General features: G+C 58.6%; 202 protein-coding genes, 1 tRNA gene, 1 other RNA gene, 2 pseudogenes and 1 riboswitch (2 of these 207 cut by a window edge). Of the genes and pseudogenes, 120 read left to right on the top strand and 86 right to left on the bottom strand.

Going from position 1 to position 230,686, the window contains the following annotated elements; translation table 11 throughout:
* From pgm to cysQ, 3 genes are all read left to right on the top strand, one after another.
* Positions 1-397: the 3' end of a phosphoglucomutase (alpha-D-glucose-1,6-bisphosphate-dependent) gene (pgm, locus tag FHJ80_RS10085; RefSeq protein WP_139527037.1), read on the top strand. The gene continues 1,196 nt to the left of window position 1, outside the view; 397 of the gene's 1,593 nt are visible here — the last part of the coding sequence; the start codon falls outside the window, past its left edge; its stop codon occupies positions 395-397.
* 376 nt (positions 398-773) lie between these two features.
* The gene (locus FHJ80_RS10090; protein WP_139527249.1) at positions 774-1,628 is read left to right on the top strand and encodes a UTP--glucose-1-phosphate uridylyltransferase; all 855 of its coding nucleotides are present in this window, start codon (positions 774-776) and stop codon (positions 1,626-1,628) included.
* Positions 1,629-1,694: 66 nt separating this feature from the next.
* Entirely contained in the window at positions 1,695-2,459 is a 765-nt protein-coding gene (cysQ, locus tag FHJ80_RS10095; protein ID WP_139527038.1) for a 3'(2'),5'-bisphosphate nucleotidase CysQ, read from the top strand.
* A 52-nt stretch (positions 2,460-2,511) separates the two neighbouring features.
* Here the strand turns inward: cysQ and FHJ80_RS10100 are convergent, their stop codons facing one another.
* The gene (locus FHJ80_RS10100) at positions 2,512-3,021 is read right to left on the bottom strand and encodes a transposase (protein ID WP_139527039.1); all 510 of its coding nucleotides are present in this window, start codon (positions 3,019-3,021) and stop codon (positions 2,512-2,514) included.
* A gap of 171 nt (positions 3,022-3,192) precedes the next feature.
* Here FHJ80_RS10100 and FHJ80_RS10105 point away from each other — a divergent pair, with 171 nt between their 5' ends.
* Both FHJ80_RS10105 and FHJ80_RS10110 read left to right on the top strand, forming a co-directional pair.
* Complete coding sequence (locus tag FHJ80_RS10105; RefSeq protein ID WP_139527040.1) at positions 3,193-3,951, top strand: glycosyltransferase family 25 protein; 759 nt, start codon at positions 3,193-3,195, stop codon at positions 3,949-3,951.
* Positions 3,948-5,192: a hypothetical protein gene (locus FHJ80_RS10110; protein WP_139527041.1), complete on the top strand. Its 1,245-nt coding sequence runs from the start codon at positions 3,948-3,950 to the stop codon at positions 5,190-5,192. The genes FHJ80_RS10105 and FHJ80_RS10110 overlap by 4 nt, the downstream gene beginning before the upstream one ends.
* 49 nt (positions 5,193-5,241) lie before the next feature.
* Here FHJ80_RS10110 and rfaH read toward each other — a convergent pair whose 3' ends face one another.
* The 7 genes from rfaH to FHJ80_RS10145 form a co-directional block, all read right to left on the bottom strand.
* Positions 5,242-5,757, bottom strand: a complete 516-nt coding sequence (gene rfaH, locus FHJ80_RS10115; protein WP_074210406.1) for a transcription/translation regulatory transformer protein RfaH — start codon at positions 5,755-5,757, stop codon at positions 5,242-5,244.
* Between the two features lie 220 nt (positions 5,758-5,977).
* Complete coding sequence (locus FHJ80_RS10120) at positions 5,978-7,309, bottom strand: aminotransferase class I/II-fold pyridoxal phosphate-dependent enzyme (protein ID WP_139527042.1); 1,332 nt, start codon at positions 7,307-7,309, stop codon at positions 5,978-5,980.
* Positions 7,306-14,640, bottom strand: coding sequence for a type I polyketide synthase (locus FHJ80_RS10125; protein WP_139527043.1), 7,335 nt, complete (start codon positions 14,638-14,640; stop codon positions 7,306-7,308). The genes FHJ80_RS10120 and FHJ80_RS10125 overlap by 4 nt, the downstream gene beginning before the upstream one ends.
* Entirely contained in the window at positions 14,637-16,256 is a 1,620-nt protein-coding gene (locus tag FHJ80_RS10130; RefSeq protein ID WP_139527044.1) for an LTA synthase family protein, read from the bottom strand. Before FHJ80_RS10130 ends, FHJ80_RS10125 begins: the two co-directional genes overlap by 4 nt.
* A 1-nt stretch (position 16,257) precedes the next feature.
* Positions 16,258-17,067, bottom strand: a complete 810-nt coding sequence (locus tag FHJ80_RS10135; RefSeq protein ID WP_139527045.1) for an SDR family oxidoreductase — start codon at positions 17,065-17,067, stop codon at positions 16,258-16,260.
* Positions 17,064-18,299, bottom strand: a complete 1,236-nt coding sequence (locus tag FHJ80_RS10140; protein WP_139527046.1) for a capsule biosynthesis protein — start codon at positions 18,297-18,299, stop codon at positions 17,064-17,066. The genes FHJ80_RS10135 and FHJ80_RS10140 overlap by 4 nt, the downstream gene beginning before the upstream one ends.
* A gap of 1 nt (position 18,300) precedes the next feature.
* Positions 18,301-20,319: a capsular polysaccharide biosynthesis protein gene (locus FHJ80_RS10145; protein WP_139527047.1), complete on the bottom strand. Its 2,019-nt coding sequence runs from the start codon at positions 20,317-20,319 to the stop codon at positions 18,301-18,303.
* Between the two features lie 266 nt (positions 20,320-20,585).
* Here FHJ80_RS10145 and FHJ80_RS17545 point away from each other — a divergent pair, with 266 nt between their 5' ends.
* Positions 20,586-21,065, top strand: a complete 480-nt coding sequence (locus FHJ80_RS17545; RefSeq protein WP_369692948.1) for a hypothetical protein — start codon at positions 20,586-20,588, stop codon at positions 21,063-21,065.
* Positions 20,974-22,602, top strand: a complete 1,629-nt coding sequence (locus tag FHJ80_RS10150; protein ID WP_369692949.1) for a diguanylate cyclase — start codon at positions 20,974-20,976, stop codon at positions 22,600-22,602. The genes FHJ80_RS17545 and FHJ80_RS10150 overlap by 92 nt, the downstream gene beginning before the upstream one ends.
* On the opposite strand, the gene FHJ80_RS10155 is transcribed toward FHJ80_RS10150, so the two are convergent.
* Positions 22,599-25,676, bottom strand: coding sequence for an EAL domain-containing protein (locus FHJ80_RS10155; protein WP_139527048.1), 3,078 nt, complete (start codon positions 25,674-25,676; stop codon positions 22,599-22,601). The genes FHJ80_RS10150 and FHJ80_RS10155 overlap by 4 nt on opposite strands.
* A 130-nt stretch (positions 25,677-25,806) precedes the next feature.
* On the opposite strand from FHJ80_RS10155, the gene FHJ80_RS10160 reads away from it, so the two are divergent.
* Together FHJ80_RS10160 and FHJ80_RS10165 are read left to right on the top strand one after the other, a co-directional pair.
* Entirely contained in the window at positions 25,807-26,754 is a 948-nt protein-coding gene (locus FHJ80_RS10160) for an AEC family transporter (protein ID WP_139527049.1), read from the top strand.
* 65 nt (positions 26,755-26,819) lie between these two features.
* Positions 26,820-26,896 (top strand) — tRNA-Arg (locus tag FHJ80_RS10165).
* Between the two features lie 31 nt (positions 26,897-26,927).
* Here FHJ80_RS10165 and FHJ80_RS10170 read toward each other — a convergent pair.
* From FHJ80_RS10170 to FHJ80_RS10180, 3 genes are all read right to left on the bottom strand, one after another.
* Entirely contained in the window at positions 26,928-27,482 is a 555-nt protein-coding gene (locus FHJ80_RS10170; protein WP_255303920.1) for a CAP domain-containing protein, read from the bottom strand.
* Positions 27,475-27,963: a pyridoxamine 5'-phosphate oxidase family protein gene (locus tag FHJ80_RS10175; RefSeq protein WP_139527050.1), complete on the bottom strand. Its 489-nt coding sequence runs from the start codon at positions 27,961-27,963 to the stop codon at positions 27,475-27,477. Before FHJ80_RS10175 ends, FHJ80_RS10170 begins: the two co-directional genes overlap by 8 nt.
* Positions 27,964-28,101: 138 nt before the next feature.
* Positions 28,102-31,350: a PAS domain-containing protein gene (locus tag FHJ80_RS10180; protein WP_139527051.1), complete on the bottom strand. Its 3,249-nt coding sequence runs from the start codon at positions 31,348-31,350 to the stop codon at positions 28,102-28,104.
* 221 nt (positions 31,351-31,571) lie between these two features.
* On the opposite strand from FHJ80_RS10180, the gene FHJ80_RS10185 reads away from it, so the two are divergent.
* Both FHJ80_RS10185 and FHJ80_RS10190 read left to right on the top strand, forming a co-directional pair.
* Positions 31,572-31,793 (top strand): DUF333 domain-containing protein, encoded by a 222-nt coding sequence (locus FHJ80_RS10185; protein WP_062361259.1) that lies wholly within the window; start codon positions 31,572-31,574, stop codon positions 31,791-31,793.
* Positions 31,794-31,960: 167 nt separating this feature from the next.
* The gene (locus FHJ80_RS10190; protein ID WP_139527052.1) at positions 31,961-33,646 is read left to right on the top strand and encodes a diguanylate cyclase; all 1,686 of its coding nucleotides are present in this window, start codon (positions 31,961-31,963) and stop codon (positions 33,644-33,646) included.
* 7 nt (positions 33,647-33,653) lie between these two features.
* Here FHJ80_RS10190 and FHJ80_RS10195 read toward each other — a convergent pair whose 3' ends face one another.
* From FHJ80_RS10195 to FHJ80_RS10210, 4 genes are all read right to left on the bottom strand, one after another.
* Positions 33,654-34,667 (bottom strand): potassium channel family protein, encoded by a 1,014-nt coding sequence (locus tag FHJ80_RS10195; protein ID WP_139527053.1) that lies wholly within the window; start codon positions 34,665-34,667, stop codon positions 33,654-33,656.
* Between the two features lie 9 nt (positions 34,668-34,676).
* Positions 34,677-35,627 (bottom strand): cation transporter, encoded by a 951-nt coding sequence (locus FHJ80_RS10200; protein ID WP_139527054.1) that lies wholly within the window; start codon positions 35,625-35,627, stop codon positions 34,677-34,679.
* The gene (locus FHJ80_RS10205) at positions 35,624-36,250 is read right to left on the bottom strand and encodes a transporter substrate-binding domain-containing protein (RefSeq protein ID WP_139527055.1); all 627 of its coding nucleotides are present in this window, start codon (positions 36,248-36,250) and stop codon (positions 35,624-35,626) included. Before FHJ80_RS10205 ends, FHJ80_RS10200 begins: the two co-directional genes overlap by 4 nt.
* A gap of 257 nt (positions 36,251-36,507) precedes the next feature.
* Positions 36,508-36,837 carry a four-helix bundle copper-binding protein gene (locus FHJ80_RS10210; protein WP_139527056.1) on the bottom strand — a complete coding sequence of 110 codons (330 nt, stop codon included), beginning with the start codon at positions 36,835-36,837 and terminating at the stop codon, positions 36,508-36,510.
* A 290-nt stretch (positions 36,838-37,127) separates the two neighbouring features.
* Here FHJ80_RS10210 and FHJ80_RS10215 point away from each other — a divergent pair, with 290 nt between their 5' ends.
* The 8 genes from FHJ80_RS10215 (at position 37,128) to FHJ80_RS10250 (ending at position 46,819) form a co-directional block, all read left to right on the top strand.
* Positions 37,128-38,798, top strand: coding sequence for a PAS domain-containing methyl-accepting chemotaxis protein (locus FHJ80_RS10215; RefSeq protein ID WP_139527057.1), 1,671 nt, complete (start codon positions 37,128-37,130; stop codon positions 38,796-38,798).
* Between the two features lie 156 nt (positions 38,799-38,954).
* The gene (locus FHJ80_RS10220; RefSeq protein ID WP_218013980.1) at positions 38,955-39,686 is read left to right on the top strand and encodes a GntR family transcriptional regulator; all 732 of its coding nucleotides are present in this window, start codon (positions 38,955-38,957) and stop codon (positions 39,684-39,686) included.
* Positions 39,687-39,756: 70 nt separating this feature from the next.
* Positions 39,757-40,749 (top strand): C4-dicarboxylate TRAP transporter substrate-binding protein, encoded by a 993-nt coding sequence (locus FHJ80_RS10225; protein WP_255303921.1) that lies wholly within the window; start codon positions 39,757-39,759, stop codon positions 40,747-40,749.
* A gap of 103 nt (positions 40,750-40,852) precedes the next feature.
* Positions 40,853-41,347 carry a TRAP transporter small permease gene (locus FHJ80_RS10230; RefSeq protein WP_139527058.1) on the top strand — a complete coding sequence of 165 codons (495 nt, stop codon included), beginning with the start codon at positions 40,853-40,855 and terminating at the stop codon, positions 41,345-41,347.
* A complete protein-coding gene (locus FHJ80_RS10235; protein WP_139527059.1) occupies positions 41,344-42,633 on the top strand; it encodes a TRAP transporter large permease in 1,290 nt (429 codons plus the stop codon). The genes FHJ80_RS10230 and FHJ80_RS10235 overlap by 4 nt, the downstream gene beginning before the upstream one ends.
* Before the next feature lie 37 nt (positions 42,634-42,670).
* Entirely contained in the window at positions 42,671-44,092 is a 1,422-nt protein-coding gene (gene uxaC / locus FHJ80_RS10240; protein ID WP_139527060.1) for a glucuronate isomerase, read from the top strand.
* Positions 44,093-44,122: 30 nt separating this feature from the next.
* Positions 44,123-45,334: a D-mannonate dehydratase ManD gene (manD, locus tag FHJ80_RS10245; RefSeq protein WP_139527061.1), complete on the top strand. Its 1,212-nt coding sequence runs from the start codon at positions 44,123-44,125 to the stop codon at positions 45,332-45,334.
* Positions 45,335-45,343: 9 nt separating this feature from the next.
* Complete coding sequence (locus FHJ80_RS10250) at positions 45,344-46,819, top strand: mannitol dehydrogenase family protein (RefSeq protein WP_139527062.1); 1,476 nt, start codon at positions 45,344-45,346, stop codon at positions 46,817-46,819.
* A 78-nt stretch (positions 46,820-46,897) separates the two neighbouring features.
* Here FHJ80_RS10250 and FHJ80_RS10255 read toward each other — a convergent pair whose 3' ends face one another.
* The 4 genes from FHJ80_RS10255 to FHJ80_RS10270 all read right to left on the bottom strand — a co-directional run bounded on the left by FHJ80_RS10255 (position 46,898) and on the right by FHJ80_RS10270 (position 51,367).
* Positions 46,898-48,397, bottom strand: a complete 1,500-nt coding sequence (locus FHJ80_RS10255; RefSeq protein ID WP_139527063.1) for a sodium:solute symporter family protein — start codon at positions 48,395-48,397, stop codon at positions 46,898-46,900.
* A 156-nt stretch (positions 48,398-48,553) separates the two neighbouring features.
* Positions 48,554-48,946: a RidA family protein gene (locus FHJ80_RS10260; protein WP_139527064.1), complete on the bottom strand. Its 393-nt coding sequence runs from the start codon at positions 48,944-48,946 to the stop codon at positions 48,554-48,556.
* Entirely contained in the window at positions 48,943-50,421 is a 1,479-nt protein-coding gene (locus FHJ80_RS10265; protein ID WP_139527065.1) for an amidohydrolase family protein, read from the bottom strand. The genes FHJ80_RS10260 and FHJ80_RS10265 overlap by 4 nt, the downstream gene beginning before the upstream one ends.
* A 1-nt stretch (position 50,422) precedes the next feature.
* Positions 50,423-51,367 carry a MurR/RpiR family transcriptional regulator gene (locus tag FHJ80_RS10270; RefSeq protein WP_255303922.1) on the bottom strand — a complete coding sequence of 315 codons (945 nt, stop codon included), beginning with the start codon at positions 51,365-51,367 and terminating at the stop codon, positions 50,423-50,425.
* 54 nt (positions 51,368-51,421) lie between these two features.
* Here FHJ80_RS10270 and FHJ80_RS10275 point away from each other — a divergent pair, with 54 nt between their 5' ends.
* Complete coding sequence (locus FHJ80_RS10275) at positions 51,422-52,630, top strand: amino acid deaminase (protein ID WP_139527066.1); 1,209 nt, start codon at positions 51,422-51,424, stop codon at positions 52,628-52,630.
* A gap of 26 nt (positions 52,631-52,656) precedes the next feature.
* On the opposite strand, the gene FHJ80_RS10280 is transcribed toward FHJ80_RS10275, so the two are convergent.
* From FHJ80_RS10280 to FHJ80_RS10295, 4 genes are read right to left on the bottom strand one after another with little or no spacing between them, the layout of a single operon-like run.
* Entirely contained in the window at positions 52,657-53,346 is a 690-nt protein-coding gene (locus FHJ80_RS10280) for an HAD family phosphatase (RefSeq protein WP_139527067.1), read from the bottom strand.
* Entirely contained in the window at positions 53,343-54,317 is a 975-nt protein-coding gene (locus FHJ80_RS10285) for a D-glycerate dehydrogenase (protein WP_139527068.1), read from the bottom strand. Before FHJ80_RS10285 ends, FHJ80_RS10280 begins: the two co-directional genes overlap by 4 nt.
* Before the next feature lie 33 nt (positions 54,318-54,350).
* Positions 54,351-55,328, bottom strand: coding sequence for a sugar kinase (locus FHJ80_RS10290; protein ID WP_139527069.1), 978 nt, complete (start codon positions 55,326-55,328; stop codon positions 54,351-54,353).
* Positions 55,329-55,368: 40 nt separating this feature from the next.
* Positions 55,369-56,403, bottom strand: coding sequence for a LacI family DNA-binding transcriptional regulator (locus FHJ80_RS10295; RefSeq protein ID WP_139527070.1), 1,035 nt, complete (start codon positions 56,401-56,403; stop codon positions 55,369-55,371).
* 207 nt (positions 56,404-56,610) lie between these two features.
* Between FHJ80_RS10295 and FHJ80_RS10300 the strand changes: the two genes are divergently transcribed.
* Together FHJ80_RS10300 and FHJ80_RS10305 are read left to right on the top strand one after the other, a co-directional pair.
* On the top strand, positions 56,611-57,429 hold the full coding sequence (locus FHJ80_RS10300; protein WP_139527071.1) for a methyltransferase domain-containing protein: 819 nt from the start codon (positions 56,611-56,613) through the stop codon (positions 57,427-57,429).
* Positions 57,426-58,415 carry a methyltransferase gene (locus FHJ80_RS10305; RefSeq protein ID WP_139527072.1) on the top strand — a complete coding sequence of 330 codons (990 nt, stop codon included), beginning with the start codon at positions 57,426-57,428 and terminating at the stop codon, positions 58,413-58,415. The genes FHJ80_RS10300 and FHJ80_RS10305 overlap by 4 nt, the downstream gene beginning before the upstream one ends.
* An 18-nt stretch (positions 58,416-58,433) precedes the next feature.
* Here FHJ80_RS10305 and greB read toward each other — a convergent pair whose 3' ends face one another.
* Complete coding sequence (gene greB, locus FHJ80_RS10310; protein ID WP_139527073.1) at positions 58,434-58,976, bottom strand: transcription elongation factor GreB; 543 nt, start codon at positions 58,974-58,976, stop codon at positions 58,434-58,436.
* A gap of 197 nt (positions 58,977-59,173) precedes the next feature.
* Here greB and FHJ80_RS10315 point away from each other — a divergent pair, with 197 nt between their 5' ends.
* The 8 genes from FHJ80_RS10315 to FHJ80_RS10350 all read left to right on the top strand — a co-directional run bounded on the left by FHJ80_RS10315 (position 59,174) and on the right by FHJ80_RS10350 (position 67,002).
* Positions 59,174-59,818 (top strand): TRAP transporter TatT component family protein, encoded by a 645-nt coding sequence (locus tag FHJ80_RS10315; RefSeq protein ID WP_139527074.1) that lies wholly within the window; start codon positions 59,174-59,176, stop codon positions 59,816-59,818.
* A 106-nt stretch (positions 59,819-59,924) separates the two neighbouring features.
* Positions 59,925-60,575 (top strand): NUDIX domain-containing protein, encoded by a 651-nt coding sequence (locus FHJ80_RS10320; protein WP_139527075.1) that lies wholly within the window; start codon positions 59,925-59,927, stop codon positions 60,573-60,575.
* Positions 60,576-60,584: 9 nt separating this feature from the next.
* A complete protein-coding gene (locus FHJ80_RS10325; RefSeq protein ID WP_139527076.1) occupies positions 60,585-61,031 on the top strand; it encodes a DUF1249 domain-containing protein in 447 nt (148 codons plus the stop codon).
* A gap of 39 nt (positions 61,032-61,070) precedes the next feature.
* Entirely contained in the window at positions 61,071-61,805 is a 735-nt protein-coding gene (locus FHJ80_RS10330; protein ID WP_139527077.1) for a phosphodiesterase, read from the top strand.
* 189 nt (positions 61,806-61,994) lie between these two features.
* Positions 61,995-62,954: a sulfate adenylyltransferase subunit CysD gene (cysD, locus tag FHJ80_RS10335; protein ID WP_139527078.1), complete on the top strand. Its 960-nt coding sequence runs from the start codon at positions 61,995-61,997 to the stop codon at positions 62,952-62,954.
* Complete coding sequence (cysN, locus tag FHJ80_RS10340) at positions 62,954-64,399, top strand: sulfate adenylyltransferase subunit CysN (protein WP_139527079.1); 1,446 nt, start codon at positions 62,954-62,956, stop codon at positions 64,397-64,399. The genes cysD and cysN overlap by 1 nt, the downstream gene beginning before the upstream one ends.
* Before the next feature lie 88 nt (positions 64,400-64,487).
* Positions 64,488-65,378: a homocysteine S-methyltransferase family protein gene (locus FHJ80_RS10345; RefSeq protein WP_139527080.1), complete on the top strand. Its 891-nt coding sequence runs from the start codon at positions 64,488-64,490 to the stop codon at positions 65,376-65,378.
* Positions 65,379-65,415: 37 nt separating this feature from the next.
* Positions 65,416-67,002 (top strand): ABC transporter substrate-binding protein, encoded by a 1,587-nt coding sequence (locus FHJ80_RS10350; RefSeq protein ID WP_139527081.1) that lies wholly within the window; start codon positions 65,416-65,418, stop codon positions 67,000-67,002.
* 58 nt (positions 67,003-67,060) lie between these two features.
* Here the strand turns inward: FHJ80_RS10350 and FHJ80_RS10355 are convergent, their stop codons facing one another.
* The 3 genes from FHJ80_RS10355 to FHJ80_RS10365 are packed head-to-tail and all read right to left on the bottom strand — an operon-like array spanning position 67,061 to position 69,354.
* Complete coding sequence (locus FHJ80_RS10355) at positions 67,061-67,876, bottom strand: substrate-binding domain-containing protein (protein ID WP_139527082.1); 816 nt, start codon at positions 67,874-67,876, stop codon at positions 67,061-67,063.
* A gap of 39 nt (positions 67,877-67,915) precedes the next feature.
* The gene (locus FHJ80_RS10360; protein ID WP_139527083.1) at positions 67,916-68,653 is read right to left on the bottom strand and encodes an ATP-binding cassette domain-containing protein; all 738 of its coding nucleotides are present in this window, start codon (positions 68,651-68,653) and stop codon (positions 67,916-67,918) included.
* Positions 68,650-69,354, bottom strand: coding sequence for an ABC transporter permease (locus tag FHJ80_RS10365; protein ID WP_139527084.1), 705 nt, complete (start codon positions 69,352-69,354; stop codon positions 68,650-68,652). The genes FHJ80_RS10360 and FHJ80_RS10365 overlap by 4 nt, the downstream gene beginning before the upstream one ends.
* Positions 69,355-69,522: 168 nt before the next feature.
* On the opposite strand from FHJ80_RS10365, the gene FHJ80_RS10370 reads away from it, so the two are divergent.
* The 4 genes from FHJ80_RS10370 to FHJ80_RS10385 all read left to right on the top strand — a co-directional run bounded on the left by FHJ80_RS10370 (position 69,523) and on the right by FHJ80_RS10385 (position 73,038).
* Entirely contained in the window at positions 69,523-70,404 is an 882-nt protein-coding gene (locus tag FHJ80_RS10370) for a helix-turn-helix transcriptional regulator (RefSeq protein WP_139527085.1), read from the top strand.
* A 108-nt stretch (positions 70,405-70,512) separates the two neighbouring features.
* Positions 70,513-71,076, top strand: coding sequence for a type 1 glutamine amidotransferase domain-containing protein (locus FHJ80_RS10375; protein ID WP_139527086.1), 564 nt, complete (start codon positions 70,513-70,515; stop codon positions 71,074-71,076).
* Positions 71,076-72,194, top strand: a complete 1,119-nt coding sequence (locus FHJ80_RS10380; RefSeq protein WP_139527087.1) for an App1 family protein — start codon at positions 71,076-71,078, stop codon at positions 72,192-72,194. The genes FHJ80_RS10375 and FHJ80_RS10380 overlap by 1 nt, the downstream gene beginning before the upstream one ends.
* 169 nt (positions 72,195-72,363) lie before the next feature.
* On the top strand, positions 72,364-73,038 hold the full coding sequence (locus FHJ80_RS10385) for a zinc metallopeptidase (RefSeq protein ID WP_139527088.1): 675 nt from the start codon (positions 72,364-72,366) through the stop codon (positions 73,036-73,038).
* Positions 73,039-73,054: 16 nt separating this feature from the next.
* On the opposite strand, the gene cmoB is transcribed toward FHJ80_RS10385, so the two are convergent.
* Together cmoB and cmoA are read right to left on the bottom strand one after the other, a co-directional pair.
* Positions 73,055-74,065 carry a tRNA 5-methoxyuridine(34)/uridine 5-oxyacetic acid(34) synthase CmoB gene (gene cmoB / locus FHJ80_RS10390; RefSeq protein ID WP_139527089.1) on the bottom strand — a complete coding sequence of 337 codons (1,011 nt, stop codon included), beginning with the start codon at positions 74,063-74,065 and terminating at the stop codon, positions 73,055-73,057.
* 1 nt (position 74,066) lies between these two features.
* On the bottom strand, positions 74,067-74,810 hold the full coding sequence (cmoA, locus tag FHJ80_RS10395; protein ID WP_139527090.1) for a carboxy-S-adenosyl-L-methionine synthase CmoA: 744 nt from the start codon (positions 74,808-74,810) through the stop codon (positions 74,067-74,069).
* 114 nt (positions 74,811-74,924) lie between these two features.
* Between cmoA and pgi the strand changes: the two genes are divergently transcribed.
* The 4 genes from pgi to serB all read left to right on the top strand — a co-directional run bounded on the left by pgi (position 74,925) and on the right by serB (position 81,887).
* Complete coding sequence (pgi, locus tag FHJ80_RS10400; protein ID WP_139527091.1) at positions 74,925-76,628, top strand: glucose-6-phosphate isomerase; 1,704 nt, start codon at positions 74,925-74,927, stop codon at positions 76,626-76,628.
* Positions 76,629-76,810: 182 nt separating this feature from the next.
* On the top strand, positions 76,811-78,706 hold the full coding sequence (gene parE, locus FHJ80_RS10405; RefSeq protein WP_139527092.1) for a DNA topoisomerase IV subunit B: 1,896 nt from the start codon (positions 76,811-76,813) through the stop codon (positions 78,704-78,706).
* Positions 78,707-78,713: 7 nt separating this feature from the next.
* A complete protein-coding gene (gene parC, locus FHJ80_RS10410; RefSeq protein WP_139527093.1) occupies positions 78,714-80,966 on the top strand; it encodes a DNA topoisomerase IV subunit A in 2,253 nt (750 codons plus the stop codon).
* 3 nt (positions 80,967-80,969) lie between these two features.
* Complete coding sequence (serB, locus tag FHJ80_RS10415; protein WP_139527094.1) at positions 80,970-81,887, top strand: phosphoserine phosphatase SerB; 918 nt, start codon at positions 80,970-80,972, stop codon at positions 81,885-81,887.
* Between the two features lie 70 nt (positions 81,888-81,957).
* On the opposite strand, the gene FHJ80_RS10420 is transcribed toward serB, so the two are convergent.
* The 7 genes from FHJ80_RS10420 to FHJ80_RS10450 form a co-directional block, all read right to left on the bottom strand.
* Positions 81,958-82,809: a DUF6694 family lipoprotein gene (locus FHJ80_RS10420; protein WP_369692950.1), complete on the bottom strand. Its 852-nt coding sequence runs from the start codon at positions 82,807-82,809 to the stop codon at positions 81,958-81,960.
* Positions 82,810-82,987: 178 nt separating this feature from the next.
* Positions 82,988-83,374 carry a Na+/H+ antiporter subunit G gene (locus FHJ80_RS10425; protein WP_139527096.1) on the bottom strand — a complete coding sequence of 129 codons (387 nt, stop codon included), beginning with the start codon at positions 83,372-83,374 and terminating at the stop codon, positions 82,988-82,990.
* Positions 83,375-83,396: 22 nt separating this feature from the next.
* Positions 83,397-83,666, bottom strand: a complete 270-nt coding sequence (locus FHJ80_RS10430; protein ID WP_044629074.1) for a K+/H+ antiporter subunit F — start codon at positions 83,664-83,666, stop codon at positions 83,397-83,399.
* Positions 83,660-84,157 (bottom strand): Na+/H+ antiporter subunit E, encoded by a 498-nt coding sequence (locus FHJ80_RS10435; RefSeq protein ID WP_139527097.1) that lies wholly within the window; start codon positions 84,155-84,157, stop codon positions 83,660-83,662. Before FHJ80_RS10435 ends, FHJ80_RS10430 begins: the two co-directional genes overlap by 7 nt.
* Positions 84,154-85,665: a monovalent cation/H+ antiporter subunit D gene (locus tag FHJ80_RS10440; protein ID WP_139527098.1), complete on the bottom strand. Its 1,512-nt coding sequence runs from the start codon at positions 85,663-85,665 to the stop codon at positions 84,154-84,156. The genes FHJ80_RS10435 and FHJ80_RS10440 overlap by 4 nt, the downstream gene beginning before the upstream one ends.
* The gene (locus tag FHJ80_RS10445; RefSeq protein ID WP_139527099.1) at positions 85,662-85,994 is read right to left on the bottom strand and encodes a Na+/H+ antiporter subunit C; all 333 of its coding nucleotides are present in this window, start codon (positions 85,992-85,994) and stop codon (positions 85,662-85,664) included. Before FHJ80_RS10445 ends, FHJ80_RS10440 begins: the two co-directional genes overlap by 4 nt.
* Positions 85,994-88,825: a monovalent cation/H+ antiporter subunit A gene (locus tag FHJ80_RS10450; protein WP_139527100.1), complete on the bottom strand. Its 2,832-nt coding sequence runs from the start codon at positions 88,823-88,825 to the stop codon at positions 85,994-85,996. Before FHJ80_RS10450 ends, FHJ80_RS10445 begins: the two co-directional genes overlap by 1 nt.
* 159 nt (positions 88,826-88,984) lie before the next feature.
* On the opposite strand from FHJ80_RS10450, the gene FHJ80_RS10455 reads away from it, so the two are divergent.
* Together FHJ80_RS10455 and leuA are read left to right on the top strand one after the other, a co-directional pair.
* A complete protein-coding gene (locus FHJ80_RS10455; protein ID WP_139527101.1) occupies positions 88,985-89,857 on the top strand; it encodes an ion transporter in 873 nt (290 codons plus the stop codon).
* A gap of 16 nt (positions 89,858-89,873) precedes the next feature.
* Positions 89,874-91,580 (top strand): 2-isopropylmalate synthase, encoded by a 1,707-nt coding sequence (gene leuA, locus FHJ80_RS10460; RefSeq protein WP_139527102.1) that lies wholly within the window; start codon positions 89,874-89,876, stop codon positions 91,578-91,580.
* Positions 91,581-91,692: 112 nt separating this feature from the next.
* Here leuA and FHJ80_RS10465 read toward each other — a convergent pair whose 3' ends face one another.
* From FHJ80_RS10465 to epmB, 17 genes are all read right to left on the bottom strand, one after another.
* A complete protein-coding gene (locus tag FHJ80_RS10465; protein ID WP_139527255.1) occupies positions 91,693-93,702 on the bottom strand; it encodes a pyrroloquinoline quinone-dependent dehydrogenase in 2,010 nt (669 codons plus the stop codon).
* A gap of 46 nt (positions 93,703-93,748) precedes the next feature.
* Positions 93,749-94,105, bottom strand: coding sequence for a hypothetical protein (locus FHJ80_RS10470; protein ID WP_139527103.1), 357 nt, complete (start codon positions 94,103-94,105; stop codon positions 93,749-93,751).
* 296 nt (positions 94,106-94,401) lie between these two features.
* Positions 94,402-96,216, bottom strand: coding sequence for an allophanate hydrolase (atzF, locus tag FHJ80_RS10475; protein ID WP_139527104.1), 1,815 nt, complete (start codon positions 96,214-96,216; stop codon positions 94,402-94,404).
* Between the two features lie 53 nt (positions 96,217-96,269).
* Positions 96,270-96,977 carry a GntR family transcriptional regulator gene (locus tag FHJ80_RS10480; RefSeq protein ID WP_139527105.1) on the bottom strand — a complete coding sequence of 236 codons (708 nt, stop codon included), beginning with the start codon at positions 96,975-96,977 and terminating at the stop codon, positions 96,270-96,272.
* Entirely contained in the window at positions 96,974-98,641 is a 1,668-nt protein-coding gene (locus FHJ80_RS10485) for an ABC transporter ATP-binding protein (protein ID WP_139527106.1), read from the bottom strand. Before FHJ80_RS10485 ends, FHJ80_RS10480 begins: the two co-directional genes overlap by 4 nt.
* Positions 98,642-98,651: 10 nt before the next feature.
* Entirely contained in the window at positions 98,652-99,539 is an 888-nt protein-coding gene (locus tag FHJ80_RS10490; RefSeq protein ID WP_255303924.1) for an ABC transporter permease, read from the bottom strand.
* Between the two features lie 4 nt (positions 99,540-99,543).
* A complete protein-coding gene (locus FHJ80_RS10495) occupies positions 99,544-100,572 on the bottom strand; it encodes an ABC transporter permease (protein WP_139527107.1) in 1,029 nt (342 codons plus the stop codon).
* Positions 100,573-100,581: 9 nt separating this feature from the next.
* Positions 100,582-102,195 (bottom strand): ABC transporter substrate-binding protein, encoded by a 1,614-nt coding sequence (locus FHJ80_RS10500; RefSeq protein WP_139527108.1) that lies wholly within the window; start codon positions 102,193-102,195, stop codon positions 100,582-100,584.
* A gap of 209 nt (positions 102,196-102,404) precedes the next feature.
* Positions 102,405-103,073 carry a hypothetical protein gene (locus FHJ80_RS10505; RefSeq protein WP_218013982.1) on the bottom strand — a complete coding sequence of 223 codons (669 nt, stop codon included), beginning with the start codon at positions 103,071-103,073 and terminating at the stop codon, positions 102,405-102,407.
* The gene (locus tag FHJ80_RS10510) at positions 103,070-104,149 is read right to left on the bottom strand and encodes an isopenicillin N synthase family oxygenase (protein WP_139527109.1); all 1,080 of its coding nucleotides are present in this window, start codon (positions 104,147-104,149) and stop codon (positions 103,070-103,072) included. The genes FHJ80_RS10505 and FHJ80_RS10510 overlap by 4 nt, the downstream gene beginning before the upstream one ends.
* Positions 104,146-107,772, bottom strand: a complete 3,627-nt coding sequence (gene uca, locus FHJ80_RS10515) for an urea carboxylase (protein ID WP_139527110.1) — start codon at positions 107,770-107,772, stop codon at positions 104,146-104,148. The genes FHJ80_RS10510 and uca overlap by 4 nt, the downstream gene beginning before the upstream one ends.
* A 75-nt stretch (positions 107,773-107,847) precedes the next feature.
* Entirely contained in the window at positions 107,848-108,486 is a 639-nt protein-coding gene (locus FHJ80_RS10520; protein ID WP_139527111.1) for an urea amidolyase associated protein UAAP2, read from the bottom strand.
* Positions 108,487-108,497: 11 nt separating this feature from the next.
* Complete coding sequence (locus tag FHJ80_RS10525) at positions 108,498-109,220, bottom strand: urea amidolyase associated protein UAAP1 (protein WP_139527112.1); 723 nt, start codon at positions 109,218-109,220, stop codon at positions 108,498-108,500.
* Positions 109,221-109,232: 12 nt separating this feature from the next.
* Entirely contained in the window at positions 109,233-110,039 is an 807-nt protein-coding gene (locus FHJ80_RS10530; RefSeq protein ID WP_139527113.1) for an ABC transporter ATP-binding protein, read from the bottom strand.
* On the bottom strand, positions 110,036-110,863 hold the full coding sequence (locus FHJ80_RS10535) for an ABC transporter permease (RefSeq protein WP_139527114.1): 828 nt from the start codon (positions 110,861-110,863) through the stop codon (positions 110,036-110,038). The genes FHJ80_RS10530 and FHJ80_RS10535 overlap by 4 nt, the downstream gene beginning before the upstream one ends.
* A gap of 62 nt (positions 110,864-110,925) precedes the next feature.
* Positions 110,926-112,002 carry a putative urea ABC transporter substrate-binding protein gene (locus FHJ80_RS10540; protein ID WP_139527115.1) on the bottom strand — a complete coding sequence of 359 codons (1,077 nt, stop codon included), beginning with the start codon at positions 112,000-112,002 and terminating at the stop codon, positions 110,926-110,928.
* 57 nt (positions 112,003-112,059) lie between these two features.
* Positions 112,060-112,182: riboswitch (guanidine-I (ykkC/yxkD leader) on the bottom strand.
* A 211-nt stretch (positions 112,183-112,393) separates the two neighbouring features.
* Entirely contained in the window at positions 112,394-113,428 is a 1,035-nt protein-coding gene (gene epmB, locus FHJ80_RS10545) for an EF-P beta-lysylation protein EpmB (RefSeq protein WP_139527116.1), read from the bottom strand.
* 116 nt (positions 113,429-113,544) lie between these two features.
* Here epmB and efp point away from each other — a divergent pair, with 116 nt between their 5' ends.
* Positions 113,545-114,111, top strand: a complete 567-nt coding sequence (efp, locus tag FHJ80_RS10550) for an elongation factor P (protein WP_139527117.1) — start codon at positions 113,545-113,547, stop codon at positions 114,109-114,111.
* Between the two features lie 99 nt (positions 114,112-114,210).
* On the top strand, positions 114,211-115,191 hold the full coding sequence (gene epmA, locus FHJ80_RS10555) for an EF-P lysine aminoacylase EpmA (RefSeq protein WP_139527118.1): 981 nt from the start codon (positions 114,211-114,213) through the stop codon (positions 115,189-115,191).
* A gap of 23 nt (positions 115,192-115,214) precedes the next feature.
* Here the strand turns inward: epmA and asd are convergent, their stop codons facing one another.
* The 3 genes from asd to rsgA form a co-directional block, all read right to left on the bottom strand.
* A complete protein-coding gene (gene asd / locus FHJ80_RS10560; protein WP_139527119.1) occupies positions 115,215-116,057 on the bottom strand; it encodes an archaetidylserine decarboxylase in 843 nt (280 codons plus the stop codon).
* A 10-nt stretch (positions 116,058-116,067) separates the two neighbouring features.
* Entirely contained in the window at positions 116,068-116,910 is an 843-nt protein-coding gene (locus FHJ80_RS10565) for a sulfurtransferase (RefSeq protein WP_139527120.1), read from the bottom strand.
* A 74-nt stretch (positions 116,911-116,984) separates the two neighbouring features.
* Entirely contained in the window at positions 116,985-118,007 is a 1,023-nt protein-coding gene (gene rsgA / locus FHJ80_RS10570) for a small ribosomal subunit biogenesis GTPase RsgA (protein WP_139527121.1), read from the bottom strand.
* Between the two features lie 146 nt (positions 118,008-118,153).
* On the opposite strand from rsgA, the gene orn reads away from it, so the two are divergent.
* Positions 118,154-118,738 (top strand): oligoribonuclease, encoded by a 585-nt coding sequence (orn, locus tag FHJ80_RS10575; RefSeq protein WP_139527122.1) that lies wholly within the window; start codon positions 118,154-118,156, stop codon positions 118,736-118,738.
* A 3-nt stretch (positions 118,739-118,741) separates the two neighbouring features.
* Here the strand turns inward: orn and queG are convergent, their stop codons facing one another.
* The gene (gene queG, locus FHJ80_RS10580; RefSeq protein ID WP_139527123.1) at positions 118,742-119,866 is read right to left on the bottom strand and encodes a tRNA epoxyqueuosine(34) reductase QueG; all 1,125 of its coding nucleotides are present in this window, start codon (positions 119,864-119,866) and stop codon (positions 118,742-118,744) included.
* Positions 119,867-119,995: 129 nt separating this feature from the next.
* Here queG and FHJ80_RS10585 point away from each other — a divergent pair, with 129 nt between their 5' ends.
* The 11 genes from FHJ80_RS10585 to FHJ80_RS10635 all read left to right on the top strand — a co-directional run bounded on the left by FHJ80_RS10585 (position 119,996) and on the right by FHJ80_RS10635 (position 133,118).
* Positions 119,996-121,489, top strand: coding sequence for an NAD(P)H-hydrate dehydratase (locus tag FHJ80_RS10585; RefSeq protein WP_139527124.1), 1,494 nt, complete (start codon positions 119,996-119,998; stop codon positions 121,487-121,489).
* A gap of 11 nt (positions 121,490-121,500) precedes the next feature.
* Entirely contained in the window at positions 121,501-121,998 is a 498-nt protein-coding gene (gene tsaE, locus FHJ80_RS10590; RefSeq protein ID WP_139527125.1) for a tRNA (adenosine(37)-N6)-threonylcarbamoyltransferase complex ATPase subunit type 1 TsaE, read from the top strand.
* Positions 121,989-123,470: an N-acetylmuramoyl-L-alanine amidase gene (locus tag FHJ80_RS10595; protein ID WP_139527126.1), complete on the top strand. Its 1,482-nt coding sequence runs from the start codon at positions 121,989-121,991 to the stop codon at positions 123,468-123,470. The genes tsaE and FHJ80_RS10595 overlap by 10 nt, the downstream gene beginning before the upstream one ends.
* 47 nt (positions 123,471-123,517) lie before the next feature.
* Positions 123,518-125,434 (top strand): DNA mismatch repair endonuclease MutL, encoded by a 1,917-nt coding sequence (mutL, locus tag FHJ80_RS10600; RefSeq protein WP_255303927.1) that lies wholly within the window; start codon positions 123,518-123,520, stop codon positions 125,432-125,434.
* Positions 125,435-125,467: 33 nt separating this feature from the next.
* Positions 125,468-126,406 carry a tRNA (adenosine(37)-N6)-dimethylallyltransferase MiaA gene (miaA, locus tag FHJ80_RS10605; RefSeq protein ID WP_139527127.1) on the top strand — a complete coding sequence of 313 codons (939 nt, stop codon included), beginning with the start codon at positions 125,468-125,470 and terminating at the stop codon, positions 126,404-126,406.
* A 151-nt stretch (positions 126,407-126,557) separates the two neighbouring features.
* Positions 126,558-126,806: an RNA chaperone Hfq gene (hfq, locus tag FHJ80_RS10610; protein WP_139527128.1), complete on the top strand. Its 249-nt coding sequence runs from the start codon at positions 126,558-126,560 to the stop codon at positions 126,804-126,806.
* Between the two features lie 36 nt (positions 126,807-126,842).
* On the top strand, positions 126,843-128,153 hold the full coding sequence (gene hflX, locus FHJ80_RS10615) for a ribosome rescue GTPase HflX (protein ID WP_139527129.1): 1,311 nt from the start codon (positions 126,843-126,845) through the stop codon (positions 128,151-128,153).
* A gap of 138 nt (positions 128,154-128,291) precedes the next feature.
* The gene (gene hflK / locus FHJ80_RS10620) at positions 128,292-129,557 is read left to right on the top strand and encodes an FtsH protease activity modulator HflK (protein ID WP_139527130.1); all 1,266 of its coding nucleotides are present in this window, start codon (positions 128,292-128,294) and stop codon (positions 129,555-129,557) included.
* Positions 129,558-130,442, top strand: a complete 885-nt coding sequence (gene hflC, locus FHJ80_RS10625; protein ID WP_139527131.1) for a protease modulator HflC — start codon at positions 129,558-129,560, stop codon at positions 130,440-130,442. It begins immediately after the preceding gene.
* Positions 130,443-130,629: 187 nt separating this feature from the next.
* Positions 130,630-131,823, top strand: a complete 1,194-nt coding sequence (locus tag FHJ80_RS10630) for an ATP phosphoribosyltransferase regulatory subunit (protein WP_139527132.1) — start codon at positions 130,630-130,632, stop codon at positions 131,821-131,823.
* Entirely contained in the window at positions 131,823-133,118 is a 1,296-nt protein-coding gene (locus FHJ80_RS10635; RefSeq protein WP_139527133.1) for an adenylosuccinate synthase, read from the top strand. The genes FHJ80_RS10630 and FHJ80_RS10635 overlap by 1 nt, the downstream gene beginning before the upstream one ends.
* Before the next feature lie 54 nt (positions 133,119-133,172).
* Here the strand turns inward: FHJ80_RS10635 and cobO are convergent, their stop codons facing one another.
* Positions 133,173-133,772: a cob(I)yrinic acid a,c-diamide adenosyltransferase gene (gene cobO, locus FHJ80_RS10640; RefSeq protein ID WP_139527134.1), complete on the bottom strand. Its 600-nt coding sequence runs from the start codon at positions 133,770-133,772 to the stop codon at positions 133,173-133,175.
* A gap of 209 nt (positions 133,773-133,981) precedes the next feature.
* Here cobO and FHJ80_RS10645 point away from each other — a divergent pair, with 209 nt between their 5' ends.
* The 4 genes from FHJ80_RS10645 (at position 133,982) to FHJ80_RS10660 (ending at position 139,008) form a co-directional block, all read left to right on the top strand.
* Positions 133,982-134,467 (top strand): YajQ family cyclic di-GMP-binding protein, encoded by a 486-nt coding sequence (locus FHJ80_RS10645; protein ID WP_139527135.1) that lies wholly within the window; start codon positions 133,982-133,984, stop codon positions 134,465-134,467.
* Between the two features lie 79 nt (positions 134,468-134,546).
* Positions 134,547-137,177 (top strand): aminopeptidase N, encoded by a 2,631-nt coding sequence (pepN, locus tag FHJ80_RS10650; RefSeq protein WP_139527136.1) that lies wholly within the window; start codon positions 134,547-134,549, stop codon positions 137,175-137,177.
* 40 nt (positions 137,178-137,217) lie between these two features.
* The gene (gene yegS / locus FHJ80_RS10655; RefSeq protein WP_139527137.1) at positions 137,218-138,177 is read left to right on the top strand and encodes a lipid kinase YegS; all 960 of its coding nucleotides are present in this window, start codon (positions 137,218-137,220) and stop codon (positions 138,175-138,177) included.
* Positions 138,178-138,207: 30 nt separating this feature from the next.
* Positions 138,208-139,008: a hypothetical protein gene (locus FHJ80_RS10660; RefSeq protein ID WP_139527138.1), complete on the top strand. Its 801-nt coding sequence runs from the start codon at positions 138,208-138,210 to the stop codon at positions 139,006-139,008.
* Between the two features lie 62 nt (positions 139,009-139,070).
* Here the strand turns inward: FHJ80_RS10660 and FHJ80_RS10665 are convergent, their stop codons facing one another.
* Positions 139,071-139,274, bottom strand: coding sequence for a cold-shock protein (locus FHJ80_RS10665; protein ID WP_044630763.1), 204 nt, complete (start codon positions 139,272-139,274; stop codon positions 139,071-139,073).
* A gap of 133 nt (positions 139,275-139,407) precedes the next feature.
* Here FHJ80_RS10665 and FHJ80_RS10670 point away from each other — a divergent pair, with 133 nt between their 5' ends.
* Positions 139,408-140,064: a LysE family translocator gene (locus FHJ80_RS10670; RefSeq protein WP_139527139.1), complete on the top strand. Its 657-nt coding sequence runs from the start codon at positions 139,408-139,410 to the stop codon at positions 140,062-140,064.
* A gap of 39 nt (positions 140,065-140,103) precedes the next feature.
* Here FHJ80_RS10670 and FHJ80_RS10675 read toward each other — a convergent pair whose 3' ends face one another.
* A complete protein-coding gene (locus tag FHJ80_RS10675; RefSeq protein ID WP_139527140.1) occupies positions 140,104-142,053 on the bottom strand; it encodes a transglycosylase SLT domain-containing protein in 1,950 nt (649 codons plus the stop codon).
* A 117-nt stretch (positions 142,054-142,170) separates the two neighbouring features.
* Here FHJ80_RS10675 and FHJ80_RS10680 point away from each other — a divergent pair, with 117 nt between their 5' ends.
* The 4 genes from FHJ80_RS10680 to sixA all read left to right on the top strand — a co-directional run bounded on the left by FHJ80_RS10680 (position 142,171) and on the right by sixA (position 146,239).
* Complete coding sequence (locus FHJ80_RS10680) at positions 142,171-142,518, top strand: YkvA family protein (protein ID WP_139527141.1); 348 nt, start codon at positions 142,171-142,173, stop codon at positions 142,516-142,518.
* A 98-nt stretch (positions 142,519-142,616) separates the two neighbouring features.
* Positions 142,617-144,521 carry a molecular chaperone HtpG gene (gene htpG / locus FHJ80_RS10685; RefSeq protein WP_139527142.1) on the top strand — a complete coding sequence of 635 codons (1,905 nt, stop codon included), beginning with the start codon at positions 142,617-142,619 and terminating at the stop codon, positions 144,519-144,521.
* Positions 144,522-144,648: 127 nt separating this feature from the next.
* A complete protein-coding gene (locus FHJ80_RS10690; protein WP_139527143.1) occupies positions 144,649-145,740 on the top strand; it encodes an NAD(P)H-dependent glycerol-3-phosphate dehydrogenase in 1,092 nt (363 codons plus the stop codon).
* Complete coding sequence (sixA, locus tag FHJ80_RS10695; RefSeq protein WP_139527144.1) at positions 145,733-146,239, top strand: phosphohistidine phosphatase SixA; 507 nt, start codon at positions 145,733-145,735, stop codon at positions 146,237-146,239. The genes FHJ80_RS10690 and sixA overlap by 8 nt, the downstream gene beginning before the upstream one ends.
* Positions 146,240-146,313: 74 nt before the next feature.
* Here the strand turns inward: sixA and gatB are convergent, their stop codons facing one another.
* The 3 genes from gatB to gatC are packed head-to-tail and all read right to left on the bottom strand — an operon-like array spanning position 146,314 to position 149,575.
* Complete coding sequence (gene gatB, locus FHJ80_RS10700; RefSeq protein ID WP_139527145.1) at positions 146,314-147,768, bottom strand: Asp-tRNA(Asn)/Glu-tRNA(Gln) amidotransferase subunit GatB; 1,455 nt, start codon at positions 147,766-147,768, stop codon at positions 146,314-146,316.
* The gene (gatA, locus tag FHJ80_RS10705) at positions 147,768-149,228 is read right to left on the bottom strand and encodes an Asp-tRNA(Asn)/Glu-tRNA(Gln) amidotransferase subunit GatA (protein WP_139527146.1); all 1,461 of its coding nucleotides are present in this window, start codon (positions 149,226-149,228) and stop codon (positions 147,768-147,770) included. Before gatA ends, gatB begins: the two co-directional genes overlap by 1 nt.
* Positions 149,229-149,287: 59 nt before the next feature.
* The gene (gene gatC / locus FHJ80_RS10710) at positions 149,288-149,575 is read right to left on the bottom strand and encodes an Asp-tRNA(Asn)/Glu-tRNA(Gln) amidotransferase subunit GatC (protein ID WP_139527147.1); all 288 of its coding nucleotides are present in this window, start codon (positions 149,573-149,575) and stop codon (positions 149,288-149,290) included.
* Between the two features lie 229 nt (positions 149,576-149,804).
* On the opposite strand from gatC, the gene FHJ80_RS10715 reads away from it, so the two are divergent.
* The 7 genes from FHJ80_RS10715 to tldD are packed head-to-tail and all read left to right on the top strand — an operon-like array spanning position 149,805 to position 159,718.
* A complete protein-coding gene (locus FHJ80_RS10715; RefSeq protein WP_018915723.1) occupies positions 149,805-150,842 on the top strand; it encodes a rod shape-determining protein in 1,038 nt (345 codons plus the stop codon).
* Between the two features lie 23 nt (positions 150,843-150,865).
* A complete protein-coding gene (mreC, locus tag FHJ80_RS10720) occupies positions 150,866-151,807 on the top strand; it encodes a rod shape-determining protein MreC (RefSeq protein WP_139527148.1) in 942 nt (313 codons plus the stop codon).
* Positions 151,807-152,295: a rod shape-determining protein MreD gene (gene mreD, locus FHJ80_RS10725; RefSeq protein ID WP_139527149.1), complete on the top strand. Its 489-nt coding sequence runs from the start codon at positions 151,807-151,809 to the stop codon at positions 152,293-152,295. The genes mreC and mreD overlap by 1 nt, the downstream gene beginning before the upstream one ends.
* Positions 152,288-152,890, top strand: a complete 603-nt coding sequence (locus FHJ80_RS10730) for a nucleoside triphosphate pyrophosphatase (protein ID WP_139527150.1) — start codon at positions 152,288-152,290, stop codon at positions 152,888-152,890. The genes mreD and FHJ80_RS10730 overlap by 8 nt, the downstream gene beginning before the upstream one ends.
* Positions 152,891-152,949: 59 nt before the next feature.
* Positions 152,950-154,413, top strand: a complete 1,464-nt coding sequence (gene rng, locus FHJ80_RS10735) for a ribonuclease G (RefSeq protein WP_139527151.1) — start codon at positions 152,950-152,952, stop codon at positions 154,411-154,413.
* A gap of 2 nt (positions 154,414-154,415) precedes the next feature.
* Entirely contained in the window at positions 154,416-158,267 is a 3,852-nt protein-coding gene (locus FHJ80_RS10740) for a YhdP family protein (protein WP_139527152.1), read from the top strand.
* Positions 158,264-159,718 (top strand): metalloprotease TldD, encoded by a 1,455-nt coding sequence (gene tldD / locus FHJ80_RS10745; RefSeq protein ID WP_139527153.1) that lies wholly within the window; start codon positions 158,264-158,266, stop codon positions 159,716-159,718. The genes FHJ80_RS10740 and tldD overlap by 4 nt, the downstream gene beginning before the upstream one ends.
* 5 nt (positions 159,719-159,723) lie before the next feature.
* On the opposite strand, the gene yjgA is transcribed toward tldD, so the two are convergent.
* Complete coding sequence (yjgA, locus tag FHJ80_RS10750) at positions 159,724-160,245, bottom strand: ribosome biogenesis factor YjgA (protein WP_139527154.1); 522 nt, start codon at positions 160,243-160,245, stop codon at positions 159,724-159,726.
* Between the two features lie 95 nt (positions 160,246-160,340).
* Between yjgA and pmbA the strand changes: the two genes are divergently transcribed.
* Positions 160,341-161,681, top strand: coding sequence for a metalloprotease PmbA (gene pmbA, locus FHJ80_RS10755; protein WP_139527155.1), 1,341 nt, complete (start codon positions 160,341-160,343; stop codon positions 161,679-161,681).
* Positions 161,682-161,697: 16 nt separating this feature from the next.
* On the opposite strand, the gene FHJ80_RS10760 is transcribed toward pmbA, so the two are convergent.
* The 10 genes from FHJ80_RS10760 to FHJ80_RS10805 form a co-directional block, all read right to left on the bottom strand.
* On the bottom strand, positions 161,698-161,967 hold the full coding sequence (locus tag FHJ80_RS10760; protein ID WP_139527156.1) for an HPr family phosphocarrier protein: 270 nt from the start codon (positions 161,965-161,967) through the stop codon (positions 161,698-161,700).
* 38 nt (positions 161,968-162,005) lie between these two features.
* On the bottom strand, positions 162,006-162,923 hold the full coding sequence (gene rapZ, locus FHJ80_RS10765) for an RNase adapter RapZ (RefSeq protein ID WP_139527157.1): 918 nt from the start codon (positions 162,921-162,923) through the stop codon (positions 162,006-162,008).
* Positions 162,924-162,981: 58 nt separating this feature from the next.
* Entirely contained in the window at positions 162,982-163,449 is a 468-nt protein-coding gene (gene ptsN, locus FHJ80_RS10770; protein ID WP_139527158.1) for a PTS IIA-like nitrogen regulatory protein PtsN, read from the bottom strand.
* 4 nt (positions 163,450-163,453) lie between these two features.
* Entirely contained in the window at positions 163,454-163,762 is a 309-nt protein-coding gene (gene raiA / locus FHJ80_RS10775; RefSeq protein ID WP_027335376.1) for a ribosome hibernation-promoting factor, HPF/YfiA family, read from the bottom strand.
* 97 nt (positions 163,763-163,859) lie between these two features.
* Entirely contained in the window at positions 163,860-165,275 is a 1,416-nt protein-coding gene (locus FHJ80_RS10780) for an RNA polymerase factor sigma-54 (RefSeq protein WP_139527159.1), read from the bottom strand.
* Positions 165,276-165,380: 105 nt separating this feature from the next.
* The gene (gene lptB, locus FHJ80_RS10785) at positions 165,381-166,139 is read right to left on the bottom strand and encodes an LPS export ABC transporter ATP-binding protein (RefSeq protein ID WP_139527160.1); all 759 of its coding nucleotides are present in this window, start codon (positions 166,137-166,139) and stop codon (positions 165,381-165,383) included.
* Between the two features lie 11 nt (positions 166,140-166,150).
* Complete coding sequence (gene lptA / locus FHJ80_RS10790) at positions 166,151-166,645, bottom strand: lipopolysaccharide transport periplasmic protein LptA (RefSeq protein ID WP_139527161.1); 495 nt, start codon at positions 166,643-166,645, stop codon at positions 166,151-166,153.
* Between the two features lie 8 nt (positions 166,646-166,653).
* Positions 166,654-167,226, bottom strand: a complete 573-nt coding sequence (gene lptC, locus FHJ80_RS10795; RefSeq protein ID WP_139527162.1) for an LPS export ABC transporter periplasmic protein LptC — start codon at positions 167,224-167,226, stop codon at positions 166,654-166,656.
* A complete protein-coding gene (locus FHJ80_RS10800; RefSeq protein ID WP_139527163.1) occupies positions 167,226-167,768 on the bottom strand; it encodes an HAD family hydrolase in 543 nt (180 codons plus the stop codon). Before FHJ80_RS10800 ends, lptC begins: the two co-directional genes overlap by 1 nt.
* 42 nt (positions 167,769-167,810) lie before the next feature.
* Positions 167,811-168,797 carry a KpsF/GutQ family sugar-phosphate isomerase gene (locus FHJ80_RS10805; protein ID WP_139527164.1) on the bottom strand — a complete coding sequence of 329 codons (987 nt, stop codon included), beginning with the start codon at positions 168,795-168,797 and terminating at the stop codon, positions 167,811-167,813.
* A gap of 270 nt (positions 168,798-169,067) precedes the next feature.
* On the opposite strand from FHJ80_RS10805, the gene FHJ80_RS10810 reads away from it, so the two are divergent.
* From FHJ80_RS10810 to hisD, 9 genes are all read left to right on the top strand, one after another.
* Entirely contained in the window at positions 169,068-169,889 is an 822-nt protein-coding gene (locus FHJ80_RS10810; protein WP_139527165.1) for an ATP-binding cassette domain-containing protein, read from the top strand.
* The gene (gene mlaE / locus FHJ80_RS10815) at positions 169,890-170,690 is read left to right on the top strand and encodes a lipid asymmetry maintenance ABC transporter permease subunit MlaE (protein ID WP_139527166.1); all 801 of its coding nucleotides are present in this window, start codon (positions 169,890-169,892) and stop codon (positions 170,688-170,690) included.
* Positions 170,691-170,705: 15 nt separating this feature from the next.
* The gene (gene mlaD, locus FHJ80_RS10820; protein ID WP_139527167.1) at positions 170,706-171,173 is read left to right on the top strand and encodes an outer membrane lipid asymmetry maintenance protein MlaD; all 468 of its coding nucleotides are present in this window, start codon (positions 170,706-170,708) and stop codon (positions 171,171-171,173) included.
* A gap of 43 nt (positions 171,174-171,216) precedes the next feature.
* Entirely contained in the window at positions 171,217-171,876 is a 660-nt protein-coding gene (locus tag FHJ80_RS10825) for a phospholipid-binding protein MlaC (RefSeq protein WP_139527168.1), read from the top strand.
* Entirely contained in the window at positions 171,873-172,211 is a 339-nt protein-coding gene (locus FHJ80_RS10830) for a lipid asymmetry maintenance protein MlaB (protein WP_139527169.1), read from the top strand. Before FHJ80_RS10825 ends, FHJ80_RS10830 begins: the two co-directional genes overlap by 4 nt.
* Before the next feature lie 130 nt (positions 172,212-172,341).
* Positions 172,342-172,593: a BolA family protein gene (locus tag FHJ80_RS10835; protein ID WP_139527170.1), complete on the top strand. Its 252-nt coding sequence runs from the start codon at positions 172,342-172,344 to the stop codon at positions 172,591-172,593.
* 10 nt (positions 172,594-172,603) lie between these two features.
* A complete protein-coding gene (murA, locus tag FHJ80_RS10840; protein ID WP_139527171.1) occupies positions 172,604-173,866 on the top strand; it encodes a UDP-N-acetylglucosamine 1-carboxyvinyltransferase in 1,263 nt (420 codons plus the stop codon).
* A gap of 28 nt (positions 173,867-173,894) precedes the next feature.
* Positions 173,895-174,548 (top strand): ATP phosphoribosyltransferase, encoded by a 654-nt coding sequence (hisG, locus tag FHJ80_RS10845; RefSeq protein ID WP_139527172.1) that lies wholly within the window; start codon positions 173,895-173,897, stop codon positions 174,546-174,548.
* A 13-nt stretch (positions 174,549-174,561) separates the two neighbouring features.
* Positions 174,562-175,881, top strand: coding sequence for a histidinol dehydrogenase (gene hisD / locus FHJ80_RS10850; protein ID WP_139527173.1), 1,320 nt, complete (start codon positions 174,562-174,564; stop codon positions 175,879-175,881).
* 24 nt (positions 175,882-175,905) lie between these two features.
* Here the strand turns inward: hisD and FHJ80_RS10855 are convergent, their stop codons facing one another.
* Positions 175,906-177,171: a Do family serine endopeptidase gene (locus FHJ80_RS10855; protein ID WP_139527174.1), complete on the bottom strand. Its 1,266-nt coding sequence runs from the start codon at positions 177,169-177,171 to the stop codon at positions 175,906-175,908.
* A gap of 139 nt (positions 177,172-177,310) precedes the next feature.
* Between FHJ80_RS10855 and FHJ80_RS10860 the strand changes: the two genes are divergently transcribed.
* Positions 177,311-178,072, top strand: a complete 762-nt coding sequence (locus FHJ80_RS10860) for a Nif3-like dinuclear metal center hexameric protein (RefSeq protein ID WP_139527175.1) — start codon at positions 177,311-177,313, stop codon at positions 178,070-178,072.
* Between the two features lie 97 nt (positions 178,073-178,169).
* On the opposite strand, the gene FHJ80_RS10865 is transcribed toward FHJ80_RS10860, so the two are convergent.
* Positions 178,170-178,607, bottom strand: coding sequence for a ZapG family protein (locus FHJ80_RS10865; RefSeq protein ID WP_139527176.1), 438 nt, complete (start codon positions 178,605-178,607; stop codon positions 178,170-178,172).
* A 216-nt stretch (positions 178,608-178,823) separates the two neighbouring features.
* Here FHJ80_RS10865 and zapE point away from each other — a divergent pair, with 216 nt between their 5' ends.
* From zapE to FHJ80_RS10905, 8 genes are all read left to right on the top strand, one after another.
* Positions 178,824-180,005, top strand: coding sequence for a cell division protein ZapE (gene zapE / locus FHJ80_RS10870; protein ID WP_139527177.1), 1,182 nt, complete (start codon positions 178,824-178,826; stop codon positions 180,003-180,005).
* Between the two features lie 172 nt (positions 180,006-180,177).
* Positions 180,178-180,606: a 50S ribosomal protein L13 gene (rplM, locus tag FHJ80_RS10875; protein ID WP_139527178.1), complete on the top strand. Its 429-nt coding sequence runs from the start codon at positions 180,178-180,180 to the stop codon at positions 180,604-180,606.
* A gap of 13 nt (positions 180,607-180,619) precedes the next feature.
* Positions 180,620-181,009 carry a 30S ribosomal protein S9 gene (rpsI, locus tag FHJ80_RS10880; RefSeq protein ID WP_139527179.1) on the top strand — a complete coding sequence of 130 codons (390 nt, stop codon included), beginning with the start codon at positions 180,620-180,622 and terminating at the stop codon, positions 181,007-181,009.
* Positions 181,010-181,217: 208 nt separating this feature from the next.
* The gene (gene petA / locus FHJ80_RS10885) at positions 181,218-181,817 is read left to right on the top strand and encodes a ubiquinol-cytochrome c reductase iron-sulfur subunit (protein ID WP_044629967.1); all 600 of its coding nucleotides are present in this window, start codon (positions 181,218-181,220) and stop codon (positions 181,815-181,817) included.
* On the top strand, positions 181,817-183,076 hold the full coding sequence (locus FHJ80_RS10890) for a cytochrome bc complex cytochrome b subunit (protein WP_139527180.1): 1,260 nt from the start codon (positions 181,817-181,819) through the stop codon (positions 183,074-183,076). The genes petA and FHJ80_RS10890 overlap by 1 nt, the downstream gene beginning before the upstream one ends.
* Positions 183,076-183,843, top strand: coding sequence for a cytochrome c1 (locus FHJ80_RS10895; protein ID WP_139527181.1), 768 nt, complete (start codon positions 183,076-183,078; stop codon positions 183,841-183,843). The genes FHJ80_RS10890 and FHJ80_RS10895 overlap by 1 nt, the downstream gene beginning before the upstream one ends.
* A 150-nt stretch (positions 183,844-183,993) precedes the next feature.
* Entirely contained in the window at positions 183,994-184,620 is a 627-nt protein-coding gene (gene sspA, locus FHJ80_RS10900; RefSeq protein ID WP_139527182.1) for a stringent starvation protein SspA, read from the top strand.
* Positions 184,621-184,674: 54 nt separating this feature from the next.
* Positions 184,675-185,175 (top strand): ClpXP protease specificity-enhancing factor, encoded by a 501-nt coding sequence (locus FHJ80_RS10905; protein ID WP_139527183.1) that lies wholly within the window; start codon positions 184,675-184,677, stop codon positions 185,173-185,175.
* 65 nt (positions 185,176-185,240) lie between these two features.
* Here the strand turns inward: FHJ80_RS10905 and FHJ80_RS10910 are convergent, their stop codons facing one another.
* Genes FHJ80_RS10910 through FHJ80_RS10925 form a run of 4 tightly spaced genes read right to left on the bottom strand, consistent with a single transcriptional unit; the run spans position 185,241 to position 188,343 of the window.
* Positions 185,241-185,813 (bottom strand): BON domain-containing protein, encoded by a 573-nt coding sequence (locus tag FHJ80_RS10910; protein WP_139527184.1) that lies wholly within the window; start codon positions 185,811-185,813, stop codon positions 185,241-185,243.
* A gap of 44 nt (positions 185,814-185,857) precedes the next feature.
* Positions 185,858-186,451 carry a phosphoheptose isomerase gene (locus tag FHJ80_RS10915; protein WP_139527185.1) on the bottom strand — a complete coding sequence of 198 codons (594 nt, stop codon included), beginning with the start codon at positions 186,449-186,451 and terminating at the stop codon, positions 185,858-185,860.
* Between the two features lie 22 nt (positions 186,452-186,473).
* Positions 186,474-186,845, bottom strand: a complete 372-nt coding sequence (locus FHJ80_RS10920) for a YraN family protein (RefSeq protein ID WP_139527186.1) — start codon at positions 186,843-186,845, stop codon at positions 186,474-186,476.
* The gene (locus FHJ80_RS10925; protein ID WP_139527187.1) at positions 186,835-188,343 is read right to left on the bottom strand and encodes a penicillin-binding protein activator; all 1,509 of its coding nucleotides are present in this window, start codon (positions 188,341-188,343) and stop codon (positions 186,835-186,837) included. The genes FHJ80_RS10920 and FHJ80_RS10925 overlap by 11 nt, the downstream gene beginning before the upstream one ends.
* 113 nt (positions 188,344-188,456) lie before the next feature.
* On the opposite strand from FHJ80_RS10925, the gene rsmI reads away from it, so the two are divergent.
* The 18 genes and pseudogenes from rsmI (at position 188,457) to lpxC (ending at position 207,508) form a co-directional block, all read left to right on the top strand.
* The gene (gene rsmI / locus FHJ80_RS10930; RefSeq protein ID WP_139527188.1) at positions 188,457-189,314 is read left to right on the top strand and encodes a 16S rRNA (cytidine(1402)-2'-O)-methyltransferase; all 858 of its coding nucleotides are present in this window, start codon (positions 188,457-188,459) and stop codon (positions 189,312-189,314) included.
* 32 nt (positions 189,315-189,346) lie between these two features.
* An RNA gene (rnpB, locus tag FHJ80_RS10935) (RNase P RNA component class A) lies at positions 189,347-189,718 on the top strand.
* 52 nt (positions 189,719-189,770) lie between these two features.
* A complete protein-coding gene (gene rsmH, locus FHJ80_RS10940; protein WP_168444454.1) occupies positions 189,771-190,724 on the top strand; it encodes a 16S rRNA (cytosine(1402)-N(4))-methyltransferase RsmH in 954 nt (317 codons plus the stop codon).
* A 2-nt stretch (positions 190,725-190,726) separates the two neighbouring features.
* A complete protein-coding gene (ftsL, locus tag FHJ80_RS10945) occupies positions 190,727-191,062 on the top strand; it encodes a cell division protein FtsL (protein WP_139527190.1) in 336 nt (111 codons plus the stop codon).
* Positions 191,059-192,765 (top strand): penicillin-binding protein 2, encoded by a 1,707-nt coding sequence (locus tag FHJ80_RS10950; protein WP_139527191.1) that lies wholly within the window; start codon positions 191,059-191,061, stop codon positions 192,763-192,765. Before ftsL ends, FHJ80_RS10950 begins: the two co-directional genes overlap by 4 nt.
* 16 nt (positions 192,766-192,781) lie before the next feature.
* Positions 192,782-194,272, top strand: a complete 1,491-nt coding sequence (locus FHJ80_RS10955) for a UDP-N-acetylmuramoyl-L-alanyl-D-glutamate--2,6-diaminopimelate ligase (protein WP_139527192.1) — start codon at positions 192,782-192,784, stop codon at positions 194,270-194,272.
* Complete coding sequence (gene murF / locus FHJ80_RS10960; protein WP_139527193.1) at positions 194,269-195,627, top strand: UDP-N-acetylmuramoyl-tripeptide--D-alanyl-D-alanine ligase; 1,359 nt, start codon at positions 194,269-194,271, stop codon at positions 195,625-195,627. Before FHJ80_RS10955 ends, murF begins: the two co-directional genes overlap by 4 nt.
* 9 nt (positions 195,628-195,636) lie before the next feature.
* A complete protein-coding gene (gene mraY / locus FHJ80_RS10965; protein WP_139527194.1) occupies positions 195,637-196,719 on the top strand; it encodes a phospho-N-acetylmuramoyl-pentapeptide-transferase in 1,083 nt (360 codons plus the stop codon).
* Positions 196,720-196,776: 57 nt separating this feature from the next.
* On the top strand, positions 196,777-198,156 hold the full coding sequence (murD, locus tag FHJ80_RS10970) for a UDP-N-acetylmuramoyl-L-alanine--D-glutamate ligase (RefSeq protein WP_139527195.1): 1,380 nt from the start codon (positions 196,777-196,779) through the stop codon (positions 198,154-198,156).
* Complete coding sequence (gene ftsW / locus FHJ80_RS10975; protein WP_139527196.1) at positions 198,153-199,349, top strand: putative lipid II flippase FtsW; 1,197 nt, start codon at positions 198,153-198,155, stop codon at positions 199,347-199,349. The genes murD and ftsW overlap by 4 nt, the downstream gene beginning before the upstream one ends.
* Positions 199,350-199,370: 21 nt before the next feature.
* Complete coding sequence (gene murG / locus FHJ80_RS10980; protein ID WP_139527197.1) at positions 199,371-200,465, top strand: undecaprenyldiphospho-muramoylpentapeptide beta-N-acetylglucosaminyltransferase; 1,095 nt, start codon at positions 199,371-199,373, stop codon at positions 200,463-200,465.
* Positions 200,466-200,482: 17 nt separating this feature from the next.
* Positions 200,483-201,931, top strand: coding sequence for a UDP-N-acetylmuramate--L-alanine ligase (murC, locus tag FHJ80_RS10985; RefSeq protein WP_139527259.1), 1,449 nt, complete (start codon positions 200,483-200,485; stop codon positions 201,929-201,931).
* Positions 201,928-202,866 carry a D-alanine--D-alanine ligase gene (locus FHJ80_RS10990; RefSeq protein ID WP_139527198.1) on the top strand — a complete coding sequence of 313 codons (939 nt, stop codon included), beginning with the start codon at positions 201,928-201,930 and terminating at the stop codon, positions 202,864-202,866. The genes murC and FHJ80_RS10990 overlap by 4 nt, the downstream gene beginning before the upstream one ends.
* A 22-nt stretch (positions 202,867-202,888) precedes the next feature.
* The gene (locus FHJ80_RS10995) at positions 202,889-203,617 is read left to right on the top strand and encodes a cell division protein FtsQ/DivIB (protein WP_139527199.1); all 729 of its coding nucleotides are present in this window, start codon (positions 202,889-202,891) and stop codon (positions 203,615-203,617) included.
* 314 nt (positions 203,618-203,931) lie between these two features.
* The gene (gene ftsA / locus FHJ80_RS11000) at positions 203,932-205,221 is read left to right on the top strand and encodes a cell division protein FtsA (protein ID WP_139527200.1); all 1,290 of its coding nucleotides are present in this window, start codon (positions 203,932-203,934) and stop codon (positions 205,219-205,221) included.
* 34 nt (positions 205,222-205,255) lie between these two features.
* Positions 205,256-206,227 (top strand): annotated as a pseudogene (ftsZ, locus tag FHJ80_RS11005) (cell division protein FtsZ); the annotation flags it as partial.
* 164 nt (positions 206,228-206,391) lie between these two features.
* Positions 206,392-206,490, top strand: a pseudogene (locus FHJ80_RS17550) (hypothetical protein); the annotation flags it as partial.
* Positions 206,491-206,596: 106 nt separating this feature from the next.
* Positions 206,597-207,508 (top strand): UDP-3-O-acyl-N-acetylglucosamine deacetylase, encoded by a 912-nt coding sequence (gene lpxC / locus FHJ80_RS11010; RefSeq protein ID WP_139527202.1) that lies wholly within the window; start codon positions 206,597-206,599, stop codon positions 207,506-207,508.
* 112 nt (positions 207,509-207,620) lie between these two features.
* Here lpxC and FHJ80_RS11015 read toward each other — a convergent pair whose 3' ends face one another.
* Positions 207,621-208,091: a DUF721 domain-containing protein gene (locus FHJ80_RS11015; protein WP_139527203.1), complete on the bottom strand. Its 471-nt coding sequence runs from the start codon at positions 208,089-208,091 to the stop codon at positions 207,621-207,623.
* Between the two features lie 547 nt (positions 208,092-208,638).
* On the opposite strand from FHJ80_RS11015, the gene secA reads away from it, so the two are divergent.
* The 3 genes from secA to FHJ80_RS11035 all read left to right on the top strand — a co-directional run bounded on the left by secA (position 208,639) and on the right by FHJ80_RS11035 (position 213,661).
* A complete protein-coding gene (secA, locus tag FHJ80_RS11025) occupies positions 208,639-211,362 on the top strand; it encodes a preprotein translocase subunit SecA (RefSeq protein WP_139527205.1) in 2,724 nt (907 codons plus the stop codon).
* Between the two features lie 37 nt (positions 211,363-211,399).
* Complete coding sequence (gene argJ / locus FHJ80_RS11030) at positions 211,400-212,629, top strand: bifunctional glutamate N-acetyltransferase/amino-acid acetyltransferase ArgJ (RefSeq protein ID WP_139527206.1); 1,230 nt, start codon at positions 211,400-211,402, stop codon at positions 212,627-212,629.
* Positions 212,630-212,704: 75 nt separating this feature from the next.
* Positions 212,705-213,661 (top strand): Nudix family hydrolase, encoded by a 957-nt coding sequence (locus FHJ80_RS11035; protein WP_239284014.1) that lies wholly within the window; start codon positions 212,705-212,707, stop codon positions 213,659-213,661.
* A gap of 113 nt (positions 213,662-213,774) precedes the next feature.
* On the opposite strand, the gene FHJ80_RS11040 is transcribed toward FHJ80_RS11035, so the two are convergent.
* Positions 213,775-214,677 carry a carbon-nitrogen hydrolase gene (locus FHJ80_RS11040; protein WP_139527207.1) on the bottom strand — a complete coding sequence of 301 codons (903 nt, stop codon included), beginning with the start codon at positions 214,675-214,677 and terminating at the stop codon, positions 213,775-213,777.
* 10 nt (positions 214,678-214,687) lie between these two features.
* Positions 214,688-215,758 (bottom strand): agmatine/peptidylarginine deiminase, encoded by a 1,071-nt coding sequence (locus tag FHJ80_RS11045; protein WP_139527208.1) that lies wholly within the window; start codon positions 215,756-215,758, stop codon positions 214,688-214,690.
* Positions 215,759-215,957: 199 nt separating this feature from the next.
* On the opposite strand from FHJ80_RS11045, the gene FHJ80_RS11050 reads away from it, so the two are divergent.
* Together FHJ80_RS11050 and FHJ80_RS11055 are read left to right on the top strand one after the other, a co-directional pair.
* Positions 215,958-217,199, top strand: coding sequence for a lipoprotein-releasing ABC transporter permease subunit (locus FHJ80_RS11050; RefSeq protein WP_139527209.1), 1,242 nt, complete (start codon positions 215,958-215,960; stop codon positions 217,197-217,199).
* Between the two features lie 10 nt (positions 217,200-217,209).
* Positions 217,210-217,911 carry an ABC transporter ATP-binding protein gene (locus tag FHJ80_RS11055; protein WP_139527210.1) on the top strand — a complete coding sequence of 234 codons (702 nt, stop codon included), beginning with the start codon at positions 217,210-217,212 and terminating at the stop codon, positions 217,909-217,911.
* 1 nt (position 217,912) lies between these two features.
* On the opposite strand, the gene FHJ80_RS11060 is transcribed toward FHJ80_RS11055, so the two are convergent.
* Positions 217,913-218,464, bottom strand: a complete 552-nt coding sequence (locus tag FHJ80_RS11060; protein WP_139527211.1) for a DUF2062 domain-containing protein — start codon at positions 218,462-218,464, stop codon at positions 217,913-217,915.
* Positions 218,465-218,561: 97 nt separating this feature from the next.
* Between FHJ80_RS11060 and FHJ80_RS11065 the strand changes: the two genes are divergently transcribed.
* The 7 genes from FHJ80_RS11065 to murB are packed head-to-tail and all read left to right on the top strand — an operon-like array spanning position 218,562 to position 226,092.
* Positions 218,562-220,826 carry a DNA internalization-related competence protein ComEC/Rec2 gene (locus tag FHJ80_RS11065; RefSeq protein WP_139527212.1) on the top strand — a complete coding sequence of 755 codons (2,265 nt, stop codon included), beginning with the start codon at positions 218,562-218,564 and terminating at the stop codon, positions 220,824-220,826.
* A 56-nt stretch (positions 220,827-220,882) separates the two neighbouring features.
* A complete protein-coding gene (msbA, locus tag FHJ80_RS11070) occupies positions 220,883-222,619 on the top strand; it encodes a lipid A export permease/ATP-binding protein MsbA (RefSeq protein WP_139527213.1) in 1,737 nt (578 codons plus the stop codon).
* Entirely contained in the window at positions 222,616-223,632 is a 1,017-nt protein-coding gene (gene lpxK / locus FHJ80_RS11075; protein WP_139527214.1) for a tetraacyldisaccharide 4'-kinase, read from the top strand. The genes msbA and lpxK overlap by 4 nt, the downstream gene beginning before the upstream one ends.
* Positions 223,625-223,834, top strand: coding sequence for a Trm112 family protein (locus FHJ80_RS11080; RefSeq protein WP_139527215.1), 210 nt, complete (start codon positions 223,625-223,627; stop codon positions 223,832-223,834). The genes lpxK and FHJ80_RS11080 overlap by 8 nt, the downstream gene beginning before the upstream one ends.
* Positions 223,834-224,619: a 3-deoxy-manno-octulosonate cytidylyltransferase gene (gene kdsB, locus FHJ80_RS11085; RefSeq protein WP_139527216.1), complete on the top strand. Its 786-nt coding sequence runs from the start codon at positions 223,834-223,836 to the stop codon at positions 224,617-224,619. The genes FHJ80_RS11080 and kdsB overlap by 1 nt, the downstream gene beginning before the upstream one ends.
* Positions 224,616-225,083, top strand: a complete 468-nt coding sequence (locus FHJ80_RS11090; protein ID WP_139527217.1) for a low molecular weight protein-tyrosine-phosphatase — start codon at positions 224,616-224,618, stop codon at positions 225,081-225,083. The genes kdsB and FHJ80_RS11090 overlap by 4 nt, the downstream gene beginning before the upstream one ends.
* Complete coding sequence (gene murB / locus FHJ80_RS11095; protein WP_255303930.1) at positions 225,073-226,092, top strand: UDP-N-acetylmuramate dehydrogenase; 1,020 nt, start codon at positions 225,073-225,075, stop codon at positions 226,090-226,092. The genes FHJ80_RS11090 and murB overlap by 11 nt, the downstream gene beginning before the upstream one ends.
* A gap of 59 nt (positions 226,093-226,151) precedes the next feature.
* Here the strand turns inward: murB and rne are convergent, their stop codons facing one another.
* Complete coding sequence (rne, locus tag FHJ80_RS11100) at positions 226,152-229,469, bottom strand: ribonuclease E (protein WP_139527218.1); 3,318 nt, start codon at positions 229,467-229,469, stop codon at positions 226,152-226,154.
* A gap of 690 nt (positions 229,470-230,159) precedes the next feature.
* Between rne and FHJ80_RS11105 the strand changes: the two genes are divergently transcribed.
* Positions 230,160-230,686, top strand: partial view of an RluA family pseudouridine synthase gene (locus FHJ80_RS11105; protein ID WP_139527219.1) — the 5' portion only. The gene runs 415 nt beyond the window's last position; only the first 527 of its 942 coding nucleotides appear in the window; the start codon lies at positions 230,160-230,162; its stop codon lies beyond the right edge, outside the window.

Below are 230,686 nucleotides of genomic sequence, written 5' to 3' on the forward strand. Positions count from 1 at the left end.
GTGTTTGCTGGCTGCTGAAATCATGGCCGTGACCGGTAAAACGCCCAGTGAATATTACCAAACCCTCACCGAACGCTTTGGCGAGCCGTTCTATAAACGGGTCGATACCGCCTGCAGCGCAGAAGAGAAAGCCGCGTTTAAAAACCTCACCGCCGATAGCATCACCGACACCACCTTGGCAGGCGACCCCATCACCGCCGTTTTGGTCAAAGCCCCGGGTAACCAAGCCGCCATCGGTGGTTTGAAAGTCACCACCGAAAACGGTTGGTTCGCCGCCCGCCCCAGCGGCACGGAATCGCTCTACAAAGTGTACGCGGAAAGCTTCAAAGGGCCGCAGCATCTCGACGAGCTGATTGAAAGTGCCACCTCGCTGTTATCTGGCGTGTTGAAAGGGTAAGTCATTCAAGTAGCGTGTGGTAAACGGAGCGCACCCGCGAACACTCCCTCAGGAATGCCGGATTTTGGTACTGAGGTGTGATCCTTCACGGTGGCCTTATCCAGGCGGCTATCGCCGCCTTCGCGGGTGCCTCATTCGCTCGTTGCTCTCGCTCAGTCGTTACGCCGCGCTACGGGGCGGTGCAGATACTCGTAGCGCGTGGTAAGCGATAGCGCACCCGCGAAGCACTCCGCTAGGAGTGCCGAAGGTGGTACTAGGCTCGCTCCGGTAGAGGCGTTCCTGCTATATTGTTCGGCATGTCTATTGCATATCGTTTGGCGTGGTTCGGTATTTATGACTTCTCGTGGAAGGCACGCTCAATAAAAGGACGTTAATGATGACTCAAGTACGCAAAGCGATCATTCCGGTGGCTGGATTCGGTACCCGCCTGCTGCCGATCAGCAAGGCGATTCCTAAAGAGATGGTGCCGGTGGTGGACCGCCCCCTTATCCAGCACGTAGTGGAAGAAGCGCTGGCGGCGGGTATCAACGAAATCATTTTGGTCACCCGTGCCGGAAAATCGGCCATTGAAGACCACTTCGACGCGCATTTTGAACTCGAGCATTCGCTAGCTAGCAAGGGTAAAGATGCGCTGTTGGAAACCCTTTCGGCCATTTCCCCTAAAAAGCTGAAAGTCACCAGCGTTCGTCAGCCCAATGCGAAAGGGCTGGGGCACGCGATTTTTTGTGCAGCCCATCTTCTGGATAAAGACGAGCCCTTCGCGGTGATTCTGCCGGATGTGTTGGTCAAACCCCAGGTAGGCAGCAACGTGTGCGATTTGGGTAGTATGGTTGAGCGTTGGAATGCGAACGATGCGTCGCAAATCATGGTAGAAGCGGTGCCGCAAGAAGACGTTTACCGTTATGGCATTGTGGATTGCGATGAGCCAGCAGCGGGGGAGAGCGCCACCATGCGCGGCGTGGTGGAAAAGCCCAAGCCGGAAGACGCGCCGTCGCGCCTGTCTGTTATTGGCCGCTACGTGCTGCCGTACCGCATCATGGAGCTGCTACGCGACCAGCCGCCGGGCGCGGGCAACGAAATTCAACTAACCGATGCCATCGACCGCTTGATGCAGGAAGGGCAAACCGTGCAGGCGTTCCGCATGCATGGCCGCACCTTCGATTGCGGACACATCGAAGGCTGGTTGCAAGCCAACACCACGCTCGCCCGGGAAGCGGGCTACGACGTTTGACGAGCTGTTGAATGATGAGTGTTTGAAAACCGTCCTATGGGCGGTTTTTTACTATCTGGGGGGAGTATGCGGGAATTACTCGAACAGGTGTTGGCCATTGCCAAGGACGCTGATCGCGCCATTATGGCCGTGTATGCTCGTGAGTTTGATGTCACGATTAAAGAAGATAACAGCCCGCTCACAGAGGCGGATCGAGCGGCGCATCAAGTGATACGGCGCGGCTTGGAGGCGCTGTCGACGACGCTGCCGATCTTGTCGGAAGAGGATATAGAGGGCTTTTCAGGCGTGGGGAATGAGGGCCGCTATTGGCTAGTCGACCCGCTGGATGGCACCAAAGAGTTCATCAAGCGAAATGATGAGTTTACGGTGAATATTGCGCTGATTGAACACGGTGCGCCTATTTTGGGGGTCGTCACGGCGCCTGCGCTGGGGGTGGCTTATATCGCCGCAGACGGTATGGGGGCTTTTAGAATCGACGCTGATGGACAGCGCCATGTGATTCAAGTGGCCGGCAAACCTTCACCAGGAAGCGCATGGCGGGTACTGGGCAGCCGCTCCCATGCAAGCCCCGCTTTGTCCGCTTGGTTGGAGACGCTGGGCGCTTATGAAATTCAGCCCATGGGAAGCTCGCTGAAAAGTTGCCTGATTGCGGAAGGTAAAGCCGATGTGTACCCACGGTTAGGCCCCACTAGTCTCTGGGATACCGCTGCCGCCCATGCCGTCGTGCGTTATGCAGGTGGTCGAATAGAGACCCTGGAAGGGCAGCCGCTTAGCTACGCCAATCCTGCCGAGACCTTGAACCCCTCCTTTGTTGTATGGGGATATTCGTAGCGCGGCGTAAGCGGAGCGCACCCGCGACGCACGCCGGTAGGGGGCAGGCATTCTACTCCCAGTCCATATCGGCGACGTCCGGGATGTCTTGCGTGCCCCAGTCTGGCTCGTACCATCCCTTCTTGACGCATCGGTGGAAGCTGGACCACTGCCATTCGCGAGGGGCGTTGGCCCAGCCGTGCTTCACTGGGTTGTAATGGATGTAATCCATGTGGCGCTGCCAATCGTTCTCATCGCGGATGACGTGCTCCCAAAATCCACGCTGCCAAGCATGTTGACTACCGAGGGGAAGCAAGAATTCTTGAGAGGCATATTTTTTGACGTCTCTCCATCGGGAAGAGTAATCCGCATCGCCTTCGGGGAGGGTCCAGAGACAGTGCAGGTGGTCGGGTAGAAGAACGAACGCATCCATGAGAAAGGGACGTTCGTCGCGCACTCGACGAAAAGCTCGACCGAGGGCGTCTATGTTCAAGCGATCCGATAACAGCGGTTGGCGGCCATACGTCACCACGGTGAAAAAGTAGGTGCCGCCGGGTAGGTGAGCGCGTCGGTAGGTGGCCATGGCTGCTTCCTTGCAGTGATGAATACCCATAGCCTACCGTCGTCGAGAAGACGATGCATCTTTACAGCCATAATGCCAATGCTGAGTAGCCAGGCTGACGTAGGTTAGGGGACAATATGAACTACTTTTTCCCCCACCTTAACGAGCCCTATTGATTCAAGGAGCAGACGTGTGAGCATTGAGCCGTTTGGCGTTTTTGTACTGACCATGAGAGATGAGACAAGGATGGCCTCTATTGAGCGTCAACTGTCTCGGCTTGATATCTCGTTTGAGTACATCGATGCCACGGTCCTGGAAAGGATCGAGCATGCCGATCTGCCCATCGAACGTGAGGCTATTCAAGCGCGGTATGGCCGGATGCTTACTCAAGGCGAAGTGAGCTGTTTTTTAAGCCATCGAAGAATCTGGCAGCAGGTGGTGGAGGCTGGAAAGCCAGGTGTCATTTTTGAAGACGATGCGCTCATTGAAGATGAGCTTTGTCGATTCTTAGACCGCCTGAACGGTGTCTCCGCTCGGTTCGATGTGGTGTTGCTAGGTCACTCTAAAAAAGATCACCGCCGGAAAACGCTGTACCACTTTCTTGAGCCGTTAAAGCGTTGGACGCCCATGGGGCCCTTTAAACTTGGCAGAGGCTTTAAAACATGGCCCTCCGGAGCGGTAGGGTATGTCGTGACTCCAGCGGGCGCGGCTAAATTGTTAGCGGCTACGACAGCGATCCAGTGTGTGCTGGATGACTGGCCTTATTTTGAAACGAAGGGCGTTAAGGTCCAAGAAGTAAGACCGTTATTGGTGTGGGAGGATTTCATCAAACTGGATAGCTCACTAGAAGGTGAGCGCCAAACACCGGCGAGGCGAAAACTCTTTTCGATTGCGCGAGTGATAAGAGGATGTGTTCGTCAGCTTCAATCTAGAAAGGACGATGGTTCATGACCCTTCGTCGTTCATTGGAAAGGCTGTTGCCTTTTATTACGGCTGCCGTTCCTGGTGGCTTTCGTATTTTTGTGTTGGGGATTGCGGGATTCTTTCTTGCCCCAGACAGCATGGTGTTTTTTTCTACTCAGTACACCCTGGCGGCCTTTTTCGTCATGGTGTCAGGGGTTGGTTTTGCGACGATCTTAATGAAGCGTATGGCCGAGGATGAGCGCTTGGCGATACTGCTGCGCTATGGGGCATCGTGTGTGGTGGTCGGTGGGGGTGTGTCAGCAGTCGCGCTGCTTGTCGCCTCGTTGGCCGTTCCCGTTCCACATGGGTGGGAAGTGTTCTGTCTGATTTTGATGACTTCTCTGTATCAGGTTTTTCGCAATTATCTTGTTTTTAAACGGCAGTTTTGGACGCTGTTTTTTTATGATGGCGTGATTGGGCTTCTTTTTCTTCTCATGATGCTGGCGTTATACGTCATGGTGGGGCGGCTCGATGCAGGGCAGTTGTTGAACGTGTTGTCCCTCTCATACGCCTTCGCTTTCGTAACATTCGTAGGTGTATTGATTGCCAGCGAGAGCGACCCTCATTTTTATCGTCATGTCGCTTGTCTGTCGCCTAGTGACTTGGTGTCGAGTTTGGTCGTGGGTTTTTCCAACGCGGCCAGTAGCGGCGTTGGTTTTATTTTGCCCTCTCTATTTATCGCGCTCGGTGGTAGTGACGTGGCTATCGTGGCCTCGCTCTGCGCGGCGGTCTTTAGCGCAATGTCGGCCTTGCCCAGAGGGTTGATCAATAATAGTGCCGCTGCGCTTTCCAAGATGGTCATGGTGCGGGATTATGCGCGTTCGGTGGTGGTGCCGCTTCGTAAAAAAATCTATACCTTGGTGGCTGTTTTGGTGCCTGCGTTATCGCTGACGATCATCGCGTATTTTTATTTTTCGGGCGCGGTAAATGATGTGGGGCTGGTGCTGTTTTTCGTGGCGGCGTTTGCGTTTAACGTGGCCAGCGGGCAACTTGGTGTGATTGAGTCGGTGTTGATTAATTTTTGCGGCTACGAGCGGTTGTCATTGATATTCAATATGGTGGTGTTTTTACTCGTATTGCTCGTGTTTAGCATCGTGCGTTTAATGCCCCAAGCACAGGAGTGGGTCTTCATTATTTATGCCGTGCCTTTCGTGTTGGGTGTGATCAACATTTTACGGCTTTTTTGGTATCGAAAGATGGTGCAGCGCTATTTTGCGACCGCCCGCTAGCCTTGCATAGACGTTATCCCGGAACTCAGTATTCGTTTCGCGTCGCTTGTCACCGCTTTTCCAAGCTTTCAACCGGTAGTTCTACGTGTTGTGGGCGTTGGAGAACGTTGAGCAATACGATGGCGCGTTCTTCGCCTTTGCAGCGGGTGAAGATGGCTTCTAGATCTTTGAAGGGGCCGTCGGTGATGGTGACTTTTTCGCCAGCGGTGAAGTAACTGTGGCTGCCTTCTTGGCGATGGGGTTGGGCACGCAGGGTGTCGACGAGGGCGTCGGGTACGGCGATGGGCGTGTTGCCAAAGGTGAGCAGGCGCAGGACGCCACGCGTAGAGCGGATGGGCCGCCAGTTGCTGACGACCTGGTCTAAACGGATGAACAGGTAGTAGGGAAATAGCGGCTCGGTGACGGTAGTGAGCTTGCCTTGCCGTTTGCGTTTGACATCGAGGACCGGGTGGAACACCTCATAGCCTTGATTGACGAGGTGTTCGGCGGCGCGGAAGGATTCGCTGCCTTTGCATTGAATGACGTACCAGTGGGCAGTGCTGGTCTCGATGGTTTCTTCTGCCATGTTGCTACCTTCCTATTGCCCAGGTGGTTCTTCAGGTTAACGTGCCACCTTTCAGGCGGCTATCGCCGCCCCCGCGGGTGCCTCTATCGCTCGTTGCTCTCGCTCTTTCGTTACGCCGCGCTACGGTGCTGGCTCACCATTCACCATTCACCATTCACCATTCACCACTCACCACTCACCACTCACCACTCACCACTCACCACTCACCACTCACCACCACTCACATCCCTTCTGCTAACAGCTTCTCCAGTACCTCTAGCGTCTCGTCGATGTGCGCTTGGGTGTGTTCGCAGGAGAGGAAGAAGCGCAGGCGGGCGCTTTTTTCCGGCACGGCGGGGTACAGGATGGGCTGTACGTTGATGTCTCGCGCGAGCAGTGCGTTGGAGAGGTGCGCTGCCAGTGGCGAGCTGCCAACGATGACGGGAACCACGGCGGAGCCGATGCTGTGGCCGGTATCCATGCCTCGGGCTTGGGCTTGCTCGAGGAAGTAGCGAGAGATGGCCTGCAGTTTGGCGACGCGCTCGGGTTCTTGGGGCATCAGCTCCAACACTTTGAGCGAAGGTGCGGCCACTTGGGCGGGCATACCGACGCTGTACAAAAAGCCCGGTGCGAAGTAGCGCAGCGTCTCGACTAACGCGATGCTACCCGCAATGTAGCCACCGCAGCCGGAGAGCGTTTTGCTCATGGTGCCCATCCAGATATCGACATCGGTGGGGTCGATGGCAAAGTGTTCACGCAGGCCCAAGCCGGTTTTGCCCATCACGCCGAAGGAGTGGGCTTCATCCACCATGAGCCAGGCTTGATGGCGCTGTTTGAGGGCAATAAAGCGCGGCAGGTCGGGTATGTCGCCGTCCATGCTGTAAAGCCCTTCGATCACGACCAGGACGCGCTCGAACTGATGGCGGTGTTGGACAAGCAATGCCTCCAAAGCGTCCGGGTCGTTGTGGCTAAACGACATGCGTTTGGCGCCCGAGAGCTGCGCGCCCACCAACGAGCTATTGTGGATGTACTCGTCGTGTAGGATGAGGTCTTTTGGGCCGAGCAGATAGCCCAACGTGGAAACGTTGGTCGCGTGGCCGCTGACGAACGCGACGGCGTCTTCAACGGCGTAAGCGCTGGCAATGGCGCGTTCGAGCTCGCCGTGGATAGGGCGTTCCCCAGAAACGACGCGGCTCGCCGAGACGGACGTCCCGTAATGAGCGGCTGCCTCACTAGCGGCTTGCACCACACGGGGGTCGCCGGAGTAACCCAAGTAGTTGTAGCTGGCAAAGTTGATGCAGGTGCGGCCATCCATCACGCTCGTGGCCCCCGCCAGGCCCTCATGTACCTTGAAGAAGGGCACCTCCAGGCCGAGCTGCTCAGCGCCTTGGCGCATCATCATGAGCTGCTGATAGCCTGGGTGCGCATCGAAGCGCGTAAAGCGCTCGGGCACGGAACGGGCTGCCCTCGCGCCTTGGGCGCTGGGGGCAGAGGGAGCGGCGGCTCTGGCGGTGGGGCGCTGGCGCGCTTTTTCCAGAAGCTGGCGTTTTAACTCAGAACGCTTGGCGGTCATGGTGTCTCGGTCGCAGGGGAGGATGCGGGCTCGCTGTTGATGCCATCCGCACCGTGGCGGGCGGCCAGAGAGGCTAACGCATCTTGTGCCGACTCTTCAACATCCTCATCGTGCTGGTGCAGTTTCTGAATCAGCACGCCCGCGAGCTTGTCGAGCGTCGACGCTTCGCTGAGCACCATCACCGGTACTTGGACGCCTAAACGGTTCTCGATGGCCGTCATTAGCTCGACCCCCATGAGCGAATCGAAGCCCATGTCGTAGACCGAGCGATTCACGTCGATTTTTTCTTCATCGATGAGCAGAATGCTGGCCAGTTCGGCGCGCAGCAACTCGGTGATCGTGCTGTGCAGCTCTTCGGGCGAGAGATCTGCCAGCAGCGCGCTGATGTCGTCGTCGCTATCCAGGCTACCGTCATCGTCGCTGGCGCGGGCAATCTCATCGAAGCGCGGCACGCTGGAGGTGGGCAGGAAGCGCGCCAGCGCACCCCACTCGAGCTCTAATACACCCAGGCTTGGCCCAGGCGTCAGCAGCATTTGTTCGAGCACCTTGAGGGCGTCGTCTGAGCGTAGTGCCGAGCCGCCCAGGCGCTCTTGCAGTGCGTCGCGGGTGCGGGTGTTGCGCGCCAAGAAGCCAACGTCGTCGATGGCGCCCCAACGCACGCAGGTGGCCGGTAGACCTTGGGCGCGACGGCGGGCCGCGAACGCTTCGAGCCAGTGGTTGGCGGCCACATAGTTGGCTTGGCCAGGGTTGCCGAACAGGGTAGTGGCCGATGAGTAGAGCACGAAGAAGTCGAGGGTGTCGTTGGCCGTCAGCGCCTCTAAGTGCTTGGCACCGTCGATCTTCGGTGACAGCACGTTTTGAATCCGCTCGGCATCCAGGTTGCGAATCAGGCCGTCATCGATGACCGTGGCGGCATGCACGATACCGCGCAGCGGACTGAGCTCGCGTTTGGCGCGCTCGAACACCTGTGCCAGGGCATCGCGGTCGGTAATGTCGCACGCCGCCGCCAGCACGTTCACACCTTGCGCTTCGAAGTCAGCCACGGCTGCTTGCGCTTCTTCACTGGCCGGGCCGCTGCGGCTGAGTAGAATCAGCTCGCGTGCGCCCTTATCGACCAGCCATTGTGCGGTTTTTAGGCCAAAGCCACCCAGGCCGCCGGTCACCAGGTAGCTGGCATCGCTGGGTAGCTGCATGTTGGCGGTGCCTAGCTGCTCCTGGCGCGGCGGGGCAATGGGCTGCTCGTAGGTGACGACGACCTTGCCGATCTGGCGCGCCTGCTGCATGTAGCGGAAGGCATCGATGACTTGGCTGTGGCTGAAGGCGGTAAACGGCAGCGGGCTCAGCGTGCCGTCGTTGAACAGTGCCATCATTTCGCCGAACAGGCGCTGAGTGAGGGCCGGCTGCACTTTCATCAGCTGGTCGGAGTCGATGCCGAAGTAGCTCAGGTTGTTGCGGAACGGCCGTAGACCGATATGGGTATTTTCGTAGAAGTCGCGCTTGCCAAGCTCCAGGAAGCGCCCGAACGGGCGTAAAGCGCGCAGGTTCTGGTTGATGGCCTCACCGGCCAGGGAGTTGAGGACGACATCGACGCCCTCACCCTGGGTATCTTCGAGGATCTCTTCTGCGAAGGTGAGCGAGCGGGAGTCGTACAGGCGCTCTTCGCCCATTAGGCGGAGGAAATCACGCTTCTCTTCCGAGCCCACCGTGGCGTAAATCTCGGCCCCCATCCACTGGGCGATTTGTAGCGCGGCAATGCCCACACCGCCAGCAGCGCCGTGAATCAGCACTTTTTCGCCGGGTTCTAAACGTGCCAAGTGTTTTAGCGCGTAGTACACGGTAAAGAAGGTCGTCGGGATGGTGGCGGCAGCGGCGTAGCTGACGCCTTCCGGCAGGGGCGCCACGGCGTGCTGGCTGGCCATCAGGCGGTCGCTGAAGCTGGCGGGACCAAACCCCACGACGCCTTGGCCGGGCGTTAGGTGGTGAACGTTGCTGCCCACGGCCACCACTTCACCGGAAAACTCGAGGCCGAGGGTGGGGCCAGCAAAGCCGTTTTCGATGGCTTCATCCGACAGCAAGCCCAGGGTATACATGACATCGCGGAAGTTGAGGCCGGTCGCTTTGACGCGTACCTCGACGTCGTCAGCGCCAAGCTCGGGCAACTGGCGAGGCCGCCACTGTAGCTGGCGCAATTGGCCGGGCAGGGCGAAGCCGAGCGTCATGGCTTGGCGAGGTGCGGGGTTGCTGGCGGTATGCGGGTGCGGCGCGGGCAGGGTACGCAGGCGCGTGGCAAAGCGGGTGCCTTCTTGCGTCATCACCAGCTCGTTTTCGCTATCCGGTTCCGCGATAGAGGCCGCGAAGGTGGCGAGCGCAGACGCACTGGGGGCATCTGGCAAGTCAACGAGGGTAACGCTGTGGCCCACGGCCTCGTTGGCCAGCGAGCGGCCAAAGCCCCATAGCGCGGCGTCGTCGGCACGCTGGTAGCCTTGAGTGGTCAGCCATAAGGTCACATGGCAGCCTTGCGCGTCCAGGCCGCTCGCTTCCAGCGCCAACGACCACTGCTGTGCGGCGAAACAGCGCTGCGTTTGTGCCTCGGTGGACGTGCTGCCTAGCTCACGCAGATCGAGCACGTTCAGTGCCGTCGGTGTGTCGGTGAGATCGGCCAGCGCTTCATTGAGTAGCGTTTGCGGCGCTGCGTCGCTGATCCGAAGCCATACGCGGTGGCCCGTGTGGTGGCTTAGATGCTCCGCCAGCTCTGCAGCAAGCGCTTCTCGTGATGCATCGGCTACCACCAGGGTCTGCGCGCTGGCTACCTGCGCGTCGGTGTCACCAAGCTCTGGGTGTTGCGCATGCAGCAAGTAAGCGCCCGCTTCCTCTAGTTCGATAGGCGCGGAAACGCTCAGCCCCTGGTGGCTCAGCCACTCGATCAGCGTGCTCTGTTCGAGCGCCGCTTGGTCGATGCCCGGCGTTGCCAGCAGGTCATCCAGCCAACGGCTCGGATGAAGGCCAATCACCATGATCTGCGCGCCGGGGGCCAATTGCGCGGGCAGGGCGTCGATCAGTTGGCGTGTGCGCTCGGGTTGGGTGACATCTGCGCTGACGAACGCAAGCTGTGCCTTTTGCGCGGCTGTCAGCGCCGGTAGCGCCTCGTCTAATGGCTGAATGTCCATCAGCGGGTAGCGCTCTTGCAGCTGTTCCGCCTGGTGGCGCGCCGTGTCGCTCGTGGTGAGCGCGCGGTAGCGATAACGGTCGTTCGTACCTGGGGCGCCGTGGGCAAGCTGTTCCAGCAAGCGCTGGCCCAGCGCGGGCGCGCAGGGGCCTGCTTCCAGTAGATTGAGGCGTTGGCCATCTGGCAGGGTGGCCAGAGAGGCCTCCATCAGCGCACCTAGCTCATGGGCCAGAACTTGCCAACCGCTTTCACCCACCAGGACACGATTGATGCCGGCCAAATGCTCGGCAGTGATGCCCAGGCTTTCCAGCGTATCACGGCCATTGAGTAGCGGTTCACGGTGCAGGCCCAAGCGGCCGACGAGGTGAATGGGCGCGAAGTAGTCGGGATACTCCTGCACCAAGAGCTGCCAAATGGTCTCTGGCGCTGGGGATGCGTCGTCATCGCCGCCATCGCCGCCATTAGCCTGCTGGACGAAGGCCTCGCTAAGGCTATCGAGCAGGGGGGCAACTTCTTGCGCATAGCGCTGGCCAGTGCTGGCGGTGTAAGCATCGCTCAAGCCCATCAGGCGCGTCAGCGCGTCTGCGGGAAGCGGTAGCGCGGCGGCTTTCAGCGGAGCGGGCGTGAGCTCCACGTCTAAATAGCTAAAGTGTTGGTGGTGCGCACGGTTGAGGCGAATGGCTTTGAAGCGTGTTTGGCTCAGCACCGCCACGGCGCGCCCTTGGGCATCGTAAAGCTCGAAGTCCGCCGTGAAAGAGTGCGGAGCGCGTTTGCCCATGACCGCACGCGCCAACACGGGCGCGCCTGCCTCGGCATTGACTTGGATACGACCGACGCGCACCGGTACGAAGGCGAGTTGGGCGGCGAATTCACTGTGCTGTGCCAGCAGCGGAATGAACATTTGGAAAGCGCTATCCAGAATGCCCGGATGCACGTGTAGCGTGTTTAACTGAGCCGTCACCGCCTCTGAGAGGGCGATTTCCCCAATGATGCTATCGCCCTCGATCCAGCCACGTTGAATCGCCTGAAACGCTGGGCCATAGTGCAGGCCAATGCGTTCGGCCATGTGCAGATGCTCGTCCAGAGTGTAGTCAGCATCACGTTTGGGTAGCGCTGGCGCCCTGCGGTTGAGCAGGAAACCGCGGCTTTCGCGCATCCGGCGTGCCACGGCATTGAGCTGCCACTCGCTTCCCGTGGCGGGCTCTCGGGAGTGGATGGCCAGACGTCCATCATCGGGGTCGAGGGTGAGACGCATGGTACGGCCATTGGGCCCGTCCAGCAGCAGCGGTGCGCGAATCTCCAGCTCTTCGATATCGAGAACCGGCGTCTCTTTCTGTTGTAGCGCAGCGGCCAGCGCCAGCTCGACGAAGCCCGCGCCGGGGAAGACGGCCCCTTCACCCACCACATGGTCGGCCAGCCAAGGCTGTCGCTTGGTGTCTAATTGGCTCTCCCAAGTGTGCTCTTGCTGGGCCAGCGGGTAGCCAAGCAACGGGTGCTGGTAATAGCGCGCCAGCAGGCCTTGTCCATCGTGGGTGCCCTGGACCCAGAGCTGGGTGCGCTGCCATGCGTAACGTGGCAGCAGCACGCGTTGACCTTCCACGGGGAAGAAGTGCTGGCTGTCGAGGCTCAAGCCACTGAGCAGCAGTTGGCTGGTGGTGCGGTTCAAGCCCTCTAACCCTGGCTTGTGGCGCTCGATGGTGCCGAAGACCAAGCCGCTGCGCTCTTGCTGGCGCAGCGATTCGTTGAGATAGCGGCGTAAGATCGGGTGCGCTCCGACTTCGACGAAGACGTTGTAACCCTGCTCGATGAGGGCGGTCGCTGCGCTATCGAAGAGCACCGGCTCGCGGATGTTGAGCCACCAGTAGTGGGCATCCAGTTGTGTGCCTTCACTGATCGCCCCGGTCACGGTAGAGACGTAGGGGATCTGGGTGGCTTGGGGCTCGATGTCCGCCAGCGCGTCGACCACACCCGACTGGATGCTATCCATGGCAGGGCTGTGGAAGGCGTAATCCAGCGGCAGACGCTTGGCAAAAGTGCCGTCGGCACTCAGCGCAGCTTCCAGCTCGCCGAGCTGGTCGCGATCGCCCGCCAGGGTAATGCCTTTGGGACTATTGATGCCCGCCAGACTGATCTTGTCGAATTCGGGCTTGGCGAGCCAAGGAGTGATCTCATCGGCACTCATCGCCACCGCCGTCATTTCCCCTAGGCCGCGAGTTTTGCCCTGATAGTCACTGCGGTAATAAATCACTTTGACCGCGTCTTCCAGGCTCAGTGCGCCAGATGCCCACGCGGCCGCTACCTCGCCTACGCTGTGCCCAAACACGGCGGCTGGCGTGATGCCTTGCGCTTTTAGCCACTCGGTCAGCGCTACCTGCAGGGCAAACAGTGCGGGCTGGGCGATTTCGGTGCGTACGAAGCGGCTCTCTTCGCCTTCTGACCGGTTGCGGCCTGCTAATTCGTCACGCAGAGAGAAGCGACCGTAGCGCTGGAACAGAGCGTCGACACGGTCGATGGCGGCCGTGAAGTCGGCGTCGGTATCCAGCAGGTCATGGCCCATGGTTTCCCACTGGCAGCCGTTACCGTCGTAGACGAACACCGGGCCTCGGGCATTGGCGAGGCGCTCTAGCGTCATGACGGGGCTGGCCTCTCCTTCGGCAAACTGGCGCAGTGCCGTGGCGGCTTCGTCAGCGCTGCTGGCAAAGCAGAGCGCGCCGTGGCTGTGCTGCTCACGGTGGTGATAAAGCGTATGGGCTATATCGTAAAAATCCTGCCCGGATACCTGCAGGTGCTTGGCCAGCGCCAGCGCGTTGTCGGTCAGGGCCGCTTCACTGCGGGCGCTAAGGCGAATGGGCAGCGGGGTAGCGGGTGTTTGGCGAGGCGTTTCCGCTTTTTCCGGTGCGCTCTCCAAAATGACGTGGGCGTTGGCGCCACCAAAGCCAAACGAGTTGATGCCAATCACCAAACGGCCTGTGGGTTTCAGCGGTTGGGCTTTGGTGACCACGCTCAAGTTCCATTCGTCGAACTTGATGCGCGGATTCAGCTTGCGAATGCCAATGGTCGCGGGCACCTCGCGGTGCTGCAGGCTATAAAGCGCTTTGGCAAGCCCCGCCACGCCTGAGGCGGTTTCCAAGTGGCCGACATTACTTTTTACCGAACCAATCGGCAGCGGCGTTTGCCGATGCTTGCCAATGGCCTCGCCAATGGCGCGGGTTTCGATGGGGTCGCCAACGGCGGTGCCGGTGCCGTGGGCTTCTAAATAGTCGATCTCATCGGGGGAGATGCCCGCTTGCTCGTAGGCGCGACGCATCAAGTCGGTTTGAGCGCTGGGGTTGGGTACCGTCAGGCCGGATTTATGACCGTCGGTATTCACGGCTGACCCAGCGACCACGGCCAGTATGTTGTCACCGTCGGCGACGGCTAAGTCGTAATCTTTGAGCAGGAAAAGTCCTGCGCCTTCGGAGCGTACGTAGCCATTACCCGCTTCGTCGAACACCTGACAGCGTCCGGTGGGCGACAGCATGCTGGCTTTGGAAAAGATGATGAAGCCATAGGGGTGCAAGTGCAGGCTGATACCGCCCGCCAGCGCCATCGTGGTTTCACCGCTACGGATGGATTGGCAAGCTTGGTGAAACGCCACCATCGAGGACGAGCACGCGGTATCCAGCGACATGCTGGGGCCGTGCAGGTCGAATACGTAAGAGAGACGGTTGGAGGCGATACTCGAGGTGTTACCCGTGGCGGTAGAGGCATCGATGGCGGCCATGTCATCCGCCAAGCGGTACGAGTAGTCCAGGCTGGCGACACCCACGAAGACACCACACTGGCTGCCACGCAGCGTGCTGGGCACGATGCCGGCACTTTCCATGGTTTCCCAGGCGAGCTCTAGCAGCATGCGCTGCTGCGGGTCCATGTTGGCGGCTTCGCGGGGAGAAATGCCGAAAAACGCTGCGTCGAACCCGCTAATATCGCCCAGGCTGCCCGCTGCGAAAGTGACGCTGGTGCCGGGGTGGCGTTTGTCTGGGTGCCAGAAGGCGTCGTGGCTCCAGCGATCTGGGGCCACTTGGGTGACGAGGTCTTTTTCGGCTTGCAGGTCTTGCCAGAACGTTTCAGGGGTGGTGCCGGGGAAACGATGGGCGGCGCCGATGATGGCCACACGTTTAGTCATTCTTGCTCCTGAGGTTCTGGTTCTGCCTTGATCACATCGTTACTTATATCGTGTCCAAACACTTGTTTAAATAGCCGAAGGCCAAGTTCGTTGGCGGCTATGTCCTGCGGCGGCTGCTTGGCAGGCGTTTGGTCGGGTGGCGTTGGTTGCGTCGACCATATCATGTATGGGGTGCTGCCCGTAGGGGGCATGAAGTACCCGTAGGCATCTGGCAGTATAGGCACATGGTCGCCATACCAGCCCAGTATGCCAGGCCTCATGCGCTCGTTTAGCGCGGTTTTAACGTTCGCCAACATTTGATCAGCTTCACCTAAGTGGTGCAAATAGACGGCGAGTTCACGCAGGTGGTCTGCAAGCGGCCAAGTCGCGTTGGGTAGGGTCGCCGCCAAGCGTGCCTGCGTAGGCGCCTCCAAATGCAGCGGGCCGTGGTTTTCCATGGTGATCACGAAAATAAACAGCGGCCTATTATCGTCATCTTTCAGCAGGCGTCCAACCTTTCGTGCCACGGCCTGGTCACCGATGTATTGCCCGTGTTTGTCGCTACTGTCAAACGCGCTGATATCGATGAATGTATCGAAACCCAACTGCGGCATGACGTTATCGCGCATGTAGAAGGTAGCGGGGTAGGGGTGCACGCAAATAGTGCGGTATCCCTGGGCGCGAAAAGCGCTCGCCACGCTGGGTAGCGGGTGACGGCTTAGCGTGCGGTAGGGGTTGAACTGGCGGGCACCCCAGGTGCTGGGTGCCAACCCCGTGAGCACGGCGCATTCGGTGCGTACGGTATTGGCCCCCCAGGCCGGCACGCTCAACTCGCCCTTTTCGACGGCCTCGGAAAAGGTGGCATCGAAATGTTGCAGTAGCGTCGGCGCAACCTCTGGACACCATGGGCGCGGATCGAAAAAGGATTCGCTCTGAACCAGGACGACATTGGGTCGCTCGGCGCTATCTTGCGAAGCGACGGCACTGGGCTGGCTGGCAGCCGCGTAGGGGGATGCCAAAGGGTCAGGCGGTGACGAGCGCATCAAGGCTACCCCATAGGCCCAAAGGCTGGCGTGTAGCCCTACGCGATGTAGATCCTCGACCGGTTGCAGGGACATGGCGCCGAGTGAGCGTAAACCAACGGCTACCAGCACCGCCCCGAGCCCGGCCAGCAGTCCGGTGCTTTGTAAAAAGAGCACGGTGCTCCACTGGCTAACCAGCGACGGCTCCACATAGAGAAAGCTGCCAATGGCGATGGCCCCCGCGCTGCTGGCCGCGATGGCGAGGCCAATGCCAAAAAACGGGACATAAAGCCGTGGGTGCAGGATGGCGTCCCAGAAGTACTCGAAGTCGTGGCAGATGAACGGTTCGTTGAGCGTTTTGGACTTGGTATTGCTCGACTGGACCACCACGAGCTGGAGTGACAGCACGAAGACCACGGCAAACCAGGGACGCTGGAGCAGCAGCGTGAAAAGCCCAAATAGCAGTAGCCAACTGCCGAGATGGATCACATTGGCTGCCATCGGGCGCTGCCAGAGAGGAGCAGGCCGTGGAGACAGCAGCGCTTCGAACGCTAGGCTGAACACTAGCCCGATGAAGAGCGGCAGGCTAAGCGATAGGAGCAGGTGGCCAAGCATCTTACCGGCCTCCTACATGATCGAAACCCAGTCGTTTGATGAGCCACTGCGACACGCCTGCTGGCAAGACAGCCAGCCACCAAGTGCCGAAGTTGAGCGGAAACGGGAAGCTGACTCGCGCACGGTTGGCGCGAATGCCACGAATGATCACTTTGGCGGCTCGTTCGGGTGGCCACTCAAAGGGCTTGGGGCCAGGCATGGCATTGCACATGGGGGAGGTGACGTAGCCGGGCATGACGACCGTTACCCCGATGCCGCAGGGGGCGAGCAAGCCGCGCAAGGCTTCGCCATACGCTTTGATGCCCGCTTTGCTGGCACTGTACGTGGGCGTGCTGGGTAGTCCATGCCAACCCGCCAGTGAGCTAATGAATACCAGTTGGCCACTACCCCGTGCGCGCATGGCGGGTACCAAGTGCTGCGCCATGGCAATGGGGGTGGTGAGGTTGATGTCCAGCAAGGCTTGAACATCGGCCCAGGGCTCGAGCTCCCCCAACTGCTCAGGATGTGTGTTCTTGCCTGCGTTGGCGATCACGATATCCGGCAACTGCTCGGCACTGAGCGTAGTGAGCCACTGCGCTAGTGCCTCATCATCGGTGAGGTCGATGGAGGAGAGCGACACGTCAGCCCCTTTTTCGCGACAGGCGTTAGCCACGTGCTCTAAGGCGCTGACGTTGCGTCCATGCAGAATCAGATGCGTTTGGGGAGACGCATACGCCTTGGCGAGCGCTCCGCCGATGGCCCCTGTGGCGCCGGTGATCAGCACGCAGCGTGTGTGTGGTGTCTTCGTCGAGTACGTTGCATCAACACTCACAGCAGCTTCTCCAGAGGGGATGGGCAGGCTTCTAATATCTGCGCAGCATTATTGACTGCGAGATCGATGCTGGGCTGGCAGTAAAAACCGCCGTTTACCTGGGCGGTATGCATCACGGTATTGCGAAAATAGCCAAACAATTCGTCACTGGGCGGTGGTGGCTGGTGCCAAAACTCCTCCAGCGAGCCTTCGTAGGTAAGCCCTGCCAGATTATAAATGGGGTCGCTGAGCGCAAAGGTGGGGCAGTGTGATTCCAGTGAGACGATGCCCACGGTACTGTTCACCGTGACGGTGCCCACTGCATGCTTGATCAGCGCATTCAGATCGCCGGACTCGAGGTACACGATGCGCCCATCCAAGCCGTAAAAGTCTGAGAGACGTTGAATGATGGAGGGGTAATCCACGAGTCCCATATCGAGCGGATGGTTCTTGATGCACAGCAAGGCATCGCTTGGTGCATGCTCGGCAAACGAGCCCATCACGTGATCCATGACCTCTTCCATGTTGGCGTAGGGAGAGTGGTCACGAATTTGCGCATCGGTATTTAGCTGCAACGGCAGCATGAAGTAGGGCTTGCCGCTTCCGATCAATCGTTTAATCCGTGCTGCGTCGCGTTTTTTCCACTGTTTGAGCAGCGTGAAGCGCTTTAGGTAGCCCGCGTACTCCACCGGTGCGGTAATGGGCGCGTGGTTGCGATAGCGCGGTGCGACCAGGGGGTTCGCCAGCCCGGCGACATGGTACGCCACATCGTGCATGGCGCGGATTTTAAACGATGAGCGAAAGCGTACCGGAGAGGGAAGCTCAGGTAACGCTTTGCCCGTTTCATAAAACCAGGTGGGATCGCGAGGCAGCAGCGAGTGGCCGTTGACTCCCTCACGTTCCAGCGTGATCCAGAAGGGGCGGAAGTAGCCCTCTTCAAACACGTGGGTGCGAATGCCTGCGGCCGGGGCTTGGTCGACCGCTGGGCGGTGCACGGGACGCCGGTCGCCGAACAGGACCTGGTCGGTAATGCCGTAGCGTTGCCATAGTGAGGTGACGAAGGCGGGCAGCTCGCTCAGAGGGCCGCGAAACAAGTGGCTATGACTGTGCGTGCGCTGCCAATAGAGGAGATCGCCCGCGTTGAAGTTAACTTTCACCACGCGGTGGCCGTCGTCGGTGAGGCGGCGGGCTAAGCGTTGGTAAAAGGGCGAGCAAACGCCTTGTAAGAATAAGAATGCGCGCTTCTGCTTCAACTCAATGGCTTCCAATCAACAAGTTACGATAGCAGCGATAAAGGCGCTGCTTCCATGTAAGTAGCGGTGTTTGTGCACTAGATTGTTGTAGCTTTGCCCGCTCCAATAGGCTGACGACGGTCTCGGCATTGCAAAGCTGACCAGAGGTGGGGTCGACGTAATTGGGGTACAGCAATAGCGTGCCAGCAACGAGGGCATCCAGGGTGAGCGTCCGGTTGCGCCTTGGGCAGCGCAGGGCGTCTTGCGTTAGCCCCCAACCCGCATAAAAAGGCAGGCCATAGGTCGTCACTTGACGATGACGCAACAGAGCTTCAAAACCGGTCAGCGAGCTCATTGTATGCACGGCATCCACGCGCTCTAGCAAAGCGGTGATGTCGACGTGGCTGGCGTCCAAATCATACAGACGTTTGGCATCAGTATCGAGTTTGCCCACTCGAGCCCCGCTGATCACATCAGGGTGTGCTTTGTAGATGATGAAAGCGTTCGGCTGAGATTGGCGCACGGCTTTTAGCAGCGCGCTATTGGTGCGGATCTCCGGTGAGCCGGTGGCGATGGACGCATCGCTCTCGACTTGTCCCGGTACCAAAATGACCGTTCGATGATCGGGTAAGGCAACGTCAGCCGCCCCAGGGACGTTATATTTCGATAGCTTCAGGGTGACGAGGCGCTGGCGCAATTCGGCGGCCCTGGCCAGTAAGTCATCGCTAAATTCATGCTCGTTGAGCAGCGTTTCCAGGTCGCTTGGCTGACTGGGGTCGTAATAAATACCGTGTCGATCTATCACCAGTGACAGGGGTTGAGTGAGGTCGACACCCAGGCCTACCGAGCGGATAAAACCGTCTTCCATGCGCCAAAGATGAGGCAACAGTTCGCTGTGCTGCGTTTTGAAGGTGCCGTCGATACGGCTCGACCATACCAGCAGCCGTTGAGACTCGACGGCTTGCTTGGGGAGGCTCTTTTGGTAACGAACGCGGGCAGCAGGACCCAGAAAATCGCTGATGAAACGTCGCTTCCAAGAGGAGAAGCCGCAAGCGAGCCATGCGCCTCTCAACCGCTCTTGCTGACGCTTTTGGTCAGCGATGAGGTATATCGTCTCTTCCAGCGTGGATGGCTGGCCCGTGTAGGGGTTGGCGTAACGGCAATAGCGAAGATAGGCCGCCGCGAACACTTCTGGCAGTGTACGAGAACGCGTGCGCCGGAGGCAGGGGAGTTGGTCTTGGGTCAGGCCCCAGCCAGCATAGAAAGGAGTGCCAAAGCAGTGGACACGTTTGCCCGCCATGAGCGCTTCGAAGCCAAGCTGGCTAGTCACCACATAGACATCGTCGACTTGGTCGAACAGGGCCCAGGGGTTGATATCTTCGCTGATCACCTGGCAGCGCGGGTGCTGAAGAGCGCTGGTAAGGTGTCCTTGCTTTTTACCCGCAATCACATCGGGATGAATTTTGACCAGCACTTTGGCCTGGGGGTGATAGGCCAGTGCGTGCTCCAGCATGGCTGAAAAACTGGCGGCGCTCGCGCCACCATACTCGATGGATGCATCCCCCGCCGTTTGGTCGACCACTAACACGCTGGCGCCACTATCGCTCAGAGGCTTGTCCGGCGCATGGTTATATTTCGATAAGCGATAACGCTTTAGTAAGGCGATGCAGTGTTCGGCCCTGGATACTTCTTCCGACGAAAAGTCGGCGGTCGCTAGCCACTGCTCTAGGTCGCTGGGTCGTGAGGCGTCGTAATAAATGCCGCTGTAATCCACTACGAGACTATGCGGTTGGTAACCGGCACTACTAAGCCCTAAAGAGCGTAAAAAACCATCTTCCAGGGCGACGTAGGGAAGACGACGCTTGTCGGCGTAGCGCCTCGCTCGGCGGCTGGTAGGTTTCAACCCCCATCCAATGACGGCGTCTGGCTGGGCACTGAGGGGACGAAGCGGGAGGACGTCGTCGAATTCTCTTAAAAATGCGGCGAGTGGTGTGATGCTGCCAATGCCTTTAGAGGTGTAACCCGCCGTACGTTTTGCCATGGAGTGTGCCGAAATGTTTTGTCGGGTGGTTTGCGAGATAGGCGGCGAACATACGTGAAATAAGCGTGGTTATCAATTCGCACGCGCTTGGCTTAGAGTTAAGGCGCTTTCGTTACGCAAAGAAACGGTTTAGAAAAAAATAGCTAAGTTGATTTGTCTCAACGCGCACATTTCAGTTGTTTTTGATAAGTTATTTCTTTCGAGCCATGATAGCGTCTGAACTCGCGAGCCTCACTCAAGGAAAGTTAACGAAATAGGGATTTCTGGTGCGCCTAGCCCCCCTGATCCATCGACTGATTACGTTTCGTTCGCTAAAAAGCCGGCTGCTGCTGGGGCTTTCCTGTGCGCTGGCCATTTTGGCGGGGGCCGTGCTGGGCATGGCGTGGCAGGTCGGCAAAATCATGGTGCACGAGACCAATATCGCCCACCTGCGCTATGAAGCCGATTTGCTGGCCGATGAGATTACCCAACAGATCAACCAGCGCATCAACGCGCTACAGCGGTTGAACGGGGCCATTGGGTTGTCAGACGATCCCACTTGGTTGAATTACGAGCTGCAAAAGAACGACTCCCTGCTGGCTTGGTTCGAAGGTTTGGTGGTCAGCGATGAGAACGGCGTGATCTTGAGCGACTGGCCCAGCGTGGTGGGGGCGAGTGGGCCTCGAGACCAAAGACCTCGAGTATTTCAAAATGGTGCGCGGTATTCGCCGCCCCTACGTGAGCGAGCCCTTCGTGGGCCGGGCTAGCGGTATGCCGCTGGTGCTCATCAGCATTCCTCGTTTGGATGAAAACGGGCGTTTTGCGGGCTTTGTCGGGGGCATCGTCAGCCTCAAGAGCAGCGGACTCTTCAATCGTTTGAGCACCATTCGTTTGGGTGACAGTGGCTATGCGGCCGTTTCGACCGCTTCTGGCAAAATTCTTTACCATCCTGATCACGAGTTGGTGAATGCCGAGATCAGCAACGTCCAATTGAACCCGATGTTAGAGCTTGCGCTGGCGGGTTGGAGAGGGGAAGGGGTTGCCGAACTGTCGAGTGGTCGCGTAGCGCTGCAAGCGTATGCCCAAGTGTGGCCAGCCGATTGGATAGTGGGCCTGTTTTTGCCCACCACTCAAGCGCAGTTACCGCTCTCGGGGTTCATTTACAAGCTGCTGGGCATTTGGTTCGTCCTGGCGCTACTCATGATGCCGCTCTTATGGTGGCTGCTGGCGCGCATTCTCAAGCCACTGGACCATCTTGAATCGCAAATTGGTGAAGTGGGAAAGGGCGAGCGCGCGAGTCTCGATCTCGCCACCAGCATGCAGGAGTTGCAGCAAGTCGCGATGACTTTCAACCGCGTAGAGCATGAGCGCCAGCAGTTGGTCGGCCATTTGCAAGAGCGCCAGGCGTTTTTGGATTCCGTATTGAGCGCTACACCCCAGGGCATGTTCGTTGCCAATTTTGGCGGCAAGATCACTTATATGAACCCGGCACTGCTGGAGATGCTGGATATCCCTCCCGATACGCCCATGGAGGCGTGGATGGAGCAGGTGCACCCTGACGACCGAGAAGGGGCGAGGGACATGTGGGTTCACAGCTTGAAAACCGGTAGCGATTTCGTGCGCCAACTACGATTCGTGCGCAGCGACCATGAAACGCTGTGGCTGGACATTCATGCACGGGTGGTCATGTTGTCTCAAGGGGGGCACTCGCTGGGCTTGGTCGGGGTCGTGAAGGACATTACCGAGCGTCGCCAGCAAGAGGCGTTGCAGCGCTGGGAGGCAGAGCACGACCCGTTGACGGGGCTACTCAATCGACGTGGATTCGAGCGCCGGTTGGAAGAGGCATTCGCCGACTTCCAGAAGACCAGCACGCCCTCTGCGCTGCTTCTCTTCGATCTGGACCATTTCAAGCCTATCAACGACGAGGGCGGCCACGCGCTGGGAGACGAGATGCTCCGCCGTATCGCTCAAATCGTGGCCTGGGAAGTACGTCGCAGTGACCATGTGGCGCGCCAAGGGGGAGATGAGTTTGCCGTGCTGTTACCCAGCTGTACGCTGGGACAGGCCGAGCGTATCGCAGAGTCGTTGCGTCAGTCGGTGAGCGAGGTGACCGTGACCCATGAGGGCAAAGAGTACAGCGTGACGCTCAGCATCGGCGTGACGACCTTCGATGAAAGCGACGAAACGGTCGATGTGGCGATTTCCCGGGCAGATGCGGCCAGTTATGAAGCCAAAGGGGAGGGGCGAGACGCCGTGGTCGTCAAATTGCCCGAACAGTTCGACCCTATAGAGCTGTTCGATTAAGACGCGTCTGGGAAACCTTCCCGCTGCCAAGTGATCAGCCACTGGGGGAGCGCTTCGGCGGGCATGGGGCGCGCAATACCGTAGCCCTGGGCCAAGTAGCAGCCCAGCGACAGCAGCGCTTGAGCGTGTGCCAGGGTCTCGACGCCCTCTGCTAGCACGGGGCGCGCGAACTTCTTGGCCAAGAATACGATACTCTCTACGATCGCACGATCATCTTCGCTCGCCAGCATATCGCGAACGAAGTCTCTATCGACTTTGATCAACTGCACCGGCAGGCGGCGAAAGTACGCCAGCGACGAGTAGCCGGTGCCGAAATCGTCCAGCGCCACGTCGATCCCCAGCCGTTGACAGTTTTCGAGCACATGCAGCGCCGCTTGCATGTCATCCAGCGTGGCGGACTCCAAAATTTCGATGGCCAGCAGCTTGGTGGGCACATCGGCATAGCGGGCTAATAACTTTTCCAGCTGAGGCAAAAATCCTTGGTGCAGCAGGTGCTGCGGGCTGACATTGACGCTGACCTGCAGCGAAATACCGACGCTTTGCCACTGCTGAAGCTGTTTCAGAGCGGCTTCGATGACCCACTCTCCCAGTAGAAACTCCAGTTCGCTGCCTTCGATGAGGGGTAAAAACTCACCTGGAGCGCAAATCCCCCGCGTAGGATGCTGCCAGCGGATCAGCGCTTCGGCACCTACCACCTCTTTCGATTGCAAATCGACTTGAGGTTGATAGAAAAGCTGGAACTCGCCGTGACTCAATCCATGCTGAATGGCGGTGCGCTCTTGCTGACGTAGCCGGGAAAGGTACTCTTCATCGGTGCTGTAGCGAACGCACTGGGAGACGCCTTGGGTTTTGGCTTTATACAGCGCTTGGTAAGCGTGTCGAAAGAGCGTGTCAGGGTCTACTTCGTCCTCTGGGAAACACGTCATCCCAATGCACGTCGTTAGCTTCAAGCTATGCCCATGTACCTTCATGGGTTGCTGGATGGCGCTTTGCAGCGCTGCGCTGTTGAAGTGCTGGGTGGGGGCGACCACCACGAACTCATCGCCGCTAAGCCGTGCGGCAATGCCTTGCCCGCGCAACGGTTTGATCGACGCCTGCAGGCGTTTCGCTATGCGCGTTAGAATACGATTACCCACGGGGTAGCCGAACATGTCGTTAAGGCGTTTGAAATCATCGATGTTGAGTACGTAGACCGTCAACGGTTCGCGCTGCTGGATGAGCGCCTCTAATTGCGTGCGGGCTAAGCGCTGATTGGGTAGTCCCGTCAATTCATCGATGTTCGCAGCTTTATACAGCGCTTCTTCGTGACGCTTCGTGTCGGTAATATCCGACTGAATGGCAATGAACCCTCCACCTGACTGCTCGCTATCGGGAAGTGGGTTACAGCTAATGTGCACCCAATAAGGCGTGCCGTCTTTACGGTAGTTGAGCAGCTCTTCTTCGAACCGCTGCCTGTCTCGCAGCGCATGCGCAATACGCCGCACGGTGGCTTTATCGGTGGCGCTTCCCTGGACTAGCTTGCCAGGTTTTTTACCCACGGCTTCTTCGAAGGTATAGCCGCTTAGCCGTGTAAAGCCGTCGTTGATCCACTCGATATTGCCCTTGGCATCGGTGATGACGACACCGTTACTGGTATTTTTGGCCACCATCGACAGGCGGGCAATGGCCTGCTGGTCTTGGCGCTGCTGACGGTGATTGCGAAGGTTATTGATGAACTGCCCTATGCTACCTAGTAGCGGTGCCAAAAATTCAACCAGGGCGTCGTCATAGCCGTTCGGGCGGTTAGCGAGACCAATCATCCCGATACAGTGGCCGTTAGAGTGAATCGGCACGCCCAAAAAGGCATTCAGCGGCGGATGCCCTGGCGGTAACCCGCCTCGTCGGGTATCGAGGGCGGGCGTATTGGAGATCACCACCTGTTGATGGCGCATTACATGACCAAAAAGGGTGTCGAGATTGCTGAACACCATTCCATCGGGAGCATTCTGATCATAAAACAGCTTGGAGGCTCGATCCCACGTGATGTCAGTGATTGCGTGGGCGACGAGGTAGGGGACCTGGCTCTCGTTATATAGCACCTCGCCAATGAAGCCATATTCGCTGCTGGTCAATGCCAATAGATCTTCGAGCAGCGGGTCGAGCGCTTTGGCATTGCCTTGGCCATCGATGAAGCTCGCCTGAGCACGCATGATGGCTTGCTCCAACGCCTGCTGGCGCAGTAATTGGGTTTCGATCTGTTTACGCGGAGTGACATCCAGCATCGTACCGATGAGCTGCACCACGTGGCCGTTGACCACTAGCGGGTTGCCGGTGATTCTGACCCAGCGCGGCTCGCCACTGACCGTGATCAATTGAAACGTGTCGTTAAACGCAAGGCCTTGCTCGATAGCCGAATCGATGGCGTCCATCAGGCGCTGGCGGTCCTCGGGGGTATAAGCCTCCATGCGCTGCTCGAAGGTGCGAGCATCACGCTTGTCAACGTCGTAGAGCTCGTTGACGACATCGTTCCAGTGCGTAGCGCGACTGGGCACGTCCATTTCCCAGAGACCAATCGCTGCGTTGCCAATGGCATCGTAGGCACGTTGAGATACATAGTGCTCGAACTGCAGGACCGCGCTACTGGCCAGTTGCTGAAGTAGCGCGCTTTGTACGCTGGAGAGCCGACGGGGCTGGGTATCCATGACGCAGAGCGTGCCGATGACGCTGCCATTGTCTGCGATCAGAGGCGCTCCGGCATAGAACACGATGTGCGGAGGCGAACTCACCAGGGGGAATTGCTTTAGCGAGGCGTCCTGACGGGCATCTTGTACTTCGAACAGCGCTCGTTTTTCGATGGCAATGCCGCAGAATGAGTGTTCTCGCAGCATCCGCTGCGTGGATTGGCCCACGCTACTTTTGACCCACACATGGGTGTCATCGACGAGCGTCATTAGCGCAATGGGCGTATCGCAGTAGGCAGCAGCCAGTTGAGTGATACGGTCGAAGTGGTCGTCAGCCGACAAGTCCCCTAGCGTATAACGCTTGAGCGTGAGAAGGCGCTGCTCTTCGTTTTCATGGTTGAGGGGCAAAACCATAAGTGACCTATCAGTGACGGTGCGCGTTTGTGCTTACTTTCCCTTATGGTGACGAGACTGTCTAGCGAGTCGACAAATCTCAGTCAACGGTAGAGTATAAGAGGATGCTGATTCGACTGAGAGCGACTTCGTGGACTTACTTGAACTCTTTACACGCACCTTAGACGTTACCCTGCCTGTTTTTGCCATGGTGTTCATCGGGATTGCCTTGAAGCGCCTGGGCTGGATCGATAGCGCCTTCATTTCGACCGCCTCGTCTCTCGTGTTCAAAGCCACACTGCCCACGCTGATCTTTCTCAGCCTAGTCAAAGCTGACTTGAGCGTTGCTCTAGATGTGCCGTTACTGCTCTTTTTTGCCCTCGCCACGTTGGGCCAGTTTTTGCTGAGTTGGGGTTGGGCGCACCTGCGCGTGCCAAGAGCCGACCGCGGCATTTATGTTCAAGGAGCGTTTCGCGGAAATTGTGGGGTCGTAGGCTTGGCCTTGGCGGCGGGCATGTACGGCAATTATGGGTTATCCGCCGGTAGTTTGCTGCTGGGGGTGGTGATCGTGATGTATAACGCGCTCTCCGTCATTGCCTTGGCGGCCTATCAGCCCGGCCAAGCGACCGATTGGCGGAGTTTGCTGGGTCATATCATCAAAAATCCGCTGATTCTTTCGGTGTTCGCTGCGCTCCCTTTTACCGCTTTCTCGGTGTCGCTGCCCAGTTGGGTGATGACCTCGGGTAATTACTTTGCCTCGCTCACGCTACCGCTCGCGTTGATATGCATCGGCGCAACGCTATCGGTATCCAGCATGCGAGAGGGAAGCCAAGTGGCGCTCAGCGCCAGCAGTATGAAAATGGTGATTTTACCCGTGCTTTCCACATTGGCTGCGTGGCTGATGGGGTTTTCAGGGAATCAGCTCGGCCTACTGTTTCTTTTCTTTGCCAGCCCCACTGCTGCCGCCAGCTTCGTGATGGTCAAAGCGATCAATGGGAACGTGGCTTTGGCCGCCAATATCATCGCCATGACCACGCTGATGGCCAGCGTGACCGTGACACTGGGTATCTTCGCTCTTCGCCTGCTCGGTTGGATATGACTTCTGCCGATGCAAAACCGCGGTTGGCCGGGGCGGATCAAACCGCTATACTATGCGCCCCGTCAGTCCCTGTAGCTCAGTAGGATAGAGCAGCCGCCTCCTAAGCGGCAGGTCGCAGGTTCGACTCCTGCCAGGGACGCCAAACGCCCCCATGTCTTCTTCATTTCTAACGACTAGCGCGGCGCGCCTAGCGTTTGCACCCAGTAGTGCGTAAATCGCGAGTCACTATCTTCTGCGTGCGCCATGCCTATATCGGTAAAGGCATCGTTCATGAGGTTGCGGCAGTGGCCTGGGCTTTCGATCCAGCTTTCGATGGCTGCGTCGGCGGTGGTATGCCCAGCGGCGATGTTTTCGCCAACCCTTCGCCACCTATAGCCGTGCTGAGTAGCGCGATCACTCATGCTGCTGCCGCCTTGCCCGGTATGGCTGAAGTTGTCGTTCGTGGCCATGTCGTCGGCGTGAGCTTGCGCGGCGGTGGTGAGCGAGCAGCTCCAAGTAAGGGGGCTAGCGGCATCGAAAGAACGTTCGCCGCATTGGCGGGCTTGGCCTCGAGCTTGGTTGACGCGGTCCAACATCGTTTGCTGCCGTTCGGTGGGAGCGCACGCTTCAGACGCGGGGGATGTCTCATTGGCGGATGAGGCGGGGGCATGCGTTATCCAGACCGTTACCATCCACGCGATCGAACAAAGCGCCCGGGTAGCCGGGCGCTTCATGAACGGCTTATCCACCGAACTTCTCGTTTTCGCCCAAGTTGGGCGTCGCGTCTTTTTTGAGATTGGCTTTGGCGATTTCGTACAGCTGGAACGTTTTGCTCTCTTTGGCTTTCCAGTGCTCACCCATTTCTACTTTCACTTCCAGTAGGGCGACATCAGGGTCGTCTTTGCCTTCAGGGAACCAGGCCGCGACGAAGGGGTTCCAGTACTTGTCGATCAGCTCACGGTCGTCGATGACGTTGGCCTTACCGGACAAGGAGACGTAGACACCGTCGTCTTGGTCCGAAAAGCTAAGACAGACATCGTGATCGCTTTTGGTTTCCAGTACTTTTTCAGCACTACGGCGAGTATAGAACCAAAGCGTGCCGTCGTAGTCGTCTTGCACGAGGTGCATGGGGCGGGCGCGTGGCATGTCATGGTCTAACGTCACCAGCATGCCGACTTTGATATCCTTGATCATTTTCCAGATTTTTTGCTTGTGCTCTGGGCTAGACATGGCGTCACTCTCCTTATGAATGGCTAGCAGTGGGCGATTGCCAAGCGCCTCTTTCTGGGGCAATGCTTATGCAAAAGCTAATAGGATTCGTGCGGTGTTGTACAAATCCTTTCATTAGCCTAGCTGCCATTGAGGAGATCAGCAAATCCGCTCTCCGGGGAGTTCGATAGTGAATTCGCCACCGCCGCCGTTGGCATCTCGGTAGTACACCTCGCCCCCCAGCTGCTGGGCAATTTCTCGGGTAATGGCGAGCCCCAAGCCGGTACCGGGGAGCTTGCGCGTGTCACTAGCGTCCGCTTGGGAAAAACGCTTGAAGAGGTGGGGTTGAAAGTCGGGGTCGACACCTGGTCCGTGATCGCGGACGCTAATGTTGACGGTTGACTGTTGGTGCGCAACGGAGATTTCGACCGGACGATCTTTCGGCGTGAATTTGACGGCATTCGACATCAAGTTGGTTAGCGCTTGAATCAGCCGTGGACCATCGACGTTGACGCGCACCTCTGGCCACTGTGGCGTGGCTTCAATACGGACCCCGTGCTGCTCGCCGTACCCGGCCATGGAGTCGATCGCCTCTACCACCAGCGGGGTCAATGGCTGCGCGGCCAGGTTCATGGGCATTTTGCCTGCCACCAATTTCTCCATATCCAGCAGGTCGTTGATGAGCGTGGCAAGCCGCTGCACGTTACGTTGGGCGGTTTCCAACAGCGCATTGGCGGGGGCGGGCAGTTCGCCCACGACGCCGCCTGCCAGAAGCCCTAACGAGCCATTGATGGAGGTGAGCGGGGTGCGCAGTTCGTGGCTCACGGTAGCGATGAACTGATTTTTCATCTTATCCAGCCGTCGTCGCTCGGTAATGTCCTCTATCAGTGACCAGATGACGGGGCGCCCGTCGGGGTCATGGCTCAGCATGCCCTGCAAACGAACCGGGTAGCGGCTGCCATCCTTGCGGATGTACTCTTTTTCGAAAGGCCCGTAGCGGCCCTCGTTTTTGAGGCTCACGAGTACTTGCTCTTCCATGGCTTGGTACTCTCGGGGCGTAAGGTCCCAGTAGCTGAGCTTGACGAACTCGTCGCGGGTATAGCCGGAGGGCAGCGTCAAGGCGTCGTTGAGATCGATGAACTGCCCGGTCTCGTAATCGTTGAGCGCAATGCCAATGGGAGCAAACTCAAAAAGGCCTCTAAGACGACTCTCGTTGCGCTCCAGGGCTTTTCGTGCCAACTCTTGTTCATGGATGTCGTGCAGGTAGCCATGCCATAGCACGCTGCCATCGGCGAGCCGCTCTGGCCGTGCCTGACCGGCTGTCCAGCGGTACACGCCCTGATCGTTTCGTACGCGATACGTGGCATGCCAGTCCCCGAGCGCGTTGGCGGAATGCTGTATGGCGGACGCCACGGATGCCAGGTCGTCTGGGTGGATGCGCTCGAAGGCGGGAGTGGCGTCTTGGGCCGCCTGTTTGGGCGTCATGCCGTAAAGGGTTTGAATTTGCGGTGAGCTGAACGGGAACGTGGGCCGTCCGTCGGGAAACTGTCGGTACTGATAAATGACGCCAGGCAGTTGCGCCATGAGCTTGGTAATCCGCTCGTTGCTCAAACTGTTGGTCAAGGTATCGGCCAGCCAGCGGGCGAGTAGCCTTAGAAACAAGGTTTCGCTTTCATCAAACTCGCTGCCCCGGGGTGAGGCTGAGGAGAAGTTGAGCGTACCGAACACTTGGCCCTCCACTTCGATGACGATGGCGGCATAGGCGCCAAGAGGAAAGGCTTGATAACAGGGGTGAGCATGAAATTCACTGTTGGCGACATTGGCGATAAACAGCTCTTTTTTCTGTCCGGTGAAGAGTAGTTGGCACCAAGTGCTGCCTAAATCGAAGCGCTCACCGGCCGCCAGTGGCATGCCGGGGGAGCACTCTACCCATCGAGCGGTGTATACCTCGCCCTCGATCTGGCTGAGGATCGCTAGGTCCAAACCGAGATAGTGACGCGTCGTATGCAGTGCATACTGAATTTTGGCATCGAGGGTGTCGAGCGTATTGAACGCGATATCGTTGAGCAACAGCAGCGCATCGTGGTGTTTGCGAAGCTGCACGCGGGCTTCGTGTTCACGGGTAATGTCGACGATGAACCCTTCCATGATCAAGGGGTGTTGGGCATCGCCTGTCACCCAGTTGCCGCGCTCTTCGACCCAGCGCCAACGGCCATCGCGGTGGCGCATCCGGTACTCGATATGCCAACCTTCGCTGGCGGCGCGGGCGGTTTCGATCGCGTCGCCCACGGCGGCGGCATCGTCGGGATGGATAATGTCGGCATAGCTGAGGCACGCGTTGTTGATGAGTTCTTTCGCGGTATGGCCGCTGACCTGGTCGATTTGCCCGCTGATGTAGAGCATGGTCCAGTTCTCATCCGGTAAGCAGCGATAGGTCACCCCGGGCATGTTGCTCAACAGTGACGCAAACTCATCCCGGCTGGCTTGCAGGGCCTGCTGCGCCTCGATCTCGTGGGTGATGTCGGTATGGGTACCATACATCAACAGCGGCTGACCCTCTGAGGTCCAGTCGAACACCTGCCCGCGGTCGTGCACCCACACCCAGTGGCCCTGCTTGTGACGCATTCTTGCTTTGCAGCTATAGCTTTCCGTTTCCCCTCGAAAATGCGCATCGAGTAGGGCGGCGGAGTGAGCCAAGTCGTCGGGGTGTGCAAGGTCCAGCCACGTATTGATGGTGATGGGGCTGAGCTCTTCCAGCGTATAGCCAACGATCTGTGCCCACCGCTCGTTGAAAACGGTCTCTCCCGTTTGTACGTTCCACTGCCAGGTGCCGACGCCGGTGCCCTCGATGACCAATCGGGCACGGCGCTCGCTTTTTTGCAGTGCCAGTGACAGCGCAGAGTGAGAGGCGTGGTGACCGATATCGTCCTGGATCAGTGCCTCTATCGTAGCGGCGATGTCGTGAAGCAGCGCAATCTGTTCTTTCGTGAAGGCTCTTGGAACCGTGTCGAACAGGCAGAGACAGCCTGCCGAGCGATCTGTAGACGTAGCCAACGGTATCCCGGCAAAGAAGCGGACGAAGGGGGCGGCCTGAACCATGGGGTGATCGGAGAAGCGGTTATCCGCCTGGGCGTCCTCGACGATCAAACAATCGCTTGGAAAGAGCGCATGGCGACGAAATGTGTGTGCTAACGCGGCTGCGCTGGTTTCCGACAGGCCCTGGCTCGTCGCGAGCTCCAAGTGGTCATGTTGACGTAGATAGACTTGCACGATGGGCACGCCGAACACCTGTTGCGCTAGGCGCGCCACACGCTCGAAACGAGGGGGCTTGCCATCGTTCAAACCGTGGTCAACATTCGCTTCTAACGAAGGTGCAGCGCGGCTTATTGAGCCCTGGGGTGTTTTCATGGCGTGACCATCGAGTGACCTACTGAAAGTGTGCAAGGGTGACGACGGACTAGCCGCTGCGCTTAAATTTATATTGGTCCGTCAAGCTGCCTTCACAGCATAATGGCTTATGGTGGTGGGGTGTAGAGAGAGACGTGGCTTGAGCGTCGTTGAGATGTGAAAAATTGTGGAGCGCCGTTTGGCGGGCCTGATGCGGCGAAGTAGAGTGAGGAGTACCACGAATGAAACATAGCGTCTTAATAATGATGGTGGCGTTAGTAGGCTGTGCGGGAGGAGAAGGCGCTGATATGCAGACGGCGGCTGCGGCGTATTGCGTCAGCCTGGGCGGCGAGCGCCTCACCCGCGAAAGCGCTTTGGGAACGGGACGTTACTGTCGACTGCCGGATGGCCGGGTCGAAAACGAGTGGCACTTATATCGAACAGAGCGATTGGATAATGATTAACGCCACCAACGAATAGGCGTTTGAAACGCATCAAACGTGCTATCAACGCAATTTTGAGCGTATAAGGTTAGCGTTAATAAAAAATAGGGTGAGCTGGTGGGTCACGCCAGCTAGGGGATCGGATGGGTACGTTCAACGTCTTGTTGCGCTTTTTTTGCGTAGGAATAATGGCTGGCTTGCTGTTGCTGTCCGGTTCTTCGGCCTACGCTAGCGCGCCTGCACCGCTGACCGATTGGGAGTATCGCTGGGGAGATGCTTCTTTAGAGGATGACGCGCCTTGGAGCCCCATCGATTTTCCTTCTAACCCCCCGGAGCGCAACGGCCAGAAGTCCGTGTGGTTTAAAACGGTCTTGCCAGAGGGAGAGTGGCGTGACCCGGTGTTGCACATTACCAGCATTAACTTGGTGGGGCAGATCTACCTCGATGGCACGCTGATTTATCAGCATGGCGATATGGAAGCGCCTCGTTTCATCGGTTGGCCGTGGCATTTGGTTCCGCTGCCGGAGAATTCGGCGGGCAAGACGCTGGCGCTGCGTATCCACTCCGATTACACCAGCATCGGGCTGTGGGGCGATGTAGAAATCACCGATCGTATCGATGCGCTGAAGGGGATGCTCCACGCTTCGGTACAGGACCTTGCGGTGAGTGCCTTCAGCCTGCTACTGGCGACGTTGGCAGCGATTTTTGCCATGATTGGGCCTGAGCGTCGGGGCTTTTTTGCCATCGCGCTGTTTGCGTTTTCGTCAGGGTTGATGCTGTTGGCAGAGACCCCCGTTCGGCAGCTGTTGGCAGACGCGCCGCTTACCTGGGACATTTTACGAGCCGCCAGCTACTTTACGCTGCCCATTGCCATAGGCTTGTTGCTGAGCCACTGGTTGGATGGTGTACCAAAGCGCTGGATGAGGCGTTTATGGCAGCTCCATTTGGCGTACCTCGTGGCTTCGATTGGTCTGGTCGCACTTGGCGTGGTGAACTTGGCACTGACGTTCCCCATATTCGACGTGCTGCTGTTGCTCACGCTCCCCCTCATGCTTCTGCTGGCGCTGCTGCGATTGCGTCGTTTGAATTTGGAGCAGCGGCTGTTCGTCACTAGTTTCCTGCTGTTTGCGCCACTTCTGTTGCTGGACATGTTGGTGGCGCACGAGCTGATCCCTCGGCGCGATGTGCCACTGAGCTATGGGGCGTTGGGCTTCTCTTTGGCTATCGTGGGGATTTCGCTGTGGCACTACCGTCATACGCAGCGTCAGCTTGCTGCGGCCAACCAGACGCTAGAAGCACAGGTGACGGCGCGGACGGCAGAGCTAGATACCTTGGTCGAGCAGCTCAAGGGGCTCTCGCTTCAGGATGCCCTGACCGGCCTCAATAATCGTCGCCATTTCGACACCTTGCTACATCAGGAAATGGCGCTCGCGCAGCGTAAGGGAAGCCTGCTTTCGCTGCTGATGATCGATATCGATCATTTCAAGAAAGTGAACGATAACTTTGGCCACGACGCTGGCGATGCCGTTTTGATCGAGGTCGCGGCGCTGTTAAAGAAGCATTTTCGCGGTACGGACGTGGTGTGTCGGTTGGGGGGCGAGGAGTTCGTCGCGCTCCTACCGGGCACCGGAACGGCCGAGGCGCAAACGCGTGCCGAGAAACTGCTGAAGGCACAGCGTAACCAAGCGTTGAGTCACCTTCATCAGCCGCTTGGGCGCATTACGCTCTCTTGCGGAATCGCCACGTATCCGGCTCACACCATGGACCCTAAAAGGCTACTGCGCTTAGCCGACACAGCGTTGTACAAAGCCAAGAATAACGGCCGCGACCGTTGTGAAGTATGGGAAGGGGCCGTGTCGTCCAGCGAGCAGTAGCTAGCGGCTATGATGACTCGTTTTGCCAGACGTTTGGCCATGCCCAGCCATCTTTATGCACGTAGGCAGCCAGTAACCGCTGTTGGCGGGTGGCAAGCTGTTGATGTATCTCTTGGTGAGCGGCGGTGATGCCAGGCAATCGTTGGTACTCTGCTAGCGAAGGTAGCTCTGGGAGGGTAGGGGTAGGGTCGATGAACGCGCTGTCTAACGTCGCGAGAAAGTTTTCAAGCGTGACGATGCCCGTTTTAAGCTGTTGCCGCGTCGCGTGGTCGATATCGGGGCAAGCAATTTGTGCAATGACCAGCGCTTGATAGAGTTTCGCGAGAGCAACCGGTAGCGATTTTTGACGGTTAGGGTCGTGATAATAGTGCAAAATGGGATACGCCAGATGCTGCTGCCCCAACCGGCTAATGGCCTGTTGGAGTGGTTGTAGCTGCTGTACCAAGCTTGTGTACTTCCCATTATCATGGGTCGCGCGGAGAATTTGTAAGGGGCTATTGCCCAGCGCATGGATGGACAGCGCGACATGGCGTTTTTCGGTGACATTGGCCATGATGCTCAGCATATACGTAATGGTGAGCGTAAAGAGAAAGAAGCCGTTGGCAGCTGCCAGCGGTGGTGCAAGCCGCCAAGTGTCGCTGCCCGGAACGAAGTCGCCGTAGCCCAGAGTGGTCAATGTATAGCCCGCATAGTACAGGCGCTCGACATCGTTGGCAGGGGCTTTGGTCGTGGCGTTCACCACGGCGTCTTCGGTGCTGCAAAACAGTAGCCACCATCCGACTAGGGCAAGCAGCAGCCAAACGGTCATCAAACCTACGGTCAGCCAAGGGCCTGCTGCAGACAGTACGCGGTGGCAGCGATGACGTTGATGCAATGCCAGTAACAGGGTCCATACCGTGCTAATGGAGCGGTTGGTCAAAGGGCCAGAGTGAGAGGCAGACAGCGTCGTCTTGATGGCATCATAATTGGCAAGGGTTATTAGAAGAATGCCAACGATACCGAGCCAGTGATGTCCTATCATGCTCGCTTCCTAGTTCGAAGAATCGGATGGGGTGACACTCACCACCACTTCATAAATACGCCAATCATAATGATTCAGCATGGCCTCTGCCGAGGCAACGCGCTCGGCCAGTCGATGCGTATCGCGCGGGACAATGAATGCTTCACCGCTGAACACGTGTCCCTCTTCTCGTAGTCGAACGGCAGCGTCCAAGACCCACTCGTATCGTTTGAGTGCCGTTTCCAGCGACTCGGCTAACGGCTCGGGTTGGGTGTTCGACGTAAATCGCGGGCGGCGATCCAATAAATCACCCACGGCCTCTTTCAGGTTCACCACGCCGTCCTTGGTCACATCGATGGCGATAAGCGCTGCCGCTAGCGCATCTGCCCACCAGATACCGGCACCAATCCCCAAAATGCCGATGATCGCTGCCAGGCCGGTCATCCAGTCCGCTTTGCTCATCTTACCATCGACATAGACGGTTTTTTCATGCACCTGTATGGCGGCTTTGGTCTGCAAGCGGCCAATCACCATGGGAGGAATCACGCTGTAGATGAGGGCACCGATCATTAACCAGCCCATCCAAAACGTATGCCCAAAGAGCGAGATAGCGCCTACTGAGGGGTGCTCCTGACTGATCAGTTTCATGATCGAATCCAGTAACAGCAAGCTCCCCATCAGGCTCAGTGCCGTGGCCGCGCATAAAAACGCAATCACCGTGGCGCGTTGGTAGCCGTAGGGAAAGGTATCGTTAGGGGGGCGGTTACGAAAATGCATGGCGATCAAGAATGCCACGGGAGGAATGAGCGATAGGATGTCCTCTATCCAGGCCGCTTTCATGGCTTGGCTGCTGCCTAGCACCAGCCCAAGCACCAGAATGATTGAGACCCGAAACCCCAAGTTCCACCACTCCAGTCTCACCAAATAATCGAGCTGGCGCTGTTTGTCAGCAGGCATACGGTAGGGCTTGCGTATTTTCATTCAGCGGCCTCGACGCGTTTTAGCTGCTCATAGAGAGAGGATTGGGCATTGAGATGGCGTTGAAGCGCCAACATGAGGGCGTTTTCCCCTTTGGGTAGCGCCATCACATGGTGTTCGCTGGTGAGTCGATGAGCCGTTGGTCGAAAGCCATGGGCCTCTAACCACCATTGAGGGCCAGCTACCCAGCCCGGCGCGTCATGCACGCGCTCGGTGATCACGGGAGTCGCACCCAGCGCACGGATCGACTGCGTGACGCTATTGAGACGCGCCACGGCGATGTCTTGGCCCTCGAGGGCAGCGTCGCCCGCTGCGTGAGCGCTAGGGTGATGAGGCGCGATACCAATGACATGATGTGAGGTGAAGTACGGGCGTGTCGTGGCGGCTAGCTGAGTAAGACGCGTATTGTGAGTAAAGCCGCCGGCCACGATATCGAGCTGGTGGTTGAGCGCTTTCAGTAGCTCGTTTTCACTGCCCCAGTGCCACTCGATGGACGCATCGAGGCTATTGGCAAACTGGGATAGAAGGCCGATGTCCACCCCTTTGGGGCCCGCAGCGGTAGCGATGACCCAAGGTGGGTTTTCCGTGATACCGATGAAGAGTGTGCCGCCCTCGATATCGCTCATTTTGCGTTCTACATTTTGGGGATAGCGACAGCCAACAAGCGTTAAAAAAAACGCTATACATAGGCATAGTGCGTAACTTTTATGTGACGATTTTTTTCTCACGTTGATGTAAATCTTAGTATTAAAGGGGCGGCTAATAAGCGGCTACTTTTATGTTTCGTTCACTACTGCATGATATAACGAACACAGTAGAAACAGCCGTGCTGTTATCAGCACGGCTGAGCCATTGAAAGACAATGTCGTTAAAGGCGCGGACATTAAGCGGCAATGCTCGCACAGGCGTTGGCACACTGTTGGCAAGCTTGGGCACACGCTTGGCAGTGATCAGCGTCGTGTTTGGCACACTCGTCGGCACACTTTTGGCAAATGTCGGCGCAAAGTTGGCAGATGTCATTGGCGTATTCGCTGTTTTGGGCCATGTAGGACGCCGCCAAGCGACAGATCTGAGCGCACTGAATATCCATGCGTATGCACTCGGCCATTTTGTGTACTTCATCCTCTTGAAGGCACTGGGTAGCGCACTGGTCACAATACGCGGCGCAGATATGACAAGCCTCGATTTTTTCCTTGAACGCTCCAAAATGCATCGTCAGCTCCTGTAGCCACTCTAGTCAACGAATGGGAGGTATTCCCTTATGGGTCGAGAGTTAAAGCTAGCCGACGATGAGACAACGTACCTGCAATGCCTCTAATTTTTAATATTGTTTAATTTTTCAATAAGGTTTTTTTAAGCATTGTATAGCTTATGTTGAGCCTAAGGGGGAATGTCAAATAATGTGACATGCTAGGTAACTACCGTTACTTTTTTTAGCGCCTGAGCCATAGTACGCCTACTGGGCTTGCAGGTGTAAAAAGTATTCTCCCAAAGGGGGTGGCAATGCGTAATAACGGCTATGTATCACAAACGAATTATCCGATTGAACCCGATGACTTCTTAATCTCCCGCACGGATATCAACGGCTATATTACGTATGCCAACCCGCGCTTTATCGAGGTGAGCGGCTTCGCCATCGAAGAGTTGATGAATGAACCGCACAACGTCGTTCGGCATCCGGATATGCCGCCCGAGGTGTACCGGGATATGTGGGCAACCCTGAGAGAAGGGCTCTCTTGGCAAGGATACGTCAAAAATCGCCGTAAAAACGGCGACCACTATTGGGTGCACGCCAATGTCGTGCCCGTCGTCGATAAAGGCGAGCTGCAAGGCTACGCGTCGCTTCGCTCTTATGCGGGGGAAGAGAAGGCGCGCTATTTCGATCACCTGTATCGTCAAATGCGTGAAAACAACTGCCCCTACTATTTAAAGCGCGGCAAACTCAAGCGCAAAGGGTTGCGCGGCAAGTTGCCATCGTTTCAGTGGGAGGGAGTGAAGGCGCGCGTCGTTCTGTCGTCTTTGGCGAGCGTAGCGCTACTGGGGGGAGGCTTGTGGATCACGCAACGCTTTTCTCTCGAGAGCTGGTCTTTGGTTGTGCTTGCCCTAGTGCTGGCAAGTGCGATCTGGTCGGTGAACGCGTTGCTGCTAGGTTCCTTGAGTCGTTCGGTCGCATCGCTGAAAGACATTGCGCTGCAGCTGGCAGCGGGCAACTTGAACACGGTGATTCCTTCCACTCGCCGCCAATCGCTTCGTCAAACGCTGGAGGCACTTCAGCTCATGCGCCGCTCGCTGCTCTCTACCGCCAGTGATATTCAGCGCAATATGGACACCATTGGCCCGGTGGTGAGCCAAATTCTAAGCAATAACGCCAACATGGCGGATCGCCTGGAACAGCAAGCCTCCGCGGTACAAGAGACGGCTGCCAGCATGGAGGAGATTTCCAGCACCGTGCGTCAAAGCGCCTCGAATGCGCAGCTTGCGAGCAAGGCGGCCGATACCAACCTCGCCGAAGTGGGCACCGCGTCGCGCCTGACAGACGAGTTGGCTCAGGCCATGGACGCGTTGACCAAGCAGTCCGAACGGATGAAACACATGGTGCAAGCCATCGATGCCATCGCGTTTCAAACCAATATTTTGGCTCTCAATGCGTCGGTGGAAGCGGCGCGTGCTGGCGAACACGGACGTGGCTTTGCGGTAGTGGCCCAAGAGGTGCGAAAGCTCTCCAATCAGACCGCTGAAGCGGCCAAAGAAGTGCAACGCATGATCGTGGACACCAATCAAAGCGTGCTGGAAAGCGCGTCTCATACGCGAGAAACGCAAGCGGCGACCCAGCGTATCCGACATGCCAGTCAGCGGGTCAACGACCTGATGGCAGAGATTAGCCGAGCGGCCAGCGAGCAGAGCGACGGCGTTGCCCAAGTAGGACTAGCCATTGCCGAGATCGACAGCACGACCCAAGCCAGCGCCTCGGATATGGAGAGCTACCGGCGGGTGGCAGATACCCTCAGTGGGGAAGCCGCCGCTCTGACCAACAGCGTCAACGCCTTCAGAACCTCACAAGGCGCGCAGCCTTTGCCAGCGCTACGCCGCTCGCAGCCGCTTGGGCTCCATCAGTCCGCCGCCAAAGTGCTGCCCTCCAAGCAGTCGTCAGCGGGTGAGTGGGAGCAGTTCTGAGGTCTGAAAGAGAGTGACATACAGCTGAATAAGTAGTTTTTTATGTGAGAAGTTGCTTAGTCGACTAAAGGCTAATTCATTTAGCCTTTTTTTATTTCATCCATACTACCATACTAGTTGTATCAGTTGGCGTGCATAAGCACTTTCTGGAGTAACATGAAGACAGATTTGCAAGGGATGTGGCAGAGGGAAGGTAGTGATGTTTCGGTGCGCCAACGTCTCTATAACGTATTGCGGCAAGCGATTATTCGCATGGTGCTGGCACCGGGGCAGGCGCTTTCTGAAAAGGAGATTGCGGATTTATTCGCTGTCAGTCGCCAGCCCGTGAGAGAGGCGTTTATCCGCCTCTCAGAGGCAGGGTTGGTTGAAGTGCGCCCTCAACGAGGCACGTATGTGGTGGGCATTTCCCGACAGGCGGTTCTGGAAGCACGCTTTATCCGCGAGTCATTGGAGGTCGCCATTACGCTGGAAGCCGCCAAGGGGGCACTTACTGAAAGTGTGCTAATGGAGCTTAACGAACTGATTGAGCGCCAGCGCAGCTGTATTGAGCGCCAGGACCATGACCGCTTCTTTTTTCTTGATGAGATGTTTCATCGCACATTGGCCTTTTCCACAGGACAAATCATGGCATGGAACGTCATCGAAGATGTGAAGGCGCAATTGGACCGGGTACGTTATTTGAGTATTCCTGACTCTACACCGATCCCTAAGTTAGCCGATCAGCATCAGGCAATCGTCGATGCAATAGCGGCTTCAGATAGTGACGCCGCCGAGAAGGCGATGAGTGTTCATCAGCGTGAAATCCTGAATTCGTTGCCTGAACTTGAGCATCGTTTCCCCGATTTATTTGCAGGAGTGGGATTGGCTGCTCCAGCACGTTCCACATAAACACAGCCATATAAACCAGATGAATGATTGCCCTGCATGACGTAGTTCCAGCCGTAATGCTGGTGAAAAAATGACCAATAATAATTATCTTGAGGAGTTGAAGATGAAACTCGCACGGTTACTCCCAGCGATTGCGCTGGTTGTCGCAAGTCAAACTGCACACGCTGCTTACCAGCTCAATGTCTCTATCGCATTGAGCCCCCAAGATCCTATCGCACAGGCTTTGCAGAGCGCTCAGCAAAGTATTGAAGAGCGTTCTGATGGTGAGCTGACGATCCAGATTTTCCCGAATAGCCAGTTGGGCTCCGATGAAGATGTCGTAGAGCAAATCCGCAGTGGTGCCAATATCGCTATTCTCATTGATGCTGGCCGTTTATCGGAATATCAACCAGAGCTTGGCATCTTAAGTGCTCCTTACTTGGTTGAAGACTCGCGTGATTACGCTCAAATAACCGCGTCGCCGCTGTATCAGGAGTGGGTGGAAGGGTTGGCAGGCGTGAGTGGCCTTCGTCTACTTAATTACAACTGGTTCCAGGGGTCGCGGCAGATGCTGACTCAGAATGAAGTCAAGGCACCTGACGACTTGAATGGCGTACGTGTACGAACAATCAACTCCCCAGTATGGGTAAAAACAATTGAAGCCATGGGGGCAACCGCCACTCCCTTGCCCTGGTCGGAAGTTTACTCTGCGCTTCAATTAGGCTCCATTGATGGCGCAGAAGCACAATTAACTGCTGCCGAAGGCCAAAACCTCCATGAAGTGATTACGAATGTGGCATTAACGAATCATATTCATTTAATGACGGGGATCGCCACTTCTGATCAGTGGTATCAAACTTTGCCTGAAGAGCTACGCACTATTCTCGATGAAGAACTCTTAAAGGCGGGTGACGCGGCGAGTCAAGCCACCATAGAAGCACAGGCCGCTGTGCGGGAGAGGATGGAAGCTGAAGGCGTCACATTTACCGATGTAGATATCGAACTATTCCGGGAGCGCGTTGGCAGCGTCTATGAAGAGTTAGGCTACGACCAATATCGCAAGCAACTGCTCTCTGGAGAGTGAGTCTCCGCTCCTGCCCGTATTGGTTCTCTGGGCAGGAGCTTTCCCCTTTTCTCTTTGCTATTAACCCCACCATCCATATGCCCTATGGGGCGAGGAATGCTGTATGTGGCATTGGTACGATAAAGGTGAGGAGTGGTTAGCCATCTTGCTGCTCGGAGGTACCTCTCTCACGATGTTTATTAGCTCAACCGCTAGAGCCGTCGGAAGTCCCTTCGCCGGTGGTGCTGAATTGGCGCAATTCCTGTTTATCTGGACTGCCGTGTTAGGTGCCGACATCACGCTACGTCACGGTGGTCAGGTGCGCATTGACGCGCTGGTTATTCGGTTACCCGCTAAGTTGCAATTCATGATTACCAGTTTGTGTATTGCGATGATGCTGCTCTTTTTAGTTCTTCTTGCTTGGTATGGCTTTGGTTTAGCCACCTCAAACTGGCAGCGCCCAATGGGAGTGGCGGGGCTAAGTTATGGTTATATCACTTTGGCGCTTCCGATTGGTGCTTTGCTTATGATGGTTTCATTGGTACGTCGCATATCCGCTAATGGTGTTATGGGTAGCTTGATGGCTGACGATGACGACATGGTGGAGGAGTCGCTATGACAGCCGCGCTATTACTGGTTTTTGGCCTGTTTCTTATGGCCATTGGCATGCCTGTCGCATTTGCTATTGGAATTGCGGGTTTTTCTTACTTTTTGCTACCTGAAACATTCTTGCCAACGAGTATCGCTGTGCAGCGAGTCGTCTCTTCGACACAGTCTTTTCCGCTCTTGGCCGTTCCGTTGTTTATTTTTATCGGCCACTTAATGAATGCCAGTGGCATTACCCCTCGCTTAGTTCATCTCTCTACCCTGTTGGCGGGGTGGATGAGCGGCGGTTTGGCGCAGGCAAGCATTGTGCTGAGCACGTTGATGGGTGGGGTGTCAGGCTCCGCAGTGGCCGATGCCGCTATGCAGTCCCGTGTGTTGGGGAAAAGCATGATCAAGGGTGGCTACTCTTCTGGATTTACAGGGGCGGTGCTGTCTATCGGTGGCTTAATTACGGCGACGATTCCACCCAGCATCGGTTTGATTCTGTATGGCTACCTTGGGGAAGTCTCGATAGGGCGACTCTTCATCGCCGGGTTGGTCCCCGGTTTTTTATTGATGGTTGCGTTAATGGTGACTACTTACATTATGGCCAAACGACGCGGCTATCAGCCCGTTAGAGAGCACTTGCCTACTGGCTCAGAAGTCTTGAAGGCACTGCGTAGTAGTATCTGGGCCATACTCTTCCCCGTGTGGCTGTTGGTAGGTATCCGTTATGGATTGTTTACACCTTCCGAAGCAGGTGCGTTTGCCGTTGCTTATGCGCTGTTAGTAGGGTGTGTTATCCATCAGGTGATGGGGGTGAACGAAATCCTGAATGCCATGCGTGCCAGCGTGCGAGATATTGGCATGATTATGCTCATTATTATGTTCTCGGGCATTATCGGTTATGTCGTTTCTTTTGAAAGAGTCCCGCAAACAATCGCTGAATTAACCCTTGGCGTGTTCTCCAGCCATATCACCTTACTGCTTACCGTGTCGTTGCTGCTGGTCTTTTTAGGCATGCTGCTTGAGGCTACTGTTGTGGTGATGTTGCTGACCCCCATTTTAGTACCGGTTATTAAAGCGGCTGGTATTGATCCTGTTCATTTCGGGCTGCTTATGATGACACTGGTCACTTTCGGCGGCATGACACCCCCGGTCGGTATTTCGATGTATACCGTATGCGGCATTTTACGCTGCTCGTTTTATGAGTATAGCCGTGAACTACTGCCTTTCGCTTTTGCGGTCTTCGTAGTGGTTCTGGGTATTCTTTTCTTCCCGGATATTGTTCTGTTTTTGCCCAACTTGTTACTTGGGTAGAAGTTCCTATGAATGTCTCAATGACCCAGGAGTAACGATGAAGTTTAACGACCAAATTGAGTTCATAGGTGCAGATTTTTTATTGGAAAATGAAGCTGCCCGACGGCTCTATCATGAACATGCTGCTGTCATGCCGATTTGCGACTATCACTCGCACTTGGACCCACTTGAAATAGTTAACGACGTTCAATTTGATAACTTGACCCAACTTTGGCTCAAGGGCGATCACTATAAATGGCGAGCCATGCGGTGCGCGGGTGTCGCAGAGCAGCTTATTACCGGGAACGTCAGTGATCGGGAGCGCTTTCAAGCATGGGCAGAAACCGTGCCGGATTGCTTGGGCAATCCTCTCTATCATTGGACCCACCTTGAATTGCGCGAGCCACTGGGGATCAACGATGTGCTTCTTTCGGCAGAAACGGCGGAGGAAGTGTGGCAGACCTCGCAGCAGCGGTTGGCAACGCCTCAGCTCAGTGCTCAAGGGATCTTAAAGCGCTTCAACGTACGTACCATTTGTACCACGGATGACCCCACCGACAGCTTGGCCGACCACCAACGGCATGCAACCAGTGGCGCTGGCCCAACCATGCTGCCTACTTTCCGTGCCGACTTGGTACTCAAGGTTGAGCAACCGGGTTTTATCGATTATCTGGCAAAGCTCGAAGCGGCCAGCGGCCTGACCATTCAGCGCTTCGATGATTTATTGGCAGCTCTTTACCAACGATTGGAACATTTCGAGGGGGCAGGGTGCTGCCTTTCCGATCACAGCTTAGAAAAGCCAGTGTTTGTCGTACCACCTGCCGCCCATGCGCTTGATCGTATTCTGGAGCGAAGAAAGGGCGGGGAGGCGCTGAGCAGTGATGACGCCCACGGTTTTACCACGGCTGTTCTGTTATGGCTGGGCAAGGAGTATGCCCGACGGGGCTGGGTCATGCAGCTCCACATTGGTGCCTTGCGTGACTTAAGCCAGCGGGGGCGACGTGAGATAGGAGCGAACAGCGGCTTCGATGCCATTGGTGATACTACCTATGCCGAACCCTTGGCGGCGCTGTTGGACGCGCTCGATCAGGAACATCAGCTTCCACGTACCGTACTTTATAACCTCAACCCACGGGACAACGAGATGTTGGCGGGTCTTGCCGGTTCTTTTCAGGGGGATGGCATTCCCGGCAAGGTTCAATTTGGCGCTGCCTGGTGGTTTAACGACCAGCGTGATGGCATGGAGCGGCAGTTAACGACCCAGATGCAGTTTGGTTTGTTGCGTCACTTCGTTGGCATGCTGACAGACTCACGCAGTCTTTTGTCCTTTTCCAGGCATGACTATTTCCGGCGTATTTTTTGCCAGATGCTGGGGGCTCAGATGATGCGTGGTGAGCTACCTAGCGACGTGGATCGAGTCGGGGAAATGGTGCGCGCCGTTTGTTATGACAATGTGCAGCGCTACCTCTTTGAGCGTTGATTACCTTTTACTCTTCGTAATGGAATAATGATGATTATAAGTGACGCTTATTTAATTGTTACGTCACCAGGACGTAACTTTGTAACACTCAAAATTATTACTGAATCCGGTGTTTACGGTATTGGTGACGCGACGCTGAATGGGCGTGAGCTGGCAGTGGTGGCTTACCTGGAAGAGCATGTTCTACCGGCGCTGATTGGCCGTGATGCAAGCCGAATTGAAGATATATGGCACTTTCTTTATCGCGGTGCTTACTGGCGGCGTGGGCCTGTCACTATGTCGGCCATCGCGGCGGTGGACTTGGCTCTTTGGGATATCAAGGCCAAGGTGGCAGGGTTGCCGCTCTATCAGTTACTGGGTGGGAAAAGCCGTGAGCGAGTGATGACCTATGCTCACTGTACTGGCAAGGATATTGATGCTTGTCTCAGTGAGGTAGAGAAACATGTGAAGCTGGGCTATCGCGCGGTCAGAGTGCAAGCAGGTGTCCCGGGTATTCCTACCACGTATGGCGTGACCAAGAAGGACGGAGAGCGCTATGAGCCCGCCGATGCAGAATTGCCCAGTGAGAATGTCTGGAGTACCGAAAAGTATTTGAACCACGTGCCCAAGCTATTCGAGGCCGTGCGGGAGCAGTTCGGTGCCGACATCCATGTCCTGCACGACGTTCACCACCGTTTGACGCCCATTGAAGCCGCGCGTCTAGCGAAGGAAGTAGAACCCTACCATCTGTTTTGGCTGGAAGATTGTGTGCCAGCAGAGAATCAAGAAAGCTTTCGGCTCATTCGCCAGCACTCAACCACGCCGTTAGCAGTGGGGGAGGTGTTCAATTCAATTCATGACTATCGCGAGTTGTTGGAAGCACAGCTGATTGACTATATTCGTACGCCGCTGAGTCATGGCGGTGGCATTACCCACATGCGCAGAATCGCTGATCTTGCGTCGCTTTACCATGTCCGTACGGGCTTTCATGGGGCCACGGATCTATCACCGGTATGCCTGGGTGCCGCTATTCATTTCGATACGTGGGTGCCTAATTTCGGTATTCAGGAACATATGCCCCACGAGGCAGTGGTAGATACCGTTTTCTCGCATGATTACCAGTTTGTCGATGGGCACTTCATTGTCGGTGAAACACCGGGGCACGGGGTGGATATTGATGAAACGCTGGCCAAACAATACCCCTATAAACGTGCCAGCCTTCCGGTGAATCGCCTGGAAGATGGTACGTTGTGGCACTGGTAGGAGCTAACGATGCCAAACGTTGAGTCTATATCTGCAGCTCCGCCATCGAGCCAGCTGGCCATTGCTCATCTCGGACTTGGTGCATTTCATCGTGCTCATCAGGCGGTGTACCTAGAGCGTTACCGTCAGCGCAGCGGTGATGTTGGGTGGGGCGTGTGTAGCGCTAATTTGCGTTCCAGTATTGGGCTGGTCGATGATCTTGCTGAGGCAGGATATCGTTATCATGTCGCGGAGTACGCCAACAGCCAACACCTTACGCTGCGTGAAATCGGGGTGATCGAAGAGACCCTCTTTTCTGGCCGTGATCACGCTGGCGACTGGGGCCGGGATAGGGAAGCGTTACTGGCACGATTGGCCTCTGCAGACACTCGTATCGTTACTTTGACGGTCACCGAAAAGGGCTACTTTCTCAACCCGGCGAGCGGTGAGTTAAGAAGTGATGATTCTATGATCATCGAAGATATCGCCTCTCCGCAACAGCCCCGAACCGCGCCTGGATTGTTGGTGGAAGCGTTAGCGCGGCGGCGTGAGGCGGTGATTCCTCCCTTTACAGTGCTCTCTTGCGACAACATGCCCGACAACGGAACGCGTACACGGCAGGCGGTAGTGCAATTGGCCGAGTACCGCGATCCGACGCTGGCCCGCTGGATTGCCGATGAGGTTGCCTTTCCCTGCAGTATGGTAGATCGCATTGTGCCAGCCATGACGGATACAGACTTTGAGCGTTTGGCGGCGCTGGGAATAGCCGATGCCAATGCCGTGGTGTGTGAAGCCTTCTCCCAGTGGGTGGTTGAAGACCACTTTCCCCAGGGGCGGCCAAGCTGGGAAGCAGAAGGGGTGGAAATGGTGGCCGATGTGGCCCCTTTTGAAACCATGAAGCTGCGCATGTTGAACGGCAGTCATTCACTGCTTGCCTATCTTGGTGCACTGGCAGGCATTGAGACGGTTGTTGACGGTATTCATCAAGCTGAACTGCGCACACTGTTGCGTCGCTACATGCTTGAGGAAGCCGCACCGACACTCGATATGCCCGAGGGTATCGACTTAGTGGCTTATGCCGACTCGCTATTGGCGCGCTTCGCCAATGACAGTTTGCGTCACCGCCTGCAGCAAATTGCCATGGATGGAAGCCAGAAGCTTCCGCAGCGATGGTTGTCGGGTACGCTGGAGCGTGCTGGTACTGGCCAACCCTCACCTTGTGTGGCACTCGGCATGGCGGCCTGGATCCGTTATACCGCAGGTGAAGATCTCCAGGGTAATCGCTATACGGTCGATGACCCGTTGGCCAAACGCTTTGCGCAATTGCATCAGAGGCATGATTCCAGCAGCCGCTCAGACGCAGAGGCGCTGGTAGCCGCCTTCTTAGCCATGGACGATGTCGTGCCCAGCGAACTGGCTAAAAACGATGAGTTCGCGCTGGCGGTGACGGCGGCCTATCAAGCTCTGATCCAGAAGAGCTTTAGCGAGGCTTTAGCGGCGCTATAAGTTCTTTAGTACCAATCAAAGCCCCACGGTTGAGGTGTCAGTTCACAATCGTGGGGCTTTTTTTCAGCTTTTTGGCGGTTAGCGAGTCGTTGAGGTCGCTTCAGCGCCGGTGAGCGTTGGCTCTGGCACTTGCTCCATGCGCTGGCGTTCTTGGTCAAGAATTGCCAGTGCCTGATCAGGGGAGACCTGCGAGGCCGGTGTCAGTAGGCTCACAACGACCCCGGCCACCAGCGCAGCGAGAACGGCAGGGATGCTGGGATTGCCCCAGAAAGCTGTCCAATCGCTGTTGGCGATAATGATCAAGGAAGTGGCGGAGGCACATAGCAGTGTGGCAATGGCACCCTGCCAGTTGTAGCGTGGCCAGAAGCGCCCCAGCATGGCGCTCATAAACAGTCCTGACAGAATCGTCGAGATCATGCGGGTGATGTAGGTAATTACGTTGTCCGAGGCAAGCGCGAACAGCAGTGCTAAACCAATGGTGGCTACCAGGGCGATCCGTGAGAAGCGCACCACATTGCGGGCTGACGGGGTGCGGCCCGTGGCGAGTACATAGAGGTCTCGGATCAGCGTGGACACACCGGCGATGGCGTCGGAGCTTGCGCTCGACATGGTCGCAGAGAGGCCTGCTACCAACAGCAGTAGCCCCAATCCTAATGGCATGATTTCCGTCGCCAGGAAGGGAAAGGCGTAGTTGCTATTCTCAAGCCCTGGATTGAGAGCGTGGGTGGCCATACCGATAATGGCAGGAATGATTGAGAACCCGAGATAAAGAACACCCGTGATCAAGAACGAACGACGTACCGAACCGACGGATTCGCCGGAATAGATCCGCTGCCGAAACGAAGGCGTGGCCAGCACGCCAATCGCAATGACAGCGGCTAGAGACAATGCCGGCAGTGCACCAATCTGACCAATGCCTAGAAAACTGATGGCACCTGCGTCCATACCTGCAGTAAGCCCTGAGAAACCGCCCACTTCCACCAGTGCCAGCGCGGCCATCAAAATAAAGCCTGCAAAGAGCACGATGGCTTGAATGGTGTCGGTCCAGATGACCGCAAAGTAGCCGCCCACCACGCAGTAAATGCCAAAGCCCAGTGCCACCAGAATACGTGCCGTGGTCAGGTCGATACCCGCCATCCAGGAGAGGTACAGGCCACCGCCAAGAATATGGGCACCGAGCCAGCCAATGCAGGCGATATAGATGAGAAGCGCAACAATGTTACGCACTAACCGATTCGCGCCAACGTAATAGGCCAGCTCTTCACTCATCGTCATGAAGCGAAGTTTACGCACAGGGGCAAAGCAGACGGCGAGTAGAAGCACCCCAATGGCACCACCGATACCGTAGAGCGCCCCCGCCCAGCCATTTGCATAACCAAAGCCAACGGCCCCCATGCTGGAACCGGTACCCACCATTGTGGCGACCGTGGTGCCCACGGTGAGAAATAGGGGAACACTTCGCCCGCCAAGCAAAAAGTCGTCACCGCTGCCACGTTTATGTCGTGACACCCACCATCCAAAGACGATCATGGCGATAATATAGAGCACAAAGGCGGCAAGGAATATTTGACTGTTCATGGTAACCTCTTATCGTTGTTTATCCGGCCGTTGCCGCGGCCGATAGGTAGGCAATGGAAGCGATTGCCGCGGGACTTTTATCGTGATCAAGCGGCAATCTGGCGCCGCACCCTTGCCGGGGTGCGGCGCTTTTTTGAGGTGCTGCTGTTGCGGTGCCTAGACGCGATCAGCTCGGTAACACTTCACATCGACTTCTACTTTGCAATCCACGACTAAGTCTTGAACGCTGCAAATACGAGCCGGTGGGTTGTCGCCGAATATTTCTTTGAAGACCTTGTTGAAAGACGTGAAATAGCGGGCATCGGTCAACACCGTAGTGACATGCACAACGTCTTCGACGCCATATCCTGCCTCTTGCATGATGGCCAAGCAGTTATCGAAGGCGAGGCGGGTCTGCTCAACAATGCCGCCCTCCACGACTTCACCATCGGTCATAGGGGTTTGTCCTGATACGTATAGCCAACCACCGGCCTCGACAGCGCGGGCAAACGGCAGTTTTTGACCGCCAGTACCTACACCGCCTTCAGTTCCATAACGTGTGATGCTCATGATATTGACTCCTGATTGGATGGTATTACTTGGGAAATACGCTCAGTGCGGCGCAGCATTCGCCCTGAACGCTGATCGGTGATAGACCCCTGGTAATAGGCGAGCTGGCCGTTTACCACGACCAACTCGATGCCTTTTGCAGCCGCAATCGGGGTTTCGTAGTTCGCTGTATCTTCCAGGACTGCAAGGTCGAAGAGGGTAAGGTCGGCATAGGCACCGACCTGGACGATACCTCGATCCGTCAGTCCAAAATTGGCGGCTGAAAGGCTGGTCATCTTGCGTACCGCTTCTGCCAGCGGTATCAAATTTAAATCGCGGCTGTAATGGGCAAGCACCCGAGGGAAGGCTCCCCAGAGCCTAGGGTGGGGGTGCGGGTCGTTCGGTAGGCCATCCGATCCCACCATGGAAAGCGGATGCGCCAACACCTGCTGCATATCCGCTTCGCTCATGTTGTGGTAAACCGCCCCTGCTGGCTGTAACCGTCTGGCTGCTTCCAGCAGCGATACTTCCCACTCAGCGGCGATCTCTTTTAAAGGACGCCGTGCCTGCTCCGGGTGCGGTTTCGACCAAGTAATGGTGATCTCTATCTCATCCGTCACTTGCCCGAGGTCCAGGGTTGAAGAGCCAGCCGTATAAGGGTAACAATCACAGTGAGCATGCTGGTGCTGGGCGGCCATTTCCAACTTGCTCAGTGCCTTTCCTGCTCCTCCCCAGTTACCTGCGCCTGCACATTTCAAATGCGAGATCACGAGTGGTACCTGGCCTGCGCGAGCAGTGGCAAATGCTTCGTCCATCGCGTCCAGCAAGCCTGCAAATTCATCGCGAAGATGGGTGGTATAGACGCCACCCGAATACCCAACGGCAGCCACCAAAGGGGCCATCTCCGAAGTTGGCGCGTGTATCGCGTTACGATAGGCAAGCCCGGAGCTCAGGCCTAAAGCACCTTCATCAAGTGCCTGACGAAGCAGCACTTCCATGGCAGCGATTTCATCGTTACTGGCAGGGCGGTCAAAGCTATCCATGACTTGGCTGCGCAGGCTGGTATGCCCAACTAGGGCAGCAACATTGATACTGGGCCGTGCGATATCGACGGCCGAGGCGTAGTCAGCGAAGCTTGGATAGCGGAAGTCTTCGGCGCTACCCAGTAAGTTCATCGGATCGGGGACGTCAGCAGTGAGAGTGACCGGGCTGACGCTTATTCCGCAATTACCGACGACCACGGTGGTGACGCCTTGGGTCAGCTTTGGCAGCATTTCTGGAGTGCGAATGACGTTGGTATCGTCATGGGTGTGGACATCGATAAAACCGGGTGCCAGATAGCGCTCGTCAGCCTCAATGGTGGTCGTAGCGGTGGCATAAGGCATCTTGCCAATAGCGCAGATACGCTCACCTTGGATAGCGACATCGGCCAGGAAAGGTGGGGCACCGGAGCCATCAAGCACGTTGGCGTTACGGATCAGCAGATCGTAAACCATATTAATCTCCTAAGGGCTGGCGGTTATCACCACCACGATGGTCGTCCAGGCTGAGCTTGAGCCGACGCAGCTTAGTCCGCGAACGTTCGCGATGGCGCATGGCAAGCTCCAGGGCTAGCACATCAATGACGGCGAGCATGGCGTAGCGTGATGCAGAGGGATGGTAGATGAAGTCAGTTTCGCGGGAGGTGATGGGCAGCACGATGTCGGAAGTGTTGGCGAGTGGTGAGTTCAATGCTGTGATGGCAATCACTTTGGCACCGTACTGCTTGGCAATCTGCGCCGACTCCACCATCTCTGGGGTGTAGCCGGTGACTGAGAGCACAACGACGACATCATCTGGATCAAGGGTAGAAGCCACCATGCGGGGCAACAGCGCTTGAGGATAGGCGCTGATCGCATAGCCCAGGCGGACAAGGCGAAACTGTAGCTCTTGAGAGAGTGTGCTTGAACCACCTCCAGAGCCGAAAACTAGTATCTGGCGTGCGTTATCCAGCTGTTCAACTGCCCCCGCTACATCAGCCTGAGCCAGCAGGTCACGGTTGAGTGCAAGGGTCTGTGTGGCGATGTCGTAAACCACGCTGGAACTGTCTTCAGGTGTTGCTTCCTGGATGAAACGCCTTCCGGCTGCCAGCGCCCGGGTCAGGCGCGTTTTCAAATCACGCACATTGGCGCAACCGATGGCACGTGCAAAACGCGTCACGCTGGCATCGCTGACTCCGGCACGTTGGGCAATCTCGCCGATACTCGCCTCGGTAACAAAGTCGATGTCGGCGAAGATCAATTCGGCGACTTTTTTTTCTGCATCGCGAAGAGCTGCAAAGTCAGTGGTAATACGGGACAAAATATCTATTTCTTGGCTCACCGTGGACTCCTGAAGGTTGCCTTGCCTAAAAAGTATGTTAGTTTCTATCTTGAAGTCAATAAGTGTGAAAGTATCTAACATTTCGGCCCGTGAGCCGGATGTTTCATTACGCGCAGTGAATGAGGAAATGGGGTCATGCAGCAAGAAGCGTTAACGATAGATAAGGGTGGGGTGGAGATCAGTTCCAATCTGTTGGCTGGTGTTAGCCTGCCTGCAGCGGTGGTGCATGAGACTCCCCTTACACATAACCTGGCGTGGATGCAGCGATTTGCTGAATCCCATGGAGCTCAGTTGGCCCCCCACGGTAAAACCACCATGACCCCAGCGCTTTTCCACCGCCAGCTTCAGGCCGGAGCGTGGGGAATCACTCTGGCAACTGCTGCCCAGTGTCGTGCCGCGTTCAGCAATGGCATTACTCGACTGCTGATGGCTAACCAGTTGGTTGGTCAGGCCAACATGGCCATCATTGCCAGCCTAATCGAGCAAGGGGCGACTTTTTACTGTGTGGTCGATAGCCAAGAGAACGTGCGCCAGTTAGGTCGTTTTTTTGCCGAGCGTGGTTTGACGTTGCCAGTGCTGATTGAAGTAGGCGTGGCTGGCGGGCGGTGTGGGTGCCGTACTCAGGAGCAGATTCTTTCGCTTGCCGAGACGATTACTAATGAGCCAGCGCTGGTGTTGGCTGGGCTGGAGGGCTATGAAGGTGTCGTGCACGGGGATAATCCTGAGGAGGGCATCCGCGCTTACGCTAACTATCTTGTGGAAGTGGCGGTAGCGCTTGAAGCTGCTCAACGCTTTGCAGCACCTGCCCCGATTGTCACTGCTTCAGGATCCGCTTGGTATGACATCATTGCCGAAGCCTTTGACGGTGCGCCGCTACATGAGCATTTTACGCCTGTATTGCGGCCGGGGTGCTATGTGGTGCATGACCATGGATTGTATCGCGAGGCGCAGTCCGCCGTATTTAGTCGTCGGCCCGATTTGCAGCAGGGGCTCGAGCCCGCCCTTGAAGTCTTTGCCCAGGTGCAGTCGCTTCCCGAGCCTGGTCTTGCCATTATTGCGCTAGGCAAGCGCGATATTGGCCATGATCAGATGCCGATTGCCCTGCGTCGATATCGGGAGGCTGGTACCCCCGCGCAACTGCTATCGGTCACTGGCTGGGAGGTGACGAAAATCATGGATCAGCACACATTCGTACGTCTGCCTAACGATGCTCAGGACGTTGAGGTGGGAGACATCGTGGCGTTTGGTGCCTCCCACCCCTGTCTGACGTTCGATAAATGGCGGCAACTATTATTAGTTGATGATGCTTTGAATGTGAAAGAACGCTTGGCGACCTGCTTTTAAACGCGATTCGGGTCGCCATGTATGCGCTAGGTGTTGATAGTTGTCATTAGCTCCCCAATGACCGCTGGCAGCTCGTTGGCGTGGTGGATACCCACCGCGCCCTCGGGCGTGCTCTCCTCGTTGGGAAAGTGGTTGAGGTGGATAACCTGCATACCTGCCGCCAAGCCTGCTTCTACGCCCACCGCCGCATCATCAATCACAATGCAGTGCTGTGGAACAAACCCCATGGCAGCTGCTGCTTTACGGTACAACTCTGGGTCTGGCTTCCAGACATTGAGGGTGTAAGCGCTGAATAACTGGCCTTGAAAGTGGTTTTCCAGCTGTGTGCTTTCTAGCGCGCAGCGGATTTTTCGCTCAGGGCCGTTAGACACCACTGCTTTGGGGTAGCTCTTTAACTGCGCGAGCGCATCCGGTATGCCTGGGATGGCCATCAATTCGGCGCGCATGCGTGCTTCCATACGAGTCCGCATTCCTGCCTCAAGCTGGTTAAGCGCTTCCTCTGTTAACTTGTGGAAGCGATGCTCCAAAATGTGAACGATGGTATGGAAGCGCACGCCACGAAACTCCTCCATATACTGCTGTGACGAGAAGGAAAGGCCAAACTCAGGAAAGATCTCACCCATTACGTCAGCAAGAAGTATTTCGCTATCCACTAGGGTGCCGTCGCAGTCGAATAGAAGGCAGAAGTGCGAGGGTGTGCTGTGGCCTGAACTCATTGATTTACCTCTTCGTTCACAAGGCTGATCGGCGGCTCACCCTGCAGTGCTAAACGGATATTATCGACCGCACGCTGGGCCATGGCGTCACGGGTTTCATGGGTGGCAGAGCCGATGTGAGGGAGGGCGACCACATTAGCCATGTGAGGCAGTGGCGATGAAGTGGAGAGTGGCTCCTGCTCAAAGACATCCAGGCCTGCGGCTTTGATCACCCCGTTTTCTAGGGCATTGATCAAGGCGCTTTCATCGACCACCTTGCCACGCGAAATATTGATAAAAATAGCGGTACGCTTCATCAGCGCGAACTGTTGGGCACCGATCAGTCGTTCAGTGTCGGCGGTCAATGGAACGGTCACGCAGACAAAATCAGCTTCGGCCAGTAATGCGTCCAGTTCACGGCGTTCAGCACTTAGCTCTCGTTCGACGTCGGGCTTGGGTGAAGCGTTGGAGTAGAGGACCTTCATATCAAAACCCAGAGCAGCGCGTCTAGCAACGGCTTGCCCTATGCGGCCAAAACCCACCATGCCCAGCGTTTTGCCGTGCACGTCGCTGCCATAGAGCGAAGGGCCAATACTGGCCTCCCACTGACCGGCTTTGACCCACTCTGCTAACTCAACGACCCGCCTTGCGGTGGCCATGATCAGGGTAAAGCCAGTATCAGCGGTGGTTTCGGTGAGTACATCGGGTGTATTGCACAGCATGATGCCGCGACGGGTCAGTTCATCGACAGGAATGTTGTCGTAACCCACCGATATAGTCGAGATGACTTCAAGCTTGGGCGCTGCATCCAGTAATTCGGGGGTAATCGCAAGGCCAGAACCGATAATGCCATGGACTTCTGCTAGGTGATGGCGATTTGTCGGAGTGTCCAGCGGCATCGCTTTAGATAGCTGGGTGACTTCAAATAGATGCTCAAGGGTGGCTAACTGAACGGCACTGAGTTGGCCATGCACGATCAGGCGTTTTTTCATTGTTATCTCCTTGGATAGTGTAAGTCGTTGGTATTAAAATTTTTGTTCTGCTTCTAACGCTTGAAGTCGTGAGCGGTGGGGTAGGCCTTCCATATCACCAATGACTTGAATGGCTTGCGCTCCAATGAGATTGCCACGTTGGGCGGCTTGGCGGGCCGAGCAACCGTCGAGCAGCGCGCTGATGACACCCACCGCGAAGCCATCGCCTGCGCCTACGGTGTCGACCACTTCCGCGACATGGCAGCCTTCAACGGTAAAGCTTTCCTCGTAGCCGGCTAGGGTGCCGCGGTAGTAGCTGCCTTCTGGCCCCAGCTTGATGATGACCGCTGAAGCGCCTTGATCCAGATAGTAACCTGCTATGTCGTAGGGCGTTTTCTGACCAGTAAGGAGTTGGCCTTCCGATAACCCGGGAAGCACCCAGTCAGCTAGTGAGACAAGTTCATTAAGCGTGTCGCGCATCTTCGTTTCACTGGGCCATAGGGAAGGGCGAAGGTTCGGATCAAAGGAGATCGTGGCCCCCCGAAGGTGCGCCTGCTCCATGATATGACGGGTTAGCTGGCAGGCGCTGTCTGAAAGGGCGGGTGTGATGCCGGTGGCATGGACATGCTGGAGTGCATCAAAATCTACGCCGTCGACATCGTTAGAAGAAAGATGGCTGGCGGCGCTGCCGCGTCTGAAATAGGTAACTTTGGGGTCGGCTCCTCCGCTGGCGCGCTCTTTGAATAGCAGGCCGGTAGGGTGCTGGGAGTCGGTATGGATATGTCGGCCATCGATACCTTCGGCTTCAAGTGCTTGGCGAATAAACTGACCAAAACCGTCATTGCCTACCCGGCTTAACCAACTGACATGGAAGCCCAACCGAGCAAGGCCAATCGCGACGTTATTATCCGCACCCGCCAAACGGCGCTGAAAATGCTCAATATCCGCCAGGGTTCCTGTGGTGTCTGCCACAAACATTGCCATGGCTTCGCCAAAAGTAAGTACGCTGGGTGAAGAAACAGAGTGTGTCATTAGTAGCCTCAAAACTTGTTTGATAGTGGCGGTGTCGTTATTAGGGGGACAAGTGAGCAGAGGGGCCTATCAACTGAGTGCTGCCCCGTGGAATAAGTACTGGCGGGTGATGGTGCTGCACTTCCTTCGCGGCCTTGGAAGGGAGGGTTTGATTGAGTAGGTAAGTGACTGCCGCGCTGCCGATTGCATCGGTTGGCTGGGCGAGAGTAGTGATGCCTGGGGGTACCAGTTCGCACCAGTCGAGCTCATCTATACCTATCAACCCTACCTCTCCCATGGCGATCTCTAAATGTTGAAAGCAGCGCGTCATGGCAAGCGTGGCATTGCCATTGGCACACAGCACGGCACAGGAGACCCCCCGGTTTTTTTGGATTAAGTCGCGCAGTGCCGGGGTCGTCTCTTGCTCGTCAAGGCTGGTTAATATGGCGCTATCCAGCCCTAACGAGGCACTTTGCTGTTGGTAGCGTTGCAGGCGCTCTTGACGGGCGCTGGCTTGCTCTGGGGCCTCACTAACGTAAAGCACGCAGCGATAGCCCTGATGGGATAGGTGGTTAAGTGCCATATCAATGGCAAGCGCATTATCAAGGCCAATCACCGGGGCGTTGATTTTGCCTACTTCACGGTCGATCAATACCAGCGGTAAGCCACTGTGCATAATGGTCTGCAGTAGTTGTTGAGGTTGTCCCGCTGCGTTTACAACCAGCCCCTCTACCTGGTAGGCCGCCAGAGAAGCCAAATGGCGTTGCTCTAGGGCGGGGTCGTTATCCGTATTGCAGACAATCAGTGCATAGCCGTGTTTACGTGCCGCCACTTCGACACCGTGGACGATGGCCACGGAAAAGGGGTTACGTATATCGGCTACCAGCATGCCTAAAAGCCTGGAGCCGCCGCCTTTTAGCCCACGTGCGATTAAATTGGGCTGATAGTGGAGAGCATCAGCGGCCTGCTTGATGCGCGTTTGAAGGGCAGGCGAGAGTTTGTGGCGTTCCGGCCCAAAATAGCGGGAAACACTCGTTTTTGAGGTGTTCGCTACATTAGCGACTTCGATTAGCGTAGCGCGAGAAGTAGGCGGCATAGATGATTTGATGGCTCTTTTTACAATGGTAACGTTCCCATTTTGATTTTTACACTAATCACTCCTGGCAAGAAAGGCAATAGACCGAGTGAAGGATCCGCCAGCTCGCTGCCTGATGGGTATGGCTTGGCGAGCGTTAACGATACAAGCAGGGTAAACTACGCGGCTTTGATATTGCGCTCGTTGTGATCATTCAGGCCTACATGCATGCACCCGACCTACGAATTAACCGACGCTGGCGACCGCTACTTTGATGGCTTGGCAGATAAGTTCTCTCGCTCGCTCTACCAAGCACCCCGGGGCGAGCTGCGCCTCGCGATGTTGGACTATCTGCTGCCGCGAATGCTGCGCTTGACGGCCCAGCCCGTGCTGGATGTTGGCGGTGGGTTGGGGCAGCTCTCCGGCTGGTTTGCCGCACGTGGTCACACGGTCACCATGGCGGAGCCTTCCCACGATATGCTGTCCCACGCCAAGGCGTGGCACGCTGAGCAAGAGGCCGCTGTGGCGTGGCCACCGGGGCAGCTTCGCTATGTGGAGGCTCCTCTACAGGCGCTGCCCAGCCAAGCACTTGGTCCTTGGCCGCTGATCGCCTGTCACGCGGTGCTGGAGTGGTTAGGCAATCCCGAGCAAGCGCTGAACACCCTCGCAACGCTGCTTGCTCCCGGTGGTCAACTGAGTCTGATGGTGTTCAACCGCGACGCGCTGCGCTTTTCCAACGTGGTGAAGGGCAACTATCAAAAAGCCTTGAGCGATCAGTTGGAAGGTAAAGGCAAGCGCCAGCGCTTAACGCCGATTACCCCCGTTACCCATGACGAGATTGGCCAGTGGGTGAGTCAGAACGGCTTACGTATCGAGAGCGTCGCGGGTATCCGTATTTTTCAGGATTACGTTCGTCAGGCGCCTGAGAAGGCAAGCGATCAAGCAGCGTTGCTGGCGCTTGAAAAGCAGTATTGCCAGCAAGACCCCCATTGGCGTTTAGGCCGCTATTTGCTTTATACCGTTACCAAACCCGAGGCTGATGTATGAGTGCTCAACTGCCTACTTGCCAGCTGCTGGAACGTTACTACGGGCAGGCCGCTCGGCTATGGCCTGTCGCGCCTCCAGACGATACGTGGCTGTTAAACCACTCCGCCGCGATGGTGAGTGACAATGTTGCCCTGCGGGAGCAGTGGCAGACCAGTGCGCGTCAAGCCATGAGTCCTTTCGCGCCGTTCGACTGCCTACCCGACGGTCAGGTGGTGCTGTTTTGGCCCAAAGCCCATCAGCTAGGCAAATGGTGGCTGGCGTGGCTCTGCCACGTGCTGCCTGACGATACGCCGGTCGATATCGTGGGCGAGCATCAAGGGGGCATCAAACGCGTGCCTAAGATACTGGATGAGCTGGGCATGGCGTGCGACAAGCTCGATAACGCCCGCCGCTGCACGCTCTTTGCCACCCGCACGGTGAACATGGCAGCGCCTGAGAGCGCCTGGCAAACCTTTGACGCCCTGGATATGCGTTTGGTCAGCCACCCAGGCGTGTTTGGTCACGGCAAAGTCGACGAGGGAACGCAGCTTCTGCTGCAGGCCCTGGAGACAGCGCTGCCGAAAAAACCGCTAAAAGTGCTTGATATGGGCTGTGGCGACGGCATCATCAGCGCGTGGCTCGCCAAACGCGGGCATGCGGTCACGGCTGTCGACGTCAGCGCCTTCGCCGCCGAAGCCTGCCGACGAACGCTGCGTGAGAACGCGCTGGAGGGCAGGGTGCTGGAGAGCGACGTTTACTCGGCGTTGGACGGCGAGCGATTCGATGTCATCGTGAGTAACCCGCCGTTTCATCAGGAGCGAGACATCAGCTATGGCCCCAGCTCGCGCTTGATCGATCAAGCGGTAGAGTACCTCCAGGCAAAAGGGCAGTTGTGGCTGGTGGCCAATGCGTTTCTGCCCTATCCGGAGCGATTACAGCGCGCGCTGGGCGAGTTCGAGACGCTGTCGGACAACCGGCGTTTCCGGGTGTATCGCGCCGTCAACTAGTCGTCTTTGGCGTCGAGCTCATGGGCCGCTTGGCGTATCGTAGTGAATGGCCGTCACGGTATAGAACGTTTCGCCGTTGGGAGTCAGCACCGTGACGTCGTCATCGACCTCTTTGCCCAACAGTGCCTTTGCCATGGGCGCGTCGATGCTGATCCAGCGCTTTTGCGTATCGAGCTCGTCGTGGCCGACGATGCGAATCTGAAGTGTTTCTCCCTCGTCGTCCTCCAGACTCACGTAGGCCCCAAAAAAGACCTTGTCGGTTTTGGCGGGCAGTCGGTCCACTACCTGCAACTCGTCGAGCCGCTTGGTGAGATAGCGGATGCGCGCAATGACCCGGTTGAGTTCCTTCTTGTTATAGGTGTAATCCGCATTTTCGCTGCGGTCACCCAGCGCGGCGGCTTCGCCCACTTTGGCGGATAGCGCCGGGCGCTTTACCCGTGAAAGGTGATCGAGAATGCCGCGCAGTCGGGCGGCCCCTTCGGCGGTGATCAAATTGCTTTTGGGCGCTTGGCGTGGGTCTTTTGCCGGATCCCGCCAGCGGGTCATGTTGCGACCTTTCATACGTCCATCGTCTCCTTGTACGCCCAAACGGGCGCTTCTGCGGGTAGCCATAAGCTTACGTCGAGGGGGTGTTTTATAACAACGTCGTGAATGTCTGGCGAATCATTCAAACGTTCGTTACATTGTCTAGGTAAGCTATCGTTGGGCTTTAAGGCCCCGATGAAAAAGCCGCTACAACAACAAACCTGGAGGTTTCCATGCGCGCTATTCCCTTTTCCCGCTTGTTGATCGCCGCCGCCCTGGGCAGCACGCTGGCGCTGGCCCCCTTGAGTGCATCGGCGTTCGAGGGGGAGGTCTTTTCACTCAAGAACCGTTGGGAGCACACGGTGACGCAAATGCCCGCGAATCAGCGGGAAGACACGCTGAAAGCGCTCGCCAGCGAAGCCGAGCAGCTCGCCAACCAGTATCCCAATGAGGCCGAGGTGCTGATTTGGCAGGGTATTGTGCTGGCCTCCTACGCGCGTGAACGCGGTGGATTGGGCGCGCTGGGGACGGCCGGTGACGCCCGCGACGTGTTGGAGCGCGCCATCGAGATCGACCCCACGGGAGGCAACGGCTCGGCCTATGTCACGCTGGGTGCTTTATATGACCGAGCCCCAGGCCGCCCGCTGGGATTTGGTAACAGCGATACTGCCGAGCGCATGTTCCAGCGCGCGCTGGAGCTGCGCCCGGACGGCATCGATGTCAACTACTACTACGCGGCGTTTTTAAAAGAAGAGGGCAACACCCCAGCGGCGCGCGAGCATGCCCAGCGCGCGGTGAACGGCACGGCCCGAGAGAATCGCCAGGTGTCCGATGAGGCGCTGCGCCGTGAGGCCGAGGCGTTGCTTGGTCAGCTATGAAATGATGTACCTTTTCCCCTGAACCCTACGCGCGGTTAATCACCGCATTGGCATTCCCGGTGAGCAGCATTGATAATAGGACGATTGTGAACACCGGGAGTGCCGTATGGGCCCTACGCTTGGTCGTGAGGATGTCGAGCTCATCCAACGCGATACCCTCTATCAAGGTTTCTTTCGCCTGGAAACGCTGGAGCTGCGCCATCGCTTGTTCGAGGGTGGCTGGAGCAAAGCCATGCGCCGCGAAGTGCATCACCGCCACGATGCGGTCGGTGTGCTTTTGTACGATCCACACCGTGACGCGCTGGTGCTAGTCGAGCAGTTTCGCGCCGGGGCGATCGATGACCCCGCCTCTCCGTGGAAATTAGAATTCGTCGCGGGTCTCGTGGATAAAGAGGAATCCCTGGAGGACGTTGCTCGACGCGAAGCGGTGGAAGAGGCCGGCTGCCAAGTAGGGCAACTGACCAAATTGCACACCTACTACCCTAGCCCCGGCGCCTGCAACGAGCGTGTGACGCTGTTTTGCGGCCTAGTGGATACCCAAGGGCTAGGCGGTGTGTATGGCGTGGACGATGAGCACGAAGACATCCGCGTGCATATCGTCACGTTTACTCGTGCTTGGGAACTCCTAGAGCAGGGAAGACTCGACAACGCCATGTCGTTGATTGGGCTGCATTGGCTGGCGGGGCAGCGGGCATCGCTGCGTGCCGCCTCGCAACGCGCCGCCCTCTCGACGACGGACGCCAAGCGAACCCAGTAAGGAGTCATCATGGCAAGAGCCGCCTACGTTACCGATTTAAAAACCCTGCAGGGCGAATGCAGCGCGAACTATTTGCGCCTGTTGCGTCTGGTGGGGGATATGGAGAGCGGTCAGCGCCGTGATATCGCCCTGCGTGGCGACCACCAGCACTTTGGCGATCTGCATCTCACCATTCTTCAGCAAGCGCCCTATACCACGCTGGTGGAAGTGACCCAGAGCGGGCCACTGGATAGCGTCATCGAAGGGCCGCGCATGCGGGTACATCTCTATCATGATGTGCGTATGGCGGAGGTCATCGATTTTCAGCGCGAACGCCACTTCAGCGGCCGCTACCGCTATCCCAACGCCCGTATGCACCAGCCGGACGAGAAGCTTCAGCTCAATTGCTTCCTAGGCGAATGGTTGGCCCACGGCCTTGCCCATGGGCATGCTGTGGACATACCCGAACTACGTTAATTCACGTCGTATACGATTCAGGTCAAGGGAGCCAGGTGAATGCGGCTTATCCAAATCACCGATTCACACTTACATGCAGATAAACGGGCGCGCTCCCGCGCGGGTATTCCGTGGCAGCAGTTCCAGCGCGTACTGGAAGCCGTTGCTGCCGAGCGACCCGACGTCGTCGTGTTCACAGGGGATGTCAGCCAAGACGAAACTGCCGCGTCCTATGCCCACGCCCGAGAAGCGCTGAGTGCGCTGCCCTGTCCGTGGTTTTGGATACCGGGTAACCATGATCAGCTAGAGCTGATGAGTGCCGAGCAGCCGCTGCTCGACGAAGTGGATTTGGATCAGTGGCGCTTGCTGTTGCTCGATACCCAGGTCGTCGGCAAGCCCCACGGCGAGTTAGGGAGCGATACCCTGAGCGCGCTGGCAGGGCGGCTCGAGCAAGACGATCGCCCGACAATGATTGCCATGCACCACCCGCCGGTGGATGTGGGGGCTGCCTGGATGGATGCCATCGGCCTGCAAGACCGCGAGGCGTTTTGGCAGCTGTTGAGTGCTTACCCGCAGGTCAAGATGATTCTGTTTGGCCATGCCCATCAAGCCTATGCGCAGTTTCATCCAGTGGCAGGCAGTGATATCGGGGTCTACGGCTGCCCGGCCATGTCAGACCAGTTTCTGCCGGGCGCAGAGGCGTTTGCCATCGATGAAGCGTCGCGCCCTGGCTATCGTATCGTCGATATTCACGGCCATGAGTGGCAGACCTGGGTGGAGCGCGTCGCCGTCTAGCGTCTGTTAGGCATTATGGTTCTAAAAAGATAGTTATTAATTCTTTTGGGTTATTATTGACCTGGCGTTACCCTACCCACAAATGCCCGCTTTGCGTTTCGTGCGCATTGGGCAGTCGTACCTGTTTGCAAAGGCTTCCTTGAAAAGCCGTCTAATAAACGCAAGCACCGTTTTGTGAGGGAGTAGGTAATGAACCAGTTTTCTGCGCCGTCGGCGGCGTCGCAACAGGTGCCAAGCGCACCAGATGCTGCCCGACTGACCCACTTGAAGCAGCTCGAAGCCGAGTCGATCCATATCATTCGAGAAGTGGCGGCGGAGTTCAGCAATCCGGTGATGATGTACTCCATCGGTAAAGACTCCTCGGTGATGCTGCACCTGGCGCGCAAAGCCTTCTATCCCGGCACGCCGCCGTTCCCGCTAATGCACATCGACACCACCTGGAAATTCCGCGAAATGATCGCGTTCCGCAACCGTATGGCGGAAGAAGCGGGCATGGAGCTGATCGTGCACACCAACGAGGAGGGGCGGGCGGCCAATATCAACCCCTTCGATCACGGTAGTGCCAAGTACACCGACATCATGAAAACCCAGGCGCTCAAGCAGGCCTTGACCCAACATGGTTTCGATGCCGCGTTTGGCGGTGCGCGCCGCGACGAGGAAGCATCGCGGGCTAAAGAGCGCGTTTACTCCTTCCGGGACAAGTACCATCGCTGGGACCCGAAGAGCCAGCGCCCCGAACTGTGGAACGTCTACAACGCCAAGGTCAATAAAGGCGAGTCGATTCGTGTCTTTCCGCTCTCCAACTGGACCGAGCTGGATATCTGGCAGTACATCTACCTCGAGTCGATTCCGATCGTGCCGCTGTATTACGCCGCCAAACGCCCGGTGGTCGAGCGCGACGGCATGCAGATCATGGTGGACGATGACCGTCTGCCGTTAGCGCCTAGCGAAGTGCCCGAAGAGAAGTGGGTGCGTTTCCGAACCCTGGGCTGCTACCCGCTCACCGGCGCGGTGGAGTCCAAGGCCGCCACGCTGCCGGAAATCATCCAGGAGATGCTGTTGACCAAAACCAGCGAGCGCAGCGGCCGTGCCATCGACCACGACCAGGCCGGTTCCATGGAGAAGAAAAAGCGTGAGGGGTACTTCTAATGGCACACCAATCGACGTTAATTGCCGATAACATCGAGCAATATCTGCACGAGCACGAAAACAAAGACCTGCTGCGCTTCATTACCTGCGGCAGCGTCGATGACGGTAAATCTACCCTCATCGGCCGGATGCTCCATGACTCCAAGATGATCTTCGAGGATCAATTGGCAGCCATCACCCAGGCCTCTAAAACCAGCGGCACCACCGGCGATACGGTGGATCTGGCACTGCTTGTGGATGGCTTGCAGTCCGAGCGCGAGCAGGGCATCACCATCGATGTGGCCTATCGTTTCTTCTCGACGGACAAGCGCAAGTTCATCATTGCCGACACGCCAGGACATGAGCAGTACACCCGCAACATGGCCACGGGCGCCTCGACGGCCAGTTTGGCGATCATTTTGATCGACGCACGTTACGGTGTGCAGACCCAGACACGTCGCCACAGCTTCATTGCCGACCTGCTGGGTATTCAGCACTTGGTCATTGCGGTCAATAAGATGGACTTAGTGGGCTTCTCGGAAGCGCGCTTCAACGAGATCGTCGACGAGTACCGCGAATTCGCCACCAACCTGCAGGCGCCGGACATCCGCTTCGTGCCAATGTCGGCGCTCAATGGCGACAACGTCGTCAACCGCAGCGAGCAAACGCCCTGGTACTTCGAGGATGGCCAGCGCTACGAGGGCAAAACGCTGATCGAACTGCTGGAAAACGTCGAGATCACCCGCGACCAGAACCTCACCGACTTGCGTCTGCCTGTTCAGTACGTCAATCGCCCGAACCTGGACTTTCGGGGTTACTGCGGCACGCTCTCGGCAGGAGTGTTGCGCCCAGGCCAGGCGGTCAAGGCGCTGCCGTCCGGTAAAACGTCCCGTGTGGCGCGCGTGGTGACCTTCGACGGCGACTTGGATGCGGCCTATCCCGGCCAGGCGGTGACCGTCACCCTGGAAGACGAGATCGACATTTCCCGCGGCGATTGGATCGTCAGCGCCGATGCCGAGATTCCGCTGTCGAACGTCTTCAGCGCCGATATCGTGTGGATGCACGAAGATGCCCTCACGCCCGGCAAGCTCTACGACATCAAGCTGGCCACCCGGGATTTGGCGGGACAGGTCAGCGCCATCGAGTACCAGATAGACGTCAACACGCTGGAGAAGCATGCCACCGATGCGTTGAGCCTCAACGCCATTGCCCGCTGTGAGGTGGAGTTGACCGCCGCTATCCCCGTCGACGACTATCGCACCAGCCCAGGCACCGGCAGCTTCATCGTGATCGACCGGCTGACCAACGTGACCGTGGGCGCGGGTATGATTCGCGGCGTGGTGAACGCTCGCGAGCAGGCGGTGACCACCGACTGGGCTGCCTTCGAGCGCGATCTGAACGCCCTGGTGCGTAAACATTTCCCGCATTGGGAAGCCAAAGATATTGGGGCGCTGCTGGGACGCTAACACTGCCCCCATTGAACCCTTGTTGACGCCGCTCTGCGGCGTCAACTTTTAGGTAAAGCTGAATCGAGACACCAAGGAGCCAGAGTCGATGTTAACCCTATTGGACGGTGGTTTAGGGCGTGAGTTAAAGCGGCTGGGAGCGCCGTTTCGCCAGCCGGAGTGGTCGGCGCTGGCGCTCATGGAAGCCCCCGAGTGTGTGACCCAAGCGCATCGCGCTTTCATCCAAGCGGGCGCCGAGGTGATTACCACCAATGCCTATGCCGTCGTGCCGTTTCATATTGGCGAGGCGTGTTTTGCCGAGCGCGGCCTGGCACTGGCGACGCTGGCGGGAACGTTGGCGCGTGATAGCGTGGCGGGGGAGGCGGTGACCGTCGCCGGATCGCTGCCGCCGCTGTTCGGCTCCTACCAGCCAGCGCTCTTCGATGCCCAGCGCGCGCCCGAGCTGTTGGCGACGCTGATCGAGGGGCAGGCTCCTTACGTGGACGTGTGGCTGGCAGAGACGCTGAGCGCCACGCAGGAGGCTCGAGCGGTGGCCACCGCGCTGGGGAACGATCCTCGTCCGCGTTGGTTCTCATTCACCTTGCAAGACGCCGACGAAAACGGCGAACTGCCCTGCGCGTTGCGCTCCGGCGAGGGGGTGGAGGCAGCAGTGAATGCGGTGATCGAGGCGGGTGGCGAGGCGCTGCTGTTCAACTGTAGCCAAGCCGAGGTAATGGAAGAGGCGCTACGCCAGGCGCAGGCGGCCATGGACGCCAAAGGGGCCACGCTGCGTTTGGGGGTGTACGCCAATAGCTTCGTGCCGCAGAGCAACCGCATCGCCGCCAACGCCGGTGTGAGCGATATGCGCGATGACCTGGGGCCAGACGCCTACGCCGACTTCGCCAAGCGCTGGCAGGCGGCGGGGGCCAGCATGATCGGCGGCTGCTGTGGCATTGGCCCCGAGCATATTGCCAAGTTGGCCGAGGCGGTGCGTGACTGACCGCTGGTCGTAATTGATTGCATAGGACGACTCCCCCATGAAGAAAGGAACGAACGTGCCCGCCGAGGGGCACTTGGCAGGCGTGACCCGGCGCCAGTTTCTGCAGCGCTCCGCCGCGCTGTCGGTGTCTGCCAGCGCTTTGGGCGGGCTACTGCTGCCGCGCTGGGCGAGCGCGCAAACGGAGGCCACTCCGCAACGCGGCGGGCATCTCATTTTGGCGATCGACAATGCCTCCACCAGCGACCGCCTGGACCCGGCCTACTACTTCGAGCAGTACATGTACCACGTGGGGCGCCAGCTGTTTAACACCCTGACTGAACTTCACGATGACGGGTCGCTGGCGCCCGGTTTGGCCGAGTCTTGGGAAACGAACGATGCGACGCACTGGGTGTTTACCCTGCGGCAAGGGGTGACGTTCCACAACGGCAAGACCCTCACTGCCGAGGACGTGGTGTACTCGCTGAACCATCACCGAGCCGAGGACTCGCCCTCGGCGGTGAAGGGCTACATGGAGCAGATCACCGAGCTGGCCGCCCGTGGCAGCCACGACGTGGTCATGACGCTCTCTGCCCCCAATATGGACCTGCCGTATTTGCTGGGAGAGGTAAACTTTGCCATCACGCCGGCAGGTGCCAATTTCGATGAGGGTATCGGCACCGGGCCGTTCGTGCTGGAAAGCTTCGAGCCGGGTGTGCGTACCCTGGTCAAGCGCAACGACAACTACTGGAAGTCGGATCGTGCCTTCGTCGATAGCGTCGAAACCCGCGCCTTCAACGATGCCACCGCCCGGGTGGCGGCGCTGATGAGTGGGTCGGTGCACTTCGTCAACCGCGTGACGCCGAGCATCGTCAGCCGTTTGGAGGGCGCGTCATCGCTCACCATCAACCGTAATTCGGGCAGCTTCCAAGTGACGTTTCCTGGCTTGGCTGATCGTGCGCCCTTCGATAACAAAGACGTTCGTTTGGCCATGAAATACGCCCTCGACCGAGAGCAGCTGTTGAATCTGCTGGTGCAAGGCTATGGCCAAGTAGGTAACGATACGCCGCTGTTCCCCAGCAATCGTTATTTCACCACCGACCTGCCCAGCCACGCCTTCGATCCTGACAAAGCGCTTCACCATTGGCGTCAATCGGGTATGGACAGGCCCATTCGGCTGAGCACTGCGGATGGCGCTACCTTCGAAGGGGCGGTGTCGGCAGCGGAGCTGTATCAGCAGTCGGCCCAGCGCGCAGGCATCCCGCTGGAGGTCAATCGCGTACCCGCCGATGGCTATTGGTCGGAAGTGTGGCGTCAGCACGAATTCTGCGCGTCCGGTTGGTCGAGCCGCCCTACGGCGGATGCCTATCTCTCCATGGTCAATTTATCCAACGCGCCGTGGAACGAAGCGCGCTGGGCCAATGAGCAGCTCGATCAATTGATCATCGCGGCGCGCGGCGAACAGGACGAGGCCACGCGGCGTCAGATGTACCATGACATTCAGGTGCTCTATCAGCAGGAGGGTAGCACCGTGGCACCGCTGTATATGGATTCGATTTCGGCCAATCGCGCCAACGTGCGGGGGTATGTCGACGTGCCGGGAGAGGTAGCGACTCGCTCGGTCGAAAAGATGTGGATCGCCAGTTGAACCGAGGGTGATTCCTGCGCCAGCCCGTTCAATGCGGGCTGGCGCTTTGTCGATAGGCTTACTCAGCGTTGGGGAAAAACAGCTGTTGGCCGTCTACTTTAAAGTCGGCAATCGCCTGCTGGCCTTCCTCAGAGACCAGCCACTGGTGCCACTGGGCAGCTAAATCGTGCTTCAAGTGCGGATGACGCTCCTCCGAGAGCAGTAGACTGCCATACTGATTGAACAGCGCCTCGTCGCCTTCGAACAGCAGCGTGAGGTTTTGCGGATTATCGAACGCGACCCAGGTGGCACGGTCGGTAAAGGTGTAAGCGTCCATACCCGCAGCGGTATTCAATGTCGGGCCCATACCGCTGCCCAGCTCCCGGTACCACTCGCCTTGGGGCGTCACGCCCGCATCTTCCCACAAACGCAGCTCGGCGCGGTTCGTACCGCTATCATCGCCGCGTGAGGCAAACGGTGATTCGCTCTCGGCGATACGTGCAAAGGCGTCGGCGACGCTCTCGCTGTCACTGATGCCCGCCGGGTCGTCACTGGGTCCTACGATCACGAAGTCGTTGTACATCACGTCCAAACGCTCCGTAGCGTAACCCTCCGCCACGAACTGCTCCTCGCCTGCCGTATCATGTACCAGAAGGCTGTCGGCATCACCACGGCGGCCGATTTCGAACGCCTGTCCGGTGCCGACGGCCACCACGCGCACATCGATGCCGGTGGCCTCGGTGAAGGTGGGAATGATGGCGTCGAACAGTCCTGAGTTTTCGGTCGAGGTCGTAGAGGCGAGCGTAATGAAATCGTCATCCGCGAGTAGCGAAGCGCTCCAGGCCAAGGCGGTCGTGCATACGCTGGCGGTGATTAGCGTGGTGGTTTTGTTCACGGTCTGCTCCTTTGGGTCTTGTTCAACGCTGGGTGGGGCTTACCAAACCAGCTCGCCCCGGATGAACGCCCTGGCCTGGGAAGAGGTCGGGGCGTCGAAAAAACGCTCGGCGGGGGTGTGTTCCAATACCTGTCCGCCATACATGAACAGCACGTCATCGGCGAGCCGCTTCGCCTGGTGCAAGTCGTGGGTCGTCATCACGATGCGCGTGCCGCTCTGGTGAAATTCGTTGACCGCGTCCTCGACGGCTTTGATGGCGGCAGGGTCGAGGGCCGAGGTCGGTTCATCCAAAAACAGCACGGCGGGGTTCAGCAGCCAAGCGCGGGCCAGGGTTAGACGCTGCTGTTCGCCGCCCGACAGCACCCGGGCAGGGCGCTTGGCCAGTGCGGCAAGGCCAAATTTTTCCAACGCTTGTAGGGCGAGCGCTTGGCGTTTTGGGCGTGGCACGTCTTTGACGGCCAGCGCATAGCGCAAGTTATCGATCACCGAGCGGCGTAGCAGAACCGGCCGCTGGAACACCATGGCCTGCACCGGCGGCTTGCCCTCCCAACGGACTTGGCCGCTACTTGGGCTGAGCAGCCCGTGGGCCAAGCGCATGAATAGGCTTTTACCCGCTCCGTTGGGCCCCATGATGAGCGTGCGCTGACAGCCAGACAGCGTGAGCGTGGTCGGCACCAACAATGCGTGGCCGCGGTGGGTAAAGCTCGCCTGCTGAAAGTGTAGGGCTGGCACATCGGCCAGTGGGGTGAGAGAGGAGGAAGTGAGCGGTGCGTTCATCCTAATCGCCTCTTGGCCGCTTCACTGACCGCATGGGCCAGCGCATTGATCAACGTGACCAGCGCCAGCAGGATGATGCCCAGGCCGAGTGCCAACGGCAGATCGCCCTTGCTGGTTTCCAGCACGATGCTGGTGGTCATCACGCGCGTCACCCCATCGATATTGCCACCGACGATCATCACCGCACCCACTTCGGCACTGGCACGGCCGAAGCCAGCCAAAACGACCGTCAGCAGGCCAAAGCGTGCATCCCACAGCAGGGTTGGCATCATGCGTAGCGGCGTTAGCCCGAGTGAGCGAAGCTGTTCGTCATACTCGTGGTGCAAGGCTTCCACTTGTTGGCGTGTCAGCGCAGCGATAATGGGAAAGACCAGGATGACTTGGGCAACCACCATGGCGCTGGGTGTGAACAGCAGGCCAAGCGATCCCAGCGGCCCCGCTCTGGAGAGCATCAAATAGACGCATAGACCCGCCACGACCGGCGGTAACCCCATCAGCGCGTTGAGCACCACGATCATGCCGTTGCGACCAGGGAAGCGCCACAACGCCAGCGCGGCACCCACCGGCAGCGCCAAAGCGCTGGCGATCAGCACGGCGCTCAGCGACACCTGCAGCGAAAGCGCCACGATGTCGATCAAGTTCGAGTCCATGCTCAGAATCAGCGTGAGCGCCGTGTAGAAAGGATTATCACTAGCTGCCATAAGGACCTGATTCAATAGCACCGGGTTGCGCACACGCCAGTGCGATTGCCGCGGAATAAAGAGAAAAATTCAGCATGTTCGTCAAGCTGCATAGTGTACGTTTACTTGATGTAATGCATTGGTTGCTGAAATATATGCAGTCATACGCAGTTGGATGCAGGATGAACCATGCCGAACGACTATTTGACCACCGCTGAAGTGGCAGACTATTTGCGTTTGAAAGAGCGCAAGGTGTACGACCTCGTCCGACAAGGTCATATTCCCTGCAGCCGTGCTACGGGAAAGCTGCTGTTTCCTCGGCAGCACATCGATATGTGGGTGCTTAGCCACTTGGAGGGCGACCAAGCGCAGCGGCAGCCGCCGCCGCCCGTGTTGGTGGGCAGCCAGGACCCGCTGTTGGAGTGGGCCGTGCGCGAAAGTGGCAGCGATCTGGCCTCGTTGTGTCAGGGCAGTGGCGACGGCGTGCGCCGCTTGCTGGAGGGCAAGGCGATGCTGGCGGGAATTCATTTGCTGGACGCAGCTACCGGGCGCTATAACGAACCGGCCGCGTTGGGCCTTGGGGGCGTGCGCGATTTGATCGTATTGCACTGGGCCACACGACGCCAGGGCCTGCTGTTAGCTCCGGGTAATCCGCTGGGCATTCAATCGGTGGACGACATTGCCAAGCGCAAAGCCGTGCTGGCCCATCGCCAGCCGGGTGCCGGGGCCGCGCAACTCTTGAGCTGCTTGCTAGAGCAGGCGGGCATCCCGCCGGAAGCCTTGAGATGGGCGGCGCACCCTGCGCTCAGCGAAGACGACTTGGCGCTGACCATCGCTCAGGGCGATGCCGATGTCGGCCTTGGTATGCAGGCCGCGGCACAGCGCCAGCAGTTGGCGTTCATCCCGCTCGTAGAGGAGTCGTTCGATGTAGTGATGCATCGACGCAGCTATTTCGAGCCTGCCGTACAGGCGCTCTTTGCGTTTGCCCGTACGGCCCGTTTTGCCCAGCGGGCCAGTACGCTGAGCGGTTACGATGTGCGCCTGCTGGGTCGCGTGTTGTACAACGCTTAAGCGCCTAGCGGCTGGACGATTTCGGTATCTGCGCTTGACGATTGTATAAGATGCGCCACACTGGGAGAAGCGTTGTAAACGCACACTCATCACGAAAAGGAGAGCATGATGAATCAAGCACTGAACGGTAAACGCGTGGCCATTCTCGCCACCGACGGTTTCGAAGAGTCCGAGCTGAGCGTGCCTCGCGCAGCGCTTCAAAAAGAAGGTGTCGAGGTGCATGTCGTGTCCCCGGAAGGCAAGGGCATTCGCGCCTGGGCCGAAACCGATTGGGGCGATACTTACGATGCCGATAAGGCGCTAGCCGATGCCCACGAGTCGGACTATCACGCGCTGGTCCTCCCAGGCGGCCTGTTCAACCCTGACGAGCTGCGTTTGAATGAAGACGCGCTGAGCTTCGTCAAAGCGTTCTTTCAAGCGGGCAAGCCCGTTGCTGCCATTTGTCACGCGCCTTGGATTCTCATTAATGCAGGCGTTGTTGACGGGCGCAAGATGACCTCCGTGCCCAGCGTCGCCCAAGACCTGCGCAATGCGGGTGTCAACTGGGTCGACGAGCCGGTAGTGGTCGATAGCGGTCTCGTGACCAGCCGTACTCCTAAAGATCTGGACGCCTTCAACGCCAAACTGCTGGAGGAGCTGCAGGAAGGGCGGCATTCAGGTCAGCACGCTTAATGGCGTGGTACCACCAGTGGGCAAGCTTCGCCAAAAGGCTTGCCCACGTCATTGCAAAACCGATGAAGCGGGACAGCGGCCGCAGTGGGGTGATGGTACATCCCTATCGTGGCTATGGCTCCCAGCAGGAAGTTTTCGTTATGGGCCGAGTGTTCCGCCAAGCGGCACTCGGTCGCGCCATTCCTAGGCGCGGCGTGCTGCGCGATACCGCCGATGTGGCGCGTCGTGTCTTTCGTCGTGGCCTCGCCAATGCCCAGGTCGATCTACGAATTGGCGACAACCAGCTCTGCTTGACCACCGACCGCGACGGCTACTTTGATGCTCACTTGCCTATCAAGACGCCCTTGCCGGTCGACGTTTCCTGGCACCGCGCCGATATTTTGGTGCGCGCCAAGGGACACCCACCCGTTCGTACCAGTGTCGAGGTCTATGTTCCGCCTCCTGAAGCGGATCTGCTAGTGATTAGCGATATCGATGATACGGTGATGTTCACGGGTGTCGCGGAAAAGCTCAAAATGCTCTATCGGTTGTTCGTGCGTAAGCCGCACCGCCGAACGGCATTTCCCGGTGTGGCGTCGCTCTACCAAGCGCTTTACCGTGGCCGAACCGAAAAGGGTGAACGCCCGATCCTATACGTCTCCCGGGGTCCTTGGGCTATTTATGAGATGCTGGAAGCCTTTTTCCAAATGAACCGGATTCCGATTGGGCCAATACTGTTTTTGCGCGAGTGGGGCATCTCCTGGCGCAAACCATGGCCCCGCCGAGCGGAAGCGCACAAACGAGAACTCATCGATCGTATGCTGGCGTTATACGACGACATGCCCTGCATCTTGATTGGTGACAGCGGTCAACATGACCCCGAAGTCTATACGGAGGTCGTCAAAGCCTACCCGGATCGGATCAAATCGATATACATACGTCGTGTCGATAACAATCCACAGCGGGAGGCCGCCATTCAGCGCTTGCGCGATGAGTTAGCCCATACCGAGTGTGAGCTCGTTCTGGCGGCAGATAGCATTTTGATTGCCGAACACGCCCACGCCCAAGGCGATATTTCGGCGCGTGGCTTGCAGGCCGTTCAGCGTGATGTGGAAGCGCATCGCAACGAGCCTGCCTAAGCTGTGTTTCCCCGCCATTCGTGATAAAAACTAATCTCGAAGAGCGATTCTCGAAAACTATTATCGAAAACCCTATTCGAATAACGAAACGCTACTCGAACGGTCCTCTCATTACCCATCGATAGGGTGATGCTGACGTATTCCTAACTGGCAGGTCTGCGGTGTTGCGATGCTGATTCTTCTTGTCGTATTGGCACTGGCCATTTTCGTCTTGCCCAATCTGTGGGCGAAGTGGGTGTTGAAGCGCCATACCCGTGGGCGTGACGACTACCCGGGCACCGGCGCGGAGTTGGCCGAGCATCTGCTGCGCCGCTTGGGCGTCGAGGGCGTGCGAGTCGAGCGTACCGAGCAGGGGGACCATTACGACCCCGAATCGCGCTGCGTGCGCTTGACCCCCGACCATTACGATGGCCGCTCGCTCACGGCGGTGACCGTTGCTGCCCATGAAGTGGGTCATGCCATTCAGCACCATGAAGGCTACGCGCCGCTGCTGGCTCGCAGCCGCTTGGTCACGTTGGCGCAAAAAGCCGAAAAGCTGGGCGCCATTTTGATGATGGCCGCGCCTTTTCTCTTCCTACTCACGCGGTTACCCGGTGGGCTGGCCATGGTCATTGCCATGGCGGTGATCAGCTTCGGCACGGCGGCGCTGGTGCATCTCGTCACGCTGCCGGTGGAGTTCGATGCCAGCTTCAATCGTGCGCTGCCTCTGCTCAAAGAGTACGTCCCTCCCGCCGATATGGCCGGTGCCCGCCACGTTCTCACCGCCTGCGCCTTTACCTACGTGGCCGCGTCACTGGCCAGCGTGATGAACCTAGGCCGCTGGCTGGTGATTCTCCGGCGTTAGGCGACGCTGAGATTGCCTACGTCGGCTTGTTTGCCAGAATCACCGCCCGGCGCGGCGCCGGATAGCCCTCGATAGTGCGGCTGCGATCATGGGGGTCGAGAAAGTCCGCCAGCGACTGGTAGGTCATCCACTCGGTGGAGCGCTGCTCGTCGAGTGTCGTCACTGCTTCGTCAACGACCCGCACATTGGTATAGCCGCAGCGCGAAAGCCAGTGGCACAGCGCTTTGGAGGAGGGCAGAAAGTAGACGTTAGGCATGGCGGCGTAACGCTCGCCGGGGACGAACACGGTCTGCTCGTCGCCTTCCACCACCAGGGTTTCCAGTACCAGCTCGCCGCCGGGGGCCAAAGCGTCTTTTAGCTGCTGCAGGTGTTCGAGCGGCGAGGGACGGTGGTAAAGCACGCCCATGGAGAACACCGTATCGAAGAAACCCAGGTTCTCCGGTACGTCTTCGATACCCACCGGCAGAAACTGCGTGCGGCCGTCGTCGGCGTTGCCAACGAAATGGCGCACTGCCTGGAACTGCCAGTAAAAGCGCGGCGATGGGTCGATCACTAACACGAAAGCGGCACCTGCACCCGCCATCCGCCAAGCGTGATAGCCGCTGCCGCCGCCGACATCCAACACTTTGCGATACTTAAGCGGTGCCAGATGCGGGGAAACCCTTTGCCATTTCCAATCCGAGCGCCACTCGGTGTCGATCTCGATACCCCCCAGGCTAAACGGGCCTTTGCGCCATGGGGCCAGCTTGCGCAGTAGGTTGAAGCACTGGCGCTGCTGGCTGTCGGTGAGCTCGAGTTCGACTGTCAGCGTATCGCTGTTCAAATCCACACGGCGCTCGTCCGGCAGCGGCGGCAGTTTGGCCACGGCTTTTTCCCAGGCAGAGAGGTCGCCGTGGCGCTGGCGGTCCAGTCCGCTGGCGAGCTGCTCGGGGAGTTTGGCCAGCCAAGGCGTCAGCGAGGCATCCTGGGCCGCTTGGTCCAGAAACGCTTGATACAGCACGCGATGATCGTCGGGGAGTAGCGCCACCTTAACCCTCCTTGAAGGCGATCAGCGAGGTGAAGTTCAGGTACTGGAACCAGGTCATGGAGCGGGGGAAACCCGCCAGCGACAAGCGCTCGTGCAGCGCATCGAGCGTATCGGGAATCAGCACGTTCTCGAGCGCGGTGCGCTTTTGGCTGATCTCCATATCGCTATAGCCGTTGGCACGCTTGAAGTCGTGGTAGCGCTCGACCCGCCAGGCATTGTCGCGCTCGTCGGCATCGACGGTCTTTTCCGACAAAATCAGCACGCCGCCGGGCTCCAGTGCATCATAAAGGCGCTTGAGCAGCGCATCCCGGTCGGCCGGGGGCAAGAATTGCAGCGTAAAGTTGAGAATGATCATCCCCGACGGCGCATACTCGTAGGTACGAATATCGGCTTCTTCGACCTGCAACGCATGGTCGGGGCACTCCTCGAGAAAGGTCTGCTTGGCGCGGGCGGCCATGGCCGGGGAAAGGTCGATACCGGTATAGAGGAACGCATCAGCGGGCAGGGCGCCTGCTAGGGCAAGGCCGGAGGCGCCCAGCGAGCAGCCCAGATCGTACACGTGGGCACCGTGGCGCAGATGGCGTTTGGCAATCAGGCTCAGCATACCCAGGATTTGGCCATAGCCGGGCACCGAGCGGCGGATCATATCAGGGAAGCATGCGACGACCTGCTCATCAAAGGAGAACCTAGCCACCTTGTCTAGGGGTGTTGAAAAGATAGCGTCGCGGTAAGATGCATCACTCATGGGCAAGCCAGGATGGTTAATGAGGTTGCGTAGTTTACGCGCCCTTGTTATCGCAGAACAGGCCTGATCCATTCAGATTCCTGCCTCACGGAACGACGCCACAGGAGAGGGCACATGGCTTTCGCAACAGCAACTCCCGATACGCTTCCCGCTTGGCAAACGTTACAGCAGCATGCGCAAGCGCTTAAACACGTTCACTTGAAAAACCTGTTTGGGGACGACCCTGGACGCTGGCAGCACTTTACGCGTCAGGTAGCGGGGCTGACCCTCGATCTTTCCAAGCAGCGTTGGGACGACGATACGCTGGAGCATCTGCTGGCGCTGGCGCGCGAAGCGGGTGTTCCAGGCGCTATCGAGGCGCTGTTGAGCGGCAAACGGGTGAACGTCAGTGAGAACCGCCCGGCGCTGCATACTGCCTTGCGCTTACCTGCGGATGCGAGCCTGGACGTGGAAGGCGAGGATATCGTCGAGGCCGTGCATGACAGCTTGGCGCAGATGGAGCGTCTGGTGCAGCGCCTGCACGCTGGCCAGTGGCGTGGGGCCACCGGCAAGCCGATTCGTCACGTGGTGAACTTAGGTGTGGGCGGCTCGGATTTGGGTCCGCTCATGGTGACCCATGCGCTATCGGACTATCGGCCCCGGGATATTCATCCGGTCGAGGTGCATTTTGCCTCGACCATGGACGGCTCTCAGTTGGCGGATTACCTCAGCCGTTTCAACCCGGAGACCACGCTGTTCGTGCTGTCGTCCAAGTCGTTCACCACCATCGATACGCTCTCCAATGCGAACACGGCCCGCGACTGGTTGATCGGGCGACTCACCCAGCACGCCGACCTGCCGGACGCGAGCCCTCATGCCAAACCGATCAGCGAGGCGCTGATCGTGCGCCAGCACTTTATCGGTGTATCGGCCAGCCCTGAAAAGATGAGTGAGTGGGGGATTGCCTCTGACCATCAGCTGATGTTTTGGGAGTGGGTCGGCGGGCGCTACTCGCTGTGGGGTACCATTGGGCTGCCGATCGCGCTGGTGGTAGGCATGGCGCATTTTCGAGAACTGTTGGCGGGTGCCCACGCTATGGATAGCCACTTCCGCGATGCGCCGCTGGCCGACAACCTGCCGGTGCTATTGGGCTTGGCGGGCATCTGGAACGTCAACTTTCTGGATATTCGCGCCCACTCGATTCTGCCCTACGACGGACGGTTGGAGTACTTTGCCGCTTACCTAGAGCAGCTCGAGATGGAGTCCAACGGTAAGTCGGTCACCCGACAGGGCCAAGCAGTCAACTACTCCACCTGCCCGGTACTCTGGGGGCAGCTCGGCCCGAACGCCCAGCACGCCTTTTATCAGTTGCTGCACCAGGGCACCCAACCGGTGGTCTGCGATTTCATTGCTCCCCTGAAGCGTTACGACGAGGTCGAGGAGCCGGATACCCGCCGCCACTTGAAGGCTCAGCATCGCCTGGCGTTGGCCAACTGCTTTGCACAATCCCGCGTGCTGATGCTGGGGGACGACGCCCTCGACGAAGAGGGCCCACGGCCCGAGCACAAGCGATACCGGGGCAATCAGCCCTCGACCACGGTGCTGCTGGATCAGTTGACGCCCGCCACGTTGGGCGCGCTGATTGCACTTTACGAGCACAAGGTCTTCGTTCAGGCCGTCATTTGGGACATCAACCCCTTCGATCAGTGGGGCGTCGAGCTGGGTAAGCAGATTGCCACCGATACCCAGGCCATCATCGATGGCCAGGGCGATATCGCTCGTATGGATGCGTCTAGCCGCGGTCTCATCGAGGCATTGTGGGCAGCAGAGCAGGTGTAGGCCGTTCGATCTATATGGCTGGATATACAGCTTTTTGCTTTTCCGCTATCCTGTGTGCGTTTAGGCGCGGTCTATCGTGTTGAGCCTCTGTGATAAGTGTTCGAGGTGGCGTCTTTGCACGCCACTCAGCCAGACCGCTTCTGCGCTTTTGTTCAGTCCGTTTTTTCAGGAACCGACGTTACATGACCCAGTTTGATGCCTCCCAGTACGGCGCGAGTTCGATCGAGGTCCTTTCAGGGCTCGAGCCGGTGCGCAAGCGTCCCGGTATGTATACCGATACCTCGCGTCCCAATCACCTCGCGCAAGAAGTCATCGACAACAGTGTCGACGAGGCGCTGGCCGGGCATGCGTCGAGCATTAGCGTGGTGCTGCAGAGTGACGGCGCCATCGAGGTGCAGGATAACGGTCGGGGCATGCCCATCGACCTGCACCCGGAGCACGGCGTATCGGGGGTCGAGCTCATTCTCACCAAGCTGCACGCGGGCGGTAAGTTCTCTTCGTCGAGCTACCGCTTTTCGGGCGGCCTTCACGGCGTGGGCGTCTCGGTGGTCAATGCGCTGTCGCGACGCTTGGAAGTCGAAGTCACCCGCGACGGCGCCCGCCACGCCATTGCCTTCGAGCACGGCGAAAAGGTCGAAGAGCTGCACGAAGTCGGTAAGGCCGCCAAACGTGCCACCGGCACCCTGGTGCGCTTCTGGCCGGACGAAAGCTACTTCGACAGCCCGAAGCTCGCGCTCTCCAAACTCAAACACCTGCTGCGTGCCAAAGCGGTGCTTTGCCCAGGGCTGGCGGTCACCCTCATAGAGCCGGACGGCACCAAAACCGAGTGGGCCTACGCCGATGGCCTGCGCGACTACTTGGCCGAAGCCACCGATGGTTACGAGGTGCTGCCCAAGGAGCCGTTCGTCGGCCACTTCAGCGACGACGAGCACGGCGTGGACTGGGCCATCCAGTGGCTGCCGGAGGGCGGCGAGGCGCTGCTCGAAAGTTACGTCAACCTGATTCCCACGCCCCAGGGCGGTACCCACGTCAACGGCTTTCGGTCCGGCCTGCTGGACGCCCTCCGGGAGTTCTGCGAATACCGCAGCCTGCTGCCCCGCGGCATCAAGCTGACCGCCGAGGATTTGTGGGAGCGCGCCTCCTTCGTGCTTTCGGTGAAAATGCTCGACCCGCAGTTTGCGGGACAGACCAAGGAGCGCCTCTCGTCGCGCACCATTGCGGGGTTCGTGTCCGGGGTCGTCAAAGACGCCTTTTCGCTGTGGCTGAACCATCACGTCGAGCAGGCCGAACAGCTAGCCGAGCTAGTGATCAGCGCCGCCCAGCAGCGTCAAAAGAAGTCGAAGAAGGTTGCGCGGAAGAAGGTCACGTCAGGCCCAGCGCTGCCCGGCAAGTTGGCGGACTGCTCCGGTCAGGACCCGGCGCAGAGCGAGCTGTTTTTAGTCGAGGGGGACTCGGCCGGTGGCAGCGCCAAGCAGGCGCGTAACCGCGATACTCAGGCCATCCTGCCGCTGCGTGGCAAGATCCTCAACACCTGGGAAGTCGACTCCCACGATATTTACGGCTCCCAGGAAGTGCACGATATTGCCGTGGCGATTGGCGCCGACCCCGGCAGCGCCGACCTCGAAAAGCTGCGCTATCACAAGATCTGCATCCTGGCGGATGCCGACTCCGACGGGCTGCACATCGCCACGCTGCTCTGCGCGCTGTTCGTCAAACACTTCCCCGCTCTGGTCGATGCCGGGCATGTCTTCGTGGCCATGCCGCCGCTCTACCGGATCGACCTGGGTAAAGAGGTGCATTACGCCCTGGATGAGAGCGAGAAAGCCGCCATTTTGAAGCAGCTGGCGAAAAAACGCGGCACCCCCAACGTCCAGCGCTTCAAAGGGCTGGGGGAGATGAGCCCGCTGCAGCTACGCGAAACCACCATGGCCGTGGAAACCCGCCGTCTCGTACAGCTCACGCTGGACGAGGGCGACGGCACCCTGGAAATGATGGACATGCTGCTCGCCAAAAAGCGCGCCAGCGACCGCAAGAAGTGGTTGGAAGATTACGGTAACTTGGCAGACATTGAGGTATGACCCCCCGATGACCATGGATATTCAGGTAGCGGAGGGCGACGTCGAGCGTCTGTCCCTGCGCGATTACACCGAAAAAGCGTACCTCGACTACTCGATGTACGTCATTCTAGACCGCGCGTTGCCCAACATTGGCGATGGCATGAAGCCCGTACAGCGGCGCATCATTTACGCTATGCGCGAGCTGGCGCTGCACGCCAATGCCAAGTACAAGAAGTCGGCGCGTACCGTGGGTGACGTGCTGGGTAAGTTCCACCCCCACGGGGATAGCGCCTGCTACGAAGCCATGGTGCTGATGGCGCAGTCGTTCAGCTACCGCTACCCGCTGGTGGATGGCCAAGGCAACTGGGGGAGCCCTGATGACCCCAAATCGTTTGCGGCCATGCGCTACACCGAGGCCAAGCTTTCCAAATTTGCCGAGGTGTTGCTGAGTGAATTGGGCCAGGGCACCGTGGAGTGGGCGCCCAACTTCGATGGCACCATGCAGGAGCCGGTGGTATTGCCCGCGAGGCTGCCCCACGTGCTGCTCAACGGGGGCACCGGGATTGCCGTGGGCATGGCCACCGATATTCCGCCCCATAACGTCTCCGAGGTGATGGAGGCCACTTGCCATCTGCTGCGTCACCCCGAGGCCACCACGGCGGACTTGATGGCGTTCGTCCCTGCCCCGGATTTCCCGACGGATGCAGAGATCATCACGCCGAAAGCGGATCTGCGTAAGCTCTACGAGACCGGCCGTGGCTCGGTCAAGCTGCGCGCCCGCTACGTGCGCGAAGAGGCCAATATCGTCATTACCGCCGTGCCTTATCAGGTTAGCGGTGCCAAGGTGTTGGAGCAGATCGCCGCGCAAATGCAGGCGAAGAAGCTGCCCATGGTCGCCGATCTGCGCGACGAGTCGACCCACGAAGAGCCAACCCGCCTGGTGATCGAGCCGCGCTCGAGCCGTGTGGATGTCGAATCGCTGATGGCGCACCTGTTTGCCACCACGGATCTCGAAAAGAACGTGCGGGTCAACATGAACGTGATTGGCCTGGATGGCCGCCCTCGGGTGATGCCGCTGACCGACATGCTGGGGGAGTGGCTGCGTTTCCGCCGTGCCACCGTGCGCCGCCGCTTGGAGCACCGCCTTGGCAAGGTGGAAGATCGGCTACATATTCTGGAAGGCCTGCTCACGGCGTATCTGAACATCGACGAGGTGATTCGTATCATCCGTGAAGAGGATGAGCCCAAACCTGCGCTGATGAGTGCCTTTGGCCTGACCGAGCGTCAGGCAGAAGCGATTCTCGAGCTGCGTCTTCGCCATCTCGCCAAGCTGGAAGAGATGAAGATTCGCGGTGAGCAGGACGAGCTGGAGAAAGAGCGTAAGACCCTGCAAGGGCTGTTGGCGAGCGACGCCAAGCTCACCACGCTGATCGAAAAAGAGATTCGCGCTGCGGGTAAAGAACATGGCGACGACCGCCGCTCGCCGCTGGTCGAGCGCAGCGAAGCCAAGGCGCTGTCAGAAGTGGAGCTGCTGGGCGCCGACCCGATTACCGTCGTGCTGTCGGATAAGGGGTGGATTCGTGCGGCCAAAGGCCACGATATCGACCCGGAAGGGCTCTCTTATAAAGCGGGCGATGGCTTTCGTCTCGCTGCGCGTGGCAAGACCAACCAGCCATTGGTGCTGTTGGACGATACGGGCCGCGCGTATACCTTGGCGGCACATAACTTACCCAGTGCCCGAGGGCAGGGCGAGCCGGTGACGGGCCGCGTGAATGTCGCCGCCGGGGCACAAATGGCGGGGTTGATGCTTGCGCAGCCTACCACGCGCTTTCTGCTGTCCAGCGACGGCGGTTACGGGTTCGTGGCTCAGCTCGAAGCGCTCACGGGCAAAAACAAGGCGGGTAAAGCCGTGCTCAGCGTGCCCAAGGGGTGTAGCGTCATGCCTCCCATCGAGGTGCCGGAGGGCGAGGGACTTTGGGTCGCCTCGGTCTCCAATGAGGGGCGCTTGCTGCTGTTTCCTCTGGATCAGTTGCCGGAAATGGCCAAGGGCAAGGGCAACAAAATGCTCGATATCCCCGGCCCCCGCGCGTCGCGCCGGGAAGAGTTCGTGCGCGACATCGCCATCGTGACGGAAGGAAGTGAGCTCATCATTCATGCTGGCAAACGTAAATTGACGCTCAAAGCGGACGATCTCGCGTATTATCGCGGTGAGCGCGGCCGGCGGGGCAGTAAGCTGCCGCGTGGTTTCCAAAAAGTCGATCGTTTAGAAGCAGGGGAGTAACGGATGGCACGCGGGAATGTGGTGGTCACGCTGATAGCGCCGCGCCTGACGGCAACGGTGGAGCTGGCAGTGGCGTCGCTCATGGAGCAGTTTGGCCTACAGGAGGAGCGTCGCCAGAGGTTGGCTGACACGGCACGTGGCAGCGTCATGGATTGTTTGGAGCTTCACGTCAGCGGCGCGCCCGAATCTCTCACGGCGCTGCGCCAGGCGGCGCTGGCGCTAGGAGATACCCATGGTGTGGATCTCGTCGTACAGCCACTCCGCTCCGGCGAGGCGCCGCGTTTGGCCTGCTTCGACATGGACTCGACGCTGATCGAGGCGGAAGTGATCGACGAGCTGGCCCGGCGCCATGGCGTCGGTGAAGAAGTAGCCGAAGTGACCGAGCGAGCCATGCGCGGCGAGCTGGATTTCAAAGCCAGTTTCCGCGAGCGCATGAGCAAGCTGGAAGGTCTCGAAGAGTCGGTACTGGCGAACATTGCCGCAGAGCTGCCGCTCATGGAGGGCGTCGAGCGCCTACTGGTCAATTTGAAACGCTTGGGCTTCCGAACCGTGATTCTTTCCGGGGGCTTTACCTATTTCGCTCGCTATTTGCAGGAGCGGCTGGGTTTCGACGAAATTCATGCCAACGAGTTGGTCATCGAGCAAGGCAAAGTGACCGGCGCGGTGCAAGAGCCCATCGTCGATGCGGAGCGTAAAGCGGCGCTGCTGACGCAGATCGCCAAGCGGGAAGGGGTGCCGTTGGCGCAGACCGTTGCCGTGGGCGATGGCGCAAACGATTTAAAAATGCTCGCGACGGCAGGCATGGGGGTGGCCTTTCGCGCCAAACCGCTAGTGCGGGCAGAAGCGCGACAAGCCATTTCCGTGGCGGGGCTGGATGGCGTGCTGTATCTGCTGGGCTATAGCGACGCTGAGCTTCTCTAAGTCGGCGACAGATCGGTGAAAACGGCGGTGCTGATCTGCTCAGCGCCGCCGTTTTATGAGTGGCTATCTGTTAATCATCGCTAGCGCCGCTATCTGCGGTTTGAGGGCGTATTCCTTCATACTCCTCGCGCAGCGATGTGAGTCGTTCCGTTTCGCTGTCGGTGAGCGGTGGCGCGTTCCATAGCGGCTCGCCGTTGGCATCGTTGACGCCCAAGAGGGTCAGCGATAGTTCGGCATTGCGGGGAATTTGATCGTTGCCCCAGGGCCCGAAACGGTTGGGCGCTAGGCTCCAGGTGGCGCTTTCGCCGGGCGCTAGCCCCCCTGAAATCACGTAGTAGAAGGTTTGATCCACCCAGGCGATATCCCGCTCGGGGCTTTCCAGTAACCCACGCAGCATGAGCTCTGAGATAGCGTGATCCGTGCCATTCGTTACGGCCAATTCGATCACTGGCTCTAGCGCGCCAAAGGGGCTAGTGGCAAGGTAGTAGCGAGCGTTATCGATGTGGATTTGTGCCAAGCGCTCCTGGTCACGCTGAGCGTTAGCCTGTTTGGCTTCGAGACGATTGAGCGTGCGCAACGCTTGCTCGCGTTCACGCGCGCGTCGTTCGCGTAGCATGCTGTCGGCGCGCTCGATGATTTCATCTCCTGTCAGCCCATGCATGTACGCATTGGCCGATTCGGCAATTTCAGCCGCGTTCATGCGCTGGGGATTGAAGGGATCGATACCGCTAAACGATGACATGGCAATGATTTTGACCGCGGTATCGAACTCGTCGCGCTTATAAGTGGGCAGCGACTCGCGCACTTTTTCGATCGATACCACCGCGGCAGGCATGGAGCTCGTATCCACCTTGGGGTCGGCGCAGCCCGCAAGCATCAGGGCAGACAAAGAAAGTGCAGATAGCCTGAGTAGGCACCACATAGTTACGTTACCTCATAAAATCGATCGGCAAGAGCTTACCGGAAAGTGGCATTCGCCACTACTTTCTGTCGAGCACTTCTCAGGCTGATCGCCAAGTCTTTTGCTGCTTGGTCAGCGGTTTAGCAGCCGACAAAAAAAGCGCTGGCGAGATGCCAGCGCTCGCAGAGAGAGGCGATGTCTAGCCGTGCCCTTTGTCCGGGTGGGGTACCGGCTTTTCACCGACTTCTTCTGAACGTAACTCAATCGGCTTGCCCTGGGTCTTTTGAGTATGCTTCAACTGCATATGAAGGCCGGTTTTGGCCAGCAGATGGGCGCTGACCGGTGCGGTGATGAAGAGGAAGAGCGTGATCAGCAGCTCCTGGATATCCGGTTTACCATCGACGCTCCAGAAGTAGCCCATGGAGGCAATCAGCATGCAGCCGATGCCGAGCGTGGTGGCTTTGGTAGGGCCATGTAAGCGCATGTAGAAATCGCGCAGGTGTGCCATACCTAACGAGCCGATGAATACGAATACACCGCCCGCTAACAGCAGCAAAGAAATGATCGCTTCAACGAAAAATGGCATCACTGCACCCCATCGATCAGGTTCATTCGATAATATCTCCGCGCAGAATGTATTTGCACACGGCCACGGTGCTAATAAAGCCGAGCATGGCGATCAGCAGGGCCGACTCGAAATAGGTCTTACTGTTGAGCCATAACCCGAGTAGCACGATCAAGGCGATGGAGTTGACGTACATGGTGTCCAGCGCCAGCACCCGATCAGGGAGGTCGGGGCCCACCGTCAGTCGGTAAAGGTTCATTAGTAGAGCCATCACCACCAGCGCTAAGGTGATATAGAGCGCAATACTCAGCATTCGTAAATCTCCTTGAGCGGCCGTTCGTAGCGTTCGCGAATTTGCTCGATGAGCGCCTCTTCATCGTCCACATTCAACGCATGGATCAGCAGGGATTTGCCATCCATACGCAGGTTGGCCGATACGGTTCCCGGCGTCAGGCTGATCGTGCTGGCGAGCAGCGTGATGGTAAAACGCTCCTCCAGCATCAGGGGGTACTCGATGAAGTGGGGTTTGAGTTTGCGCCACGGGTTCGCGATCAGGTACGCCACCTCGAAATTGGCGGTCACGATATCGCCTAATACTCGCAATCCAAAGCGCAGTAGCAGCATGGGTTTGTTGATACGTGGCCGGGCATCCCAAAAGCGATGGGTCAACAAAGGAATCACGATGGCCAGCGCGCCCCCCAATACCAGCTGACCAAAAGCGTAGCTGCGTACCAGGAGCAGCCATACCAGAAGCAGCAGTAACGATAGCACCGGTGTGGGTAGCCATTTGCGTGGGATAATCATGGTGTTTCTCCTGCGTCGGGCAGCAGCGTTTCGATCAATCGCTGAGGGTTGGCAAGCTGCTCACCCGTGGCTTGGGTGTAGCTGCTTACCGGCCCGGCAAAGGCCACCAGCAGCGGCGCAGCGCTGAGTAGCCACAGCATGCCCATCCACTGATAGCGGGATAGCGGACTGCCGCTAGGGCTGCCCCGGTGGCTGCGCCAAAACAGCGTTGAGCCCGCCCGGGAGAGGGCGATGAGCGAGGCGAGACTGGCCAGCAGCAGCAGCGGCCATAGCCACACGCGCTGAGTGCCCTCGGCCGCTACCAGGACCATCGCTTTCCCCAAAGCACCCGACAGCGGTGGCATTCCCACCACGGCAATCGCACCGATGAAAAAGGCGATCGCCAGCGCATTGCCTTGTACCAGTGGACGCCCTTTGACGATCCGCGTGCCGGCCTTGCCGCGCTGTAAGCCAATCATTTCCGCCAGTAGGAACAGGCCACCGGTCACCAGGGTCGTGTGGATGAGGTAGTAGAGCAGGGCAGACGTGGCCTCGGCGGAGCGCATGCCTACACCCGCCAGCAGCGTGCCAACCGAAATCAACACCAAGTAAGCCACCAACAGGCGTAGGTCACGGGCGGCCATCACGCCTACGCCAGCCGCTGCCAAGGTGGCAAGGGCTAGCCACCATACCCACGGCTGTTCCAGCGCGACGAGCCCGCCTGCCTGCTCGCCAAACATCAGCGAATAGACCCGAAGAATGGCGTAGATACCCACCTTGGTCATGATGGCAAACAGGGCTGCCACCGGGGCAGGTGCCGCTGCGTAGGCGCGGGGGAGCCAGAAATAGAGCGGCAAAATGGCCGCTTTCAGGCCAAATACCACCAGCAGCATTAACGCACCGGCCGTTACAAGCCCTTCACGCTCGGCGGGCAGGCTGGCGATTTTATAGCCCATATCCGCCATATTGAGCGTGCCGGTGGCCCCGTACAGAATGCCAACCGCAATCAAGAACAGCGACGAGCCTGCCAGGTTGAGCACCACATAGTGAACGCTGGCCTGAATGCGCGCTTTGCCGCCGCCGTGTAGCAGCAGTGCGTAGGAAGCCAACAGCAGCACTTCGAAGAAAACGAATAAGTTGAACAGATCGCCGGTCAAGAACGCGCCGTTGATACCCAGCAACTGCCACTGGAACAAGCCGTGGAAATTACTGCCTTTCTCGTCGTCGCCACCGCAGGCAAACACCACAGCGCCCACGGCTAACAGAGACGTCAGGAGCACCATCAGCGCGGAGAGGCGGTCGAGCACCAGTACGACGCCAAACGGGGGTTGCCAGTCGCCCAACGCGTAGTAGGTGATATCGCCGCTGGCGGCTTGGTGCAGCAGGGCAATCGAAGCTAGCAGCAATAGAAACGTGGCAACGACACTGACGGCGCGCTTGTAATGCACGAGCCCCTGGCGTTGGTAAAGCAACAAAATACCTGCGACCAGCGGCAGTACCACGGGCAATACAATCAGATGCTGAATCATTCGCGGTCTTCCTTTTTACCATCCACATGGTCGTTACCGACTTCGCTACGCGCCCGCATGGCGAGAATGACGACGAACGCCGTCATGGCAAAGCCGATGACGATGGCGGTGAGGACCAGTGCTTGAGGAAGCGGGTCGGCGAACTGAGAGCCCTCATTGACTAACGCGGCGCCATCCGTGGTCAGCCCGCCCATGGAGAACAAGAACAGATTGACTGCATAAGAGAGCAGCGTAAGGCCCACCACGACCGGGAACGTCCTTCCACGCAGCGTCAGATACAGCCCGCAGGCGGTCAAAACGCCCGTGGTAATGGCGTAGAGCATTTCCATTAGTGGGACTCCTTTTCGTTCGGCGTGTCGTGGTGGTCGGACATCTTCGGATCGGTCACCGGTCGGTGCGGTGTCGTCACCTTGCCCAAATTGGCCAAAATCATCAGTGTGGCGCCCACCACCGCAAGATACACACCCAAGTCGAACAGCAGCGCCGTGGCAAGCTCGAACGTGCCAATCAGCGGTAGACTGAAATAGCCAAACGACGAGGTTAGGAAGGGGTAACCCAGCAGCCAACTACCCAGCCCGGTGAGGGTGGCAATGGCCACACCGACCACGGCGACGGGCTGGAAGGGAAAGTTCAGGCGCTCCTGTGCCCACTCGACGCCCCGCGCCATGTACAGCAGGATCAACGCAACCGCGGTGATCAAACCGGCAATGAAGCCGCCGCCGGGCTGGTTATGGCCGCGTAAGAAGATGAAGGCCGAGACCAGCAGTGCCAACGGCAGCAGTGCCATGGAGATCGAGGTCAAAATGGCCGGGTAGCGATCCGGTGACCAGACGCGCCCTTCGCCATCGCTGTGTGGCATGAACAGGCGCAGGCGGTTGAGCAGCTTGAAAATGGCCAGGCCGGCAATCGCCAATACGGTAATTTCGCCCAGCGTATCGAAGCCCCTGAAGTCGACCAGGATGACGTTGACCACGTTGTAGCCGCCGCCGCCAGGCTTGCTGTTCTCCACGAAGAAGTTGGAAATCGAAAGCGTCTCGCGAGTCATCACCGCGTAGTTCAAACTGGCCACCACGAGGCCCAGCGCACCGGCTAGCAGGATGTCGCGTACGTTGCGCATCGGACTCGATTCGGTTGGTGTTTTTTGCGGCAGAAAGAAGAGTGCCAGCATTAGCAAAATCATCGTCACGACCTCGACCGACAGCTGGGTCAACGCGAGATCCGGTGCGGAGAAGCGGGCAAAGGTCAGGGCGACGAACAGGCCCACTACCGACAGCATCAATAGTGATATCAAACGGTAGCGGTGGGTGGCCGCAGTAGCGACACCTCCAAACATCAGCATGCCTGCGCCGAGCAGTACGACGCCATCGATGGGCTGATTGCCTTGGCTCCCCGTCAGTTCTTGGATGCTGGCAAGACCGATCACCCCCATGAGTAGAGCGGCCCCCAGTAACCAGCCCATGTAGCGCTGTAGCGAATTGCCTTCCAGCTTGGTCATGACCTGTTCGGCGCGATAGCCGGTGGTAAGGATCAAACGCTCGAAAACGCGACGGGCATCGACGCTGTCGAAGGGCTGCATGAAACGACGCAGATCGGCATGGCGCCAGTACATGGCAATGCCCGCTGCAAAGGCGAGCAAGCTCATCATCAATGGCAAATTCACGCCGTGCCAGATGGCGAGATAGAACGATAACGGCTCACCCAACACGGCGTGGGTGGCTAGCTCCAAAATACCGGTCGCAAAAAAAGCAGGGAATAGGCCCACCAAGACACATAGCGCGACCAAAAGCTCCACGGGCAAACGCATGAGGTGAGGCGGCTCGTGAGGGGCTTTGGGCGTCTTCTCGCGGGCGGGCTTGTAGAAGACCGCATGGACCAGTCGCATTGAGTATGCCACCGAGAGAATGCCGCCCAGCGCCGCCAACGCGGGCAGTACCCAGCTCAAGCCGCCCAGCACGGGAGTGGCGAGTGTCTCGGTAAAAAACATCTCTTTCGATAAAAAGCCGTTGAACAGCGGTACCCCCGCCATGGCGGCGGCGGCCAAGGTGGTGAGCAGGGCGGTGACCGGCATCGCTTTTTTTAGCCCGCCAAGCTGCTTCAGCTCCCGGGTGCCGGTTTCATGGTCGATGATACCCGCGCTCATGAACAGCGCTGCTTTGAAGGTGGCGTGGTTCAGGATATGGAACAGCGCCGCCAGCACGGCCATGGGGCTGCCAATCCCCAGCAGTACGGTGATCAAGCCCAAGTGGCTGACGGTCGAAAACGCCAAAATGCCTTTCAAGTCGGTTTTGAACAGCGCAAACCACGCGCCATAGAGCAGCGTGATGGTACCCACCAGTGGCACGATCACGCTCCACAGCGCGCTATCGGCAATGGCCGGATGCAAACGCGCCATAAGAAAAATGCCCGCTTTCACCATGGTGGCCGAGTGCAGGTAAGCCGATACCGGCGTAGGAGCCGCCATGGCGTGGGGAAGCCAGAACTGAAAAGGAAACTGTGCGGACTTGGTGAACGCCCCCAATAATACTAGGACCAGCATCAGCGGGTAGCGCGCATCCTCGACGATGGCAGCGCCGCTAGTCAGTACGTCATCCATGCGGTAGCTGCCTGCCATATCACCCAGCAGTAGCAGGCCCGCCAGCAGAGCCAGTCCGCCTGCACCGGTCACGGTCAGTGCCATGCGTGCCCCTTTACGAGCATCGCTTCGGTAGGACCAAAAACCAATCAGCAGAAACGACGATAGGCTGGTCAGCTCCCAGAACAGCCAAAGTAGGATCAAATTGTCGGACATGGAAATGCCGACCATCGATGCCATGAACAGCATCAAGAAGGCGTAAAAACGTCCAAAAGGCTCATCGCTTGCCAAATAAAAGTGGGCATACAATAGAATTAACAGTCCTATGCCCAGTATGAGCAGGTTGAAAAGCAGCGACAGGCCATCAAGGCGAAACGCCAGCTCCAGGCCAAGGGCGGGCATCCAGTCGGCTGCAAAACGCAGCGCTTCGCCCTCCAGCAGGGCCGGAATTTGCAGCAGCGTGAGTAGTAGCGCCGTTGCTGGCAGTATGCCCGTGGCAAGCGAGCACCAAGTGCGGCCGCGTTGGGCAGTCAGTGCCAGCACCAGTACGCCCAGTAACGGCAGTAAGGCGATCCACAGCAGTGTCATGAGGTCATCCAGCGCAAAAAATCAAAAAGTCACCCAAGCAACGAGCGTTGCCCAGGAGGCGAAGATACATCAAGTGAAACAACAGGATATCACTTGTATGGAAGGTGCGTGATTTTAGTATAAAGTGTCGACGTTAATCGTTAAGAGACTCCTTGCTCCATGAGTGAACCCTTTAATACCTGGCAAGCCCGCTTTGAAAAGCTGCGTAGCAACAAGTTTTTTGAAGGGTTGGTCATTTCCATTATCGTGATCTCTGCGCTGGTGATTGGCGCGAAAACCTACGAAGAAACGTCCCGAATAGAGCAGTGGTTGCTCTATCTGGATGTCGCCGTCACGGTGTTCTTCCTGGTCGAGATTCTGATCAGAATGGCAGCCGAGCGCAACTTAGTCAGCTTTTTTAAGAAGGGCTGGAACGTTTTTGATTTTTTGATCGTCACCGCCAGCCTGATTCCCATGGACGATTCGGAGATGGTGCTGCTGGCGAGACTGCTACGGATCTTCCGTGTACTGCGCTTGGTATCGATGATTCCCGAGCTACAGATGCTGCTCGCGGCGCTGGTCAAGTCGATTCCCCGCATGGGCTACGTCGTACTGCTCATGTTCATCATCTTTTATATCTATGCGGCGCTGGGAAGCTTTCTTTTTCACGACGTGGATGAGTTTTTATGGGGCAACATCTCCATTGCCATGTTGACGCTGTTTCGCATTGCGACGTTCGAGGACTGGACGGACGTGATGTACGCCACTCAGGAAGTGTACGTTTGGAGCTGGATTTACTACTTGACGTTCATTTTTCTTACGGCGTTTATTTTTCTTAATATGATGATAGGTATCGTGCTGGACGTGATGCAAAAAGAGAGCGCGCAACTCGATACCGACTATGAGGAAGGCGATCCGGCACAGCTGCAGGCGCTGCGTGATGACGTCCACTCGCTGAAAATGCAGCTCGATCGTATGGAAGCCGCCATGGCAGAGCGTCATGCAGCTACGACGCCTCCACATCGCCCTTCAGACTCTGCGACAACCGATTAACGACAGGAGCGCCACTATGATGCTGTCCGACCCCTCTAAAAAGTATCGCCCCTTCGTGGCCGTGGACTTGCCTGACCGCCAGTGGCCAAGCCAGCGTATCGACACTCCGCCCATCTGGTGCAGCGTGGATCTGCGCGATGGCAACCAGTCGCTGATCGATCCGATGGATCAAGAGCGTAAACAGCGCCTGTTCGACATGCTCTTGAAAATCGGTTTCAAAGAGATCGAAGTGGGTTTCCCTTCCGCGTCGCAAACCGACTTCGACTTCGTACGTTCGCTGATCGAGCAAGACAAAATTCCTGAGGACGTGACCATTCAGGTGCTGACCCAAGCGCGTCCACACCTGATCGAGCGCACCTTCGAGGCGTTGAAGGGCGTCAAGAACGCCATCGTTCACGTCTACAATGCCACCGACCCGATGTTTCGTCGGGTGGTGTTCAACGTGGATAAAACCGAGTGCGTGCAGATTGCCGTCGATGCGACAGCACAGATTCGTGACTTGATGGCGGCCAACCCGGAGACGAACTGGACTTTTCAGTACTCCCCCGAGCTATTCACCACCACCGAGATGGACTTCGCCGTCGAGATCGTCGAGGCGGTGATGGATACCTTTGGCCCTAGCGTCGACAATAAAATGATCGTCAACCTGCCGGCCACGGTGGAAGTCGCCACGCCGAACAACTACGCCGACCAGATCGAGTGGTTCTGCCGCCATGTGAAAAAGCGCGATACCCTGATCGTCAGCGTTCACCCGCACAACGACCGTGGTACTGGCGTGGCGGCCGCCGAGCTAACGCTGATGGCGGGAGCGGATCGCGTCGAGGGCACGCTGTTTGGCAACGGCGAGCGTACGGGTAACGTGGATATCGTCACGCTGGCGATGAACATGTATACCCAAGGCGTTCACCCGCAGCTCGACTTCTCCAACATCACTCCCATCATGCGTGAGGCCGAGTATTGTAACCAGTTGCCCGTTCACCCACGTCATCCCTATGTGGGCGATCTGGTCTTCACCGCATTCTCGGGCTCTCACCAGGATGCCATCAAAAAGGGCATGGCCGACCGTCGCGTTCACCCTGAAGCGCCGTGGGATGTCCCCTACTTGCCCATCGACCCCCTAGACGTTGGCCGTAGCTACGAAGCGGTCATTCGCGTGAATAGCCAGTCGGGCAAGGGCGGTATCTCCTACTTATTAGAGCAGGAGTACGGGATCGAACTGCCGCGCAGACTCTCTATCGAGTTCAGCCAAGTGGTCCAGGAAGTCGCCGACCGCACGGGTAAAGAGATCACCTCGCAGATGATCTACCAAGCCTTCGCCGACGAATACTTGGAACAGCGTTCACCCCTGGCACTGGTCAACCATCGCCTCTCGTCCGAGCCAGATAGCCCTAAAGTGGCGCTGGAAGCGACGGTCGAGAATGGTGGTCAGCGGCAAACTCTGACCGGCGAAGGCAACGGCCCGCTGGCCGCGTTCATCAAAGCGCTGGTGGCAAGCGGGCAAGAGGTGGAAATCATCGACTACCACGAGCACTCCCGTGGCCAGGGAGCCGATGCCGAGGCCATCGCCTACGTCGAGGTGCGTATCGATGGCAAAGCGGTGTTCGGCGTAGGCACCGATGAGAGCATCACCAGCGCCTCCATGAAGGGAGTGCTGAGCGCCATTAATCGCCACTACTCCACTCAGCCCGCAGCGGCAAACGTGACGGCAGCGACATTGGGATAAGTGCTCAGACGATTCCTCCAAAAAGGATATCAACGCACTGACAGTGGGCGTTAATCAAAACGGAGCTGCCCCCTATAGGCCGCTCCGTTAATGGATGCCTCAACCGCCGACGCTATTCTGGCAGGGCGTAAACGGCGATCTGATCACCTACCTGATTTTTCAGAATGGTATTGCCACCAGAGACGAAGGCGACGTATTGCCGGCCCTCGTACTCATAGACCGCGGGGTTGGAGACGGAAGGGGCTTCGGTTTGGTCCGACCATAGCTCCTCACCGGTTTCCAGCGAGTAGGCACGTACCTTGGCATCCATCGAGGCGCCGATGAAAATGACGTTACCTGCGGTGACGGCTGGACCGCCAATGGTAGGCGAGCCCCAACGTTCGGGCATGAAGAAGCCATACTGTTGAGAAACGCCCATTGGTCGGCGCCATTTGATGTCTCCCGTGGTCATATCGATGGCAACGAGTTCGCCGAAGGGCGGCTCCCAGCAAGGCATGCCCCAGCGATTGAGCGCGACTTCCAAACGCATACCGTAGGGCGCTCCTTCCTGAGGGGCGAAGCCGCTTTCGTTGCCTGATCCGCTATCTGCTTTTTCATAGGCCTCGCGCTCATATAGCTTGATGTACTGCACGATGTGCGAGGTATTGACAATAGCGGTCTGGCTGTCAGGCTCGAAGGCCACTCCACCCCACTGCACGCCGCCGGCGCTAATGGGATAGCCCAGCGTGCCTTCACCTTGAGTCGTCGGTGGGGTGTACATGCCTTCGTAGCGGAGTTCATCCCAGAGCGCCGAGCATTCGCCAAAGCTGACTGCGTCGGCAAGCGCCCAAACGTTGGGTTTCTCGGATTGATCCAACAGCGGTACCGGTTTGGTCGGGAATGGCTGGGTGGGCGCGTAAACCTCACCTTCGACGCTACCGTCGCCGCTCGGCACTGGCCGCTCTTCGATAGGCCACACGTCCTCGCCGGTTTCGCGATTCACCACGAAGAGAAAGCCCATTTTGGTCGCCTGAAGCAGTGCCGGGATCTCTTCGCCATCGACGGTAATGTCCATCAACGTCGGGGCCGCAACGGTATCGTAATCCCAGATATCGTGGTGAACCCATTGGCGTGACCACACCACCTCGCCTGTCTCGATATCCACGGCGGTGGTGGATGTTCCTAAGGGCACTTCCTCGGTGCGATTGCCGCCCCAGTAGTTGGGGGATGGCGAAGACACGGGTAAATATACCAACCCTAGCTCTTCATCAGCGGACATATGTGTCCACACGTTAGCCGTTCCGCTCTGCTCTCGCACCTCATCAGAGAGCGCCTGGAATGTCCATTCGCGCTCGCCGGTGCGCGCATTGATGGAGAAGACCGTGCCAGGGGGCGCCTGCTCGTAGGCCCAATCATTGCCTGCCCAGCCAAGAATCAAGTGGTCGCCCACAACGGTGGGAGGCTGCAGTAATGACAAGGGCCATTTATCGTGGGTGTCGTTCCATTGATTGACGTCGAGCACGCCGTTCTCGGCAAAGTCTGCGCACTGTTCGCCGGTATCGGCGTCGACTGCAAACAGCTGGGCATCCATGGTGCCCATGTAGATTATTTTTTGGCAGGGCTCGCCTGCTACTGAATCATTCGCCTCCCAATAGGCGACACCGCGATTCTTCAAGGCGGGCTGGGTGAGAGCTTCCAAGGAGGATTGTGTATCGAAACTCCATTTCTCTTCACCACTTGCAGGGTCAAGTGCCAGGATCCGGTAAAACGGCGTGCCGATGTACAGCGTATCATTGGCAAACACCGGCGTGGCTGACCAAACCGTCGCGGGCAGATCGCCTGAGCCATCGGCCACATCGCCCGTATGCAACTCCCAGACTTTTTCCAAATCGGCGACGTTATCTGCAGTGATCTGATCGAGCGGGCTGTACTTCTGGGCGTTGAGCTGGCCGTGGAAGCTGTCCCAGGTAGGCTCTCCAGGTACCAATGGGATGGGCGCGGCGCTAGAAGCTGTTTCCAATGAAGCATTGTCTTGCGCTGTTGATGGTTCGTTCTCGACTGAGACCTCCTGAGCCATGAGCGGCAACGGGGTTAGGCCGAGGGTCAAAGCGGTCATCGCGCTTAAACCAGGCTTAAAGGACATCAGTGGAGCGCTGGAGAAGGATAAACGGGTCGTCATGAGCAACTCCTTAAGAATGGGCAAGGTGCGCTGGGCGCATCAGGTCGAGTATCAGGCCTATCAGGCCTACTACCATGGCTACGCCTATCCACCATTGATGAAGTAGCACAGCGGCGAATCCCGTGCCGCCGAGACCCAGCAGAATGAGTATCCGGAGGAAAATGGCAGAGCCGGGACCTTGAGTAGACGCCAGTAGCAAGGCCAATATGGCAAGCGCGAGACAGGCCAAGATGGCTACCAATGCACCGAGTGTTCCAGTGACGCCGGTCAGTGGAGTGAAATAGGCATACAGCGCGATGGCAAGCCCCGTAAGCGACGCGATTAGCAGGACGATCGCGCCCGATCGTGAGGGAAAGGATGACGACATGACGAGTTGGCCTCCTGCCGTGGGTGGTTCCTGATCTGAAATCTAACGCCGCATCAAGCAGAGTTAGACTTATAAACCTAGCAGAAAACGACATCCTTACGATCTGGAAACATGCAAAAGCTCCAAAGACGCCTATCCCGTTTTCGTAAGCAGAGATGGGGCAAAGCTAAATGACCTATCTCAAATAAAGGGCTCAATGACTTGGTTCGCATAAAGTAGGAGGCACCGCAAACATGCTGGTATCCGTGTGTTTGGTTTAAAAGGCTCATCCACGAGATGAGCCTTATAGGTGGGAGCTATGAATGACTCGCTAGCCATCCGCGCCAACCGCCAAATGCGGTGATGTCCTCTGCCTTACCCCCTTCATTGAGCGCACCGGCGGTGCAGATGAAGCCACATTTCCAGCTTCCGTCGGCAAGTTCCACTTGACCCAAACCGAGGGGGGCAGGAATACCGGCCAACAAGCTGCCAATGGTGGCGATGGGTAAGCGCCATACTTCCACTTCGATGGCTTGGCCATGCTCGTCGCGCAGCATGGCCGGGCGTTTGGGCGGCCCACCCGCTAGTGCGAAGAGCTTGTAGCGGGGCGCGCTATGGGTCGTGCTGATCAGTTGGCCGCCCCGTTCGGTCAACTGGTGATTGAGCGGCAGGCCTTGCAGGTGCGCGCCGCATACCACCAGCTCTAGCGTGCCGTCTTGAGCAGTGGTGGCATGGGCAGTCAACGCCGAGCGGGCGACACCCGTGGCGCCTAACGGCAGCATCGAGCGTGCTTCGAGGGCTCGGCCCAGAGAGAGCAGTGACAAGTCATCGAACACGGGCCCAAACAGCGTGACGCCTACCGGCAGATTGTCGTCCGTAAATCCGATGGGCACTGCCAGCGCGCTGTAATCGAGCAGGTTCATGAAGTTGGTCCAGGTACCCAGGCGCGAGTTTACGCCAATCGGGTCGGCGGCCACGTCTGCTTTGGTAGGGTGGGTCACCGTGGTGGGCGAGAGCATCACATCCACTTGGCCAATGAGGGTATCGGCCTGGCGTTTGAATTCGGCGAGCTTGTAGCGTGCATCGAAGGCATCCACCGCCAGCGGCGTGGCGCCGCCTTGCGTGATACCGAAGGTGACGGGGTGCACCGCTTGCGGCTCACGCTGCATCAACTCGCGGATGACATGGTAACGTTCGGCCACCCAGGGCCCTTCGTAGAGCAAGCGTGCGGCGGCCAGTAGCGGCGAACAGTCCAGCTCGACTTTTTCCCCGCCAAGAGCCTCCAGCTCGGCAATCGCCTGTTGCATCCCCTGGGTATAGGCCGCATCGGTGTGCCATTGAGACGCCAGCGGCACCCCAAACCGGAAGGTCGCAGGCGCCTGTCCATAGCGTTGACCGTACACGGCAAAGTCATGCTTTCGCGACCAGGCGCACTGATCGTCATAGACCGCCGTCACACCGAGCACCTTGGCGGCATCGTCGGCGGTGAGGGTAAAGAGGCTAATGGTGTCCAGCGTGGCGCAGGCGGGCACGACGCCGCGGGTGCTGAGCAGGCCAAGGCTAGGTTTGACGCCGTATAAATTGTTGAAGCAGGCGGGCACGCGGCCGGAACCGGCGGTATCGGTGCCTAGCGCGAAGCTCACCATGCCTGCGGCTGTGACGACCGCGGAGCCGCTACTGGAGCCCCCCGGCACCCGCTCTGGGTCGAAAGCGTTGGCCGGCGTGCCGTACACGTCCAGCGCGCGTTCACCCACCAGCCCAGTGGCAAACTGATCGAGATTGGTTTTCCCCATAGGAATCGCGCCCGCATCGATCAGCCGTTGCACCACGAAGGCGCTCTCTTGGGGCGTGTAAGCGTAGGCCGGGCTGCCCGCAGTGGTCGGCACCCCCGCCAGATCGATGTTGTCTTTGATGGCAAAGGGAATACCGTAGAGCGGCAGCGTTTCCGGCGACTCTCCCTCCAGACGCTGCAGATAAGGAGCCAACTGCGCGCGATCCAAACGCGTTATCCAAGCCGGCTCGGCGCCGTGGCGTTCAGCTTGAGCCAGCAGCTCGTCGATGAGCTGAGTGGGGGTCAGGTCGCCTTGTTGGTAAGCAGTGTGCAGTGATTCGATGGTCAGTGCGTAGCGCATCGTGCCTTCCTTATAGAGTGTCTGTTTGGCCTAGTGCTTAATTTGCCTGGTGTCTAAATTGTCGAGCGTCTATTGGCGTCGGTTCTGTGCTCGTCGACATAGTGCTGCGTACTAATGCTGACCTGCATGACATGGGAGCGGGTGGCGCGAGCGGCGGCGTCGCCATCGCCCTCCATGATGGCGGCCACGATCGCATCGTGCTCCTGCCAGGAGAGGCTGGGGCGTTGCGGCATACGAAACTGGGCTTTGCGGAAAGGTTGTAACCGGCTCCGCGTCGCCAGCGCCAAATCGCGCAGGTACGGGCTATGGCTGCCTTTGTAGAGATGAGTATGGAACTCATGGTTGAAGGCTTCGTAGTCGCTGGTGGTGCCGTCGCGCACCACGCGCAGGGCCTCTTTGTGCAGGCGCTGAAGGGCTTGGCGCTCTTCGAGGGTCATCCGAAGGGCGCAGAGACGGGCGCAGGCAGCCTCTAATTCGGACATCGCTTCGTACATCGCCATCAACGAGTCATCGGTGATGTTGGCGACCGTGACGCCACGGTTGGGTCGTTTTTCGACCAGTCCCATGGCCGCAAGGTGACCAAACATCTCGCGCACCGGGGTTCGGGAGACGGCGAAGCGCTCGGCGATGACCCGGGCATCCAGCTTGGTGCCTGGCGCAATCTCACCGCGAATGATCTCATCGGCGAGGATGCTGAGCATGTCATCCACGGTTGTGCCCTCACGTAACTTGGCGGGGCTTACGGGCTCATGGTTGTTCATACTGGGGCTACCTGGGCATGGTCGGCGGATGATCGAGCCGGTGGATGAGGAATGGCCGCAAGTAGCGCACGTGTATAGTCGTGGCTAGGCTCGCTCAACAGCTTCTCCGTCGGCCCCTGTTCGACGATACTACCCGCCTGCATGACCATCACGCGGTCACACAGCAAGCGAACGACATTGAGGTCGTGACTGATGAATAGGTAGCTCATATTGAGCTGCTCACGCAGGCTCGCCAATAGGTTCAGCACCACCGCCTGAACGGAGACGTCCAGCGCGGCGGTGGGCTCATCGAGAATCAGCAGTTTGGGCTCAAGGGCGATCGCACGCGCGATGCCCACCCGCGATTTTTGTCCCCCGGAAAGCTGGTGGGGAAAGCGATCCAGCAGGTGGCTGGGTAACCCCACCCGTTCGGCCAGCAGTGAGACTCGGGCATTGAGCGCCTGGCCGTTTACATGCCCAAGCCTACGCAGTGGGTCTTCGATGGAGCGGCGCGCACTCCAGCGGGGATTGAGGCTATCCGTGGGGTCTTGGAACACCATTTGCAGTTTGCTGCGCAGCGGATGATGGGCAAACTGCTTGGCGCCGATTGCGGCAATGTCGCTGCCGGCGAAGCGAAGCGTTCCGCTGGTGGGATCCAGTAGGCGCATGATCATGGCCGACGTGGTCGATTTACCGCAGCCGCTTTCCCCCACCAAGCCGAGGCTTTCGCCCTCGTGTAGGGTAAAACTGAGGTTGTCCACCGCTCGCACCGGGTGGTCGGCCTTACCAAAGGCTTTCACCAGCGCGTCGACTTCGAGCAGTGGTGGACCGATGGACTGGCGCTCGATGCTGGCACGCCGTTCGTCCCCTTCAGGTAGCAGGTCGGCTACCTGTGAGTCGAGCCTGGGGGTGGCGCGCATCAAGCGCTGGGTGTAGGGGTGTCTCGGGTTGGCAAACAGCTCCGCTACCGTCGCCGCCTCGACGATTTCCCCCTTCTCCATGACCACGATTTTGTCGCAGTAGCTGGCGGCCAACCCTAGATCATGGGTGATCAGCAGGGTGGCCATCTGCCGCTCGGCCGCGAGTTCGACGATCAAATCCATCACCGCTTTTTGGGTCGTCACATCGAGCCCGGTCGTGGGCTCGTCCGCGATGAGCAGTTGCGGGCGACAGGCCAGTGCAATGGCAATCACAATGCGTTGGCACATGCCTCCTGAGAGTTCAAAAGGGAAGGCGTGGTAGCGCTCCTCCGGGTCGCGTATGCGAACGGCTTCGAGCATCTTGATCGCTTTGCCACGCGCGTTGCTCCTGGTCGCGAGGCCGTGCTCGATCATGACGTCCTCGATCTGTCGGCCAACCGGGCGGATGGGGTTGAGCGCTGCACGGGGGTTCTGAAAGATCATCGACATTTCGCGACCGCGCAGCTCGCTCATGGTGCGTTCATCTGCGCCACCAACGTCGACCCCGCCAAACACGATGCTGCCATCGGCAATCTGTCCGGCACGATCCAGAATGCGTAGTAGGGCGTAGGACGTCACCGATTTCCCTGAGCCCGACTCGCCGACGATGCCCAGCGTCTCGCCTTTGTTGATCGTGATATCGACTTTTTTGACCGCCGTGACGGTGCCGTGGCGGGTAGCGAACTCAACCGTTAAGTCACGAATGTCGAGCAGTGGAATAGCCATAGTATGCCCCTCAGGTACGCCGCAGCGGGTCGACTAGATCGCGCAGTCCGTCGCCCAGCAAGTTGAATGTGAAGACGGCAAGCATCAGGGCCAGCCCTGGGAACACCGCAAGCCACCACTGGCCCGAGACGATGTAGTTGGCGCCTTCGGCCACCATGATGCCCCACTCGGGAGTGGGCGGGCTGACGCCTAAGCCGATGAACGAAAGCCCCGCCGCGTTGAGGATTGCCCAGCCCATGTTGAGTGAAATTTGCACCATCATGGGGGGGAGCGAGTTGGGAAAGATCTGAAACGCTAAAATGCGCCAGTCGCGATTGCCGGATAGCCGGGCGGCTTGTACATAGCCCGCTTGGCGGCGCATCGCGACTTCGGTACGCGCCATACGGGCATAAAAAGGCAGATTGATGATGGCCGTGGCGTAGACGATGTTTTCAATGGTATTGCCCGCCGCAGCGACGATGCCCATCGCCAGGACGAACAGCGGAAAGGCCATGATGGTGTCCATCAATCGACCGGAAATGCGATCAACCCAGCCGCCATAAAACCCGGCGATAGCACCGAGTGTCGAGCCCACGACAAAGGCGATCGCCACCGCGGTGACTGCGATCATCAAATCGAGACGGGTAGCCACCACCACCCGCGAAAACACATCACGGCCCAGGTGGTCGGTGCCGAACCAGTGCTGCCAGGAGGGCGCTTGGAGGGTGCTGCTGGCGTCGGTGGCCAGCGGGTTGTAGGGCACCAGCCAGGGGCCGAGTAGCGCAGCGATGACGATCAGTAGGAACAGCCCAAACGCGACCGCCGTGACGGGGTTGTCGGTCATCACATAGAGCAGGTGTCGTGCAAAGCGGCGTAGTGAACCCTCGTGAGCGCTACTCGTGGAGGTCATTGTATTCATGGCGCTACGTCTCCGTATTGAGACGCGGATCCACCAGGGTGTAGATCACGTCGATCAGTAAGTTAAGGGTGACGAAGAGCAGTGCCATGGTGAGTACGAACCCCTGCACCGAGGCGTAGTCCGAGACCACCAAGGCTTCGATGGCGTAGGAGCCAATGCCCGGCCACGAGAAGACCTGCTCCACCAGTACGTTGGCCCCTAGTGCAAAGGAGAACACCATGCCTAGCGTGGTAATCACCGGCAGAATGGCGTTACGCAAGGCGTAGGTGAAAAGGACTTTGCGGCGCGGTAGGCCAGCGGCACGGGCGGTACGAATGAACTCGCTCTGCAGGGTTTGTAGCATCGCCGCCCGGGTCATGCGTGCGATCGGCGCAAGGGTGAAGAGCCCTAGCGTAATGGCGGGGAGCAGTAGCTGGGAGAGCGCCGCCCAGGCGGTTTCCATGTCGCAAGCAATGAGCGCGTCGATGACGTAGAAGCCGGTCACTTTAGGGGGCGAAAGGTATAAAAAGTCCAGCCGCCCCATGGGCGAAGGTGCCCAGCCAAGCAAATAGTAAAAGATATAAATCAGCGCCAGGCCGGTGAAGAAGGTGGGCAGTGACACCCCGGCGGTGACCACGGCACGGCACATATGATCCACCCAGGTATTGGGGCGGGTAGCGGCTAGAATGCCCAGCGGCAGGGCGATGGCCATCGAAAAAAGCAGCGCAAAACCGGTGAGCTCCAGCGAGGCAGGCAGCCGAGTGGTGAGCTCATGCAGCACCGGCTGGCCAGTGGAGATGGCAATCCCCAAGTCGCCGCTGAACAGATCCTGGACATAGCTGACGAACTGGAGGGGTAAGGGGCGATCCAGCCCCATGCTGACGCGCACTTGCTGGATGGACTCTGCGTTGGCCGCGGGCCCGGCAAAGTAGGCGGCGGGATCCCCGGGCAGCGCCCGGGTTAGTAGAAACGAAACGATGACGATACCGATCAACACTGGTACAGCTTGAACGATGCGCCCGGCAACCAGGCGTTTGCGTGACAGGGTGGCCATGCTAGCTCCTTAGTTGATACGCAGCGGGCGGTTGTCGAGCTGGCGGTGATACCAATATTCGTAGCCCGAGATAGTGGGTTGCATGGCCACGTTGAGCGTCGGCTGGTAGAGGGGAATACGCGGCACGTCAGTGAACGCGATCTCGATCATGCGGCGGACTTTGGGCGCATAGGCGGGATCATCCATGGGCATGAAGAGCGTTTCGTCGACCAGTTGGGCAAGTTCGTCGTTGTGGTAATTGGACGAGTTGAACAGGTTGCCTTCGATATAGGCCCAGAAAAAGTAGTAGCAGGGGGTGTTCAGCCAGCCACCAAAGTTTTCGAGATGTAAGGGGAGCTGTTTATCGACCAGGGCGCGAGTGCGCCAGTTGGCACCGGGGATGCGATCCAGCGTCACGGTAATGCCAATTTCTCCAAGCGCTTCTTGAATCAGCAGCGCGGTGGGCTCGGCCCAGTCGGCCTGGCCCAAGTCAAAGGAGAGTGGCACGTCGAAGCCGTCGGCGAAATCCGATTCAGCCATCAATGCTCTGGCGCGCTCCAGGTCGTTGCGATAGGGAAACGGCTGCGGCCAGGCAGTATCGGTGGGTTGCTCACTGTCGCCACCCCACATCGGCACGCCACGCCCATAAGCGGCGTTTTGCATGATGGCCTCATAGGGGATGGCCCAGGCAATGGCTTGACGCACGCGCACGTCCTGGAAGGGCTCGAAATTCAAGTTGGGGCACAGTACATGCAGGCAGTTTTCAATCGGTGTGCTAACGACTTTCACACGGGATTGAGCATCCAGCTCCATGGCATCCCGGGGCGGAACGTCTTGGGATAAATGAACGTCGCCGCGTTCGAGTAGGGCGCGACGAGTCGAGGTTGAGGGCACTTCCCGCAAAATGACCCGTGCTGCGCCTGGCTGCTCGCCGCTGGCCCAATCATCGTAGCGACGATAGACAAGCTGCTGACCTGGCTCCCAGCGCTCGACTTGGAAGGCGCCCGAGCCTGCTGGCGTGCGGTGAAGGTACTCGGTCGCCCAGGGGTCATCGTCGGTGGCATGCTCGAGCGCCAACTCGGAATTGATCACGATGGCGATCGGCGTCGTGAGGTTGGGCAGGGTCAGCTTGGAGGCGTGGGGTAAATGAATACGGAAGGTGCGCTCGTCGACGGCTTCGAACTGGTCAGGCGTAGTCATCGAGCCTGCGGCCATCTGGGTGGTCGGGAAACCGCCGAGGGTGACCGAGCGGTCGAATGACCATTTGACGTCTTGCGCGGTGACGGGGCGGCCATCCCAGAAAGTGGCGTCACGTAAATAGAGGGTGATGGTGCGACCATCGTCAGAGACCTCCCAGCGCTCTGCCAGCTCGCCTTTTAGGTTGTCGTAGTCATAGCTCAAGGAGCCATCTTCCAGGGTTTTAGTCCCAAACGTCATGAGCCGGTCGTAGCAATTGACCGCAACCTGATAGCTAGGGCGATTGGTACCGCTACGGTGGATATCCAGGCTGTTGATCGTGCTGCCCATGACCACCACGAGCGTTTCATTGCCGCTGGCCATGGCGGGCAGAACTTTGAGAAAGGGGAGCGCGGCAGCGCCCAGGGTTAGGGCGGAGGTGCTTTTTAGAAAGTCGCGACGGTTCATGGGAGATCCTCGATCAAGAACGCTGTGAGTTTCCAATGTGTATGCACTTAGGGTGCCAGCACGCCAGTGACACCTCTATTTTTCATTTAAAACAGAGGCTTGTCGCGATATTTAGCAAGTTGGGGCGCGTGTTTCCCAAGAGAATTGCCATATAAAAGCGCAAAGTGCATACACTTCGCGCTGTTTTGGAACGCCGCTCTCTATTCGGTCTATTCGATACAGCTCCCCCGACGCCAGGGCTGTGTGGAGAGCTCGATGTGCCACCCGTTTGGGCCGCGTTGGCAGTAGTCGATGCACAGGCTGGCTCGCCAGCGCAGATCGTCGAGGCTGGCGTGGCGGGGTAGCGCGAAGGGGTCGGATTGATCGGCGATGGGTGGGCGGGGGGTGATGGCCATGGCGTGATCGCCGAGCGCCAGCCAGCGCAGCCGGCCCTGCTCATCGACGCGCACCGTCTCCGCCGCGCTGGGTGTCGTGAGCCGCTGCCAATGCTCGACGTAGTGTCCTGCCGGGTGCCGCTCTTCCAGCGTGTCCGCCTGCCAGCGCAGCAGGCCCACGTCTTTCTCTAGGCTGGGGCAGAGATCCTGCAGGCGATGCCAAGTGCATACACCGCCATCTATTTGGGTCAGCCCTGCAAAGGCCGTCAGGCTGGCCAACCACTCGAGCTGCGCTCGGTTGCACGCTGCGAGGCTTTGAACGTGGCTGAAGTCAGGTGATTCGAGGGGGATGCGCAAGTCGGCATGCCACTGCTGGCCCTGTAGCCACACCACCCGGGTGGTGGTATCGGTTGCCCGGTACGGCGGTGTGTAGGGCTCGGCATAGAGCGTGCGCTGCCACGCCCCTTGGTACGCTGGATGCACGCTGGGAAGTGGCATCGTCATGACGTCGCTCCCGTGCTGCCCGGCGCTTTCTGCTTGCCGTGCTGGCCCAGGCTACCAACTTCTCTGGCGTCCTCTGGGAGCGTAATCTCGCCCGCTGCCAAGCGCTCGCGTAGGTAGCGAAAGGTTTGGATGGTTTGGGCATAGAGGTGGTCGCCTGCTATCAGAGCGCCGTAGTGCGCCTGTCCGTGACGCGCGACGAGCTCGGGGAGCGGGGCGACCCTGGTGGGGTAATCGCAGGCGAAAAAGAGCGGAAACGAGTAGCGCTCCTCCTTCACTTTGCGAACCCGGTGAGAGGTGGCGACGAATTCGCCGTTGCTCCAGATCTCCAGCATATCGCCAATATTGACGACCAAGGCGCCCTCTTTGAACGGCACGTCGACCCACTCGCCGTTGCCATTCATCACCTCGAGCCCGGGGGCGGTGGGCAGCAACAGGGTAAAGCATTCGTAGTCCGTGTGGGCGCCGATACCTTGGGCGTCCTCGGCATCGGGGTTGTAGGGGTAGTGGATCAGGCGTAGCTGGCTGGGCGGCTTGTTTACGTACTGGAGCAGCTGCTCGGGCGCAAGCCCCAATGCCATGGCAAAGCCGCCCATCAGTGCGCGCCCGACGTGGTAGGCCGCGTCATAGTAAGTGGCTACGGGTTCCTTGAAGCCCTCTAGGTCGGGCCAGGGGTTGGGACCGAGCAGCGGCGTTCCGGCTAGCACTGCAGGGTCATCGCTGGGTAGCTCGAACGCGAGGTCGAAGGCCTCTTTCATATCGGGCTTGGCCGGGTCTGGCGACTCTTCGCCGGGCGGCACATAGCCGCGATGGTGGTGATAGAGGCCGATGTAGCGCTCCATTTTGGTCGCTTCGGGCTGGGCAAAGAAGCGTTTGGCCTGATGAATCAGCCCGTCGCGCAGCGAGTCATCGATGCCGTGGCCCATCATTTGGAAGAAACCCACGTCACGGGCGGCGCGCCCCAGTTCTGCGGCCACCTCACGCTTTGCCTGATCGTCCCCATGTAGCAGGGGGTGAATGTCGATGACCGGAATCGCCTGAAAGCCCGCCAAGCGCTGGTTGCCAGTGGGTGTGCTCATGCGTTGGCCTCCTCTTCCTGGATAAGTACCACCAGCGGCTGGCCGGGGCCGAGGGCCGAGCCTTCGGCGAGCGGCAGCCGGACGACCCGTCCGGCGCAGTGGGCGGTGACCTCGACCTCCATCTTCATCGACTCCACCAGCGCCACGGGTTGACCTGCGCTGACCTGCTCGCCCTCCTTGACCAGCAGTTTCCATAGGCTGCCGGTGACTGGGCTTTCGATCCCCAACTCGTCTTCGTCGAGCGCGTCGACGTCGGCGCTTGCCGGGGCTTGGTCTTCGAAGGTGAACTGGCCATTGGCACGCCAAGCGGCCATTTCCGCTTGAAAGGCCTGCTCACGCCGGGTGCGAAACGCCTCGATGGCCTCGGCGTTAGCGTCGATCTCGGCTTGGTAGTCGGCCAGTGTGAAACGGGTCGTCTCGATGGAGAGATCGAAGCGCCCGTGGGGGAAGTCGCGGCGGATGCGCTGCAGCTCGTCGTGGCTCACTGCATAAAAGCGCAGCTGATCGAAAAAGCGCAGCAGCCACGGGTTGTCGAAGTGCCGAGTCGTGCGGTAGCGGTTCCACATCTGCAGCGTGCGGCCCACGAACTGGTAGCCGCCGGGACCCTCCATGCCATAGACGCAGAGATACGCGCCGCCAATCCCCACCGAGTTTTCTGCCGTCCAGGTACGCGCCGGGTTGTATTTGGTGGTGACCAGGCGCTGGCGCGGATCGAGGGGGGTGGCGACCGGCGCCCCCAAGTAGACATCGCCCAGCCCCATCACCAGGTAGCGGGCGTTGAAGACGATGTCGCGCACTTGCCGTTCGCTTTCGAGGGCGTTGATGCGGCGAATGAAATCCAGGTTGCTGGGGCACCAGGGGGCGTCGGGACGCACGCTGCGCTGATACTTGTCGATGGCTTCCTGGCAGGCGGGGTCGTCCCAGGAGAGGGGCAGATGCACGACCCGAGACGCCACTTCCAGCGACTCGACGTCCACCAGCGCCTGTTCGGCTTCGCGCAGGTGGTCAAGCAGCGCGTCAAGGGTCAGCTCCCGCGGTTCGAAATGCACCTGTAGCGAGCGGATGCCGGGGGTGAGCTCTCGCAGGCCCGCAATGGAGTGTTCTTGCAGCCACAGCATCCAGGCGTGGACGCGAAAGCGTAGGGCGATGTCCAACTCCATGGAGCCGAATTCGATCAGTAGGAAGTCGTCCCCAGCCCGGCGGTAAACGATGCGCTCACCCGCCTCTTCGGCAGGAACGTCGCGCAGCACCGGGGTGCTCTGCTCCCAGTCGAGCGTCACGTCGGGTGCCGGTGTCAGCGACGCCAATTGGGCGAGCTGGCGCTCCTCCAGCGCCCGAGCGGTGGCCAAGGTGACCGGCACGAAGCGCACTTTGTCACCGGCGGTGAGCTGGCCAAGCTTCCAGCGTTCGGCGCGCACCACGGTGGCGGGGCAGACGAACCCGCCCAATGACGGGCCGTCCGGGCCCAGAATGACCGGCATGTCGCCGGTAAAGTCGATGGTGCCGAAGGCGTAGGCGTTATCGTGGATGTTCGAGGGGTGTAGCCCCGCCTCGCCGCCGTCGGCCCGGGCCCACTCCGGCCGTGGGCCGATCAGGCGCACGCCGGTGCGGCTGGAGTTGTAGTGCACCGACCACTCGTGGTCGAAAAAGCGGTCGATATCGCCGTCGGTAAAGAAATCCGGCGCGCCGTGGGGGCCATACAGCACGGCAATCTCGGTGACGTCGGCCGCCGCGCTACCGATGGCGGGCACCAGCGCGCTATCGAGGGTGCACTGGGCAGCCGGGTTCAGCGCAGGCAGGGTGAGCATGTCGCCGCTGCGTAGGGCGCGGCCGCCATGGCCGCCGAATTGGCCGAGCGTAAAGGTACTGCGAGAGCCCAGGTAGCGCGGGCACTCGATACCGTGACGCACCAGCAGATAGGCGCGGGCGCCTGCGGTGGCCTTGCCCAGCGTCAGCGTGGCACCGGCGGGCACATCGATGACGGCCCAGCGGTCGATGGCGCGACTCTCCAGCGAGGCGGAGAGTTCAGCCCCGGCGAGCACGATCTGGGTGGCCCGATGAAAGCGCAGCGTGGGGCCTTGGAGAGTGATCTCCAGGCCCGCGGCCTCTGGTGGGTTGTCGAGCAGGCGGTTGCCCAGCCGAAACGACCAGTCGTCGAACGGGCCGGAAGGCGGCACGCCCACGTCCCAGTGGCCCTGGCGGCCGGGGAAGTCTTGAATCGTGGTCAGCGTGCCTGGTGCGAGCACTTCGATGGCGGGCGGTGCCCAATCCAGTGTCGTGAGCCAGTGGGTGTCGATATCCGCCTGCTGAAAGCGCTCGGCGCGCAGCACGTGAGCCAGCCAGCGGCAGTTGGTGGTAATGCCGTAGACGCTGGCGCTGTCCAGGGCATCTGCCAGCTCGGCGGTGGCCTGCCCGCGGCTGGCGGCATGCACCATCACCTTGGCCAGCATGGGGTCGAACAGCGGTGAGACCTCCAGGCCCGCCTCGATGGCGTGGTCGATGCGCAGGCCGCTGGCCTCGGGAAAGCGAACGTCCGTCAGCAGACCGGAGCTGGGGCGAAAGTCGTGGGCGGGGTCTTCGGCGTAGAGGCGCGCCTGCACGGCGTGGCCGTGGGGGGCGAGGCCTTGGGCCAGGCCTTCCAGGTCGGGCAGCGCACCGGCGCCGAGTCGGATCATCCACTCGACGATGTCCACGCCGTAGACCAGCTCGGTAACGCCGTGCTCCACTTGAAGGCGGGTATTGACCTCCAGGAAGTAGAAGGCTTCGCGCTCGGCATCGTAGATGAACTCGACGGTGCCCGCGCTGCGGTAGTTGACCGCTTTGCCTAGCTGCACCGCCGTGGCGTGCAGCGCTTGGCGAACGGCGTCGGGGAGATTCGGCGCCGGGCACTCCTCCAGCACTTTTTGGTGGCGGCGCTGGGTGGAACAGTCGCGCTCACCGAGGGCGATGACGCTGCCCTGGCCGTCGCCAAATAGCTGCACTTCCAGGTGGCGGGCGCGGGCGATATAGGCTTCCAGAAAGACGCCGCCATCGCCGAAATTGCGCTCGCCCAGGCCTTTCACCGATTCGAAGGCGCGCTCGAGTTCTGCCGGGGTGCGGCACACCTGCATGCCGATGCCGCCGCCGCCCGCCGTGGATTTGAGCATCACCGGATAGCCGATCCGCTCGGCGGCCTGCCTGGCGTCGTCGAGGCTGTCGAGCAGCGCCGAGCCGGGTACCAGCGGTACGCCCGCCCGTTCGGCGAGCGCGCGGGCTTCATGCTTGAGGCCGAACTGGCGTATCTGTTCGGCGGTGGGGCCGAGAAACGTCAGCCCAGCGGCATCGCAGGCGGTGATGAAGCGGGTATTCTCCGAGAGAAATCCGTAGCCGGGGTGGATCGCCTGGGCGCCACTCTGCTGTGCGATCGCGATCAGCTTGTCGATATCGAGATAGGTGTTGCTGGCGCCGCCCTCGCCAAGGGCATACGCCTCATCGGCTTGATGCACGTAGGGGGCATCGCGGTCGGCATCGGCATACACCACGACACTGCCCACGCCTAGCGCATTGAGCGTGCGTAAAATGCGCGCGGCAATGGCGCCGCGGTTGGCAATCAGAACTTTGCTAAACGTTTTCTGGGTGGACATGGCTCTGCCTGCAAACAAAGGCGGGTCGTCCCGCAGGTTGCTTTGCCTTCTAGGGTCGTCCCTAGGGCGAACGGGTCATTCCCAAACCAACAGCTCGATGGGCGTGGGATCGTAGCCGTTACAGGGGTTGTTGAGCTGGGGGCAGTTGGAGACCAGCACGATCACGTCCATCTCGGCGACCATCTCCACGTATTTGCCCGGCGCGGAGATGCCATCCTCGAAGGTCAGCCCGCCGTCGGCGGTGACCGGCACGTTCATGAAGAAGTTGATGTTGTGGGTGATGTCGCGCTTGGTCAGGTCGTACTCTGGATGGTTGGCAATGGCCTGCATCCAGTTGTCACGGCAGGAGTGCATATGGCGCTTCTCCAGGTCGTAACGCACGGTGTTGCTTTCGCTGGCGCAGGCACCGCCCAAGGTGTCGTGGCGGCCGCAGGTATCGGCGGTGAGCGTCAACATCGTGCGGCCTTCGCTGGAGATCAGCTTGGAGCCCGCCGTCAGGTAGACGGCTCCCTGCTCGCGAACGGTATCCATGGCGCTGTAGCGCTCGGCGGTATCCGCGGCGCTGAAGAACAGGGTGTCGGCGGCCTGGTTGCCCTCTAAATCGAGAATACGCAGGGTTTGGCCACGCTCGACGACGCCGATGTAGTGGTCGCCCGCGTTCACCGTGGTTCGGCTGATGGCATTTTCAGGGCGTAGGGTGCTTTCGATGATCATGCGGTTCTCCCTTATAGGCCGAGGTGGTAAAGGCGGTTGTTGGCAAAACCGCGGGCGTTTTCGGGCCGCGAGCGGTAGCAGGGGTCGTCTTCGTTGGGCGCCTCGGCGATGCCCAGGGCGATATCGACGCCTCGCCGTGGATAGTCGGCGGCGGGATCCAGCGGGTGGGGGCAGGTGTGCAGCAGCACCAGGGTATCCATCTCGAAGCGCAGCGTGACGCGGTTGCCTGGCTGGCAGTGGTCGCTGACGTAGCGCAGCTTGCCTGCGTCATCGCACTCGACCCGGGAGAACAGGTTGAGGTTGGCCGCCATGTCGCGTCGCCCTAAGCCATACTTGGCCAGTTCGACCAGAAAGGCGTCGAAGCCGGTGCGCGTCCAGTCGTTGTGCGCCTGCTGATAGCTCACCGGTTGCCAGCCTTTGGCCAGCAGATGGTGGGGCATCAGGTTGCCGCCCACGCTGTCGTGCCAGCCAAGGTCATCGTGGGTGATCGAGGCGAAGATGCGCCCCATGTCTGAGTAGAGGCAGTGACCCTGGGCGAGCTTGAAGGTGTGCTGGGCCTTCAAGGTGTCCGGCAGGTTCAAGCGTTCCAGCAGGTTTTCGGGGTTGTAGCACAAAAGCCCTACGTTGCTATCGGCCTGTTTGGCGGTCAGCGTCAGCGTCGTGCCACGGCGCAGGCGCAGCGACCAGTGGTGCCCGCCGGGCAGGTGGGTGGTGTAGTGTGCATCGTGGGTCATCAAAACGTCTCCTTACAGCAGCGTTTCCTGGGTATGTGTCGCGCCGCCCCGTTCGGCAAGCTGCTGGCTGAACGCTTGGGCACTCAGCGCGTCGTCGGTGTGCTGGCCCAGGGGCAGGTCGTAGGTAATGGTGGCGCCATAGGCGTTGGGGGCTTGCGGGTCGTGGCGGGTTTTATCGAACACCCAGAGCCGCGTGCCCAGCGCGAAGGCCTCTTTTAGGTCGTGGGTAATCATGAAGATGGTGAGCTGCTGCTCCTGCCAAAGGCGCGTGATCAAGGCGTGCATGTCCTGACGAATCCCTGGGTCGAGGGCGCCAAAGGGTTCGTCCAGCAGCAGGATGCGCGGGCGCATCATCAGCGCTTGGGCGATGGCGAGGCGTTGCTGCATGCCACCGGAAAGCTCATGGGGGTACTTGTGCAGCGCATGGCCCAGGCCCACTTCGTCGATGCGCGCGTTGGCGTTCTCGATGGCGCGACGCCGGGTAGCGCCAAAGGTCTTGCCGAGCAGTTTGGCGCTGTGCAGCTCATCGGCCATCATCACGTTGCCCAGCACCGTCAGGTGGGGGAAGACCGAATACTTTTGAAAGACCACGCCGCGGTCGGGGCCGGGCTCGTTGGGAATGGGCTGGCCATCCAGCAGCAGGGTGCCTTTGGAAATGGCTTCGGTGCCCAGCAACATTTTCAAAAACGTCGTTTTACCGCAGCCTGAGGCGCCCACCAGCGTGACGAACTCCCCTTGCTCGACGCTGAAGTTCAGATTCTCCAGCACGATGTGGTGGCCGTAGTGCTTTTCCAAGCGTTTGGCGGACAGCAGGCTCATGACTTGTCTCCTTCGCCAGCGTGGTACCAGGGAAAGGCGAGGCGCGACGTCCAGGCGAGCAGTTGGTCGAGCAGAAACGCCAGCAGCGTGATCCACGCCACGTAGGGCAGAATGACGTCCATCGACAGGTAGCGGCGCACCAGGAAGATGCGATAGCCAAGCCCCTCTTGGGCGGCAATCGCCTCGGCGGCGATCAAAAACAGCCAGGCGCTGCCCAGCGCCAGGCGCGTGGCATTGAGCAGGCGTGGGGTAAGCTGGGGCAGCAGCACCCGGAGCAGCACCTGCCAGGAGCTGGCCCCCAGGGTTTGCGCTTTGATCAACTGCTCGTCGGGCAGCCGCAAGGCGTGGCCCTGGAGGTCGCGAATCAGAAACGGCGTGACCCCGATGACGATCAGCGCGATCTTGGCGGCCTCGCCGGTGCCAAAGGCGATGAACAGGATGGGCAGTATCGCCATGGGCGGAATGAGCGACGCCACGGTGACCAGCGGTGAGAGCTTGGCGCGGAGGAGGGGAAGGCCGCCGTTCAAAATGCCCACGACCAGACCGATGAAGGCGCTGATCGCCACGCCGATGAGAATGCGCTCTAGGCTGGCGAAGGTATCGGTCCAGAGCACGATTTGCCCCGTCCGCACGTTCTCGGCGGTGGCCAAATGGTAAAACGAGCTTGCCATGGTAGCCGGTGTCGGCAGCAGCCGGTCGTTGGGGTTCTCGGCCAGCCGGGCATTGGAGAGGCTCAGGTAGAGCATGGCCAACACGACGAAGGGCAGCAGACCGAGCAGCCATCGGCTCCCCCGCGAAGGGGCTAGATTAATGAGTCGCTTCATGGCGAGTGTCCATCGAGAGGAGAAGCAGAGGGAGCGGCCCATGGCCACTCCCATGGCGCGAGTTACTGGGCGTCGAGGTACGCTTGGGTAAAGCTAGGGTCGAAACGCAGCTGCACGTTGCTCTCGTCGCCGAACACGCCGCTGGGCGTTTCGATACCGACGACGTCGGCATTAGGCGCCATGTCGCCCAGCAGTCCGTGCTGGAAGCTGAACTCGGCGACCCGCCCCATGGTGTCGAGCAACTCGGGGCTCTCCATCAAGGCGATGGCTTCTGCTGGGTCGGTATAGAGATAGGTGGCGTCCAACTGACGCTTGTAGCCCTCCAGGTCGGTGCCCGCAGCATCGGCCATGATCGTCAGCGCCTGCTCGTCGTCGGCGGCGACCAGATCCATGACTTCATACCAAGCGCCGACCAAGGCGTGGCCGAGCGCAGGGTTGTCCGCCAGGGTTTGGGTATTGACCACCATCATGTCGAGAATTTCGCCGGGGATCTCCGCGGAGGTATACACCACGTTGCTGTCGGGCATGTCCGTGATGGCGCCTAGCTGGGGGTTCCAGGCGACCACTGCTTCGGTGGTGTCGCTGGAGAAGAGACCGACGATGTCTGCATCGGAGGTGTTGACGGTTTCGATGTCACGTTCGGTCAAGCCAACGCTCTCGAGGGCGCGTGCCAGGAAGTAGTGGGAGACACTAAACTGAACGAGATTAACGCGACGGCCTGCAATGTCGGCAAGATCATCGCTGCCTTTGAGCACGATGCCGTCGTTACCGTTGGAGTAGTCGTTGATGATCAGTGCGGTAGAGTCGACGCCGCTGGCGGCAGGAATCGTCAGGGCATCCATGTTGGTCATGGCGCAGCCGTCGACGTTGCCGGAGGTGAACTGGTTGATGGACTCGACGTAGTCGTTGACCTGCACCACGTCGATGCTGATGCCGTACTCGTCGGCCCACTTATCGACGATGCCTTCGACATCGGCGTAGGCCCAGGGCATCCAGCCCGCGTAAATCGACCAGCAGACGCTGAAATCGTCGCGTTCTTGGGCCTGGGCAGGGGTGATCGCTAGGGTCGACGCTAGCAGTGCGGCAGAGAGGGGAGCGAGCGAGAAACGTTTGGTGGAGATACGGATGGCACGGGTCATGTCAGCCTCCAGCGGCTAAGAGAAAACTCGGGGGCATCGGCGCATCACTGCACCTTATCCTCCCGGGCTTTTGTCCCGCCGTGTAACCTAACGTCAAGGCATTAGGTCGATTGCTCTCGGACCAGCCACGTCCATCAGGGGCCTATCATTGATGGCGTCGGAACCCTAGCGATCTATTGGAAACTCGATTGTTGGGCAGCGCTAGCCGCCGATACCCCGCTTGTTACGCTTAGAAACTGAGCAAGATCGCTGCCGATCATCGTTAACTCTTTATATTTCATGGTGTTAAAGCGCTTTCGTTGCCAAAAGAGGCGGCGCGCCTCGTTTGTTTCATGCCTCTTGACGGTGCAAAAAGGCAGTGAATGCACTCATATGCATCGCTTAGTTAGCCTCATAGCGGTGTTTTACTCCCTTTTCCGGGGATCTCCCGCACCAGGCGCGGCATCAAAAAACCGGGCAAATGATCGCGCAGCGCAGCCACCAAGTCGCGGGCTTCGTCGTCGGGCACATCGAAATGGGCAGCGCCCTGTACAGGATCGAGTACATGCAGGTAGTAGGGCAGAATGGCTGCCTCGAACAGCCGCTCCGACAGCGCTGCCAAGGTGGCGACGTCATCGTTGATGCCGCGCAGCAGCACGCTCTGGTTGAGGAGCGTTGCGCCCGCTCGTTTGAGTCGCGCGCAGGCATCGACGACCGCCTGATCGATCTCGTTGGCGTGGTTGATATGCAATACCACGACCGTTTGCAGGCGTGTCGACGTGAGCCAGCCGAGTAAAGCGTCATCTACTCGGTCAGGAATCACCACCGGTAGACGGGTATGAATGCGCAGTCGCTTGAGGTGAGCAATGCTTTCTAACTGCTCGACCAGCCAGGCCAGTTGGCGGTCATTGGCCGCCAACGGGTCACCACCCGACAAAATTGCCTCGTGTAGGGTCGTGTCGCTACGTAGGTAGTCGAGTGCTTCCTGCCACTGCGCTCTTGAGGGGGAGTTATCGCTGTAGGGAAAATGGCGGCGAAAGCAGTAACGACAGTTGATCGCACAGTTAGGGCTGGCGATCAGCAGCACCCGGCCCGCATACTTATGGATCAACCCTTTCGCTGGCCGATGGTCGGCCTCTTCCAGAGGATCGACGACGTAGCCGTGAGGCGTCTGTGCCTCTTCGCTTAGCGGCATCACTTGGCGCAACAAGGGGTCGTTGATGTCGGCATGGGCGATTCGTGTGAGGTACGCTTCCGGCACGCACACGTCGAAAAGGTCATGCCCTATTCGAGCGCCCGCTAGCCAGTCACGGCTCAAACCCAGCCGTTCACACAGTATTTGTGGGTCGCGAATGGCGTGAGTAAGCTGCTGCTGCCAAGTGGAAGGCACCCGTGCGTCACGATGGCTTTGCGCTTCAGACGCGGCAATAATGATGTTCTCCTGCAAAAAAGCCCTCCTTCGGGTTATCATGCGCGCACTTATTGAGCGACGCCATAGGCAACGTATGGCATCGCGCATCACCTGTCGAAGCCAATAACTGAAATGGATGATTGAGAAACATTATGGCGAACTATTCTACCAACGAATTCAAGGCCGGTCTGAAAGTAATGCTCGACGGCGACCCTTGCTCGATCGTCGAGAACGAGCTGGTCAAGCCGGGTAAAGGCCAAGCGTTCAACCGCGTCAAGCTGCGCAACTTGATGACGGGTCGTGTCGGTGAGCGTACGTTCAAGTCTGGCGACTCGCTGGAAGGTGCCGACGTCATGGACCTGGAAATGGAGTACCTCTACACCGACGGTGATATGTGGCACTTCATGAAGACCGACGGCTCTTTCGAGCAGTATGCCGTCGAGAAAAAAGCGCTCGGCGACACCGAGAAATGGCTCAAAGAGCAGGTGCCGTATACGCTGACCCTTTGGAACGACAAGGCGATCTCGGTCACGCCGCCCAACTTTATCGAGCTGGAAGTGGTCGAAACCGATCCCGGCTTGAAGGGCGATACGGCCCAGGGCGGCTCGAAGCCAGCCACACTATCGTCAGGTGCCGTGGTTCGCGTTCCGCTGTTCATTAACCAGGGGGAAGTCCTGAAAATCGACACCCGTTCTGGTGAGTACGTATCGCGCGCTTGATCGCGCGATAACCAAAGCGGCAGACGTAGTCGCTCGAGCATTTCATTGATAAAGCCACGCGATACTATTGCGTGGCTTTATGCTGTTAGGGAGAAGGGAATGACACTGAACTGGCAGCCAACGGCAACGGTGGACACCTTGCGCGAGCGCGCTCGCTTGATCGCTACGGTGCGCGCCTTTTTTGCCGCGCGGGACATATGGGAAGTGGAGACGCCAGTGCTCGGCCAGGGGGGGAGTACCGATGTGCATTTGGTGTCGCTAGCGACGCTTGCCCGCACGGATAAAGGTCAGCGCAAACTATGGCTGCAAACCTCGCCCGAGTTTCATATGAAGCGGCTGCTGGCAGCCGACAGCGGCCCCATCTTTCAACTGGCCAAAAGCTTTCGTGATGGTGAAGTGGGGGCACGACACAATATCGAATTCACCATGCTGGAGTGGTATCGCCCTGGATTCACACTCGCACAGCTGATCGAGGAAACGACGGCGTTGGTGGCGCACGCACTGCCGCATTCACCGGGCCCGGTGGTGCACTACCGTTATCGTGAACTTTTCCATCGTCACTTGGAAGTCGACCCGTTCACCACGTCGCTGGAAACGCTGCGAACGCTAGCGGCGCAGCGGGGCAATATGTCGGCCCAAGCGCTAGCCGAAGAGGGGCGCGATACGTGTCTGGATCTATTGATGGGCATGGTCATCGAGCCCACGCTTGGGCAGCAGGAACTGAGCGTGGTCGTCGACTACCCGGCGAGCCAAGCGGCGCTGGCGCGACGCCACCAGGATGCCGACGGTGAGTGGGTGGCGTCGCGCTTCGAGCTATACATGAACGGCATCGAGCTGGCCAACGGCTACGATGAGCTGACCGATGCTGAAGAGCAGCGCCAGCGTTTCGATGCGGATAATGCCGAGCGCCGCCGGTTAGGGCTGACGGAAGTGGAGGTCGATGCTCATTTGCTGGCAGCGCTAGAGCAGGGGCTGCCCGCCTCTTCCGGCGTAGCGCTAGGGCTGGATCGTTTGATTCAGCTGGCGCTGGGCAAAGCACGTCTGGAAGAGGTCTTGGCGTTTTCGACGGCCAACTGCTGACCAATAGCGTTGGCCGTCTTGCATTAAGGCGTGGCTGTCGCTAGGGACTGGCCCATCTGGATTTTCGTCCCTAGCGCATGGTTGCCGAACATAATGGGGTTGGCAAAGCACATGACCACGGTGGAACCCAGCTTGAAGCGGCCCATCTCTGCGCCTTTTTCCAGCACGATGGGCTGCCCGAAGCGCATACGCTGCGGGTGGCCCGACAGCGGCGTGACCTGACCAGACCAAACCGTCTCGATGGCCGCCACGATCATGGCGCCCACCAGCACCATGGCCATCGGGCCGTGTTCGGTATCGAAGATACAGACTAAGCGTTCATTACGGGCGAACAAGCCGGGCACATGGTTAGCGGTAGCTTGATTGACCGAGAAGAGACGCCCAGGCACGTAGATCATTTCCCGGAGCGTGCCGGTTACCGGCATGTGCACGCGGTGATAATCGCTTGGCGAGAGATAGACCGTCGCAAAGCTGCCGTTCAAAAACTCATCGGCCAACCTTTTGTCGCCGCCCAGCAACGTTTGAGCGGAAAACATGTGCCCCTTGGCCTGCACTAGCATGCCCGCCGTGGTGAGACGGCCAAACTGAGAGAGCGTGCCGTCAGCAGGGCTCAGCACACCGTCACCCAGTGGGCGCGCATCGGCTCTTAGCGCCCGGGTGAAGAAGTCGTTGAACGTGGAGTAGGCGGTCGGGTCTGGCTCGAGTGCCTGGCTCATATCCACGTTGAAGCGCTTGATGAACGCATTGATCAGAGTGTTTTTTACCCAAGGGTGATCGCACTGGCCAAACTTACCCGTTAGGCGTGATAGGGCGTGCTGAGGCAGCGGGTACTGCAGCAGTGAAAAGGCTTTTTGGGAAAGAGTCACAGTAATGTCTTCATTTCTCGATAGGTGTGTCGTCGCGATTGCCCCACTCGCCCCAAGATCCCGCATAGCCGCGCATGTTGAAGCCAAGCGCCTTGCCGACTAGCCAAGTAAAGCTGCTGCGGTGATGGCTTTGGCAGTGAGTGGCAATTTCCATGTCGGGAGTGAGTCCAAGCGCATTGAGTTCGGTCATCAGCTCGGCGTAGTCGCGGATTCTCAGCGCGCGGCTGCGATCCATGGCGTCCAGCCAATCCATGTTCACTGCACCAGGAATGTGTCCTAAGTGTTTGTTATTACCGCGTTCGCCGTCGTACTCCGCCTTGGAGCGGGCGTCCCAGATGGCAAACCGCTTGTCGCCGAGCTTCTCTTTGATCTCGTCGCAGTTGATGGCGACGTTGGGGTTGAGAATCTCGGCGTGGTAGTCGCTGGGTGTCGGGGCGGTCAGCTCGGTGCTCTCTTCCAGCCCTGCGTCACGCCAGGCGTGAATACCGCCGTTCAGGTAGGAGTAGCGGGTGTGGCCAATCAGCTCCAGTGTCCAGAGCAGCCGTGCCGCCCAGCCGCCGCCTTCGTCATCGTAGGCCACCACATGGGTGTCGCGGGTCAATCCCAGCGCGCTAAACAGCCTAGAGAGAAATGCGACCGATGGCACGTCATTGGGGACTGGACCTTCCCCGCGCATCAGGTAGCGGAAATCGAGATAGACGGCGCCAGGAACGTGGCCTTGGCGGTAGCTGTCGCCGTTGACGGGCACGTCGATGATGAGCAGTTGGGGCGCCTGCAGGTGCGCGTGTAGCTGCTCCGGCTCGACGATGAGCGGGAGTAGGTTGTGCTCTGATGAGTGGCTGGCAGTGCTCATGTCCGGTTCCCTGTCCTGGATGGTAAAACGAACACGACAGGGTGTCGCGATGCCACCCCATCATGGAGAATTCGTTACTTCGGGTTCAAGCTATCGAGTATGCGTCGGTAGCTGGCAAAGCGCTCTGGATGAATCTTGCCTGCCTCGACGGCCTCTAGTAAAGCACAGCCTGGCTCATTGCGGTGGCGGCAGTCGCGAAAACGGCACAGGCCCAAATAGGGATGAAACTCGATGAAGCCCTCGGTTACGTCCTGCTCGTCCAGATGGATCAGACCAAATTCCCGAATCCCTGGTGAGTCGATCAGCTCGCCATTGCTGACCTCGTCGCGGCGCATGGCGTAGAGCCTTGCCGTGGTGGTCGTGTGGGTCCCTTTGCGTGAATCTTCCGACAGCGCGCCAATGCGTAGGGTTTCATCGGGCAAGAGCAGGTCGATCAATGAAGACTTGCCCACCCCGCTTTGGCCGACGAAGACCGATGTGCGCCCCTCTAACTGCTGGCGCAGCGCATCCAAACCGTGGGGATTGGCCGTTGTCGTGCGTATGACGGGATAGCCCAGCGCACGATAACGCTCCAAGAGCTTACCTAGTTCGCCGCCATCGTCGGGCAGCAGATCCGTTTTGTTGAGTACCAGTACCGGCGCGATTCCCGTCGCTTCGGCAGCGACCAGATAACGGTCGATCAGGTTGGGGTGGGGCGCGGGCTCCACGGCAAACACGATCAGCAGCTGGTCGATGTTGGCCGCGACCGGCTTGAGCTGACCGCGGGGGTCGGGACGCTTTAAGATGCTGTCGCGCTCTTCGCGGGCAACGACCACCCCCGAGCCGTCCTGGCCTGCCCGCCAGATGACTCGGTCACCGGTCACCAAACCCTCGAGGTTGGCGCGCAGGTGGCAGCGTATGGGCGTCCCGTCGGCGTCACGAACTTCCAGCGTGCGGCCAAAATGGGCCATGACGCGGCCCGGCTGTTCGGGGCCATATTCGCCCGCGGAGAGCTTTTCGGCGTCCTTGGCATCACGTTTTTCGGCACGCTGGGCGCGTTCGGCTTGGATTTTCTCGACGCGCCACTGCTGCTGACGGCTTAATTTACGTTTGCTCATGACCACCCGATGATCGTTACAATAGACGGCATTGTACCCATCTAGGCGGCCCACTGTCCTGTATGGGGTGCGGGTTGGCGCAAGATAAGCGACACTTTTGTTCACTGCGCCGAAACAAGGGCGACTCTGACCAAGGAATGAATGTAATGAGCGAGCAAAACGGCGCACCGCGTAGTGACCTGTTGGTGTGGATCGATTTGGAAATGACCGGTCTGGAACCGGATAAAGAGCGTATTATCGAGGTGGCGACACTGATCACCGATGCTCGTTTGAATGTCGTGGCAGAAGGGCCGGTGATCGCCGTCAAGCAGCCCGATCGCTTGCTGGCCAATATGGACGATTGGAACCAGAAAACTCACGGTGAGTCTGGATTGGTGGCGCGCGTGAAAGCGAGCACCGTCGAGACGCAAGAAGCAGAGCGTCAGACACTCGATTTCTTACGCCAGTACGTCGTTGCAGGCTCTTCGCCGATGTGCGGCAACAGTATTCACCAGGACCGCCGCTTTTTGGAGCGGGAAATGCCCGAACTTTGGGCGTTTTTCCACTACCGCAACCTGGATGTCTCGACCGTCAAAGAGCTGGCCAAGCGCTGGAACCCTGGTGCGCTGGCGGGCTTCAAGAAGCAAAACGCCCACTTGGCCATGGACGACATCAAGGAGTCGATCGCGGAACTGGCCCACTATCGTCGCACGTTTTTACGCGTGGAAGATGGCAGAGACGAAGAGGAGTAGCGTTCAGGCGCGCGTGGCGATACGCGCATCTCGCTTGCGGCGCTGCTCCGCGAGTGCCCAGGCAACATGTTCACGCACTAGGTCGCTTGGGTAGGCCCGTCTGGCCCATAGCGCGGCCTCGACGGCATCGCTCCACGGGGCGTTGCCCAGGCCAACGGCGAGATTGCGCAGCCAGCGCTCGTAACCGATGCGGCGAATGGGGCTACCGGCGGTCTTGTAGAGAAACTCCTCTTCGCCCCAACTGAACAGCGCAATGAGCGAGGCGCGATCGAGATCGTGGCGTGGCGTGAAGTCTGCTTCTTGGGTGATTTTCGTGAAGCGTGTGAACGGGCAAACGAGCTGGCAATCGTCGCAGCCATACACGCGATTGCCCATGGCGCGCCGATACTCTTCGGGTATGGCGCCGGGTAGCTCGATGGTGAGATATGAGATGCACTTGCGCGAATCGACGACCTTATCGTCCACGATGGCCCCGGTGGGGCAGGCAGTGCGGCAGGCGCTACAGCTACCGCAGTGCTCCTGCTCGAAGGGCGCATCGACGGGCAGGGGGAGGTCGGTATACAGCTCGCCAAGAAAAAACAGCGAGCCTGCTTTGGGGTTCAGTAGCATAGCGTTTTTGCCGAACCACCCCAAGCCCGCCTTCTGGGCAAGCGCGCGCTCCATCACCGGCGCCGAGTCCACGAAGGCGCGGAAGCCGAATTTCCCTACCTCCCGCTCGATTTGCTTGGCTAGCTGCGCCAAACGTTTTCGCATCAATTTGTGATAATCACGCCCCAATGCATAGCGAGATACGTAGGCGCGGTGCGGCTGCCCCAATACTTTGGCACTCTCTACTTCGGCGGGCAAATAGTCCATGCGCACGCTGATCACTCGCTGTGTGCCGGGTTCCAGCTCCTCGGGGCGCGTGCGCTTGGTGCCGTGCTTGGCCATGAAAGCCATCTCGCCGTGATAGCCACTCTCCAGCCAGCGGTTCAAGTGCGCCTCGTGGGCCGCTAGGTCCGTGTCGGCGATGCCGACCTGTTGAAAGCCCAACTCGCGTCCCCACTGCTTGATCTGCTCGGCCAGCCGATGCAGGTGGTCATGGGTCAGAGCGTCGCTGGAGGGTGGAAATGTGATGGAACTTGGCATGGTCAGTCAACGGTGATGCGTTAAGCGCGCTATGCTAACGCATTAGCCGCTGGCACGACATGCCGCGTATGACGAGGCGGGTAAGGTATGCGCATGAGCGTTGATTTAGGGCCTTTACAAGGAGTCATTGTGTCTACGTTGAACACCTCTTCACTTCGTCCTCTCTACACCGCATCACAGGTCCGTGAGTTGGATAGGCGTACCATTGCCGGGGGGATCGACAGCTTTGCCTTGATGCAGCGAGCGGCCTCCAGCGCTTGGCACAGTTTTCGCTCGCGCTGGCCCCAGGCGCGCAGCGTGACCGTGCTGTGTGGCGGCGGTCACAACGGCGGTGACGGTCACGTGCTGGCAGCGCTGGCCATGCAGTCGGGCCTCAAAGTACAGCGTCTTTCTCTGAAGCCGCTAGATACGCTTTCTGGTGACGTGGCGCGCGCCGCCGAGCTGGCCACGGCTGCAGGCGTCAGCTTCGAAGAGTGGCAGCCAAGCACGACGCTGTCTGGCGAGGTCATCGTCGATGCGCTGCTGGGTACGGGATTGACCGGTGAGGTCGAAGGCAGCGTCAAGCAGGCCATTACGGCCATTAACACCGCGTCTCAGCCCGTGCTGGCGCTGGATATCCCTTCGGGAGTGTCGGCCGATACCGGCGCGATGCTGGGTACGGCGGTCGAGGCCACCTGCACGGTAACGTTCATTGGCGACAAAATCGGCCTACATACTGGCGAGGCGCCTGCCTACGCCGGTGACATCGATTTTCGCCCCCTGGGCGTCAAAGCGCAGGCGTTTTTCGATATTCCGCCGACCGCTTGGCGGTTGGATGAGGCAATGCTCAGCGAGGCATTGCCACCTCGTTCGCGCACCAGCCATAAGGGGAGCCTAGGGCACGTACTGGTGATGGGCGGCGCGCCGGGGTTTGGTGGTGCGGCGCTGCTAGCCTCTCAGGCGGCAGCGCGCTTAGGAGCAGGTAAGGTGACGCTCGCTACCGCACACGAACACCTGACTGCCAGCCTCGTGCGCTGCCCAGAAGTCATGGCGCGTGCAGTGCGTAGCGGGGCCGACGTGGCCGAGTTGCCCGCCAATGCGGATGTCGTGGTGGTTGGGCCAGGGATGGGGCAAGAGGCCTGGGGCCAGGCAGTGCTGCAAAGTGCGCTACAGGCATCGACACCGCTCGTCATCGATGCCGATGCGCTCAACCTGCTGGCCAGCCGCTGGCCAACGCTTCGTCGGGACGACTGGGTATTGACGCCTCACCCTGGCGAAGCGGCCAGACTGCTGGGCTGCAGTGTGGCCGATGTCCAGGCGGATCGTCCGGCGGCCGCCCGGGCGTTGCAGCGCACCCGTGGGGGCGTCGTGATTCTGAAAGGGGCTGGCAGCCTGGTGGCGGGTCCCAGCGGACTGGTCGTCTGCCCTTACGGGAATCCCGGCATGGCGAGCGGCGGTATGGGCGATGTGCTGAGCGGCATGTTGGGCGCCTTGATGGCTCAACTGGGCGGCTTGGAGCAGAGCGCTTGGCTGGGTACGATGCTGCATGCTCTGGCAGGCGACGAGGCGGCCAAAGCCGCCGGAGAGCGTGGCCTGTTAGCCAGTGATCTGGCATCCTATGCACGAGTGCTCATTAACCCGTGAAGGCGGCCAACATGCAGGTGCAATTGAACGATGAAGTGGCCCACGTTGCCTTTGGTGAGGCGCTGGGTCGAGCGCTAAGCGGTCGCGGGCGCGTTTATTTGGAAGGCGATTTAGGGGCAGGTAAAACCACCCTGACGCGCGGCATTTTGAGAGCATACGGCTATCATGGAGCCGTTAAGAGCCCAACCTATACTTTGGTGGAGCCCTACGAGCTTTGCGATCAACGCATTTACCACCTGGATTTGTATCGTTTGGCAGACCCAGAAGAGCTTGAATTCATGGGCGGACGAGACGTTCTCGCCGATGATGCTCTCTGTCTGATCGAATGGCCCAGCAGAGGCGAGGGTTGGTTACCCGCACCCGATGTGCGCATTCAGCTCTGCGTAGCGGCGCAGGGTCGAACGGCGCGTTTGACGGCCGAAACCGCCTTTGGCCAGCGTGTCTTAGCGCCGTTGGAGGCAAGGATCATCGATAATTCGCGGGAGAGTGGTGGGATTCAATGGATATGAAACGACCCCTCGTTCGGCTATTCATCCGCTGCGCAGTAGGATGTGCGTTCTTATTGACCGCCAGTGCGACCACCGCGCAGGCGGCCAACGTCGAGAGTATGCGGCTTTGGGCGGCACCCGATCACGCGCGTTTGGTGTTCGATCTCACGGGGGCCACGCAAGCCAACGTATTTTCGTTGGATAATCCGTCACGTCTGGTGATCGATCTAGACGACAGTCAGCTCAATACCGATGCCTCCACGCTGCCATTGGAAGGCAGCGCCATTTCAGCCGTTCGCACGGGGGTGCGAGACGAGGGCGGCTTGAGGGTGGTGCTCGAGCTTAACCGTGCTATCGAGCCTCGTCATTTTACGCTTCCGCCTAACGACCAGTATGGGCATCGTCTGGTGGTCGATCTGGAGTATCCCGGCGAGAGTGCAGTGGAAAATCCCATCGATCCCATCGAAGCGATGATTCGTGACCAGGAGATGATGGCACAGCGCTCGGCCCAGGCGCGGCTACCCGGCGTAGAGGCCGACGTGCCATCTCCAGCGCCAGATCAGCCGCCGGTAGAAGTGCAGCCCGCTCAGCCGCACCCACAGCGGGACATTATCATTGCCATCGACGCCGGGCACGGTGGCGAGGACCCGGGTGCCATTGGCCCGGCGGGCACCCGTGAAAAAGATGTCGTGCTGGAAATTGCCCGTCGGCTCGCCTCCGACGTCAATCGCACGCAGGGGTTCAAAGCCGTGCTGATTCGCGATGGCGACTACTACCTCGGTTTACGCCAGCGCACACAACTGGCCCGTGAGCAGAAAGCCGATTTCTTCGTCTCGATTCACGCCGATGCCTTCACTAGCCCCCGCCCTCAGGGTAGCTCTGTGTATGCGCTGTCACAGCGTGGGGCGACATCAGAAACGGCACAGTGGCTAGCCGATAGTGAAAATCGCTCGGATCTGATCGGCGGTGTCGATGGCAGTTTGTCGCTGCGTGACAAAGACCAAGTGCTGCGCGGGGTACTGCTGGACCTTACCATGACCGCGACGCTCAACGACTCGCTGTCGATTGGTGGGCAGGTACTCGAACAGCTTGGGCGAGTCAACCGGCTGCATAAATCCCGGGTCGAGCAGGCGGGCTTCATGGTGCTGAAATCACCGGATATTCCGTCGCTGCTGATTGAGGTGGGCTTTATATCGAATCCCGACGAAGAGCGTCGCCTGCGCGACCCAGTGCACCAACAGGGGCTTTCGACGGCCATTTTCAGCGGCCTGCGCGACCATTTTCAGCGTAATCCACCGCCAGCCAGCCTGCTGGCGTGGCAGCGGGATCATCAGCGCAGCCCCACGGGCGACGAATATCGCATCCAATCAGGCGACACGCTCTCCTCGATTGCCGTTCGCCACGGTGTCCCGGTGAACCAGCTGAAACAGGCCAACGATTTGAATGGCGACATCATTCGTGTGGGGCAGGTGCTACGTATCCCCAGTTCGTGACACGCATGCTTAATAAACCACTTAGATGCTGAATATTGAGGTGTTGGTTGACTGAATTGAACTCGTTCTCTGGTCGTATCCATGTGCTCGACCCTCGCCTGGCCAACCAAATTGCCGCAGGTGAGGTGGTCGAACGCCCTTCGTCAGTCACAAAAGAGCTGATCGAGAATGCCATCGATGCGGGCAGTCAGCGGATCGAAGTAGAGATCGAACAGGGCGGCGCAAGGCTGATCAAAGTGCGCGATGACGGCATCGGTATCGGCGAGGCGGACCTGCCGCTGGCATTAGCGCGCCATGCCACGAGTAAGATCAGTAGCCTCGAGGATCTGGAAGGGGTTAGTTCACTGGGCTTTCGTGGAGAAGCGCTGGCGTCGATCAGTTCTGTGTCGCGCTTGGAGCTGGTCTCCAACGCGGAGGAAGATCCCCGCCTGGGGTGGCGGGTCGTAGCCGAAGGGCGCGGTATGGAGGCCCGGGTGACACCTGCACCGCACCCCCGGGGCACCAGTGTCTCGGTGCGCGACCTGTTTTTCAACACGCCCGCGCGGCGCAAGTTCTTACGCACTGAAAAGACCGAATTTGCCCATGTGGAGGAGGCCTTTCGTCGTCAGGCGCTATCGCGTTATGACATTGCATGGGTGTTGAAGCACAATCAGAAAGTGGTGCATCAGCTTCCCCAGGGAGATTCACCCGCCTCTCGTGAGCGGCGTATTGCATCGCTGTTGGGCAAGAATTTTATCGAACACGCCCGCTACATCGAACGCGAAGCGGGTGGCCTGCGGCTCAGTGGCTGGGTGGGATTGCCAACTCACTCGCGCTCACAGGCCGATCAGCAGTACTTCTTCGTCAATGGCCGCGTGGTCCGCGATCGCCTCGTTGCGCATGCGGTTCGTCAGGCGTATCGCGACGTGCTCTACAACGGTCGCCACCCGGTGTTCGTGCTTTATCTTGAGCTCGATCCCGACGTGGTGGATGTCAACGTCCACCCAACCAAGCATGAAGTACGTTTTCGTGATGGGCGTATGGTGCATGATTTCCTGTATTCCAGTTTGCACCACTGCTTGGCGGCCTCCAAACCCACCGATGAGGAGCAAAATGAGGTGGCTGCTCCGACGGGCCAGGTCGAAACCGTCTCTAGCGTGGGCGCTGCGCCAGAGACTCCCCGCTGGCAGCAGCAGGGTATGCCGCTGTCGGAAGCGTCCGAGCGACACCCCGGCGCTGAGAGGGTGCGCCGCTTCATGCAGGGGTATCAGGCGCTGCATCCCGATCACGAAGAGACGCTGTTAACGCCACAACCTAGCCCGCCCCACCCGCACACAACCGCATCGGAAGTACGTGAGGCGCCGCCTCCTGTCATGCCGGAGCATGATGCCACGACAGCGCCGCCGCTTGGCTTTGCGCTGGGCCAGCTGCATGGCGTGTACATCTTGGCACAGAACGCACAGGGACTCGTTCTGGTGGATATGCATGCAGCCCACGAGCGGATCGTCTACGAGCGCATGAAAAACCAGCTGGCAGCGGCAAAGGGGATCGATACCCAGCCGCTGCTGGTGCCCGTGTCGCTGGCGGCCAGCCGCAGCGAAGTGGCCATCGCAGAGAGCGAGCGTGACGCCATTGCTCAGCTAGGCGTCGAGCTGGATGTGGCTGGTCCAGAAACGCTGCTAGTACGCCAGCTGCCCGCGCTGCTGGCCCAGGCCGACCCCGAGGAGCTGGTGCGTGAAATGCTCGAAGAGCTGTCACGCTATGGTCGCACGCATCAGGTCGAGGCGCGTATTCATGAACTGCTCTCTACCATGGCGTGCCACGGCAGCGTGCGGGCTAACCGGCGTTTGACGCTCGATGAAATGAACGCGTTGCTACGTGACATGGAGCGCACTGAGCGCAGCGATCAATGTAATCATGGCCGTCCCACTTGGACGCAAATGAGCATGAAAGCGCTCGACCGTCTATTTTTGCGCGGCCAGTGACGATGAAAACGACTAACGGAGTGCGTCGAGCATATGGCTGATACACGCCCCTGGGCGATATTTCTAATGGGGCCGACGGCTGCTGGCAAAACCGACGCTGCGATAGCGCTCCATGAGCAGCTAGGCCATGAACTGATCAGCGTCGATTCTGCCATGGTCTACCAAGGCATGGATGTGGGTAGCGCCAAGCCCAGCGCGGCAGAACTGGCGCGGGCGCCCCACCGTTTGATCGATATTCGTGATCCTGCAGCCCCCTATTCAGCGGCAGATTTTCGTGAAGACGCCCTGCGTGAAATGCGTCAAATCAGCGCAGCCGGTCGAGTGCCGCTATTAGTGGGTGGCACGATGCTTTACTACAAGCGCTTGGTCGAAGGCGTGGATAATTTGCCAGGAGCAGACGTTGCCATTCGCGAACGCCTGGAGGCACAGCGTCAGCATGAGGGATTGGCTGGCCTGCATCGCACGCTGGCCGAAGTCGACCCATCCTCAGCGGCACGTATACACCCCAATGATCCTCAACGGCTGATGCGCGCGTTGGAAGTGTACTATGCGAGCGGTCGGCCGATGAGCGAGCTATGGGCAGAGCAGCAGCCGGAAACCTTTCCATGGCGGGTGCTGTCGATAGCCCTAGCACCCAACGAACGACAGGTGCTTCATCAGCGTATTGCCAGGCGTTTCGAAATGATGTTGGCAGAGGGCTTGATAGACGAGGTCGCTGCCCTCAAAAAGCGTAGTGATCTTCATATTAACTTGCCATCCATGAAGAGCGTTGGCTACCGTCAGGTATGGGAGTATCTAGACGGTGCTTATGATCGCGATGAACTCGTGGCACGAGGTATCATTGCCACTCGTCAGCTTGCCAAGCGTCAATTGACGTGGCTGAGAAGCTGGCCGTCCTTGACATGGATCGATTCGCAGCAGCCAGATGCGCTGGATAAGCTTCTGAAATTCGTGCGTGAAAGCGGTGCTTAGCGTAAGATAGTGATTTCGTAAGCAAGTGTTTTCGAGTGGCCGGCTAACGCGTTTGACACATTAGGCCTTTCGGGCAACAAGATTGCGGCGTAGCACCAGTAGGGCACGCCATTTGATAACCAACCCCAACGACAGTTTTAGGGAGAGCAACATGTCCAAAGGGCAGTCCCTTCAAGACCCGTACCTGAACATTTTGCGCAAGGAGCGCATTCCGGTCTCTATTTTCCTGGTAAACGGCATTAAATTGCAGGGCCAGATTGAATCGTTTGACCAGTTTGTCATCTTGTTGCGCAATACCGTCAGTCAGATGGTTTATAAACACGCTATTTCCACGGTGGTGCCCTCGCGCAACGTGCGTTTGCCGGCACAGGATCCGTCAGCACCCGACGCTGACATCTAACACCGCTGGATAGCAAAAGAGTCCATGAGGTATTGATTGTTTTTTGAACGCCCAGACGCCGGTGAAACGGCAGTACTTGTTCACGTAGATTTCTACGATGAGCAGGCACGTGAAGACCCGGGTGAGTTCTTGGAGCTCGTGCGCTCTGCTGGCGCAGAGCCCGCGACATTGCTCACAGCGAGTCGACAGCGGCCTGATTCCCGCACCTTCATAGGGTCAGGTAAGTTGGACGAGCTGCGGGCAATGCTCGCAGCTCATGACGCTGAACTGGTTATCTTCAACCACAGTTTAAGTCCTTCCCAGCAGCGCAACCTGGAGCAAGAGCTCAAGTGCCGCGTGTTGGACCGTACCGGTCTGATACTCGATATTTTTGCGCAGCGGGCACGAACACATGAAGGTAAGTTGCAAGTAGAGCTTGCTCAACTCGAGTACATGTCCACGCGCTTGATTCGCGGCTGGACGCACCTCGAGCGTCAAAAAGGCGGTATCGGCCTGCGCGGTCCCGGCGAAACACAGCTAGAGACCGACCGTCGTTTGCTACGCGGCCGTATCAAATCGATTCATAAGCGCTTGGATAAAGTGCGCAGCCAGCGTGAGCAGAACCGGCGTGCTCGAGCCCGTGCAGAAATTCATAGCGTGTCGCTAGTGGGCTATACCAACGCGGGTAAGTCGACGCTATTCAATGCGCTGACCAGCGCTGAGGTCTACGCAGCGGATCAGCTCTTTGCGACCCTAGACCCGACCCTCCGTCGTTTGGAAATCGAAGACGTAGGGCCTGTCGTCATGGCCGATACCGTCGGTTTTATCCGCCACTTGCCGCATAAGTTGGTGGAAGCTTTTCAGGCGACGCTGCAAGAAGCGGCGGAAGCGACGCTGTTGGTGCATGTCATCGATGCGGCCGACCCCGACCGCGATCTCAACGTTGAGCAGGTCGATAGCGTACTGAAAGAGATTGGGGCGGATAGCGTTCCGGTACTCAAAGTGATGAACAAGATCGACAAACTCGATAGTGCGCCACGTATCGAGCGAGATGGTCACGGCGTACCTGAGGTGGTCTGGCTATCGGCTCAGCAAGGTCAAGGGCTTGAGCTGTTACATGAAGCGTTGACCGAGCGGCTCGCCAACGACGTGATTGGTTTTTCGCTCACCCTGTCGCCAGAGCAAGGTAAGCTGCGCGCAGGCCTGCATGAACTCAATGCCGTGCGCGAAGAGAGTTTTGACGAGCAGGGGCGCTCCGTATTGGATGTGCGCTTGCCGAGGCGCGACTTCAACCAGTTGATGGCTCAGCTGGGAGAGCGTGCCAATACCTATTTACCAGAAGCATTACGCGAATCTGACGAATGGTAGCCCATCGAGTACCTACCCCCATAGTCATCGACTGTAAAGGTATGGTACAAGATTGATATAGCAATAATATCAAAAGCACCCGGCCTTGCATTCAGTATCAAGGCAAAGTGCAGGTGAACACCTTAGTGGAGACGAAGTATGGCCTGGAATGAGCCCGGTGGTGGCAACCAGCACGACCCCTGGAGCGGTGGTGGCCGACGCGGTAATGGCGGCGATCGCGGTGGGAACAATGGTGGTGGAAACAACGGCGGCAATAATGGTGGCAACAACCAGGGGCCGCCTGACTTGGATGAAGCGCTGAAAAAGTTCCAAGACAAGCTCAACGGCATGCTAGGCGGCAGCGGCAAGAAGAGCGGCGGTGGTGGCGGCAAGAGTGGTGGCGGTAAGCCTCGTAACTCGTTTGCTCTGCCAGGCCTTCTGCTCATCGTGGCGCTTGCCATCTGGGGAGCCTCGGGCTTCTATCTGGTGGACCAGTCGGAGCGGGGCGTCGTGCTGCGTTTTGGTGAGTACCAGGGCATCGTCGAGCCGGGCCTCCAGTGGAACCCGCCGCTCATCGATGACGTGCGCATGGTCAACGTGACGCGCGTACGCTCTGTCTCTCAAACTCAGTCCATGCTGACGCGTGATGAAAACATCGTCGAAGTGGAAATTTCTGCTCAGTACCAGGTCGCGAATCCGCGCGATTTCGTGCTGAACGTTCGTGATCCGGCGCTCTCCATCGAGAACGCACTGGACTCTGCGCTGCGGCACGTGGTCGGTGGCACGGACATGATCGATATCCTGACCTCTGGTCGTGAGATACTCGGTAGCTCCGTCGCGAGCCGTCTGCAAACGTATCTGGATGCCTATGGCGCCGGTATTCGCCTGCAAACCATCAACATCGAATCCACGTCGGCACCTGCGCCCGTCATCGATGCTTTTGATGACGTTATCCGTGCCCGTGAAGATCGTCAGAGAACGATCAACGAAGGTATGGCGTACGCCAATGCGATCATTCCGGCCGCACAGGGTCAGGCTCAGCGTATCGTCGAGCAGGGCCAAGGGTACCGTGAGTCGGTGGTGGCAGAAGCACAGGGTCAAGCTAACCGTTTCAATGCGCTGCTGACCGAGTATCGCAACGCGCCGGAAGTGATGCGCGAACGTATGTACCTGGATGCCATCGAAGAAGTCTTTGGTGGGACGCCGAAAGTTCTGCTAGACGTGAGCGACAATGCGCCGCTGATGTATTTGCCGCTCGATCAAATGCGCGGCGGTAGCAGTAACGACAGTCGTTCGGCGAGCAATGATAGCGGTGCTAACAGCAGCGATACGGTCGATCCGCGCGTGTTAGAGTCGCTGCGAGGCAGCCAAAGTAGCTCCTCATCGTCGTCCAGCAATAACCCCATTCGCAGGGAGGGCCGCTAAATGATTAATAATCGATCCCTGCTTATCGTAGGTGGTTTGGCCGCCGTCGCGTGGCTAGCGAGCAACAGTCTTTATGTCGTGGATGAAACCGAACGCGCTGTGAAGCTACGCTTTGGTGAAGTCATCGAAGAGAATATTCAGCCGGGTCTGCATGTGAAAATTCCGATTGCGCAGACCATCCGCAAGTTCGACGTGCGGCTGCTGACGCTGGATACCGATACTAGCCGCTATCTGACTCTTGAGCAGAAAGCGGTCATCGTCGACTCTTATGTCAAGTGGCAAGTCGTCAACCCGACCCGCTACTACGAGGCTACCGCAGGCGATGAACTGATGGCGATCCGCCTCATTCAGCCGCGAGTGGATGAGAGTCTGCGTAATGAATTCGGTCGTTTGAATCTTCAGGAAATCATTGCCGAGCGCCGTGATGACCTGATGACAGGACCTACCGAAGAGCTCGATCAGCTCATGCGTGAAGAACTCGGCGTGGCGATTCGCGATATTCGTATCAAGCGCATCGACCTGCCTGAAGATGTCTCGGCAGCCGTCTTCGAGCGCATGCGCTCAGAGCGTGAGCGTGAGGCTCGCGAGTGGCGCGCACAGGGTCAGGAAGAGGCCGAGCGGATTCGCGCTAATGCCGACCGTCGCCGTCAGGTGCTGCTTGCTCAAGCCAACGAGCGTGCCGAGACGCTGCGCGGTGAGGGAGATGCCGAAGCAGCCGCTATCTTCTCGCAGGCTTATAGCCAGGACCAAGAGTTCTTCGCTTTCTGGCGCAGCCTGAACGCTTATCGTGAAAGCTTCTCTGGCGATGGTAATCTGCTGGTGCTAGAACCGGATAGCGACTTCTTCCGCTATCTACGCAGCGCCGTTCCCGACAGCGCCGAGTGATGCGCCCATCCCGCCAAGCACTGCGCTTGGCGGGGTTCATATAGCGCATAAACGTGATAGACTTTACCTACCGGGCGTCGCCCGGTTTTTTTGTGGCCCTCGTTTCGTGAACGTTCCACACAGCGCCTCGTGAGGCAGCGAGTGGTGTCGTTAGAAAGGGCCTTCATCGTCTCGCAGGATTGTTCACATGACCATCGCTGACCGCTGGCTACTGCCCGACGGCATGGATGAGGTGCTGCCGCCTCAGGCAAGCCGCATGGAAGAGCTGCGCCGTGCGCTGCTCGATCTTTACCATTGCTGGGGCTACGACCAGGTCATGCCGCCGCCGGTGGAGTTTTTGGACTCCTTGCTGACCGGTACCGGTACGGACCTCGATCTTCAAACGTTCAAGCTGACCGACCAACTGACGGGCCGCATGATGGGCGCCTCGGCAGACGTCACACCGCAGGTGGCGCGGATGGACGCCCACTCCCTAAAACGCCAGGGGCCAGTTCGGCTGTGTTACTGCACCAATGTGCTGCGTGCCAAAGCCGACCAGCATCAAGGGGGACGCAGCCCCGTGCAGGTCGGAGTCGAGCTGTTTGGCCATGCTGGCCTCGAAGCTGACAGTGAGATCATTCATCTGGCGCTTGCCAGTCTTCATGCGGCAGGCGCTGACGAGATACATTTGGCATTAGGGCACATCGGGATCTACCGTAGCCTGGTGGAAGCCGCTGCCCTTAACGATGAGCAAGAGCGTGCGCTGTTCGAAGCGTTGGCGCTTAAATCGCCGGGGCAACTGGCCGAGCAGGTCAGTGCCAGCGTTAGCGACCCTGTGTTGGCAGATATGCTAGTGGCGCTAGGCGAGCTGCACGGGGATGCCAGCGTTCTGAGCGAGGCGCGCGAGCGTTTTGCTGGCGCACCTGCCCCTGTGACGGCGGCGCTAGATCAGCTCGAGGCGCTTTACAAAGGCGTTTTGGCGCGCTTTGACGTATCGCTCTATTTTGATCTAGCGGAGCTGCGCGGTTATCAGTATCACACGGGTATGATGTTTGCGGCGTACGTGCCCGGCTATGGTCATGCGCTGGCCAAAGGTGGGCGCTATGATGATACTGGGCGTGCGTTTGGCCGAGCCCGACCTGCTACCGGCTTCTCCATGGACCTGAAGCAGTTGGCATCGCTGGCATTGGCGTCACCCAGCCAGGGGGCCATTTGGGCGCCAGCCCAAGAAGAAGAGTCGCTCAACGCTGCCATCGTCGCGCTGCGTGAGCAGGGTGAACGCGTAATTCAAGCGCTGCCTGGGCAGCGTACTGGGCCGGCGGAGCACAGCTGTGACCGCCGTCTTGAGTTTATCGATGGTCGTTGGCAGACAACGGCCCTGACACAAGAGACGAGTGCATAATGGGTAAGAATGTCGTAGTCCTGGGTACCCAATGGGGCGATGAAGGCAAAGGCAAGATCGTTGACCTGCTCACCGAATCCGCTGCTGCTGTGGTGCGCTTCCAAGGGGGGCATAATGCCGGTCACACGCTGGTCATCGACGGTGAGAAAACCGTCCTACACCTGATCCCCTCGGGTGTGCTACGTCCAGGTAAAACCTGTGTGATCGGTAACGGGGTCGTATTGTCACCGGAAGCGCTGATCAAAGAGATCCGCGAACTGGAAGCGAAGGGCGTTCCCGTTCGTGAGCGTTTGCGTCTTTCCCCGGCGTGTCCGCTGATCTTGCCTTACCACGTGCGTCTCGACCAGGCACGTGAGAAGGCCCGTGGCGTGGCTAAGATCGGCACCACCGGTCGCGGCATTGGCCCGGCATACGAAGACAAGGTGGCGCGCCGTGGTCTACGGTTGGGTGACATGCTCCACCGTGAGCGTTTTGCCTCCAAACTCGGTGAGGTGCTCGACTACCATAACTTCGTGCTAGTGAATTATCACGGCGAACCGGCGGTGGATTTCCAGGAAGTGCTCGATAGCGCCATGCAGATGGCCGAAGAGCTGCGCCCCATGGTCAGCGATACCGTCAGCATGGTGCACGACCTGCGCAAGGCCGGTGAGAACATTCTATTCGAAGGCGCCCAAGGCTCGCTGTTGGATATCGACCACGGTACTTACCCGTTCGTCACCAGCTCCAACACCACGGCTGGCGGCACGGCAACCGGCTCTGGCGTCGGCCCGCTCTATTTGGACTACGTGCTGGGTATCACCAAAGCTTACACCACGCGTGTTGGCTCGGGTCCGTTCCCCACCGAGCTGTTCGACGATCATGGCCGTCACTTAGCCGAGCGTGGGCACGAGTTTGGCGCGACCACCGGGCGTCCACGTCGCTGCGGCTGGTTCGATGCGGTGGCGCTGCGTCATGCGGTGCAAATCAACTCGGTTTCCGGTATCTGCCTGACCAAACTGGACGTGCTGGACGGTTTGGAAAACATCCGTGTGTGTGTTGGCTACCGCAGCAAGGATGGTGACGTGCTGGATAACCCGGTGGATTCAGAGGGCTACGAAGCGGTAGAGCCGGTCTATCACGATCTGCCAGGCTGGAAAGAGTCCACGCTGGGCGCTAAGAAGGTGGAAGACTTACCGGCTAATGCCCGTGCATACATCAGCTTCCTCGAAGAGCAGGTAGGCACCAGCATCGATATCATTTCTACCGGTCCCGATCGTATTGAAACCATCGTGCTGCGCAACCCGTTCGAAGGCTAGGTCGCACACCCTCAGGTGATACCCAAAGGGCGGCTTGGCCGCCCTTTATCGTGCTTAGAAATCGATGCCTCGCCGGGCCTGAAGGCCGTTGTTGAAAGCGTGTCGCACCTCCTGCATGTCGGTCACGGTGTCCGCCATGGCCACTAGCTCACGGTGGGCATTTCGCCCGGTAATGATCACGGTTTGTTCCTGCGGACGGTCCAGTAGCGCCTGTTTGACGGTGGCGATATCGAGATATCCAAACTTCAGCATGTAGGTGAGTTCGTCCAACACCACGAGATACGTCTCGGGGTCTGCCAGCATTTTCTGCGCTTCTTGCCAGACCTCCAGACAGGCGGTGGTGTCCGCTTCGCGATTTTGCGTATCCCAGGTAAAGCCGGTTGCCATGATAGCGACGCTCAAATGAGGATCGTCTTCCAGCCGATTGCGCTCGCCACACTCCCATAACCCCTTGATGAACTGCACCACGCCTACTTTGTAGCCATAACCCAGCGCGCGCGTGACGGTGCCCCAGGCGGCGGTGGTTTTGCCTTTTCCGTTACCCGTGTTGATGAGCAGCAGTCCGCGCTGCTCGGTGGCATTGGCAACTTTTTCGTCCACTCGCGCTTTGAGTTTTTCCATCGATGCTTTATGGCGGGTATCGCGATCACTCATGGTCTCTCCTCGTTGAAAGAGTACAAGGCTATGTCAGCAGGTTACGACAGAGGCGCACAATTTAACATCGCCCTGAGAGGTGTTTGTATAGCTTTTAAGCTTGATGTGACCGGCTTGCAGAGTTTTTGTCCAGCTTTTTCTAAGAGAATTGGCCGGTTGGGGGCTTGCTGCTCTAGAATGGTGGGTCATGTCTTGTTAGGAATAGTGTCATGCCCTCATTTGATATCGTGTCAGAATTCGATCAGCACGAAGCCGCCAATGCGGTGGACCAGGCCAATCGTGAAGTCCAGTCACGCTTCGACTTTAAAGGCGTCGATGCCAGCTTCACGTTGGAAGGCGATAAGGTGCTGCTCGAGGCCGAAGTAGATTTCCAGCTCAAGCAAATGCTGGACGTGTTGCGTAACCGACTGATTGCCCGCGGTATCGACGCACGTTGCATGGATGTCAAAGATGCCGTGCTGTCCGGTGTCAAGGCGCGTCAAGAGGTGGTACTCAAGCAGGGGCTCGATCAAGCTGAAGCCAAGGATGTGGTCAAGCGCATCAAAGGCAGTAAGTTAAAAGTGCAGGCTCAAATTCAGGGTGAAAAAGTGCGCGTAACGGGCAAAAAGCGAGATGACCTGCAGAGTGTCATGGCGCTACTGCGTGGCGAAGAGGGGCCTGACTTGCCATTACAGTTCGACAACTTTCGCGATTGACGATCACAAAAAAATATTCATTGAGTAGCGCCGTATAGGCGCTACTCGACTACTGAAAAGCTTACAGGAGTTTCGCGCTATGTCTGATCCGCAGCCGGTTTATTTAAGCGACTACCAGCCACCCGCCTACCACGTAATTCATACCGAGCTGACGTTTGATCTTGACCCCACCGAGACCCGTGTGAAAGCACGTCTGACCATGCAGCGCCACCCAAGCGCTGACGCGGCTGCGCCGCTGGTGCTCGATGGTGAGCATCTATCGCTGCGCGCGCTTGCCATCGATGGTCAAGCGTTGAGCGATGCCGATTACCAGCTCACTGATGAAACGCTGACGATTACCCGTGTACCTGCTGCCTTTACGTTAGAAAGCGACGTGGCGATCTCGCCCAGTAGTAATACGGCTTTGGAAGGGCTTTATCAATCAAATGGCATGTACTGCACGCAGTGTGAAGCAGAGGGCTTTCGACGTATTACCTATTATCCGGATCGCCCCGATGTCATGGCCACGTTCAAGGTCACGGTCATCGGTGATGCGCAAAAGGAGCCGGTGCTCCTCGCCAACGGCAATCCGGTCGAGCAGGGAACGCGAGAGGACGGCCGTCACTTCGTGACCTGGGAAGATCCGCATCCCAAGCCCTGCTACCTCTTTGCGCTGGTGGCTGGGGATTTGCAAAAAGTCGAAGATCACTTTACGACCATGAGCGGCCGCGACGTGACGCTGCAGCTGTGGGTAGAGAAGGAGAATCTCGATAAAACCGACCATGCCATGGCCTCACTCAAGCGCGCCATGCGCTGGGATGAAGAGACTTACGGGCGCGAGTACGATCTGGATCTGTTCATGATCGTGGCGGTCAACGACTTCAATATGGGGGCCATGGAGAACAAAGGCCTCAACATCTTCAACTCCGCGGCGGTGCTCACGCACCCCAAGACCGCCACCGATGCGGCGTTTCAAAATGTCGAAGGGATCGTTGCCCACGAGTATTTCCACAACTGGTCGGGGAATCGCGTGACGTGCCGCGATTGGTTCCAGCTCTCGCTAAAGGAAGGTTTTACGGTATTCCGCGATCAGTGTTTTTCTGCGGATACCAATTCAGCCCCCGTCAAGCGCATTCAAGACGTCTCGTTTTTCCGCACCGCGCAATTTGCCGAAGACGCAGGTCCCACGGCGCATCCGATTCGTCCGGATCACTATATCGAGATCACCAACTTCTACACGCTGACTATCTATGAAAAAGGGGCAGAAGTGGTGCGCATGCTGCGCAACCTGCTGGGCTGGGAGGCCTTCCGCCGTGGCTCGGATCTCTATTTCGAGCGCTTTGACGGGCAGGCCGTGACGATCGAAGACTTCGTGGGCTGCATGGCCGAGGTATCGGACATCGATTTAAGCCAGTTCATGCGCTGGTACTCCCAGGCGGGCACGCCGGAAATCGATGCCCACGGTGAGTACGACTACGCCAACGCCGAGTACCATTTGACGCTTCGCCAGCGCACGCCAGCCACGCCCGGACAGCCGGACAAGCAGCCGCTGCACATTCCGGTACGCATGGGCCTGGTGGGCACCAAATCCGGTCAGGATTTAACGCTCACGCTCGACGGCAACAAGATTGGGAAAGACGCGGTCATTCACCTGACCGACGATGAGCAGACCTTCATCTTCACGGAAGTGGCCGAGGCACCCGTGCCGTCGCTACTGCGCGATTTTTCCGCACCGGTCAAGCTGCACTTCCCTTATTCCCGCGAAGATTTGGCCTTTCTATTGACCCACGATAGCGATGGTTTCAACCGCTGGGATGCCGGTCAGCGATTGGCGCTACTGGCGCTGGACGACCTGATTGCTGCCCATCGAAACGGCGTCGAAAAAGTGATGGACAACCGAGTGATCGAGGCATTCCGCTTGCTCTTGACCTCTTCCATGGACGATAAAGCGGTGCTGGCCGAGATGCTGACACTGCCCTCGGAAGCCTATATCGCCGAACAGCAGCCAATCGTCGACGTGGATGCCATTCACGCTGCCCGCGAGTTCGTGCGCCAATCCCTGGCGCTGGCACTGCGTGATGAGTTCTTGGCCGTCTATAAGGCGAACGTCAGTGACGCCCCATACGCGCCTACGCCTGAACAAATGGCTCAGCGCAGCCTCAAAAACGTAGCGCTCGCTTATTTGATGTCCATTGAGGACGACGAGATCGTCGCGCTGTGTGAAGCGCAGTTTGCGACGGATCACAACATGACCGACGTTCGCCACGCGCTGACCCTGCTCGTGCACAGTGATCATGACGACGTGTCGGCACCGGCTTTGAAAGCCTTTGGGGAAGCCTGGGCTCACGATCCACTCGTGATGGATCAGTGGTTTACGATTCAGGTAACGCGCCCTCAGCCCGATGTACTGGAGCGCGTGGAGTACTTAATGCAGCACCCTGCGTTCTCGATGAAGAACCCCAACAAAGTGCGTGCGTTGATTGGCGCTTTTGCGCAAAACCGTATCAATTTCCACCGCCTGGATGGCAAAGGGTATGCCCTGTTGGCGGATGCGGTGATCGAGCTCAACCGCCTCAACCCTGAAATTGCCGCGCGGCTGATTACCCCATTGACGCGCTGGCAGCGGTTCGATGAGACACGACAGCAGTTGATGCGAGCAGAACTCGAAAGAATCAAACGCGAGCCGCTGTCGTCCAACGTGTTCGAGGTGGTCGAGAAAGCGCTGGCATAACGTGCATCCAGTGAATTAACCATGGAGAGGGAAGACACCGGTGACAGACCCACAACAGCGTTATTTATTGATTATCAACGGTAAGTCGGCCGGGAATCCGGCGCTGCGCGACGCCGTCGAAGCGCAGCGCAAGGCAGGGACGTCCATCATTGTTCGCGCGACGTGGGAAGGTGGCGATGCCGCTGATTTTGCAGCCCAAGCGCTCGATTTGGGCGCGACATGCGTCATCGCATGCGGTGGTGATGGCACCGTCAACGAAGTCGTCAATGGACTCATGCGGCTGCCCCATGACCATCGTCCGAGCTTGGGCGTGGTGCCGATGGGCAGCGCGAATGATTTTGCCACTTCGGTGGGGTTACCTTTGGAGCTGGATCGCGCACTGGCGGATGCCGTTCGCTTGCCGTCTGCGCCCATCGATGTGATTCGTATGACGGCGGAAGCCAGTGGCGAACCGTCGGTATGCTATTACATCAATATGACCACCGGTGGTTTCGGCGCAGAAATTACCTCCTCTACCCCCAAAACGTTAAAACGCATGTTAGGGGGAGGAGCCTACTCACTGATGGGTGCGCTCAAGGCGTGGCGTCATCGCAGTTATCGCGGCACGTTGCACTGGGGCGATCATGAGCAGGCCGCGTCACTGCTGCTGCTGGCACTGGGCAATGGGCGTCAATCGGGTGGGGGGCAGGTGCTGGCCCCTCGTGCCAAGCTCGATGATGGGCGATTGGACGTTCTGCTAGTCAAAGATTTTCATTCGGTGACGGAGCTTCCTGCGCTGCTCGGCGAGCTACAGCAGTTCCCCGCAGAAGGGCGTTATGTGCGCTACTTCACTGCCAGCCAGTTGACCGTTACCACTCGGTCCGATGATGAACCTTGGCCGCTGACCCTGGATGGTGAGGCAAAACGCTATCAACGATTTACCGCTGAAGTCGTCCCGCTAGCGTTGAAGGTACGCTTACCAGAAGGCTGTTCGCTGTTGTCTGCCAACGACCGCCACTAATGAATTCGAACCATTAAGGAGCATGACTCGATGAGCTACCGTGTATGGATGCCGCTACTGGCCAGTTTGGCCCTACTGCTGAGTGCCTGCGGCGACAGTCAAGAAGAGGCAAACGTCGTACCGGAAGAGAGCGCGGCCGAGCAGCCCAGTGAGACGCCAGCCGCTGCACCTGACACCGGTAGTGACGATGTTCCTTCGCCCTCCCAGGTGGAAGACGACATTGAACGTCAGGCGTCCGAGGCGTCCGAGCCTTCCAATGCTCAGGAAGACCCGTCTTCCACCGCCAGTGAGTCAACCTCGGAGCCCCTGCAGGCGGACGAAGAGACGCTGGCCGCCGACCCCGACGAAGCCCTTGACGAAGCTAGCGCAATGCCGGGTGAAACCACGCGTTCTGATGTCGATGACGTGATTGCCGAGACCGAGCGTCGTTTCGAAGAGGCACAGCGTCAGTTGGAGCAACAGTTTCAAGAAATCGAGCAGCAGTCGCCCGAACTGGCGCCCATGGAGAACGACCCCATCGAGCCAAGCTGGGAGCGCGAAAGCAGCTTACCCGAAGGCACTTCCGTGGAAGGAGGGTTAGAAGCGCAAGATGTGGATGCGCTCATCGAAGATACCGAACGTCAATTCGAAGAGGCCCAGCAGCGCCTAGAAGAGCAGTTTCAAGCCTTGGAGAGTGAGCGCCCCACCAATGGTGCACCCCTGGCGTCTGACGAACTCCAAGACCGCGACGTTGGTGACGACCACCCTGTTGAAGAGCGCTCTACCAATGACGATAGCGAAGCGCAAGAGGCCGAAAGCTCCTCGGACGACACGTTGGATACATCGTCTTAAGAAGGAAACCCCAACCTATAAAAAAGGCCCGCATTCGCGGGCCTTTATCCATTCGGTGCGGTTCAAGCAACGCGAATGTTGGAAGCCTGAAGGCCTTTTTTACCCTGAGTCACCTCGAAGCTGACTTTCTGACCATCTTGCAGGGTCTTAAAACCTTCAGCTTGAATTTCAGAGAAGTGGGCAAAGAGATCGTCACCGCCGTCATCGGGAGAGATGAAGCCGTAACCTTTGGTGTCGTTGAACCACTTGACAGTGCCAGTTGCCATCGTTCATATCCTTAACGTGCTTAATGATTGAGCAGGCGACGCTCTGCCAACCTGCCAAATTCACTTTAGAAGCAAATAATCAGCACGTCCAGTCACGTGATTAAGATTCTTTATCACTCAGCGAGCCAAGTACATGATGGAACTCAACCTCATCGATGCGCAGTTCATTCCCTTTTTAGTGGCCATCACGCTGCTGTCGATAAGCCCAGGAGTCGACACGCTTCTGGTGATTCGCAACACCGCGCGAGGCGGTATCCGAGACGGCATAGCCACGAGCGTAGCCATTTGCTGTGGTTTGTTCGTTCATGCCACCGTTTCGGCGTTGGGTATCTCGTTCATTTTGCTGCAGTCGTCCTGGGCGTTCAACATGCTGAAGTTGGCAGGGGCGGCGTATTTGATTTGGCTGGGGGTCACGAGCCTGCTGGCAGCCCGCCGAGGAACGCCGCTGCCGGTGAAGGGCGTCCTGAAGGAGGGGGCGCCCGTTCCGCTGTGGCAGCCAGTCAAAGAAGGGCTGCTATCCAACGTGCTCAACCCCAAAACCGTGGTGTTCTACATGGCGTTTTTACCCCAGTTCATCGCGCCCACTGACCCCGCACTCGTCAAATCCCTCTGGTTGGCGGGCGTGCACTTCGTGATTGCCAATATTTGGCAGATTAGCGTCGTATTGATGGTTGGTGGGGCGAGCAAATGGCTGGCCAGCGCACGCTTTGCGCAAACCTTGAATGCTGCCACTGGCGCGGTGTTGGTCGTTTTCGGCGTGCGGCTGGCGCTGGAGCAACGCCCGGTGTAACCGGGCGTTGTGGGTGGATCGCGATACGCGTCGCTGGGACTAGAGCTGTACGAGGGCGCGGTCGTAGCGCACGGCCTGCTCGCTTTCGTTGAGTAGCGAGACCCCATCGCTGCTACCGCCGTTGGCTAAGCTCTCAAAAATCACCCGGTAGCTCAGCACTGCCTGTACGTAATCGCGTGTCTCGCGAAATGGAATACTCTCCACGAAGAGATCGAACGACTCCATGCTCTGAGTGCCTAACCACTGATCGACGCGTCCAGGTCCTGCATTGTAGGCAGCTGTGGCCGCAAGACGATTGCCTCGGTAGCGCGCGAGCTTGTCGCGCAAGTAGGTACTTCCAAGGCGAATGTTCAGCTCAGGATCCAGCACGCCGTAGGGACCGGGGTCGTTCAGCCCCAGTTGACGGCTCACTTGGGCGGCCGTGCCGGGCATCAGCTGCATCAAGCCCCTAGCGCCTGCGGGTGAGAGCGCCACCGGGTTGTACGCACTTTCTCGGCGGGTAATTGCCATTAATAGGTAAGGGTCTACCCCTGTTTGAGCGCCCCATTGAAGGAAGCTCTCGCGGTAGGCGGGAGGAAAGCGCCACTCCAGCGCGTCCCACATTTTGCCTGCAATGGTGGTTTGTACTAGCCGTGCGTGCCACTGCTGCTGGGCGGCATAGTCGGCCAGCGCGCGGGCTTGCTGGGGCGTGCCGTGCTCGATGGCGTAAAGCCACTCGCTGTTGGCTAAACCGTCTTCACCGATACGCAGCAGCGCCTCGGTGCGCTGCACGACCGGTAGTCGTGCCGTCTGCTCGCGGGTAGCCTCGTCGAAGTGATGGCGCTCGTTGTTGAGTCGGTAAGGCTGGTCGATTCTATCGGCGGCGGCGAAGCCGTAGAAGCTGCGGTCAGTGGCTGCTTGCTGATAACGTGCCATGGCCGCCTCGGGGTTGCCAAGCTGCTCGTTGGCGCGCCCCAGCCAATACTGCCAGCGACTGCTCGCTTGCTGGCTCGCGGGCATTTCGGCAATCCAGTGTACGACGTCGGTCCACTGGCGGTCGGCCAGCGCGCGACGCACGCGCAGCTCCAGTACGCGCTCGCTGGCTAGCGAGGGCAGCACGCTATCGACCCAGCCGAGCGTGCCGGGCACCTCCCGAACGAGGGTGTAAAACGCTAGCTCTTCCTCGATGACTTGGCGCTCTTGCGCCGTCAAGTTCAAGCGAGGCGAGAGCTGCTGCCAAGCGGCGAAAGCGGTAGGCGTGTCGTCTCGGGTCAGGCGCTGCATGGCGGCTTGGTAGAAAGCCGCCGTGGCCCTGCACTCCGGGCCTAGGCAGGTGGGGGCGCTGGTGATGGCCCTGGCGTTGTTGCTGACCGCGTCCACCGTGTCGAGGGCCGTTTGCCACTCGCTGCTCAGCAGTCCGCCTAGGTAGTTACTCAGGCGCGATTCGCCCGCTTGCCAAGCTAGCATCTTGCGTTCCCAGATGGCGGTCGCATCGATAGTGCCATCGGCCCGTAGGCGGTTGAAAAGAGGGTCACAGGCATCGGGCTGTGAGCTGCCTACTCGCCAAAGCGCCAAGCCTGCGCGGCGCGACTCTTCTGGGGCACGGTCGATGAGCGCCATGTAGTAGTAACACTGACGTGCCGTTCCAGCAGGCTCGCCATCGGCAACGGTGAGTAGATCGCCGTAACGTCCTGCATGACCATATTTGGCAATGGCTTGGCCGCGCATCCATTCCGATAGCGGAGAGTCGGCATGCTGTTCGATGAACTGCAGCACTTGACTGGCGGCCACGTTGGGCAACTGGTTGCGTAAGCGGTGATAGGTGACATAACCGCTGAGTATGTGTCCTTCGATGGCGCGCTCATCGATGTGTTGCCACTGCTGCTGGCGTGCGGCGTTGAGCGCATCACGCATAGCGTCATCAGTGGCTGCCCAACTCCCCGTCGGTAGGCCGATGATGGCTGCTGCGCACAGAGTGCGAAGGGTAGAACGTAATGGCGTAGCCGGCATGGCACTCCCTCTTGCTCGCTGGTAGGGTCAAAGGCGCAATAGTGAACTATACGGACAAGTGAACTATACGCACAGATAAGGTTCTGACAATCGTGACACTAAGAGGATTCGATAACGATGGCACGATTATCCGTTTGGGGATTGTTTCGTCGATTGAAAACACGCGTATGGGCCGTTAAACGTATCGCCCGTGCGCTCAAGCTATTTTTACCCATGACCCGCGATGTGCTGAAAGGAGATTTCAGGCCGATTCCCTGGTCTGCGTTTGGCACCATGGCGCTGGCGTTGGCCTACCTGGTCATGCCATTCGATCTGATCCCCGACTTTTTGGTGCTGCTAGGTGTGGTCGATGACGTATTGATCGTGGGCTGGTTACTAAACCGCGTCGATACGCAGTTGGCCGACTATCGCGCTTGGAAATCGGCTACTGAGGCAGCCACCGCTTCTTCACACACACCTTCTTGAAATCCCTTCGCTTATCCCCATATTGAGTTCACTACCTTTTCCGCCTCTGCCTATGGGCAGAGGCGTCAAGCAACACGTGATCAATGAGGGCTAAGCGCATGACCACTGCGACCCATGAAGAAACTCTTGGCTTTCAGACGGAAGTCAAACAGCTCCTGAATCTAATGATCCACTCCCTGTACTCGAATCGGGAGATTTTTCTACGCGAGCTGATTTCTAACGCCGCCGATGCCTGTGACAAGTTGCGCTATGCCGCACTCGATAACGACGCTCTATACGAAGGCGATAGCGAGCTGCGTATCGAGATCGAGCACGACCGCGACGCCAACACCATCACGCTGCGCGATAATGGTATCGGCATGAACCGCGAAGATGTGATTGCCAACTTGGGCACCATCGCGCGTTCCGGTACGGCAGAGTTTTTGAAGCAGCTCTCCGGCGAGCAGCAAAAAGATGCCAAGCTGATCGGTCAGTTCGGGGTTGGTTTCTATTCGGGCTTCATCGTGGCCGACGAAGTGGCCGTACGTACTCGTAAAGCGGGCACCGCCGCATCGGAAGGCGTCGAGTGGCGCTCCAAAGGCGAAGGCGAGTTTACCGTTGCCGACATCGAGCGTGACGCTCACGGCACGGAAATCACTCTGCATTTAAAAGACGATGCAAAAGAGTTCGCCGACGACTACCGCCTGCAAAGCTTGGTGCGCAAGTACTCTGATCACATCGAAGTGCCGGTGCGTATGCCCAAGGTCGAAACCGCCAAGGATGACGACGGTAACGAGATCGAAGGTAGCGAAGTGACGACGTGGGAAACCGTCAACGAAGCTACCGCGCTGTGGGCGCGCCCGAAGAGCGAGGTCAGCGACGACGAGTATAAGGCGTTCTACAAGCACGTTGCCCACGACTTCAGTGACCCGCTTACCTGGAGTCACAACAAAGTCGAGGGTAAGCTCGAGTACACCAGCTTGCTCTACGTGCCGGGCCGCGCACCGTTCGACATGTTCGACCGTGACGGCTCGCGCGGTGTGAAGCTTTACGTGCAACGTGTCTTCATCATGGATGATGCCGAGCAGTTCCTGCCCCTCTACCTGCGTTTCATCAAGGGTGTGCTGGATACGCGCGATCTCTCATTGAACGTCTCCCGTGAGTTGCTGCAGCAAGATCCCAAGGTCGACAAGATCAAAGGGGCGCTCACCAAGCGTGCGCTGGACATGCTCAAGAAACTGTCCAAAGATAGCGAGCAGTATCAAACGTTCTGGAATACCTTTGGCAGTGTGCTGAAAGAGGGCCCAGGTGAAGACTTCGCTAACCGCGAAAAAGTCGCTGGCCTCCTGCGTTTCGCCTCTACCCATACCGATACCGCCACGCAAGAACACTCTCTGGCGGATTACGTCGAACGTATGAAAGAGGGCCAGAAGAAGATCTACTACGTGGTGGCGGATAGCTTCAATGCAGCGAAAAACAGCCCGCACCTGGAGATTTTCCGCAAGAAAGGCATCGAAGTGCTGCTGCTCTCTGATCGGATCGACGAGTGGCTGATGAGCCATCTGACAGAATTTGACGGCAAGTCCTTTGCCGATGTGGCAAAAGGTGAGCTGGATCTTGGGGACGTCGAGGACGAAGCCGAGAAAAAAGCCCAGGAAGAGACGGCCAAGGCGAAGGAAGATCTCGTAAAGCGCGTCAAAGAAGCGCTGAGCGATGGCGTTCAAGAGGTCAAAATCACCCATCGTCTGACCGATTCGCCCGCTTGCGTGGTGTTGCCCGAGCACGAAATGGGCTATCAGATGCGCCGTATCATGGAAGCGGCCGGGCAAAAACTCCCGGATGTGAAACCCATCCTCGAGCTCAACCCCAACCATGCCCTAGTGGCCCGTTTGGAAAATGCAGAGGGTGATCTATTTGGCCAGTTAGCCCACATCCTTCTGGATCAGGCGATCATTGCCGAGGGCGGTCATCTGGACGACCCGGCTGCCTACGTGAAGCGTCTCAATAGTGTGTTGACGGCTTAATGTCCTAAGCTCGCTAGTCGCGGCCCGCTTGGTCAACCAAGCGGGCCGCTTGTTTTGTTAAGGTAGTGCTTATCAAAATGGGGGGTGTTAAGGCCCACCGTTACGTAAAAGAACTCAGGACATGGCTATGGCAGAGCAGCAAAGTAACGTCGCGGTGCTGGGGGGCGGGAGTTTTGGTACCGCGCTGGCCAGTATCGCTGCCGACAATGGCGCTAACGTGCGTCAATGGTTGCGCGACGAGGCGCTGGTCGAGCAGATCAACCGAGAGCACCGCAACGGCCGCTATCTTCCCGACTATGCGATCAACCCTGCCGTCACCGCATCGACCGACTTGAAAACGGTGCTGACGGGTGCCGAACTGGTGCTGATTGCCATCCCGTCAAAAGCGTTTCGCAGCGTGGTGCAAGCGGCCAAGCCTTGGCTCTCGCCCGAACAAATCCTGGTCAGCACCACCAAAGGGGTTGAGCAAGATGGCTTTTTACTGATGAGCCAAGTGCTGGAGCAAGAGACCGGCTTCCCCCATATTGGCGTCATTGCAGGGCCTAATTTGGCCTCCGAGATTGCTGACAAGCAGTTGACCGCCACGGTGATCGCCAGTGCGGATGCGCTAACGCGCACTCGAGTACAGCAAGTGCTGGGCTGTCGCTATTTCCGCGTTTACGCCAGTAATGATCGTCACGGCGTGGAGCTGGGGGGCGCATTAAAGAATATTTACGCCATTGCAGCGGGCATGGCCGCGGCGCTGGGGATGGGGGAGAACACCCGCAGCATGCTGATGACCCGAGCGCTGGCCGAGATGAGCCGTTTCGCCGTTGCCCAGGGGGCCAACCCCATGACGTTTCTTGGTTTGGCAGGCGTGGGCGACCTGATCGTCACTTGCTCGTCTAACTTGTCGCGCAATTACCGCGTGGGCAATGCACTGGGTACGGGGCTGTCGTTAGAGGAAGCGGTGGCTGCGCTTGGCCAAGTGGCGGAAGGCGTCAATACCGTCAAGCTGGTCTGCGCAAAAGCGCGCGAGATGGGGGTTTATATGCCGTTGGCCGAAGGGTTGAATCGTGTGCTCTTCGAAGGCGTGCCTGCCGAGGACATGGCGGGAACGCTCATGATGGGCGAGCAGAGTAGCGACGTGGAGTTCATTCTGCCCCGCGAAGCGGTCCAGCAGGCGCATCGCGAGCAGGCTCATCAGGATCAGCAAGGCAGCGGAGGTTCCCATGAATAGCCACCGACAGCAAGGTAGTTGCAGCGTATTGATCATGCGTCATGGCGAAGCCGCGCCAGGTTTTCCAGACCACGCCCGGCCGCTGACGCCCAGGGGGGAGCACGAGGCCGAGACCATGGCTCGCTGGCTGGCGACGCGTATCGATCAAGGCGAGCTGTCTAGGCCAACGCTCTACGCCAGCCCTTACGTCCGTGCTCAGCAAACCGCCCAGCGAATCAGCGATGCCCTGGGCGCACCCCTCAATACGCTGTCCTTCATTACCCCGGAAGATCCGCCCGGCGATGTCAGCGACTGGCTGCTCAGGCATCCCGTTGACTCGCCGATCATGCTGGTTAGCCACATGCCGCTGGTGGGCGACTTGGCTGGGCTGTTGGTCGAAGGCGCGCCAAGCCAGGGCGTTGGCTTTCCCACGGCGGCCATTGCCGAGCTAGAGGCTGACGTCTGGGCGGCAGGCTGCGCGCAGCTCAAGCGTTTTACTCAGCCGAGTCAACTGGCTTAACGAGACGCTCGAGACCAAAAAAGCGGCTGCCGAGGCAGCCGCTTTTGGTTGATGGCCGTGCCGACTAGCCGTGGCTAGAGCAGCGCATCCAGCTTCTCTTTCAACAAGCCGTTGACCTGCTGGGGGTTGGCGGTGCCGCGTGAGGCTTTCATCACCTGGCCCACGAAGTAGCCAATCATCTTGCCGCGTTTCTCCGGCTCGGAGTCACGGTACTGCGCCACCTGTGCCGGGCTTTCGGCAATGACTTGGTCGATCATTGCTTCGATGGCGCCGGTGTCGGTGACCTGTTTTAGGCCTTTGGCCTCGATGACGGCATCTGCGCTCTCGCCCTGGCCGTTCCAAAGCGCTTGGAAGACCTGCTTCGCTGCCTTACCGTTGATGGTGTCGTCCAGTACGCGGCTGATCAACTCACCCAGCTGTTGGGCGGATACCGGACTGTGTTGAATGCTCAGGTTCTCCCGATTCAATGCACCAGAGAGCTCGCCCTGTACCCAATTGGCTGCCTGCTTGGCGTCGCCACAGACGCGATGCACTTCTTCGAAGAACTCCGCCATGTCACGGCTGGCCGACAGCACGTTGGCGTCGTACGCCGAGAGGCCTAGTTCGCTCTGGAAACGGGCGCGCTTGTCGGCGGGCAGTTCCGGCAGTTGGCTGCGCAGGTGGTCCAGATAGGCCTGGTCCAACACCACCGGTAGCAGGTCGGGGCAGGGGAAGTAGCGGTAGTCGTTGGCTTCTTCCTTGGTCCGCATGCTGCGGGTCTCGTCACGCTCTGGATCGAACAGGCGAGTCTCTTGGACGACTTTACCGCCATCTTCGATAAGCTCGATCTGCCGCTCGACTTCGAACGCAATGGCGCGCTCGACGAAGCGGAAGGAGTTGACGTTCTTGATCTCCGCCCGGGTGCCAAACGCGTCTTGGCCTTTTGGACGTACCGACACGTTGACGTCGCAGCGCATCGAGCCCTCGGCCATGTTGCCATCGGAAATACCCAGGTAGGTCACGATGGAGTGAATCGCTTTTAGATAGGCGGCGGCTTCTTTGGCGCTGCGCATGTCCGGCTCGGAGACGATCTCTAAAAGCGGCGTGCCCGCCCGGTTCAGGTCGATCCCGGTCATGCCGTGGAAGTCTTCGTGCAGCGATTTGCCGGCGTCCTCTTCCAGGTGGGCGTGGTGAATACGAATCCGTTTGGTGGTGTCGTCATCCAGCGTGATCTCGACTTCACCCGCGCCCACGATGGGGTGGTACATCTGACTGGTTTGGTAGCCCTTCGGCAAATCTGGATAGAAGTAATTCTTACGGTCGAACACCGAGACTTCAGGGATCTCGGCGTGGACGGCGAGGCCAAACTGCACGGCCATGGCGACGGCCTGCTCATTGAGCACCGGCAGCACGCCCGGCAGGCCCAAGTCGACGGCGCAGGCCTGGGTGTTCGGCTCGGCGCCAAACGCAGTGGAGGCGCCGGAAAAGATCTTAGAGCGCGTTGCGAGCTGAACGTGGACCTCGAGCCCGATCACGGTTTCCCATTGCATTAGGCGTTCTCCTCGGCAAAAGCAGGCAGTTGAAGGTGCCAGTCGGTCGCTTGCTGGAACTGGTGAGCAACGTTGAGCAGCTGCGCTTCGGCAAAGTGGGTGCCCAGAATCTGCAGGCCTACCGGGCGGCCACCAGCAAAGCCAGCGGGAACGCTAATACCTGGGATGCCTGCCAGGTTGACGGCGATGGTGTAGATGTCTTGCAAATACATGGAAACCGGGTCTTTCTTGGCACCCAGGTCGAAGGCAGGCGTCGGTGAGGCGGGGCCCATGAGCACGTCGACATCCTCGAAAGCATCGAGAAAATCTTGACGAATCAAGCGACGAACCTGCTGCGCTTTGGTGTAGTAGGCGTCGAAGAAGCCTTCCGATAGCGTGTGGGTGCCAATGAGAATGCGGCGTTTCACCTCTTCACCGAACCCTTCCGCCCGTGAGCGGGTGTAGAGGTCGACGAGATCCGCAGGCGCATCGCAGCGATGACCAAAACGCACGCCGTCGAAGCGCGATAGGTTCGACGAGGCCTCGGCAGGGGCGATGACGTAGTAAGCCGGAATCGCGTAGTGGGTGTGCGGCAAGCTGACGTCGCGCACCGAAGCGCCCAGCGATTCATACACTTTCACCGCGTCACGAACGGCCTTCTCGACCTCGGGGTCCAGGCCGTCACCAAAATACTCCGTCGGTAGGCCGATTTTGAGGCCAGAGAGCGGGGCGTTGAGCGTCTCGGTGTAGTCCGGCACGCCACGGGCGACGCTGGTGGAGTCGCGTACATCGTGACCGGCAATCACGTTCATCAGGTGCGCACAATCTTCGGCAGTGCGTGCCATGGGGCCTGCCTGGTCGAGACTGGAGGCGTAGGCGATCATGCCGTAACGAGAGACACGTCCGTAAGTGGGCTTCAGACCGGTAATGCCACAAAATGCTGCTGGCTGGCGTATGGAGCCGCCGGTGTCGGTGCCCATAGCCGCGGGTACGAGCCCGGCAGCCACGGCAGCAGCGCTACCGCCCGAGCTTCCACCGGGCACGGCTGAGAGATCCCAAGGATTTTTGACGGCACCGTAGTGGCTGTTTTCGTTGGAAGAGCCCATGGCGAACTCATCCATATTGGTTTTACCCAGGCTAATGGTGCCTGCAGCGCTCAGTTTTTCGACCACGGTGGCATCGTAAGGCGCGATAAAGTTATCGAGCATTTTGGAGCCGCAGCTAGTTTTCACGCCTTGGGTACAAAAAATATCTTTTAGCGCTAGAGGAATTCCGGTGAGCTTGCCTGCTTTACCGCTGGCTCGTGCTTTATCAGCGGCGTCGGCTTTTATGAGCGCCTGCTCGGCGGTCACGGTAATGAAGCTATTCAGCTGGTCGTCGGTTTTCTCGATGCGCTGTAAAAAATGAGACGTCAGCTCTCGGCAGGAGAGTTCACCACTGTCTAAGGCGGCGGCGAGCTGCGTTACGGTTTTGTCATGCATGACCCGGAAGCTCCGTTCAGAGGCGGATGGAAGGAGTGGAAACGAACGATGAGCGCGGCTTATTCGACCACGCGCGGGACCAGATAAAGGCCGTTTTCCACTGCCGGGGCGCAGTGTTGGAACGTATCGCGCTGATTCGTTTCGGTGACCTCGTCGGCGCGAAGGCGCTGGGTCGCATCGAGCGGATGGGACAGCGGCGCGACGCCTTCGGTGTTCAGGCTCTGGAGCTGGTCGACCATGTCCAGAATGCGGCTAAGATCGTCGACGAAGCCGCTGGCTTGGTCGTCGCTAACGGCGAGTCGGGCCAAGTGTGCGGCCCGGCGCACATGAGATTCTTCAAGCGCCATGATCGAGGTTTCCTCGCAATGGTGATGGAACATATTTCGCTTTGAGCGGTATACGTACGGTCATCTTAAATTCGTCTGACGGAGCAGACGTGGAAAATAGCCGCAAAAGGTACCACATATTGGCCTTGGCGGGCAGTGTTCGGGACGACTCGTGCTTGCTGCCAAGGGGTTGCGGTGATACCGTTTGCATCCGCACAGGGTTCCCGGTCTGCACTAGGTAACAACATCCATGTTCAAACGTTTGAGGGGGCTGTTTTCCAGCGATCTGTCGATCGACTTGGGTACGGCCAACACACTGATTTATGTACGCGGTCGTGGCATCGTGCTCGATGAACCGTCCGTAGTCGCCATCCGCCAGTCTGGCAACATGCGCAGCGTCGCCTCGGTGGGTGCCGATGCCAAGCGCATGCTTGGTCGCACGCCTGGCAATATTACGGCCATTCGTCCGATGAAAGACGGTGTCATCGCCGACTTCACCGTTACCGAGCAGATGCTTCAGCACTTCATCCGCAAAGTGCATCAAAGTACGTTCCTCACCCCCAGTCCGCGCGTTCTAGTCTGCGTGCCCTGCATGTCGACGCAGGTGGAGCGACGCGCCATTCGTGAATCGGCAGAAGGCGCCGGCGCGCGTGAAGTGTTCCTGATCGAAGAGCCCATGGCGGCAGCGATCGGTGCTGGCTTGCCGGTGGAAGAAGCGCAGGGCTCGATGGTCGTGGATATCGGTGGGGGCACCACGGAAATTGCGATCATATCGCTCAACGGGGTCGTATATTCAGAATCGATCCGCGTAGGCGGTGACCGTTTTGATGAGGCGATCACCGCGTACGTGCGCCGTCACTATGGCAGCCTGATTGGTGAAGCGACGGCCGAGCGTATCAAAGAAGAGATTGGCTGTGCTTATCCAGGTGGCGAGCTGCGCGAGATCGATGTGCGTGGCCGTAACCTTGCCGAGGGTATTCCACGCAGCTTTACCTTGAACTCCCACGAAATTCTCGAAGCACTGCAAGAGACGCTGGGCTCTATCGTAGCCGCCGTCAAGAGCGCGCTGGAGCAGTCTCCACCCGAGCTGGCCTCGGATATCGCCGAGCGCGGCTTGGTGCTGACCGGCGGTGGCGCGCTGCTGCGTGACCTGGATAAGTTGATCGCCGAAGAGACCGGCTTGCCGGTGATCGTGGCGGAAGATCCGCTGACCTGCGTTGCACGTGGTGGCGGCAAGGCATTGGAGATGATCGATCAGCACACGTTTGAGTTGCTGTCGAGCGACTGATCGCAGCGGTTTATCGCGGGGGATTGCCTATCAAACCGCTGTTTTCACACGGGCTGCTACCCGGTTACCGGCTATTCTTCTGTGTTGTGGCGGCAAGCGCATTGATGTTTGTCGACCACCGTTTCACTCGCATGGAAGATCTGCGCGCCCAAATGACCACGATCGTTGCACCCATTCAGTGGGCGGTTAGTGTGCCCAGCGATCTGCTGAACTGGGGGGCGCTGGCGCTCTCCGACCAGCAGGCGCTGGTGGATGAAAATCGACGCTTGCGCGAGCAAATATTGACACTTTCCCACCGTGGTCAACGCTTGGCGAATTTGACTGCTGAGAACGCGGAGCTGCGCCAACTGCTGGGCGCCGCCGAGCGGCGGGACATTCCCTATATGACGGCGGAACTGCTGTCGTTGGACAACGACCCTTTTAGCCATCAGATGGTGGTCGACCGTGGGCATCGTAACGGTGCCTACGTGGGGCAGCCGGTGATCGATGCATCAGGACTCGTCGGCCAGGTGACGGCCGTCTCGGCATACTCGAGTCGGGTCTTGTTGCTGGCCGATGCCAGCCACGCGCTGCCGGTCCAGGTCAATCGCAACGGTCTGCGCTTCATCGTTCAGGGCACTGGCCGCTACGGCAGTGTGAACGTGCTTCACGTACCGGATACGGCCGATATCCGTGAAGGTGATCTGCTGACCACGTCCGGATTGGCGGGGCGCTTTCCGCCGGGCTACCCCGTGGCGAGGGTAACTGAGGTTTATCACGATCCTGGCCAGCCGTTTGCTCGTGTGGTCGCTGAACCATCTGCCCAGCTCCAGCGTTCGCGACATTTTTTGCTGCTTTTTCCACCTCCCCGCGAAGAGTTGGATCCGTCTATTTGGGATGAGTCCATGGAGATTTCAGCCGACGCGCTCCATGCTGCTCAGCGGCTTGGGCAACCAGCCCCCCCGTCCGAAGAGGAGGCGCGCTAATGGCACGTGCGCCGATGGTACCGCTCGTGGTGGTCTGGCTCAGTCTCGTATTGGCGCTGTGCCTGCAGGTCATGCCACTTGCTGATGGTTGGCAAGTGTTTCGCCCCGAATGGGTGGGGCTCATGCTCATCTACTGGTGCATGCGTGCCCCTGATAGGGTTGGTGTCTTTCATGGCTTCGTATTTGGCCTATTGATGGATCTCATCGAGGGGACGGCACTAGGGCAGCACGCGCTCATCCTGTCGTTACTGGCGTTTTTAGCGGCGCTGGTCTATCCCCGTTTTCGCGCTTACTCGTTGGTACAGCAATCGGTGCTGGTGCTGGTGCTGCTGGGGTTGGTTCAGCTCATCGAGCAGTGGCTGCGCACGTTGACCGGCGACTTCTCGATCCACCTCTCTTTCTTGATTCCTTCGCTGGTGAGCGCGCTGCTGTGGCCTTGGCTGGCGACGATGTTCCACGCCATCGAACGGCGCATGGCCAATGCGTGACGTTGCCACGACTCCCGTGCTCTGCTTGGCCTCTGCTTCACCGCGACGCCAGGCGCTGCTCGCGTCGATCGGCGTGCCCGTCACCGTCATGCCCAGTAACGTCGATGAAACGCCCATCGAGGGAGAATCCCCCGCCGCTTATGTAGAGCGGCTGGCCATTGCCAAGGCAGAGGCAGCGACGGGGGAAACCACGCTGCCCGTGCTAGGGTCGGACACGGCGGTGGTCGTCGACGATACGATTCTGGGCAAGCCGCGCGACCAGCAGCACGCGGCTGATATGTTATCGCTGTTAGCAGGGCGGTCGCACCGAGTACTCACGGCAGTAGCGGTCAGCGGGTCGCGGGGTATACTCTCCTGCTGTGTGACCACCGAGGTCATCATGCGCGCGTTAACGGCAGACGAGATCGAATGCTATTGGCATACCGGTGAACCTGTCGATAAAGCGGGCGGGTATGCCATCCAGGGGCTAGCCGCTATTTTTATCGAACGAATTCAGGGCAGTCATTCCGCCGTGGTAGGACTGCCTCTTTTTGAAACCACGCGCTTGCTTCGCCAGCAAGGGGTTCCCATTTGGGCGGGCCGTTATCTTACGTAACCACCGACTCATCGCCCGCTGCGCTGGCAAGGAATTGGACACCCAATAAGGAATTTTGCATGAGCGGTGAAGTCCTCATCAATTTAACGCCCATGGAGACCCGCGTTGCGCTGGTAGAAAACGGCGTATTGCAAGAGGCGCTCATCGAGCGCTCTCGCAGGCGCGGTATCGTAGGCAATATCTACAAAGGCAAAGTCGTTCGCGTACTGCCTGGCATGCAGGCTGCTTTTGTCGATATTGGCTTGGAGCGTGCGGCGTTCATCCATGCACACGAAGTCATGCCGCCCGGCACTCCTAGCGAGGAGCAGCAAACCATTGGGCAACTGCTCCACGAAGGCCAAGCCCTGGTCGTTCAGGTCACCAAAGATCCCATCGGCACCAAAGGGGCACGTCTAACCACGCACTTATCGATCCCCTCGCGGTACTTGGTTTACATGCCTGACTCGCCACACCACGGCGTGTCGCAGCGCATCGAGGACGAGCGTGAGCGTGAACGCTTGAAGATGCTGCTAGACAAGAGCATCGAGGAGCAAACCCTCGAGGTGACAGGCGGCTTCATCGTGCGGACTGCCGCAGAGGGCGTGGGCGATGAAGAACTGGCCAGCGATATGTACTTCCTGTTGCGCATTTGGCGAAAAGTCAGCGAGCGCAAAATCACTGCTGCACCGCCCAGCGTCATTTATGACGACCTGCCGCTGTTCATGCGCACGCTCCGAGACGTGATGCGCGATGACATCGAGAAGGTGCGCATCGATTCCCGGGAAAACTTCGTCAAGCTCGTGGAGTTCGCAGAAGAGTTCATGCCCGATGCGGTCGACCGTATAGAGTACTATCCCGGTGAGCGTCCGATCTTCGATCTCTATAGTGTCGAAGACGAGATTCAGAAAGCGCTGGGGCGCAAGGTGCAACTCAAATCGGGCGGGTATTTGGTCATCGACCCGACCGAGGCCATGACGACCATCGATGTGAATACCGGTGGCTACGTGGGGCATCGCAATCTCGAAGAGACGATTTTCAAGACCAATTTGGAAGCCGCCACTGCCATTGCGCGCCAGCTTCGTTTACGCAATCTTGGCGGTATCATCATCATCGACTTCATCGATATGGTGGATGTCGAGCACCAGCGTCAAGTGTTGCGCGTGTTAGAGAAAGCGTTAGAGCGTGATCACGCCAAAACCAAATGCACCGGTGTTACCGAGCTTGGACTGGTGCAGTTAACGCGTAAGCGTACTCGGGAAAGCTTAGAGCAGACTCTCTGCGAAGCATGTCCGACCTGTGGCGGCCGCGGGACCCTCAAAACTCCAGAAACCATCTGTTACGAAATCTTCCGGGAGATCCTCCGCGAAGAGCGTGCCTATAGCGCAGAGACCTATATGGTGCTGGCGTCGCAGCCGGTGGTGGATCGCCTGCTGGATGAAGAGTCTGCCGCTGTCGCCGATCTGGAGACCTTCATCAATAAAACGATCCGTTTCCAGGTCGAGCAGCACTACTCTCAAGAGCAGTACGACATCGTACTGATGTAATGATGTCATCACGCTCTCTCGTTCGTGGCTGTTGGATCAGCGTCGCTGCCGTGCTGGCGACGCTGGCTGTGGTGATGCTGGCGTTTCGTCTATTGGCCAGCCAGGCGGATGCCTTGACCCCACGTATCGAAGCAATGCTCGAAGCGCGCATCGGGGTGCCGGTACACGTCGACCGGCTAGCACTCTCGTTAGAACGTAATGTTCTGCACCTAGCGCTCGATGAACTTAAGGCGCAAACCCCTGAGGGACAGGCCTTGGTGGAGGTCGACCGCCTGTCGCTACGTCTCGATGTCTGGGAGAGCTTGCGTCGGTTGGCACCCATCTTCAGCGATGCGCGTATGTTTGGGCTGCGCTTTCATCTTTACCAACAGCAGGATAGCGGATGGGGGTGGCCCTCTCCGGCCGAACTCCCCCTGGGCGTGACGCCCCAGCCCGACGTCGACCTCGACGCCTTAGATGCTTGGGCGGGCCTGTTACTGCGCCAGCGCGTCTGGGTGGATGATAGTCGTGTCACCCTGCATGGCGAGGAGCAAACCGTGATGCTACACGCGCCCACGCTCTTGTTGAGCGGTGATCGGCGACGGACGCGTCTAGAGGGCGCACTGACCATCGTCGATACGCCTGATGCGGCGAATGCCGAGCTTCCGGCTATGACCCTTCGTGCCGAAATGCAGCCAGGAAAGCAGGGGTTTAGCGACTTTTCGGCGGCTCTTCAGCTGGACATGCAGCTTGACCACTTGGTGGTACTGGCCGCCCTGTTTCGTCCGGATCGGATGCCCTTTTTGGAGCAGGTGGGTGGCCAGGTACAGCTTTGGGGTCGTTGGCAAGAGGGTGCCTTGGCCGATGCGCGGCTGGCACTGGATGTTCCTGAGCTCACCCTGCGTCAGGATGTCGAATACGCCGTGCTTCGCAATATTCAGGCCAGCGGACAGTGGCTGCGTGATGGCGATGGGGGGGAGGCATGGCTCAGCGGCAGTGCCGAGACCGTCGAGTGGGCACAACCCGAGGGGGGCAGCGCTGGCCCGGCACTACCACGTCACTGGTATCTATCGCATCAACCCGGACAGTGGGAATTGCGCACCAGCGCATTCGAGCTCGCCTCTTTGGCGGCGTGGCGTGAGTATGCACTATTGCCTGAGTCGGTGACGCGGGTTCTGCAAACACTTTCACCCCGCGGGCAGGTGCAGGGCTTACGTCTAGGCCAGCGTGACGGCCGTTGGGGGGTCGATGCAGCCCTGACCAACGTTGCCGTTTTGCCATGGCAGCAGGCACCGGGCGGCGGGCCGCTGGATGCCTGGGTTCAGGCGCGCGATTTGCGTGGGCGTGTGACCTTTAATAGCGCGGGCGATAGCGCGCTTTACTTCCCTGAACTGTTTGATGCGCCGATGCAGCTTCGCCATGCAGAAGGGGTCGTCGAGTGGGTTTACGACGGCCCCAATACCATGATCAGCGGTCGCGATCTGAACGTCGATTGGGAGGGAGCTCGTGTCAGCGGTGGCTTTGGCCTGATCACTGGGCAGCAAAACGGCCAGTTCGGTCTCGACATCGCCTTTGCCGACGTGGATGCGCGCGCTCGTCCGCTCTCGCAGTGGCTGCCGATGAAAGCGTTCGACCCAGCGCTGCGCGATTGGTTGGCCAGCGATATAGGGGGCATGGTGCCTCAGGGCTCTTTGAAGCTCAGCCAGCCGCTGGGGCCGCGCGCGTCATCGGATCAGCTATCGGCAACGCTGGCACTGGCGATCGAGCAGGGCTATCTACCGATAGCGCCTGATTGGCCCCTACTAGAGGATCTTGAGGGGCGCTTGCTCTGGCAAGGAGGCGTATTGCAAGCCGAAGTGGCACATGCGCAGAGTCAGGGTGTGGAAGTCGCCAATGGTGTGGTACGTATGGAAGAGAAGCAGCCACTGACGCTGTCGGCAGACGTACATAGTCATGGCGCTGCGTTGCTGAGTTTCCTTCGCGCCATGCCCGACATGGATACGCTACCCCTCGACGCGCTGTCGGCGCAGGGACATCTTGACGGTGACGTCGCGCTGGAGCTGCCACTCGAATCCCCAGAGACGCTTCAGCTCGAGATCAATGTCCGCCCGGTGCTATCGGCTGTCGGCTATGCGCCGCTGCCTATTACGCTGCGTGAACTGGGGGGGGAACTTCACTGGCAACAAGTGGGGCAGGCGCATGCCCTGACCGGCGACTTGAGTAGTCAGTGGCAGGGAGGGAATCTGCGGGCGACATTCTTGGCCGATGAGCGCATCGCCCTTGAAGGGAGCGTAGCGACCTCAGCGCTCTGGTCGCTGGCGAGCGTGCCTGCCGAACAAGCTCGTCAAATCATCGACGGTAGCACGCCGTGGCAAGGGGAGGTCACGCTGACGCCTAGCCCCGTGGTGACGTTGCAAAGTCGCCTTCTCGGCGTGACGAGCGAGCTGCCCGAGCCATTTGCCAAGCGCAGCGAAGAGGCCTGGCCGTTACAGTTACGCGCTGAGTTGGCCTCTGGGCGTACTTCCGTTGAGTTGGCCGATAAGCTCGTGGCCAAGGTACACTCTTTAGAGGGTGGCGCACAGGCAGGGCAAGTAGCGCTAGGCAGCGCGGTATCGCGCTCCGGCTGGTCCCGACAGCCGGGCTGGCGCTTGGATGCAGGTCTTGACACACTGGACCCGTTGGCGTGGCAAGCAGCCCTTGCTCCGCTGATGTCAGGAAATCTGGAAAACGCTTCCAGCCGTGGTGACCGTTCGCCTTTCGACGTGCGGCTGCGCACTGAGTGTCTGATGTATCGTGAGACCTGTCTGGGCGCGATGACGGCCTCAGGAACGATCGAACCTCGGCGTGCAGCCTTAACCCTCAATGGTGATGTGCTGAACGGCCGGGTCGACTACCAACCTGCCAGCGAGCGTCCGCTGGACATCGCCATCACCACGCTGACGCTGGATCCATTGTTCGATCTCCCCGCCAACACCCATGATGCCAACGTCGCTGCTCCCGACTCCTGGATCGAGGCGGTCGATACCCAGTACGCAGATCCCGTGCCAATCCCAGACGGCTTGGCGGCGCTGCCTAATGGCCGGTTGCGACTGGCGGAAGTGAGTGTGGGTAATCGCCGCTACGGACCGCTTACCGCGTTTTGGCAAGCCGATGAGCGTCGTTTTACGCTTGCGCCGGTGGGGCTGACACTCGGTCAGCTCTCTGCGCGAGGCGAACTGGTGTGGGAGGGCAATGCGGTGAACAGTCGAACCCGCGCCGATATTTCTATTCAGGGAGGCGATGTCGGTACGGCGCTAGAGCGGCTAGGGCAGCCGGTGGCCATGCGAAGCCGTACGACGGATGTATCCGCCAACCTCACGTGGCCCGGCGCACCCTGGCAGGTGGATTTGAGCCGAGCCGGTGGAGAGATGAGCGCGGATCTTCGTGATGGGCGTTTCGTGACGCTCGAATCGACGCCAGCCCGCCTGGTTGGACTGCTCAATTTCGATAACATTCTGCGCCGCTTGCGCTTCGATTTTTCCGATTTGACGGGTCAAGGCACCGCCTTCGATCGTGTGCACGGTACCGCTGACGTGGCCCAGGGGCAGCTGCTGCTGCGCGGCCCCCTACAAATTGATGCCCCTGCGACCACGCTGACGCTGACAGGAAGTGTTAACCTCTTACAGCGTGAACTCGATCAGCGTCTCGGCGTCACACTGCCTGTGAGCCAAAGTTTACCCATCGCCGCCATTGCGGTCGGCGCGCCCATCGTTGGCGGCGCGCTATTCATTGCCGACCAGCTATTCGGCGATGCGTTGGATCAAGCAACCACTCTCTATTATCGCGTGCGAGGTCCTTGGACCTCGCCGCAAGTGACTTTAGAAGGCCCCCAATGACCCCACAAACAAGCGATATCGAGTCTGCCGTTTCCATTTTGCTTACCCCTGGTGGTCTCGATCTTGACGCCCTGGATACTGGCCTTGGTTATGCCCTGGGAGCGGGCATCGATTATGCCGATCTCTATTTTCAGCGAACTTGGCAAGAAGGGTGGGTGCTGGAGGATGGCGAGGTCAAAGAGGCCAGCTATAACATTGATGGTGGCGTGGGCGTGCGCTCGCTGGCGGGTGAGAAAACGGGGTTTGCGTACTCCAATCAAATCACCGCCGATGCGTTGATGGACACCGGGCGAACGGCGGCTGGTATCGTTCGCAGCGGAAAACAGTTACCCGGTCAGAAAGTAACGCCGGTCAGCGCCGCCGCGCGTTATTCAGGAATCGATCCGCTTGCCGGGTTATCAGCGGAAGAAAAGGTCGCGATGTTGAAAGAGGCCGATCGCATAGCGCGAGCCGCAGATCCCAGTATCAGCCAAGTGAGCGCGTCGCTCTCTGGCACCTACGAAGTCGTGTTGGTGCGCGCCAGCGACGGCACCCTTGCCGCCGATATTCGCCCCCTCGTGCGTTTCAACGTCAGTGTGATTGCGGCCAAAAACGGCCGCCGGGAGCGCGGTGGCGCGGGCGGCGGTGGTCGTTACTCGATGTCGCGTCTGCGTGATGAAGGCGTGGCCGAGCGCTACGCAAAAGAAGCGGTGCGTCAAGCGCTGGTCAACCTGGAGGCCGTCGACGCACCGGCCGGGCAGATGCCGGTGGTGTTAGGGGCGGGTTGGCCTGGTATTCTTCTGCACGAAGCCGTTGGGCACGGATTGGAAGGCGATTTCAACCGCAAAGGCAGCTCGGCGTTTGCCGGGCGGATGGGGCAGCAGGTCGCCGCCAAGGGCGTCACGGTGGTCGACGATGCCACGGTGGCCGATAGCCGTGGCGCGCTCAGTGTGGACGACGAAGGCACGCCCGGTCAGTACACGCCGTTGATCGAAGACGGTATTTTGACGGGCTATATGCAGGATAAGCTGAATGCGCGCTTGATGAAAATGGCGCCCACCGGTAATGCGCGTCGCGAGTCGTTTGCGCATTTGCCAATGCCACGTATGACCAACACGGTCATGCTGGCGGGGCAGGATGATCCTGACGACATCATCAAAAGCGTCAAGCGGGGTATCTATGCCGTCAGCTTTGGCGGCGGCCAAGTAGACATTACCTCGGGTAAGTTCGTCTTTTCGGCCAGCGAAGCTTACATGATCGAAGATGGCAAGGTCACAGCGCCGGTCAAGGGCGCGACGCTGATAGGCAACGGGCCCGAAGCCATGGGCAGAGTGTCGATGATTGGCCATGACATGGCGATGGATACCGGCATTGGCGTGTGTGGTAAAGAGGGGCAGGGCGTGCCCGTCGGTGTCGGTCAGCCCACGCTTAAGCTGGATGAGCTGACCGTCGGCGGTACGCAGTCTTCATGACTGGCTTAAAGCGCTAGCGTCTCACGCAGGTGTTTGAACAGCTTGCGCGAGCTGGTGGGGGGCTTGCCCTGTTCGCGTTCTTTACGCGCGTTGCGCACGAGTTGGCGCAGCGCTTGCCGATCCGCATTGGGATAATCGACCACGAAGAGATCGACGGCATCGTCGCCCTCGTCGATCATGCGGTCTCGCCACTTTTCCAGGCGATGAAAAGCATGATCGCGCTGCTCTTTTTCTTGTTCGATGGCGTCGAAAACGCCTTGAATGGCCGTTAGATCCTCTTTGCGGATGAGCTTGCCAACGTACTGCATATGACGTCGGCGGCCCTCATGGGAGCGAATGCGAGCGGTTTCATCGATGGCGCGCAGCATATCGTCAGACAGCGGAAAGCGTGAGCGTTCGGTGGGGTTCATGGCAATCAGGGTTTCGCCAAGCGCCTGTAAGGCGTGCATTTCTCGCTTTAGCTGCGATTTACTGGGGCGTTCTACCTGTTCGTCGATGTCAATTGGCTCGGGACGTTGCTTGGGCATATAGCTACTCACAGATTAGATTCGTTCGCAGCATTATATCAGGCTGTGACCACAACATTGATCCGCCAACGCGTTTCAGGCGAAAAGGAGGCCACATGGCACAGGCATTTGATGCATCGGCGCAGCAGGCATTACTGACACAGCGCGCTGAAGAAGCGCTTGCCCTAGCAAAGCAGCTAGGAGCAGATGCTGCTGAAGTGGGTGCCAGCGTCGATCAAGGCATGGGCGTCAGCGTTCGTTTAGGCGATGTGGAAACCGTTGAGCTGTCGCGCGATCAGGGAATTGCGGTAACGCTATACGTGGGCAAGAGAAAGGGGAGCGCCTCGTCTACCGATGCCAGCAGCGCGTCGATTCGCGCAACGGTCGAAAAAGCGCTCGCGATCGCGCGCTATACCGGAGAAGATCCTGCCGCCGGTTTGGCAGACGCGTCGCTGATGGCCACCGAGCTACCCGATTTGAAAGTCCACCACCCTTGGACGCTCACCACGGATGAGGCCATCGACCTGGCCCTTCGCTGCGAGCAGGCTGGACGCAGCGCGGAGGGAATTCATCAGTCGGAGGGTGCGTCACTCTCCAGCGGCGAGGGTGTCCGTGTTTATGCCAACAGCCACGGATTTTTGGGCACTCAAAAAGGCAGCAATCACTCGCTCTCATGCATGCTGATCGCCCAGGACGATCAGGGTATGCAGCGCGACTATGATTACACCGCCGCACGTAATCCACACCATTTACGCAGCCCGGAAGAGGTCGGTCGAGAAGCGGCAACTCGCACGCTTCGCCGACTGGGTGCGCGTCGGCCACCGACCGGTACCTTTCCGGTGCTGTTCGACCCTACGCTAGCCAGCGGCCTGATCGGTCATCTAATGAGCGCCTTGGCAGGCGGTGCGCTATACCGAGAAGCCTCTTTTCTGTGTGACCGTCTGGGAACGCCGCTTTTCCCCGAGTGGTTTGGCTTGGAAGAGCGACCCATGGAAGTGGGGGCGACGGCGAGCTCGCCGTTCGATGCCGAGGGGGTGCAAACCCGTAATAATCGATTCATCGATCGGGGGCAGGTTGCCAGCTACATGCTTTCTGCTTATAGCGCACGGCGTTTAGGTATGCACTCGACTGGAAATGCAGGTGGCGCGCGCAATTTACGCCTGCTGGCTCCGTTAACGCCACGAGCCGAGCTGTTGAGTCAGATGGGGCAAGGTATTTGGGTCACCGAGCTCATGGGGCAGGGGGTGAACGGTGTGACCGGTGATTACTCGCGGGGAGCGGCAGGCTTTTGGATTGAAAACGGTGAAGTTCAGTACCCAATCGAGGAGTTCACGATCGCCAGTAACCTGAACAAGATGTTTGCCGGGCTGAGCGGCGTAGGGGATGACACGGATACACGGGGCAGCATTCACACGGGGAGCTGGCTGGTGGATGCGATGACCGTGGCGGGCAGCTAAGCGTACGCTGCATCGATTACTGATCTTCTTCAAACCGAGCGTCGAATAGCGCCTCGATAGCATCGAGCGCTCGTTCGGCGTCTTCCCCTTCTGCAATGACGGTGAGCTCGGTCCCGCAGGGCGCGGCGAGCATGAGCAGTGACATGATATTGGCAGCATCCGCTTTTTGCTGCTTCTTGTACACATGAATCTGGGCAGAGAACTGCTGGCCACACTGAACCAGTTTGGTGGCTGCGCGGGCGTGAAGGCCGCGCTGATTGGTAAGGGTCAACGTTCTTTCGGGCACTCTGGTTCCTTTTTGCCGAGTGGGGTTTTAGGGAGGGCTCAGGGAGTACTGGGCGTCGCCGCCGTATGTTGGGTTGTCGGCGTTTCGCTGAGCGTGTACTGCAGCCCTAGCTCGCGATGCCTCAACTGCACTTCCCCTGTTTGTTTGACGAGCCGCTGTGCAAGCTGCTCGATCATATAAACGGACCGGTGTTGGCCGCCCGTGCAGCCAATGGCCACGGTCATATAGCTGCGATGGCTATTTTGATAGGCCGGTAGCCACTTCTCCAGCCACGTTTCAATATCGCTTGCCATGGCCTCTACCACGGGGTAGCCGCTCAAGAAGTCGATGATGTTGGCGTCGCGACCGGTATATTGGCGCAGAGTAGGGTCCCAATAAGGATTGGGCAAGCAGCGTACGTCGAACACGAGGTCGGCATCCAGCGGAACGCCGCGTTTGTAGCCAAAGGACTCGAAGGTGAGCGTCAGTTGATGCTGGCGCTGATGAGCTACTTGGTCGGTAATGCGGCGTCGCAGATCGTGTACGGAGAGTCGAGACGTATCGATCAATAAATCGGCGAGGTCGCGAATGTCATTCAGCGTTTCTTCTTCTTTGTTGATCGCTTCTTCCAGCGTCATGTCGCTATCACGGGTGAGGGGATGACGACGGCGGGTGGCCGAGTAACGCTCCAGCAAAATACGCGCATCGGTTGTCAGGTAGATCACCTGAAAACGAATTTCCCGGTGGCGCAATTCTTCAAGTAGCGCTGGCAGACGCTCCAGCGCAGTAGGTAAGTTGCGTGCGTCGATACTGACGGCAATCCGGGTGCGCTCACCCTGGGCGCGCAACTCGTCGATAAGCGAGCCCAACAGCATGGCAGGCAAGTTATCGATCGCGTAATAGCCAAGATCTTCCAGCGCTTGTAAGGCGATAGACTTACCGGAACCTGAACGGCCGCTAATGATCACCAGTTGCATAGCGTCTCTCTTGGCGTTTGAGCGTAAGAAGTAAAGACAAATTGAAGGAGTAGATCTGTTACGCAGCTTGTTCGCGTATCTTGGCCGTTATCAGCGTCAACAGTTCTTTTTGACTGCCTGCTTTGCGCAGCTGTTGGCGAGTATCGGCGTCGTTCATGATCGTCGCGACTTGTCCGAGCAAAGCAAGGTGCGTGTCATCGGCTTCTTCAGGCACCAGCAAAACGAACACGAGATCGACCGGGTCCCCATCGATGGCATCGAAATCGACGGGTTCCGCCAGTTTCAAAAAGCCAGCAATGGGGGCACTGCAGTGCGGGCTTCTTGCGTGGGGAATGGCAACACCGTTGCCAATCCCCGTGCTGCCAAGACGCTCGCGCCCAATCAAACGACTGAACACTTCTTGGCTGTCGAGGCTGGGCGTGTTTTGGGCGATGAAGGTGCTGAAAAACTCCAGCACCCGCTTTTTGCTGCCCCCGGGTACGTCATAAAGCACGCGCTCCGGGGGGAGAATGGTTTCCAACGTCATTGAGTTAACGCACGCCTGCGCCTTGAGCGCGAGCTTGTGCTTTTTCCTTGTGTTTGACGAGTTGACGATCGATTTTGTCCGCAAGGGCATCGATGGCGGCATACATATCGTTATCGAGTGCCTCGGCATGAAGGTCAGCACCGGCGGCATGTAGCGTGCACGCTGCCTGCTGGCGCTCCTTTTCGACAGATAAGGTCACTTGTACCGTGGTGATATTGTCGTAGTGTCGTTCGACGCGTTCCAGCTTTTCGTTAACGTAGTCACGCAAGGCGTCAGTCAGTTCAACGTGATGACCAGTGATGTTTACTTGCATTGACGTGCTCCTTATCCATCGGGCTGTACTTCGATTGTAACCCTTTTTACGCTATTGCAAAGCCCTTGCGGTGAGTTTGTCACGACCAAACGTTTAACTAGCGTAAACGGCGGCGCTCGCTCGAAGAGGGAATGCCCATCGACTCGCGATATTTCGCGACGGTACGTCGTGCCACGCTTATTCCGCCCTCTTCGAGAAGCGTCACCAAGCGACTATCGGAGAGCGGTTTGCCTGAGGGCTCCTCTTGAATGAGCTTTTTGATACGTGCGCGAATGGCCGTGCTCGAGTGGCTGTCGCCGCCGTCTTGGCCACTGACTTGACTGGAGAAAAAGTATTTCAACTCGAACACGCCACGCGGTGTATGAATGAACTTCTGTGTCGTCACGCGTGAGATGGTCGACTCATGCATCTCTACGGCTTCGGCGATGTCGGCCAAGATCAGCGGCTTCATGGCCTCTTCGCCGTGCTCTAGAAAGCCAATTTGGCGAGCGATGATTTCACGCCCCACGCGCAGCAAGGTGTCATTGCGGCTAGAGAGGCTTTTGATCAGCCAGCGCGCTTCTTGAAGGTGCTCTTTCAAGAACTGGTTGTCCTGGCTCTTGTCGGCGCGTTTGATCAAGCTGGCGTAGTCGGGTTGGATGCGTAGCCGTGGAAGAGCGTCCGGGTTGAGCTCTAAATGCCAGCCTTCGTTGTCATGGCGCACGACCAGATCGGGAGTGATGTAGCTATCGTCGGTCACGCCGTAGGCGCTGCCGGGTCGGGGATCGAGGCTGCGAATTAATCGAATGACGTCATCCAGCTGCTCATCGTCCAGGCTCAAACGGCGCTTGAGGAGGCGCATATCGTCTTTGCCTAGCGCCTCCAAAAACTGTCGTACCAGCCGTTTGGCTGGCATCAATAGCGGGGTGTCTTCCGGCAACGCAGCAAGTTGAAGCATCAGACATTCTCGCAGGTCGCGAGCGAATACGCCGGTCGGCTCGAACTGCTGCAAGCGCAGTAGGGTATTTTCCACTTCCCGTTGGCTCAAGCCGTCATGACCTTGTGCTTTGAGCCCTTCACGAATGTCGTTGAGCGGCTGGGTAAGATAACCATTGGCGTCCAGCGCATCGATCAGGCTCTCCGCAATTGCATATTCCCGTGAGCTGACATCGGTCATGGCCAGTTGCCACAGCAAATGGCCATGAAGGCTTTGGCCAGCGGCTTGACGCTCGAAGTCGGGTCCTTCGCTACCACCGCTCAGACTGCCCATGTCTTGATAGGTGTCCGACCAGTCGCTGTCGACGGAGAGTTCGTTGGGAATGCTGTCAGACCACTCGGCCTCTTGCGGCTCGCTGACTGCCTGCTCTCCAAACTCGTCCTCTTGCTCGAGCATAGGGTTGGCGTCAAGCGCTTGCTGAATTTCTTGACGGAGGTCCAGCGTAGAGAGCTGCAGCAAGGCAATGGCCTGTTGCAGCTGGGGTGTCATGGTCAGCTGTGTGCCGATACGCAATTGGAGAGAAGCTTTCATGACCATCTGAGAACCACTCGTTAATCAGAAAGCTCCACCCTAGAGCGAGTTATGGCTACGTGCAAGTGCAATAAGCATGCCACTAAAAGAAAAGTTTGGTCAGGCCTCGGTTTAGAGCCGGAAATCAGCGCCCAGATAGACGTCGCGGACCTTTTGGTTATTGAGAATCTCCTGGGCGTTTCCACTGGCGATGATGTGGCCATCGCCAACGATGTAGGCGATATCGCAAATATCCAGGGTTTCACGCACGTTGTGGTCGGTGATCAAGACGCCGATGTGGCGTTTTTTGAGTGCGCGGATAATGGTTTTGATTTCGCCGACCGAAATAGGGTCGACCCCGGCAAAGGGTTCGTCGAGTAGAATGAACGCGGGCTCGGTGGCCAGCGACCGCGCGATCTCTACTCGACGGCGCTCGCCTCCTGAGAGGCTCATGCCTAGGTTGTCACGAATATGGGTGATATGAAAATCTTCGAGCAGTGACTCCAGGCGAGCTTCTCTGGCGCTGCGATCGAGCGTTTTGCGCGTCTCGAGGATGGCCATGATGTTATCGGCTACCGAGAGCTTGCGAAAAATCGAGGCCTCTTGGGGAAGATACCCAATGCCTGCCATGGCGCGTTCGTGCATGGGCGCGTGGGTCAAATCCAGATCGTCGATACCCACATTGCCCGCATCGGATTTGACCAGTCCGACGATCATGTAAAACGAGGTGGTTTTACCGGCTCCATTGGGGCCCAACAGTCCAACGACACTGCCCTGGGCGATTTCCAGGTTGATGTCCTTGACGACGCGGCGGCGTTTGTAGCTCTTCGCTAGGTGGTGGGCGTAGAGCGTTTTGACAGGTGCGGAATCTGCAGACGTTGATGCTGCCACGTGGGCGCTCCCTATTGTTCCGGCTGAAGGGTCATGCGAATGCGCTGGTTGTCGCTACCGTTCACGTCGGAGCGAGCTTGCACCACTTCCTGGTCGATGAAGTACTCTAGGCGGCCCCCTTGAAAGCGGTCGCCTTGCTGGGTCAGTTCGGCTTGGTCGATCAGCTCCACGCGGCGTTCGGCGACGTGATAGATGATGCGCCGCGCCCAACCTTCCATGGGGGTCTCCTGGTCGTCGAGACGATTGCGCAAGTAGGCACGCTCACCCGTGGCAATGGCTTGAGAAAGTTCCCCTGCATCATTGCGCTGAATCTCTACGCGTTCGCCGCGCAATTGCATTTCGCCTTGACGAATATCCACGTTACCTGAGTAAACTGCGGTGCCCGCGCGCTGGTCGAGGTCCAGGCGGTCGGCTTCTACTTCGATGGGTGCTTGGCTTTGCGCCATGGCAGCCGTCGCCAGCGGTAGCGTTAAAGCAAAGAGGGTGGTGCGGAGAGAGGCATTCATCGCGACTCCTAGGGGGTACGAGTGGCCGGCGGATGCACGCCGCGCACGTTGTTGGTCAGGCGGACCTGGCTGTCATCCAGCCAAACGTCCATGCGGGAAGCTTCCATACGCTGAGGGGGCTGCTGCAACAGCACGGGCGTAGTGCTCCAGGCGTGGCGGGTCACGCCATCGTAGTTGAGTTGCTGTGTATCGAGCTGCCAACCCTCTTCAGGCGCGAGCAGCCGGGCAGACCCGCGCAGCGTCAAGGCCTGAGTATCGGTATTCAGGGTGCCGGTATCCGCGGTCGCCAACCACTCCCGCTGTTCGCTATCGAACAGCGTAGCACGTGGCGACACGACATCTGTCATGGCCGTTTGAGGTGTATGCACTAGCCGGGGAGTGACCAGCGACTGCTGAATCGCCCCCGATTCCCCAAATAGGGTGATTTCGGCATTCTCTAATACATGACCTGGCTCCTGAGCGCGCGCTTGCTCGTCGATATCTCGCTCTTGGGCGCTGCGCGGGTCGAGCCAAACCAAAAGCATGCCCAGGACGACGACCAGTGCCGTTACCCAAACTCGTTTTCTGAGCTTTACGCCCATCATGAGTGCCTGTGAAGATAGGTGTCGAGTACGGCATCCCAATGCCCTTGGGAGGTGAGCAGCGTATCGCAAATTTCACGCACCGCGCCGTGCCCGCCCAACCGTTCGGTGATCCAATCGGCGTGGGTATGCATATAATCGGGTGCATTGGGGACCGTGATGCCAACGCCTGCGCGCTTGATGGGTGCCAAGTCTGGCAGGTCGTCCCCGCAGTAAGCGACTTGTTCGAGCGTAATATCCAGCCGCTGGCAGAGGGCTCTCAGGGTCGTGAGTTTGTCTTCGCAGCCTTGATGCACATGGCTGATACCTAGTGCCGCAGCGCGCTGGCTGACCATCGGCGAATCGCGGCCGGTGATGAGCGCCACATGAATGCCAACGCGTTTGAGCAGTTTCAAGCCATGCCCATCCTGAGTGTGAAACGCTTTGATCTCGATGCCGTCGGCTTGAAAGTAGAGTCGGCCGTCCGTCAAAACGCCATCTACGTCTAGTGCAAGTAGTTTTACGCGGCGGAGCCGGTCGAGTAGTGCATCGGGTAGGGCCATATAGCCTCCTTAACATCCATGGCAAAAAGCGTTATCACGCAGTTAAATCACACCGCTGGCCAGTAAGTCATGCATATGTAGCGCGCCGATGGGACGCTGTTGCTCGTCGACGACGGCCAGCGCGGTTATCCGGCTATCTTCCATAATACGTACCGCTTCGGCTGCTAGCACGTCAGGACCGATGCGTTTGCCTGGGCGCGTCATGACGTCGTCGACTCGCACATCGCGCAAGTCATGAAATTGGTCCAATGTGCGTCTCAGGTCACCGTCGGTATATACACCTGCCAAACGGCCTTCGCTATCGATGACGCAGGTGAACCCAAGCCCTTGGCGTGTGATCTCTAAAAGCGCATCGCGTAGCGGGCTACCCAATGCAACCTGAGGCAGCCGCGTGCCGTCGTGCATGAGATCGCGGACTCGCAGTAGCAGCCGCTTGCCGAGGCTTCCGCCCGGATGAGAGAGCGCAAAATCCTCCGCTGTAAAGCCACGTGCTTCAAGCAAGGCCACGGCAAGGGCGTCCCCCAGTGCTAGCGCGGCGGTGGTCGAGCTTGTAGGGGCAAGATCCAGCGGGCATGCTTCGCGCTCGACGCCGCTGTCCAAATGGGCATCGGCGTGGCGTGCCAGGGTAGAGCCTGGACGTCCAGTCATGCTCACCAGCGGGGTGCCAAGCCTTTTAAGCAGAGGGAGTAGCGCCGTGACTTCAGCTGTTTCGCCGGAGTTAGAGAGCGCCAACACCACGTCGGTACGGGTGATCATACCGAGATCGCCGTGGCTGGCTTCACCTGGGTGTACGAAAAAGGCGGGCGTACCGGTGCTTGCCAGCGTGGCAGCCAGTTTGCCTGCAATATGACCCGACTTGCCCATGCCGGTCACCACCACGCGGCCTTGGCAGGCGAGAATGAGCTGGCAGGCATGGTCGAATTGGTCGTCTAGCTTGGCTTGGAGGCCGCCGATGGCTGCTTGCTCGATTTGCAGCGTGCGCAGCGCACTTTCACGCAGTTGGCTGGGTGTAGAGAGTGGCTGGCCCATGGCATGTCTCGTTTTCATGATGTGAATGGGTAGCTGGTAAGAATAACATCTTGCGGCGCTATTTAGCTAAATCACGACAAGGTCGTCGATGGTATGGAGGGCTCCATTGCATGAACGATGGTGCGCTCACTGTTAGCGTCGCTGCTGTTGAGAGTAGCGTTGGATCATGATGTTCGATACTATTTCGAAAACACTGTTTTTTAAACTGCCCTGTGGCTTGTCGGTTTATACTGACGCGTTCTGGCATCAACGAGGAAGGTCAAACATCATATGACGGATGTACCCTTCATACAGGTCGAAGACATCTACTTTTCCCGTGGTGAGAGCGAGATTTTTCGCGGTGTCAGCATGACCATACCTCGCGGGCAAGTGACGGCCATCATGGGGCCAAGCGGTACCGGTAAGACGACGTTGTTGAAGCTCATCGGTGGCCAGCTCACACCCGACCGTGGACGTATCCTCATCGATGGGCAGGACGTGCATCGGCTCTCACGTAAAGCGCTATTCGCGCTGCGCAAACGCATGGGCATGCTGTTTCAGAGCGGTGCCCTGTTTTCGGATTTGAACGTTTTTGAAAACGTTGCGTTTCCGCTGCGCGTTCATACGGACCTGCCGGACGCAATGATTCGCGATCTGGTGCTATTGAAGCTTCAGGCGGTAGGGCTGCGCGGCGCGAAGCACCTAACGCCCGCCGAGCTGTCCGGTGGGATGGCGCGTCGGGTGGCGTTGGCGCGTGCCGTGGCACTCGATCCTGAGCTAATACTCTACGACGAGCCATTCGTCGGCCAGGACCCTATTTCCATGGGCGTGCTGGTGCAACTGATCAAACGGCTCAATCAGGCGCTGTCACTCACCTCGGTGGTAGTGTCGCATGACATCAAAGAGACGCTGAGCATCGCGGATTACCTCTACTTGATCGCCGATGGTCAAGTCGTTGCTCACGGGACCCCCAGCACGCTGGAAACGAACCAGGATCCTCGCGTCAACCAATTCATGCACGGCAAGCCAGACGGTCCCGTGCCGTTTCACTATCCCGCAGACCCACTTCACCGGGATATCTTCGGTCACGATTCAGTCACAAAGGCAGGGTAGATGCAGGGCAAATTGACACAATATGCGTCGCGCGTGGCCCGTCTGGGGCGAAAAAGCTGCGATGTCGTCGAGGCGCTGGGGCGCGCGACGGTGTTTCTAGCGCAGTCGGCGATAGGCGTGCCGTCACGGGAAGGGTGGTCGCTTTGGATGCGCCAAATGCACTTCGTCGGAGTGCTGTCGCTGGCCATCGTCCTCGTGTCGGGGCTGTTCATTGGCATGGTGCTGGCGCTACAGGGATATACCATTTTGGTGGATTTTGGTGCCGAACAGGCGCTGGGCCAAATGGTGGCGCTCTCACTGCTGCGTGAGCTTGCCCCTGTGGTGGCTGCGCTGCTGTTTGCGGGGCGAGCCGGGTCTGCTTTGACCGCCGAAATCGGACTGATGAAAGCCACCGAGCAGCTCACTAGTATGGAGATGATTGGCGTCGACCCGCTGCGGCGTGTGGTGGCGCCTAGGCTGTGGGCGGGTTTCGTGGCGTTACCGATGTTGACCGTGGGCTTCAGTGTCGTGGGCATTTGGGGCGGCTACTTGGTCGGTGTCGAGTGGCTGGGCGTGTTCGAGGGCTCGTACTGGAGCAACATGCAGGCCAGCGTGTCGTTTCTCGACGATGTTGGTAACGGTATGATCAAAAGCGTGGTGTTTGCCCTCGTCGTAACCTGGATCGCCGTGTTTCAAGGCTATGACCTCGTGCCGACTTCCGAAGGGATCTCCCGAGCCACCACCCGCACGGTGGTATATTCCTCGCTGGCCGTGCTTGGATTGGATTTCGTTTTAACTGCCGTGATGTTCGGCGGTCTTTAAGGGTGGAGTAATGTCATGAAACGCAGCAAAACCATGGAGTTCGGTGTTGGCCTATTTATGTTGGCTGGCATCGTCGGGCTGGTATTTCTCGGCTTGCGGGTCAGCGGCTTAACGCTGTCGGCTCCCTCCGATACGTTCCGCCTTGAGGCCAATTTTGCCAACATCGGCGGGTTGAAGCCGCGTGCTCGGGTCACTATGGCGGGTGTGACCGTAGGCCGAGTAGAGGCCATCGAACTCGATACCCAGTGGTACGACGCCCGTGTAACGATGACGCTGGATAGTGCGCTCGAAGGGCAGCTGTCTCAAGACACCACGGCTGCCATCTTGACGGCTGGCTTACTGGGTGAACAGTACATTGGGTTGAGTGTTGGCGGAGCGCCAGAGGTGTTGGAAGAGGGCGACGTGATTCGCGACACACAGTCCGCTCTAGTGTTGGAAGAACTTATTCAGCAATTCGTATCCAATATGGTCAGCAACGGATGATGGTCAGTCACTCATTGCCATCGGTTTTTTCCTGCAAGAGGTCATGAAGATGTTCAACCTTTATTCTGCTTTTATTCAGCGCTTCGCGTTGGCTGCTGTGCTGATGCTGGCGCCGCTAATGGCGCAAGCGCAAACGCAGTCCCCCGAAGAAGTGGTTCGTGACAATGTCGAATCCTTTATGAGCCAACTCGATGGTAAGAAAGCGTACTATGCCGATAACCTCGATGAGCTAAAAGCATTGGTCGACGAGAGCCTCGATGACGTGGCGGATTTTCGTTACATCGGCGCTAGCGTCATGGGTAGCTATTTCCGCAATGCAACGCCCGAGCAGCGGAGCCGGTTTGCCGACGTGTTCCGCCAAACGCTGATCGATACTTACACGCGTGGGTTGGTGACGTTTGATTACAACGAGCTACGTGTGCTGAACCAGCAGCGCGGCCAGCGCTACGAAGACCAGGCCAGCGTGGATATGGAAGTCGTGGCAAACAATGGTCAGGTCTACCCAGTGAGCTATAGCCTTCGTCTGTCGGATGGTGAGTGGCGTGTAGTGAACGTCATCGTCAACGGCATCAACCTGGGGCTGACTTTCCGTAATCAGTTCGATCAAGCCATGCGTGACAATAACCGCGATTACGATGCAGTCATACGTGGTTGGGCGCCTGAAATCGGTGTCGATGAGCTGGAGCAGGGAGGCGATGCGTGACATCGCTCCTCTCTCGCTCAGAGGTGACGCTGTCAGCACAGGGCGATTCGCTGATGGTCGCAGGCGACTTGACCATGAGTGTCGCCGCCGACGTGGCCGCTCGCGGCGTTCAGTGGCTGCGTCAGTCCGATCATTCTGAGGTCTGTCTGGATTTTGCGAAAATCAATAAAGCGAGCAGCGCAGCGCTGAGCGTGCTGTTTGAGTGGCTACGTGCCTGCCAGGCGCTCCAGGTCAAGGTGCGATCCATCGTGCTGTCGCCGCCGCTGCAGCGTTTGGCGTCTTTGGCAGAACTCGATACCTTGGTTTCACAAGACGTTTTTGCAGACATCGCGTGATCTCTAGAGCAGCCCCCGGGCTGCTCTCTTCATAGTGGGCACGGCTCGGCATCGCCAAGCGAGCCGCTTTTCTTTATCATGTTCGCCCATTACTCACTATTTCAACGACCCCAAAGGAGTTTCCTGTCTCATGCAACCCAACGAGGTAAAAGCACTGCTTGAATCCCGCATCGATGGGTGTGAGTTTCACATCCAGGGTGAAGGCTGCAATTTTCAGGTGATTGCGGTTGGTGAAGCCTTTGAAGGTCTTTCTCCCGTTAAGCGCCAGCAGCTCGTTTACGCCGCGCTCAGCGACGAAATCGCATCGGGTGCCCTACACGCGATCAGCATCAAAACGTTTACACCGACGCAGTGGCAAACTGCGTCGGAAAACGCTCAGTAACGGTCGCCCCATGGATAAACTCATTATTACGGGTAATGGCTCGGTCGATGGAGAAGTGTGGGCAAGCGGTGCCAAAAACGCGGCGCTGCCCATTTTATGTGCGAGCCTTTTGGCAGATGGGCCGGTAGTCATCGGTAATTTGCCGCATCTTCAAGATATTACGACCACGCTAGAGCTGCTTGGGCGGATGGGCGTTGAGCCGGTCATGGGTGAGAAGTTGAGCATTCAGCTTGATGGCTCCCAAGTGTCCCAGTGCCATGCGCCCTACGAGCTAGTGAAAAAAATGCGCGCCTCCATTTTGGTGTTAGGGCCGCTGCTGGCGCACTTCGGTAAGGCGGACGTGTCGCTGCCTGGTGGTTGCGCCATTGGTTCGCGCCCGGTGGATCTGCACCTGCGTGGCCTGGAGGCCATGGGGGCGGAGATCCATGTCGAAGCAGGCTATATCCGTGCCCGTGTTGATGGGCGTTTAAAAGGCGCTACGATCTTTTTCGACACCGTGACCGTGACCGGCACGGAAAACCTGCTGATGGCAGCGACCCTGGCAGACGGGCGGACCGTTCTCGAGAACGCCGCCCGAGAGCCCGAGGTCGTCGATCTCGCCGAGTGCCTGATCAAAATGGGCGCGCAGATTCGAGGTCACGGCACCGACACCATCGTCATCGACGGTGTTGCGTCGCTGCATGGCTGCGAGCACGATGTCATGCCCGATCGTATCGAGACTGGCACGTTTTTAGTGGCCGCCGCCATGACGGGTGGGCGAGTCAAAGTGAAGCGTACGCGAGCCGATATCCTGGAAGCCGTGCTTGCCAAATTGGAAGAGGCGGGCGCGACGATCGAGAGTGGCGACGATTGGATATCATTGGATATGCACGGTAAACGCCCGAAGGCCGTCAATATTCGTACGGCGCCGTATCCCGCATTTCCTACTGACATGCAGGCCCAGTTCGTTGCCATGAATGCCGTTGCCGAGGGGCATTCAAGGGTCGTGGAGACCATCTTCGAGAATCGCTTCATGCATGTTCAAGAGCTGAACCGCATGGGCGCCAACATCGTCCTGGAGGGTAACGCCGCGTTGATCAATGGCGTTGATAAACTCTCGGGCGCTCCCGTCATGGCGACGGATCTTCGTGCGTCAGCGTCTCTCGTCATTGCTGCCATGATGGCCGAAGGGGAAACCTTGGTCGATCGGATCTATCACATCGATCGCGGCTATGAGTGTATCGAGGAAAAATTACAGCTGCTGGGGGCGAAGATTCGCCGTATCCCCGGCTAAGCCACGCGGACAACACTGGCCTTTGACCATGAGTAAGCAACTGATTTTGGCCCTTTCGAAAGGGCGTATCTTGGAAGAAACCCTTCCGCTACTGGCAGATGCGGGCATTACACCTGCCGAGGATCTGAGTAAAAGCCGCAAGCTTTTGTTCGATACCAACTTGCCGGACGTCAAACTGGTGATTATTCGTGCCACTGACGTGCCAACCTACGTGCAGCTAGGCGCGGCGGATGTAGGTATCGCCGGTAAAGACGTGCTGCTGGAGCACGGCGCGGAAGGTCTTTACGAGCCGCTCGACCTGGATATTGCGCGGTGCAAGCTGATGACGGCAGGCGTGACGGGGCAGCCGCCCGCCAAAGCGCGACGCCGAGTAGCGACCAAATTCGTCAACGTGGCACGTCGCTACTACGCAGAGCAGGGTATCCAAGCAGAAGTCATCAAGCTTTATGGTGCCATGGAGCTCGCACCGCTGATGAATTTGGCCGATGAGATCGTCGATATCGTCGATACCGGTAACACGCTGCGCGCCAATGGTATGGAGCCGCGCGAGCTCATTGCCCACATCAGCACGCGTTTGGTGGTCAACAAAGCCGCTATGACCATGAAGCACGACCGTATCAAGCCGCTGCTAGCGCGTCTGGAAAGCGCCGTAAAATCGCGTCAGGCGCAGCCTATTGAATGACAAGAGGTTCATCATGAGCGATACAACCACAGCCACCATTGCCCGCCTATCGACCCGTGATGCGGCTTTTCATCAGCGCCTAGATGCGCTGTTGGATTGGGAGGGCGTGTCTGATAAAGCGGTGCAGGCTCGTGTTGAGGAAATCTTGGCAGACGTCAAACAGCGTGGCGATCAGGCGGTCATCGAGGCAACGAATCGTTTTGACCGTTTGTCCGTCGACGCCATGGAGCAGCTATGCCTCACGCCTGACCAGTTAAAAAAAGCGTATGACGGATTGCCTGCCGAGCAACGGGATGCGCTAGCGATTGCCGCCGAGCGCATCAAGCGCTACCACGAGCGGCAAAAACCGACCTCCTGGCAATACGAAGAGGCTGACGGGACGGTGCTCGGCCAGAAAGTCACGCCGCTCGATCGGGCCGGTATTTATGTGCCGGGTGGGAAGGCTGCCTATCCGTCCTCCGTATTGATGAATGCCATCCCTGCCCACGTGGCGGGCGTGCGTGAAATCGTCATGGTGGTACCTACGCCCGATGGCGTGTTGAATGATCTAGTATTAGCGGCAGCGCATCTGGCGGGCGTGGACTACGTGTTCACCATTGGCGGCGCTCAAGCCGTCGCCGCGCTGGCTTACGGGACACAAAGCGTTCCACGTGTCGATAAGATCGTGGGGCCGGGTAACATCTACGTCGCCACGGCTAAACGGGCCGTATTTGGGCAGGTCGGTATCGATATGATTGCGGGGCCTTCGGAAATCATGGTGGTGTCGGACGGGAAAACCGACCCGGATTGGATCGCCATGGATCTCTTTTCTCAGGCAGAGCATGATGAAGATGCGCAAGCCATTCTCGTGAGCTGGGACGCCGAGCATTTGGATGCTGTGGCGAGTTCCATCGAACGATTGCTGCCGACGCTAGAGCGGGAGCCAATTGCACGCGCGTCGCTGAATCGCCGCGGTGCATTGATTCTGTGTCGCGATCAGGCAGAAGCCGTCGAGATGATCAATCGTATTGCGCCAGAGCATCTCGAGCTGTCAGTGGCCGAGCCCGGCGCATGGCTGGATGATATTCGCCATGCAGGGGCGATCTTCATGGGGCGACACACGTCAGAAGCGTTGGGCGACTACTGTGCAGGCCCGAACCACGTTCTGCCGACGTCGGGAACTGCGCGGTTCTCCTCCCCGCTAGGCGTGTACGACTTTCAGAAGCGCTCCTCGATCATCCATTGCTCACCTGAAGGGGCATCCGAGCTGGGTAAGGTGGCCTCCGTACTGGCGCGTGGCGAATACCTTACGGCTCATGCCCGTTCAGCGGAGTATCGCATTCGCAATCGATGAGCAGTTCGGTCGGGCAGGGCGGCGCTAGGAGCCGCTCTGCCGGTCGGCCGATGTGGCATTGGTCGGCACGGGACGCTCGCCTACCTCAACGGTCATTTCCATGCGTTCGCCGCCGCGTACGATCGTCAGCGGCAGCGACGTCCCTGGTGGGATCGACGCGATATCGCTCATGGTCGCCCTAGCATCCAGAATGACCTGTCCATCGATGGAGAGCAGTACGTCGCCTGGCTGTAAGCCTGCCTGGGCGGCAGGTCCGCCACTCACCACGCCTGCGACGATGACGCCCTGGGGCGTACGCAACCCAAACGACGCGGCCAGCTCGCGCGAAAGCGCTTGGGCCTCGATGCCCAGCCATCCCCGAATGACTCTTCCGCGCGTCACCAACTCATCCAATATGCTGTGTGCGAGGTTGGCGGGAATCGCAAAACCAATTCCCTGAGAGCCCCCGGAGCGAGAGAAAATGGCGGTATTGATACCCACCAGAGCGCCCTCTGGATTGACCAGTGCCCCGCCCGAATTACCGGGGTTAATGGCTGCATCGGTCTGAATGAAGTCTTCGTAAGCGTTCAGGCCCAAATGGCTTCGTCCAGTGGCGCTGATGATGCCCATGGTGACGGTCTGCCCCACGCCAAAGGGGTTGCCAATGGCCAGCGCCACATCGCCGACGGCGACCTCCTCCGAGTCAGCAAGCTCGATGACCGGCAAGTCTTCTAGACCGATCCGCAGCACGGCCAAATCGCTCTCTGGATCGGTGCCGATGACCTCTGCCAGGGTTTCGCGACCGTCGCGAAGCGCGACCTGGATTTGGTCGGCGCCGTTGATGACGTGATGGTTGGTCAGTACATAGCCATCATTGCTAACGATGACGCCCGATCCGAGGCTCGACAGCATACGCTGGTGGGTGGTGGCGTCGTCGCCGCTAAAAAACTGGTTGAAGAACGGATCAGACATCAGCGGATGTTGATCGCGCTCGACGATGCGTGAGGAGTAGATGTTCACCACGGCGGGAGCGGCTTGGTTGACGGCATTGGAGTAACTGGCTGGGCCTTGATGTCGGGTCAGCGGAGCCGCTTGCCTGATATCCGGTGCCGGGCGATTCGCGCTTGATTCACTGCTAGTGGTGGGCACCAATGCGGGCGGAGTCTCGGCGTTAGCAGGCGGAGCCTCCGATACGGGGGGCGTGTGGCGGAACGGGTTGGGTAGCTGCTCAGGAAAGGCGAGCAGGATAACGGCCGCTAACAGAAGCCCCGTAAGTACGGGCCAGAGATAAGGCAGCACTGAACGGTGCATGCGAAAGTTCCTCAGCGTGTGGCAGTCTAAACGGTCGCGAGGTTCGCGATAACGTAAAGCGAGTTTTACAATGGCGCTATGGTAACACCGAATGACGCTGCGCCTCACGGGGCTGTCTTAATTGTGAAAAGGAGGGAACGTGAATCATCGTGATCAACTGGTCGCTGCCTGTGACCACCAGTTGCGCTCTGCTCAATTCAAAGATTTCACGGTCAATGGCCTGCAAATCGAGGGACGAGAGCAAGTGCGTCGCGTCATGTCGGGGGTAACGGCCTGCCAAGCGCTGCTCGACGAGGCCGTCGCATGGCAGGCCGATATGGTGCTCGTTCATCATGGCTATTTCTGGAAGAACGAGCCTGTTGCTATCACCGGTATGAAGCAGCGTCGGATCAAAACGTTGCTGGCCAACGATATCAACTTGCTGGCTTACCATTTGCCGCTTGATGCTCATGCAGAGATGGGCAATAACGCGCAGTTGGCCAAGCGAATGGGCTGGAAAGTCGAGGGATGCCTAGACGGTGAGTTGGGAGAGGGGCTGCTCTGGTCGGGCCGGTTGGTGGTTCCACAATCGATTGGCGAGTTGGCCCGCCAAGTAGCGGGTGTTCTCGCCCGCGAGCCGCTGCTGGTCGAGGCGCCGTATCAGAAGCCAATCGAGCGAGTCGCATGGTGTACCGGTGGAGCGCAAGACATGATTACGGAAGCCTATGAGGCCGGTGCGCAGGTGTTCGTTTCAGGAGAGATCTCTGAACGGACGACCCATTTGGCGCGTGAAATGGGAATTCATTACTTGGCAGCAGGCCATCACGCGACCGAGCGCTACGGTGTGCAAGCGCTCGGCGAGTGGCTGGCCAGTGAGTTCGATGTTGAGCATCGCTTCGTCGACATTGATAACCCCGCCTAGCGAAAGGCTTCAGCTGTCGCACAGGCGCAGACCAGGGTGATACTGACACGTTGTCCTGGTCGCGTCTGAGTCATGCAAAAGTGCGCTCATGAATAGGTTAGTAGCGTGGCGGCTGAGGAGAGTCGACGTCGGTTGCTTTGCTCTCTTTCAAGCCGAAATCTTCCGATAGCGTACCGTTTTTGCCAGCGGCGTAATCTCTTGGCATGGCAACGCTTGAGTCGCTGTCTGGCATCGCAATGGGCTCAGAAGGCGTTTTGACACTGGGTAATTTCCACTGTTTGGCCTCGTCTTCGATGTGCTGTTCGAGGTGATCAGCCTCATGGCGAATGTTCTCAAGGCGCTGCTGTATGCCCGTGAGGTGGCTGCTCATGTTTTTCTTCAAGTCGGCGATCTGGTGTTCACGTTCAAGCAGTGTCTGCTTGAGTGAAGCGACGTCTCGCGCACCTTTGCTAAAGAGCCGATAGCATACCAAGCCGATGACGAACCCTACGGCCAAGCCGATAAGTGCAAAAGTAAATGGCGAGCTTGCTTCCACAGTCCTTCTCCCTAAGTAATGCGCGCCGCTGTGTACAGGGCGTAACTTTAAAAACCGCCCCATTATAGGCGCGTCTCAGTCGGTTGGGTCAATCCGCTCATGCGCTTAGCCTTCAAGCGACGTATAATCACTCCCATTTTTGTCGAGTCCGTTTTGTTAGGCGCCCCTAGCGGTGCCTGCAAAAAGGTAAGGGCCATGCGTTGCGGGAGCACCTTCATGCCATCAGTATCTGAGCGTCAGGCCTCCGGCCACACTCGTCGCCCCACGCCGCTTGAGCGCTATCAAGCCGACCTCAAGCGCAGCGATTTTCAGTATGACCCGGCCCAAGAGCAGGCGGTCAAGCATCTACAGCGCCTCTATGATGAGCTGTTGGCGACGCCAACGACGGTGCCCAAGGCTGTGGTGGCCAGCAAAGGAATCAAAGCCAAAATGGCAGGTTTGCTGGGTAAGAAGCATGCGCCTGCCAAACCGCCGTTGCCCCAAGTAAAAGGGCTCTACTTCTGGGGAGGCGTGGGGCGTGGTAAGACCTACTTGGTCGATACCTTTTATGAAGCGCTGCCGTTTCCTGAAAAGATGCGCACGCACTTTCATCGCTTCATGCAGCGAGTTCACAATGAGCTGACCCATTATAAAGGCGAGAAAAACCCACTCACGCTTATTGCGGGTAAGTTTGCCGCCGAAGCGCGTGTCATTTGTTTTGATGAGTTCTTCGTCAAGGACATCACCGACGCCATGATTCTCGCCAACTTGCTTGAAGCGCTTTTCGAGCGTGGCGTGGTGTTGGTGGCGACCTCGAATATCGTTCCCGACGAGCTGTATAAAGATGGATTGCAGCGTGCGAGATTCGTGCCTGCCATTGAATTGCTGAATCGTCATTGTGAGGTGGTCAATGTCGACTCGGGTATCGATTATCGTCTGCGGGCGCTGGAGCGTGCTGAAATTTTTCATGCGCCTCTCGACGCTGCTGCCGAAAGAGAGCTGGCGCGCAGCTTTCGAGAGATTGCTGGTCAGTCAGGTGAGGAGAACGCGCCATTGGAGGTCAATCACCGGGTGCTTAAAACGCGTCGCTTGCATGAGGATGTCGTGTGGTTTGAGTTTGCTGAGCTGTGTGACGGGCCGCGTAGCCAAAATGACTATATCGAACTAGCCCGCGAGTTCCATACCGTTTTGGTGGCCAACGTGCCGCGTATGGACGGCAAGACAGACGATCAAGCACGACGCTTCATCAATATGGTGGACGAGTTTTATGATCGTGGCGTAAAGCTGTTGATGTCGGCAGAGGTGCCGGTGGAATCCCTCTATAGTGACGGGAAGCTGACCTTCGAATTCCAGCGCACGCTATCTCGGCTGCAGGAAATGCAGTCGCGCGAATACTTGGCGCTGGCGCACAAGCCCTAGCGTGGGGGATGTAAAAAAAGTCATGGGACACTTAACTTGAGCAGATGGTTACTGTAGAATGCCGCCTCGCTGCACGTTGCTGGCATTAGTCGGCAACCAAAAAAAATAGGGATGGTGCTTCACCGCTTGGCGGTGTGAGTTACCCAACACACTTAATCTGGTGATTTCATCCATGAAGACGTTCAGTGCTAAGCCGCAGTCCGTCCAGCGCGACTGGTACATTGTCGACGCTACGGACAAAACGCTCGGTCGTCTGGCAACCGAGATTGCTCGCCGCCTGCGTGGCAAGCATAAGCCCGAGTTTACCCCGCACGTTGATACCGGCGATTACATCGTTGTCGTTAACGCAGAGAAAGTCCAAGTGACGGGTAACAAGGCAAAAGCCAAGACTTACTACCGCCACACAGGTTACCCGGGCGGTCTGCGCTCCATGACATTCGACAAAATGATCGATCACGCTCCCGAGCGTATCATCGAGTCTGCCGTCAAAGGCATGCTGCCGAAAGGTCCGCTGGGTCGCGCCATGTACTCCAAGTTGAAAGTGTACGCCGGTGCCGAGCATCCGCACGCTGCCCAGCAGCCGCTTGAACTGAACATCTGAGGAAATCTTCGCCATGACACAGCAGTATTACGGTACCGGGCGCCGCAAGACTTCCACCGCTCGCGTGTTTCTGAAGCCGGGTTCCGGCAAAATTACCGTCAACAACCGCGAACTCGACCAGTACTTTGGTCGTGTGACGGGTCGTATGGTTGTGCGTCAGCCGCTCGAGCTGACCGAGACGCTGAACCAGTTCGATGTGTACGTCACCGTTGAAGGCGGTGGCGGCTCTTCACAAGCCGGCGCTATTCGTCACGGCATTACACGTGCCCTGATGGATTACAACGAGGACTTGCGTCCTACGCTTCGCGCAGCGGGTTATGTCACCCGTGATGCTCGTCAGGTCGAGCGTAAGAAAGTCGGTCTGCGTAAAGCACGTCGTCGTCCGCAGTTCTCCAAGCGTTAATTCTACGCTATGCGGCAAAAACGCCCAGGTCAAAGACCTGGGCGTTTTTTATTGGAATATCAAAAAATTATAACGCTCCTACCACCATGGTCCGGGGCGGTTGTTCTTGTGCAGAGCGTTTTGTTTTTTTAACATAGACTGTATTTGATATTCGTCGTCGCAAGACGCCTTTGCGACGGAACGGGTAAGCTGATGGGAGAAACCAGAAATGGCAGATAACGGCGTAAACAAAGGTCGGCGCCGTTTCCTCGTGGGCGCCACCTCCGTTGTGGGGGCGGTGGGCGCTGTCGGGGTTGCGGTCCCCTTTGTGGCATCTTGGCAGCCTAGTGCCAAGGCAAGAGCGGCAGGCGCGCCGGTTCAAGCGGATATTTCCAAGCTTGAGCCAGGTCAGCGTATGACCGTCGAGTGGCGTGGTCGCCCGATTTGGATCATTAATCGTACGCCTGAGATGATCGAACGGACCGAAGCGCTAGGGGCTGACAGCTTGGCGGATCCAGAGTCCGAAGTGCCACAGCAGCCTGCCTATATCCAGGGTGGTCTGCGCTCGATCAAGCCTGAGATTGGTGTCTTGATCGGCATCTGTACCCATTTGGGCTGTTCTCCCTTGTATCGGCCCGAGCCGGATGCGGAAGGGGTGGGCGTCGATAACTGGCCGGGTGGTTTCTTCTGCCCATGCCACGGCTCTCGTTTTGACTTGGCCGGTCGCGTCTTTAGCAACGTTCCTGCGCCGACGAACCTTGAAGTGCCGCCCTACCGCTTTGAAAGCGATGACATCATCGTGGTCGGCGAAGATGAGGAGAGTGCCTAATGGCTAATCCAAATAAGGCGAAGGCCGAGAGTGGCATCATGCGCTGGGTGGACGACCGATTCCCCGCCACGCAAATGATGCAAGACCATCTGACGAAGTACTACGCGCCGAAGAACTTCAACTTCTTCTATATATTTGGCGTTTTGGCGCTGCTGGTGCTGGTCAACCAAATCCTGACTGGCGTTTGGTTGACCATGAGTTTCAATCCCTCTGCCGAAGGCGCGTTTGCCTCCGTCGAGTACATCATGCGTGATGTCGAATGGGGCTGGTTGATTCGCTACATGCATACGACGGGGGCATCCGCCTTCTTCGTGGTCATCTATCTGCATATGTTCCGCGGCTTGCTTTATGGTTCCTACAAAGCGCCACGTGAGCTGGTGTGGATTTTTGGTATGGCCATCTATCTTCTGCTGATGGCCGAAGCCTTTATGGGCTATCTGCTCCCATGGGGTCAAATGTCTTACTGGGGGGCGCAGGTCATTATCTCGCTGTTCTCGGCCATCCCGGGTATTGGCCCTGATCTAGCGCAGTGGGTGCGCGGTGACTTCCTGATTTCAGGCATCACGTTGAACCGTTTCTTTGCGCTTCACGTCGTTGCGTTGCCCATCGTGATTTTGGCATTGGTCGTGCTTCACATCATTGCTCTGCATGAAGTGGGTTCTAACAACCCTGATGGTATCGACATCAAGCAGAAGAAAGACGAGACCGGCAAGCCGCTCGACGGCATCGCTTTCCACCCGTACTACACCGTGAAGGACTTGGTGGGTATTGCGGTGTTCTTGTTTGTCTTCAGTGTCGTGGTGTTCTACTTCCCGGAAGGGGGGGGCTACTTCATCGAGCGGCCTAACTTCGAGCCGGCTAACCCGCTGAAAACGCCTGACCACATTGCACCGGTCTGGTACTTCACGCCGTTCTACGCCATTCTGCGTGCGATTACCTTCTCGCTGTTTGGTCTTGACGCTAAGTTCTTGGGTGTCGTCTGCATGGGTGCGGCCATCGCGGTGTTGTTCGTGCTGCCGTGGCTCGACCGTAGCCCGGTGCGCTCGATGCGCTACAAAGGCTGGATGTCCAAAGTCATGCTACTGCTGTTCTGCATTAGCTTTGTGATTTTGGGCGTTCTAGGTGTGTTGCCGTCAACGACAGGTCGCACCATCTTGGCGCAAGTGTGTACAGCCATTTACTTCGCCTTCTTCCTGCTGATGCCGTTCTACACCAAGCTGGAGAAGACCAAACCCGTTCCGGAAAGGGTGACTGGCTAATGAAAAAGCAACTATTAGCACTGCTCTTCGCAATCGTGCCAGTCACCGCGATGGCGGCTGGTGGCGCAAGCGTGCCCCACAGCATGGAGCCTGACCTGCACGACCAGGCGTCGTTGCAAAACGGTATGAAGCTCTACGTCAACTACTGCATGGGCTGTCACTCACTAGAGCATCAACGCTTTGCACGTGCTGCGGATGATTTGGGTATTCCGCAAGATCTAGTGGAAGAGAACCTGATCTTCTCCTCGGACCTGGCATTCAATGACCAAATGCACATTGCCATGGACCGTGGGGATGCAGAGTCTTGGTTTGGCGCTCCGCCGCCTGACTTGACGCTGGAGGCGCGTTTACGTGGCACCGACTGGATCTACTCCTATCTGTTAGGGTTTTACAAAGACCCTAGCCGCCCAACCGGTGTCAACAATACGGTCTTTGATTTGGTGGCGATGCCTAACGTGTTGGAGCCTCTCCAAGGCGTTCAGGAATTGGTGTGTGCCGAAACCGATCAGCCGGTGGCGGGGCAGTCTCCCGACCCGCTATCAGGTAAGTATCAGTCTTGTGATGTGCTGCAAGTGACTCAACCAGGGGCGATGGAGCCAGCTGAGTTCGAGGAAGCGGTATATGACTTGACCAACTTCCTGGCCTACGTGGGTGAGCCCTCCAAGCTGCAGGCGCAAGCCCTGGCACCTAAAGTGCTCATCTTCATCTTTATTTTTGGTGTGATTGCTTACCTGCTCAAGCGTGAGTACTGGCGAGACGTCCACTGATCGATAAAGTCTGATAGGTCGTTCGGGCGCACGGCGAGAGCCGTGCGCCTTTTGCTTGTCTGTAGTATCGCTTTGTATCGCTGGCTACCTTCCCATAAGAGGGTGCTGGCATGTTATTATCGAAAATTGTTTTGATGCGAGGATGCTTTCATGGGTGTTGTGGCCAAGCGGTCGTCAATGATCTTTTACTCAGGTAGTGATGATCATTTCAGTCATCGAGTGCGCATTGTTTTGGCTGAAAAAGGAGTGGCGGTCGACATCGTTGATGTCACCGAAGAGCAGCCGCCTGAAGAGTTAGCAGACCTCAACCCGTACAACAGCGTCCCGACGCTGCTGGACCGTGATCTGGTGCTTTACGAGTCCAAGGTCATGATGGAGTACTTGGATGAGCGCTTTCCTCATCCGCCGCTGCTGCCGGTCTATCCGGTAGCGCGTGCACAAAGCCGACTATGGATGCATCGCATCGAGCGGGAGTGGTGTCCGATGCTCGAGCAGATTCGCACTGGCGGTAAAAAAGAGGCCGAGAAAGCGCGTAAAGAGCTGCGCGAGAGTCTGATCGGTATTTCACCGATCTTCGAAGACATGCCTTACTTCATGAGCGAAGAATTCACGCTGGTGGATTGCTGTTTGGCGCCGATTTTATGGCGTTTACCGGAGCTGAACATCGAACTGCCCGAAAAACAGGTCAAACCGCTGCTGGGTTACATGTCTCGGGTATTCGAGCGTGAAGCGTTTAAAGCATCTCTGAACGAGCGTGAAAAAGAGATGCGCGCTTGAATTCATTCGGCCTCTTCCTGTTAGAGGCCATTCACGTTAGGAGGAGGGAGCCTTATGAAGTCGAGTCGTCCCTATCTCGCCCGAGCTCTTTACGAGTGGCTGTTGGATAATGAGCTGACACCGTACCTCGTGGTGGACGCTACTCAGCCTGGTGTCGAGGTGCCGAGGCAGTTCGTACAAAACGGACAAATCGTACTCAACGTGGCGCCGATGGCTGTTCGCGACCTGTTCATGGAAAATCAGGCGATTGGTTTCAATGCGCGTTTCGGCGGTCAGCCCATGCAGGTGATGATCCCAACGCCTGCGCTGATTGCTATTTATGCCCGTGAGAATGGTGCGGGTATGGTGTTTGGTCATGAGCCTGAGCTAGATGCAGAAGGCTTCGATGAGCATGATGATTCGTCTGACGAGTCGGAAAGCGCGGGTTCGGAGGCTTCGAAACCTGAGCTGACCCTAACGGAGTCCACGCCGGACACGCCGTCCAGCGACTCTTCCGAGGCTGACACTAGCGCTGCAAAGCCCAAGAAGAAGCCCACGTTGCGTGTCGTTAAGTAACTTCTTGGGGCGTCATACATAAAAACCTCGCCAGGCATCTGGCGAGGTTTTTCCGTTTATGGGGACTAGTCGAGGTAATCGAACACCTTCACGATGCGCTGAACGCCCCCTACCGATGAGGCAGCATTGACGATGCGGTCAGCCTCTTCACGCGTCACCATGCCCATCAAATAGACGCTGGCATTTTCCGTGGTGACCTTCAGCTTTGAAGAGTCAATGCGGTCATTGGTGGCGAGCTGGCTGATGACATTGGTGGTGAGCCAAGTGTCCGTCAGTCGCTGAGTCGCGGGTAGATTGGCCGCCACGGTCAGTTCGTTGTGGACTTTTTGCACGCCACGCAGGTTGGAGGCCACGCTACCGGCCATGTTTTTTAGTTCTTCGCTGGGTACTTGTCCGACGAGTAGTAGGGCACCATTGTAGCTGTGAGCGCGGATGCGGGCATCGCCAAGGCGGGCATCTGCGCGGGCTAGGGCGCGCTCTACTTCTCGCTCGATGGTGGCATCGACGGCTTCTACGTCATTGCTGCGTTGGCCGTAGTTGGACGGGTTGGAGGCGCTATTGTTGGCGCAACCACTGAGTGCGATCGCACCACAAAGCGTTGCAGCCAGTAAGGTTTTGGAGGAGAAGCGCAGGGCCATGAGAATGACTCCTTGATCAGTAGGGATTCGCAAAACGCGCGTGATTAGTCAGCGCCGCCAAACAGTTGTTCGTCAATTAAATCACAAAGACAGTGAATGACGAGCAAATGCACCTCTTGAATGCGCGCGGTGGAGGTGGCGGGTACGCGAATTTCGCAGTCATCTTGGCCTAGCAGCGAGGCCATGTTGCCACCGTCACGTCCGGTGAGCGCCACCACGGTCATGTCACGGTCGTGAGCAGCCTGGATGGCTTGAACGACGTTAGCCGAGTTGCCGCTGGTGGAGATTGCCAGCAAGACGTCGCCAGGCTGGCCCAGTGCGCGGATCTGTTTGGAAAAGACTTCGTTGTAGCTGTAGTCGTTGGCAATGGAGGTGAGTGTCGATGTATCGGTCGTTAGAGCCAAGGCAGGTAGGCTGGGGCGCTCGCGCTCGAAACGATTCAGTAACTCAGACGAAAAGTGCTGGCTATCGCCAGCGCTACCACCGTTGCCACAAGCGAGAATTTTCCCTTCGTTGACCAAGCACTGCACCATCATTTGACTGGCGACCTCGATGAACGGAGGCAAGACTTCGCTGGCGTAGGTTTTGGTATCGATGCTGGCATTGAAATGGCTGAGTATACGAGATTGAAAGTCCATCAGGGCTTCCTAGTTAAGAGTATTAATACGCGTCGAAAGCCGCTTGCTCCCATTGGAACTCGAGAGCGGGCGGTCTGCCTGTGATGGCTAGGATATCAAAGCGACAGGGGCATGCGAGATCATGTCGTGCAAGATAGAGCGTTGCCGCACGAATCAACCGGCGGCGCTTTTGCGCGTTGACCATTTCGAGTGGATGCCCATGACGTGTCGTGGCGCGATGTTTTACTTCGACAAAGACCAGCGTGTCGCGGTCGTACATCACCAAGTCCAATTCGCCGCCCTTTACATGGTGATTGCTGGTCACGAGCTTGAGGCCACGCTGCTGCAGCCATTGAGCCGCTATTTGCTCAATGGCTGCGCCGCGTGAACGAGCGGTCTGTGGGCTACTGCTCATTATCCCGTAAACCGGGGATCAAAATGGGGGAAGGCGTACCGTTCTGGAACTTGGCCCAGGGGAGTTCGCGGTGAATGCGCCCATCATTGGAGAGCGATAGCGTGCCGGTGCTGCCGTTCAAACCGTTCAGGTCAGACAGATCCGACATGCGTTTAGCCAGTTCGTAGGCGTCCACGCCCATGGCCATCAAGCGGAACATGGAGGCGTCCGCCTCATCGCGTAGCGCTTGGTAAGTGGGGTAGAACGGCAGTACTTCTTCACCGCCTACCGCGGCATCTGGAATTTGCCACGGGATATCCATGAACATGACGTCATTGAGATCTTGGTCCAGGCGCGTTTGTAAGCGGCCTTCATGGAGATGTGACGTAGCGTAGATGGGCAGGTCCGGCGCGTAGTAGTAATCCAGCGTGGGCGGCACTTGGCGTGCATAGTCCGGGAGCGCCAGTAGGAAAAGGGCATCAATGTTGCCAAGGCGAGCGCGTTCTCCGCTGACATTGAGTGCCGTTTGCACCGCATTCGATACCGGGCTGCTGGGGTTATAGCGCACGGCATTCGTGACTTCGCCACCTAAGCGCTGATACTCGTTCCAGAAGGCTTCACCGACTCGGCGGCCCCAGTCGTTATCGGGCACCATGAGCGACATTTGGCGTTGTCCATCCTGGTAGGCGCGGCGTGCCGCTTGGCGCGCCTCGTCTTCCGCCGACAAGCCATATTGCAGCAGACGCTGGGCTTGGTTGTTTGCGCTGCTACCGTAGTTAAGTGCCAACGTAGGTAGTGGCACGCTGTCACGCTGTTCGAGCTGAGTGACTTGGTCTTTATCGAGCGGCCCGATCATGAGTTGCGCGTTGATCTGTTGCGCCCGGCTATAGAGCTCGTCGAGGGAGAATTGCGCAGCGTCGATGAAGCTTAGCTGAACGCCGTCAGCGCTAATCTCGTGATGGCGGCGCATGGCGCTGGCTATAGTGTTGGCAACGCTGCTCAGTGGGCCGGACTCTGGCAGTGCAACAATGATACGTCGAACCTCGGTGCCGTCCAGTTCAGGAAGCGCGACTTGAACAGAGCCCGGCTGCTGGTCTAGAGCCTGTTGTGCCCACTGACGACGCTCGGCCAGCGTCTGCTGCTGGTTCGCCTGCATGGGCAGCTCGTCATCCAATACCTGTGTGGCGCGAAGGACGGCACGCGGATCGTTCAGGCCGCGGGCAAGTTCCGAGAACAGCATGGCCCAGCGAACACGGTCGGTATCGTTGAGCTGCGCCTCGTCGATGCTATTGGCGGCATCGAAGGCGTTTTCACGCTGGCCTTGGCGGGCCAGAATGTTGGCCGCTTCCAAGCGGGTGCGGGCAGCTTGCTCCGGCGCTTGCTGCTCGGCCTGACTGAGCAAGCGTCCTGCATCCTGATCAGGCACTCGATCAACCACGCTGGGGGGCTGCATGGCGCACCCGGTGATGAGAAGTGCCATGAAGGCAGTGGCCAATAGGCCACGAAGTGACTGTTTCATGTATCCTTCCTTAGTTTCCATTTGCGCTGTCGCGGTCTATCAGCTGGTTAGCGTGGCTTTTTCACAAGCATAGCGCACCGTCAGGGCAAGCCATCAACAAATCGGGAGTCATGATGACACACCAACATCCGGGCACATTGTACGTGGTTGCCACGCCAATTGGGAATTTGGACGATTTGACCCCGCGCGCCGCTCGCGTCTTGGCCGACGTATCACGTATTGCGGCTGAGGATACTCGGCATAGTGCGCGCCTGCTCGGCCATCTTGGTGTGAATACGCCGATGATGTCGTTGCACGAACATAACGAAGCCCAGCGAGTAGATACCCTGGATGGCTATTTGTTGGCGGGCGAAAACATTGCGTTGATTAGTGATGCGGGCACGCCGCTGATTTGCGACCCAGGATTCGTGTTGGTGCGTGAGCTACGCGCTAGAGGCCGAAGCGTCGTGCCATTGCCCGGTCCCTGTGCGCTGATTACGGCGCTATCCGCTGCGGGCCTGCCTACTGATCGTTTTACGTTTGGCGGTTTTTTACCTGCCAAGCCAAGCGCTCGCCGCCAAACGCTCGAGCAGTGGCAGTGTCGTGAGGAAACGCTTGTGTTCTATGAATCGCCCCACCGCATTGTTCACACGCTGGAAGCGTTGTGCGACCAGATGCCCGATCGATCCGTGGTGTTGGCCCGTGAGCTGACCAAAACGTACGAGACGTTTCTGCAGGGCTCTCCGGCATCGCTGCGCGATCGGCTCGCGGATGATCCTAACCAGAGTCGTGGCGAATTCGTGATCATGATTTCGGGTGCACCCAAGATGGAGCCAAGCGATGAGCAGACGATGTCGGCCGACGAACTGCTCGCTGCTTTGCTGGCCGAAGGTATTGGCGTCAAGCAGGGGGCGTCGGTTGCGGCACGAATGCTAGGCGGGCGCAAGCAGGAGTGGTATGCCCGGTTGCAGGCAATGAAAGGTCAGCATTGAGGCGAACGCGGGGCACTGGTATGCTTGCCGCCGGAGTTGGCCAGACAGTCGCCGCTGGTGTGCCCGTTAGGGCCGCCGGGGGAGGAAAGTCCGGGCTCCATAGGGCAGAGTGCCAGGTAACGCCTGGGCGGCGTAAGCCGACGGAAAGTGCAGCAGAGAGCAGACCGCCTAAGTCTCTGACATCAACCTCAGGGGCCGGTAAGGGTGAAAGGGTGCGGTAAGAGCGCACCGCGCGCCTGGCAACAGTGCGTGGCATGGTAAACCCCACTCGGAGCAAGACCAAATAGGGACCCAACGGCGTGGCCCGCGCTGGGTCCGGGTAGGTTGCTTGAGCGCTGCGGTGACGCAGCGCCTAGAGGAATGACTGTCCACGACAGAACCCGGCTTATCGGCCGACTCCCCATTTCCATGAAAGGCGTGCCCAGCGCGCCTTCCCAAATTTTGTGTGAGAGTACCATGCCTTCTGCTGACGCTGATCAGGTCACCCGTTTTCGTCATACCAGCGTTTTATTGGAAGGAGCGGTAGATGCCCTGGTGCATGATCCAGAAGGCGTTTACCTAGATGGCACCTTTGGTCGTGGTGGTCACTCCCGGTTGATTCTTTCCCGTTTGAGTCATCAAGGTCGCTTGCTGGCCATGGATCGCGACCCACAGGCCATCGCAGCGGCCGCTGACATAGATGATTCTCGGTTTCTTATCACTCAGCGCGAGTTCGCCCAGCTGGCGGAGTTTGCCAAAGAGCAAGGGCTCTATGGCAAGCTTTCCGGCATTCTGCTGGATGTGGGCGTCTCATCCCCCCAGCTCGATGACCCCGAACGCGGGTTTAGCTTCATGCGTAACGGTCCGCTGGATATGCGCATGGACCCTACCCAAGGGGAGAGCGCCGCCGAGTTTTTGGCCCGCGCCAATGAAGCCGATATTGCCCATGTCTTCAAAGCCTACGGGGAAGAGCGCTACGCCAAACGTCTAGCGAATGCCGTGATAAAGCGTCGCGTAGAGAAGCCCTTTACGCATACGGTGGACTTGGCTGAGGTGCTGAAAGCCGCGCACCCTGCGTGGGAAAAAGGACGCCATCCGGCCACCAAGGCATTCCAAGGGCTGCGCATTTATCTCAATGGGGAACTCGACCAGCTCGATGCCGCCTTAGAAGCAGCGCTCGAAGCGCTTGCCCCAGGTGGTCATTTGGTGGTGATCAGCTTCCATTCGTTGGAAGACCGTCGTGTGAAGCGTTTTATTCGACATCACGTGCGTGGAGATACCCATCTACCCCGAGGGGTTCCCATCCGTGACGATCAGTTGAACCGCCGTCTGGAAGCGCTGGGTAAAGGCAGTCGTCCAAGTGACGAGGAAGTCGATGCCAACCCCCGCGCGCGAAGTGCCGTCATGCGGGCGGCGCGTAAGCGAGGCTAATCATGAGTATGGAGCGGTTAGGGCTCTGGGCTTCCACGCTAAGGGCAGAGTGGCCATTCAAACTACGTCTTCGTTGGTGGCCCATGACGATGATCGGGCTGTTTATGGCCTGTTTGCTGACCGGTTTGGCCGTGGTCACGACGACTCACATGACGCGCACGCAGTTTGCTGAGTTGCAGCGGTTGGAGCAGGAAAAGAATCAGTTGCAAACCGAGTGGGGGCAGTTATTGCTGGAGGAGGGGGCCTGGTCAACGCCGGCCCGCATTGAACAAATTGCCACGGAACGGCTAGAGATGCGCATTCCTGACGTAAACGATGTCGAGGTGATTCGGCCATGAGGCGTGAAGGTCGGGGAGGGACGTCCCGCCAATATCCCATCGCGCCGCCGCTTGCCGGTGGGCGCTTTTTCTTCATCTTATTGGCCATTGGCTTGGCATCGGCGATTCTGATTGGACGGATTACGCTGCTTCAGGTCATCGACCGCCCCTTCTTGCAGAGCCAGGGTGATGCCCGCACGCTGCGCCACGAAACCATTCCCGCCCACCGCGGGATGATCACTGATCGTAACGGGGAGCCGCTGGCGATTTCGACGCCGGTCGTGACGCTTTGGGCGAACCCTCAAGAGTTGCCTACAGACGCCATCCAGCGTGTCATGCTGGCGCAGGCGCTGGGGATGTCACTGGATGACTTCGAGTCCCGAGTGGCGCGCTACAGTAGCCGCGAATTCATGTATTTGCGCCGACAGATGACCCCAGACGCTGCGCAGCGCATCCTCGATCTGCGCACGCCGGGTGTCTATCCCCAGCGTGAATACAAGCGCTACTACCCGGCTGGAGAGGTGGCGGCCCAAATACTCGGCGTCACCAACGTAGACGACGTCGGTCAGGAGGGCTTAGAGCTCGCTTATCAGCCCTACCTAGCGGGTCACCCGGGGCAGCGTCGCGTCATCAAAGACCGGCGCGGCCGCTTGGTGCGAGAGTTGGGCGTGATTCGTGAAGCGCAGCCGGGTGGAGAATTGACCCTGGCGATCGATCAACGTATTCAGTACATGGCCTATCGGGAGTTGCGTGCCGCCGTTGCCGAGCACCAGGCAGACGGCGGCGTGCTTGTGATGATGGATGCCCGTACCGGTGAAGTACTGGCGATGGCCAATTTTCCCTCTTATAACCCCAACAATCGCGCCGGATTAGACCCTCGCGGCTTACGCAATCAAGCGCTGGTCGATGTGTTTGAACCGGGATCGGTGATGAAGCCGCTTGCTATGGCCGCTGTGCTGGAAAGCGGCATCGTTGGGCGCGATGCGGTCGTAGATACTTCGCCGGGGTGGATGCGGCTCGACCAGTTCACGATTCGCGATTTCCGTAACTATGGCGAATTGGATCTGGCGGGTATTCTCGAAAAGTCCTCGAATATTGGTATGTCACGTTTGGCGCTTCAGCTCAGCGATACGGCCATCTGGGAAAAATACAACCAACTGGGCCTAGGTCAAAGCCCAGGTACAGGGTTTCCTGGAGAGTCTACGGGAACGTTACCGGCGCGGATTCAGTGGTCACGCAGCGAGCGAGCCGCGCTCTCTTATGGGTATGGGCTCTCGGTGACGGCGGTCCAATTGGCCAGTGCCTACACGGCGTTAGCCAATGACGGTCAGCGTCTACCTCCTTCGTTGTTGAGGTTGTCAGAGCCCCCGCCAGGTATTCCTGCCATTGAGCCTAGCGTTGCCAACGACCTACTCGATATCTTGGAGACGTCGGTGGGCGCTTACACCGGCGGTCGACGAGCTCGGGTAGAGGGGTATCGCGTGGGCGGTAAAACCGGCACCGTGCGTAAAACAGGACAGCAAGGGTATGCCACCGATGCGTATCGCAGCGTGTTTGCTGGCATTGCTCCGATTTCGGACCCGCGTATCGTGACGGTGGTCATGATCGATCACCCTAAAGCGGGCGAGTTCTATGGTGGCGCCGTAGCCGCTCCGGTGTTTTCGAGTGTCACCGGCAACGCTCTGCGGCTGTTGGATGTGCCGCCGGATTACGAGGTCGATTAGTGTTTAAGGAGATGGCATGACTCTATGCCCAGACCAGTTACGGAAAGCGTTACGCTTAGTATGGCCGAGCGCCGAACTGCCAGCGCTGCCTGACCTACCTCAGCAGCTTCATCTGATCACCGATTCTCGCAAGCTCCAGGCAGGCGATGTGTTCGTTGCCGTGCCCGGCAGCCAGAGTGATGGCCGAGCGTATATCGAGCAAGCGTTGGCAAGTGGAGCCGCCCTCGTGCTGGCGCATACCAAAGAGAGTGACGTGAGCCTGGACGAACGCGTGCTGTTTTTGCCGCATTTGTCGCTGCGTCTGGGTGAGCTGGGTCGGGCGTTGTTTGACGTGCCGAGCAGGCTTGAGATCATTGCAGTCACGGGAACCAACGGCAAGAGCTCGGTGACCCACTACATTGCCGAGCTCAGCGAACGCTTGGGGACACCTGCCGGTGTGATTGGGACCTTGGGCGTAGGACGACCGGGTCAGCTGTTAGAAAGCGGGTTGACGACGCCTGGTCCCCTTGCCCTGCAATCGACGCTGGGTGAGTTGGCGCGCCAGGGCGTCAAGCGGGTTGCGCTGGAGGCCTCTTCCCACGCGCTGGATCAGCAGCGCTTGGACGCGGTGGATGTGAACGTCGGGGTATTTACCAATCTGACCCGGGATCATTTGGATTATCACGGCAGTATGGCCGCTTACGCAGCGGCAAAGGCAAAACTCTTCCGTCGAGCCGAGTTGACATTGGCCGTTGTGAACGGTGACGACCCCTTGGCTCGCTTGATGCTGGCCGGGTGTGACCAGCGCGTGCGCGTGTTGGCGACTGGCAGCGATGACGCCGTCACGCTACGGGTGCTAGATTGGCAGCCGCATGCCCTTGGACAGCAGGCGCTGATTGCGACCCCGGAAGGTGAGAAAGCGCTGCAGCTAGGTCTCATGGGGCGGTTCAATCTGGACAACGTGTTGCTGGCCATCGCCGTGCTGTATGGATTGGGCGAGTCATTGGAGTCGCTGTTCGCGGCAGCGGCTAGCCTTTCCCCAGTGCCAGGTCGTATGGCGTGCTTCGGTGGTGATCGTGCACCCAGCGTGGTAGTAGATTACGCCCACACGCCAGATGCGCTACAGAGTGCGCTAGGCGCGCTGCGCGCCCATCTGGGTAGCCGGGGCAAGTTGTGGTGTGTGTTTGGCTGTGGGGGAGAGCGCGATACGGGAAAGCGCGCCGAAATGGCCAGCGTCGCTGAGCAGCTAGCCGACCACATCGTGGTGACCGATGATAACCCTCGCGGGGAGTCGGCGGCGCGTATTCGTGAGCAAATTCTCACTGGCTTTACCGAACGTGCGACGGTCGACGAGGTCGGTGATCGTGGCCAAGCTATTCTCCACGCGGTACATCAGGCCTCGCCGGAAGATGTGGTTCTCGTGGCAGGTAAAGGTCACGAAGCCTATCAAGAGATCGATGGCGTGCGTCATGCGTTTCAAGATGACGAGCAGGTTCGAGATGCATTAGCGACTCGAGGTGTCGTCTGATGTGGACGTTAACAGAAGTGGCCGCTGCACTGGGTGTCGGCGTGTCGCCCATCAATGGCGCTCAATGGGTGTCGTCTGTCGTGACCGACACGCGGAAAATCATTCCTGGATGCCTGTTTGTCGCATTAAAAGGACCGCGTTTCGATGGCCACGCGTTCGTCGAGCAAGCAAGGGAGCAGGGGGCTGTCGCCGCGTTGGTGGAGCGTCAGGTAGAAAGCGCTCTGCCGCAGTTGGTGTGTTCGGATACGCGGCTTGGGCTGGGGCTGTTGGCCAAGGCTTGGCGTCGTCGGTTCGACCTCCCGCTCATCGCCGTCACCGGTAATAGCGGCAAGACCACGGTAAAAGAGATCACCGCTGCCTTGCTGTCACCGCTCGGTGACGTACTAGCGACCTCGGGCAATTTGAATAACGATATCGGTGCGCCGCTGACGCTGTTGCGTTTATCTCACGAGCATCAAGCGGGCGTGATCGAGCTGGGGGCTAATCATCTGGGCGAGATCGCTTGGACGAGCCAGCTCACCGCACCGCAAGTAGCGATCATTACCAACGTGACCGGGGCGCATGTTGGCGAATTTGGCGGCATGGGGCAGATTGCTCAGGCAAAAAGTGAGATCTTATCTGGGCTTGGGTCCGATGGCACGGCCGTCATCAACCGAGACGATCGCTACCACGATTTTTGGTCAGCTTGTGCCGCCCCTAGGCGTTGTGTCAGCTACGGCTTACATGAGGATGCCGACGTTCACGCCCAGGCACTTTCCTGCGACCCTCAGGGGCGGTATGCTTTCACGCTTGTTGCGCACGGCCAGCGCCTCGGTGACGTCAATCTGCCACTGATTGGGAAGCATAACGTCAGCAACGCACTCGCTGCATCGGCAGCGGCGCTGGCGCTCGGCGTGTCATCGCAAGACGTGGTGGCCGGGTTGGGCGGATTGACGTCACTGTCAGGTCGCCTAAGCCTAGTGGCTGGTCTACGTCATTCTACGCTGCTCGATGACACCTACAATGCCAACCCCGGCGCAGTGAAAGCCGCGCTAGACGCGCTAGCCAGCTTTCCAGCGCCACGCTGGTGCGCGTTGGGGGCGATGGGGGAGTTAGGCGGCGAGTCGCAAGCCCTTCACGCCGAGGTGGGTCGCTACGCTGCGTCGCTGGGCATCGATATGCTGGTGACCTACGGCGAAGCAGCCCGTGCGGCCTCGGATGCCTTTGGTCGTGGGCAGCATTTTGACGATCACGAGACGCTTGTGCGTCATATTATTCATTCTCTTCCACCCCACGCCACATTGCTGGTGAAAGGGTCGCGTAGTGCTGGCATGGAAACGGTCATTACGGCATTGCGCGCGGATGAAACAAGGTAAGCGCCGTTCATGTTACTTCATTTGGCGAATTTCTTAGCCCAATATCAGTCTACGTTTCAAGTTTTTAACTATTTGACGTTACGCGTGATTTTGGCAGCGCTAACGGCATTGATGCTGTGTCTTTGGTTAGGACCGTGGGTCATTCGCCGACTGGTAGAAGGCCAAATTGGCCAAGCAGTGAGAGATGATGGCCCCCAGTCGCATCTCTCGAAAGCGGGCACCCCGACCATGGGGGGCGCGATGATTCTATTGGCAATTGCCATTAGTACGCTGGTCTGGGGCGATTTGACCAACCACTATGTGTGGGTCGTGCTACTGGTGACACTGGGGTTTGGGGCGATTGGTTGGGTCGATGATTACCGTAAAGTGGTCGAGAAGAATCCCCGAGGCCTGCCAGCGCGTTGGAAATACTTCTGGCAGTCGGTCGTGGGTATTGGAGCGGCCGTGGTGCTCTACGCAACGGCCACCACGCCTGCAGAAACCAGCCTGCTCATTCCCATGTTCAAGGACGTCGCGCTTCCGCTGGGCGTCTTTTACATCGTGCTGAGTTACTTTGTGATCGTGGGTAGCTCGAATGCCGTCAACCTCACTGATGGCTTGGATGGTTTGGCGATCATGCCGACTGTGCTTGTGGCCATGGGGCTCTCGGTCTTTGCCTACGCCAGCGGCAACGCGGTATTCGCGAACTATCTCCATATTCCTTTCATTCACGGTACCGGTGAGCTGGCGGTCTTCTGCGCCACCATCGCGGGCGCCGGTCTTGGCTTTCTGTGGTTCAACACGTACCCCGCCCAAGTGTTCATGGGGGATGTCGGTGCCCTGGCGCTGGGCGCGGCGCTCGGCGTGGTGGCGGTCATCGTTCGTCAAGAGATCGTGCTGTTCATCATGGGCGGTATTTTCGTGTTGGAAACCGTCTCCGTGATCTTACAGGTGGGCTCCTACAAACTCACCGGTCGCCGTATCTTCCGCATGGCCCCGTTACACCACCATTATGAGTTGAAAGGGTGGCCGGAACCTCGGGTCATCGTGCGCTTTTGGATTATTACGGTGGTGCTGGTACTACTCGGCCTCGCCACGCTGAAACTGCGATAAGTTTAGACCCGATAGGCGGCGTTAGGGCCGCCTTTAGCGCAAGGCAGAAGGAGCCACATGGTGCAGGTACCCAACGGATTTACGGTGGTCGTCGGGCTAGGAGTTTCTGGCCAGGCCATTTGCCGTCATCTTACCCAGTTGGGTAGGCCGTTCATGGTGGCGGATACCCGCGAGACCCCGCCGGGACTCGAAGCCTTTCAGCAAGCGCACCCTGCTGTTCACGTACACTGCGGTGCCTTGACACTGTTGGATATGCGCGATGCGTACGAGGTCGTCGTCAGTCCCGGTGTCGATCCCTATACGGCAGGTTTGGAGGGGTTGTTAGAGCGTCATAACCCGACCACCGGAGAGCCTATGCTCGTGGGGGAAATTGCGCTGTTCAAGCGTGCCGTCAAGGCACCCATCGCCGCGATTACCGGGTCAAATGCCAAATCCACCGTTACCACACTGCTCGGCGAGATGGCCGCTGCCTCGGGAATCAAGGCCGCGGTGGGGGGCAATTTAGGGACACCCGCGCTCGATCTGTTGGCGGAGCAGCCGGACGCTGAGCTCTTCATTTTGGAGCTATCCAGCTTTCAGCTAGAAACGACCCCGTGGCTAGGCGCTGCGTCGGTAGCGTTCTTGAATCTTTGCGACGACCATCTGGATCGGCACGGCGACTTGGCGGGTTACCGTCAGGCCAAGCAGCGCATCTTCCTGGGGGCCGATCACGCCGTGGTGAACGCAGACGACGACCAGACGTGGCCAGAGCCGATGCTAGACCATGTCGAGTACTTCAGCAGTGAGCCACCCATCGGCCAGTCCTGGGGGCTCGACGAGCGCCAGGGGCGCTGGTGGTTGATGCATGCGCAGACGCCTTGGTTGGCGGCTGACGAGCTTCAGTTGGCGGGTCGGCATCATTATGCCAATGCGCTGGCTGCACTGGCGATGGGAAACGCGCTAGGCTTTGGCCGCGCGGACATGTGCCGTGCTCTGCGAACATTCGCGGGTTTGCCCCATCGAAGCGAATGGATCGCCGATATTAACGGGGTCCGCTGGGTCAATGATTCCAAAGGAACCAACGTTGGGGCCACGCTGGCGGCCATCAACGGTATTGGTCCCACTCTCGATGGAAAGCTCATCCTGCTGGCGGGGGGCGTGGGCAAGGGCGCTGACTTTACGCCCCTAACGGCTCCACTTGCTGAGTGTGCCCGAGCGGCGATCGTGTTTGGCACCGATGCGCCTCGTTTGATGGAAACGCTGGCAGGGGCACTGCCCGTGGAGCGGGTCGAGCACTTGACGCAGGCCATGGAAGTCGCCTTTGCCATGGCCGAGCCCGGCGATTGTGTGCTGCTGTCTCCCGCCTGTGCCAGCTTGGATCAATTTGCTAACTATCAAGCCCGTGGTGATGCCTTTCGTCAGTGGGTGATACATAAACGCAATGAGTTGACGACATGAGCGACGAGTCACTTAGCCGACTACAGCGCCTGCGCGCTGCTCTGACGACCCAGCATCTTCCCTGTGATATCTGGTTGATTCTTGCCGTCGTAGCGTTGGCTGGGCTGGGCTGGATCATGGTCAGCTCTGCATCCATAGGGCTGCTAGAAAATAGCTACCACTATTCCCGGCAGCACGGCATTTTTCTCGTGCTGGCCATTACGGCTTGCCTGTTCATGCTGTGCGTGCCGCTGGAGCTATGGCGTCAGAACGCGGCGCTCATCCTGCTCGTCAGTATTTTCATGCTCGTGGTGGTACTGATCGTCGGTCAAGAAGTGAACGGCAGTAAGCGCTGGATTTCTCTGCCGGGGCCGCTACCGAGCCTGCAGGTCTCGGAGCTGGCAAAAGTGGGGCTGATTTTCTACATGGCGGCGTTCATGTCCCGCTTCACTTACGAATTGCGTCAACGGGCATTTACCATGTGGCGGCCGTTGGCCGTACTGGCCGTGCCCGCTAGCCTATTGTTTCTCGCACCAGATTTCGGCGGTATGGTGGTCTATACCGTGTGTGTCATCGGCATGCTGATGATGAGTGGCGCCTCGTTGACGCTGCTACTGGGCAGCGGCGGGGTGTTGGGGTTTGGCGCGGTCATGATGGTCGTCATGGAGCCTTATCGCTTGGCGCGCTGGACCAGCTTTCTCGACCCTTGGGCCGATCAGTTCGCCACCGGTTATCAGTTGACCCAGGCATTGATTGCCTTTGGTCGTGGCCATGTCACCGGCACTGGCCTTGGCAATAGCGTGCAAAAACTTCACTACCTGCCGGAAGCGCATACGGACTTCATTTTTGCCGTGGTGGCCGAAGAGTTGGGCATGTTGGGCGCTATTGCCGTGGTCCTGCTGTTTACCCTGTTCATCGTACGCGCGATGTGGGTAGGCCGTCGGGCAGAGCTGGCAGGTCATCTATTCGGTGCTTACGTCAGCTATGGCATTGGATTCATCGTGGCCGCTCAGGCGTTCATCAATATGGCGGTGAGCTCAGGATTGCTCCCTACCAAAGGGCTCACGTTGCCGCTGATTAGTTATGGCGGTTCGAGCCTACTGGTGACCGGTATGATGATTGGGCTGCTGCTTCGGGTCGATGCCGAGACCCGTCATCGCCCGCGTCGTACGCCGACGCCCTACCGCGCTCGCCGAGAGCCGCGTTTATCGTAATTATTCAAGGAGCCGTTTGTAGTGACCAACTCACGTCGACGGATATTGATCATGGCCGGGGGAACCGGCGGGCACGTCATTCCTGCGCTCTCGTTGGCGCATGCGTTACAGGCCAAGGGTGTCGACGTGGAATGGCTAGGAAGCCCGCGCGGTATCGAAAATCAGTTGGTGCCCAAGGCAGGTATTCTACTGCACACCATTGCCATTGGAGGGCTGCGCGGTAAAGGGCTCGCTGGCTGGTGCAAAGCCCCTCTCAATCTTTCCAAGGCGGTGTTGCAGGCCCGACGTGTTATTCAGCGTTTCAAGCCCGATGTCGTCGTGGGTCTGGGGGGCTTTGCCAGTGGTCCTGGCGGGTTAGCGGCGTGGTTGTCACGGGTGCCGCTGGTCATTCATGAACAGAATGCCGTCGCGGGTCTCACCAATAAGGTGCTGTCTCGGCTGGCGACTCGAACCTATGCGGCTTTCGACGATGCGTTCGGCCACCGCGCCGAGGTCATCGGTAACCCGGTGCGCGAAGAAATCGCGGCATTGGGAGAGTGCCCCAGACAGACGACCGAGCTGGAGGGCCGTCCGCTGAGGCTATTGGTAGTTGGTGGCTCTCTGGGTGCCGTTGCGCTCAATGAGCGGCTTCCCGCAGCGCTGGCTGCGCTACCGCCAGAGCGGCGTCCCGATGTTCGTCATCAAGCCGGTAAAGAGCGTGATGTCGCCACGGCTCAAGCCTATGCGGAACGGGGCATTGTCGCGGACGTTAGCCCTTTTATTGATGATATGGCAGCAGCCTACGCATGGGCTGATCTAGTGGTCTGCCGTGCGGGGGCGTTGACGGTGGCCGAGCTGGCGGCTGCCGCCAAGCCTGCCCTGTTGGTGCCTTTTCCCTTTGCTGTCGATGACCATCAGCGTGTCAATGCCGATGTGTTGGTCAAGGCGGGAGCGGCGCAGTGCGTGGTGCAATCGGCCCTCACGCCGGAGCGTTTGACTCGATTACTCGATGAATTATTAGACCCTGACAGGCTGGCAGACATGGCGTCGAAGGCGCGACAGGCCGCGCACCTCGACGCTACAGAGCGTCTTGCAGCAGGCTGTTTGGGCTTGGCGAAGCAAGGAGAAACTGCGTGACCGATTCAGTGACTAACATGCCGCCGCAAGGGGTCCGTCCGTCGGGCCCCGGTATGCGTCGTATTCAGCGGCTGCATTTCGTGGGTATCGGTGGGGCAGGCATGTGCGGAATCGCCGAGGTATTGGCGAACCAAGGCTACCAAGTCAGCGGTAGCGATATGAAAGCATCCCCCGTAGTAGAGCGGCTGCGCCAGTGCGGTGTCACGGTGGCGATCGGCCATGCAGAAGCAAATGTTCGAGGGGCTGACGTGGTCGTCGTCTCCAGCGCCATCGATGAAACCAACCCTGAGATAAGCTGGGCCCATGAGCACCGGGTGCCGGTGGTGCGTCGTGCCGAGATGCTGGCAGAGTTGATGCGTTTTCGCCACGGCATTGCCGTGGCGGGTACCCATGGTAAAACCACCACGACTAGCTTGACGGCCACGCTACTCGCAGAAGGAGGGTTGGACCCAACGTTCGTCATCGGTGGCAAGCTGACGAGTGCAGGCGCCAATGCCCGTTTGGGCGAGGGCGATTATCTGGTGGCCGAGGCCGACGAGTCCGACGCGTCGTTTTTGCACCTGCAGCCCATGGTATCGATCGTGACCAACATCGATGCCGACCATATGGCGACGTATGGCGGTGACTTCGAGCGGCTCAAAAGCACCTTCATCGAATTTCTACATAATCTGCCTTTTTATGGATTGGCCGTGCTGTGCATAGATGACCCGCATGTGCGCGGTTTATGTGAGCAAGTAAAACGGCAGTTCGTGACGTATGGCTTCGATGACGATGCCGACTACCGTATCGTCGATTTTGCACAGCAAGGTGGCGAAGTGTCGTTCACTGCGCTGCGTCCAGGTGGCGCTGCACCGTTGGCCATTCGACTAGCCATGCCGGGTCGGCATAACGCGCTCAATGCTATGGCGGCGATCGTAGTGGCGACGGACGCAGGCGTTAGCGATGAGGCGATTCAACGGGGCCTTACCGGGTTTGCAGGTGTTGGACGTCGTTTTCAAGTGCATGGACACTTCCCTGCCCCCACGGGGGGAGGTGAGGTCATGCTGGTGGACGACTACGGGCACCACCCCCGCGAGGTCGACATGGTGATTCAAGCCGTGCGAGCGGGTTGGCCCGACCGCCGGTTGGTGATGCTCTACCAGCCCCATCGCTACAGCCGAACGCGGGATCTCTACGAAGACTTCGTGCGTGTTCTTTCCCAAGTAGATACGCTGGTGCTCTTGGACGTGTACAGTGCGGGCGAAGCCGTGCTGCCGGGAGCCGAAGGGCGCACACTAGCCGGTTCTATTCGCCAGCGAGGCGAGGTCGATCCGCTATTTGTCGAGCACAAGCATGAACTGCCCGCTTTGCTGACCAACGTGTTACGTCCCGGAGATATCCTAATTACTCAGGGGGCAGGGGACGTGGGCGGTATTTCGCTACGTTTGGCGCAGGCCAGATTGGAGTTGGATGAGGTGGCGTTATGAACGGCAGTCAAGTCGGCTCCTTGGAGCGCGTCGTCGTGGTATATGGCGGCATTTCCGCCGAGCGAGAGGTGTCTCTCAAAAGTGGCGCGGCGATTTTAGCTGCCCTGAGGCGACAGGGTGTCGACGCGATCGGTTATGACCCTAAAGAGGGCGGCCTCGCTGGGCTCGAGCGCTTGGATCCCAGCGCGGTGTTCGTTGCGCTGCATGGTCGCGGTGGAGAGGATGGTACCTTTCAAGGGGCGCTAGAGCTGCTGGGCGTACCCTACACTGGAAGCGGCGTCTTGGCCTCTGCGCTGGGAATGGATAAACAGCGCACCAAACAGGTGTGGCAGGCCGTAGGCCTGCCCACGCCTGAGTGCATCATGCTCGACGAGCGCGCCGACTGGGTCGCTGTGGTCGAGCGGCTCGGGCTCCCGATGATGGTCAAACCGGTGCATGAGGGCTCCACCCTGGGCATCAGTATCGTCAAGAGCCAAGAAGAGCTTCGAGCGGCGTATACGGAGGCGGCCAAATTCGATGCGCGTGTAATGGCCGAACGATTTGTCGTCGGCGATGAGTACACCGTAGCGCTGCTGGGAGATGATGTCTTGCCTGCCATTCGCGTTGAGGTGCCAGGCGGTTTCTACGACTACGAAGCCAAGTACATCGCCAACACTACGCAGTATCACTTACCCTGTGGTCTATCCTGGGAGGATGAGCAGTCCCTGGCAGCGTTGTGCAAAGAGGCGTTTGCCGCTGTAGGAGGCGAGGGGTGGGGACGTATTGACGTCATGCGTGACACGTCAGGTCAGTTCTGGCTCATCGAGGTCAATACGGTGCCGGGAATGACCGATCATAGTCTCGTTCCGCAGGCGGCTGCCCACGCAGGTATTGGCTTCGACGAGTTGGTCTTGCGGATCCTACAGACTGCCCTCTCAGCGGCCAGCGCATCATGATGGGCTCGGTAAAAGGGACGTTATGAAAAAACGCAACGCATGGTTGGGCGTTGTGCTATTGGCGCTGCTGCTGGGTGCCGGTGGTCGAGCGCTATGGCTATGGTTGGATCGCCCCATCGAGCGCGTGTCGATACGAGGCGAATGGGAGTACGTCAGCGCCGACTATCTGCGCACTCAGTTAGCACCCTTGGTACAAGAGGCAACGTGGCTATCGGCTGACTTGGGGGAGCTTCGGCGCCGTGCGCTCACCATCGGCTGGCTCAATGAAGTGCGAATCTCGCGTGAGTGGCCGAATGCGTTGGTGTTCGAACTGGTAGAGCAGACGCCAGTGGCGCGCTGGAACGATGACTTTCTTTTGAATCCCGAAGGCGAGCCTTTTGCTTTTGCGCCGCTAACCGTACCGGCAGGGCTTCCCGACTTGGCAGGACCAAGTGGCAGCAGTGAAGAGGTGTTGGCTTACTATCAGCGCTTGTTACCGCATTTTGCCGGGTTATCGCTATCCCTCTCTCAGCTGCGGTTAGAACCGCGCGGAGCTTGGCGTTTGCAGCTATCCAGTGGTGCCTGGGTCATGCTGGGTCGCCGCCAGCACGGCGAGCGTTTAGCGAGATTGTCAGCCTCATGGCAGCGCGAGCTGGCGAATGTCAGTGATCATATTCGTTACATCGATTTGCGTTACCCTAACGGAGTAGCGGTCGCTTGGCATGGAGAAACAGAGTTTCAGGAAAATGAGTCCACTCCCAGTGCAGAGTAACGTTCGATGACAATGTGCAAAAAGCGGGTAAAGGTGAGTGATCGCCAACGCTGAAAAAGCCGCAAATGGGGTTTAAATTGCGGCTAAAGCCAATTATCGTGGGTACGGACTAGTCGTATAGCGTCTATTGTTTCTATACTATGTGTCGAGCGGAGCTGTGGGTCTGTTTTTATTATCCAGTCAGCGGTTAACCCGCATCAGCGAGTTTCAAGTTTAACGTTACTAATTTTAATTTGGCGGAAGCTCTTTTTTGCTCAGGCAAATAATGTACCCGCCGTATTCATTAAAACAATGGCAAGGAGATTTACCGACTCATGGCAGGCTCACCCAACGCATCCAATATGGTTGTCGGGCTGGACATTGGAACGTCCAAGGTCGTCGCGATAGTCGGTCAACCCACCGATGACGGTGGAATTGAAATTGCCGGTATCGGTTCTCATCCGTCGCGCGGCATGAAGCGTGGTGTCGTCATCAACATCGAATCAACGGTTCAGTCGATTCAACGTGCTGTCGAAGAGGCGGAGTTGATGGCAGGTTGCGATATCCACTCGGTGTATGTGGGTGTGGCGGGCAGTCATATTAGCTCGATGAACTCCGATGGCGTAGTGGCCATTAAAGAGCGTGAAGTGACGCCGTCCGATATCGACCGGGTGATCGATTCTGCTCGCGCGCGGGCGATCTCCGAAGGCCAACGCGTACTGCACGTATTGCCTCAGGAGTTCTCGATCGACGCCCAAGGGGGCATCCGAGAGCCGCTGGGCATGTCGGGCGTTCGTCTGGAAGCGCAAGTGCATTTGGTCACGGCAGCCCTCAACGCCGTCCAGAATATCGAGAAGTGCGTACGACGCTGTGGTTTGGATGTCGACGCGATCATTCTCGAACAGCTGGCGTCGAGTATGGCCGTGCTGACCGAAGACGAGCGAGAGCTCGGGGTGTGCATGGTCGATATTGGTGGCGGCACGACCGATATGGCGATTTTCAGCGAAGGTGCCATTCGTCATACGGCGGTGATTCCCATTGCCGGTGATCAAGTCACTAACGATATTGCTATGGCGTTACGTACCCCGACGCAGCACGCTGAAGAGATCAAAGTGAAGTATGCTTGCGCGCTAACCCAGTTGGCGGCAAGTGATGAGATGATCAAGGTTCCCAGTGTCGGTGATCGTCCGGCCAGAGATCTGTCACGCCAAGCGCTGGCAGAGGTGGTCGAGCCGCGTTACGAAGAGCTGTTTACCTTGGTAAGAGACGAATTACGCCGCAGCGGCTATGAAGATATGGTGGCTGCGGGTGTGGTGCTCACCGGCGGCACTTCGCGCATGGAGGGTGTAAGCGAGCTGGCAGAAGAGATATTTCACATGCCGGTTCGTATTGCCTGCCCGCAAAATGTCAGAGGCTTGGCAGATGTGGTTCGCAATCCTATCTATGCGACGGGCGTTGGTTTGCTGCATTATGCACTGCAGGAAACGCGTCATGGGCAAGGCCTAGAAAGCCACGGGGGAGGCGTTGCGGCCCATAAAGGGCGTAACGAATTAGCCCGGCGTGATATCAAGGATGGCCATTCGGCGCTGGCAAGAATCAAAGGCTGGTTCAAAGGAAATTTCTGATAGGGCCGCAAGCGCGGTTCAGGAGACGGGGCTTATGTTCGAATTGGTAGATAACGCACCCTCGAGCAGTGCGGTCATCAAAGTAGTGGGCGTTGGCGGCGGTGGCGGTAACGCTGTCAACCATATGGTCGAAAGCAACATCGAAGGCGTCGAGTTCATTTGCGCCAACACCGATGCTCAGGCCCTCAAGCGCGTATCGGCAAAGACGGTGCTGCAGTTGGGTGGTGAAATCACCAAAGGGCTCGGGGCAGGTGCTAACCCTGAAGTAGGGCGGCAGGCGGCCATGGAAGACCGTGAGCGCATTGCCGAACTGCTGAGCGGCGCCGACATGGTCTTCATTACGGCAGGTATGGGCGGCGGCACCGGCACTGGCGGGGCGCCCGTCGTAGCGCAAGTCGCCAAAGAGCTTGGCATTTTGACGGTGGCCGTGGTGACACGCCCCTTCCCCTTCGAAGGGCCCAAGCGAATGCGTGCGGCAGAAGAGGGAATGAAAGAGCTCTCCGAGCATGTCGACTCGTTGATCACTATACCCAACGAAAAGCTGCTGTCGGTCCTAGGCAAGAACGCCACGCTGCTGACGGCGTTCAGCGCAGCCAACGATGTGCTGCTGGGCGCGGTGCAGGGTATTGCAGAGCTGATCACCAGCCCAGGGATCATCAACGTGGACTTTGCCGATGTGCGCACCGTCATGTCAGAAATGGGCATGGCCATGATGGGGACCGGCGGCGCTACGGGGGAAAACCGCGCCCGTGAAGCCGCTGAAAAAGCCATTCGCAGCCCGCTACTCGAGGATATCGATCTTCATGGCGCGCGCGGTATTCTGGTCAACATTACCGCAGGCCCGGATCTTTCCATCGGCGAATTCAACGATGTGGGTGCAACGGTCCAAGAATTTGCATCTCAAGAGGCGACCATCGTGGTGGGTACCTCCATCGATATGGAAATGTCCGATGAGCTGCGCGTTACGGTGGTGGCGGCCGGACTGGATGGTAGCAAAGCCAAGGCGACGGCGGCGCGAGAACCGGCTCGTCGCTCTGCGGCGGAAGCCGGTGGTTCCGATTATCGTAAATTGCAGCAACCCACTGTCATGCGCCAGCAAGCCACGGCACGCGCCGAAGCTCCCGATGCAGCGCCAAAGCCGCGTGCTGAAAAGCGTCGTGCAGCGGATGCCGACGACTACTTGGATATCCCCGCGTTCCTGCGTCGTCAAGCGGATTAACCCCCGCCATCGGGTTCATTGCAGCAGCAAACGAGAGTTTTATTGGTTAAAACGCTCGTTTGCTGTTAAAGTGAACACTGTTTGATAACTTTCTTCCTTTGCGGATCCTGTAGCAGCTTGCTGCAAGCCGCCGTCATTAGAGCTTGACCACTACCCATGATCAGACAACGCACACTACAAAACGTCATTCGCGCCACTGGAGTGGGTCTGCACTCCGGCAAAAAAGTCCATATGGCTTTGCGTCCGGCACCGGCCAACACCGGCATTGTGTTTGTCAGAACCGATCTGGATCCCGTGGTACATGTGCCTGCCCGTGCCGAACTGGTTGAAGACACCACGCTGTGCACGGCGCTCTCTTATGAAGGTGTCAAAGTCGCGACCGTCGAGCACCTTATGTCCGCCTTTGCGGGCTTGGGCATCGATAATGCCTACGTCGATATCAGTGCCCCGGAAGTGCCCATCATGGATGGTAGCGCCAGCCCATTTGTCTTTTTGATTCAGTCTGCGGGCATTTTGGAGCAAGAGGCGGCCAAGAAATTCATTCGCATCAAGCGCCGCATTGGTGTGACCGATGGTGATAAAGAAGCCACTTTTTTGCCTCACCAAGGTTTTAAAGTGTCGTTTGCCATCGATTTCGACCATCCGGTTTTCGAGCAGCAGAAGCAAACTGCGCTGATCGACTTTTCGACCACGTCGTTCGTCAAAGAAGTCTCCCGTGCGCGAACTTTTGGCTTCATGCGCGATCTCGAGTACCTTCGCTCCAACAATTTGGCTCTTGGGGGCAGCCTCGAGAATGCGATCGTTGTCGATGATTACCGTATCGTCAATGAAGGTGGCCTGCGCTATGAAGATGAGTTCGTCAAACACAAGGTGCTAGATGCCATCGGTGACCTGTATCAGTTGGGCTATAGTTTAATTGGCGAATTCCGCGGCGTGAAATCAGGCCATGCGCTCAATAACCAGCTGTGCCGTGAGCTAATGGCTCAGCCTGATGCCTATGAAATTGTCACGTTCGAAGAAGAGAAAGCCGTGGCACCCATCTCTTATGCGGCTCCAGCGATGGCGTAATTCTTCAAAATCAAAATGTCTGGGGCGTTGAGTTGAAAACGTGACATGGCCCCCCATCTACAAAGCACTGCTTCGGCGGTGCTTTTTGCGTGTAAGGGGAGGCGCTTTTAAATTACGTTTTGGTGTCTTTCGGGCGAGCGTGAGAGGCCAGGCGCTCTAGGGCATGTTTGAGGCTGAGGCTGTCAGTGTCTTTGGCGCATTCGGCCAGGGTTTTGCCCGCACTGTCGGAAAGCGTTCGCGTGAAGCGTCTGGGTGACTCGATGGGGCGTACGGGGCGCACTTTAAGGGTGAACCCTGTCACTCCCTCAAAGCCAGGGAGCTGGTGAAGCAGCGATAACAGGCGAGATTGTTCGTAACGTAGCCACGTCAGCCAGCTCGCTTGCCCGCTGATGAGGGTCAAGCGCCCATTGCTAAAACCGCCTACGAAAATATGTTCACGCATCTCTTCGGGTAAATGAGCACGGAGATGCCGCTGTGCTTGATCGATCAAGCGTGATTGTCGCATGAGCTGGCCGACGCCGCCTGACTTGGTTAGCAGTTGGGCAATGGGCTGTGCGCGAGAACGCTTAACCTTTATACTCATCAACTTGATTCCTAGGGTGTTGCGAGTGGCGTCGTACTGGTTACTACGTGCATCACCTGTGATTGACCGCCAATAGACAGAGCCTAACACGCTCAGGAGCCAGTCCACAGCATGTCATCAACGTCAGAGATCGAATCCGCTTCGCTAAAGCGTCCTCGACGCAATGGCCTGGCGCGTTGGTGGTTGGCTGGTTTGCTGGTGAGTTGTTTACTACCCGCTAGTTTACACCCATCCGACGCGTTGAGAAGCAGCGACCGTGGTGTTTGCATCTGCTTTTGGATGCCTGCCATGCTTCGCGCGCAGTCTCATTGGATCGCGAAGAAACGGCGCGCGCTTCGCCGCTGGTTTCATCGCCAAACGCGACGAGAGCCCCAATCCCTCCGTCGCCCGTTACCTTTTCTTCGGTTTGCGCTCCCGCTCGTCGCCGCAAGCGATGTCGTGACGCCCCGTGGCCCGCCTACTCGATAATGCCTCGCTTGATTACCACCCTTTTTGCCTGATACCTGAGCGTACCTGGATGGGGCGCTCACGATGATTTGGAAATTTCATGATTAATAATTTGTTACGTAAAGTGGTCGGCTCCAAGAACGACCGTGAAGTCAAGCGCATGCAAAAAAGTGTGCAGAGCATCAATGCATTGGAAGAGACCCTGGCGAGCCTAAGCGATGCAGAGCTTCAAGCAAAAACTCCAGAACTACGTCAGCGTCTAGACGAAGGGGCAACGCTGGACAGCCTCTTGCCCGATGCGTTTGCTGTGGTGCGCGAGGCCAGTAAGCGGGTGATGGGGATGCGTCATTTCGACGTGCAGATGGTGGGGGGTATGACCCTGCACCGCGGCCGTATCGCCGAAATGAAGACCGGTGAAGGTAAAACCCTGGTCGCCACGCTCGCGGTCTATTTGAACGCGCTGACTCGTAAAGGCGTTCATGTCGTGACCGTGAACGACTACCTCGCTCGTCGCGATGCCGAATGGATGCGCCCCCTGTATGAATTTCTAGGGCTCACGGTGGGTGTTATTTTCGCCGGACAGACGGGGGAAGAGAAGCGTCACGCGTATCAATGCGATATTACCTACGGCACCAACAACGAGTTTGGCTTCGACTACCTACGCGACAACATGGCGTTCTCGCTGGAAGACAAAGTCCAGCGCGGTTTGCACTACGCCATTGTGGACGAAGTCGACTCCATCTTGATCGATGAAGCGCGCACACCGCTGATCATCTCCGGTGCGGTGGACGAAAATACGGACCTCTACGGCATCGTGAATCGTTTGGCTCAGCAGCTCGAGCAGGGGGAAGTCTCAGAAGATGACGAAGCGCCAGTGAGCGGCGATTTCGTGCTCGACGAAAAGCAGAAACAGGTAGAGCTGACCGAGCAAGGACACAATAAGGTCGAAGAACTCATGCGGGCCGAGGGGCTGCTGGGGGAGGGCGAATCGCTTTATGCTGCGCAAAACCTCAACTTGCTGCAGCACATGCACTCGGCGCTACGTGCGCGTCACCTCTACCACCTCGACGTGGACTACATCGTCGCGGAAGGTCAGGTCGTGATCGTCGACGAACATACCGGTCGTACCATGCCTGGGCGTCGTTGGTCCGAGGGGTTGCACCAGGCCGTCGAAGCCAAAGAAGGGGTGACGGTTCAGCGTGAAAGTCAGACGCTGGCATCCACTACCTTCCAGAACTACTTTCGTCTGTACGAAAAGCTGTCGGGCATGACGGGCACGGCGGACACCGAAGCGTTCGAATTCCGTCAAATTTACGGTCTGGACGTCATCGTCATCCCTACCAACCGTCCGTTGGCGCGCAAGGATCTCAATGATCTCGTCTACCTGAGCGCCGAAGAGAAGTACGAAGCCATCATCAAAGACGTCAAGGCAGAAACAGAGGCGGGTCGTCCTGTGCTGGTCGGTACGGCGTCGATCGAAACGTCCGAGTACCTCGCACGTCTGATGCGCAATGCAGGCTTGAAATTTAACGTGCTCAACGCAAAACAGCACCAAAGCGAAGCGGAAATCATCGCCCAGGCGGGCCGACCAGGTGCCATTACCATCGCCACCAACATGGCGGGGCGTGGAACGGACATCATGTTGGGTGGCAACTGGGAGGCCGAGGCAGCCAAGCTGCAAAACCCCAGTCAAGCCCAAATCGATACGCTCAAGGCCGAATGGCAAAAGCGCCATGATGCGGTTTTGGAAGCGGGTGGCCTGCACGTCGTAGGTTCCGAGCGGCACGAATCACGGCGTATCGATAACCAGCTTCGCGGTCGCGCCGGGCGTCAGGGGGATCCTGGCTCGACACGCTTCTTCCTCTCCTTGGAAGATAGCCTGATGCGTCTGTTTGGCTCGGATCGCGTGAAGCGTTTGATGCAGGCGTTGGGGCTCGAGCGTGGCGAAGCCATCGAGCACAAAATGGTCTCTAACGCGGTCGAGCGCGCGCAGAAGAAAGTCGAAGGCCGTAACTTCGATATCCGTAAGCAGCTACTGGAGTACGATGACGTCGCCAACGACCAGCGCCGCGTCATCTATGAGCAGCGTAACGAAATTCTCGCCTCCGACGATGTCTCCGCCGCTGTGTTAGGTATTCGTGAGGAGGTCATGGAGGAGGCGATTAGCGACTACGTGCCCCCACAAAGTCTGGCTGAGCAGTGGGATCTGCCTGGGCTGGAATCGCATCTGAAAACGGAGTTCAATCTCGATGCTCCGGTCGTGCAGTGGGCGGACGAGGATGAGCGCTTCAGTGAAGAGAAGCTGCGCGAGCGCCTGCAAACCATGCACCGCGACGCGTACCAGGCGAAGATCGAGTCCGCTGGTGAAGCGCTGATTCGTCGCTTCGAGAAACAAGTGATGCTGCAAGTGCTGGATACCCGCTGGAAAGAGCATCTGCAGTCCATGGATCATTTGCGTCGCGGTATCCACTTGCGTGGCTATGCACAGAAAAACCCCAAGCAGGAGTACAAGCGCGAGTCCTTCGAGCTGTTCCAGCATCTGTTGACCAACATTAAAGCCGATGTCACGCGCATTCTCAGCCACGTTCAGGTGCGTCAGCCAGAAGAGGTCGATGCGCTGGAGCAGAAGCGCCGTGAAGAGCTGGCCCGTGAAAAAGCCACGGCTGCCAGCCGCCACGATGCGCCCGATGCCGAGCCTGGCGAGGCCGCGCCCGGTGCCGACGGTCGCCCGCTTCGTCGTGAAAATCCCAAAGTAGGCCGCAACGATCCTTGCGTGTGTGGTTCGGGTAAGAAATACAAGCAGTGCTGCGGAAAATTGAGCTAATCACGCGCTTTCGTCAGCGAGCGTAAAGGAGAAAAACATGGCGGTGGGACATCTTCCCTTTCCGGAATTGCCACCTCTTGACGGGGTGCGTCTAGGGACTGCAAAGGCGGGCATCAAGAAGCCGGACCGCCGTGACATGGTCGTGATCGAGCTGCCTGAGGCGGCCACCGTCGCCGGTGTGTTCACGCGCAATGCGTTTTGTGCCGCTCCCGTGGTGGTGGCTAAGACACACCTTGAGGCGTGTGCAAAGAACGGTCTGTCTGCCCGGTACTGGCTGATCAATACCGGCAATGCCAATGCGGGTACGGGTGAGTCAGGACTGCAGGATGCCTATGCCAGCTGCGCCGCGGTGGCCGAGCAAGCCGGGGTGGACGCTACCCAGGTACTGCCGTTCTCGACTGGCGTGATTGGCGAGCCATTGCCCATGGCCCGCCTTTTGGCGGGTTTACCAAATGCGCTGGGGTCGTTGGCTGATTCAAGTCAAGCCTGGCAGCAGGCAGGGGAAGGCATTCTTACTACCGACACTCGCGCAAAAGGCGCGACGGTTAGCGTGGCGATTGGCGACCAGCAGGTGACCATCAACGGTATTACCAAAGGGTCGGGCATGATCAAACCCAACATGGCGACCATGCTGGGATTCGTCGTTACCGACGCGGCGATTGAGCAGCCCTTACTCGCCTCGCTACTCCGGGAAACGGTGGATCGCTCTTTCAACTGCATCACCGTGGATAGCGATACCTCTACCAACGATGCCTGCATGCTGGCAGCGACGGGCACGGGGGCGCGTATCGAAAGCGACGAGCATATTGTCGTGTTCCGCAATGCACTGCAGCGAGTGATGACCGAGCTAGCTCAGTCGATCATCCGCGATGGCGAGGGGGCGACTAAGTTCATCACCCTGCAGGTGAACGATGCCTGCACGCGCCAAGAGGCGCTGGACGTAGCATTTACCGTGGCCCATTCGCCGCTGGTCAAAACCGCCCTTTATGCTTCCGATGCCAACTGGGGGCGTATTTTAGCGGCAGTGGGGCGGGCACCGGTGGAGTCGTTCGATGTCAGCCGTGTCGTCATCGATTTGGGCGATGTGCGACTGGTGGAGAACGGTGGCCGTGCTAATAGCTACACCGAGGCAGCTGGCAGTGCCGTCATGGCCGAGGAAGAGATTACAATTCGCATTAATTTGGGGCGTGGTGACGAGGCGGCCACTGTGTGGACCTCGGATCTGTCCCATGACTATGTGTCCATCAACGCGGATTACCGCAGCTAAGTCTGTGGCAACGTGCTAACGCAGCGAGATAGCGCCGTGCAAGCATGGCGGTGCGCACAAAGTGGATTAGACGTAATGAGTGTAATGGTAAAACGACGGGTTCATGTTGCGGCGGCTGCAATGATCAGCGCCGATCAAAAGCACGTGCTGATCGCGCGTCGGCCTTCCAACGTCGATCACGGCGGTTTATGGGAGTTTCCTGGCGGTAAACTGGCCCCCTATGAAACTGGGTTAGAAGGCCTGAAACGTGAGTTGCATGAAGAGTTGGGCGTGGAGATCGTCCGTGCTCAGCCGCTCATTCGCGTTCACCACGAGTACCCTGATAAGCATATCTTGCTCGACGTATGGCAGGTGCATGAGTTCGCCGGCGAGCCGTTTGGCCGTGAGGGTCAAGCGGTGCGGTGGGTGCCGATGAACGAGCTGGTGAACTACCCGTTCCCGGCAGCGAACCTGCCGATCCTCCGCGCTGTGATGCTACCTACCGAGTATTTGATTACCGGTGAAGAGCCTGACGACGAGCGCTTCGCAGCGCTGCTCGAGCGCGCTCTGCGCGAAGACAATATTCGTCTTGTTCAGCTGCGTGCCAAAAGTTTGGATGAGGCAGCCTACGTGGCTCGTGCCGAGCGTGCGCTCACGCTTTGCCGTGAATATGGGGCAAAACTGCTGCTCAACGGTGAGCCTACGCTCTTGGAACAGGTCGATGCCGATGGCATCCATCTGACCAGTGCGCGGTTGATGGAGCTGGATCGTCGCCCGATTGCCGAAAACAAGTGGCTGTCGGCATCAACGCATGACCAGAAGCAGCTCTCCCAAGCGGCCGTGTTGGGGTGTGATTTCGTCACTCTGTCGCCGCTACGCACTACGCCTTCGCACCCGGAAGTGGCCCCCATGGGCTGGCACGACTTCCAACAACTGGTGGAGCGGGCCGGTATGCCGGTGTTCGCGCTGGGCGGCATGACCCGCTTCGACGCCAACCACGCGCGCGCGGTGGGCGCGCAAGGCATCGCCTCGATTCGCGATTTTTGGAAGTAAGTACTTTTGCCGTGGGTACGCTTGCTGTAGGTACGCTTGTCTGATCGCCAATAGTAAAACGCCTGCTCTGGTCACAGGGCAGGCGTTATTAGTTGTTAGGGAGAAGTAAATACCTAGTCGCGGTAGCGGCGGGTCAGGTCGCCATAGGCGTCGACCCGGCGGTCGCGCAGGTAGGGCCAAATACGGCGGGTGTTTTCGCTACGCGCCATATCCAGGCTTACGACCAACTGCTCGGTCTCTTCACCCGCATGTGCTAACAGCTCGCCTTGTGGGCCGCAAATAAAGCTACCGCCCCAAAAAGCGATACCGTCGCCCACGCCGGAGTGATCCGCTTCAAGGCCGACGCGGTTGGCCACCAGGACTGGCAGACCGTTGGCAACGCCATGGGCTCGCTGAATGAGCGTCCACGCCTCTTTTTGGCGCGCCTTTTCGGCGTCGTCGTCGTTAGGGTCCCAGCCAATGGCGGTGGGATAGAGCAGCAGCTCGGCACCCGCCAGCGCCATCAGGCGCGCCGCTTCCGGATACCACTGGTCCCAGCACACCAAAACCCCTAACCGCCCCACGGACGTGTCGATGGGCGTAAAGCCCTCTTTGCGGGTGTCGTCGGCGTCGCCAGGGGTGAAGTAAAACTTTTCGTAGAACCCTGGGTCGTCGGGAATGTGCATCTTACGATACTGACCCACTCGCCCCTGAGCACGGTCGTAGACCACGGCAGTATTGTGGTAAAGCCCCGCTGCGCGTTTCTCGAACAGCGAGCCTACCAGCACGATATCCAGCTCTTTGGCCAGTGCCGCTAGCCGCTGGCCGGTGGGGCCGTCCAGTGGTTCGGCAAGATCGAACAGTGCCGGGTCTTCGTATTGGCAGAAGTAGTGGGTGGCGTGCAGCTCTTGTAATAGTACGAGCTGTGCTCCTTGGCTCGCTGCTTTGCGAATGCCCGCTTCGCTTTCGGCTAGACTGCGCGCTTTGTCCGGCCATGCGGCTTGTTGAATCACCGCCACGTTGAGTGTCTGAGACATGCTGCTCTCCTTAAGAGTGAGTGGTCGCAGGCACAAGCGTACCTTTGGGTAGCTGCATGGTTAAGCAGTGCAGGCTGCCGTGCTGTCGAATCACGCTGACGCACTCGATGGGAATCAGAGTATGTTCCGGGAACGCCACGGCCAGCGCCTGGAGGGCCGTGACATCCGCAGGATCTCCGTAAGTGGGTACGAGCACGGCGTCGTTAATGATCAGAAAGTTAGCATAGGTGGCTGGCAGGCGATGACCGTCTTCAGGATCGAAACAGGCCTGGGGCCAGGGAAGCGGAACGAGCCGGTAGGGCTCGCCGTTACGCTGACGAAACGCTTTTAGCTCCTGTTCCATGGCCTGGAGGGCCGTATAGTGGCGATCGGTGGGATCATCGCAGCGCACGTAGGCAATGGTGGTGGGGCTACAAAAACGAGCCAGTGTATCCACATGACTGTCGGTATCGTCACCTTCTAAGTGCCCGTGCGTTAGCCATAGTATTCGGTCGACACCAAAGTCGTCTGCCAATCTCGCTTCGATATCGGCACGGGAGAGTGACGGGTTGCGGTTGGTATTCAGCAAGCACGCTTCGGTGGTGAGCAGTGTGCCCTCGCCGTCGGTTTCGATGGCGCCGCCTTCCAGTACCATGTCACGCGAGGCCACCGGACAAGCCCATACGCCTGCGTCTGCCAGCCACTGCGTCAGCTGATTGTCCCGCTCGGCGGGAAATTTACCGCCCCAGCCGGTAAAGGTGTAATCCAGCAGCAACGGTTGGTCATCGTCATCCAACACCGTCATCGGCCCGTGATCCCGCGCCCAGGTATCGTCGGTGGGTGCGACAATGAGCAGCAATTGCTGTTGGGGAATTCCATACGCCTCGAAAGTGGCGGTCAGACGCTGGTAAGTCGCCTCGTCGGGCACGCAAATGATCACCTTCTGGTAGCGCGCGGTGGCCAGTACGATTCGCTCTAGCGTGGCTTCGATACGCGCCAGCATATAGGCCCAGTCGCCGTCAGGGCGGGGCCAAGTGAGCTGCAGACCATCTTGAGGATGCCACTCGGGCAATAGGCGGTGAGTATGGGTAGCCAACGTCAACGGTGCTCTCTCTAGTCAGAATAAGCTTACCCAGCGGGCAAGAGGAACGGGCGCAATTTAGGGGGTTGCCTCACAACTTGCAAGCGTTACTGACCATCGAGGGAACGCTGTGGGTAGCCGCCACTCTAAGGCTGCGTTTGCACATGCAGCCATGCTAAAAAAACCGTACCATGGACGCCCATTATTAAGGAATGTCGTCATGCTTGATCGTTTGCCTTTTCTGGTGGGGCTGCGCTATGTGCGCGCTAAACGCCGGAACCATTTCATTTCATTTATCTCTCTGACGTCGATGCTGGGACTGATGCTGGGCGTGGCGGTGTTGATTCTCGTCTTGTCGGTGATGAACGGCTTCGATCACGAGCTGCGTACGCGCATTCTGGGTATGGTGCCCCACACTAAGATCGAATCCCAAGAAGGGCTGGTGGAGTGGGAAGCGTTAGCTGAGCGGCTAATGCAGCGTGAGCGGGTGATCGGTGCGGCGCCCTACGTCGAGCAACAGGGCATGTTCTCTGCCGGAGGCCGTAATCAAGGGGCGATGGTCAATGGCATTCACCCTGACTGGGAAGATCGCGTCTCCATCATTGGCGAGCATATGCGTCAGGGGGAGTTGGCCGATCTCGTGCCCGGCGAGTGGAATGTCGTGTTGGGCTCTATGCTTGCACGTCGGTTGGGCGTGGGAGTAGGGGACCGTGTGACGTTGCTGGTGCCTGAAGCCTCGATTACACCGGCAGGCGTATTTCCACGACTCAAGCGGTTTACCGTGAGCGGTATCTTTAGCGTCGGGGCCGATCTCGATGCGAGCCTTGCCTATGCCAACATTGAAGACATGCAAACGCTGGCTCGCATGGGTGATGCAGTGGGTGGGTTACGCCTGGAGCTGGATGACCTGTTCATTGCCGGTAGTGAAACCCAAGCCATCGTCAATGAGCTGGGCCCTGGCTATCGTGGCACCGACTGGACGTTTTCCCAAGGAAACCTCTTTCAAGCGATTCAGATGGAAAAGCGCATGATCGCGCTGCTATTGACGGTGATCATCGCCGTTGCCGCTTTCAATATCGTCTCGACGCTGGTGATGGTGGTCACCGACAAGCGCGCCGATATTGCCATTTTACGCACCATTGGTGCCACCCCGCGGTCGATCATGGGGATTTTCATCGTGCAGGGACTGGCGATTGGATTGATCGGCATTGCCGTTGGCGTTGCGGTGGGTATCGTGCTGGCGCTGACCATTGCCGACCTGATCGCCTGGTTCGAGAGTGCCTTTGGCATTCAGTTCCTGGATGCGGGGGTTTATTTTATCAGCGATCTTCCATCTCGGTTGGTGTGGAGCGACGTGCGTGACATCGTGCTGGCCGCGTTTGGTCTAACCTTCCTCTCGACGCTTTACCCTGCATGGCGAGCCGCCCGAGTTCAGCCTGCCGATGTACTTCGCTATGAATAAGGAGGCTCAGATGACGCCAACCAACGCCAACGCCATCATGTTGGAATGCCGCGAGCTTACCCGCGTTTACAGCGAAGGCCCACAGGATCTGACCGTGCTGGATCAGCTCGAACTCACCGTGCACGCGGGCGAGCGCGTCGCGATCGTGGGTAGTTCCGGGTCGGGCAAGACGACCCTGTTGAACTTGCTGGGAGGGCTGGATCGACCCAGCTCAGGCAGCGTGGTGATTGGCGGCGAACCGCTGTCGGGATTGAACGAAGCCGCACTGGGCCGCTTTCGCAACCAGTACATCGGTTTCGTATATCAATTCCACCACCTGCTGGCGGAATTCACGGCCGTCGAGAACGCGGCACTGCCGCTGATCATTCGTGGTCAGTCGAAAAAAGCTGCCGAGCAGCGTGCCATGCGGTTACTGGAGCGGGTAGGTATGAAGGCTCGCGCCGATCATAAGCCAGGTGAGCTGTCTGGAGGCGAGCGCCAGCGGGTAGCGATTGCCCGAGCACTCGTCACAGACCCAAGTCTGGTTTTGATGGACGAGCCAACGGGTAACCTCGACCAAGCTACCGCTGCCACCATTCTGAGCTTGATGGACGAGCTGGCCAAGGAGAGCGCCTGTGCCTTTGTGATCGTTACTCACGATGTGAGCCTTGCCGCCCACCAAGATCGGGTGATGAAGTTGGATGGAGGCCGCCTGGTGGCTCAGGCGAGGTGAGTCAATCGTCAAACTCCGATTCGATGCGGGCTCGGCGCCGCCGTCTTTTAAGGCGGCGGCGTTTCCAGTTATGGGAGACGTGCCAGCGCCAGATTAAGCGAATCCCGATGTTCGCAACAATGGCCAGTACGAGGGCTGTGATCAATGATCCCAGCAACAGTGGCGGCAGAATGTCGTGCATCTGCTCGGCAATCCAGCGCGTCGAAATACGTGAAGGAGCCTCCCGCGCAGGGGCGCCTAGCAAAAACGTACCGATGCGATAATTGACGTAAAAAATCAGCGGCATGGTGAGCGGGTTGGTGACCCATACCAGGCCGACCGAGAGGGCCAAGTTACAACGGCTCAGCCGCGCGCCCAATGCTGCCACTACCATCTGAAAGGGGATGGGCAGCATTGCACAGAACAACCCGACGCTGAACGCGTTGGCCACGCTGCGTCGGGTCAGTAGCCATAGGCCCGGGTCCGCAATTAGCGGTGCAATGAAGCGCAGCGAGCGCTGACGCTTTAATGTGTCGGGCTTTGGCATGTAGCGCTGCAGGAAACGGCGCGGCATGTCAGGTACTCTTGAAATAAGTTGTTGCTATTATCCATATCGCGCAGGGCTTCGGCTATGGCGCATGCAGGAATGGTGAGCCACCAGGGAGGGGTGCATGGGCCAAGGCATCGCGATGCCCGCGGCAGTCGCGGCGCTGATAGGCGGTTTTTTCGCGTGGTGGACCGGGGCGCAGAGCGGCCCATGGTGGCTTCCATCCGTCATGGGCATGGGCGTGCTGCTGTGTCTGGCTTCTCGTCCTAACGCGTTACCGTGGCTGTTCATTGCTGCAGTCGTTGCGGTGAGCATTCAGCAAGAGTGGTCACGCCAACTGCCCGTCGGACTGAGCGGGCAGGATATCGTCATCGACGCCTACATCACTGAGGTGCAAGAGCAGCCGGGCGCAAGGCGGCTGCGCTTGAAGGTCGAACGCTGTACGGCCCCTCGACACTTACCTAGTTGCGAGCGATTGGGAAGTGTCAGGGTTAGCGCATACGACCATGCTTTCACCCCAGGCGAGCGCTGGCGGATGACCGTGCGGCTGCGCCCGCCCTCTGGATTTCTCAATCCGCATACGTTCAATTACGAGCAGTGGCTGTGGCGCGAAGGGATACATGCCACGGGTTACGTACGCGCGAATCCTGCGCCCCAGAAGCTGGCTGCGGCGACGCCCCGATTGCGGTCTTGGGCGCAGGATTATTTGGCACAGAGTCCTTTGGCGCCTCGCACCCAGCGGTGGTTGGCGGCATTGACGCTGGGCGATAGCGAACAGCTCACGCAAGACGACTGGACGCTGTTGAACGCTACGGGGACCACGCATCTGGTGGTGATTTCTGGCCTTCACGTGGGGTTGGTGGCCTCTTTCGTGCTGCTATTGGGTCGCTATGGCGCCCGTCTGATAACACCCACTGATTGGCGCCTGCGAACATGGCCCTGGTGGTTGGCGGGGGCAGCGGCCATTGCCTATGCGGCACTGGCGGAACTGGCACCCCCGGCGATGCGGGCGATGATCATGACCCTGCTGGGTCTATGGGTGCTTAGTGGACGCCATGCCCCCGGCTCCTGGCAGGCGTGGTGGTTAGCCTTAGCGCTGGTACTATTCTTCGATCCTCTCGCGCTTTGGCGGCCAGGGCTATGGCTATCGTTTCTGGCGGTTGGCTGGCTCATTCTCTTATGGCAAGGGCGTCCCCGACCCGTGGGAATAAGGGGGTGGTGCTGGGCGCTGCTGCGTTCGCAACTGTTGCTCGCGCCGTTGATGGCCGCTGCAGTGCTGCTGGCATTCGGGCGAGTAGCACCCGTGGCGCCGCTGGTCAATCTGATCGCCGTGCCGTGGGTTAGCTCGATAATGGTGCCTAGCGCGCTGCTTGGTTGGCTACTCTCACCGCTACCTGGCCTGGGCGCGCTGACGTGGTGGGCGTTCGAGCAGGCGTTGGGAGGGTTCCACTGGCTGTTGCGCCTCGCGGTCGATGCAGCACCTCTTTGGCAGCCGCCCTCATCGATGGTCTATCCCCTGGCGGGTAGCCTAGTGCTGGTATCGCTGTGCTGGGGGCTGCCCGCCATTCCGCGTTGGCTGGGTATCGCATCACTGGCGCTCGTCGCGACACTCCCCTTATGGCCTAGAGAGCCGACGCTAGCCCCTGGACGGCTGGACGTAACCGTCTATGACGTGGGGCAAGGTCAGTTGGTCGAGCTGCGCAGCGTCCATTATCGGATGTTATATGATACGGGGCCGCGTTTTCGTAGCGGCTTCATGCCTCTGCAAAGCCTGTGGCCCCCTGGCCAGCTCATTGATCGAGTCATCGTCAGTCACGCGGACACCGACCATGCCGGTGGCATCGAAGCACTGCTGTCCGAACACCGCGTCCGCCAGTGGTGGGCTCCTGAGGGGGAAGTGTTGCCGGTGGACAGTCACCCTTGCCAGCAGGGGCAGCAGTGGCAACAGGACGGTGTTCGCTATCGTATCCTTTGGCCACCGAAAGGGGAGAATGCGCTCTCCTCGAACGATCGCTCCTGCGTGTTGGTGGTAGAGGTCGGCGAACATCGTTTGCTACTGACAGGAGATGTCGGGCGACAGATCGAGCGACAGCTGCTCAACCAGTTCGATGGCCCGGTAAGCGTCCTAGTGGCAGGGCATCACGGCAGCTCGACAAGCTCTAGCGTTCAGTTCGTGCGCGATACCTCTCCCCGCCACGTCGTGTTTAGCGCAGGAAGGGGTAATCCGTTCGGGCATCCCGCCGATGAGGTGGTGCGTCGCTTTCGCCAGCAGAAGAGCTGCCTGTGGAGCACTGCCCACGATGGCGCACTGCGTTTTTCGCTTATCCCGCAACAGCCTATTGAGCTGCGGCCTCTGCGCGTTCTTGTAGGTGGTCATCAGCGGTGTTGAAGCGGGCCACCATCAGGTAGAATCGCCGACACTGCACACTACTGCCGGGAGCGCGTGTGACTGATTCAGGTTGGATGTTATATAGAAGGTTATTGGGGTACGTAAAGCCACACTGGCGTGCGTTTGCGCTAGCGGTGGTAGGGTTCGTGATTTATGCCGCATCGAGCACGGCGCTGGCGGAGATGATGAAGCGACTGATTGACGGCATCCAGAATCCAGATGCCGCTTTTCGTTTGTTTTTGCCGCTGTTCGTCGTGCTCATGTTCGCCTCTCGCGGGCTAGGAACGTTCTTGAGCACCTATTTCATGGCTTACGTTGGACGCTATGTCATTCACACCCTGCGCTGCGACGTTTTTGCCCATTTGTTGCACCTGCCGGGGCGCTTCTTCGATCACCACTCTAGCGGCCACCTGGTCTCACGCGTCACTTATCATGTCGAGCAGGTGGCGGGCGCCGCCACCAATGCGGTCACGATCATTTTACGAGAAGGGCTGTTCGTCATTGGGCTGATCGGTTATCTATTCTGGACCAACTGGATGCTGACACTGCTGTTTCTGGGCGTCACGCCAATCATTGCGGGTGTCGTGAGCTATGTAAGCAAGCGCTTTCGACGTATCTCCAAGCGCATTCAGCACTCCATGGGTGATGTGACGCACGTTGCTTCAGAGGCGCTCTCCGGTTACAGAGTGGTGCGTACCCACGGTGCAGAAGCGTATGAGAAGCAGCGTTTCGAACGGGTCAGTGAAGAGAACCGTCGCCAAAGCATGAAGGAGGCCATGACGCGCGCGGTCAGCTCGCCTGTGGTGCTAATGCTGGTGGCGATTTCCATGGCGCTATTGGTTTGGCTGGCCATGGCACCTTCACTCATGGAAGACATGACGCCAGGTGAGTTCGTTGCCTTCATTACGGCAGCGGCGCTGATGATCAAACCGGTTCGTCAGCTCACCGAAATCAACGGTGAGATTCAGAAAGGCATTGCCGCGGCGTCCGAGCTGTTTGGCTTGTTGGATCTGACGCCTGAACAAGACGAGGGCAAACGCTTACCCAACAAACTGAGTGGCCACGTGGTGATCGAGGATGTCAGCTTTCGCTATGACGACGACCACCCAAATGTGCTGCACCACATTGATCTCGACGTTGCCCCCGGCGAGTTGGTGGCGATCGTGGGGCGCTCGGGGAGCGGAAAATCCACTTTAGTGAGCCTGCTACCGCGCTTCTATCGACCGAGTGAAGGGCGTATCTTGATCGATGGCGTCAATGCTGACGAGTATGCCTTAGGCCCGTTGCGCCAGAACATTGCTTTGGTCTCCCAGCAGGTAACGCTGTTTAACGCATCGATTGCCGCCAACATTGCCTATGGGGAGGCAGATCCTGATCCTGTCGCTATCAAAGCCGCCGCCGAAGCCGCCTATGCCAGCGAGTTCATCGAAAAGCTGCCCGAAGGCTTCGCGACGATAGTTGGGGAGAATGGTGTCATGCTTTCAGGCGGTCAGCGTCAGCGGCTTGCCATCGCTCGGGCGATCTTCAAAGATGCGCCTATTTTGATCTTGGATGAAGCGACTTCCGCCCTCGATACCGAATCCGAGCGCTATATTCAAAAAGCGCTGGAACACGTCTGTCAGGGGCGAACCACGCTAGTGATCGCCCATCGCCTCTCTACCATCGAGCGTGCCGACCGTATCCTGGTGATGGATCAGGGACGCATCGTGGAGCAGGGGACGCATTTTGAGCTGTTGGAAAAAGCCGGTGCCTACGCAGCCCTCCATCAGCTTCAGTTTCAGGAGAGTGAATGAGCTTGTCGCAGCGCTGGCTGAAAGCCGCCTATGAAGGCAGCGCGTGGCTGACGCCGCTCTATCCGCTCGGCTTTTTATACCGTTATCTCATGAGGCGGAGAGCGGCGCTTTACCGTCATGGTGATAAGCCAACATGGCGAGCGCCAGTGCCGGTGATCGTGGTAGGTAATATTACCTTGGGGGGAACCGGTAAGTCGCCACTGGTCGCATGGCTAAGCCGTTGGCTCAAAATGCAAGGGTTTTCACCGGGTATCGTCACACGTGGCTATGGCGGAAAGGCGCCGGTCTATCCCTTGCTGGTGACGCCGTCAACCGACCCGCGTCATAGCGGTGACGAGCCGCTCATGCTAGCTCAGCAGACCGGTGTACCGGTCGTTGCCGATCCGCAGAGGTCACGCGGGGCCGATATGCTGATGCGGCAGGGGTGCGACGTATTAATTAGCGATGATGGCTTGCAGCACTTAGCGATGGGACGCGATATTGAGTTAGTGGTGGTTGATGGTGCCAGAGGGCTCGGCAATCGTCGTTGTCTTCCGGCGGGTCCACTGAGGGAGGCGCCGGCGCGGTTGGCGAGCGTAGATGCAGTGATCATTAACGGAACTCCCCAGCGTCCGCTGGGTATTGAGGGGGTGCCCATGACACTTGTACCCACGCGTTGGCGCTACTTGAAGACTGGGCAGGAGTGGCCACTTCAGCCGCTGCCATTTTCTCTTCCTGTCGATGCGATGGCGGGAATTGGCAATCCTCAGCGCTTTTTCGATACGCTTCGATCATTGGGTGTTAGCGGAGCGATGCACCCTTTGAATGACCATCAGCCTTTCGATGCCAGCACCTTTCAGTTCGTATCGAAACGCCCCGTTATCATGACGGCCAAAGACGCCGTGAAGTGTCAGGCGTTTGCACCGCCTGATAGCTGGGTATTAGACGTGGAAGCGCAGCTTCCACACGCATTCGAGGACTGGCTGCTCAATAAGCTGTCCGACTTGACTCAAAGGGGAAGCACCGATGGATAAGGAATTATTGGCGATGCTGGTTTGCCCACTATGTAACGGCAAACTGAAGTATGACCGAGACGCGCAGGAGCTTTGCTGCCATTACGATGGATTGGCGTACCCTATCCAGGACGGCATTCCTGTCATGCTGCCTGAAGAGGCGCGACGCATGGATGCCGATGAAAAACTCGCTACCTCGCCTGGCCGCACTGGGGAGGCGTGATGGGAGACACGTCGACGCCGTTCATCGCCGTAGTGCCCGCGCGTTTTGGCTCCTCACGGCTGCCGGGGAAGCCGCTCCTAGACATTGCGGGAGAGCCGATGGTGGCCCACGTGTGGCGGCGGGCCTGCCAGAGCCAAGCCAGCCGCGTCGTGGTCGCCACCGATGATGATCGCATTCGCGACGCCATGCTGTCTTACGGTGCAGACGTCGTCATGACGCGCGACGATCACCCGTCGGGTACTGATCGACTGGCCGAGGTCGTCGAGCAGCTCGGTCTCGACGACGAGACGCTGGTAGTCAATGTCCAGGGTGATGAGCCGCTTATTCCTCCCGTACTCATCGACCAAGTGGCGCATCGCTTGGCCGATGATCCCGATGCTGCGATGGCCACGTTGGCGGAACCGATCACGGATGTAGATACGCTCTTCAATCCTAACGTGGTGAAAGTCGTGCGCTCATTGCAAGGGCGTGCGCTTTATTTCTCTCGGGCACCGATTCCGTGGGATCGGGAGCACTTCACACGCCAGCCCAACCTATTGGAAACCGATGCATGGCTACGCCATATCGGTATCTATGCCTATCGGGCTAGCTTTTTGGCAGCTTATCAGGATTTGCCGACCTCCACGCTGGAGCAATTGGAGCAGTTAGAGCAGCTTCGCGCTCTCCAGCATGGCTACGCGATTCAAGTGGCGTTGGCCAGCGCGGTGAATCCTGCCGGTGTGGATACGCAAGAGGATCTAGCGCGTGTCAGAGCGCTGCTGGCGGTAGAGGAGGGGCGGTCATGACACGCGTACTGTTCGTTTGTCTGGGCAACATCTGCCGCTCGCCCACGGCGGAAGGCGTATTTCAGCAGGCGTTAGCGCGTGCAGGGCTCACTCATCTTGTCGACATCGACTCCTGCGGCGTAGGCGATTGGCACGTGGGTAAAGCCCCTGACCTGCGTGCCCAGGCGGCCGCACGTCGGCGTGGCGTGGACATCAGCCACCTGCGTGCCCGACAGCTAACCGCGAACGACTTCCATGCGTTTGATTACGTGCTAGGTATGGATCATGACAACTTGGCGGCCATCCATGCGTTACAGCCCGCCGATAGTCAAGCCAAAACAGGGTTGCTATTGGCGTATGCCGGGTTGCCCAATACGGATGTGCCTGATCCCTACTACGGCGGAGAGGAGGGATTCGAGCAGGTATTGGACATGATCGAGCAGGCCAGTGCCGGATTGATCGACGAGTTGACCCGTGGTCGCTGACGCTGTGAATCAACCAGCAGCCTGGGTGGATTTGTCTGCCGCCAATACGCTGCGTCTGCCTTGTCAGGTGGAGCATTATGCCGCGCCCACTTCGCTAACGAGCCTACAGGCGGCGCTTCACCATGCCCATGCTCGGCAGTGGCCCATAACGCTGCTCGGCGGTGGCAGCAACGTACTTTTGCCGCCTACTCTCATGGGCATGGCGCTGCGCCCAGCGCTTTGCCACTGGTGGTTGGAGCGCCAGGACGAGAGCGTCGTGGCGTTCGTCGGCGCTGGCGTCAACTGGCACTCGCTGGTCATGGCCTTGGCGGCCAGAGGGCTTTGGGGGACGGAGAATCTAGCGCTCATTCCAGGTGATTGCGGTGCGGCGCCGGTACAGAACATTGGGGCCTACGGCGTCGAACTGAGCGATGTGCTGGAAGGTGTCCAGGTGGTCGAATTGGCCACGGGCGAGGTGCGCTGGTTGAGCGCTCAGGCCTGTCAGTTCGGCTATCGAGATAGTATCTTCAAACGGGCACTGGCTGGTCGAGTGGTGATTACTCAACTGGCACTTCGGCTCTCCGAGCGCCCACGTCCCGTGCTGGGCTATGGCGATTTGGCCTCTCGTGTGACGGCTTCACCCACGCCGCTGGCGGTCGCTCAGGCGGTTTGCGCCATTCGACGAGAGAAGCTGCCAGACCCGGCCGTGCTCGCCAATGCGGGTAGCTTCTTCAAGAACCCGCTGGTGGACGAGTCGCAAGCGCAACGCCTTCTACAGGCATATCCGCAGATGCCGCACTTTCCTCAAGCTCACCACCAAACCAAGCTGGCGGCAGGATGGCTGATCGATCAGTGTGGCTTGAAGGGCTATCGTGACGGCGCTTTCGGCGTGCATGAGCGTCAAGCCCTGGTACTCGTGCACTTCGGGGGAGGCGACCGTCCTGGGCTGCTGCGTTTTGCTGAAAGCGTGGCAAACGCTGTATACGATCGGTTTGCCGTCACGCTGGAGCCCGAGCCTCGCGTGGTTTAAGCAAAGCATCGAGTAGCTATAAAAAACCCCGCCGAGGCGGGGTTTTTTGTGCTTGGCCGTTACTCTTGCGAGTTCTGACCTTGAGCGTTCTGCTGCTTGCGCAGCTCACGCGGATCGTTATGGGCACGACGGCGACGACGGCGGGGTTTAGGCGCTTCTTCGTCGGTGGCAATGCTAGCTGGCGCTGGCGCAGACACCTCGTCGGTCGAGGCAGTGGCCGCGGGTTTCTGCTCGGACGCGTTGGCAGTCGCTGATGTGGCTTCATCGGCGACGGCATCGCTGGGCGTCTTCTCGGCAGTTCGTTCGCTTGCCGGCGTGGCCGCCTCGGAGGTCGGTGCGTCGTCTTCAGGCTTCGCAGAGGGCGTTGTGTCAACGTTGTCCTGCTCCGCTTCTGCCGTGGGCTGGGCATCGACGTCTGCTACTGGCGCTACCGATACGTCGGTCTTCGCCGCTTGGGCGTGTGCTTTGTCAGGCGCAGCGCTGCTTGCCTCGGTCTCTGTCGGAGTGGCCGCGGGCGCTTGAGGCGCGTTCGTGGCCTGCGGCGCCGTTGCGTGATCAGTTGGCTGAGCCTGAGCATCGTTCGCATCGGCAACGCTTGCATCCGGCACTTCGGCTTTGGGGGCCTCAACTGCTGACGACTCTACGTGGGGTTCTTGCTGCACGTCCGCGGTGCGTGCGCGGTCTGTAGTAGCGTCGTCAGGCTCCGCGTGGCTAGCTGCTTCCGTGGAGGCGGGCTCGGGCTGCGGTCTGCTAGGTGCCGCTGCTTCTTGAGCGGTGGCTTCCGGCTTGGATTGACGACGCTGGCGCGTCGGTTTGCGAGCTTTGTCGGCACTGTTGACTGTGCGCTCTGTGGGAGTGCTCTCTTTGGTGCTCTCTCCAGTGCTGCCGCCAGTACCTTCGCCAGCGCTCACTTCGGACGTCTGGTCGGCCTGATCGCTTCGTAGGGTCGCGGCATCAGTCGGTGCCTCGGTGGCCGTTGCCTTAGAGGCTTCGGCTGTCTGTGTGGAGGCCTCAACCGTGGGAGTCACGTCAGCAGGCGCTGTGTCGGCCATGCCATCAGTGGCTTGAGGAGCCTTTGCAGCTTCGGCTTGCAGCTTCAACTGCTCGGCTTCCGCCTGCGGATTGAGTGCCTGTTTACGCGAGCGGTTACGCGGGTTGTTGCGGGTGCGCTTTGGCTTGCCGTCATCTTGCTGTCCGTCGTCGGCTTGCGCCGCAGGTGCGCGCTCCTCTTGCTTATCCTGCTTGGGTTTGCCGTCCCGTGGCTTGTCGCGACGAGGCTCCTGAGGTTTGCCAGACTCTTCTTTGGACGTCTCTTTCTGGGCCTCTTTAGGACTCTGCTGACGCGGGTTTTTCGCGTTCTCTTGGCCTTTGCTATCGTCCTGTTGGGGGTGGCGGCGGCGGTTACGCGTACGGCTTGGGCCGCTGCGCTTGTCGCTAACGTCCTCGCTACGTGGCCCGGTGTTGCCTGCTGAGTTGCTGCGCTGATCGTTCTTGGCGTTATCGCTGCGCTGTTCCTGCTTGGGCGTGCTGTCGCTACGCTCCTGGGCCGGTTTGCTGCGGCGCTCGTTGCGTGACGGGCGGCTTGGCTGCTCGGACTGCTTGCGTGGCGCTTCTGCCTCTTTAGCCGTCTGCTGAGCGCTGTCATCGCCGCCCAATAGCTTGGCGAAGCCGCGAATGAAGCGGCCGAGTACGCTGGGCTGTTCGGCGGTCGGCGCTGGAGCGGCGGCTACCTTGGCAGGCGCTTCTTCGGTTTGTAGCGATGCAGGCGCCGGGGCGTTATGCACGACGCTCTTCACGGCAGCTTCGGCACGCTGAGCAGGGGGCGCAAAGCTTGGGTCTGGCTCTTTGCCGACGTCGGTGTCGGTCGACAGCTCGAAACTGGAGAGCGAGTGGCTATCATCTTCGTCTAAATGATCATCCCGCAGGCGCTGGACATCATAATGCGGCGTGTCCATGTCAGGGCTGGGAAGCAGGACCACGCGAACCCCTTGGCGTGACTCTATGTCTGCCAGCACGCTGCGCTTTTCGTTCAGCAAGTATGTGGCCACGGACACTGGCAAGATGGCGCGTATTTGGGCGCTGCGCTCTTTCATGGCTTCTTCTTCGATTAGACGCATGATCGAGAGTGATAGTGAGCGTACGTCCCGAATGGTGCCCTGGCCGTTGCAGCGCGGGCACACTACGCCGCTGGTTTCGCCGAGAGAAGGGCGCAGGCGCTGGCGCGACATTTCCATCAGACCAAAGCGAGAAATGCGACCGATTTGAACCCGCGCGCGATCCAGCTTCAAGGCATCGCGCATGCGGTTTTCGACTTCACGCTGGTTGCGCGCGGGCCCCATGTCGATAAAGTCGATGACGACCAAGCCACCAATATCCCGCAGGCGCAGCTGTCGGGCGATCTCGTCGGCGGCTTCCGAGTTGGTTTGCAGTGCCGTTTCCTCGATATCGCTACCCCGCGTGGCACGGGCGGAGTTGATGTCGATTGAGACCAGCGCTTCGGTGTGGTCGATCACGATCGAGCCGCCTGATGGCAGCTTCACTTCCCGCTGATAGGCGGTTTCGATTTGCGACTCGATCTGGAAACGGGAGAAGAGCGGAACTTCGTCCGCGTAGAGCTTGATCTTCTGTTGGTACGAGGGCATGACCTGGCGAATGAACGCCAGCGCCTCGGCGTGAATCTCGGGGCTATCGATCAATACCTCGCCGATATCCTGGCGCAGGTAGTCGCGCATGGCGCGAATGATGACGTTGGATTCACGGTAAATCAGAAACGGTGCCGAGCGTTTGCCTGCTTCCGTCGTGATGGACTCCCACACCTGAACGAGGTAATCCAAGTCCCACTGTAGCTCCTCGGAGCTACGTCCGATGCCGGCCGTACGAACGATCAGTCCCATTTTATCAGGAACGGTGAGCTGACCCATTGCATCTTTGAGCTGGCTGCGGTCATCGCCCTCGATACGGCGTGAAATCCCTCCTGCGCGTGGGTTGTTGGGCATCAACACCAAAAAGCGACCCGCGAGACTGATAAAAGTGGTCAGCGCTGCGCCTTTGTTGCCGCGTTCCTCTTTATCGACCTGAACGATGACTTCCTGGCCCTCTTTTAGCACCTCTTTGATGCTAGGGCGACCAGAGACGTCTTTGATGAAGTATTCGCGCGAGATCTCTTTCAGAGGAAGGAAACCGTGGCGCTCGGCACCAAAGTCCACGAACGCGGCTTCGAGAGAGGGTTCTACTCGGGTGATCTTACCCCGATAAATATTGGCTTTTTTCTGTTCCCGAGCGCCGGATTCGATATCCAAATCGTAAAGGCGCTGTCCATCTACCAGTGCGACCCGCAGCTCTTCAGGCTGGGTCGCGTTAATTAGCATCCGTTTCATGTTGTCTCACGTAGCATGGCGTGCCGACATACTTTTGAAAGCGTGCGTCGGCGAATCGCTGGGTGCTGCGTGCTTGTGCTCGGCGCATGGTTATGCTGACGCATTAAGCCGGGAAGGCAGTCGTGCCGACCCGGCCGAAAGGGCGTTGAGTACGTGGCGGCGGCAGAACATGTTTCGGTGGCTGTCACGTCCATCCGGCTCTGCTGACACCGCCTACACCTGGCATTCATCGATTCGCCAACGCCGGTATCGGCACAGCGTTGATCTTAGCGCCCTAGCGTTGCAACGACTTGTGACGAAAAGAGGCTGCAAGGCTGAGGCGTAACGTTTATTTAGTGACGGGCCCGCCGTTTCTGGCCGAGCCTGACGTTCTCTCTCGTCCGACGGGTGTCAAACGACAGAGTTACTACATTTCAATACGTTGTCAGTAGGTAGTGCGTACACTTATCACTACTGAGTGCGCTCTGACCTGCGTGTTGGTCGTGCAGGTGCGAAGCCAAAACGTGGAACATCCTTCTTTATACCAATGTTATAAAAGCGGGCCACGTTCGGCCCGGCCACGTTGGCCGATGAGCGCTTTGGAATATAACAGTAAAGACAACCACCAGCAATTGACGCAATGCCGGGAGCTCTACGTTAGAATGCCGTTTTTAATCTGACGTCAAAGAATGTCACCAGGAGTAAGCGGCAATGTCCGAAGGGCGTGAAGTACAGTGGGTGGAAATCGCCCCGGAACAAGCAGGTCAGAGAATCGATAATTTTTTGATGACCCGATTAAAAGGGGCTCCCCGCGCACTGATTTACCGTATCGTTCGTAAAGGGGAAGTTCGGGTCAATAAAAAACGGGTCAAAGTCGATTATCGCCTGCAGTCGTGTGATTTGGTGCGAGTGCCGCCGCTGCGTCTTGCCCCTAAAGAGGCGGTGAAAGAAGTCAGCGATAATCTGCGCGACCTGCTGGTGGGAAGCGTGATCATGGAAGGGCCCGACTGGATGGTGATGAACAAGCCGTCGGGCTTGGCCGTCCATGGGGGAAGTGGTGTCAAGATTGGCTTGATCGAGGCTCTTCGCCAAGTGCGTGACGACCTGACGTTCTTGGAGTTGGTGCATCGTCTCGATCGCGATACTTCCGGCTGTTTACTGCTCGCCAAGTCCCGTGATGCGTTGGTTACTCTCAACGAGTCTTTGAAAAAACACGGCATGGACAAACGCTATTTGGC

Source organism: Halomonas sp. BL6 (assembly GCF_006228115.1).
In the GTDB taxonomy this organism is placed as follows: Bacteria; Pseudomonadota; Gammaproteobacteria; order Pseudomonadales; family Halomonadaceae; genus Vreelandella; species Vreelandella piezotolerans.

Coding starts and splice junctions, on each gene's coding strand:
- FHJ80_RS10090 (WP_139527249.1), top strand. CDS start 774: ATGACTCAAGTACGCAAAGCGATCATTCCGGTGGCTGGATTCGGTACC.
- cysQ (WP_139527038.1), top strand. CDS start 1,695: ATGCGGGAATTACTCGAACAGGTGTTGGCCATTGCCAAGGACGCTGAT.
- FHJ80_RS10100 (WP_139527039.1), bottom strand. CDS start 3,021: ATGGCCACCTACCGACGCGCTCACCTACCCGGCGGCACCTACTTTTTC.
- FHJ80_RS10110 (WP_139527041.1), top strand. CDS start 3,948: ATGACCCTTCGTCGTTCATTGGAAAGGCTGTTGCCTTTTATTACGGCT.
- rfaH (WP_074210406.1), bottom strand. CDS start 5,757: ATGGCAGAAGAAACCATCGAGACCAGCACTGCCCACTGGTACGTCATT.
- FHJ80_RS10120 (WP_139527042.1), bottom strand. CDS start 7,309: ATGACCGCCAAGCGTTCTGAGTTAAAACGCCAGCTTCTGGAAAAAGCG.
- FHJ80_RS10125 (WP_139527043.1), bottom strand. CDS start 14,640: ATGACTAAACGTGTGGCCATCATCGGCGCCGCCCATCGTTTCCCCGGC.
- FHJ80_RS10130 (WP_139527044.1), bottom strand. CDS start 16,256: ATGCTTGGCCACCTGCTCCTATCGCTTAGCCTGCCGCTCTTCATCGGG.
- FHJ80_RS10145 (WP_139527047.1), bottom strand. CDS start 20,319: ATGGCAAAACGTACGGCGGGTTACACCTCTAAAGGCATTGGCAGCATC.
- FHJ80_RS10155 (WP_139527048.1), bottom strand. CDS start 25,676: ATGGTTTTGCCCCTCAACCATGAAAACGAAGAGCAGCGCCTTCTCACG.
- FHJ80_RS10175 (WP_139527050.1), bottom strand. CDS start 27,963: ATGTCTAGCCCAGAGCACAAGCAAAAAATCTGGAAAATGATCAAGGAT.
- FHJ80_RS10180 (WP_139527051.1), bottom strand. CDS start 31,350: ATGAAAACACCCCAGGGCTCAATAAGCCGCGCTGCACCTTCGTTAGAA.
- FHJ80_RS10185 (WP_062361259.1), top strand. CDS start 31,572: ATGAAACATAGCGTCTTAATAATGATGGTGGCGTTAGTAGGCTGTGCG.
- FHJ80_RS10190 (WP_139527052.1), top strand. CDS start 31,961: ATGGCTGGCTTGCTGTTGCTGTCCGGTTCTTCGGCCTACGCTAGCGCG.
- FHJ80_RS10195 (WP_139527053.1), bottom strand. CDS start 34,667: ATGATAGGACATCACTGGCTCGGTATCGTTGGCATTCTTCTAATAACC.
- FHJ80_RS10200 (WP_139527054.1), bottom strand. CDS start 35,627: ATGAAAATACGCAAGCCCTACCGTATGCCTGCTGACAAACAGCGCCAG.
- FHJ80_RS10205 (WP_139527055.1), bottom strand. CDS start 36,250: ATGAGCGATATCGAGGGCGGCACACTCTTCATCGGTATCACGGAAAAC.
- FHJ80_RS10210 (WP_139527056.1), bottom strand. CDS start 36,837: ATGCATTTTGGAGCGTTCAAGGAAAAAATCGAGGCTTGTCATATCTGC.
- FHJ80_RS10215 (WP_139527057.1), top strand. CDS start 37,128: ATGCGTAATAACGGCTATGTATCACAAACGAATTATCCGATTGAACCC.
- FHJ80_RS10220 (WP_218013980.1), top strand. CDS start 38,955: ATGAAGACAGATTTGCAAGGGATGTGGCAGAGGGAAGGTAGTGATGTT.
- FHJ80_RS10225 (WP_255303921.1), top strand. CDS start 39,757: ATGACCAATAATAATTATCTTGAGGAGTTGAAGATGAAACTCGCACGG.
- FHJ80_RS10230 (WP_139527058.1), top strand. CDS start 40,853: ATGTGGCATTGGTACGATAAAGGTGAGGAGTGGTTAGCCATCTTGCTG.
- FHJ80_RS10235 (WP_139527059.1), top strand. CDS start 41,344: ATGACAGCCGCGCTATTACTGGTTTTTGGCCTGTTTCTTATGGCCATT.
- uxaC (WP_139527060.1), top strand. CDS start 42,671: ATGAAGTTTAACGACCAAATTGAGTTCATAGGTGCAGATTTTTTATTG.
- manD (WP_139527061.1), top strand. CDS start 44,123: ATGATTATAAGTGACGCTTATTTAATTGTTACGTCACCAGGACGTAAC.
- FHJ80_RS10250 (WP_139527062.1), top strand. CDS start 45,344: ATGCCAAACGTTGAGTCTATATCTGCAGCTCCGCCATCGAGCCAGCTG.
- FHJ80_RS10255 (WP_139527063.1), bottom strand. CDS start 48,397: ATGAACAGTCAAATATTCCTTGCCGCCTTTGTGCTCTATATTATCGCC.
- FHJ80_RS10260 (WP_139527064.1), bottom strand. CDS start 48,946: ATGAGCATCACACGTTATGGAACTGAAGGCGGTGTAGGTACTGGCGGT.
- FHJ80_RS10265 (WP_139527065.1), bottom strand. CDS start 50,421: ATGGTTTACGATCTGCTGATCCGTAACGCCAACGTGCTTGATGGCTCC.
- FHJ80_RS10270 (WP_255303922.1), bottom strand. CDS start 51,367: ATGTTAGATACTTTCACACTTATTGACTTCAAGATAGAAACTAACATA.
- FHJ80_RS10275 (WP_139527066.1), top strand. CDS start 51,422: ATGCAGCAAGAAGCGTTAACGATAGATAAGGGTGGGGTGGAGATCAGT.
- FHJ80_RS10280 (WP_139527067.1), bottom strand. CDS start 53,346: ATGAGTTCAGGCCACAGCACACCCTCGCACTTCTGCCTTCTATTCGAC.
- FHJ80_RS10285 (WP_139527068.1), bottom strand. CDS start 54,317: ATGAAAAAACGCCTGATCGTGCATGGCCAACTCAGTGCCGTTCAGTTA.
- FHJ80_RS10290 (WP_139527069.1), bottom strand. CDS start 55,328: ATGACACACTCTGTTTCTTCACCCAGCGTACTTACTTTTGGCGAAGCC.
- FHJ80_RS10295 (WP_139527070.1), bottom strand. CDS start 56,403: ATGCCGCCTACTTCTCGCGCTACGCTAATCGAAGTCGCTAATGTAGCG.
- FHJ80_RS10300 (WP_139527071.1), top strand. CDS start 56,611: ATGCACCCGACCTACGAATTAACCGACGCTGGCGACCGCTACTTTGAT.
- FHJ80_RS10305 (WP_139527072.1), top strand. CDS start 57,426: ATGAGTGCTCAACTGCCTACTTGCCAGCTGCTGGAACGTTACTACGGG.
- greB (WP_139527073.1), bottom strand. CDS start 58,976: ATGAAAGGTCGCAACATGACCCGCTGGCGGGATCCGGCAAAAGACCCA.
- FHJ80_RS10315 (WP_139527074.1), top strand. CDS start 59,174: ATGCGCGCTATTCCCTTTTCCCGCTTGTTGATCGCCGCCGCCCTGGGC.
- FHJ80_RS10320 (WP_139527075.1), top strand. CDS start 59,925: ATGGGCCCTACGCTTGGTCGTGAGGATGTCGAGCTCATCCAACGCGAT.
- FHJ80_RS10325 (WP_139527076.1), top strand. CDS start 60,585: ATGGCAAGAGCCGCCTACGTTACCGATTTAAAAACCCTGCAGGGCGAA.
- FHJ80_RS10330 (WP_139527077.1), top strand. CDS start 61,071: ATGCGGCTTATCCAAATCACCGATTCACACTTACATGCAGATAAACGG.
- cysD (WP_139527078.1), top strand. CDS start 61,995: ATGAACCAGTTTTCTGCGCCGTCGGCGGCGTCGCAACAGGTGCCAAGC.
- cysN (WP_139527079.1), top strand. CDS start 62,954: ATGGCACACCAATCGACGTTAATTGCCGATAACATCGAGCAATATCTG.
- FHJ80_RS10345 (WP_139527080.1), top strand. CDS start 64,488: ATGTTAACCCTATTGGACGGTGGTTTAGGGCGTGAGTTAAAGCGGCTG.
- FHJ80_RS10350 (WP_139527081.1), top strand. CDS start 65,416: ATGAAGAAAGGAACGAACGTGCCCGCCGAGGGGCACTTGGCAGGCGTG.
- FHJ80_RS10360 (WP_139527083.1), bottom strand. CDS start 68,653: ATGAACGCACCGCTCACTTCCTCCTCTCTCACCCCACTGGCCGATGTG.
- FHJ80_RS10365 (WP_139527084.1), bottom strand. CDS start 69,354: ATGGCAGCTAGTGATAATCCTTTCTACACGGCGCTCACGCTGATTCTG.
- FHJ80_RS10370 (WP_139527085.1), top strand. CDS start 69,523: ATGCCGAACGACTATTTGACCACCGCTGAAGTGGCAGACTATTTGCGT.
- FHJ80_RS10375 (WP_139527086.1), top strand. CDS start 70,513: ATGAATCAAGCACTGAACGGTAAACGCGTGGCCATTCTCGCCACCGAC.
- FHJ80_RS10380 (WP_139527087.1), top strand. CDS start 71,076: ATGGCGTGGTACCACCAGTGGGCAAGCTTCGCCAAAAGGCTTGCCCAC.
- FHJ80_RS10385 (WP_139527088.1), top strand. CDS start 72,364: ATGCTGATTCTTCTTGTCGTATTGGCACTGGCCATTTTCGTCTTGCCC.
- cmoA (WP_139527090.1), bottom strand. CDS start 74,810: ATGAGTGATGCATCTTACCGCGACGCTATCTTTTCAACACCCCTAGAC.
- pgi (WP_139527091.1), top strand. CDS start 74,925: ATGGCTTTCGCAACAGCAACTCCCGATACGCTTCCCGCTTGGCAAACG.
- parE (WP_139527092.1), top strand. CDS start 76,811: ATGACCCAGTTTGATGCCTCCCAGTACGGCGCGAGTTCGATCGAGGTC.
- parC (WP_139527093.1), top strand. CDS start 78,714: ATGACCATGGATATTCAGGTAGCGGAGGGCGACGTCGAGCGTCTGTCC.
- serB (WP_139527094.1), top strand. CDS start 80,970: ATGGCACGCGGGAATGTGGTGGTCACGCTGATAGCGCCGCGCCTGACG.
- FHJ80_RS10420 (WP_369692950.1), bottom strand. CDS start 82,809: ATGTGGTGCCTACTCAGGCTATCTGCACTTTCTTTGTCTGCCCTGATG.
- FHJ80_RS10425 (WP_139527096.1), bottom strand. CDS start 83,374: ATGCCATTTTTCGTTGAAGCGATCATTTCTTTGCTGCTGTTAGCGGGC.
- FHJ80_RS10430 (WP_044629074.1), bottom strand. CDS start 83,666: ATGCTGAGTATTGCGCTCTATATCACCTTAGCGCTGGTGGTGATGGCT.
- FHJ80_RS10435 (WP_139527097.1), bottom strand. CDS start 84,157: ATGATTATCCCACGCAAATGGCTACCCACACCGGTGCTATCGTTACTG.
- FHJ80_RS10440 (WP_139527098.1), bottom strand. CDS start 85,665: ATGATTCAGCATCTGATTGTATTGCCCGTGGTACTGCCGCTGGTCGCA.
- FHJ80_RS10445 (WP_139527099.1), bottom strand. CDS start 85,994: ATGGAAATGCTCTACGCCATTACCACGGGCGTTTTGACCGCCTGCGGG.
- FHJ80_RS10450 (WP_139527100.1), bottom strand. CDS start 88,825: ATGACACTGCTGTGGATCGCCTTACTGCCGTTACTGGGCGTACTGGTG.
- FHJ80_RS10455 (WP_139527101.1), top strand. CDS start 88,985: ATGAGTGAACCCTTTAATACCTGGCAAGCCCGCTTTGAAAAGCTGCGT.
- leuA (WP_139527102.1), top strand. CDS start 89,874: ATGATGCTGTCCGACCCCTCTAAAAAGTATCGCCCCTTCGTGGCCGTG.
- FHJ80_RS10465 (WP_139527255.1), bottom strand. CDS start 93,702: ATGTCCTTTAAGCCTGGTTTAAGCGCGATGACCGCTTTGACCCTCGGC.
- FHJ80_RS10470 (WP_139527103.1), bottom strand. CDS start 94,105: ATGTCGTCATCCTTTCCCTCACGATCGGGCGCGATCGTCCTGCTAATC.
- atzF (WP_139527104.1), bottom strand. CDS start 96,216: ATGCGCTACGCACTGACCATCGAATCACTGCACACTGCTTACCAACAA.
- FHJ80_RS10480 (WP_139527105.1), bottom strand. CDS start 96,977: ATGAACAACCATGAGCCCGTAAGCCCCGCCAAGTTACGTGAGGGCACA.
- FHJ80_RS10485 (WP_139527106.1), bottom strand. CDS start 98,641: ATGGCTATTCCACTGCTCGACATTCGTGACTTAACGGTTGAGTTCGCT.
- FHJ80_RS10490 (WP_255303924.1), bottom strand. CDS start 99,539: ATGAATACAATGACCTCCACGAGTAGCGCTCACGAGGGTTCACTACGC.
- FHJ80_RS10495 (WP_139527107.1), bottom strand. CDS start 100,572: ATGGCCACCCTGTCACGCAAACGCCTGGTTGCCGGGCGCATCGTTCAA.
- FHJ80_RS10500 (WP_139527108.1), bottom strand. CDS start 102,195: ATGAACCGTCGCGACTTTCTAAAAAGCACCTCCGCCCTAACCCTGGGC.
- FHJ80_RS10505 (WP_218013982.1), bottom strand. CDS start 103,073: ATGACGATGCCACTTCCCAGCGTGCATCCAGCGTACCAAGGGGCGTGG.
- FHJ80_RS10510 (WP_139527109.1), bottom strand. CDS start 104,149: ATGAGCACACCCACTGGCAACCAGCGCTTGGCGGGCTTTCAGGCGATT.
- uca (WP_139527110.1), bottom strand. CDS start 107,772: ATGTCCACCCAGAAAACGTTTAGCAAAGTTCTGATTGCCAACCGCGGC.
- FHJ80_RS10520 (WP_139527111.1), bottom strand. CDS start 108,486: ATGATCATCGAAAGCACCCTACGCCCTGAAAATGCCATCAGCCGAACC.
- FHJ80_RS10525 (WP_139527112.1), bottom strand. CDS start 109,220: ATGACCCACGATGCACACTACACCACCCACCTGCCCGGCGGGCACCAC.
- FHJ80_RS10530 (WP_139527113.1), bottom strand. CDS start 110,039: ATGAGCCTGCTGTCCGCCAAACGCTTGGAAAAGCACTACGGCCACCAC.
- FHJ80_RS10535 (WP_139527114.1), bottom strand. CDS start 110,863: ATGAAGCGACTCATTAATCTAGCCCCTTCGCGGGGGAGCCGATGGCTG.
- FHJ80_RS10540 (WP_139527115.1), bottom strand. CDS start 112,002: ATGACCCGTGCCATCCGTATCTCCACCAAACGTTTCTCGCTCGCTCCC.
- efp (WP_139527117.1), top strand. CDS start 113,545: ATGGCGAACTATTCTACCAACGAATTCAAGGCCGGTCTGAAAGTAATG.
- epmA (WP_139527118.1), top strand. CDS start 114,211: ATGACACTGAACTGGCAGCCAACGGCAACGGTGGACACCTTGCGCGAG.
- FHJ80_RS10565 (WP_139527120.1), bottom strand. CDS start 116,910: ATGAGCACTGCCAGCCACTCATCAGAGCACAACCTACTCCCGCTCATC.
- rsgA (WP_139527121.1), bottom strand. CDS start 118,007: ATGAGCAAACGTAAATTAAGCCGTCAGCAGCAGTGGCGCGTCGAGAAA.
- orn (WP_139527122.1), top strand. CDS start 118,154: ATGAGCGAGCAAAACGGCGCACCGCGTAGTGACCTGTTGGTGTGGATC.
- queG (WP_139527123.1), bottom strand. CDS start 119,866: ATGCCAAGTTCCATCACATTTCCACCCTCCAGCGACGCTCTGACCCAT.
- tsaE (WP_139527125.1), top strand. CDS start 121,501: ATGCAGGTGCAATTGAACGATGAAGTGGCCCACGTTGCCTTTGGTGAG.
- FHJ80_RS10595 (WP_139527126.1), top strand. CDS start 121,989: ATGGATATGAAACGACCCCTCGTTCGGCTATTCATCCGCTGCGCAGTA.
- miaA (WP_139527127.1), top strand. CDS start 125,468: ATGGCTGATACACGCCCCTGGGCGATATTTCTAATGGGGCCGACGGCT.
- hfq (WP_139527128.1), top strand. CDS start 126,558: ATGTCCAAAGGGCAGTCCCTTCAAGACCCGTACCTGAACATTTTGCGC.
- hflK (WP_139527130.1), top strand. CDS start 128,292: ATGGCCTGGAATGAGCCCGGTGGTGGCAACCAGCACGACCCCTGGAGC.
- hflC (WP_139527131.1), top strand. CDS start 129,558: ATGATTAATAATCGATCCCTGCTTATCGTAGGTGGTTTGGCCGCCGTC.
- FHJ80_RS10630 (WP_139527132.1), top strand. CDS start 130,630: ATGACCATCGCTGACCGCTGGCTACTGCCCGACGGCATGGATGAGGTG.
- FHJ80_RS10635 (WP_139527133.1), top strand. CDS start 131,823: ATGGGTAAGAATGTCGTAGTCCTGGGTACCCAATGGGGCGATGAAGGC.
- cobO (WP_139527134.1), bottom strand. CDS start 133,772: ATGAGTGATCGCGATACCCGCCATAAAGCATCGATGGAAAAACTCAAA.
- FHJ80_RS10645 (WP_139527135.1), top strand. CDS start 133,982: ATGCCCTCATTTGATATCGTGTCAGAATTCGATCAGCACGAAGCCGCC.
- pepN (WP_139527136.1), top strand. CDS start 134,547: ATGTCTGATCCGCAGCCGGTTTATTTAAGCGACTACCAGCCACCCGCC.
- FHJ80_RS10660 (WP_139527138.1), top strand. CDS start 138,208: ATGAGCTACCGTGTATGGATGCCGCTACTGGCCAGTTTGGCCCTACTG.
- FHJ80_RS10665 (WP_044630763.1), bottom strand. CDS start 139,274: ATGGCAACTGGCACTGTCAAGTGGTTCAACGACACCAAAGGTTACGGC.
- FHJ80_RS10670 (WP_139527139.1), top strand. CDS start 139,408: ATGATGGAACTCAACCTCATCGATGCGCAGTTCATTCCCTTTTTAGTG.
- FHJ80_RS10675 (WP_139527140.1), bottom strand. CDS start 142,053: ATGCCGGCTACGCCATTACGTTCTACCCTTCGCACTCTGTGCGCAGCA.
- FHJ80_RS10680 (WP_139527141.1), top strand. CDS start 142,171: ATGGCACGATTATCCGTTTGGGGATTGTTTCGTCGATTGAAAACACGC.
- htpG (WP_139527142.1), top strand. CDS start 142,617: ATGACCACTGCGACCCATGAAGAAACTCTTGGCTTTCAGACGGAAGTC.
- FHJ80_RS10690 (WP_139527143.1), top strand. CDS start 144,649: ATGGCAGAGCAGCAAAGTAACGTCGCGGTGCTGGGGGGCGGGAGTTTT.
- sixA (WP_139527144.1), top strand. CDS start 145,733: ATGAATAGCCACCGACAGCAAGGTAGTTGCAGCGTATTGATCATGCGT.
- gatB (WP_139527145.1), bottom strand. CDS start 147,768: ATGCAATGGGAAACCGTGATCGGGCTCGAGGTCCACGTTCAGCTCGCA.
- gatA (WP_139527146.1), bottom strand. CDS start 149,228: ATGCATGACAAAACCGTAACGCAGCTCGCCGCCGCCTTAGACAGTGGT.
- gatC (WP_139527147.1), bottom strand. CDS start 149,575: ATGGCGCTTGAAGAATCTCATGTGCGCCGGGCCGCACACTTGGCCCGA.
- FHJ80_RS10715 (WP_018915723.1), top strand. CDS start 149,805: ATGTTCAAACGTTTGAGGGGGCTGTTTTCCAGCGATCTGTCGATCGAC.
- mreD (WP_139527149.1), top strand. CDS start 151,807: ATGGCACGTGCGCCGATGGTACCGCTCGTGGTGGTCTGGCTCAGTCTC.
- FHJ80_RS10730 (WP_139527150.1), top strand. CDS start 152,288: ATGCGTGACGTTGCCACGACTCCCGTGCTCTGCTTGGCCTCTGCTTCA.
- rng (WP_139527151.1), top strand. CDS start 152,950: ATGAGCGGTGAAGTCCTCATCAATTTAACGCCCATGGAGACCCGCGTT.
- FHJ80_RS10740 (WP_139527152.1), top strand. CDS start 154,416: ATGTCATCACGCTCTCTCGTTCGTGGCTGTTGGATCAGCGTCGCTGCC.
- tldD (WP_139527153.1), top strand. CDS start 158,264: ATGACCCCACAAACAAGCGATATCGAGTCTGCCGTTTCCATTTTGCTT.
- yjgA (WP_139527154.1), bottom strand. CDS start 160,245: ATGCCCAAGCAACGTCCCGAGCCAATTGACATCGACGAACAGGTAGAA.
- pmbA (WP_139527155.1), top strand. CDS start 160,341: ATGGCACAGGCATTTGATGCATCGGCGCAGCAGGCATTACTGACACAG.
- rapZ (WP_139527157.1), bottom strand. CDS start 162,923: ATGCAACTGGTGATCATTAGCGGCCGTTCAGGTTCCGGTAAGTCTATC.
- ptsN (WP_139527158.1), bottom strand. CDS start 163,449: ATGACGTTGGAAACCATTCTCCCCCCGGAGCGCGTGCTTTATGACGTA.
- raiA (WP_027335376.1), bottom strand. CDS start 163,762: ATGCAAGTAAACATCACTGGTCATCACGTTGAACTGACTGACGCCTTG.
- FHJ80_RS10780 (WP_139527159.1), bottom strand. CDS start 165,275: ATGGTCATGAAAGCTTCTCTCCAATTGCGTATCGGCACACAGCTGACC.
- lptA (WP_139527161.1), bottom strand. CDS start 166,645: ATGAATGCCTCTCTCCGCACCACCCTCTTTGCTTTAACGCTACCGCTG.
- lptC (WP_139527162.1), bottom strand. CDS start 167,226: ATGGGCGTAAAGCTCAGAAAACGAGTTTGGGTAACGGCACTGGTCGTC.
- FHJ80_RS10800 (WP_139527163.1), bottom strand. CDS start 167,768: ATGGCCCTACCCGATGCACTACTCGACCGGCTCCGCCGCGTAAAACTA.
- FHJ80_RS10805 (WP_139527164.1), bottom strand. CDS start 168,797: ATGGGCCAGCCACTCTCTACACCCAGCCAACTGCGTGAAAGTGCGCTG.
- FHJ80_RS10810 (WP_139527165.1), top strand. CDS start 169,068: ATGACGGATGTACCCTTCATACAGGTCGAAGACATCTACTTTTCCCGT.
- mlaE (WP_139527166.1), top strand. CDS start 169,890: ATGCAGGGCAAATTGACACAATATGCGTCGCGCGTGGCCCGTCTGGGG.
- mlaD (WP_139527167.1), top strand. CDS start 170,706: ATGAAACGCAGCAAAACCATGGAGTTCGGTGTTGGCCTATTTATGTTG.
- FHJ80_RS10825 (WP_139527168.1), top strand. CDS start 171,217: ATGAAGATGTTCAACCTTTATTCTGCTTTTATTCAGCGCTTCGCGTTG.
- FHJ80_RS10835 (WP_139527170.1), top strand. CDS start 172,342: ATGCAACCCAACGAGGTAAAAGCACTGCTTGAATCCCGCATCGATGGG.
- murA (WP_139527171.1), top strand. CDS start 172,604: ATGGATAAACTCATTATTACGGGTAATGGCTCGGTCGATGGAGAAGTG.
- hisG (WP_139527172.1), top strand. CDS start 173,895: ATGAGTAAGCAACTGATTTTGGCCCTTTCGAAAGGGCGTATCTTGGAA.
- hisD (WP_139527173.1), top strand. CDS start 174,562: ATGAGCGATACAACCACAGCCACCATTGCCCGCCTATCGACCCGTGAT.
- FHJ80_RS10855 (WP_139527174.1), bottom strand. CDS start 177,171: ATGCACCGTTCAGTGCTGCCTTATCTCTGGCCCGTACTTACGGGGCTT.
- zapE (WP_139527177.1), top strand. CDS start 178,824: ATGCCATCAGTATCTGAGCGTCAGGCCTCCGGCCACACTCGTCGCCCC.
- rplM (WP_139527178.1), top strand. CDS start 180,178: ATGAAGACGTTCAGTGCTAAGCCGCAGTCCGTCCAGCGCGACTGGTAC.
- rpsI (WP_139527179.1), top strand. CDS start 180,620: ATGACACAGCAGTATTACGGTACCGGGCGCCGCAAGACTTCCACCGCT.
- petA (WP_044629967.1), top strand. CDS start 181,218: ATGGCAGATAACGGCGTAAACAAAGGTCGGCGCCGTTTCCTCGTGGGC.
- FHJ80_RS10890 (WP_139527180.1), top strand. CDS start 181,817: ATGGCTAATCCAAATAAGGCGAAGGCCGAGAGTGGCATCATGCGCTGG.
- FHJ80_RS10895 (WP_139527181.1), top strand. CDS start 183,076: ATGAAAAAGCAACTATTAGCACTGCTCTTCGCAATCGTGCCAGTCACC.
- sspA (WP_139527182.1), top strand. CDS start 183,994: ATGGGTGTTGTGGCCAAGCGGTCGTCAATGATCTTTTACTCAGGTAGT.
- FHJ80_RS10905 (WP_139527183.1), top strand. CDS start 184,675: ATGAAGTCGAGTCGTCCCTATCTCGCCCGAGCTCTTTACGAGTGGCTG.
- FHJ80_RS10910 (WP_139527184.1), bottom strand. CDS start 185,813: ATGGCCCTGCGCTTCTCCTCCAAAACCTTACTGGCTGCAACGCTTTGT.
- FHJ80_RS10915 (WP_139527185.1), bottom strand. CDS start 186,451: ATGGACTTTCAATCTCGTATACTCAGCCATTTCAATGCCAGCATCGAT.
- FHJ80_RS10920 (WP_139527186.1), bottom strand. CDS start 186,845: ATGAGCAGTAGCCCACAGACCGCTCGTTCACGCGGCGCAGCCATTGAG.
- FHJ80_RS10925 (WP_139527187.1), bottom strand. CDS start 188,343: ATGAAACAGTCACTTCGTGGCCTATTGGCCACTGCCTTCATGGCACTT.
- rsmI (WP_139527188.1), top strand. CDS start 188,457: ATGACACACCAACATCCGGGCACATTGTACGTGGTTGCCACGCCAATT.
- rsmH (WP_168444454.1), top strand. CDS start 189,771: ATGCCTTCTGCTGACGCTGATCAGGTCACCCGTTTTCGTCATACCAGC.
- ftsL (WP_139527190.1), top strand. CDS start 190,727: ATGAGTATGGAGCGGTTAGGGCTCTGGGCTTCCACGCTAAGGGCAGAG.
- FHJ80_RS10950 (WP_139527191.1), top strand. CDS start 191,059: ATGAGGCGTGAAGGTCGGGGAGGGACGTCCCGCCAATATCCCATCGCG.
- FHJ80_RS10955 (WP_139527192.1), top strand. CDS start 192,782: ATGACTCTATGCCCAGACCAGTTACGGAAAGCGTTACGCTTAGTATGG.
- mraY (WP_139527194.1), top strand. CDS start 195,637: ATGTTACTTCATTTGGCGAATTTCTTAGCCCAATATCAGTCTACGTTT.
- murD (WP_139527195.1), top strand. CDS start 196,777: ATGGTGCAGGTACCCAACGGATTTACGGTGGTCGTCGGGCTAGGAGTT.
- ftsW (WP_139527196.1), top strand. CDS start 198,153: ATGAGCGACGAGTCACTTAGCCGACTACAGCGCCTGCGCGCTGCTCTG.
- murC (WP_139527259.1), top strand. CDS start 200,483: ATGCCGCCGCAAGGGGTCCGTCCGTCGGGCCCCGGTATGCGTCGTATT.
- FHJ80_RS10990 (WP_139527198.1), top strand. CDS start 201,928: ATGAACGGCAGTCAAGTCGGCTCCTTGGAGCGCGTCGTCGTGGTATAT.
- FHJ80_RS10995 (WP_139527199.1), top strand. CDS start 202,889: ATGAAAAAACGCAACGCATGGTTGGGCGTTGTGCTATTGGCGCTGCTG.
- ftsA (WP_139527200.1), top strand. CDS start 203,932: ATGGCAGGCTCACCCAACGCATCCAATATGGTTGTCGGGCTGGACATT.
- lpxC (WP_139527202.1), top strand. CDS start 206,597: ATGATCAGACAACGCACACTACAAAACGTCATTCGCGCCACTGGAGTG.
- FHJ80_RS11015 (WP_139527203.1), bottom strand. CDS start 208,091: ATGAGTATAAAGGTTAAGCGTTCTCGCGCACAGCCCATTGCCCAACTG.
- secA (WP_139527205.1), top strand. CDS start 208,639: ATGATTAATAATTTGTTACGTAAAGTGGTCGGCTCCAAGAACGACCGT.
- argJ (WP_139527206.1), top strand. CDS start 211,400: ATGGCGGTGGGACATCTTCCCTTTCCGGAATTGCCACCTCTTGACGGG.
- FHJ80_RS11035 (WP_239284014.1), top strand. CDS start 212,705: ATGAGTGTAATGGTAAAACGACGGGTTCATGTTGCGGCGGCTGCAATG.
- FHJ80_RS11040 (WP_139527207.1), bottom strand. CDS start 214,677: ATGTCTCAGACACTCAACGTGGCGGTGATTCAACAAGCCGCATGGCCG.
- FHJ80_RS11050 (WP_139527209.1), top strand. CDS start 215,958: ATGCTTGATCGTTTGCCTTTTCTGGTGGGGCTGCGCTATGTGCGCGCT.
- FHJ80_RS11055 (WP_139527210.1), top strand. CDS start 217,210: ATGACGCCAACCAACGCCAACGCCATCATGTTGGAATGCCGCGAGCTT.
- FHJ80_RS11060 (WP_139527211.1), bottom strand. CDS start 218,464: ATGCCGCGCCGTTTCCTGCAGCGCTACATGCCAAAGCCCGACACATTA.
- FHJ80_RS11065 (WP_139527212.1), top strand. CDS start 218,562: ATGGGCCAAGGCATCGCGATGCCCGCGGCAGTCGCGGCGCTGATAGGC.
- lpxK (WP_139527214.1), top strand. CDS start 222,616: ATGAGCTTGTCGCAGCGCTGGCTGAAAGCCGCCTATGAAGGCAGCGCG.
- FHJ80_RS11080 (WP_139527215.1), top strand. CDS start 223,625: ATGGATAAGGAATTATTGGCGATGCTGGTTTGCCCACTATGTAACGGC.
- kdsB (WP_139527216.1), top strand. CDS start 223,834: ATGGGAGACACGTCGACGCCGTTCATCGCCGTAGTGCCCGCGCGTTTT.
- FHJ80_RS11090 (WP_139527217.1), top strand. CDS start 224,616: ATGACACGCGTACTGTTCGTTTGTCTGGGCAACATCTGCCGCTCGCCC.
- rne (WP_139527218.1), bottom strand. CDS start 229,469: ATGAAACGGATGCTAATTAACGCGACCCAGCCTGAAGAGCTGCGGGTC.